Below are 230,686 nucleotides of genomic sequence, written 5' to 3' on the forward strand. Positions count from 1 at the left end.
ATTGAACTCGAACCTCAAATGCTCGATTTCGGATACACATTTGTAGGAAATGATCCTGATGGTCATCGACTCCGTGTTTGTGCTACCGACACTTCAAAATTTGAGTGAAATAATGTTTTAAGAAATTAAGACAATTGGTGTTTTATTATGTAGCCATTGTTTATGAGGAATTAACTTCATAAAAGATAGGGGGGGGCACCCGAGCATCTCGTGGATTTGATTTCGTATGGGAAGAATCTGATTGAGCTTGCGGTGATAATTTCAGTTGCAATAAACATTAATAAATTAATTGTATTTAAACAAGTATATTTCTCAAATTTCATTCAAGTTTAGAACTAGTTAGGCATTAATCAAAATTTGATCTTTTTGGGCTTCAATGGTTTGTAGTTGATTCAATATTGGAGCGGGAAACGAGGTTCGAACTCGCGACCTCAACCTTGGCAAGGTTGCGCTCTACCAACTGAGCTATTCCCGCATAAGAGAAGTGTTTTAAATGGTGCCCGGGGCGAGACTTGAACTCGCACGGCCAAAAAGGCCGAGGGATTTTAAATCCCTTGTGTCTACCGATTTCACCACCCGGGCTCAAAACTTATTACGTAAGGTAATCCGCTTTGAATGCAGTGCATTTTACCTATCTTGAGATTTCAGTCAACATAAATTTTGGATTAATTGTTTAATTGCTCAATGTTTAACTTATTGTTGGTTTAATATTGAGTTTTTGGGGATTGAGAAGTGTAATTTTGTGAACTTACAGAAGATAACAAAATTACACTAAAACTAACGATTATCGACTTTTTGATAAATTATTCTTCATCTAATAAGTCACTTTGCGCTATCCATAAATATTGGAACATGGATAATAACGTTAAAATTGTAGCTAAAAAAAGTGCAGCTAGCCCCGCATATATGACAAGATCGCAAGGACGCCAAAGTAACCAAGTTAATGCTGTCATTTGAGCAATTGTTTTAATTTTGCCAATTGAAGATACTGCAACATTACCTCGTTTGCCAATTTCAGCCATCCATTCTCGTAATGCAGAGATAATAAGTTCACGAGAGACGATAATTATTGCAGGAATAGAAATCCACCACGCCTGATAATATTGCGTTATAAGAACCAATGCGATTGTTACCATTATTTTGTCGGCAACAGGATCTAAAAAAGCACCAAATTTAGTCGTTTGACCTAATCGGCGGGCAAGGTAACCATCAAAAACATCTGTAACTGCGGCTATTAGGAAGATTAATGCCGAAAAAAAGCCTGACCATTCATGAGGGATTAAATAAAATGCCAACACAAAAAATGGAATCAGTATTACTCGAAATAATGTTAAGAATGTAGGTAAGTTAATTTTCATGTGACATTAGCTCATATTGTTTTATTAATCAAATGGTTAGCGACAATTAAAAAAACAGGGTTTTCTCATTGATTATGTTGCCTGAAAAATGTTAATTTTTCAATGTGTTATTGCTGTAAATTTAGATAAATTTTTTCAGCTAATGATTTTGAAATACCTTGAACTTGCGCAATTTCATCTATACTGGCATTTTTCAACTCTCTAAGCCCACCAAAATGCTTGAGTAATGCTTGCCGTCTTTTTCCACCAACGCCTTCAATATGCTCTAAAGCGCTGTCAGTTAACTGCTTAACGCCTTTTTTACGTTGACCAACAATTGCATGATCGTGCGATGCATTTCGAATTTGTTGAATAAGCAGTAAAGCAGGGGAATGATAATCCAGATAATATCCTTTTCCATGAGCTTCAAAGAATAGTGTTTCTAATCCCTCTTTACGTTCAGCACCTTTGGCCACACCAATTAAAATAGGGTGGTTTTTATCCCAGTTTACGTCTAAATTATCAAAAACCCTTAACGCTTGGTTAAGTTGACCTTTTCCTCCATCTATAAAGATGATGTCTGGGATCTTATCTTCAGGAAGATCTTTCTTACTATAACGACGGGTTAAGACTTGCTCCATTGCCGCATAATCGTCTCCAGGCGTGATACCATTTATATTGTAGCGACGAAACTCAGATTTAACAGGACCTTTATCATCAAAAACGACACAAGATGCAATTGTGTTTTTACCCATAAAATGGCTTATATCAAAACATTCCATTCGATTGATTTTATCAATGCCCAAAAACTCTTTTAGTGCATCATATCGTTGTTTAATGGTTGAATTTTCGAGTAGTTTATTTTTTACTTCAGTTTGAGCATTAACTGTTGCAATATTTAATAGTTTAAGATTATCACCTTTTGGTTCATCAACTATTTTTACTTGATGTTCAGCGACAATAGATAAAGTATCTTCCATTGCTTGCTTATCAGATAATGAAAAATTGAGAAGAATTTTCTTCGGAATATTTCTATTTTGATTTCCTTGTAAATAAAATTGTCCTAAAAATGTCTCGATCACTTCTTCTAGTTCAGTATTAGATGGCACTTTTGGAAAATAAGAACGATGTCCAAATGTTTGACCATTTCGAATAAAGAGTACATAGATACAAGCTAAGCCGAGTTCGTAATGGAAACCAATCACATCTAAATTATCATTATTGTTATAGATAGCTTGTTTTTCATTTATGTGTTTGATCGCTTGTAGCTGATCTCGTAATGCGGCTGCTTTTTCAAAATTAAGTTCACTACTGGCTTTTTGCATATCCGCAGTAATTTTTTGCAAAATTTGGTCTGATTGTCCGGAGAGAAATAACCTTACATAATTAACTTGTTCATTATAATCTTCGTCGCTAACTAAGCCTGGTACACAAGGCCCTAAACAGCGTTTGATTTGGTACTGTAAACAAGGACGAGTTCGATTACGATAAGTGCTATTTAAACATTGTCTTATTGGAAATGTTTTTTGTAATAAGGCAAGAATTTGTTTTACCGCATATCCACTCGGATAAGGGCCAAAAAACTCATCTTTTTTTCGATTAATTGCACCACGATACAAAGACAATTGAGGATGTCTTTCTTTACTTAATTTGATAAACGGGTAGCTTTTATCATCTTTAAGCAAAACATTGTATTTGGGTTGATATTTTTTGATATAAGTTTGTTCGAGTAATAATGCTTCAGTCTCTGTATTGGTGATGGTAAATTCAACTCGATGAATATGACTTACCAATCGATCGGTTTTGATCGTTTTTTTACTGCTATTGAAATAGCTTTTTAAGCGATTATTGAGATCTTTCGCTTTTCCCACATAAATAATGGTATCTTTATCATTAAACATTTGATAGATACCTGGTTTATGTGGGACTGTTTTTAGAAAAGATGCTGTATCAAATTGGCTCATATTAGTTTTCAAAGGTGAGGGCTTTTTTCTCTATTATCCTCATAATGGTGCTTAAAATACCATTTATCAAGAGGTAAATGAGCCCTGCAACCATAAAAATTGAGAAGTCATAGTATTCACCATTTAATGCATTACTATATCCCATTAAATCCATAACAGGAATCATTGAAGCTAAGGCTGTACCTTTTACCACAAAAACGACTTCGTTAGAATAAGTAGAAAGAGCACGTTTTAATGCATATGGCATGACAATTTTAAGAGTTTGTCTTTTGTTCATACCTAAAGCGCTACATGCTTGCCACTGTCCTTGTGGAACAGATTTTAATGCACCATAAAATATTTGTGTAGTATAAGCGGCACTATTAAGCGTTAAAGCTAAATAAGCACAAAACCAAGGTGAAGAAATAAAATCATAAAAAGCAGGAAATTTACTTAAATATTCACCAAATTGTGATGGTCCATAATAGATTAAAAACAGCTGTACTAATAATGGTGAACCAGTAAAAATAATGATATAAGCGCGAATTGTTTTCGTTAATAGCTTAGAATTTAACGATAAAAGACATGAAAAAACAATAGCCAAAATACCAGCCGTTAATATACCGAATATACTTAGACTTAATGTATCAGGTAGACCTTGAAGAATGATTTTTAGATAAAAAATAAAATTATCAGACATAAAATAACCTTACTGACTATTGGCTGATGGTTCAAAATGGGTTGCACGTTTTTCAATACGTGAAATAATTTTTTGACTTAAAATTGATATCACTAAATAAATAATCATCGCAACAAAGTACCATAAAAAAGGCTGATTGGTTCGGGCAACTATTGTTTTGGTTTGCATCATCAAGTCATCTATTGCTATTGCCGAAACAAGGGCCGTATCTTTTAATAAGATTAACCATTGGTTGCTTAAACCGGGTAGTGCGTGTCGCCACATTTGTGGCATGATGATACGAAAGAAAGTTCGAGATTTGCTTAATCCTAAAACTTGAGCTGCCTGTTTTTGTCCGCTTGAAATCGCTTTAAATGCACCGCGTAACGTTTGTGAGGCATAAACCGCGTAGAGTAATGATAAAGCAAAAACACCGCATAAAAATGGGTCTGGTTGGGTATTATGAATACTCATTTTTACGGTAAACGATGTAAAGCCGAGAGGAACGGTAAAGCCATCATCTAATGCCATCAATAGCAGTGGTAAACCAGTATAAATCGCAACCACAATTAATAATTCGGGTAAAGCTCGAATGGTTAAATTGAATAGCGACATTAGCCATGCAACGGGTTTGAATGGTACTGATTCTAAAATAGTAAAAATGAACGCAAAAAACATTCCAACGACTAACGATACAAATGCTAATGATAACGTAATCGCGGTAGCTTTCGTAAGCGGCAAAATATACCCATCCATAGAAGAGAGTAACAAGTCTATACCGTGTGCAAAAAATTCTGACATAAAAGAACCGTAGTTAAATTTAAAAAATAAACTCGCCGCAGAATATGCGGCGAGATAAATAAGAACTGATTTTGTTATTAATAATTATTTACTAAACCATTTTTTATAAATAGCATCTAATTCGCCATTTGCTTTTAGTTTATCGATTGCTTGATTAAATTGTTCAAGTAATTGATCATTGCCTTGACGTAAAGCAATACCTAAACCTTCACCAAAAAATTCATGATCGGTAATTTTATCGCCTAAAGCAACGATATCAGCATCTTTACCTAACCATTCACCAGCAACAAAAGAGCTTGAAACAATAGCATCAATACGTTTAGCTTTTAAATCTAAGAAAGCAAATTGGTAGCTATCATAGCTTACTGCTTTAACATCAGGATATTTTTCATTTAAATATTTTAAATAAGTTGTACCTTTTTGAATACCAACTTTCTTACCTTTTAGCTGATCAAGACTTGTTAAGGAATCTTTTAAAGTAACAAATTGGATTGAGCTATCATCATAATAGATTTTTGTAAAAGCAACTTGCTTTTGACGTTCAGGTGTAACATCAATACCAGCAATAGCAGCATCGATTCGACGAGTTTTTAAACTAGGAATTAATCCATCAAATGATTGATTTACAATGTTACAAGTTACTTTCATTTCATCACAAAGTTTATTCATGACGTCAATATCAAAACCGATGATTTCGTTTTTATCATTAGTAAATTCGAAAGGTGCATAAGTCGCTTCGGTACCAATGGTTAACGTTTCTGTTGCTTGAACTGCAAATGCAGATCCTGCAAGTATAATAGCTAGTAATGTTTTTTTCATATATCCACCCAATCAGATTTTTATTAATATTAATGCGATAGATAAGCTTTGAACTCTTCAGTTTTTGGATGAGCAAAACACTCAATTTGACCTTGTTCAACAATCTTACCATGTTCCATGTAAATCACTTGTGAAGCAACTTTACGAGCAAAATCGACTTCATGCGTAACAATAATCTGTGTAATTCCTGTCTGTGACAGTTCATTAATGATTTCTGCAATTTGAGATGTGATTGCAGGATCTAAAGCTGCTGTTGGCTCATCAAATAGCAAAATTTTAGGTTCCATCATTAAGGCTCTCGCAATAGCCACTCGTTGCTGTTGACCACCTGAAAGGTGAAGAGGGTAACGATGGGCCATTTCATCAATTTGTAAGCGAGCCAAAATTGACATGGCTTTTTCACTTGCTTCTTTTTTCGATAGTTTCAAAACTTGGCAAGGGGCTTCAATTAAGTTCTCTAAAACAGTTAAATGTGGCCATAAGTTGTAATTTTGAAAAACCATGCCAACATTTTTACGTAAAGTTCGAATAGTTGATTCACTTATTTTTTTGGAAAAATCAAAATGTGAATCCGCAATTGTCATTTCACCAGACGTTGGTATTTCAAGTAAGTTAAACACTTTCAGTAAAGAACTTTTACCTGCACCGCTCTGACCAAGTAAAACAATTGTTTCACCTAAAGGGTAACATAAAGAGACATCATTTAATGCCTGATGTTTACCATAAAAACAGTTAATATGGTTTAATTCGATATTCATTAGTATTAGATAAACTATTTAAATTTTAATTGACTAAATATTACTTTTTTTTGCATAAAAATGCAATCTAAATTATTAGACAACGATACTTTAGCTTGATTTTTAAGCTAAAAACCCGGCTCCTCAACTTTTTTTATTGTCGTTATTTTAGTGTTGTATCAAGTTGTTTGTATAATTATCAGTACTTAGAATTATAAAAAACATGAAGATTAAATAATAATGTGAGATATATGACCATATACTTAGTTCAAAAACCCCGTTCCTCAACTTTTTTTAGATTTATATAATGTTATTAATTTTGATTATTAATGATTGGGATGGTAGGACCAAGAAATTTAGGTTCTTTGTTCAGGATGTAAAGATCAACAAAAGCACTTACTCGTGCAAACATCTCTCTAATTCGAACTAACTTCATGCTTTTGGGCGCAGGGACAGCAAAACATTGAGCTTGAATACCTTGCGCTAACGCAATAAACATTGCTCGTTCACAATGGAATTCTTGAGTAATAATAGTAAATTCATCTGCGTCAAAGACTTTATTTGCACGAACAATTGAATCGAAGGTTCTAAATCCAGCAAAATCTAACACAATGGCATCTTTTGGGATGCCTGCTTTTATGAGATCTTTCTGCATCATTATTGGTTCGTTATAATTTAATTGTGCATTGTCTCCACTTAGCAATAAATAATCAACTTTACCTTGCCAATAGAGATCAATCGCACCATCTATTCGACTGCGATAAAAACCATTGATTCCGCCATTTTTTACATATTTAGATGTTCCTAATACAACACCAATTGTTCGGTAGGGAAGTTTGTTTTCATCGTGATAAATGTAAGGTGCTGTCTTATAGCTTATCCAAAAGTCGAGTCCAATTACTAAGGCAAGTAGTAATGAAAAAAAAGCAATAAAATAAGCAATAAGTTTTTTTAACTTCATACTAAAACCAATCAAAAATAAATACCATTATTGGGAATAAAAATGGTGCTGTTAATGAGGTCATAATACCACATAAAACTAGAGATAGGGAGCTATAAGCCCCTTCGTTATAATTGACTTCAATACAACGCGCTGTACCTACAGCATGAGATACTGCACCAATTGATAATCCTCTTGCTGAAGGAGTTTTTATTCTAGCAACGTTCAATAATTGATGACCAAAAATACCGCCTAGTGTTCCAACAAGTATTACGCATAATGCAGCGATTGATTGAACGCCACCCTCATTACCAGCGATGGTGACCGCGATGGCTGTTGTCACTGATTTAGGTAATACTGATGCAGCAATTTCTTTACTACCCCCTAACCATAATGCAATAAACACACCGGTTACCATAGACGCTATGGAGGCAGTGAAGGTGATAATCATGATTGACTTCCAACGGGCTTTTATTTGTGGAATGAGTTCATATAAAGGATAAGCCAAAGCAATGACAGAGTAAGGAAGTAGATCGTTAATAATTTTTACGTTTTTAACATATTCAACATACTCGGTATTTGTTATTAATAAAATAGGGATTAATACAATAACCGAAATGACTAATGGGTTAAATAACGGATTTTTAATTTTAAATGAGATTCTTCTAATAATTAAAAAAACCAAAACGGTTAATGGTAGCATCCATATCATGATTGGTTCTCCCTATTATCGGAGGTTTTAACGACTTTTTTATGCAGATGTTCAGTTAAAAAAGCGGTTAAATATAAGACAATAACTGAACCACCAACACTAGCAAAAATTATCGGTATCCAATTATCTAAGAGTAATGAATAATTATCCATTATCCCCATCGCCGCAGGAATAAAGAGCACCGTCATGTATCGCATGAAAAGATTACAGCTATTTTTTATCCAACACGTTGGTATTAATTGAAAAGTTAATAAAATGAACAAAATCAATAAACCAATAATACTTCCAGGGATCATGATTGGTAAGATTGCAGATATGACATTTCCTGCCCATAAGCAAATGGTCAGGATAATCAAGCCTCGACCGTAGCTAAATAGTGTGTAGTATAAAGAATAAAGTCGATGCTTAATGGTTGCATGTTTGGCTAAAAAGTGTTTCATAAATTAAATGCTAATTGTTTAAAACTTAAATTATGATTACCAATTCTATAGTAAGAGATGGCATTGTACTTTGAACAGGCGTATATGATACGCCCGTAACATTTAATTATCCAACTAAATAATGACAATATTGATATAGTTGTTTTAGTAATGCCAGCTTTTCAGGTTTTTGTATATAAATCTCAGCAAGTTGTTCAAGGGTTTGCATATAATCTTGAACTTTAGTTGTATCTAGTTTATCACGACAATGATCTTGCCAGATTCGTAACTCTTGTTCAGTTAACGTTTCTGGATAGTTTCTAGCTTTATAACGAAACAGTAATTTTGCTAATCTTGGATCATCAAAAGCTAACGATAAACTATCTAATAATTGGGGGGGAGTAGTTCGAATCGTTTCACAATTTAATAAATCATTTCCATTTAAAAAGCCTGCATATATTTGTGCATCGACATCATTATTGTTATTTGAGTATTCATTATCCATGCCAAATAGTTCACGCATTTTACATTGTAATAAACTTTGATTTTCCAGTAGTTTTTGTTGATTTTCTAAGCATTTTTGTTTATCAATATCAAAACGCTTTGCATTATCGGGTAATAGTGTACTCAATGGCGCAATGATTGGGCATTTGTTAATATGAATTAGTTTTAATGGGATACGTTGTTCATCAACATCAAGATCTTCAGTTTTAGTGTAGAGTTTCTCTCGAATAGTTTCGACTGGTAAATTAATCAGTGAATCGATATCTCCAGTAAGATCGCAAACAATCACTGCATTTTTTTGATTTGCGTGCCATGCAATAGGGCTAACTAATGACATGTTACCTCGATAACTACCTAACATGCCAGAAACGTGAATTATTGGCGTCATGTTGGCAATATCGATAAGCTCGACAACTTTATTTTTATTACGTAGTGTGAAGAAGTAATTGAATAACTTTGGTTGTACTTGCTTAATTAATTTTGCCATCGCAATGGTGGCGTAGACATCAGACATAGCATCATGCGCATGTTCATGTTTAATATTATTAGCTTTAGTGAGATCTTCTAATCGAAAACTAGGGAAACCAGATTCATTTATTGGCCAATTAATCCCTTCCGGTCTTAATGCATAACAAGCTCGGACGACATCTAGTAGATCCCATCTTGAATTACCGTTTCGCCAACTATAAGCATAAGGGTCATAAAAGTTACGGTATAAGATGTTGCGAGTCACTTCATCATCAAAACGAATATTATTATAGCCTAAGATACACGTGTTAGGTTGGCTAAATGCTTCATGTATTTGTTTGGTGAATTCGGCTTCACATATACCTTTTTGATTTGCTTTTTGTGGTGTTATTCCAGTTATTAGCACAGCTTCAGGGTTGGGAAGATAATCTTGGGCTATTTGACAATAGATGACTAAAGGTTCTTCAATAATATTAAAATCACTGTCAGTTCGAACACCAGCAAACTGAGCAGGGCGATCTAAAGCTGGATTTATGCCAAAAGTTTCATAATCGTGAAAATAAAAGGTTATCTGCTGTGAATTATTTTTCATTATTTTATAATTTTTTGTATTTTAATTTATTAAATCAAGCTGTTTTGTTTATTGGCTATAGGATGATATTCAAGTCTGATATTGAAAAATATTAACTAAATATCGATAGTTATATATTTTATATTATATCAGATTTAATGAGAGTAATGTGGGATAAAATAAAATTATTGGAAGATAAGCTCAAATAAAAAAGTGAATATAATAATATATTCACTTTTTTTAATCCTCCTAAATTAATAATAATTATCGAGTTCTTTTAGAAATATTTTTAACTCTTCTATCCATAATTCAGCATTCATGGTTGTACCATGGCCTCGGGTCTTATCACTTGCTGGAATTAGATAATATTTAGCAGCAACAACATCCTTGAGGGCTTTTTCCATTAAACCTGTGTTTGGTGGATTTCTTTCATCATCTTCTGAATTGATAACTAACATAAATGCTTTAATTTTTGTTAGCTCTTTTGTTGGATCAAAGTTTCTGGCTGCATCCCATTGATATAAGAAATCATTCGCGTCCATTGTTGTTCGTTCTTTTAATTTATTTGCTAATATTTCTTCTGTTTTCTGGGTGCTATAAGCGTTATTCTGCCAGGCAATATCACCTCCGTTAGTCGCGATATCGTAGTAATTATAAACAGTTTGGAATTTTTCAGGTTGTTTGCTATAAAAGCCATTATTCCAATCAGAATCGTCTTTAATTGAATTAATGATCATCTTTCTCATTATCCAATTTCGACTAGACATTGGCGCAGGGGTTGCTGCCATTGCAATTGCTGCTTTCATGTAATTAGGATACATAGTTACCCATTGCCATGTATTCATTCCACCCATCGAGTTACCAATAATAAGTTCAAGATGATCTATATTTAAACCTTTTTTCAAAAGTAGGTATTGAGCATTAACCATGTCGGTATAATCATAATGAGGAAAGTTTCCTTTCAAACCGTCAGAGGGTTTCGAAGATTGACCTGTACCAATAGCGTCAGGCAATATTATGAAATATTTTTCAGCATCCAACGGCATTCCTTTATCGAATAAGGCATGACCAAAACTGTCATTAAGCATTGAATCTCCATTGCCAGTTGTGCCATGTAAAACTAATACTGGCTTTCCTTTAGGGTCGCCGATAGTGACATAATGAATTTTCAAATTTTGAATTGTGTTACCATCATTAAATTTAAATCTTTCAATAATATAATCACCTTCTTTTCGGTTATAGAACTCGGAACAATATCCTTGCGATACGAAAACAAGAAAAATAAAAAATAGTAGCGCTTTTTTTATATTATTCATATGTGGCTCTCTCCTTCATAATTACGTTATGAATCATATGTGTAAGAGATAGGGTAGGAAGGTAATATTTACGTTGAATGAATTTTTTCCAACGTTAGTTTCTATAATAATTTATTAAATGATAGTCATCCAATAAAAATACGTTTATTTACATTAAATAATTAAATTTGAATATGAATTTTAAGTATAAACGGAAAGTTCTTTAAGTTAGTAAAAAGGGAATTATCAATTCCCTTTCTTGAAGTTATTTAATAGAATTTTTAGTCTTTGGGTGCGCTTTCGATGATATCAGCTAGCTTTTCGAGAGTTAATCTTAAGAACCTTGGCATAGCTTCGATTTCAATCGAGTCCATTAAGTTTTTTACATAGAGCCCTAATTCAGTATCGCCTTCAACAATGAGTCGGCGTTGAAAGAATAATGTATCAGGATCTTGCCGTCTAGTTGCTATCATTATTAAGTCATTGGCATTGCCGATGAAGCTTACATCAGGTATTTCTTCACGGCTAACCACAAGTTTGTTATCAATTAAGCTGACAAACCAGACTAATTGAAGATCGATAACTTGGATTTTGAGCCAACGATTTTCTAAAAAATCTAGCTCGCCATCTTCAAGTGAATGTTTGAATTGCAATTGTAATAATTGTTCAATAGCTCTTTTTTTTACGCTAAAGGGTATACATTGTAATGTCATACCCAACATTTGTGGCGCTTTATCGACAAATTGTGAATGAATTCTTCCTAGAAATTGGTGTTTATTGCCAATCATTTACGCATCTCCAGAGATCATCTTCTCATAAATATCTAAATCGGTATTTAGATGCTCGAAAACTTCTTCACTAACTTCATCACGAACTTTCATTTGAAGTAATGCGGTGCGCTCCGCCCCAATTGCAACTAAACGCATACGTCTTTCTAGATTTTCAGCTTCAAGAGCTTTTTGTTCTAAATCTTTTAAGCCAGTTCGACGTCTTAATGAACCTATAACACGTGAACCAACTTCGTGGATAATTTCTTGATCTAGGCCTTCTTCAGACGTTTCTTGTAAAAGGCTAGTTTGCATTTTTTCAAGACTAACGATAGCTTCTTCAGCCATTTGTCCTTTTACGGTTAATATTTCGTTGTCTTGTTCGGAGTTATCCAAGATCACGCTACCACGTAATAAAATTGGTAACATGATAATAGCGGATATTAATGATACTAATATAATACCAGCAGCAATAAATACGAGTTGATATCTGCCCGCAATGGTTATTGGAATAGATAATACACCGGCTAGTGTTATCGCTCCGCGGACACCAGCAAAAGTAGATATCCATAAATCACGTGTGGTATATGAATTAAATGCTAATGGACGCTTTGTGCCAAATGGCATTGTTGGCATTTTTTTCATAGCCCAAAGCCAAGCAAATCGAGTGCCCATTAATACTATAAAAACGAACAATACAATTAAGCATAGTTGCCATAATTCAATTGATGCATCGGTTTGGTTTTCAGCAAATGTATTTTTTAAAATACTTGGAAGCTGAATACCTAATAGAACAAAAACAAATCCATTGAATACGAACGTTAACATTGACCATGCACTATCAGATTGTAAGCGAGTTGTTAAAGGTGCATTACGCATCATTCCTGAGTGGTTAACTGTCATACCAGCACTTACTGCAGCTAAAATACCGGAACAGTGACATTCTTCAGCAATGATATAAGCGGCAAATGGTAGTAAGAATAATAGTACGATTTGGATTGCGGGATCATTGTTTGTCAGTTGGTTTATTTTACGCAAAATACGAGCATATAACCAAGTGAATATCACCCCAACAGCTAATCCACCTAAAGCAACCACGAAAAAGGATATACTGATTTGTAATAAGTTGAATTCAAATGCACCAGCAGCAATTGCAAGTGCAAATTTTAAGGAAACAAGGCCAGAAGCGTCATTCATTAAGGCTTCACCTTCAATGATTTCCATCTTCTCTTTTTCAATTCGTCCTTTACCGACAATACCACTAAGTGCGACGGCATCGGTAGGTGATAATACTGCTGCTAATGCAAATACGGCTGGCATTGAAATATCTGGTAGCATCCAATGCAGTAAGTAACCCAGAGCAACAATTGATATAACCACTAGAACCAATGCTAGCCCTACAATTTCTCGTACATTATGAACAAAATCTTTTACAGAAGTTTTACGTCCATCAGCAAATAGTAAAGGAGGAATGAACAGTACAAGAAATAGGTCTGAGTTAAACTCTAAATAAATACCTAATGCGGCAAGAATACTACCTAGTAGTATTTGCATTAGAGGCAATGGGATCTGTATTGGTAACATTTTTATAATGACACCAGAAAGTGATACAATTAATACTATTAGTAATATTGTTGAAAATAGTTCCATAGCTACTCTTTTAGTTATCCCATATATAGTTATCTATTATATAGGATTTTTAAGAATATTTCAGGTTAAAATTGTATAAAATCACTCAAATTTTAAGCAATCTCTATTATTGATCAAAAAAAGTAATAATTTAATTGATGGGCAGGTTAGATGGAAAATTGGCGAAGAGCATTTGTATTACATACCAGAACATACAGTGAAAGCAGTTTGCTAGTCGATTTATTCGTTGAAAATGTTGGGAAAGTAACCATTTTAGCAAAAGGTGCTAGGCGTAAACGCTCTGCATTAAAAGGTGTTTTACAACCTTTTACTCCACTAATTGTTCAATATTCAGGTCATGGAGAAATAAAAACTTTACGTCAAGTTGAGGCTGTTTCCCTTACTTTACCTCTTGTTTCTGTTTATTTATATAGCGCCTTTTATTTAAATGAACTATTACACCGTGTTTTAGTCGCCGAAACCGAAATAACTACGTTGTTTGATGATTATCTAGCAAGTATACAACAATTAGCCCAACAAGTTCCTGCTGAAAACGTGTTACGAGCATTTGAATTGGCCTTACTTGAAAATTTGGGCTATCACGTTGATTTTTTTCATTGCAGTGCAACAGGTGACGATATTGTTGAATCTATGCATTATCAATATATTTCAGAAAAAGGTTTTATTTGTAGTTTGTTACAAAATAGTACCGCTTTCACTGGTGAAGAAGTCTTAGCTTTAGGGGAAAGGCAATTTCACAATATCGATACACTTAAAGCGGCAAAACGTTTTACAAGGATGGCGTTAAAACCTTATGTTGGTGCAAAACCATTTAAAAGTAGAGAATTATTTTTAAAAATATAATTTGTATTTTTTACTTAATTTAAAAGGGACTTAATGTAAAATGTATCAGATCTATTCCGTCAACAATGTTGACGGAAAGATGATTAATCATAAATTAATAAACCGGAGGTTTGGCATAATTACCATTATCAGCAGGAAAAGCATTTGGACTTAATTTTTGATAGTTTCTACTATTATCTTCTAACTGAAATATTGCCGTGCCTATTACACCTATATTTGTTGCTGAACCTTCACTATTATGATTAGCATAAGCACTAGAGCTGTCAGAAAAAGTAAAAGCAGCTACTTCATTATTACTTTTACGGAAGCCTTCAATCACAAGTGTGTCATATGGTCTCAAAATATAGCCATTGTTTGATAATGAACCAGCTTTACCATTAATAACGTCTAATCCATCAATAGTTGCTACAATTTCATAGGTATTAGAAGAGTAATTACGATAGAATAATCGGTAACTTTGTCCTACTTTACCTTGTAACTTAACGTTGTTATTTTGTTTAGTTAATGGCCATTTTTTGCCACGATCATCAAGGAAAGCCATACCAATTCTGCCATTATTCAACATAACTTCTGAAATTGCTTTTCCATTATATTGATGTGCTGAATAATTGATAGTAATAATATCAATAGGGTAAAAACTGGTGCGTTTCATACTTACTTGCTGAACATGCGATTCAATGCCATCTCCCCATTGAGTCCCTAAGCTTTTATTAGCACTTTCTGTAACAGTATTAGATGATGCAACACCACTATTACGATAAGATTGGCATCCAGTTACAATTAAAGTTAATAAAGATAAAATAGCGATAAAATATTTTGTATGCATTACTTTCATATTCCTTTATATATTATGTAGTTAAACATATTTATCTTAATACATTATATTATTATATATAATATTTTTTTGCTGGCTATGTTTCATTTCAGCTATTTATAATTAATTATGACTAATTAAGTGTTATTAAATTATTATAATAAAATCTGTGATAAACCCTCGGTATTCTATTTAAAATCCTTAAGATAAGTGGTAGTATACACAACTATTTTTTATGTACGCATGTGCGCTTTCGTGTGGCGCACCACTGTTATAAGGATTTATTATGCCAATTATTACTCTTCCTGACGGAAGTCAACGTCAATTTGATAAGCCTGTTACTGTTTTAGAAGTTGCTCAAAGTATTGGAGCTGGTCTTGCCAAAGCATGTATTGCTGGGCGAGTAAATGGTGAACGTAAAGATGCTTGTGATTTAATTGAGCAAGATTCAACTTTATCTATTATTACATCAAAAGATGAAGATGGGCTTGAAATAATTCGTCACTCTTGCGCTCATTTGTTGGGGCATGCAATTAAACAACTTTGGCCAAATACGCAAATGGCAATTGGTCCAACGATTGATAACGGCTTTTATTACGATGTCGATTTAGATCACTCTCTAACTCAGGAAGATCTTGACGCTCTAGAAAAGCGTATGCATGAATTGGCTAAGAAAGATTATGAAGTTATAAAAGAAGTAGTAAGTTGGGAACGTGCTAGAGAAGTATTCTGGGAGCGTCATGAACCATATAAAATTGCTATTTTAGATGAAAATATTCCAAAAGATTCTACTCCTGCACTTTATCACCATGAAGAATATATTGACATGTGCCGCGGACCTCATGTGCCGAATATGCGTTTTTGCCATCATTTTAAATTACAAAAAATTGCTGGAGCATATTGGCGGGGTAATAGTGATAATAAAATGTTACAACGTATTTATGGTACAGCATGGGCTGATAAAAAACAACTTGATAGTTACTTACAATTTTTAGAAGAAGCAGCTAAGCGAGACCATCGTAAAATTGGTAAACAGCTAGATTTGTATCATATGCAGGAAGAAGCACCTGGTATGGTGTTTTGGCATAACGATGGCTGGATTATTTTCCGTGAACTTGAGGTTTTTGTTCGCACTAAACTAAAAGAATACGATTATCAAGAAGTGAAAGGTCCATTTATGATGGATCGGGTTTTATGGGAAAAAACAGGTCACTGGGGTAACTATAAAGAGTTGATGTTTGTTACTTCATCTGAAAATCGTGAATACTGTATTAAACCGATGAACTGCCCTGGGCACGTTCAAATTTTCAATCAAGGTTTAAAATCTTATCGCGATTTACCACTAAGAATGGCTGAGTTTGGTAGTTGTCACCGAAACGAACCGTCAGGCTCATTACACGGTTTAATGCGTGTTCGCGGTTTTACCCAAGATGATGCACATATCTTTTGTACTGAGAACCAAATCCGCAGTGAAGTTAATAACTGTATCAAAATGGTTTATGACATGTATAGCACATTTGGTTTCAAAGACATTACTGTTAAATTATCAACTCGTCCTGAAAAACGTATTGGTAAAGATGAAACTTGGGACTTAGCCGAGAAAGATTTAGCAGAATGTTTAACTGAAAATGGTATTGAATTTGAGTATTTACCTGGCGAAGGTGCATTTTATGGGCCAAAAATTGAATTTACGCTTCATGATTGCTTAGGTCGTGCATGGCAATGTGGTACAGTCCAGCTCGACTTTATGTTACCAGAAAGATTAGATGCAACTTATGTAGGTGAAGATAATGAACGTCATGTTCCAGTTATGATTCACCGAGCGATTTTAGGTTCGATGGAACGTTTTATGGGAATTTTGACTGAAGATTGTGCAGGATTCTTCCCAACTTGGTTAGCACCATTACAAGTGGCCGTTATCAATATCACCGATAATCAAGCTGATTATGCGAAACAATTAACCAGCCAATTACAAAAAGTTGGTATTAGAGCAAAAGCAGACTTGAGAAATGAGAAAATAGGGTTTAAAATTCGTGAGCATACTCTAAAACGTGTTCCTTATATGTTTGTTTGTGGAGACAAAGAAATGGAATCAGGAACAATTTCAGTTAGAACACGCCAAGGTAAAGATCTTGGTAGCTTTGAAGTGAAACATGTTATAGAATTATTGCTTAATGAAATTCATAGTCGTTCATTAGAACAGATGAATTAATGATAAATTACTTTGGAGGAATGAGATATTAAAGTCAGTAAGCGAATTCAGTCAACACGCGCGCACAAAATTAACGATGAGATTACAGCTCGCGAGGTGAGGTTAACCGGCGTCGATGGTGAACAGCTCGGTATTGTTAGCTTAGATGAAGCTTTAAAACAAGCTGAAGAAGCAACGTTGGATTTAGTTGAAATAAGTCCTAATGCAGAGCCACCTGTTTGTCGAATTATGGATTATGGCAAATTCCTCTATGAAAAGAGTAAAGCAACAAAAGAACAGAAGAAGAAGCAAAAGGTTGTTCAGGTTAAGGAAATTAAATTCCGACCTGGTACAGACGAAGGCGACTATCAGGTAAAACTCCGCAGCCTGATACGCTTTCTTGAAGATGGCGATAAAGCCAAAGTTACGTTGCGTTTTCGTGGACGTGAAATGGCTCACCAACAGTTAGGTATTGAAATGCTTGACCGCATTAAAGAAGACTTAGCTGATTTGGCGGTTATTGAATCTTATCCAACTAAGATTGAAGGTCGTCAAATGATTATGGTGTTAGCGCCGAAGAAAAAGTAATGGTTTTTCAAGTTAATTTTTAGTTTCTGAAAATTACACCATTATTTTATTTTTATTAACAATGCGAAGTGGAAATTTATAAAATGCCTAAAATTAAAACTGTAAGAGGCGCAGCAAAGCGCTTTAAAAAAACAGCTTCTGGTGGCTTTAAGCATAAACAAGCTAACAAGAGCCATATCCTAACTAAAAAATCAACTAAGCGTAAACGTCATTTACGTGGTTTGACTACTGTGTCAAAAGGCGATTTAGGTTTAGTAGTGGCGTGTGTTCCATACGCTTAATTATTGATTAATTTTTTAGAGGATATAGTTTATGGCTCGTGTTAAACGTGGTGTTATTGCTCGTGCACGTCACAAGAAAATTTTAAAACAAGCAAAAGGGTATTATGGTGCTCGTTCACGTGTATATCGTGTTGCTTTCCAAGCAGTAATTAAAGCAGGACAATATGCTTATCGTGACCGTCGTCAACGTAAACGTCAATTCCGTCAATTATGGATTGTACGTATCAATGCTGCTGCTCGTCAATGTGGTCTTTCTTATAGTCGTTTCATCAACGGTTTAAAGAAAGCTTCAATTGAAATCGATCGTAAGATCCTTGCAGATATTGCAGTATTTGATAAAAATGCATTCGCTGCATTAGTTGAAAAGGCAAAAGCTGCACTTTAATAGCTTTATAAGAGCCGAGTTATCTCGGCTTTTATGTTTTATAAAAAGATTATTTAAGAGTTAATTATGAATTTAGTTATTTTTCGTTTCTTTTTTAGCTTCAATAATGCTATTCGTTCGTGAGGCAAATAAAAAACGAAAAATAATTATAAAAGCCTCAGAAGAGGCTTTTTTTATGTAATAAACAATAAGCAGGAGAACTGTATGTCTCAATTAGTTGAACTGGTAAGCAATGCCAAATCCGCTATTGAAAATGCTAATGATATTAATACCATAGAACAAATTCGAGTGGAATATTTTGGTAAAAAAGGCTATTTTACAATGCAGATGGCTTCTTTACGTGATGTTCCCGCTGATGAACGCCCCGCTGTAGGTCAGAAAATTAATGATGCTAAGCAACAAGTTGTTGAGTTATTAAATCAGAAGCGTAACTTTTTAGAGCGTCAGGCTCTTAATGCAAAATTAGCAAATGAAACAATTGACATTACATTACCAGGTAAGTCGCTAGAATTAGGTGGTTTACATCCAGTTACTAAGACAATTAATCGTTTAGTTGAATTTTTTGGAGAACTGGGCTTTGTTGTTGAGACTGGACCAGAAATCGAGGACGATTATCATAACTTTGATGCATTAAATATTCCTGCTCATCATCCTGCACGTGCTGATCACGATACATTTTGGTTTGATGCAAAACGTTTATTACGCACACAAACTTCTACAGTTCAAATAAGAACAATGGAAAATCAAAAACCGCCAATCCGAATCATTGCTCCAGGTAGAACTTATCGTAATGATTATGATCAAACGCATACGCCAATGTTTCACCAAATGGAAGGGTTATTGATAGATAAAAATGTAAGTTTTACCCATTTGAAGGGGTTATTGCATGATTTTCTTCATTGCTTTTTTGAGGATAATATGGAAATTAGATTTAGACCTGCATATTTTCCATTTACAGAACCTTCAGCAGAAGTGGACATCAAGGCTAAGAATGGCAATTGGTTAGAAGTTTTAGGATGCGGTATGGTTCATCCTAATGTATTACGTAATGTTGGAATAGATCCTGAAATATATAATGGTTTTGCCTTTGGTATGGGAATTGAAAGGTTAACTATGTTGCGTTACGGTGTCACTGATTTGCGTTCTTTCTTTGAAAATGATTTACGTTTTTTAAAACAATTTAATTAATTCTGGAGATCAAAACATGAAATTTAGTGAAAGTTGGCTACGTGAATGGATCAATCCAGAAATTAGTAGCGAAATGTTAGCCGATCAATTAACCATGGCTGGACTAGAAGTCGATGATGTTGAAAAAGTTGCTGGTGATTTTTCAGGTGTCGTTGTTGGAAGGGTAGTTGAGTGTAAACAACATCCTAATGCCGATAAGCTCCGTGTAACTAAAGTCGATATTGGCAAGCCTGAATTACTGGATATTGTTTGTGGTGCACCAAATTGTCGTCAGGGTTTAACTGTTGCTTGTGCAACAATTGGGGCTGTTCTACCAGGTGATTTTAAAATTAAAGCCGCCAAATTACGTGGTGAACCTTCAGAAGGTATGCTTTGTTCTTACTCTGAATTAGGAATATCTGAAGATCATAGTGGCATTATTGAATTGCCTGATGATGCACCTTTAGGGCAAGATATCCGAAAATATCTAAATCTTAATGATGTTATGATTGAGATTAGTGTTACGCCTAATCGGGCTGATTGTTTTGGTATCATTGGTGTTGCCCGAGATATCTCTGCAGTTAACAATATTCCAATGAAACAACTTAATATTGAAAGTGTTCCAGCAACTATTGCTGATACTGTGTCAATTGAAATAAATGAACCTAAAGCTGCGCCACGTTATCTTGGTCGAGTAATAAAAAATATTGATGTTAATGCAACAACACCACTTTGGATGAAAGAGAAATTACACCGTGGTGGTATTCGCTCAATTGATGCCATTGTCGATATTACTAATTATGTGTTATTAGAATTAGGTCATCCGATGCATGCATTTGATTTGGCGCAAATCGATTCAGGAATTATTGTTCGTTATGCTCATCAAGATGAAAAACTTGTTTTATTAAACGGGAATGAAGTAAAACTAAACGATAAAACACTCGTTATTGCTGATCATCAAAAAGTATTAGCAATGGCTGGTATTATGGGGGGAGAAAAATCTAGCGTAACAACTTCCACAAAAGATATCTTCCTTGAATCAGCTTTTTTTGCACCATTAGCAATAACTGGTAAAGCTCGTGAATATGGTTTACATACTGATGCTTCTCACCGTTATGAACGTGGTGTTGATCCTTATTTACAATTATCTGCTATGCAAAGAGCAACTCAATTAATTGTTGATATTTGTGGTGGTGATGTAGGTCCAATCTCTGAAATTACAAACGAAAAAGAGCTTCCTTCTCAAGCTACAATTCAACTACGTAGACATAAAGTGGATCAAATTATAGGTTATGTAATTGAAACTCAAAAAATTACAGACATTTTAGTTAGATTGGGCTGTGAAGTTTCTTATAATGAAAATGTTTGGACTGTTAAATCACCAAGTTGGCGATTTGATTTGCAAATCGAAGAGGATTTAATTGAGGAAGTTGCGCGAATTTATGGCTATAACAATATTCCTAATGTAAATCTGAAAATAGAATCTGTAATGAAGCCAAAACCTGAAAATATAGTCCCTTTGTCTAGAGTAAAAAATTTATTAGTAGATAAAGGTTATCAAGAGGCGGTGACTTATAGTTTTGTTGATCCTAAAATTCAACAACTTCTTCACCCAGAGCAGCATCATATTACATTACCTAATCCTATTTCGAGTGAAATGTCTGTTATGCGTTTATCATTATGGTCAGGATTATTAGATGCTGTAATATATAATCAAAATCGCCAACAATCTCGGATGAGATTATTTGAAACTGGCTTACGTTTTATTCCAGATGATTCATGTGAATTTGGTGTTCGCCAGGAATTGATGCTTGCTGGTGTTCTTACTGGCACTCTTTATGAAGAGCATTGGTCATTACCTAAACAAAATATTGATTTTTATGATTTGAAAGGGGACTTAGAGTTACTATTTTCTCTTTTAGGTTGTAATGAAAAAATTGTCTATCAGAAATCAGAGCTTGATACATTACATCCTGGACAAAGTGCTGCTATTTACTTAAATGGCGAGCTTATTGGTAATTTTGGTGTTTTACATCCAGAAATTGAAAAAAAATTATCTTTAAATAGTAAAACGCTTGTTTTTGAAATAAATTTAGATAAAATTAATGATAAAAGAGTACCAGTTGCTCATGAGTTATCTAAATATCCGTCTAATAAGCGAGATATTGCTGTAGTTGTATCTAACACAATACCAGCAGCAGATATTATTTCTGAGTGTAAACATGCTGGTGGTGAACAACTTGTAAGAGTTAATTTATTTGATGTATATCAAGGTGAAAACATAGATAAAGATCAGAAAAGCCTTGCTATCAGTTTGATTTTACAAGACAAATCACGTACACTAGAAGAAGAAGATATAACAAACATTGTAAGCAAGTGTGTTATTGCTTTACAAAACCGTTTCAATGCCCTATTAAGAGAATAATAATTATGACATTAACTAAAGCTGATATTGCAGATCGTCTTGCCGATAAATTTGATATTGATCGTCAAGAAGCTAAAGTCCTAGTTGAACTTTTTTTCGAAGAAATTCGTGTTGCTTTAGAAAAAGGTGAACCAGTTAAACTCTCTGGATTTGGTAATTTCGCTGTTCGTGATAAAAATTCACGACCAGGTCGTAATCCAAAAACAGGCGAAAGTGTTGATATCTCAGCTCGTCGAGTTGTCACATTTAGACCAGGTATTAAATTTAGAGAACGAATTGAGAAAAATTTAACGCTATAGTTAAACATTTTTAAATTTCGTTTGATATGTAATAGCCTTCCTGTTGTTATTACAAGATAGGAAGGTTAGTTCTTTTTTCGTTATAAATATTGTAATAATTTGCTAATTAAAGCATAATAACGCCTCTCCAATGGAGGCTCTATGGGTCCTCTTGCAACATTTTTTTGCTCATCAGGTCAGGTCCGGAAGGAAGCAGCCAAAGTAAAAAATATGTGTGTGGGATGTGGCTGATAGGGTCTCCTCCAAAATTCTCTAAATTAATATTGCTTTTAACTTACCATTGTTTTTAATGGCTATTAAATAGTCACTTAATTTATCCTTTCAAAATTTCATATTAAAGAGGTTGTAGAGATGCAACATTTTTGCGATCATATATCAAATTTTATTTATCTTCTTAAGTAAAATTATTCATATTAGAAAAACAGTAATGAGGAATTATTTATGATGCGAGTTGGATTATTTATCCTAACTAACTTAGCTGTTATGTTTGTATTTGGTATTATTTTAAGTATTTGTGGCGTTGATGCTCATAGTACATTAGGATTACTTATATTTGCAGCTATATTTGGTTTTGGTGGGTCTTTTATTTCACTTCTTTTATCTAAAAGAATGGCTTTAAGTTCTGTTGGTGGGAAAATAATTACTAATCCTCGCAACGCTCAAGAGCAATGGCTTTTAGATGTAGTTAATCGTCAAGCAAATGAATTGAAATTAAAAACACCACAAGTTGCGATTTATCAAGCAGAAGATATAAATGCTTTTGCAACCGGAGCAACTAAAAATAATTCTCTCGTAGCTGTTAGCTCGGGTCTTTTAGCCGCTATGACTCAAGATGAAGCTGAAGCTGTAATTGGACATGAAATGAGTCACGTTGCAAATGGTGATATGGTGACAATGGCGCTTTTACAAGGTGTACTTAATACTTTTGTTATTTTCATTTCACGAATTTTTGCTTCAATCGTAACAAAAGCTTTGGAAGATAGAAGTGAAGGATTATCTACTTTTGCTTATTATTTCATCGTAATGATTTTTGAAACTGTATTTGGTATTTTAGCAAGCATCATTGCTATGTGGTTTTCACGTTATCGAGAGTTCCATGCTGATGCAGGCTCAGCGAAATTAGTAGGGTCTACTAAAATGATTGCTGCTTTAGAAAAATTAAAATTGAGTCATGAGCCAAGTGAAGAAGCATCAATTTTGGCATTCTGTATTAATGGTGAGAAGAAAGCTAGATTTTCTCAACTATTCTTATCTCATCCACCTTTAGATAAACGTATTGAAGCATTGCGTAATCAATCTAATATTATTTAATAAATAATATTTAAAAACTTCCATGGCAAATATTAATTGTATTTGCCATTTTTTAATTAAAATTTAATATACCATCCTAATATTTTCTCAGAGAATCTCTCATGTATAGGCAACACACAACTAAATTAGAATTACTTAGCCCCGCAAAAAATATAGAAATTGCAAAAGAAGCTATTTTACATGGAGCTGATGCTATTTATATTGGCGGTCCTCAATTTGGTGCTCGTCATAATGCTGGTAATTCAGTAAGTGATATTGCTAAACTAGTAGAATTTGCTCATCATTTTTACTCTAAGGTTTTTGTAACTTTAAACACAATTCTTCATGACAATGAGCTTGAAGCTGCAAGGCAATTAATTTGGCAATTATATAATGCTGGGGTGGATGCTTTGATAGTTCAAGATATGGGAATATTAGCTATGGATATTCCACCAATCGATTTACATGCTAGTACCCAAATGGATATTAGAACGCCAGAAAAAGCTAAATTTCTTTCCGATGTAGGTTTTTCTCAAATAGTTTTAGCGAGAGAATTAAATTTAACCGAAATAGCAAACATACATCAACAAATTGATGCAAATATTGAATTTTTTATTCATGGCGCATTATGTGTTGCATTTTCTGGTCAATGCTATATTTCTCATGCACAAACGGGGCGAAGCGCTAATCGAGGCGACTGTTCTCAAGCTTGTCGATTGCCATTTACATTAAAAGACGAACAAGGTCGCATCGTCGCTTATGAAAAACATCTTTTATCAATGAAGGATAATAATCAGTCTGATAATTTAATAGAGTTGATACAAGCCGGAGTGAGATCTTTCAAGATTGAAGGCAGATACAAAGATTTGAGTTATGTTAAAAATATAACCGCATTTTATCGTAAAAAATTAGATAATATTTTAGAAAAAAACACAGATTTTGTTGCTGCATCGAGTGGCAAAACTGAACACTTTTTTACCCCGGATCCAAATAGAACATTCCACAGAGGATCTACCGATTATTTTGTTCGAGGTAGACAAGCCAATATTGGTGCATTTGATTCACCCAAATTTATTGGCTTAACAATTGGTGAAATTATAAAAATTACTAAACAATCTATCGTAATAAAATCAGAACAAGCGTTAACTAATGGTGATGGATTAAATGTTTTAATCAAAAGGGAAATTATAGGTTTTAGAGCTGATAAAGTAGAAAAAATTGGTAATAATCATTATCAAGTATTTCCTAATGAAATACCTAAAGCATTATATTCTATAAACTTACCTTATCAAATTAATCGCAATTTAGATCATTATTGGCAACAAATTTTATTAAAAGAATCTAGTTGTCGTCGTATCGGTGTAACATTTAGGCTTAAAAATATAGCAAACGGTTTGGAGTTAATTGCATCAAGTGAAGAGGGTAGTAGCGTTAAAATTGAATTGAAAGGCCCATTTGAGCTAGCTATGCAACAGGATAAAGCTCTCAATAATATAAGAGATAGTTTATCTAAGTTAGGTCAGACAACCTATTATTTAGCGGAGTTAATTATTGATTTAAACCAAGCTTATTTTGTTCCCAACAGTCAATTAAATCAGTTAAGACGAGATATTATTGATAAATTAACTCTAGAACGATTAAATAATTATCGAAGAAATATTCGTAAACCTCAAGTACATCCAACACCGATATATCCTGAACAACAATTAAGTTTTTTAGCTAATGTTTATAATCACAAAGCTCGTGAATTTTATGCTCAACATGGTGTAAAACTAATCGAAAGTGCATTTGAAGCTCACGAAGTTAAAGATGACGTTCCTTTAATGACTACAAAGCACTGTCTAAGATTTGCATTTAATTTATGTCCAAAACAAGCTAAAGGGATTCAAGGAGTTAAAACTAAAGTAACACCAATGAAATTAATTCAAAATAATAATGAAGAATTAATTTTAAAATTCAACTGTAAAGCTTGTGAAATGCAGGTTTGGGGCAAAATCAAAAAACATATTTTAAAAATTCCAGTACTTGGTAGTGAAGTTATTTTACTGATAAATGACAGCTAACGCGTTGATAATTATTGATTTATATCTCATTAATAAAAAATATTAGCGATAAATAGTAATGTAAAAGGTGTTATTTTTAGTTCGCAATAATGTCATTATTTAACATAATATAGATTATTAGAACCTTAATATTATGATTTTATTAAATATAATTAATTAGGTGCGTAATAATTGAAAATAAGTGATAAATCCTATAACAAATTAATATACTGAACTACACAACACAACGCATTTCACATTATGTATACTAAATTAATTTAACTAATAAAATCAATAGATTGATGGTTTATTTTAAATAAACTTAATTTACTTAAAAATGTATCTACATTATCTTTCCATATCGTTATCTTTTTCGTTATCTTTTATTTGTCTGATCGATTTTTTATTTGCCACATTCTGCTTAGCAGTTTGAAGTAGTTTAGCAAAGCTCTCATCTTGTGATAGTTTATTTTCATCTTTATTAATTTCATTTTGAATAGATATAGATGGTAAACCTTTATCAATCTTGGAATCATAAATTTTTTCTTGTCGATTATAAACGGTTAATGATTCAATTTGCGTTGATTGACTTAGTTTATTCGCATTAACGGGTAAAGCTTCAACAACTTGATCATGCACATTTTTAGGAACATAGCGTGGGATACGTCCTTGTTTTAAAGCCTTTTCATAACGAATATTAACACTTTGCCAACTAACCTCTTTTGGACAAATATGAATCAACACATCAACGCTGTAACCATTATTTTTTAAGTCATTAATTTGTTTTTCTGCTTTATCTATATTTTTGAGTGTGCCATCAATAATAATATTATACTTGGCATCAATAGCTCGTTTTTGTATTTCTTCTTTGATTTCGCTTGCAAATTGATGTGTATATTCTGAAGATTCTTTGCCATATTTTTCATACAATGTTTTGTAGTTTGGGTGACGTTCTCGATAAGAATCTAAGTCAATAATTAGGATGTTATTGCTGTATTCAGTTTGGAGTTTATTTGTAGAGGTAGATTTACCAGCTCCTGGTTGTCCGCCTACAATATAAGCTTTGGGGGGTTGTTGTGATGTCAATTCAGGCTGTTCTATATGAATATCAATCCATATGTCATTAACGATATGATTCTTTTCTTGATTAGATACATGGGATAATTGTTCATTGTTTTTCATATTAATTACTTATATTTATTTTCGATTAACTGGAAAAATTTTAATGCAGCTTCATAATCAATTTCTTCATAAGAAGTATCTGCAATTTTTTTTCTAAATTCTCTTAATTTTTTAATATCTTCTAACATATCTGATGTATATTCATTGCCATAGCCTTTTGCTTTTGAAATGCAAATTCGAACACTATTATACATTTCTTCCCACAAAAACTCTTTTTCGTCAAAAGTCGCCATAAATTTTTCCTTTTCTGTATTAAATTTATAAACAGTTTAGATTATAGAATATATTTTTAATGGCGTCCAAATGAAAAGGCTCCCTATGCTTTCCTTTCCACTTGGACGCCCCTCAAAATTTGGTTATAATTCAGCCGTTAATATCACCAAAACTACGTAAGGAGCGCGATATGCGGGACCAAAAAGAAAGAATTGATAGAATGGAACGACGCTTAAGAAATGAATTTAGACACGCATTAGCGGTAAATTTAATTACACAAGAACAACATGACAACTATCTGCAGGAGCTTAATGAATTAACGTCTTATATTTATGAAAGATATAAAGATAGTTTTACTTTTCGTGCTGAAGATTGGCGTAAAATCAATAACTATTATGAAAAAATCATTGGATTGGATTTTGTTCGTAGTCGAACAAAAGAAGGGTTAGAAGATGACTGGCTTATAGAGATGTAAATAATGACAGCAGACAATATTAATCGACTTTTCGAGCAAATACAGCAAGTTAATAATCAAGGGACTTCAAACTTTACACAAACCAATGCAAACTATCCTAAAAATCCTTATACTCAAGAAGTATATCAAGCAAACGATTTATATTCAGATAGCCACAAAAAAGGGTTTTCAGAGACCCGATGGTTAACTGAGGGTGAAATACAAACTCACAATTTGCAGATAAAACCGGATGAGAAAGATAACTTTTTTGAAAGTGATTTATATAAAGATAATCAGTATTATGAAAATATTAAGTTTTATAATGTAGAACAGCTGGATAAAGCTTCCTTTGATAAACTTCCGCCTGAAATTAAGCCAGAAAAACAGTGGCAGGAAAATTTAAAAGTCGAGCAATTTATAGCAAGTCAGGGAGTAGAGGTATTACATAACAGTGCATCAAACCCTCGTTATAATGCCAAATCACATACTATCCATATGCCCGATAAATCCCAGTATAAGACTGCCGAAGCATACTATAATGATATCTTTCATGAAATCGGACACTCAACCAGTCGGGAATTAGACAGAATACCCAAAACGTACGAACAGGCAGAATTATTTGTCGCCAGAGATGAATTAGTCGCTGAAACATCGGCGATGAAGCTTTGTAATTTAACGCTAATTTCATCAGATAAAACAAACAATTTAGTTTATCTAAAAATATATCTAAAAGAATTTGGTGACGATAAAGATGTTCAGAAGGCAGAGTTAAGCAAGGCATTGACTGAATCAGATAAGGTATTGGCATTAACCAAAAGTAAATATTTAACGGCTAAAAAACAGCTCACGACAATATCAAGTAAAATGTTAAATCAGACATTAGATACTCCAGGGAGAAATTTAGCAGAAAAATCTATTATTAACCAGAAAACAATATCGCAAGACATGGAGCTGGGAGATTAAACGATAAATTATCGTCATAATTACTTAATCGGAATTCACTCTTTAATTTTTATATACAGTATTATTTACTTTTTTATGTTAATAATTGAATAGTATTGATAATGTCAATAGCAAAGCGAAGGTTGCAGTCACGCAGTGAACGAGCAAGTATTTGGCGTAGTGTATTATTGACAACCCACCAAGTCCAATCCTTTAGAGCCAACGGAAAAGTACACATGGAGAGCCTTTCCACTTGGACAACTTTTAAAAATTGTTTATAATTCAGCCGATAATATCAGCAAAACTACTTAAGGAATACAAGATGCGAGACCAAAAAGAACGAGTTTACAGTATTGAAAGATTAACAAGAAATGAGTTTGAGTACGCATTAGAATTAAATTTAATTACACAAGAACAATATGACAACTATCTTCAGGAGCTCAATGAATTAACATCTTATATTTATGAAAAATATAAAGATAGTTTGGCTTTTTATGATGAAGATTGGATTAAAATCAATAACTATTATGAAAAAATTGTAGCCTTAGATTTTGTCAGGGATTATGTAAAAGAGGCTTTAGAAGACAGTTGGCTTATCGAGATGTAAAAGATGACAGCAGACAATATTAATCGACTTTTCGAGCAGATACAGCAAGTTAATAATCAAGGGACTTCGAACTTTGCACAAACCAATGCAAACTTTCCCAAAAATCCTTATACCCAAGAGGTATATCAAGCTGACTTATTATATGATAAAGGTCATCAAAAAGGATTTTCAGAGACCCGCTGGTTAACTGAGGATGAAATACAAACTCATAATTTGCAAATAAAGTCGGATGAAAAAAATAACTTTTTTGAAAGTGATTTATACAAAAATGGTGAAAAATTGCGAAATATTAAATTTTATAATATAGAACAATTAGATAAAACTTCGTTTGATACACTCCCGCCAGAAATTAAGCCAGAAAAACAGTGGCAGGAAAATCTGAAAGTCGAGCAATTTATAGCAAGTCAGGGGGTTAAGGTTTTACACAACAGCCCATCAAATCCACGTTATAATGCCAAATCACATACTATCCATATGCCCGATAAATCCCAGTATAAGACTGCCGAAGCATACTATAATGATATATTCCATGAAATCGGACACTCAACCAGTCGAGAACTGGGACGAACACCAACGACACCAGTGCAAGCAATAAATTTTTTCAAACGAGATGAATTAGTCGCCGAAACTTCAGCAATAAAACTTTGTGAATTAACGAATGTTAATAACAATAAAACCAACAATTTATCTTATTTAAAAGAGTTTTTAAGCAAATTTGGTGACGATAAGGAAGTTCAAAAAGCAGAGTTAAGCAAGGCATTGACTGAATCAGATAAGGTATTGGCATTAACCAAAAGTAAATATTTAACGGCTAAAAAACAGCACACAACAATATCAAGTAAAATGTTAAATCAGACATTAGATACTCCAGGGAGAAATTTAGCAGAAAAATCTATTATTGATCAGAAAATAACATCGCAAGATATGGAGTTGGGAGATTAAACGATAAATTATCGTCACAATTATTTTATCGAAATTCACTCTTTAATTTTTATACACAGTGTTATTTACTTTTTATGTTAATAATTGAACAGTGTTGATAATGTCAATAGCAAGCTAGGTCGCAGTCACGCAGTAAACTATCGACAACCCACCAAGTTTTATACTTAAGGAACGCATGACGAGCCTTTCCACTTGGACGCCCTCTAAAATTTGGTTATAATTCAGCCGTTAATATCACCAAAACTACCTAAGGAGTGCAGTATGCGAGACCAAAAAGAAAGAATTGATAGAATGGAACGACGCTTAAGAAATGAATTTAGACACGCTTTGGCGGTCAATTTAATTACACAAGAACAACATGACAACTATCTGCAGGAGCTTAATGAATTAACGTCTTATATCTATGAAAAATATAAAGATGACCCAAGTTTTTATCCAGATGATTGGGATAAAATTAATGACTATTATGAAAAAATCATTGGATTAGATTTTGTTCGTAGTCGAACAAAAGAGGGGTTAGAAGATGACTGGCTTATAGAGATGTAAATAATGACAGCAGACAATATTAATCGACTTTTCGATCAAATACAGCAAGTTAATAATCAAGGGACTTCGAGCTTTACACAAACCAATGCAAACTTTCCCAAAAACCCTTATACTCAAGAGGTCTATCAAGCAAACGATTTATATTCAGATAGCCACAAAAAGGGGTTTTCAGAGACCCGATGGTTAACTGAGGGTGAAATACAAACTCACAATTTGCAGATAAAACCGGATGAGAAAGATAACTTTTTTGAAAGTGATTTATATAAAGATAATCAGTATTATGAAAATATTAAGTTTTATAATGTAGAACAGCTGGATAAAGCTTCCTTTGATAAACTTCCGCCTGAAATTAAGCCAGAAAAACAGTGGCAGGAAAATTTAAAAGTCGAGCAATTTATAGCAAGTCAGGGGGTTAAGGTGTTACATAACAGCGCATCAAATCCTCGTTATGATCCCAAATCACATACTATCCATATGCCCGATAAATCCCAGTATGAGACTGCCGAAGGATACTATAATGATATCTTCCATGAAATCGGACACTCAACCAGTCGGGAATTAGACAGAATTCCGAAAACGAATGAACAGAAAAGATTATTTACACCCCGAGATGAATTAGTAGCCGAAACATCGGCGATGAAACTTTGTAATTTAACGCAAATTGCATCGAATAAAAATAATAATTTAGCTTATATTAAGTTTAATTTAGCTAAATTTGGTGACGATAAAAATGTTCAAAAAGCAGAGTTAAGCAAGGCATTAACTGAGTCGGATAAGGTATTGTCATTAACCAAAAGTAAATATTTAACGGCTAAAAAACAGCTCACGACAATATCAAGTAAAATGTTAAATCAGACATTAGATACTTCAGGGAGAAATTTAGCAGAAAAATCTATTATTAACCAGAAAACAACATCGCAAGATATGGAGTTGGGAGATTAAACGATAAATTATCGTCATAATTACTTTATTGGAATTAGAAATTTTATAGAAATTAATAATTTCTATAAAAAACTAGTTCGCATAATCTATATTATGTTAAATAAAGTATATTAAATCAATTAAGTTCATTTATTCGCCACTCACTCTCTATTAACAATTCTAAATCTTTATAAGACTATTCTTTTATCAAGAATTCATTTATATTGTTTAGATTAATTACTTAGTGTAGTTATTTAAAAATTTAATAGTGATTTTCTATTTCTTTTCTTTTTATTGAATAGAAATACAAAAAAAATTGGTCAATTTTTGTTTTATGACAAAATATGGTAACCTTATCACTTCAAATCAACAGCCCTTGTATTTAGGATATTATGCATAGTATTTATAAGACATTACGTTCCAATAGTTATTCTGTTCCGTGCGAATTATGCAGTCTCGGTGGGCTCTGTATTCCGATGTTACTCAATAATACATTAAGTAGTGTTTTAGAACGCAAAAGATCTTATTCAAAAGGCGAAATAATAGTTAAAGCAAAAACGCCATTTAAAAAATTCTTCATCGTTCATTCCGGTGCACTTAAAACATTTGTCACAACTTCTGAAAATAATGAACAAATTAATGGATTTTATCTACCTGGAGATATTGTTGGTTTAGATGCCATTTCAACCAAAGTTTATAACAATAACATTCAGGCATTAAGTAACACACTAATCTGTGAACTGCATTATGATGAATTAATGACATTAATTGATACTAATAAGAATGTTAGAGATTTAATCTTTAGATTATTAAGTGCTGACATTTATAATTATCAAAAATTGGTTCTTTGCTATTCTCAGAAAAAATCAGATGAGCGTCTGGCCACCTTTATTTATTCTCTTTACCTTCGATATCAGCAAAGAGGACATTCTTCTTTAAATATAAAACTAGCAATGAGCCGAGCTGAAATAGCTAATTATTTAGGATTAACGATTGAAACTGTAAGTCGTAATTTATCAAAATTACAAGAGCAAAATATTTTAATAGCTAAAGGTAAATATATTTATATCAATAACTTGGAAGCTTTAATAGATTTAGGAAATTAAATTTATTTATGCTAAAATAACTAAAAATTCATTGTAAGGTTTTTTATATGTTAAGTTTCAAGAAAACAATTATCGCTACAACTGTTGCGCTTATTCCATTTTGTTCTTTTGCTGCTCAGCAATTAACTGAAGAACAAGCAAACAGCATGCAATCTTTTAAAAGCATTACGATTCGAGGTGCTTTTTATACTGATAGCGATTATGTTATGGCTATGTCAAAGGCGGCAGACAATGAAGGAGCTGCTTCTTTTTACATAACAACAACAAATATCAGCCCTTCTAATGATACTTTGCGTATCGTTTATGCAAAATTATACAAAGCAGACGCACCTAAAGCTTTAGAACAACCAGAAACTTTACGTAAATTTGAAGGTGTTTACGAATATCCAAAATCTAAAGCAATTCGCTTAGAACCATTTAATATTGTGCGTATTCGTGGATACTTTCCGACAGATTATGATGTAAATCAAGCTATTGCTAAAGAAGCTTCAGCACAAGGTGCATATGGCTTTTACATAGATTCACGTTCAGAATTAGGCAGTAATATTCAAGTAGCTGCTTATTTATTTAAAAAAGATGCTCCTGAACGTAAATTACAACCTGAAAATGCTATTCCTTACGATTCTGAAGCGGGTCAATTAGCATTAGCTAAAGGTGGAGAAGCTGCAATGCAGGTTGAAAAACCTGGTTATTACTCTCCTTCTGCATTTAACGAGAAATATTATGCAGATAAATTTAATAATAAAGTAATTGATAAAACTACAACAAATTCTGCTGCAAGTAATAAAGTTACAACAACATCAAATACAGAAACAATAAGTACCGTTGCCACTGAACCTCAAAGAGTAACTCGTTACACTGTCACTCTTCCTGATGGGCGAAAAATTCAGGAACTTAACGATGCAACTGCGGCTAAAATGGTTGCCTTTGATACACTGAAATTTAGAGGTTACTACGTTACTGATCAGGAAATTTCATATCAAGCAGGAAAAAGAGCAATAGAAGCTGGGGCTAAATATTATCATATTGCTCGAGTTGCTCATGATTCTAAAGGGCCAAACATCACTGTATTTGTAGATCTTTATAAATAATCAAAATGGGCGCATAAGCGCCCTTCTTTTTTATCCTTATAATTATATTCTATAATTCAGAAGATACAGTTTCTATTTGTTGTTTTATCCTTTTTGCAGAAATTGGATACGGTGTGCCGAGTTGTTGAGCGAATAAGTTAACTCTAAGTTCTTCTATCATCCATTTAATATTCGTAACATCATTCAATGATTTTTGATTTTCTGACAAATTATTAAACCAACTTTGATATTCGTTTTTCACTTCTTCTATTATATTCATCGACTGTCTATCTTTAGCCACATTAGTTCCTAACTTCTCTATCCGTTTTTCTATAGCAGTTAAATAGCGATAAATATCATGGAGTTTGTTATAACCAGTTTTTGCCACAAAACCCTTATAAACTAGCTCATTTAGCTGCGCTTTGATATCAGATAACGCAAATGCTAAAGACAAATCGATACGGCCTTTAAGTTTTTTATTAATATTAAAATGGAGAGTTAAAATTGATTCCACTTGTTTAGCTATATCCACTACAATTTCATTGATATGCTCTTTGGTATAACCTAACAGTTCTTGATATTGTTCTTGATTTTTAACTTTCTGATTGTACTTCTTAATCAAGTAGTCTATTCCACAGGCAATGCAGTCATCAATAAGGTTAAGAACTGTACCGAATGAATTAAAATATAAGCCTAATTTAGATTTATTTGGTAACTTTTCGTGCAAATATTTAATTGGAGATGGAATATTTAAAATCAACAATCGTCTAATCCCGAGCTTGGTTAATCTTTTTTGTTCCTCAAGTGAATCAACCAGTTTAATACTGACCGAGTTTTGATTATCAATGATGGCTGGATAGGCTTTAACTGTATAATTATTTTGTTTTTCTTCATAAATACTTGGTAAGTGACCAAAATTCCAATCAATAATATTATCTTTCTCTATTTTGACAGATTTTTTTTGAGTCAGCGATGATAATGCTTCTTGAACTTCTGTTTTAAGATGTTCTTTAATCATCATTAGATCTTTGCCAAAAGCTATTTCTCGTCCATTATCAACAATACTAAAATTCATTTTTAAGTAATCTGGTACTTGTTCTAATTGCCAATCAGTTGGCTGAATTTTTATACCTGTCATTTTCCTAAATTCATTTTCTAATGTTTCAAGTAATGGATGTTCAATTGAATTAACTCTACTTAAAAAAACCTCAGCATAGTTAGGCGCAGGAACTAAGCTTTTGCGTAAAGATTTTGGTAATGATTTTATTAAAGCAATAACTAAATCATAACGAAATCCAGGTACTTGCCAATCAAATCCTGTATCTTTTATTTGATTTAATATATTAAGCGGAATAGAAATTGTTACACCGTCACGCGCATTACCTAGATCAAATTGATAAGTTAAAGGTAATTTCAAGTTATTCTGATACCAAAAATCTGGATAATCGTTTATTTTTACAGGCTGAGCTGATTGTTTAATCAGCATATTTTTTTCAATATTTAAAAAATCAGGGTCTATTTTTTGTTTGTTTTTCCACCACGTATTAAAGTGTTTTGCGGAAATAACTGATTTGTCTATTCGTTCATCATAAAAATTATAAAGGTCATCATCATCAATCAGAATATCCTGACGACGAGATTTATGTTCAAGATCCTCAACTTCATTGATTAATTTCTGATTTTGTTTATAAAACTGGTGATTAGTTTGCCAATCACCTTCAACCAAAGCATTCCGAATAAATAAGGAACGACTTAGTACTGGGTCAATTTTACTATAATTAACTATGCGGTTTGCAACAATTGGTAGACCGAATAAAGTTACTTTTTCATTGGCTAAAGTTGTCCCATTCTTTTTAGACCATCTAGGCTCACTATAACTATATTTAACTAGATGTTTTGCTAATGGTTCAATCCAATCTGCTTCAATTTTAGCAGCCGTTCTACCCCATAGACGGCTTGTCTCAACAAGTTCACTAGCTATACACCATTTTGGTTGATTTTTAAAGATGGCTGAATTAGGGAATATAGCAAATTTAATATTACGAGCACCGATATATTCATGTTTTTCAATTTCTTTCATACCAACATGTGACAATAAGCCGCTTAATAACGCAGTATGCAGTGAACGATAATCCGCTAATTGACTATTAATCGGAAAAGCAAGTTGTTTAATGGTTTGTCTAATTTGTGTATAAACATCTTGCCATTCTCGAATTCTAAGATAGTTAAGATATTCTTTTTTACACAACCGTCTAAATTGATTACCCGACAAATCTGCTTGTTGATTTGTTACATAATTCCATAAATTGATAAGTGATATAAAATCAGATTCTTTATCAGCAAATCTACGGTGTTTCTCATCAGAAGCTTGCTGTTTATCAAATGGCCTTTCTCGAGGATCTTGTATTGATAGTGCTGCCACAATAATCATAACTTCTTTTATACAACCTAACCGTCTAGCTTCAACTAGCATTCTAGCTAATCTAGGATCAATAGGTAATTGAGATAAAATTTGTCCTATCTCAGTCAAATGATAATGATGATGTTTAGTATAAATTGCACCTAATTCTTCTAATAATCGTATACCATCACGAATATATCTAGAATCAGGTGCTTCAACAAATGGAAAAGCCGCTATATCACCTAAGCCTAATGAAGTCATTTGTAATATAACTGATGCTAAATTGGTTCGAAGAATTTCAGGCTCAGTAAATTCAGGTCTGGATAAAAAATCTTGTTCATCATATAAACGTATACAAATACCATCTGAAGTTCTACCACAACGCCCTTTTCTTTGGTTCGCTGATGCTTTAGAAATGGGTTCAATTGGTAATCGTTGAACTTTCGTCCGATAACTATAACGACTAATTCTTGCTAAACCAGGATCGATAACATATTTAATACCAGGAACGGTCAAGGATGTTTCAGCCACATTTGTAGCTAAGATAATTCTTCGAGCACTGTGTGATTGAAAGATACGGTTTTGTTCAGATGCAGATAATCTAGCATATAAAGGCAAAATCTCAGTATGTTTCAGTTCAATTTTCCTTAGCGTATCAGCCAGATCACGTATTTCACGCTCCCCTGTAAGAAAAATCAAAATATCCCCATTACTTTCAAAAGGTAATTCATCGATTGCATCTATAATAGGCTGAAAATCATTATTTTTCTCATTTCCATAATCATCATTAAGAATTGTTGGACGATATCTAACTTCGACAGGATAGGTTCGACCTGAAACTTCAATGATTGGGGCATGATTAAAATGATTTGAGAAACGTTCAACATCTATTGTAGCTGAAGTTATGATGACTTTTAAGTCAGGACGTTTAGGTAATAATTGTTTCAAATATCCCAAAATAAAATCGATATTTAAACTACGTTCATGAGCTTCATCTATAATAATAGTATCATATTGAAGTAATAATTTATCTTGCTGAATCTCTGCCAGTAAAATTCCATCAGTCATCAATTTCACCAAAGTAGTTTCGCTGACATGATCAGAAAATCTGACTTTATAGCCCACTAAGTTGCCTATTTCTGTTTTTAATTCCTCAGCAATACGATTGGCAACTGAACGAGCTGCTAACCTTCTCGGTTGGGTATGGCCAATAAAACCTTTAACACCTAAGCCTAGTTCCAAACATATTTTAGGTATTTGTGTCGTTTTTCCTGAACCTGTTTCACCGGCAATAATTACAACTTGATTATTTTTAATTGCTTCAGCTATCGCCTCTTTCTTATCAACTACTGGTAGATTATCTGGAAAATCGATATCTTTAGGTAACGATTGTAATCGAACATTATAATGTGCAACAGCTTGAGCAATCGCTTGTTCGATGGTATCTAAATTTTGTTTTTTGTTTGAAAGCTTTCTTATTTTGTGTTGATCTACGAAAGTCATTGATTGAAAAAATTTAATTTGCTGTTGAATTAACATAAAGAGTAAAATGTAATTATTAAATTTTAATTAAACTGATTATATCAAATTTAGCCAACTATTAGGAGTTAAGATGAAAAAGACTTTACTATTAATAATGCTTTTTACTGGAACTTTCGTGATGACTGGTTGTGGTGAATCTAAGAGCGTTAAAGCTGAAGATTTAATGCATCATCGCTTTGTATTGATTAAAGCCAATGGTCAAGATATTTCAACAGATAAAAATGCTGAGCTTGAATTTGGTGAAAACATGAATATTTATGGAAAAATGTGTAATCGCTTTGTTGCAAAAGTAGAATTGGAAAACGAAACGATCAAAGGCCCTGGTGTTAGTATGGCAAAAATGGCTTGTGATGATGAGCAATTGAGTAAGTTAGATGATACCATCGCTCAATTAATTCAAGACGGAGCATCAGTCAGTTTGGACAAAGATCTATTGACTTTAAAAAATAAAGATATTGAACTAATTTATCAACTTAAAGATTTAATGTAATTTAAAAAGACATTTTTTATCACAAACTTGGTAAAAATTTAACCAAAAAAATGTTTTAGTTTTTTTCTATCTCAATTGATGTCTAGTTTTTTGATAAAAAACTTTATTTAAAATGTCGTTAAGACTATAATAAAAAAAGTTTTTAAGAATGGCTTATATTGATGAGATTACTAAATTCTTTAGATATTGCTTTTAATAAGAGTAACTTTTTAAAGTTACTCTTCCCTTTTTATACCAATGCACTGGCATTGGTTTTTTTTGTTTAAATATTTATATTTAAAACCATTTATTTAAATTTGAACATTAACTTTAACAACTAGTAGATAATATTATGAAAAAGACAAAAATCGTTTGTACCATAGGACCAAAATCAGAATCAAAAGAGATGCTAACTAAATTATTAAATGCAGGCATGAATGTAATGCGTTTAAACTTCTCTCATGGTGATTATGAAGAGCATGGTAATCGAATCAAAAATTTACGTGAAGTAATGCAAGAAACAGGCTTGAAAGCTGCCATCATGTTAGATACTAAAGGTCCAGAAATTCGTACTATTAAGCTTGAAGGTGGTAACGATGTATCACTTGTAGCAGGCCAAACTTTCACTTTTACTACTGATGAAAATGTAGTTGGTAATTCAGAACGTGTAGCCGTTACATATAAAGGATTTGCTCAAGATCTTAAACCAGGTAACCGTGTATTAGTTGATGATGGTTTAATCGCTATGGACGTTCAAGAAATCAAAGGTAACGAAGTTATTTGTAAAGTTTTAAATAACGGTGACCTTGGTGAAAATAAAGGTATTAACTTACCTGGTGTTTCAATCAAATTACCTGCACTAGCTGAAAAAGATAAAAATGACTTAATTTTCGGTTGTGAACAAGGTGTAGATTTTATTGCAGCATCATTTATCCGTAAACGTTCTGATGTTGAAGATATTCGTGCTCATCTTAAAGCTCACGGCGGTGAAGAAATCAAAATCATTTCTAAAATCGAAAATCAAGAAGGTTTAGATAACTTTGATGAAATTTTAGAAGCATCTGATGGTATCATGGTTGCTCGTGGTGATTTAGGTGTGGAAATTGCGGTTGAAGAAGTTATTTTTGCTCAAAAAATGATGATTAAAAAATGTAATAAAGCTTCAAAACCAGTTATTACTGCAACTCAAATGTTAGATTCAATGATCAAAAACCCACGTCCTACTCGTGCTGAAGCTGGTGACGTTGCTAATGCAATTATTGATGGTACAGACGCTGTTATGCTATCTGGCGAAAGTGCTAAAGGTAAATATCCATTTGAAGCAGTTAATGTGATGGCTACTATTTGTAAGCGTACTGATGGTACTATCCCAGCTAAATTAGAGCTAACCACAAAAGAAGAAACATTACGTATTACTGCTGCTGTATGTTGTGGTGCTGTTGAAATCGCAGAACGATTAAATGTACCATTAATTGTTGTTGCTACTCGTAGCGGTAAATCAGCTCGTGAACTTCGTCATTACTTCCCGACAGCTCGTATTTTGGCTTTATCTTCAAGCCAAAAAACTGTCAATCAACTTGCCTTATCTAAAGGTGTTGAACCTATTTTAATTGATGCAATTAATTCAACAGATGATTTCTACCGTTTAGGTAAAGAAATGGCTGTTAAAATTTGTAATGTAAAACAAGGTGATACAATTGTTATGGTATCAGGTGCATTAGTTCCAAGCGGAACAACTAACACAACTTCTGTTCACCGCATCTAATCACCTTTAATTTTGTTTAAATGAATGATAAAAAGCTAGCTATATGCTAGCTTTTTTTTTATCTTACGTTATTCTGTAATAAATCAAATTAGTGGAATGGGCATTACAAAAAATGATAATAGAAAAAGTATATTTACCTAAAGAACTAAGTTGGTTATCATTTAACCAACGGGTATTACAAGAGGCTGCTGATGAAAGTAATCCTCTCATAGAACGAATCCGTTTTTTAGGTATCTACTCAAGTAATCTTGATGAATTTTATAAAGTCCAATTTGCAAATTTAAAAAAATATGTCCTTATTGAGCAAGAACAAGCTCAAGCAACATCTAATGCTAAACATTTATTGCGTCAGGTTAATCAAAAAGTCATTCAACTTGAATTACAATTTGATCAGCTTTATAACGAGCTATTATTAGAAATGGCAAGGAATCAGATTTTCCTAATAAATGAAAGGCAACTTACCACTTATCAAGAAACTTGGATAAAAAATTATTATAAGCAAAATTTAAGACAGTATATTACCCCTATTTTGTTAGATAGCCATACTGAGTTGATTCAATTTTTAAAAGATGATCATGCTTATTTAGCAGTTGAAATTATCTGTAAAGATAGTATTAGCTATGCATTACTTGAACTTCCTACAGATAATGCGCCTCGGTTTGTTTTATTACCTTCAGAAGTTTCAACTAAAAATAAATCAATTATTTTTTTAGATAACATTTTACGTTATTGTTTAGCGGATATTTTTAAAGTCTTCTTTGATGCGGTAGAATTAAATGCTTATTCTATAAATATTAATCGTGATGCTGAATACGAATTAAATACTGAACTTGATAGTTTACTTGAGTTAATGTCTCAGGGTTTGAAACAGCGGTTAACTGCTCAGCCAGTTCGTTTTACATATCAAAAAGACATGCCAAAGGCATTATTTGAATTATTGATAAATAAACTAAGATTAACTGAACAAGATGCAATGCCTGGTGGACGTTATCCCAATTTCAAAGATTTAGCAAATTTTCCAGATCTTGGTGTCAAAAACTTACTTAATAAACGCTTACCAAGCCTTGCTTATAATCGATTCAAGAAATTCAGAAATGCTTTTGCAACAATAAAAGACCGAGATGTATTGCTCTATTATCCTTACTATTCATTTGGACATGTGCTTGAAATTATGCGACAAGCGTCATTTGATCCAGCTGTTACCCATATTCGTATGAATATTTATCGAGTAGCTAAAGACTCCAGATTTATTCATGCTGCTATAAATGCAGCGAACAACGGTAAAAAAGTCACAGTAGTAGTAGAACTGCAAGCTCGATTTGATGAAGAAGCAAACATAAAATGGGCTAAAAGGTTAATTCGTAGTGGTATAAAAGTTATCTATTCACAACCAAAACTTAAAATTCATGCCAAATTATTCTTAATCGATCGTAAAGAAGACGATCGAATTGTCCGTTATGCTCATATTGGTTCAGGTAATTTTAATGAAAAAACTGCACGTATTTATACAGATTTTTCATTATTAACGGCTGACCCCGCGATTACCGATGAAGTTATCAAAGTATTTAACTTTATTGAAAACCCATTTAAACCGGTAACTTTTCACCATTTATTAGTTTCACCACAAAATACACGATTACGCTTTCATGAATTCATTGAACGAGAAATCAATAATGCCAAAGCTGGGAAACCTTCAGGGATCTATCTTAAACTCAATGCAATAACTGATAAAGAGATGATAAATCAACTCTACAAAGCTTCTTGTGCTGGCGTAAAAATACGCATGATTGTGCGAGGTACCTGTATACTTGTTCCTCAAATTCCTAATTTAAGTGAAAATATCTATGTAACCAGTATTGTTGACCAGTATCTCGAACATGCTCGAGTTTATATTTTCGAAAATGACGGTAATAAAGATACCTACATATCATCTGCCGATTGGATGCCTAGAAATCTTGATAACCGTATTGAGGTTGGCGTAAAAATATTTGATCTGACATTAAAATCCACTATTCATAATATTTTCAATATTCAGTGTAATGATAATGTCAAAGCTCGAATTATCGATAAAGATAATATGAACAATTACGTCCAAAGAGGTAATAAAAAGAAAGTAAGAGCACAACGTGCAATTTATGATTATCTAAAACAATTAGAATCAGCAAGTTAAGGATTTGAACGTGAATAAATTTGATGAATATGCAGTTATTGATCTAGGTTCGAATAGTTTTCATATGGTCATTGCACGTTGTATTGATGGTGCAACACAAATTATCTACAAAAATAAAAAAAATATTCATTTAGCTACCGGTTTAAATGAATTCTATGAGCTAAGCGAGACAAGTATTAAACGAGGTATTGAATGCCTTGCACTCTTTGCTGAACGGCTGAATGGATTTCCCCCGGAAAATGTTCGAATTGTTGCAACCTATACGTTACGTATCGCCACTAATCGGCATAAATTTCTAGCCCAAGCGGCTAAGGTTCTACCCTACCCAATTGAAATTATTTCCGGACAAGAAGAAGCCCGTTTAATCTATTTAGGTACCATGACAGCCGAATCAACCGCCGAAGATGATACCAAATTTGTTATTGATATTGGTGGTGGATCGACTGAAATTGCCATTGGTCGAGGAAACGATCTCAAACCATTTATTGTGGCAAGTCGACCAATGGGCTGTGTCACTTATACTAAGCAATTTTTTCCACAAAAGACCATTGACCGATATTCCTTTTTAAGAGCCAAACTGGCAGCAGAACAACAAATTGAAAATCTTATTACCACAATAAAAAGACAAAATATCAGTGTCGCATTTGGTACTTCCGGCACAATCAAAAGTATTTACAAAATATTATTAGATTTAGGTGTCAGCGACGGTATCATTACGCCTAAACGCTTGGATGATTTAATCAGTTATATCTTAGAATTCAAGTCTTTTCATGAAATTGACTATCCATCACTTTCTGAAGAAAGAAAAAACGTTTTCGTCAGCGGGTTAGCAATATTTAGTGGCGTTTTTAACGCATTAGGCTTACAAGAGCTTCAATTTAGCCCATGTGCATTACGTGAAGGAGTTTTGTATGAACTGATCGACGGTCCAAATTATCGAGATATAAGACAAACAACAGCCGAATCACTCTCTCAGCATTACAACATAGATGAACGTCATGCTAAACAAGTGGTGAAAACGGCAAAGTATCTTTTTTCACAATGGAAAACACAAACTTCGACTAATATTCCGCAACATTTAGAATCTATCCTCTATTGGGCAGCGCAGCTCCATGAAGTGGGACTGAAAATAAATTTTTCATCAATTCACAAACATTCGAGTTATATTCTGTTAAATAGTAACCTACCCGGATTCAATGAAGAACAACAACTTTTATTGTCTACCCTTGTTCGTTATCACCGAAAGTCAATTAACATTGATGAACTGCCGTACTTTAGTTTATTCGAATACAAACATATCATCTCGTTATTGCAGATTTTGCGGCTTGCCGTTTTATTTAATAACCAGCGTAATAACGATTTGGATCTCACTGCATTTAGATTAAAATTAAACAGTGATAAATTGAGTAAACTGACGATAGAACTCAACGAAAAGTTTGTTGAAAATAATAAGTTAATCTTGCTTGATTTAGAGCAGGAGCAGAAATATTGGAAATCGGTTAATGATTGGAAATTATCGATTGAAATGTTTTAATCACTCAAAAAAAACCGCCAGTTTAACTGGCGGTGATAGCTAAACTTTTATCCTAATCCAATGATTTTCCACCATAAAATACCAATAGTGAAAACAATAATTAAATTTACTACGCTACAAATGAAACCGACTTTCCACCATGTTTTAACCGGTACAAAGCCTTCAGCAAACAGTAACGGGTTACGAGCATTAGCAAATTGGGTAATCGAACCAAAATAGTTAGTACAAATAACTAATGCAAAAATGGCAATCATTTGCGGCACGCCGAGCGCTAAAGCAACCGTTAAAAATACTGGGAATAAAGCAGCAATATGCGCATTACCACTCGCAAAGAAGTAATGGAGATAAACATAGGCTACACACAAAATAACAATGACTAAAACCCAGCTACTATCTCCTAAGTGACCTTTAACCGCATTACCAATTGTATCGCCTAGCCACTTAGTTACGCCAAGTTTATTAACTTGTCCCGCCATCATCAGTAATGCTGCAAACCAAATTAAAGTATCCCAAGCAGCCTTTTCACCTTTGATATCATCCCAACTAAGTACACCGGTTAAAATTAAAATTGTTAAGCCGATAAATGCAGTAGTAGTTGAATCAATACCAAAGTTTTTACCAAAAATCCACAAGCCTAACAGTAATAAAACAGTTGAACCCATAATAAGTTCTTTAAAGGTCAGAGCCCCCATTTTTTTAAGTTCTTCTGTGGCTAATTTAGGCGCTTCTGGTGTCTTTTTAAGCTCAGGATTGGTTAAAAAGTAGATAACTAAAGGAATAACAATAAATGAGACTAAACAAGGTACGATAGCCGCCATAAACCATTGTCCCCAGCCTAAAGTAATACCAAGTTGACTTGTTACTAATTTGGCTGCCAACAAGTTGCCGGTAAAGGCAGTTAAAAACATTGCCGATGTAATATCATTTACATGACTAATGGTTAACATTAAGAAAGTGCCAATACGATTTCTTGATTCATCTTTTGGATTTGAATTAAAATTGATCGCTAATGCTTCAGCGATTGGATAAATCACACCGCCAGCACGAGCTGTCGTACTAGGAATAGCTGGAGCTAATGCCATATCCGTTACCGACAGGCCATAGGCTAAACCTAATGTATTTCTACCTAAAAGTTTAACTAGATAATAAGCTATACGCTTACTTAACCCTGTTTTGATAAAACCACGTGCTATCATAAAAGCAATAACGATAAGCCAAATAAGGCTACTGTTTAATTCGCTTAATGAAATTTTAATCGCCTCTGTCGCTGTTGCTGCCCCTGATGGTCTTAGAACCGCAAAAACCGTTATCGCTAATAATCCAATTGCACCAATTGGCATAATTTCAGCGACAATACAGGCAATAGTAGCAACAAAGATGATACTTGTGTGCCAACCTTCAATACTAATTCCTTCTGGCGGAGAAACAAATTGCCATAATATTGCTGAAATAACAGCAATAATTATGAGCGGTAACCATTTGACAGGTGGTTTTTTCACTGTGTTCATAGTATTTTCCTTTTTAATTAAAAATGACTTAATTTAATTCATAATAAAAACAATTCAGTTTGATATAATCTTTTCGTTTCCAATAAAATGTTAATGTAAAACATAATGTTGGCTAATTAACTGAAAAGCAAAATTATCAGTATTAACTAGTTCGATTGTTTTATTTTTTAAAACAAATATGGCTGATAAACTCGGATGTTCAATCAAATATTTACTAGCTTTTTTAACCCCTAATCCATAGAGAATAGTTGAAAAAATATCTCCTTCAAGCGACGTATCTGAAATTACCGTTACACTTTCTAATTCATTATCTAACGGGTAACCGGTTGAAGGGTTGAATATGTGATGATAACGGTGATTATTTAAGGTAAAGTAACGCTCATAAATCCCTGATGTAACAACAGATTTATTATTAACTTGAATAATCCCGGCCAATTGATTGTTGAGTGAAAATGGCTCTTTCAAACCTATTTGCCAATTGCCATTCCTATCTAAGGGTGATTTGCCCAAAGTTAAGACGTTACCACCTAAATTGATAATAGCTTGATGTATGTTATTTTGCTGTAGGACTACTTTAACTACATCTGCTATGTAGCCTTTGGCTATAGCACCTAAATCAATTTCCATTCCCTTTTTTTTCAAAAAAACTGCACAAGTTTTAGGATCAAGCTCAATTTCGCTAGGATCGGTTAATAATAGTTGATCATAAATTTGCTGTGGGGAGGGAACTTGCTGGCCTTGAAAACCGATTTTCCATAATTTGACTAAAGGACCAATAGCAAAATTGAAACAACTATTGGGCATTAAACTGACTTTATAAGCTTGCTCAATAAGCGAAAACACAGCACGGCTAACGATAACCGGATGTTTACCCGCAGCAGCGTTAATCGACATAACTTCTGAATGACTGCGGTTAACGGTCAATTTATCTTCAAGTAATTTTATGGTGTGAAACACCCTATGAGCTACGGCTTCATTAGGCTCATAAAGCGTTAATGAAACCGTGGTACCCATTAATACTTGAGTATATTCATGGCTTGAATTAAGCATTTTAAACAAGCTTAAGTCATATTAGTCAATTAATGATTAATGTAATCAGTGGCTTTTCTACCTGCCTGCATACCAAATATAATGATATCAGCAACAGCGTTTCCACCGATACGATTGGCACCATGAACACCACCGACCACTTCGCCAGCAGCAAATACGCCTTGTATTACATGTTTATCCGTATCTAAAACTTGAGTATCGGTATTAATCGTTACCCCACCCATAGTATGATGCACACCCGGAGCAATCTTAATCGCATAAAATGGTCCTTTGTTAATAGGATGTCGCATACCAGTTGTTCGACCAAAGTCTTCGTCACGTTTTGTTTCAGCGAACTGATTATAACGCTCAACAGTTTGAGATAAAGTATTGCTGTCAATTGAGAGTTTATCAGCAAGATCTTTAATCGTATCAGCTTGAACGACTAAATCATGTGATACATATTCTTCAACAGCTTTGTTTTCATTACGTACTTGTTGATCAAATAGAATATACGCATAATGCTCAGGTAATTTAATAATTTCTGCTGAAACTTTATCACGAGTATCTAACTCATTGACAAAGCGTAGCCCTTTTTGGGAGACCAGTATCGCCCCTCCTCCACGAATTGATTCGGAAATCAAATACGAAGTTGTTTGCTCAACAGTTGGATGAATCTGAATTTCTTTCATATCCACTGTGCCTGCGCCCAGTTTTTCTAGAATCATAATTCCGGAACCAGTAGCACCTTTATGGTTAGTGGTAACAAATCCTTTCAGATCTGGTCGATATTTTTCAACCATTTCACGATTTGCACTAAATCCACCAGTAGCAATAATAACCGCTTTGGCTTTAATCGTTTGAACGGAGCCGTCTTCTTCATTGACTTTAACTCCGACAACTCTATGATTCTCAGTTAATATTTCAGTTACATTGGTATCAAGCATGACTTCAATACCACGTCGGTTGATATTTTTTTGCAATCCACTAATTAAAAATCCGCCAACAGCAGCGCCACTTGCCGGGCGATGCGTACGGTCAATGCTCATGCCCCCCGTTGTTGTGATACCACTAAGTTCGATACCATTATTATCTAACCAGTCAATGGCATCAGGTGCATTTTCAACAAAATAACGAAGTAACTCAGGATTATTTTTGTTTTTACCACCTGTTAACGTTTCTTTATAGAACAGATCTTTACTGTCCACAATGCCTTTAAGTTTTTGGAATTTGGTTTCGGCTGCATTCATACCGGCAGAAGCTTTATTTGTATTGCCGCCAATAACCGGCATTTTTTCAACCACAACTACACTTGCTCCTAAATCATGTGCTTGAATAGCGGCTGCTAGTCCAGCGCCACCACTACCAACAACCACCACATCATAAGCTTTATCATTAGGATCACCACCCTCAGCAAGGATAGCTTCTTTATTTGATTTCGCCATAGCTTTGGTTACGGCTTTTTTGAACGCCTCACATTGTGATGTCGCGCCAGAAATTGCATCGACGTGAGGGCTATTAGAGTCAATAATACGATGTTTGATCTCAGAAAAGTTGTTGACCACTTCACTATCAAAATCATTAGCATTGAGCAATTGCATGTCTTTAACAAAGTCATTACCTAATTCAACATTAATTAAGTATTCATAAGACTCATCATTAACCTTTTCTTGATAATTGCCCGGCTTGAATTTTTTTACATTAAGATTCACATCACGAATCAAGCTTTCAACCAATGAAAAGTGCCATAGTGGCTCAGGTATATTGAGTTCTTCACGTTTATCACTATTGATGAAGAGTTCAAGTTTCTCCCCTTTTTCGACTCGACTAAGCCAATCGGGATAAGCAATACATGCCCGACCAACTGCAACCAGATCAAAGCCGTTATCCATAGCTGCTTCGATATCACTTATATTAACCACATTACCGACACCAACAACCGGAATTTTAGCTAATGTCTGTGATCGCATTGCTACATATTTATTAATTAAAGGCGTTGGATCATTAGTTTCAACAATAGATGGTCTTAAGATCGCCCCCATAGAGAAGTGAACGTAATCAAGTCCCTTTTCAGCCAATTTTTCAAGTAAGTACATCGAATCATCAAAACGAATTCCAGGTACTTCTAATTCTTCCGGCGAAAAACGATAACCAACAATAAAATCAGGATTGGCATACTCTTTAACCATATTATGAGTAATATCTAGAACAGCCAATGGGAATCGAGCTCGATTATCACGGCTACCACCCCATTTATCAGTTCGTTGATTTGAGTTAGGTGAGTAAAATTGTTGAATTAAGTAGGTATTAGCGCCATGAATTTCGACCCCGTCAAATCCAGCTTGGATCGCTCGACGAACAGCTTGACCAAACTTATCAATCATTTCATCAACTTCATCTGCCGTCAATTCAATTGGGGTCGCCGCGCCCGGGCGTGGTGCAGCTATCGCACTTGGCCCAACTGGGGATTGTCCACCAATAAGTTTAGGCTCAACCATACGGCCACCATGATAAACTTGGATAACCGCTTTGGAGCCTTTCTCTTTAATGGCTTTAGCGATCTTCGCTAACCCTTCTATTTTATCATCATTATCTAAACCAATCGCACCGGGAAACGCTAACCCTTTATTGTCAACAAATCCACATTCAACAATAATAGTGCCAATTTCACCCGCTCTTGCTCGGTAATATTCAATTAAATCATGCGTAACAGAACCTTCGTAAAACCCTGAACAAGTAGTCATTGGTGCCATCATAATACGATTTTTTAGGGAAACACCATTGGGTAAGATTACTGGTTTAAAAATATCTTCGTTTTTCATATTTCATTACCTAATCATTAATATTTAAATGTTAACGTGGATCATAACATCCGAAATTTTTCTTCTCCACTTACATAAGTTTCATTAGTCGGAAAATATCATTTTTTCGACAAAAATTTATTCAAATTTATTAATAATTTATAAAACAATCTATGGATATAACAAAAAGAATTGTCTGTTTTTTATGTTATTTTGAAAGTGTTTGCGTACAATACTGCATAAACCTGTCTAAAAAAAAACACTATAACTATTTCATTTACTTATATTTTTTTTAACTTCTATCACTTGTACTTTATTTTTATTCGACTAAAATGCTTACCAATTTTAGAAAAGAGAATTTGATTATGCTTGTGGTCCATACAAATAAACCAATAATAAAATTGAATTGTCTTTTTATTTTGAATATTCATCCTCCTTTATGGAGGATTTTTTATATCTATAAATTCAACCTTCCAATTTTATATCAAATTACCAAACAATACCACTTCCAGAACAGCCATAAACAGGAGATACCATGAAACCTTTGATCCCTTTTTATAACCCAAGTATTAGCTATGAAGATAATTATGCTAAAGGACCTTTTGGACTTTTTGCAGAATTAGACAAAGCAGAACAAGTTTCAACTAAACCAACCAAGTTCTTAAAAGTTGATGTTAATTTACCATTTGGCCAACCCGCTGGACCTTTATTAAATGCAAATTATATTAAAGCAGCATTTGCTTATGGATTCGATTTATGTGTATATAAAACGGTAAGAACAAAATTACACAAATGCCATCCGTTACCTAATGTTTTATCTGTTCATCCCAAAGGTAAACTTACGTGTAATTTAGACACAGTTTTAGCTGATACTAATTATAGCCAACCTCTTTCAATCACTAATTCATTTGGGGTTCCATCATTTGCTCCTGATATATGGCAACCAGATATGGCTGATGCTGTTAAAGCTGCTGGTCCAGGACAATGTGTTATTGGTAGCTTCCAAGGAACTCAAGGTAATGGAGTGATAGAACAAGATTATGCATTAGCTGCTAAATTAGTAAGAGAAACCAATGCACCAATTTTAGAAGCTAATTTAAGTTGCCCGAATGAAGGTGCAAGTAAATTACTTTGCTTTGATGTAGATAGAGTTGAAAGAATTGTTAAAGAAATTAAAAATGCTGTACCTGACCGCCCTCTTATCCTGAAATTAGCTTACTTCCCAGATGATGAAAGAATCGTTTCATTATTAACTCGTATTGGAAATATAGTTGATGGGTTAAGCGCGATTAATACGTTGTCAGCAAAACCTGTTGACGCAAATGGTCATCCAGCTTTAGGTGAAAATCGAAAAGAAGGCGGTATCTGTGGCGATGCAATTCGTTGGGCTGGGTTAGATATGGTTAGTCGACTCGATAAATATCGTAAACAAATGGATTTAAAATTTGCAATTATAGGTGTTGGTGGAGTTAGTAACAGTGAACATTATCATCAATTTATAAAAAATGGTGCTGATGCTGTAATGAGTGCAACAGGTGCGATGTGGAATCCGTTACTTGCTATTGAAATTAAAAAGAGTTTGAAATAATAGTAAAAAATAATACATCGCAATAAAGAGCCAATACTTTTGTTACAGGGTAACTTATTTACCCTGTTTTCTCTTAATTTCAACCTTTATATTGATCATTTTTTATTAAAATAATAGTAGACAAAAATGACATGAGCAAAAAACACAGTGGCTAAGATTATTCTAACATGTAAAGAATTAAAAATAATAAAAGGAATAAGTAGCACAACAAACACCATTGCCAACATCTTAAATAAACTTGACCTGGTTGCCTTCTTTTCAATTAGCAATTTTTGGATATAAGTTTGATAGTAAGTAGTTTGTGTAAAATAGTTATAGAGGCGCTCTGAACTATTTAACCATAGATATGCAGTAAGTAAATAAAAAGGTACTGTAGGTAACAAAGGAATAAAAATACCAATAGTTCCTAAAGCAAAAGAAACTCCACCTAGAACAACAAATATCGATTTTTTTAGCATGTCTAAATCAATTTAATTAATATTCATAGGATATCGAAGATAGCACAATTATAATAAACAAGGAAAGTATAAAGAAAAATAAGAATTGGCGGAACGGACGGGGCTCGAACCCGCGACCCCCTGCGTGACAGGCAGGTATTCTAACCAACTGAACTACCGCTCCGCTTTTTAGATACTTTAATGTGGAACATCAAAGTAGGCGTGATGTTAAAGATTATTTTTATTTTCGTCAATAAAATTTTTAAAAATAAAGTTCAATTGAATAGAAAACAATCATTAATGTACTTTAATGTACTTTAATGTGCTTTCCATAATGCCCCGCCACTTTTTTTATCAATCTTTTCTAAAATAGACTCGTGAGCAGAGAGTTCAGATTCATTTGCTTTAATTATCTTTAAAGGAGTTCCATTACGTTCAATTTTCTTGACGGTATTATTTGACATTGATAATGGATTATCTTCAGCGCTGAATGCTAACGTCGTTTGCCCCCCTGTCATTGCTAAATAAACTTCAGCTAGAATCTCAGCATCAAGTAAAGCGCCATGCAGTGTACGATGTGAATTATCAATCTGATAACGCTCACATAGTGCATCTAGATTATTTCTTTTACCAGGGAAAAGCCGCCGAGCCATAGCTAGTGTATCAGTAACAATACAATGTTCAGCTGTTTTAAAATTTAAACCACAAAGACGAAATTCATAATCCATAAATCCGACATCGAACGATGCGTTATGAATGACTAATTCAGCACCATCAATAAATTTTATAAAATCATGTGCTATATTTTTAAATATTGGTTTATCTTTAACAAATTCATCACTTATACCGTGAACTCTAAAGGCTTCTTCATCAATTAAACGTTCTGGATTGATATAAACATGGAAATGATTGCCAGTTAGTCGCCGATTTAATACCTCAACAGCACCAATTTCAATAATCTTATGCCCTTCATAGTGATTATTACCGTCTTGGTTCATACCTGTTGTTTCAGTATCTAATACAATTTGACGTGTTGAATGTGTTATCACGTTATACTCTTCTTCTAAAATTGGGAAATTTAATAATTAATGGTATAGTCTAACACCAAAATGCGCTGATGTTGATACCTACAGTGTTTTCGCCACTAATTACACAACATCACATTATTTAATTTTAAATTTTATTCAATAGGCAAAGTTTATTTAGTATGTTAAAAAAAATTCAAATTTTCACAGATGGTTCTTGTTTGGGTAACCCTGGTCCCGGTGGATATGCCGCAATTTTAAAATATAAACAAACAGAAAAAGTATTAGCTCAAGGTTATTTTAAAACTACCAATAATCGAATGGAATTATTAGCTGCAATTGTTGCTTTAGAGCTTCTTAAAGAACCGTGTCAAATTCAACTGTATTCTGACAGCCAATATCTACGTAATGGCATTATGAATTGGATTCATGGCTGGAAAAAAAATGGCTGGAAAACATCAAATAAACAACTTGTTAAAAATGTTGATTTGTGGCAACGTTTAGATGAAATAGCTAAATCACATACTATTGAATGGATTTGGGTTAAAGGTCATGCTGGTCATATCGAAAATGAGCGTTGTGATATTATTGCTAAAAATCAAGCCGAATCCCCAACTTTACACGATACTATTTTTGAAGCATCGTTAAAGGACTGAATACAAAAAACAGTTAGATAACTAAGAAGGTATAATAACTATGTATCGATTACATGTTATCCCGGCCCTAAAAGATAATTATATTTGGTTGTTGGAAAACAACGATAAACAAATTGTTATTATCGACCCAGGTGAAGCTGCCCCTGTAATTAGTTATCTAAAAAAACATCACTTGTCACCCCTTGCAATTTTACTAACTCACCACCATATCGATCACACTTGCGGGGTAACAGAGCTAAAAGCATTTTATCCCGATATTGAAGTTTATGGGCCTAGTGAAATTAATTTGCAGATTAACTATCTAGATAATATAGATAAAATATCAATTGCTGATTTTCAATTTGATATTATTTCAGTACCGGGACACACATTAGGACATTTAGCTTATTATTGCCGACCATATCTATTTTGTGGTGATACCTTAATGTCTGCTGGTTGTGGTAGAATTTTTGAGGGTGATTATAAGCAAATGCTAAGCTCGCTTAATAATTTAAAGCGACTACCTGATGATACGCTTATTTGTGCAGGACACGAATATACTAAAGCTAATTTGAACTTTGCACAAATGATGGTTCCACATGATAAAGTTATTCATGAATATTATAATTATATTTGCAAAAAGAAAATTACTTTGCCTTCTATTTTAACCAAAGAAAAACAGATTAACTTATTTTTACGGTGTAAAGAAAAATCTTTGCAAAACAAATTCAATTGTAACAATGAGTTAGAACTGTTTGCTTTTTTTAGGAGCCAAAAGGACATTTTTTAGGTATAATAAGTCGTTTAAATTAATGTCCTAACTTATAATCTAATGAAAAAATTATTAATATTTACAGTGTTATGTGCTTTTTTAGTCGGGTGTCAAAACCAAGGGTCGCGATACACTTCTGGCTCAAAACCATACAATTCTAAATCAATAGTTAATTCTAGCGTTAAAAGTGGTGGTGTTAATTACGCTTCAGTCACGCAAAATCCTTGGCATTACATGCTAACTCAAATTAACGTAAATGTTCCGAACAACAGCCGAGTTGTCGCGGAAAGAGAACGTTTGCTGCGTAATCCACAGGGATTTGAAAATATTGCATTACGATCTGAACCTTATGTATATTACATCATTAATCAGTTACGAAAAAATAAGCTACCGGTTGAACTTGCTTTAATTCCATTAATTGAGAGTGCTTATGACCCTTTAGCTACCTCGCCTGCTCAAGCGGCTGGTTTATGGCAATTTGTGCCAATTACAGCTAAAGAATATGGTTTAAAACGTAGCAGTAGTTTTGATGGACGTCGAGATCTAATTGCTTCAACAAGCTCAGCTATATCTCTTTTACAAAATCTTAATAACCGCTTTAATGGCGACTGGTTATTAACATTAGCTGCATATAATGCAGGTGAAGGTCGAATTCAACGAGCGATTGATAAAAATAAAGCTAAAGGACTACCTATTGACTATTGGTCTTTAGATTTACCACAAGAAACAATGCATTATGTGCCAAAAATATTAGCTATCATCGACATTGTTAAAAACAATAAACGTTATGGAATTAAACTACCGGATTGTAATTATCAAAACTCTTTAGTTAGAATTGATATGTCTAAAAACATTTCATTGTCTAAAATAGCGCAATATACTGGATTATCACTAAATGACTTAATGACATACAATGCCGGTTATGTGCAACAAACTGTAAATGGCCCTTTTCATCTATTAGTTCCTTATTCTCATGCAAATAAACTATTCAAAAAGTTGAAAAATGAGAATTTAGTTACTAGTCAAGTAACTGAGCTTTTAGAAGATGTGCCACATAACAATATGCCGTTTGAAATTAAATCAACGACAATTCAATACAGTACAATAAATGCTAAAGATGCTAAATCTATTTTAAGTAATGGCAAAAAACAGATTACTTACCAAGTTAAAGCTGGTGATAATCTTTATTCCATTGCGAGGAATTACCGAGTGAAAATCACCGATCTTTTACAATGGAATAAATTAAAAAATGGACGAGTAAAAGAAGGTGATGTATTAACAATTAATTTAGTCAATTCGAATTCATTTTAAAATTGACTAATAATGGATTATGATCCGATGCGGCTGTACTAATTATCTTAGCCGCATCAAGCTTCAAACCTCGATAAAAAATAAAATCCAATGGCCTACCTAAAAACGTTTTTCGAATATCAATAGCAAAATTAACCGGTTTAAGATTTATTGATCGAGTCAAATGATAGAGTAAATTCAGTCGTTGCCGACTCCATGCATTAAAATCACCTGCCAAAATCACTGGTCCATCATGTTGCTTAATATAATTTAATAACATATACATCTGTTGACGATATATCTTTACGCCAATACTAAAATTGATGGCATGAATATTGGCAACTAACAGCTGTTTAGTAGAATTTTTAATTGGATAAACAGTAATTAGAGCTGATTTGGGTACCCGAATAAATGGCTCTTTTTCTCTAAACGATAATATTTTAGTCGGAGCTGAATCAGTTATAGTCATAACTCCAGCAAAAATATCATTAAAGCAGTAAGCTGGTACGTGATCGGCAACTTTGTTATTCGCAGATATAAAATTCAATAATTGTGGTGTTGTTTGGGCTTCTTGTAATAGCATTAACTTTGATTGGCTCGCATATTGTTCAAGAATTTTAATACAATCAGCCCGTTTTTGTTTAAAAATATTCCAAACTAAAACCGAGAATGATGATTGATCAATTAGTGGTTCATCATTGACTATCTTATGGTTTGGTAATATCAGTTCAACACTACTATTTCCTTGATATCGTAGTGTATAGTCTCGATGCTTAAACATTTTAACCGTTCATTTTTTCTTTTAAATAATCATCAAATGACAAAGTATCATTCTGTTCTTTCTTTTGTTGCTTTTCAATTGACATAGTTCTTTGCTGAACAAAATCACTATCAGTCAATAATTGCAAAGGTTCTGAACTAAGCTGATTTTTATATTGAGTTGCTAAAACTAAGCCAAATTTAGCAGTACCTAAATCACTGATAGCCTCAAGCGTTCTTGCTGAAAGTGTTAATTCAGGCTGATCAAACATCAGATCAAGCCGTTCGCAAACTTTACGATAATGTTGTTTATCATCTTGATGATCCAATACATCAGCAACACGGAGCAAATCTTTAAATAATTCGTGGCCGACTTTCGATAATGGCTCACGATAACTATCACAGCCGATACCAATTTCAAGACCAGGTTTACGCCCTTCCATAATAACCCGATTCCAATTTAATTTTGTACACTCAAGTTCGGCACTACTCATTTCAGGCGCTGGCGCTAACGCACACCATATCAAAAATAGATCAATAAAGCGGATCTGTTCCTCAGTAATACCTATTGGTGAAAATGGATTAACATCAAGCGCACGTACTTCAATATACTCTATTCCACCACGTAATAAGGCATCTGAAGGTAACTCCCCTGCCCTAGGAACTCGTTTAGGACGAATTGGTGCATAAAATTCATTTTCAATTTGTAAAACATTATCATTTAGTTGTCGATAATGACCATTAACTTTAATGCCTAATTTACTGAACTCATCTGATTTGACATGGGTAGCACGTTTTAATCCTTCAACATAAGTATCTAGATGATTAAAGGTAATACCTAATTGTTTCTGGGCATTGTTGGTGTAACCAATATCGCTTAATCTTAATGAAGTTGCATAAGGCAAAAAGCAGTTACCATTGGTTTGTTCTATAAATGCTTTAGCTTTTTGCTTATCTTGAATAAATGAAGAGCACATAGAAGGTGATGCGCCAAACAGGTAAGGAATCACCCAACCAAATCGATAATAATTACGTATTAAAGTAAAATAACCTTCAGAAATAACCGCTTTTCCTTCTTCGGCGTTTTTCACCCCAAATCGGGCTTGCCAAAATGCCATAGGCAAAGAGAAGTTATAATGCACGCCGGATATGGTTTGCATCATTGCGCCATAACGATTCTTCAATCCTTCTCGATAAACCGTTTTAAAACGCCCTTCATTTGAGGAGCCATATTGCGCCAAAATAATATCGTCTTCATTTGCCACAAAACAAGGCATACTTAATGGCCACATCATCTCATCGCCGATACTGACACTAGCATAACGATGTAAATCACGCAAAAACGTGAGCATATAATCAATATTCGTATTAACCGGCGTGATAAATTCAAGCATCGACTCAGCAAAATCGGTTGTTATCCAAGGATGAGTTAATGCTGAACCAATTTTATTAGGAAAAGGTGTTTTTGCTAAAGAGCCGTCTGGTAAAATTCTGAGCGTTTCACGTTCAACACCCCGTTGAATGCCTTGTAAAATTGTATAGTGTTTTTCCAACCAATTGAGTGCTTTAGAAACATCAGGAATCATAATTTTATATTTCCTAAATTCAGTTTAAATTGGCTTAATTTTAACATAGTTTAATGGTTTATATAGGCTGTTTTGTGACTATTAAAAAGAAAATAGAAATCTATCAATATACAAAATAATATAAACTAATAGAATGTCACATATAAGAAACCATTATCCACTAGATAGATAATGGTTAGTAACTTTGCTAATGAATCAGCTTATTTATTGGCTTGTTCAATTTTTTGATTAGCGACATAATCCTCATCGACCGGTGTGATAAGATTATTCTGATGATCAACAATATAGGTTTTTCCAAAACCTAAAACTAATCTACCGACTGTTGGTGTGATTTTAAACAAATTGAAATCTTTCATTTCCGCTAACATATACACCATTTTACTTACCCTTTTAGCAAGTTGGTCAATGATGTTATCAAAAAGCTCAGATTCTCTTTCAACAATGCTTGTTGTTGCACGGAACGATAGTCGTCTACGAGCATAAATATTCTTGGTATTGCATTCATCATCAATAATTAAAAAAGAGAGATTTGCATTATCTTTCATATTTTGACTATGAGGGGCGAGATCTGATATTAAAACGTAATAATCTTTTCCATCAAAAAAATAAGGTGAATAACTCGTATCTACTTCACCATTTTTAGTCATTGTTGATAATATAATTGTGCGAATTGTTTCATGTAAATTTTCTATTGTACTTTCAACAACATCATTTTTGGACTCAGCCATAATTACTCCTTGTTTGTCTATTCAGTTAACTTATTAACTTCATTGTTATAAATTCAATTGGATGCATTTATCAAAATAGTTCGAAATATCAGTATGAGAAATTATAATAAAACTACTTGTCGGTAGGTTTGTCTTTAACAATTTCAGCAATTGTTTTTCTGACTGCTTATCTAACGCATTGGTTGTTTCATCCATAAAAATCCAATCAGGTTTATGCATTAAAATTCTTGCAATCATTAGTCGTTGCTTTTCACCACCGGAAAGTGTTTTTAAATTATCACTGAGTAAATTTCTATCGATAAATTCTGTAGAAAAACAAACTTTTAATAGAAGTTGCTTAATCAAACTTAAATCTTTTTCAAACAAAGGTTGCGGATAGCTTATTGCATGAGCTAATCCCCCAACCGGAAAATAGGCATTTTGCGATAAAAATAATGTCTTTAATTTTGGCATTTTAATCACCCCCTCAAAATTGGGATAAAGGCCAGAAATTACTTTGAAAAATGTTGATTTACCTATACCCGATGCACCGGATATAACAACCGAATCGCCTTTATTAAGATAAAGATTGGGTAGTGTTAATAAAACAGTGCCATCCGGTTTTTTTATAGTTAAATCTTCAATCGAAAATGCATCTTGATTAATCTCTAATTGGCTAGCTGATTGATATTGATGAGCAGCTTGATTAGCTTTTTCAAAAAATTGGGTTAAACGATAACTACATGCAATAAGTTCGGCAAGTTTAGTATAATTGAAAATAAACCAAGACAAGTTAGTCACAACATTACTAAATGATTTACTAATTTGCATTAAAGAACCTAAGCTAACTTTACCAATTAAATAGATAGGCAAAGAAAAGAAAATAGGCACACTTAACACCGTTAAATAATAAGGCCGTGTAAAACAGCCTAAAATAAGTTGACGTTTGATTAATAAATACCAATTTTTGATAATATGATTGAAATGCTGTTCAAATTGTTGTTTCTCCACTTTTTCACCATTCGCTAACGCGATTGGCTCTTTCGATTCACGAAATCGAGTTAAGGCAAAACGATAATTTGCCTCTAAGTGTTGTTGTTCAATTAATAAGTTTTTTAATGGGCGTCCCAGCATGTGAGCGATGCAAGAAGTGAATAATACATAGATTGGTGCTAGCCAAATTAAATAATGAGAAATACTTATATCAATATTGAATAGACTAAAATTTAAAACAAAATTATCGGTAATTTGCCACAAAAGCATAAAATAGGAAAACAGACCTATACATTGAGTAATCAGCGAAAAGCCTTCATTTGTTAATCGCTCAATAAATAGCAGACAGTCTTCAGAAATACGCTGATCAGGATTATCAATTTGGTCTTGATTTAAATACCAATATGCCTTGTTATTCAGCCATTTATCAAGTATCGAATCATTTAAAACCTTGCGCCATGTAATCACTAAGGTTTTTCTTAAAAATTCAATTATTAAGTAAGTTATTGCCCCCGAAATAGTTAATAACACAAAAACGATTAATTGGGTAATAACGCCTTGCATGTCATATTTTTCTAATGCATTAAAAAAGTTTTTATTCCAATTAATCATTTCAAGACTAATTTTAATTAAAACAATATTTAAACAAATAATAATTAAAGCATAACAGTAACCATATTTACCTTGTCTTGTTTTGAAGCAAAGCTTCATAAGCAAGATTATATTTTTCAATATTTGCACAACTTATACTCTCAAAACTGCCTTTTTTCTACATCAACTTCTGCCAATTATCAATTTGACAGAAGTTTTTAACTTTAATGATTAAAAATTAATAACCGCACTAACTGCAAAAGTTCTTCCCGGTGCGGTTTGAAGCTCGATAGGATTCGTCACTTTTACATTATTTTGTGGATTTTTATAATAACTACTAAACATCGGCCATTTAAAATAACGGCGGTCAAATATATTTAACACCGATCCCCGAATAGTAATATTTTTGCTAGGGTGCCAATTTAAATAGGCATCATAGACTGCATAACCGCTTGGCTTAAATATTTCATCTGATGAGGATTTATCCCTAGAAACGTGAGATACCGCTTTGGAAAAAGTGCCGACGACTTCAGTATCAAAATTAAAATCGGGAACATTCCATTTCAAACCGATATTACCTTGCAGAGGCATGGCTTCATTAAAATAAGTTCTTTTATCACAGGGGGAATCTTGTTTTTTTCCATATTGATATGAGCTTGAAGCATTCAAAGTCCAATTTGGCGCAAAATGCCACTCGCCCGATGTTTCAATGCCCCATAGATTAACATTGGATAAATTTTTGTAGGTATAATCCTTCGGTCCAACCCGAATGAAATTCTTGATATAGTTGCTATAATCAGCTTTGAATAAGCCTACACTAAACCAACCTTCTGAAAAATCGCCTCTGATGCCGGTCTCATAAGATTTCACTTTTTCTGGTTTTAGTTTAGGGTTAGGAATCAGATTCATTGTTACCGAAGGCAATGAGGTATAAAGCTGTTGAGCCGTTGGCATTTTGAATCCTTCAGCATAACGGGCATAAACAGAGTATTGATCAGTGATGTTATATAATATGCCTAACTGCGGAATGAGGCGATGTGAACTCAAATCACGAGGTTCTTTGCCTTTAACCACCGCATAATGGCTATCCGTATTGGGTTTAATTTTATACGTTGCATATCGTAAACCTGGTTTAATTTTTAAATTTTCTGATATAAAGTGAAATTCATCTTGAAGATAAATATCTGCACGCTGCGTTTTAGCGTTAGCAAAATTAAATCCGCCACCTATGGTTTTTACGCCATTTTTTGTGTTCTCATTACGATAATTGCTACGGGTAATATCCCCTTGAAAACCATAAATTAAATCATGCGTTGTATTGAAAAAATCAACGTTTGAATTTAACTGAAGATCCAACTGCCAAAACTTTTCTTTATAATCATTCGTGGTATAAGTATAAATCGGTGTTTGTCTTCGATCTTTTTGTTGACGATGCGATTTTAAATAACGTTCTTGCGGCGAGTAAGAGAACATGGTTTTGATTTGATCGATAAAGCTTATTTCGGGAGTCCAACTATCATCAATCGCAAACCTTTTACGAGTTTGAATTTGTGTTCTTTGATAATCCCCGTTGAATGTTCCATTGGTTTGTAATCCATAATCATACATCTGTTTTACATACGAATTAGAACGGAAATTCTCAAATACTAACTTTGTTTCTCGAGTATCATTACGATAAACCAATTTGGTTAACATATTTTCAGCTTTAGCATCCAACGGATTTAATTTATTACATTTAATAGCATCTGCGCCACGTGGACAGCCCCAAATACCGCCATTTGCTTTAGCTTTAGTTAACTTGGTTTCTTGGTAATCTCTTCGACTAAAACTGATCAATCCTTCTAAGTTAGGCATCAATTCAAGCGCTAACATACTCGTTTTGGTATTTTGTTTATTTAAACTATCATAACCGCCACTTACTCGAACAGCATAAGATTTACCTTTAAGTAAATCACTCGGATCTATGGTTTTAAACGCAACTACCCCACCAACAGCATCTGCCCCCCATAATACCGAGCCAGGTCCACGAATGACTTCAACAGCTTTTATATTTGCTAAATCAATAAAATTTCTATTGCCGTCTTGGATGCTTTCAATCACTCTTGAACCGTCAACTTGCATTTGAATACGGTTACCCGCCATACCACGTATTCTAATACTGCCTAAATTACCAAAAGGGTCAGTCCCTGAAGTTTGCCGATTAACTGATATTCCCGGTAAATATCTAACTAAATCTTCCATTGTTGACATTTGATGATCATCTATATTCTTTCTAGAGATAACATCAACGGTTTCTGGAATAGCTAATTTGGCTCTTTTTTGTCTACTAGCCGTAACCGTCATAGTTTCCAATTCATCATCAGCAGCAAATACTGAGAAGGAGATTGAAGCAGTCAAAACGGTTAAAAAGATTTTATTTATTTTCATTTTTCACCACAAAGTTATATTAATAAACTGCTCAAATTAATTCCCAATATTTGATAATTATCATTTTTTACTAATTAATCTAGCAAAAATAAAAAATATGATCAATGAGAATAATTATCATTTATATTAGATAATGATTATCATTAGCTTTAATGTGAAAGGCTAAATATTAAAATGAGCGATTAATATCAATGAGGTTGAATAGAGAAGCAAATCTAGACCAATAGTTATTAATAACTAATATAAATATTAGTCATTAATAGCCTAAATCAGTAAATAACTATTTGTATTTTTCTAACAAAACCAAAACTTCCATGTGTGAAGTGTGCGGAAACATGTCGAACAATTGGGCTTTAGTCATTTGATAATCGCTTAAAAGCTGCAAATCTTCTACCATAGATGCTAAGTTACAACTTGAATATAATATATATTTCGGTTTTATATTATCTAAGTATTGAATGAGTGATTTACCAGCCCCGCGCCTTGGAGGATTAAGTAAGACTAAATCAGGGATACCTTTTTCATTGTTTACATATTTAGTGGCATCTAACGATTTAAAATCGAGTTTATCATAACCAAGTTTTTCAGCGGATTTTGTTGCGCACTCAATGGCATCAGAACTAATTTCAATGCCAGTCAATTGGATCTTTTCATTATTAGAATGACCGATACAATGCAAACCAAAACCACCTACTCCACAAAATAGATCCCATATTGAGTTAACATTTAAGTTTGCAACCCAATCACTAGCCGTTTGATAGAGTTTTTCTGCAATGTAACTATTTGTTTGAAAGAAACTTTTAGATTTAATATATAAAGGTATCTGATTGAATTGGAACGCTAAAAAAGGGTTATCGGTTAAAATCAGTTCTTCTTCCCCCTCTAATATCGCTGCATGGTTAGGTTGGATGTTGATAGTAACAACTTCTAAGTTATTTATTTGCAAGTTGTGGTAACTATTTTTAATTTTTTCTAAAAATTTATGTGATTTCAATACAAATCGCAGCATAAAATGGCTGTTATTATCAATAATGCTTTCTGTAATGATAACGAATTTTAACTCCCCTTTTCGCTTGTTGATATTATAGGGAACTAATCCTTGCTTACGAATATAAGTACGAACCAATTTTAGAATATTTTGCATGTTCGAGCTATAAAGCGGGCAATCGCACAAATCAATCGCATCATTACCATTTTGGATGCCTAAAATTGGTTTTTCAACCGTACCCAGCACAGCCATTTTAGCTTTATTACGAAACCCTGATTCAGGACTCGCATACGGATCGTTAACTTGTTTAGGATTAAAATCAGCTAATTTCTCCAACAAATGACTTTGTTTCTCAGTTAATTGAGAATGATATGGTTGATTAATTTTATGACAAGACAAACATTTTTTTTCTTGATAATAGCTACATTGCATCATATTGAAACCTTTTTTTATAATGTTTTATTATATAATTAAACGGTTTCAAGCTGTATTAGTTTTCATTTTTTATACACAAAAACCCCGTTCCTCAACTTTTTTTTCGTAAAATTTAAACTTTTAATCAAGAGGAATTATCCACCTCTATGCTTTAAAGAAACAACGGTATATGATAGGATATTGCCATTAAAATTACAGGAACACGTTAATGTCTATTAAGTTAAAAACTCCCGCCGAAATTGAAAAAATGCGTATTGCAGGCAAATTAGCTGCTGAAGTTTTAGAGATGATCGAGCCGTATGTTAAACCAGGAATTACTACTGGTGAACTCGATAAAATTTGTTATGAACATATTGTAAATGTACAAAAAGCTATTCCTGCCAATATTGGTTATCATGGATTTAAACATACAAGTTGTATATCCATTAACGACGTGGTGTGTCATGGTATTCCAAGTTTTGATAAAAAATTAAAAGATGGTGATATTCTTAATATAGATGTAACTGTGATCAAAGATGGTTATCATGGGGATACTTCAAAAATGTACATTGCAGGTAAACCCACTGTCGCTGGCGAAAAACTTTGCCAAGTTACACAAGAGAGCTTATACGAAGCGATTAAAATCATAAAACCAGGAATTCGATTGAGAGAAATCGGTAAAGCTATTCAAAAATATGTTGATAAATTTGGATTTTCTTCAGTTCGTGAATATTGTGGTCATGGTATTGGTGAGGTATATCATGATGAGCCTCAAGTATTACATTATGATGCTGATGATGGTGGCGTAATTTTAAAACCAGGTATGACTTTTACGATTGAACCGATGGTGAATACTGGCGATTGGCGTACACGTACAATGAAAGATGGTTGGACCGTTAAAACTAAAGACCATGGACTTTCAGCTCAATATGAGCACACTATTTTAGTAACCGATAACGGGGTTGAGGTTTTAACCCTTCGTAGTAACGAAAACTTTCCTCGTATTATCGAACATTAAATAAAAAAAGAGATTCAACAAAACTGTTGAATCTCTTCATTTCATCCTTCTAATCTATCAACTTTCTTTTGATATCTTTTAACTTTCCAAAGTTTCAATAGAGGCTCATAAAATTTTTTATGAATTAATGCCAAGCTATTACCATCGCCAGAAATCAATTAAATATTTCTTAATATAATAGCGTATAAAGCTTACGACGATAACTACTAGCTAAAGCGTTATTAGTACCCAATGCAGCTAACAGATCAAGTAATGTTTTCTTAACTTGACCATCTCCCGCATTTAGATCTTTTGTTAACGGTTTGAATAGTAGCTCTAAAGCCTCTTCGTGTCGCCCTACTTGCATCAATTGTGATGAAAGTTGGATCATTAATTCAATATTGTCAGGTTGTTTGACCAATTCAGCTTGCAACTGCTGTAATTCTGGTGAATTTGCCGCTTGTTCAAGTAACTCAATCTCAGCTTGTAATCCATGAAAAGCCGAATCTTGGTCTTGTAGCGGAATTGTTGCTAAAACTTCTTTAGCATCGTTAAGTTGCTTTTGTTCAATTTGCGCTTTAGCTAACATTAATGCGATATCTGATCTTGGTTTGCCTAAGTGATCGGTTAGCGTCGTCCATGCTTGTTTTAATAAAGGTAAAGCTTGGTCATATAACCCTTCATTAAATAATTTTTGAGCTTCAACAAGTTTTAATTCATCTTCATTAGGTAAGATTTTGGCTAAAAATGCTTTAATTTGATCTTCACTTTGTGGACCTTGAAAACCATCAACTGGCTGCCCATTTTGGAACATATAAACTGTTGGAATCGCTCTTAAACCAAATTGTGCTGCAAGCATTTGTTGCTCATCACAATTTACGCTGGCTAAAATAAATTGTCCTTGATGCTCTGTCGCTAATTTTGTTAGCGTGTTTGTCATCTCTTGATGATTTGGACTTCTTGGTGACCAAAAGTAGAATAACACGTGAGTATTTGTCGATTTTTCGACAATTTCTTGAATATTCTGTTCGTTAACATCAAAAATAAATTGATTTGACATAATTTATCCTATGAATAATTTAATTTATTACTTATTTTCTAAAATTTTATCCATTAATCTGTCGGGAAGCAAACGTTTAGCTATCGCTGCTAACTTCGTTACTTTAGTTACCCTGTAACGTATTTTTGGCTTATCGTGCTCCAATGCATGATAAAGATAGGGTAAAACAGCTTCGGGAGCTAAGGTAAAACGTCTAGCAATTGGTGGATTTTTTACAATATTCTCTTTTTCGGTTTGATTCACATTATTTGAAAAATAGGTTTTTAATGGACCAGGTTCGATTAAACAAACCTTTATATTCGTTTTAGCTAATTCTAACCTTAATACATCAGACCATGCTTCTAAGGCGTATTTACTGGCTGAATAAGCTCCTCTCCCTGAGGTTGCAACAATTCCAACAATAGAGCTTGTTTGAATAATTCTTCCTTCATTTTGCTCTAGCATTGCCGGTAACAATAATTGAGTTAATTGATGTACACCAAAAAAATTTGTTGAAAACTGTGACTCTAACTGCGCTCGACTGATGGTGTTTAATCGACCATATACCCCAAATCCGGCATTATTAAATAAAGCATATAATTTACCTTCACTTAAAGTTAAAACTTCCTGTGCAGCTTGAGTAACAGAGTCTGGATCATCCAAATCTAAAAGAACGGTTTCAAAACCTTGCTCGACTAATTTTTTTTGGTCTTCAACTTTACGGCAAGAAGCAATAACACGATAACCTCGCTTTTTTAATGCTATTGCTGAAATCAAGCCAATACCGCTTGAGCAACCTGTTATAAAAATTGTACGCAAATTTTATCTCCGTTATGATTCATTTATTGTCAAGTTCACTTATGGCAATTATGATAGCACATTTAAAACAAATATACGGCTAATAAACACTTAGAGGTCCTTATGAAAATTGCTATTATCGCAGCAATGGAAGAAGAAGTTGCAATACTAAAAAGTCAAATTACTGATTATCAATTAGAACATCATTTAGGATGTGATTTTCACATTGGCAAAATTGCTAATTGCGACATCGTATTATTACAATCAGGTATCGGTAAAGTAGCTGCGGCATCCGGAACTACCCTGCTTTTAAATAATTACCAAGTTGATGCGGTAATTAACACTGGCTCAGCTGGTGGGCTTTCAACTAAGCTCAGTATCGGTGATATTATTGTATCAAAAGATGTTTTTTATCATGATGTGGATCTAACTGCTTTTGGATATAAGCCGGGCCAAATGTCTGGTTGCCCTGTTTCGTTTCCTGCTGATGAAAACTATCGATCATTAGCCGAAGCTTGTATCAAAAAACAGGGTGTCAATGCCGTGGCTGGTTCAATCGGTAGTGGAGACGCTTTTATTAATGGAAAAAGTAATCTAGAACGAATTAAGCAAACTTATCCTGACGCAATTGCCGTTGAAATGGAAGCTGCTGCGATCGGCCATGTTTGTTGGTTATTTAAAGTTCCTTTTGTAGTGGTTAGAGCGATTTCAGACAATGGGGATAATGAATCAGCAATTGATTTTCAATCCTTTTTAAAGTTAGCCGCAGCTCAATCATCTAAAATTGTTGAATCGATGCTAAGTGAACTTGCTTAAATAACGTGGTGTCAATTTCATTTGACACCCTAGATATTGATCAATTTAATAAGCCATATTGTTCAAATAGTGGTTTTCTCCACCCAGATAATATTTCAGGCATACTTTCGTTTTTATCTATTTTCCATTTTATATATTGATTGATTAACCGTTTTGATATAATTAATTCACGGCTAAGTCCAGTCTGTGATGAAATATTTTCAGTGATTTGCTTTAATAAATCAGAAGTTTCTTTGTAATTTGGATAACTATTCATTCGTTTAATTGGTGGAATATTCGGTATAGGTTCCTGCAATATTTCCAAAATGGTTGGACCATATAGCCGAACTTCTTTCCCTTTCATTCCTAATTTATCAAGTTCAGCTAACGACGAAGGTTGGAAACGGGCAATCTTAAATAAAACAGCTTCATGTATAACAAAATTTAATGCAATATTTTCAGATTTGGCTAATTGGTATCGCCATAATGCTAACTTAGCCAATTGTCCTAAGCTGTCACCTTTTAATTGCCAGCTATTTCCGATATTTAGGTAAGCATCTTTAGGATCAAACGGCTTGCATTTACGGGCAATCGCACTTTGACATTCTTGATAAGCTGCATCTAAATAATGATTAGTTGTGAGCTTAACTTTTAGAATTTCCATTAATTGGAAGAGATATAACACATCATTAATCGCATATTCACATTGTTTTTCAGTCAAAGGACGTTTTAACCAATCTGTTCGAGTTTCGCTTTTATCTAATTCAATGCCAAGGTATTTGTTAACTAAACTAGCATAGCCACTGCTAACAGGATTATCTAGGAATGATGCCAAAATTTGGCTATCTATAATTGGAGTGGGTACACAGTTAAATGTAGAAAGAAACACATCAATATCCTCACTACAAGAGTGAAAATATTTTTCAATTGTTGGATTGGCTAAAATAGCTAAAAAATCCTGCCAATTGTTGATATTAACCGGATCAATTAATGCTGCATGTTTACCATCAAAAACCTGAATAAGTCCTAATTGAGGATAAAATGTTCGCGTGCGAACAAATTCCGTATCTAATGCGATTGCATTGCTGTTCGCAATTTTTAAACAATAACTAGATAATTCTTCATCCGTAGTAATATATTGATAAATCAAAATATGAATCCTATTTAAGAGGTCGATTTTTTTGCAAATGATACATCTATTACAACAATTTCAGAACAGGTCATTAATCGTATTGGCGGCCCGCCAAACCCATAACCACTACTCACGATACTGGTAAAATGATGATTAGTATCTTGATAAATTCCCTTAGCATTTTTATACATCATGGCGACTAAAATATTAACAGGGAAAATTTGCCCACCATGTGTATGTCCAGATAGCATCAAATCTACATTTTGTTCAGCGGCTTCATCAAGATTTCTTGGTTGATGATCTAACAATATTATAGGTTTCTCGGTATCAGTAAACAGGATTAAATCGGATAATGAAGCTCGCTTAATATCATACCGAGATGAAGAAAAATCATCCCGCCCTATCAATGTTATACCAACTTCATCAAGATAGACTATGTCATCTTTTAAGACTTTCAAATTTGCTTTTTTGAAGGCATTAATAATATCATCTTCACGATTATTAGCGTCATTAATTCCTAAATATTCATGATTACCAAAAATAATATAGCTACCATATTTTGGTTTTAATTGTTGAAACTGCTTATCAAAGCCATATTCTAAAAAAGGCTTTAAACTCTTATCCAGTGTATCCCCCGTTATCACAATAAAATCAGGTTCCAAAGCGTTTACCTTTTCGACCATTTCTTGAATCATTTTGGTAGACGTATGTTCATTGATATGAATATCTGAAAGTTGAACAATTCTTAAATGCTCAACATGAGCCGGTTTATTAATTTCAACTTTATAATGGACAATTTGAGGATTTATCGCCATTTCATGCCCAAAACAAAACAGCGCTACAACAGCAATAATAAAGCTAACCTTAAGCCATAGATTGGGTTTTAATCTTTTTTTACTAAACCAATAGGTGATATCAAAAATAGTAGCTATAAAAACGCTACAAATCATTAATCCAGAAATGGAGATTAAAGAAAGATGTATATATGAAGGTATAAAACCATCTAATAATCTGGCAAAAATTAATGATAATCCGGCAAAACAGACAGTGCCCCAATAAATAATTCGAAAGTAACCTGTTAAATTCAAATTAAACCAAAACTGCCAACGTTTGCCAAAATAGAATGTAACAAACACACTAATAACAATCGTTGCAAAAATGGCTATAAAATCAACAAATGTCATAATTATCCGAACAATCAAAAGCAAAAAATGGTATGATAACAGAATTAGATCCTATAGCACCAATAACTTTTATGAATAGCAAAAAAGATCAGTTATTTTCAACACCAATTGATAAATTAGGCGATTGGACTTTTGATGAAAAAGTTGCCGAAGTCTTTCCCGATATGGTGCAACGCTCTGTTCCCGGTTATTCGAATATAATCTCAATGATAGGCATGTTGGCTGAAAGATTTGTTCAACCCAATTCAATGATATATGATTTGGGATGCTCGCTAGGCGCTGCATCACTTGCAATTCGTCGGAATATCAAACAAGAAAATTGCCATATCATTGCCGTTGATAATTCATTACCAATGGTAGAACGATGTAAAAAACACCTTGATGCCTATAAATCAACTACACCTGTTGATGTTATATGTGAAGATATTTGCAATATTAATATGCAAAATGCTTCAATGGTTGTCCTAAATTTTACCTTGCAATTTCTAACGCCAGACAATCGTCAACGTGTTTTAAATAATATCTACCAAGCATTAATCCCTAATGGCATATTAGTGCTATCTGAAAAATTTAGTTTTAATGATAAGAGTGTTGATGAATTATTATTTAACATGCACCATGACTTCAAACGAGCGAATGGTTACAGTGAACTAGAGATTAGCCAAAAACGGAATATGCTTGAAAACGTTATGCTTACCGATACTATTGAAACCCATAAACAGCGTCTTGCTAAAGCAGGATTTAAACATGTCGATACCTGGTTTCAATGTTTCAATTTCGGTTCCATCATTGCTATAAAATAACATCAGATTTAACCCAATTACAAAGGAATAACGAATGATTGATTTTGGTGATTTTTACCAAATTATCGCAAAAAATAAGCTTAAAAATTGGCTTGAAGTATTACCAGCACAACTAGCTAATTGGCAAAAGCAAAATTTAGATAACCGTTTTAGCCAATGGTTAAATAGCATTAAACACTTGCCAGCAATTACCCCTTTTCAAATCGACTTCTTACACAGCGTAACGGCTAAAACTGAGCAACCGTTATCTTCAGGGGAACAGCAAAGAATCACCCAATTATTGAAAACCATGATGCCATGGCGTAAAGGCCCTTTTCATCTTTATGGTGTGGATATTGATACAGAATGGCGTTCTGATTGGAAATGGGAACGACTAATTAATCACATTGAAAATTTAGAGGGCAAAACAGTTCTCGATGTTGGTTGTAATAGTGGTTATCACTTGTGGCGAATGGTTGGCGCAGGAGCTAAACTTGCCGTTGGTATTGATCCAATGGCGCTTTATTTATGCCAATTTGAAGCAGTAAGAAAACTATTAGGTAATGATCAACGAGCTCACTTACTACCCTTAGGAATTGAGGAACTGCCAAAATTAAATGCATTTGATACGGTTTTTTCAATGGGCGTATTATATCATCGCCGTTCGCCACTTGATCATCTTTACCAATTGAAAGATCAATTAGTTGATGGTGGACAATTAGTGCTTGAAACCCTGGTTATTGAGGGAGTCGAACACCAAGCATTAATGCCAGGTGAACGTTATGCTCAAATGCGAAATGTCTATTTCATCCCATCTGTCCCCACCATGATAAATTGGCTACATAAATGTGGTTTTAAAGAGATAAAAATGGTTGATATATCGAAAACCAGTTTAGATGAACAGCGCAAAACAGACTGGATGGAATCTGACTCATTAGCTGAGTTTCTTGATCCGAACGATTTGAGCAAAACGATTGAAGGTTACCCTGCTCCAATACGAGCGGTATTTGTTGCCCGAAAATAGTGTATTGATCTTATCGAATCAATTAACATAAAAAACGGGCTTATGCCCGTTTTGTTCTTAATTCTATAGATGATATTAATTATTCTTTATAATCATTTGAACTGGGTAGTGATCTGAATACTTATCAGTAAAATCATCTTTGAGTACCTTAACATCAATCACGTTTTCTTTAAGTGGTGGTGAGACATAGATATAATCATAACGTAATGGTACTGATGCTTGATCATAAAAGACTTTAGTTGGTGCGGTTGAGATAAATTCTTTGTGTTTTATCTTTAATGCATCAATATAACCCGCATCAAGTAGATTTTGTTGAACGGTATAGCTTAATTGGCCATTTACCAGATTATCAAGAATTGGTCTTTTCTTCTGTTTTTCTTTTATATCTTCTAAAAGCGTGCTTTTATCATAATCAGGTTTATCTGCTGGAGAGAATGAATTCAAATCCCCCGCGATTATCCATTTTCCATTAGGATCACGACTGTATTTAATTGAATCTATAATCAAATTAATTTCATCGATACGCTTAGCCGTCCAAAACGGGTTCATATGGGTTATCACAAAATGATAATTACCAACATCTGCAAACAGCGCTCCATGCCATAAATTATCGACCACTTTATTCACATTTACGATAGGATATTTTGAGGTAATGGCAACTGGGAAAAAAGCAGGATCATCTGGTGACTCTTTTAACAGAACAGCGTAGTTGTGACCATAACTGGCTGCAAATTTTTCAAGTTTTTCTCGAGTAAAGAAATTCATCTCTTGCCAGGCAATGATATCGGCATCTTGCGCTTTTGCCCAATCAATATATTTCTGCTTGCCTTCGCTCTCATCTAACTTCATCCCGTTATAAACATTATAACTGATGATTTTAAGTTGCTTAACATCATCAATTGATGCGTAAGCACTTGAAGCACTAAAAATAATACCTCCAATTAATGCTGCAATTTTCAATCTAGTTTTACTCATAAGATATTCCTTTATTTTATTAACTCACTATAAATATTATATTGATTCGATTTTAATCAAAATTCTTTTTATGATTTATGTGATTTAGGTCAATATTATTATCTACAATTCGTGCGATTCGAATTTTATTCAAGAAAGGATCATGATCTGTGAATATAAAGATTGGATAATTGCGATTTTGAAACTTCAAAAACCCCGCTCCTCAACTTTTTTTATAATATAAATACAATTCAATAAATTCAGAATAACGGTTATTGATAAAATAAAAGGCATAATAAAAATATTATGCCTTTTATAATTATTGTAGTGATAAATTACACAATGACTAAAATTTATTTGATAATATAGATATTAGTATCTTGGGTAAAATTTAAAAATTTTTCAAATGGACCATATGCTTGGTAATAAGTCATATTTGGATCTATTTCTTTAGGGCAAAGTTCATCAGATTTTCTTAAAGAATCTATGCCTTCCTCTCCACCTAATTTTTTATATTTACTCGCGAAGTCATCACCATTTAAAGTGAAAAGTTGTTTCCAATTATCTAATGTGTCTGCTAAATATTTTTTACCAGCATCACATTCAATTCCACCCAAATTAATTTTAGGGAATACATATTGATTAATCTCATTAAATTTTACTGGTTTATTAGGAAAACTTACTTCAAATCCTGTCTCTGGATCTTCATTGGATTCAAAAAATTCATTTTTTAATAAGGTGATATAATCTTTTTCACGATAGACTTTAATTCTAGGAAGTTGGATATCTTTTTTGGTTTTAAATTTTTTAGAAAGTTCATTAGGGGCTTCCTGGTTGATTGAATAGTCCCAAGTATTATCTTCCCTTTCGATAAAAACATCATTTATCACTTTAACAGGTAGTTCAACTTCATCTTCTACACCATTTATAATAATGGAGACTTTACGTAAAGATTTTTCATATAACTTATCATAATCTTCGTCACTGGTATTTTCAGTAGCGTAGATATAGGTATGAAACATATAGTTGCTTTGTGTAGGATTAATAAAACCATCATTAGGAAACCTAGCTGGTTTAACGATAAAATCGAGCGACTCATTGTTATAAGCTAAATTATGCTTACCATATTCAAAAGTATAGGTAGTGTTAGAGTTAGCCGGAATAGCGAGTTCTTTACCATCAATGGCTACTACAATTTCATTATCAGTGGGATTATCAATCATACGAACAACTGACTTAGGTTCATCGGAACAGCTACAAAGCATAACGCCACAGACAATTAAAATGGGTAATTGAATTTTTTTCATCACATTCATTTATATTCATAATTGGGGAGATAACAATTTTATCATGGTGAAAAATCAAAATAAATGAATTATTTATCTTTAAATTGCTTTACAAAATAGTTTTTGATCTAATGAAAGTTTGAAAGCAGTTATATAAAATATGAAAAATATCCTAATAGTAATTAGGATATCTTGGAAAGATTTACTGCTGTGGCCAAATAAAGCGACCTTTAGCGTCAGGATCTTCATTAATAAATTTTCTAAGCTGATCTGATTGATAAAGTTTTTTTACATCTTGCGCCCACTTGGTATTTAAGTTTTCTTTCTTAACTACGACCATTAATTCAAGATTCGGAGTTAACTTTTCTTGAACTAAAACATTATCTGCCGGAATATGACTTAACCATGCTATTCCCCCAGGCATTATGGCATAATCAACCTCATTAAGCGTTCTAGGAATAATTTCAGATAATATTGCTTTAAATTTTAAATTATACTTATTTTCTGCAATATCATTTAAATCTAACGTTCCTGCTTCACTTTCAGGTTTTAAGGTGATCCAATTCAAACTTTGTAATAATTGTAATGAACGAGCTTTATTTGATGGGTCATTTGGAATAAGAATTGTCTGTCCATCAGCAATTTCATTTATTGAATGATGTTTCTGTGAAAAAAGCGCCGCGGATATTGAAGGAATATGAACTAAAGAAACAAGATCACTCTTAGTTTCTTTATTATATACATCTAAATAAGATTGATGTTGAGCGGCATTGAGATCAATACTTCCTTCAACTAAAGCGGTATTTGAATCCCTTAATGAACTGAAATTTACCATCTTAACTTTGTAACCTTCTTGTTCTAAAGCAGGTTTTACGACTTTTTCCATCATTATATTATGCATACTTGGTGGCAAACCAACTACGATTTCTTTCTTCTCTTGTTGGTTATTTTTAGCTGAATCTGACTTGTTGTCACACCCAATTAATGTAAATCCTAATAATATAAACAGGTAAATATATTTTTTCATTATCACTCCCTATTAAGATAAATTAGTCGAACATATTCTGATACGACTATTGAGTCATTATAGTCGGTGAATAACTATTGGGATAATACGAAAAAATTATATCTATATTCAAATTGGAAATATGTGAAATAAGATTAAAATATCGCTAAGAAAATAGGATATCAATAAATTAGTTAAACTAGTATCCTTAATATTATTAAGCTTTTGAGTTCAATGTCCTTATTATATTAAAAAAATAATGGTATCCTTAGGATTAGGACCAGATTTTAAACATAAGGATCATAATGAAAAAAACTATCATTTGCTTTTTATTATTTTTGATAATTGGCTGTAACCCAAAGAGTGATAATGAGCAAGCTATTAATAATAATTACTTATTTTTTCAAGCTCCTGAACTTAAACCATTTTCCAAACCAATAAAAAAACAAATACTATCTGGTAGCATAAACCAAGAGTTTACTATAAATCAGCAAGGTTTTATTACCTCTGTTGTTTCACCCGAAATTCAACCTATTTTTAATCAATCATCAGATAAAGCATTTCCAGTCAAAATAGATATTGATTACCAAAAATCCTTAATGATTTTCTCGCAACAAGATCAATTTCTTTTAGAATTTTATATGAAATTCGATAATGACAAGAACATGACCGAAATTCATGAAGCAAAGCTACCTATTGCTTGGTATGCTAAATATGATGAGCAAAAAAGATTGATTAAGCTTACAAAAAAAACTGATCCTAATCTTATTACCTTCGTATCAACATTTCTTTATGACCAAAATAATTTGAAAAAAATCATTACAGAAACCACACTTAAAGAAAATGATGAAACAAAACTAATGTCAAAAAATGAAGTTGAATATTTTTATAATAATCATCATCAAATTGATAAAAAAATAATTTATTTAGATGATTATATAACAAAAAATAACCAAAAATTAGAATGCCAATTTTATGATTTTAATCAATTTGGTGATTGGACGAAATATTATTGCTTAAAGCCTAATGAAAATTTCAGTTTCTTTGTTTTACGTGAAATTGAATATTAACCTTTAAGTAAATAAACAGGAGTATAATAATGAAAATCAAAATAATTCTTCTTATAAGTTTAGCGCTATTTGGATGTAAAGATAATCATACACCCAATATAGCCGTTGAAAATAGCTATTTAATTCATGCCGGTATAGATTTAGCCCCCTATTCTATTCCAATTAAAGAACAGTCAATAAAAGGGGATAATCCTGTAACTTTAACGGCAAATACCGATGGACTCATTGAATCAATGACTTTAGATTATTATAAATTTGTTATTGATTATAAAAATGGGAAATATACTTATGAATCTGAAAATAAGAACCTGAATCTTGATATCAAGTTTGATCAAGAAAAAAATATTCTTTCTTATCAGGATGCTAAAAAAAATAATAAATTATTGGTAGGTTATGATTCTAATGGGCGAATAATAAAAATTGAAGATTCAACCTATGACTTGGATTTCATTAGTCAAGTTTATTATGAAAACGATTTAGTCTCTAAAAGGGTTGTAGAAATTTTTCAAAAATACGATGAAACTGACAGTTTCATCGTTGTTTTAAGAGAATATAAATATTTTTATAATGATAAAAAACAATTGAGTAAAAGAATTCAATACGACTACAAAATTGAATTTGGCAAAATTGCACTCGATGAAAACAATCAAAGAATAGCTGAGATGAAGGAAGAGTGTTCTTATGGTGATTATAATCAGCACGGCGATTGGACTAAAGAATATTGTTTAGGTCCAAATAAAGTGACGACGCATTTTTATTTACGAAATTTGGAATACTTTTGATTAAATTGATAAAAAAAGTCATTTAAATATTATTTAAAATCAATTTATTATTTAACCCTCGATATTTCAAATATAATATCGAGGATTAGTGAGCTGTAAAAAACAGTTAAAAAACAATACTTTTAGATTGCTCCCATAATAACATGGGGGATATAAAGTTCCTCAAGATAAGCAATATCATCTTTAGTTAATGAAACTTTTAACGCGCCGACTGCATCATCCAAATATTGCGTTTTGGTTGCACCAATGATAGGTGATGTAACGCCTTTAGCAAATTGCCATGCTAGCGCAACTTGCGTCATGGTTACACCATATTTTTGTGCGATATCATTTACTCTTACAACAATTTCTCTATCTATCTGTTGCGTACTATCATATTTGGCAATAGCAACTTTATCAGTTTTACTTCGCAACGTATCGGTTTTCCATTCTAATCGGGAAAGTCTACCAGCCGCTAATGGGCTATAAGGAGTTAATGAAACATGGAATTGCTTACAGATCGGAATTAACTCTCTTTCATCTTCCCGATATAATAAATTATAGTGATTTTGCATTGAAACAAATTGAGTCCAACCATTTTGCTTAGCTGCCAGCTGCATATTATAAAATTGATAACCATACATTGCCGAAGCACCTAGGGCTCGTACCTTACCCATCTCGACCAAATGATGTAATGCCGCCATGGTCTCTTCAATCGGTGTACTGTAATCAAAACGATGAATTATGTATAAATCGACGTAATCGGTACCCAATCGTTTAAGCGATCCATCAATTTCTTTTTCAATAGCTGTTTTAGACAGGTGTCCTTCGTTAAAATAGACTTTAGTGGCCAAAACGACTTTATCTCTAGCGATATTTCGTTTCAATGCTCTTCCAACATATTCCTCGCTAGTTCCACTTGAATAAGTATTAGCTGTATCAATAAAATTAATACCTAAATCTAAAGCATGTTTAATGATGGCTTCACTTTGGTCGGGATTAAGTGTCCAGTCATGCATTTTACTGGCAGGATCACCAAAACTCATACATCCTAAGCAAAACCTGGAGACCTCAATATCAGAAGTACCTAATTTTATATAATCCATACAATAACTCCTCAGTATGTCAGAATCGTTTAAATAATTTAATAAATTGATAAAAAGTCAATTTTGATAATATTATTTTAGAGATAACTTTTATTGAGATAAACAGGGTATTCATTTATAGTATCATGAATTAAATTCATTAATTTTATATATTATGCATAACTATAATGAACTCAATTACTTTATTACTATCGCTGAAGCAAAAAGCTTTATTGGAGCAGCTAAATCTTTGGGAGTTTCCTCTTCCGCATTAAGCCATAGTATGAGGAATTTAGAAACTCGATTAAATCTCAGGCTATTTAATCGTACAACTCGAAGTCTTTCACTAACTGAAGCTGGTGAACAACTTTATAAACAACTAGCGCCTCTATTTAAACAGATAAATGAAGATGTTAACGCACTTGGCGATTATTTAGATACGCCATCAGGTACAATTAGGATCAACGCATCAAATATTGCGATTGAAAACTTTATATATCCTAAATTAAGTCAATTTTCCTTACGCTATCCACAAATTAAGATTGAAATTGAATGTGACAATAATCTAGTCGATATCGTTAAAGATGGTTTTGATATGGGTTGTAGAATTGGGAATGACCTTGCTAAAGAAATGGTTGCTGTAAAAATATCAGATCCTTTGCGAATGGTCCTAGTTGCTAGTCCTGATTATCTAAAGCAGAGAAAAGAGCCTAAACAGATAAGTGATTTAGATCAACATCTTTTAATTGGCAAAAAAGTTTCAAGCCAACATGGAATGGAAACAATTTGGGAATTTACTAATAGTGGTAATATTATTCAATATCACCCCTCTACTCACTTCTCCATCAATAATCATTTAAGAAAACAGGCGATACTTGATGGCTTAGGTATTTGTTGGATTGGTTATCCTGATGTAAAAAATGAATTAGCAACTGGAAGACTTATAGAATTATTAAGCGACTATTCAATTACCTATGAGCCATTTTATATCTATTATCCAAGCCGTAAAGGCCACTCAAATGTTTTTAAACTTGTTTTAGATGCATTGAAATCTTAATTAGATTAATCTTTATATTTTAAAAAGGCAGTAATACTGCCTTTTTAATTTTCCAAAATGGCCTATCAATTTTTTAATAAACTATATTGATGATTAACTTCGTCAATTGCTTTGCGAAGATCTTCTTGAAACTGTGGGATAGTTTGTAATTTTGAGTATTCCACTGCCCCAACCATTCTACCGGCATTTACGTCAGTCTGCCAATGGGCCCCACAAATCATTCTACTTTGACCAAATTCATAGCCTCGTTTGATTAACGCTTCAGCATGTGAAGGTGAAATTTGAGCTAGAACTAAAGCTAATGTCCAACCATAAGCGGTATGACCTGATGGAAATGAACCATTTTGACGTAATCGTTCTTCTTCATCAACAGGCTGGCAAGAGTGATTACCAAAATAGACAAAAGGACGTTTTCGCATATAAAACTCTTTAGCCGTTTTAGTGGCATTATCAGCAGAATCAACCAATAAATCACCAAACATTTTATATAAAGTGGGTGTTGTTTCGGGTGATATTGTAATACCTAAAGGTTCAGAAAAAATTTCAGCTACATTTGCCGTATGCAAATCAGCATCCTTTGTTGCTTGTTTCCAACGATCAGTATCTTTAAGATTATAACCATGTAAATAGGCAATCTTATCTGCTTCAAATTCAGGCGTACCTTCTTGAGGATAAATAGGCAAGTATTCTTTACTACTAACGGCTTGATCGGCAGTATGATATGTAACCCCAACTTCATGACCAAGAAAGTCTTCTGTTGATCCTTTTTGAAAAGCAAATAATGATGAAGAAAATATTAAAGAACAGTAGAGTGTTGAAATGAAAATTGTCAATTTTCTAACATTTATTTTTTCTGCCATATTTTACTCCTATTACCAGATTAATGATTAAACAGGCTTACTTCGGAGAACTTGGAAAAATTTTGATGATAATAATAACTTTATTTAGTATTAATTTTTTAGGATTTGGGTGAGCAATTGAAATATGATCTATTATTGGTGCCAGTGGTCGGACTCGAACCGACACGCTTTTAAGGGCGGCGGATTTTGAATCCGCTGCGTCTACCAATTTCGCCACACTGGCATCTGAAGTGTAAATAAGTAAACGTTGGCAATTATACTAAGCTTTGTGATATCTGCAACAGATATTATTATAAACGCAGTTAGTTGCCTAAAATTTCTACTACCATTTACGTTTCCAAGCAGGTAATTTTTTTAAAATAGTATAAGCGGTCTCTTTTGCCACTAAATAATCAACATTATGGTTATTTGAATATTTAAGAGTAACTTCTTGCCATTTTTCATCAAAGGTTTTCATTGAACCATCTGAATGAGCGCAATGTTTACAGTAGTTTTTCGACAAATCATGTAAAGGATAATCAGCAATAGCTGTCATTGGCATACCACAAGCAATACACATTTTCATATTTTAAATTCCAATTAATTTGCAGGTAATTAAAATAAATCGACTTAACCTGAATAAAAATGCTACTCCGAGTTTAGATTGAATACAAGATATATAAGAATGGCTATTTTTTATTAGAAAGTGAAATCGATTTGTGCAGTATTTATTTGATTATTATTTTGTTGTTGTAATAATTGATAGCGGCGTCTTAATGCCCTTTGCTTACATAATCGCAAAATTTCTTGTTTTTGAACATCTGAAAATTTTAACCAATTGAATCTTTCCTCCCTGGAACGAAAGCATTTGATGCAATAACCTTGCTTATCTGTCTCACATACTCGTCTACATGGGCTTTGTATGTCAAAAAATTCAATTTGATCCAATCTATCTCTTCCTATGAAGATCAACAACTATTAAAGCTCTTTTAAGCCTAATCCTTTACTTAATATTTTAAAACAATCATCACAATCATGTGTTGCCGCTTCAAGCAAAGTTTGTGTTGGTGCATGAATCAATTTATTAGTCAATTTATGTGAAAACTCAAAAAATACATCATCAATATTGGCACCTTGTTTAATTGCTTTTAACGCTTTTAATTCTAATTCACGCTTAATAACTTGTGCATTCTGGCGATATTGCTTTACATATTCAACAGCATGTCTGGTTTTTAGCCAATCGATATACAACTCAGCTTGCTCATGAATAATATATTCAGCTTCATTGGCGGCAATAATCCGTTGTTCTAGATTGTTCTGAACGGTTTGTTGCAGATCATCAACAGTATAAAGATAAACATTTTCGAGTTGACTAATTTCTGACTCAACATCACGAGGAACGGCTAAATCGATAAATAACATTGGATTATTATTTCGTTCATGTAGTGTCCGTTCAACCATCCCTTTGCCAATAATAGGTAAAGGACTAGCAGTTGAACTAATGACAATATCAACCTCTTTGAGTCGATTAGCAATATCGGGTAAAGAGATGATCTCAGCATCAATAATAGATGCTAATTTTAGCGCTTTATCTCTTGTTCGATTAGCAACAATAACATGTTTGAATCCATGAGGCTTTAAGTAGCGAGAAATAAGCTCAATGGTCTCACCTGCTCCCACTAGCATTACACTTAACTCAGACACATCAGAGAAAAGATCACGCGCAACTAAGCACGCCGCGTAAGCTACCGAAGCGGTATTTGCTCCAATATTAGTTTCTGTTCGAACAATTTTGGCTACATGAAAAATAGATTGAAAAAGTTTTTCGAGTTGAACTGACAAACAATTATTTTTCTGAGCAAAATTATAAGCTTGTTTTACTTGACCAAGAATTTGAGGCTCACCAATAATTAACGAATCAATACCACAAGCAACAGACATAAGATGTTCGACAGCTTTCTGGCCTTCATAGCAATATATTGACTTATTAAAAACATCCAAATCAACGTGATGAAATTGTCCTAACCAATTTTCAACAGATTGCTTTACTCGAAAAAAATCTGCCTCATCCTCATAACTTAAGTAAATTTCTGTGCGATTACAAGTTGATAAAATGACGCACCCAGTAATTAAAGGATGCTGATATAGACTGTATAATGCCTTATCAATAATCTCATTAGAAAAAGCAATTTTTTCTCTTAAAGCGACTGACGCACTTTTATGGTTTACACCCAATACTGTAATAGACATTGCATTGATTCTTTTATAATAGTTTATAAAGCGTCTAAATTTAAATATTATAGCTAAAAAAATAATAAAGGTTAATTACAGTTACTTTTTCTTATTCGCAAAATTATCAGCTATAATATGCCCTACTTTTGACTATAACTACTTAAGAGTTATTTTATGACAAAAATCAAATTTGCGTTACTTTTTATATTGCCATTAATGATTACTGCATGTCAAACAACAAAATACCAATCTAATGCATCAATCGAGCAACAATGGCAAAGCCATAAACAGATACTTGAACAAATTAATTCTTTTAAGGTTAATGGTAGTATTGCTCATACTGGAACAAAAACGAAAAACTATGGTCGTTTCCTTATTGTTCAACAATCACAAGATCATTATGAGGTCAAATTAACGACACCTGTAGGCACCAATATTTTAACACTGAAGTCGGAACCAAACTATGCCGAATTAGTGGATAAAAATGGTGGACGTTATAATGATGTTAATATTGAAAGATTAATGAAAAAAGTTTCTAACATCAACATTCCTCTTAATTCTTTACATAATTGGTTAAAAGGCTTTTCTGATGATAACCAAACAGATAAATTAGATAACTCAGGTAGGCTTGCATCAACATCTTTTATGCAAAATAACAATAAATGGACATTAAAGATTTTGAGCTATGCAACTTATACTTTCAAAAATAAAAAAGTTGATTTACCAGCCATCATTGAACTTTCACATGATGATGAACTTATTCGCTTAAAAATTAGCAACTGGACGTTAAACTAACGGAACAGAATATGAAACATTGGTTATCGCCAGCTAAATTAAATTTATTTTTATACATTACTGGACGTCGTCCAGACAATTATCACAATTTACAGACATTATTCCAGTTTATTGATGTTTGCGACAAACTGACTTTTAATGTTCGCAATGATGGTAAAATAAGATTATTAACTCAATTTGAACAAGTCCCTGAAGATAAAAATCTAATCACTATTGCAGCTCAGCGGTTAAAATCCTATGCAAATAATAGTGAACTCGGTGTGGATATTGCTATAGAGAAAATGATCCCAATGGGAGGAGGACTTGGCGGTGCGTCTTCCAATGCTGCAACAGTTCTTGTTGCTTTAAACCAATTATGGAATTTAAATATTGAGCAACAAACTTTAATAACAATAGGCCGTTCAATTGGAGCCGATGTGCCTATTTTCATTTATGGTCACTCAGCATTTGCTGAAGGTATCGGCGATCAGTTTCAACAAGTTGATATTCCTCAATATTGGTATTTAGTTAGTTGTCCTAATATTGAAATTTCAACAGTTAAAGTATTTAACGATCCTAAATTACAGCGTGACACACCTAAACGAACTATTGAACAATTAATGTCAATTCCTTTTGATAAATTTACTAACGATTGTGAACCTATTGTGCGTGAACGTTATCCTCAAGTCGATCAGCTTATATCGTATTTGTCCCAATTTGCTCCAACAAGGCTAACTGGGACAGGAGCATGTGTTTTCACTCGTTGTGATTCTAAAGAACAAGCATTGTCGATACAAAATGAACTGAAATCCCTCTCTGTCAAAAACTTTATAACTAAATCACTAAACTTATCACCGCTGTATGCAGATTAATTAATTTTGTTTAACATGATTAACCATATAAATATAACTAATTTATATGGTTAATCACCATAAAATCGAAAAAGTCCCAACCTTAGTGTATAGCATCATTTGGTATAACAAAAAGATGATGATCATAATACTCAACGCAATAAAGCCCTTCAAAACTTTTATATCCTTGATCAGCTAACGCGGATTTTAACCATTTTTCATCCTTACCTAGTTGCTCTAAAACATTATCAACGGGTTGTTCGTTTTCTAATACAATGACGGATATGTCCTTATCCCCTTTTTTAACTATTGATAATTGCCCATTAGGCTCCAAAATAGCTTTTTCAACACAATGAATGTTGAAAACATTCTTCATTCTGAGTAGTACTGCAAAACTAGCCAAATCTAAATTAATCGAGGTGAAAGCATCTAATTTTAATTTTCCATGATCCATTAATATAATTGGATTACCAACAATAAAGGCTTTAGCATTTTGACTTCGTTTTTTTAAATAATTAGAGGTATACATGATTGCTGTCCACATCAACAAGACAACAATAAAATCATATATGGTCAATTTAGGATTATAGATAATTCCACCTGCAATCCCACCTAATATCATATTCCCTATAAAATCAATGCTCGACATTTGCGATAGTGATGTTTTACCTGTTATTTTTAAGAATAAAACGATACATATAAAAACAACCAATAACTTTAAAGCAATAATAATAAAATCCAGATAGTTAAGCATAGTACTCTCCAAATGTTAAAGACCTAAGCTAGTAAAACAATAAATATTAAAGTTAATACTGAAAACCTATAAAATTTTAGAAGAGATTTTAATAAATTAGAAAATTTGATTATATAAATCGTGAGTAATTGAGTGACGCTTTAATATTAGATTGATATTGATTAATTTATCAATCTATTTTTTTCATATTGATAAAAAATATAATAAAAGATTAAATAAAAATAGTTGTCAATTTTGCGAAACAAAAGCTTTTTTTAATAAGCTTGATCCATCATTTAACAGTTCAAAATTAAGATAAAAAATGCTTAATCAAAAAGAAATTTATTACAAAGCGTTACTTGAAAAAGATGAAAGTTATGTTGGAGTTTTCTATGCTGGTGTTAAAACCACTTCAGTTTTTTGTATTGCTACATGCCGAGCCAGAAAACCAAAATTTGAAAATGTTGAATTTTTCTCTTCATTCAAATCAGCGCTTGATGCGGGTTATCGACCTTGCAAAATATGTAGACCCACTGAAAACGCTGCACCTAACGAAATAATTAAAGCAATATCATTAATTAGCAATAATCCTAAAAATAAGATTACCGATTATCAATTAAGACAAAATCAATTAAGCCCTGAAATTATTCGCAGATGGTTCAAAAAACACTATGGGATCACCTTCCATGCTTATCAACGAATGTATCGAATTAACAATGCTTTTCAAGAATTGAAATCAGGAAAAAATGTAATTAATACTGCAATGGATAGTGGCTAAAACTCCTTAAGTGGATTTGGTTACACTTACAAAAAAATCATGAAAAAATCACCTTCAACTAGCAATCAACAAGACATCATTTTAATTGACCGTTTTACTACCCCGCTCGGCCCAATGTTTGTTTGCGCTACTAGTCTCGGAGTTTGTCTACTAGAATTTGTAGATCGAAGAATGCTAGAAACCGAATTTGAACAACTACAATCTTTACTTAAAATGAAGATTATATTTGGTGAAAATGAACATATTAAACAAACTAAAGTTCAAATTGCCGAATATTTTAAGGGAACAAGAAAAGATTTTACCATTGCCTTACATACCCCAGGTACGTTATTTCAACAAACCGTTTGGGATTGCTTAAAGCAAATTCCTTATGGTGAATTAACCACCTATAAAAAACAAGCGCAAAAGATTAATAAACCACAAGCAATCCGAGCCGTAGCCAGCGCAAATGGTTATAACCGAGTTGCGATCATTATACCTTGCCATCGAGTAATCGGCACAAATGGCGAACTTATTGGCTATGGAGGTGGATTAGAAAGAAAAAAATGGTTAATTGAACATGAAAATAGAATCATAAAATCAGATACACACCCAAATTAATAACTATTTTTATCTAAAAAATAGATTAATTTAACAAAGTTAAAAGAGTATATTAAAAGGATTGATGAGAACAGCAGGATTGAGGATTATTAACCATTAAAATAATAGTTAGTTTAATTTTAATGCTTAGCTGTTTTTTGTTCATGCAATGACACCTATAAAAAACAGGTAACTATCTTATCCGGTTTGAGCTACTACAAATAATATGTTACCTGCATAAAATAAAATTGAACTTCATAAAATTTATATTAAATTTAATGTTTATAACCAATCCCATGAACAGTTTTAATTAAAGTTGGTGTGGATGGATTAATTTCTATTTGTTTTCTCAATTTTGAAATATGTTGATCGAGCGTTCTGCTATTAGGTAAAAAATCATATCCCCAAACGTAATCAAAAAGCATATCTCGAGTAACAACCTGATTTTTAAATTGATATAAACACTCTAAAATCTTAATTTCTCTTAAGGTTAATTCGATAACCTGATCGTTTCTTTTTGCATACAATTCGGAAGAATACACATTTAAATCACCAAATTGAAAATAGTCTTCTTTAGAGCAATTTGAATATTTTGATTTTAAGTAACGTTTGGCAATTGCCTTGATTCTTGCCCTAAGTTCATGAATACCAAATGGCTTATTCATATAATCATCAGCACCGAGCTCTAATCCAATTACTCGGTCGATCTCTTCATCTTTAGCAGATAAAAATAGAATTGGCACATCCTCATTTAATTTACGGATTTCACGACAAACCGAATAACCGTCAAGTTCAGGCATCATAATATCTAAAATAATAAAATCGGGTTGATGTTGATTAAACATTTCAAGTGCAACTTTACCATCATTTGCTTTGATAATCGTATAACCTTCTTTTTCTAGAAGATCTGACATACCATTAAGAATATGCTTATCGTCTTCAGCAATTAAAATCTTCATTTTCTAACTCCATTAAAATAAGTGAAAACGCAATTCCTGGATTCTGATTCATAACTTTAATTTCACCATTGATCTGATTAGCTAACTGATTGGCAATCGTCAACCCTATTCCAGTACCTGAAACCCCTTCGGTTATGGATGAGCTAACCCGATAAAAAGGATCAAAAATCTGTTTTAATAAATGATTAGCAATACCCTCACCATAATCTCGAACCGTAATTATCACCTGTTTTCCCGATTTAGTTAAAGATAAATCAACTTGCTTGCCTTTAGACGCATATTTTTCAGCATTACTCAGAAAATTATTGAGAATTTGCATTACACTGTCTTCATCCGTATTAACAATACAATCACTTGCAATATTAGTGATATTAAGATGTAACGATTTTGCCTCTAAAATAGGACTAAAGGTATGATATATCTGGTTGATTAGCTCGGTTAAATTAACTGGTTTTATATTGACACTAAGTGGTTTATTAAAACTTAAAACATTTTGAACTAGCCTAGTTAGTCTCTTACTTTCAGCACTGATTACATGCAAATAATCAGGAATGGGCGCAGGCTCATCTTCTAGATACTCTGATAACATTTCAGAGTATAGTGTGATATTGGTTAGAGGTGTTTTAAATTCATGGGAAACTTGTCCAACAAAACTAACCTGCTGCTTTGCTAAGCGCAATGTTCGAGTATATTCTCGATAGCTATAGAAAATCAATCCAAGTATTACGGTAATGAAAAGACCAATAACAACAGAACCTAATAAATACAAATTAACAACATTTGGGGAGGAATAATAATAGGTTAAATGCCAATTTTGTAAAGGATAGTCAAGCGATATCAAAATTTCATTATCAGATTTTTCACCATTGGTATAAATCTGTTTATCGCCATCTGATAATTTAAAATTATCATCAAAAGCTTGCTTATCTAATAAATTGATCATATCAAAAGAAAGCTTGATGTTAGAAAGCTCAAAACCAATAATATTATCCGATTGAATTGACCAGTAAATTAAGTGGTTATACATTTGATACCAACCAGAACTTGGTTGAAACTGTTCAGTATGATCTTGTTGATTGAATAAAACAGAATTATCTAAAGCGATGGATTCTACTATCTTATGCCATTGCGAATCATACACATCACTTACAAATAAAATTTTATTTTTATTGATGATAAAAATATTTTTAATATCAGTTTCTGAGCCTAATAAATCTTCCGCTTTATCGTTGTCGTCATTAATTTGAAGTGTCAAACTACTCAAATAAGATAGACGCTGATTTAGCAACGATTCAATCGATAACTTGATATTATTTATACGGCTTTTGGCGAGTAAGATTTGGTTGCTTTCTCGTAATAACACTTCGTGTTCTACACTTCGCCAACCTAAATAGCTTATAAACGCTATTAACATCATTAAAGATAAAATCGTTGCTAATCTTTTCATAATTATTTCTTAATTACATTGCTTTTTGACTCAAACTGCTTTTCAGCTGAAATTTTGTTGAAAACGTCTTTATCAGCTTTAGCAGCATCAGCCATAATATTATTTTTTTCAATTTGGCCTCTTAATCTTTGTTTTGCCTCTTCTGAGGATACTGAATTTGAAATTGAGCTAAGTTTTTTACTATTTTCAATAAGAATATCTTCTGCTTCTTCAAACCTACCTAGATTGTAATACTCTAATGCTTTTTCATTCTCAATGGTTACCTTCTGGATCTCTGATTCAGCTAAAACTTCTTGAATCATTGAATCCTTGACCAACTTTTTATCATCGGTATACGCTACGCTTACAAATTGAGTTTCGTGTTCAGCTTTATTTCTCAATAAATTGTCATATGATAAATCAATTTGAGCTAACGTTTTACTTTGGCCAACTTTTCCTTCCTCAGGGATGACTTCTAACAGTACATATTTTTCTTGATTTGAAAACAATTGATTCATTTTAATCGTGACTTGATTACCTTTGATTACACCATCTCGACCAAGTAAACGCACCGGTTTAACGCCATCTTTCAATTGGATAGTAATCACAACATTTTGAGCAACCGTGGACATCACGTCAGTAAACTCGTGAACAAACATTTTTTCAAGATCAAAAGTATTATTAACAAATACATGATTACCATCACTATAACTTGCGATAGATGACATTAATATTTCATTATAATCAGAACCGATCCCCATTGTGGTAATAGCAATATTCTTTTTAGCCGCAATAATAGCTAATTGAGAAAGTTCAGCTACTGAACTAGGACCTATATTGGCTTGACCATCAGATAACAAAATAATACGATTAACTTTATCTTTCGTAAGTTGGCTTTCAACTTGTTTTATTCCCTTACTCAATCCTGCAAATAAGGCTGTTCCTCCACCTGCAACTAAATTTTTATTGATTAGTTTAATAATTTGTTCTTTATTCTTTACTTTAGTTGCTGGAACAATAACTTTCGCATCATAATCATAAGTAACAATAGATAAGGTATCTTCTTCATTTAGCATATTAACCGCAAAAATAGCAGCTTCTCTCGCTTTTACTATGCGATCGCCTTGCATTGAACCTGATTTATCAATAACAAGCGCTAAATTGATCGGCACATGTTTATTAGAGTTCGCTTTTTCACCAGTTAATGAAACTTTTAAATAATTGGTTTCTTCACTTCCTGCCATAATAATAGGTGAAGACAATTCTGAACGGACGTTAATTTGTGAAACTTGTGAACTTGGTAGAATTGTCGTGGCATAGCTAAATAAACTAGACAAGACAAAACCTAACATGACAAATATTTTAATAAATTTCATAGTATTTTCCTTCCTATATAAAGTTTATTCAATTATTCATCAATCGCCAAATAAATTGTCTAAATAATGTATTTAATTGTAAAAAGTTGTAAAAAGTAAAACCGTGATAAAAAACACCTATTAGTACTTAAACTAACCAATCTCTCTATTTTACGGTGCGTTAACTGTTTGTTTATTGCCAGTCTAAAGTGCAAAGGTATATAATAAAAAATTAGTCGCTCTTGAAGAGAATAGTTAGAGAACATTTAAAATGACTCAATCAAAACTTGAACTTATTAAAAATAGTATTGTCACGATTCCAAATTATCCTAAACCTGGTATCTTATTTCGTGATATCACTAGTCTACTTGAAAACCCTATTGCATTTAAAACATCAGTCGATCTTTTAATTGAGCATTATAAAGATAAAAAAATCGACAAAGTTGTTGGCACCGAAGCTAGAGGCTTTATCTTTGCAGCGCCACTTGCGTTAGCATTAGGCGTTGGTTTTGTACCAGTAAGAAAACCAAATAAACTGCCGCGTAAAGTATTTAAAGAAGAGTATCAACTTGAATACGGTACAGATACCTTAGAAATGCATTGCGATGCGATCAAACCTAACGAAAGAGTGTTAATTATTGACGATTTACTTGCAACTGGAGGCACCGTTGCCGCTACCGCAAAATTAATCCAAAAAGCAGGTGGTATTGCTCAAGATGCGGCATTTGTAATTAATTTACCTGATTTACACGGGAAAACAAAATTAACTGATATGGGAATTAACTGTTACACATTAGTCGATTTTGCCGGTGAATAACACATATTTTTAGGGCGAAATGTCGCCCTATTCGTCTCCAACATCCTCATTTATTAATATCCTTATTTTTGCCATCAAATTCAGGCTTATCTTATCCGCTACTCTAATTTCATTTTAACTAGCCAAAACCACAACAAATATCGCCATGCTCAATTTGCATAAATTATCAACTTAATTCTTGAAATAGTTATTATTATGAATTATTATTCAAAAATAATGAATATTTATAACAGGAATTGAACAGTGAAAAAATTTAACCATATCATCACCAGAACACCTGCAAAATCCCTAATAAATGGATTAACCTCTGCCAATTTAGGAAAACCAGACTATCAAAAAGCGCTTGATCAACATAACAACTACATTCGAGCATTACAGCAATGCGATGTCGATATCACAATATTACCTGCCGATGAACGATTTCCAGATTCTGTTTTTGTTGAAGATGCCGTGTTATGTACGCCCTGTTGCGCCATTATTACTCGCCCTGGCGCGGTAAGCCGTCGTGCAGAAACAGAAATCATCGTTGATACTATTGAACGATTTTATCCTAATAATGTTGAACACATTACCGCCCCTGGCACTGTTGAAGCGGGCGATATTATGATGGTTGAGAATCACTATTACATTGGTTTATCCGCTCGTACCAATCAAGAAGGTGCCAACCAAATGATTGCTATCTTAGAAAAATACGGACTATCCGGTTCAGTGGTGACTTTAGAGAAAGTATTACATCTAAAAACCGGACTTGCTTATTTGGAACACAATAATTTATTAGCTGCGGGTGAATTTATCATTAAACCAGAATTTCAACATCTCAATATTATCGAAATACCAGAAGAAGAGAGTTATGCCGCTAACTGTATCTGGGTTAATGAGCGAGTCATCATGCCGGCTGGTTATCCAATTACTAAAGCTAAAATTGAAGCGCTTGGCTATCAAGTCATCGAAGTTGATACCTCAGAATATCGCAAAATTGATGGTGGAGTTAGTTGTATGTCATTGCGATTTTAATTAAAACTTAACTGAACAATTAAAATAAGAAAACGATATGAATATGCCAGTAAGAAAAAAGCTTGGCATACTCCCACTTACATTAATGGTAGTGGGTAGTATTGTCGGTAGTGGTATTTTTAGCCTTCCTCAAAACATGGCCGAAGGGGCTGGTGCAGGTGCAATTTTAATTGCATGGGTAATAACCTTATTTGGCATGTTTATGCTTACGCGAATTTTTCAGTATCTTTCAATTCGTTTTTACAAAATCAATGAAGGATTATATGGCTATGTTCGTGAAGGATTTGGTGATTATATTGGTTTTAATGCCGCTTGGGGCTATTGGATATCGGCATGGATGTCATGTGGCAGCTATTTAGTTATCCTATTTAGCGCATTAGGTTCATTTGAGTGCTTCAATTATTTTGGTAATGGCACAACTATTCCCGCTGTGATTGCTGGACTTATATTCTTATGGATTATCCATTTTTTTGTCATAAAAGGCATCTATCAAGCATTCTTACTTAATTGTTTAGTCACATTAGCTAAAATTGTGCCTATTTGTTTATTTATTGTTTGTGTCGTTTTAGCGTTTAAAGTTGATACTTTCAATATGGACTTTTGGGGGACACCTCAATTAGGAACCATCCTCAGTCAAGTAAAACATACCATGCTTTATACCGTATGGGTTTATTTAGGGATTGAAAGTGCTACAGTTTATGCCGCTCGAGCTAAAAATATAATTAGTATAAGTCGAGCCACCTTTTTTGGTTTTGCTATTACCAGTCTATTATTAGTCTGTGTTTCGGTGCTATCTTTAGGGATCGTACCACAACACGAACTAGCACAAATGAAAAATCCATCCATGGCCTTAGTGATTGAACATGTTGTAGGTAGTTGGGGAGCTAAATGTATCAACATTGGTTTGATTGTCTCGGTCAGTGGTGGATTATTGTCTTGGTTAATGTTAGCGGCTGAAATGCTGTTCCTTTCTGGCCAAGGCAATCAACATACCGTACCTAGTTGTTTCGGTAAACTCAATAAAAACAGCACACCCGCTAATGCATTGTGGTTAACAACGAGTTTAATTAGTGTACTTATGATTTTGGCACATTTTTATCAATCGGGTTACAACACCTTAATTCAGCTATCAACTTCAATGGTACTCATCCCCTATCTACTATCAGCACTATTCGTGTTTAAACTATCTATAAGGCAACGAAAAAAACATCTATTATTCATCGGTACACTGGGTTCAATTTATGGATTCTGGTTAATCTATGCTGGTGGAGTGTCTTATTTATTACTATCCATGATCTTATATAGTGTTGGATTATTATTCTACCTTTATGCAAGAAAACAAAGGCATCTATCATCTTTCAGTTATTTGCATGACAAAATTTATGCCATAACCATAGTTATACTAGCTATTATAGCGATAATATACTTCTACATTATTCCGCAATAACCAAAAAGGCATTATTTACGAAACAGATAAAAATCAGCCAATAATTCTCTAAATGGTTGAGAATACCTCCCATGGTCATCGCGCATACACAATGATTGACTAAGGAAATTATCATTTTGATGAAATGAAAAGGCCATCAGTGCCAACGAAAAATCCTTATCAGCTGAATATTTTACTTGCATTTCACTGCATAAAAATAACCTATTTAACTCGCATAACTGTTTAAATTTATCTGCAACATGATAAGGTAATACTAAACAAAATAATCCATTTGATTTTAATAAACGAATTACCGCATCAATAAGTTGCTGATAGTTTAAACTCTCGGTATAACGAGCCAACTGACGTTCTGCATTTCGACATTCGACTGCTGATTGGAAATAAGGTGGATTAGTTATAATCAAATCATAACAAGCATTATCATCTATTCTAAATTGATTAACATTGATATTTAATGCTCGGATCGTTTGAAAATTAGCATTTAAGCTATTTTGCTGACATTGCATAATCGCTTGCGGATCAATGTCGATCGCATCAATTTGACATGAATGGTTTTCTAAACGCTGGGCAAGCATCAATGCAATAACGCCACACCCAGTACCAATATCTAAAACATTTTGTATATCAGGTTTAATTGGTGCCCATGCACCTAACAAGCAACTATCCGTTGTCACTTTCATTGGACTTTTATCATGAGCAACAAAAAAACGCTTAAAGGTAAATCCACCTTTTTTTAATGGTAGCTGATTATTTGGCATGACTAAACTTTCTAAATAATGGCTTATTGGACGCAATTGCATCAGCCCAACGAGTTGGCTCTGGCAAACGGTAACCGCGTAAACATTGTTTGACCCAATGTAATGCACTGTCTTGACTGATTCTATGCGCTGCGGAAACAAATAACGGATTACAATTATCTTTACTTTGTAAAACCCAGCCTATCTGTTCTTGCTTATCAAACAGAGGCGTTACATTTCCCGCTTTTTTCGATTGAGGCTCGAATTGTCCACATAATTTTCTTTTTGCTACACCAATCGTAGGTATATCGAGCAATAAACCTAAATGACTTGCAATTCCTAATCGTCTGGGATGAGCAACACCCTGCCCATCAACCAACAACAAATCAGGTTTGTGCTTAAGCTGTTGCCATGCTTTAAGCAATGCTGGATACTCCCGAAAAGACAAATATCCTGGAATATAAGGAAAATTTGTTTCCAATCGAGCAATATTATATTCAACCACTTCAAAATCAGGAAATGTCAATATCACAATCACAGCACGAGTTATCATGCCACCTTGTTCAAAACCGACATCCGTCCCACCAATCAATTTTATTGCTGGGTTAAAATCATCCACCAAGCTAACCTGATTGGCTAATTGCTGTTGTGAAAGTTTTAATTGTGCTAAATTAATAGACATTTCAACTCTGCTGAGTATTATTAGTTACAATAAAATGATTTTACCAGAATAAGTATGCCTTATACATTAGCAAATCCAACCGAATTAACCGAAGAAATAAAAAAAAGTCGCTTTATTGTCAATGCGGCACCCATTATAAATGCGGAGCAGGCTACGCAATTTATTGATAGCATTAGTGATCCAAATGCAACTCACAACTGTTGGGCATGGAAAATAGGACAACAATATCGTTTCAATGATGATGGAGAACCTACCAGTACTGCTGGGCGCCCTATTCTATCGGCTATTGAAGGACAAGATTGCGATCAAGTCGTCGTTGTTGTGACCCGCTATTTTGGCGGAATTAAATTAGGTACAGGTGGACTAATCCGTGCTTATGGCGGCTCAGCAAGCCATTGCTTACAACAAGCTGAATTAATAGAACTTATTGCCAGAACAACCTTACAATTTCACTGTTACTATAACGAGTGGCCTATCATAGAAAACCGACTGAAGGAACTCGATGCAATTATTGAACAACAAAATTTTGATGCAGAAGGTGTTACAGTCGGCATCGCTATCACACAAGACAATTTGCTCACACTTAAAAAGAATATTAGTGATATTACTCGCGGAAGAGTGATTATTGAATGAAATCTGAAAACTTTTTAAATACCTTCAATAACGTTAAATTTAAATATACTCTTGATTGAAATGACTTCGAAATAGATAAGCATAAAAATAATTTAAATACTGCTTCAATAAATGCACTCAGCACGTTGGAAAATATACAGTTAAAGTAGCGGGATGACGTTTAAAATTAATTTAAATGATTTTAATCATTTAAATAAAACCTCAAAAACCCCGCTCCTCAACTTTTTTTCTTTCCCCTCAAGGATAAATAATTGCTAGTGATAAATAGTTAATTATTAAACTCATATACACTACCGTCACCCCATGTGCCAATGTAATAACGGCTATTATGATAAGCTAATGCAACAGCTTGAGATAAGTTCGAAACTAATGTCGTCACTTTTTTGCTTTGTACATCAATTTTTCGCACCATACCGGCACCATTATCAACCACTGCCACTACATTTGGGGCAATTCGTACAATACCTACACCTGGGCGACTAAATTCGGCGCCGAGTTCCGTTTGAGTACCATTTGGACTGATCATAGTTAGACGTCCACTGTATTGAGAAACAACTAAACTATTATCCGCTAATTGAGTCACGCCAACTGGTGTAGTTAATCCACGAGCAACAATATTTTTTTGTTTTGTTTGAAGATCAAGCGAAACAATTTCACCTGTTGAACGATTAGTGATGAGTAATTGCCCCTGATTAGAAAAAGCGATTCCGGTAGGCGTATGATAACCATCAGAAATTTTTTCTGATTTACCATCACGATTAATTTTTAAAATATAATCATCGCCATAAGATGAAACATACATATTATCTTTTGCATCAAAAACTATTCCAGCTGGTGATGATATACCCGAATAAAAAGTCTCTTTTTTACCATTAGCATTTATTTTCAAAATTGAATTATTTGACCAATCTGTCACATACATCTCACCTTTACTATCAAATGCGATTCCTGTTGGAGCATTGAAGTCTGAGGAAATCTTTGTTAAACCTGCCATAGATGACCCTCCATAAAAACAGCAAAATATAAACATCGATATACGCAGTAAAAATTTTTTCATTATTAATTTCCTTATTTATAACACATTAATTTTTAATACTATTTTTAATTAATCGAATCGCAATTAACGCTAGGATTAAATTAACGATAGACAAAAAGACACAAAGTATTATGGCTCCATTCCAAGCTTTATTTTGATAAACAATACCGAGTAAATAAGTACCAATACTACCGCCAGCCAAACAAGCAAGAAGATATAAAGATGAAATAGCTCCTCTAGAACTAATTGGTACAATTTTATTTAGCATTGCAATCACTAGTGGTTGAATACCAAATACGAATAGAAATAAACAAAAAATGCCTAATCCAATAACATATAATGATGAGCTAAATCCGATAGTGACGATCGATACACATACCGCTAACAGACAGATGATGAATAGATATTTTTCATTGATGACTTGAGTTAACTTACCAGTGATCATGCTACCGACTACCGCACTTAGACCAGCAAAATTCAACCAACCTAAAACGGTTGAAGATAAGTAAAAAGGTGCGCCTTTCAAATAAAAAGTGAGTAAAGAAGATATTCCAAGATAAACAAAAAATAGTAAAAAACCGATTAGTAAAAAAATAACGACAGTTTTATCTAAAAATAATTTAAGTGCAGAGAAATACGTACCTATCAAACTGGTTGTTGGAGATTGATTTGTTGTTTGTTTTATACCAAAAGGAACAAAAAGACATGCTACAATGATTAATCCCGCATAAATGATAAAAGCAATCTGCCAAGACCAAAAATCAGTTAACATCGCAATCACACTACGGCTAAAAATGATGCCAACAATTGAAGCTGAAATCATAATTCCCATTGCTTGTGGTAACTTATGATTTGGCGTGTTTTTAGCGGTATAAGCGAACAGAGCTGCAGGGACAGCAGCTGCAAAAAAGCCTATTAATGACATAACAACCAGATATATATCAAAACAATCAACGATCACCGATAAAATAAGACAACAAATAGTACCAATACTGCCGATCAGAACTAATAACTTTGTTGAAACGTTATCCGAGAGTGGACCATAAATAAAAAAAGATATGGCATAAAAAAAACAAGATAAACTAAACACATTTCTTGCTTCTAAAATATCAATATGATAACTTTTTGATATTTCTTGAAAGATAAGTTGACTTATATAAACTGAGCCAACTAATAGCACAATTAAAATTGCTGATAAAATTAGACTCGATTTTTTCTGTATTGTTTCTTCTTTTAACATAGATTTCATAATAAAGATTGATTAGTTTTCAAGAAGACTATCTGACAAATAATTAATTTAAAAATACATATTTTGTTATACGAAAATCGTATAACCAAAAATGATGATTAGCAAAAGATGTAAAACTCATTCATAATAACTAAATGATTATCGTGCTAAAAAACTATACGACGATTTGGACACCAAACTAATTGATGTATTAAGAACTGTGTAATTATGGACATTTACAGCAAAAGATTACCGACTATTAAGCAATTACAATATTTCATTGCGGTCTGTGAAGAACTTAGTTTTACTGGCGCAGCCAAAAAACTTGGTATTAGCCAACCTCCTCTTTCAACTCAAATTAAAAATTTGGAAGAAACCCTACAAAGCACACTTTTTTTAAGAAACTCTCACAATATTGTATTAACCAATGAAGGCGAAATACTAAAATCTAAAGTAACACAATTATTAAGTGATCTTTGTTCAATGGTTAAATCAACAAAGCATCTAGAAAAAGTTATTATAGGAACAACTAAAACCTTAAGTTTTGACTATATTCCTTATTTCAAATCGTTTTTATCCAAATTTAGTGATGAAACAGAAATATATAAACATAACTATACCTCTAAAGAGCTAATACTTGAGTTACAAAAAGGCAATATTGATTTTGCCTTTGTTTCCGACTATCCAACTAGAGATTTTAATGAAAACTCAATACTAATCTATCAAGAACCCATGACCTTAGTATTACCAGCTCATCACCCATGCAGTAAACAAGATAAAGTTAATCTTAATGATGTGATTGATTTACCTCTGTTTTGGTTTAAACAACATTTAAATCCATTTTTTTACGACCAGTGTGAAAAGGTTTTCAATAGCTTAAACCACCCACTACATCGTCGTACCGAACTCGCTGATAATTTATCTATGCTACTGGAAGTTGCATTGGGTAAAGCAATAATGCTTTTACCACAATCGATGACACAAATGAAAGTCGATGGTGTTATCTATAAAAAGTTGATCAACAGCCAAGATAAAAAATTAAAAATAAATATTTATCTGATATGGCGTAAAAACATTAAAACTTCAACAGTCAATCAAGCAATAATTGATTATTTTAATCAGCATAAAATCAGCTAAATTAAACCTCAAAAACCCCGCTCCTCAACTTTTTTTGCTAATTTATTTATTATTGAAATGGTGTCAAAAATGTTGAGGAAAGGGTTTTTTGGTAAATTCTTTTAAACCATTTTCTTTTTTTAGTTATTAAATCGCCTTTGGTTGCTTGTACATAACAAAGCCATTACAATTATGCAAACTAATCACTTTTCTTTTAAACTTATGATTACTTATACAGATGCAACTTTAGATGATTTGCCCTTTATCGTGGATGTATATAATTCAACAATTGCTAGTCGCCAAGTTACAGCTGATTTACAGCCGGTGTCTGTTGAAAGTCGTTTAGCGTGGTTTGATCAGCATAATCCACAAAAACGCCCACTTTGGTTAATCAAATATCAAAATCAACCTTGTGGTTGGGTGAGCTTATCATCATTTTATGGCCGTCCGGCTTACGATAAAACGGTTGAAATTAGTTTATACATTCATCAAGATTTTAGAGGGAAGAAAATCGGTCAAACCATAGTGACTGAAATTGAATTATTTGCTAAGCAAATTGGTATCGAAGCCATACTTAGCTATGTTTTTGGACACAATACGCCTAGCATAAAACTATTTGAAAAGCTTCATTATCAACATTGGGCCCTACTCCCCAAAATTGCCGAACTTGATGGCGTCAAGCGTGATTTAGTTATTTTAGGTAAGCATCTGGATTAACACATCTATCTAACTTAGTTATGATTTATTTTTTTCAAAAGGGATACTCCACCACATGGGCAATCTAAGAAATCTTCAATATTTATTTCAACAAGCAAAAGTTACTAGTATTTTAGTTCTGCTTAATGTTGCATGGTTTGTTATTTCTCATCTACTTGATTCGCGTGGTTTTTCAACATATATGGAAAACGCCTTCTTGATTGACTGGGGTGCGGATGTTGCTCAGTTAACTTTTTCTGGTGAATATTGGCGTTTATTTACCAATATCTTTGTACATGCAGGATTAGCTCATCTTGCTATGAATATGTTAGCATTATGGAGTGTTGGGATTGTTTTAGAACGATTGATCCCACCATTTTCTTTTATTGGTATCTACTTATTGTCCGGCTTATTTGGTAGCTTAGCGAGTGACGTTTCAACCATTCGTCATAGTGTTATTAGTTGTGGTGCTTCGGGGGCTATCTTAGGTATTATCACTGCACTGCTTGCCTATTCACTCATCAATCGTACCGATCTGCAAGAGATGCCTATCAAGTCTATTGTAATCAGTTTATTTCTGACTCTGGGATTAGGTTTGTTACCTTCTATTGACAATATGGCGCACATTGGTGGTGCGATTACAGGGTTTATTTTAGGTGGAATAGTTACGGTCTGTTTGAAAAAATTTCGCTATCAAAGCAATATTTACACTCTATTAATCTTAATCCTCTTTGCGGCATCGTGTTTGCTGTTATATTCAATTTATCAATATTATAAAACAACATATGGTTTTAATTATTAAAAATAAAGGCGCAAATTGAACTTTGCGCCTTTATTATTTTATCTGATTTATTAATAACTACTTAGCACTCGAGCCGGATCAATTTTATACGCTCTTCGAGCTGGGTAATAGCTGGCAATCAAACTTAATAACATTGCTGTAATAAATACAATGACAACATCAAATAAATGAATTTCGGATGGTAAAAAATCAACAAAATAGATGTTGCTATTTAAGATTTTATGTCCCATCATCGACTCAAAAACACCCATTATGTTTGAAAGTTGCCATGAAACGATAACGCCAAGCACCACGCCAATCACACTACCAATCAAACCTGAAATTACACCATACCAAATAAAAATACGTTTTATAAGATTATTGGTTGCGCCAAGTGTTTTAAGAATAGCGATATCTCGTTGCTTATCTTTAACTGCAATAACTAGCGTCGATACTATATTAAAACTAGCAACGCCAATTACGACAATCATCGCTAAATACATAATTTGTCGAATCATTTGAATATCACGATACATAAATCCAAATGTACGTTCCCAACTATTAAAATCGAGATTCTCTTCAAGATTCAACGTTGCCTGGCCAATAATATCACTAGCTTGATAAACATTATCTACATTGATCATTAATCCTGTGACGCTGTCACCAATATTGAGTAGCTTTTGTGAATCAGTTAAAGGTAATAAAGCCACATTGTTACTCAATGAGCCACTAAGATCTAAAATACCATGTACTTGTAAACGAACTCGACGAGGTGGTTTAAGTTGTTCTGGATTGTTTGAAACCGGAATAAGCAAAGAAACCCACTGCCCTTCTTGAACTGCAAGTGATTTAGCTAAACCGGCACCTAAAATGATTTGTTGATTATCGGCTTTAAAATCTTGCCATTTATTATTAAGTACATAATTAGGTAATGCACTTATCTTCTTTTCTTGTTCTGGGTCAAGCCCTTGTACTTCAACCGCACCAAGCTTGCTACCATTTTCAATCAATCCCGTAAAACTAACAAACGGCATGGCAGATACAATACGTTTATTTTCTTGCAGTTCAGTTTGAATATGCTCCCAATTTTCCAAATTGCCCATATGAGAATAAACTTGTCCATGAGGCACGACCGATAAAACTCGATCATTTAATTCACGCTCAAAACCATTCATGGCACTTAAGCCAATGATCAGCGCAGCAATACCTATAGCAATGCTCAGAGTTGAAATAATTGATATCAACGAAACCATACCGCTTTTACGGCGTCCTTTACGGAATTTTATGGCTGTGATTAATGATAAATTCATAATTCATTTACCTTTATTTCACCGAATGAGACAACTGCCCATCACTCATAATCAATTGATGATCGAGTTGATTTGCTAAAGCGAGATCATGCGTAACCACTAAAAAAGCCGTACCATGTTCACGATTAAGTTTTATCAGTAACTCAAAAATTGAATCAGCTGTTGATTTATCTAAGTTACCCGTTGGTTCATCAGCCATTACTAGTGCCGGATTATTAATCAACGCTCGTCCTATCGCAACGCGTTGACGTTCACCACCTGATAGTTCAGATGGACGATGATTAGCACGTTTAACTAGATTTACCGACTCTAACATCGCCATAGCGCGTTTTTTAGCTTCGCTAGGCGAAGTGCCTCCAATCAACAAAGGCATTGCTACATTTTCAAGCGCAGTAAAGTCAGGCAATAGATGGTGGAACTGATATACAAATCCAATTTCTTGGTTACGCAAATGTGCTTTTTCTTGTTCTGATAAGCGATTCAGTTGTTGAGATTTAAATGTGATTTCACCTGAAGTTGGTTTGTCTAACCCACCAAGCAAATGCAATAAAGTACTTTTACCTGAACCAGAGCTACCAATAATTGCCAGCAATGATTTAGGATAGATATCAAACGAGACATCTTTTAATACCTCGGTCACCATTTTGCCTTCTTTATAGGTTTTATAGAGATTTTTAGCTGAAAGAAGTGGCTGTGAATTATTCATAACGTAAAGCCTCGGCTGGTTGGATATTGGCTGCACGATATGCAGGATAAATAGTTGAAATTAGCGATAACATAAGTAATCCGAAAATAATAAATATAATTTGTGCAGGTTCAACTAGCGTTGGTAATTCAATACCAGCAAAGGATAAACCAAGCACCGACATCAACTCATTTAAATATGAGGCTAGTAACAAACCAATGGCGCTACCTAATAAAGTTCCAATGACACCTGAACTAGCACCTTGAATAATAAAAATCAGCATAATCTTAAAGCGTGATAAACCCTGCGTTTTTAATATGGCCACTTCGCCTTGTTTTTCCATAACTAATAAGCTAAGCGAAGTAATAATGTTAAATGCCGCAACAATTACAATTAAACTAATCAACAGCCCCATCACATTTTTTTCCATCTTAATAGCTTGGAACAGCTCACCACGTTTTGCTCGCCAATCGGTAAACACCAAGTCTTCAGGTAATGGATTTTTTGTTACTGATGAAATTTCAAGTGGATGAGCTAAAAATAGACGCCAGCCACTAATATTATTAGCAGGATAACGTAATAAATTTCTAGCATCAGTTTGATTGATATAAATTAACGCTTGATTGATATCATGATTAACGGAAAACAACCCGCTCACGGTAAATAAACGTTGGGAAGGAATACGCCCTACTGGTGTAATCTGACTGGCATCGGTGACCATCAAGCGAATCTTATCGCCAACTATCACACCCAATTGATCGGCTAACGTCTGCCCTAATATTACATTATAGCTGCCTACCTGTAAGGTGTCGATTGAACCAGCATAAACATAATCTTCAATCGGATCGTGGTCGTCAGCAGTAATCCCCATTAAGGTGCTGACCGTGATACTTTGTTGACTTTGTAAAACCACATCACCTGTAATAATCGGCGTTATCCGCTCAACACCTTGGATATTTTCAAATTGTGGTGAAGTAATAATACTAGAATCAATTTTACCTGTTTTAGAGGTAATTTGTGCTTGAGGAAAAAACTTTAAGATACTATTTTGCATCTGCTCTTCCAGCCCATTCATTACCGACAATACCACAATTAAACCGATAGAACCAAGCATGATTCCAATCATAGACAGCCAGGAAACAAAGCGGCCAAAACCATCGTTTTTTTGCCCATATACATAGCGTAAACCGATATAAAATACTAATGGACGAAATATCTTTGACATAATAGTTATTAAATACCTGAAGTTTTCAATCAACTTTTAAAATTTTAGTTGCTTATCATACAGGATTAAACAGTTATAGAAAACAACCATATAATTACGTTATAATATCACGATAACTTTGTCGCAATTATCTATTATTCCAACATGCCTAATAATATTTCTAGCATCATTCCTAAAAAATCAGGTGAAGTTAAACAAGTTGGTCAACTTGTCGGTTCTTCATTATCTCAATATTGTGCGCAAATCATTGACACACATGATGGTTTAGTCGTGATTGTTACAGATGATATGCAACAAACAACTCGTCTTCATGAAGAGCTAAAACAATTTTCACACTATCCGTCGATCTTCTTCCCCGATTGGGAAACGCTCCCTTATGATAGCTTTTCACCGCACCAAGATATCGTGTCAGAACGATTATCTTGCCTATATAATCTAGGGCATTTGACCAAAGGTGCATTAATCTTACCAATTAATACGCTTATGCAAAAAGTCTGCCCGCAGAACTATTTAGGTGGGCATGTCTTTATGATGAAAAAAGGCTTAGCCATAAGTCGGGAAAATCTACGCTTGCAACTTGAAAATGCGGGTTATCGTTCTGTTAGTCAAGTCATGGAACATGGTGAATATGCTACTCGCGGAGCATTATTTGATATCTATCCGATGGGCAGTGAAAGCCCTTACCGTATTGATTTCTTTGACGACGAAATAGATAGCATTCGTACCTTTGATGTCGAAACGCAACGGACTCTCGATGAAATTACCGAAATTCAACTACTACCTGCTCATGAGTTTCCTTTTGATAAAACATCAATAGAATTGTTTAGAAGCCAATGGCGAGAGAGATTTGAAGTAAGGTTAGACCCTGAAAGTATCTACCAACAAGTTAGTAAAAATATTTTACCAACCGGTATTGAATATTGGCAGGCATTATTCTTTAATGAACCACTCACGCCACTATTTAGCTATTTTTTATCTAATACACTGATCATTAACACTGCTAACATCGAACAGTTTGCTAATAAATATTGGCAAGATATTACACAGCGTTATGAGAGCCGAAAAGTCGATCCCATGCGACCGCTTTTAGAACCAACAATTATTTGGTCAAAAACCGATGAAATCTTTGCTCATTTCAAACATTATCCACGAATTACGGTTTCACGCGCTCAAATCACTGAATCGAACAAAAGTATTAATTTACCATTTAGTTTACTGCCTGAAATGGCTATACAGATTCAGCAGAAAAATCCCTATTCACATTTTGAACAATTTACTCAAAATTTTAATGGCAAGATTATTTTTTCAGTCGAATCGGAAGGTCGAAAAGATGCATTGCTAGAAATATTAGGCCGTATAAGAATACATCCAACCACCATCACTCAACTTAGCCAACAATCGGATAACCGTTATTGTTTAATGATTGGTGCTAGCGAACAAGGTTTTATCGATCATCAACAAAATTTGGCCTTTATTACTGAAAACGAATTATTGGGTCGTCGAGTTATTCGTCGTAAGAAAGAGAACAAGCAAGCAATTAATACTGACAGTTTAATCCGTAGTTTAGCAGAATTAACACCCGGTAAGCCTGTTGTGCATCTTGAGCATGGTGTTGGTCGCTACGCTGGTTTAACCACATTAGAAACAGGTGGTATTACTGCTGAATACCTTATTTTACTTTATGCCAATGATACTAAACTCTATGTACCCGTTTCATCGCTAAACTTAATTAGCCGTTATTCTGGTGGTGATGAAGAAAATGCTCCACTCAATAAATTAGGAACTGATGCATGGAGTAAAGCTAGACAAAAAGCTGCCGAAAAAGTACGAGATGTTGCAGCTGAATTGTTAGATATTTATGCTGAACGTGAAAGTAAGCCAGGCTTTGAATTCAAACAAGATCGTGAACAATATGAACTGTTTTGCCAAGCTTTTCCTTACCAAGAAACGGAAGATCAGCAAAATGCCATTGGTGCTGTTATTGGTGACATGTGCTCACCTTATGCTATGGACCGATTAGTTTGTGGTGATGTTGGTTTTGGTAAAACCGAAGTGGCAATTCGTGCTGCATTTTTAGCGGTAATAAATCATAAACAAACCGCAGTCTTAGTCCCTACTACTTTGCTTGCACAGCAACATTATGAAAGTTTTTGTGATAGATTTGCCAATTGGCCAATTCGCATTGAAAGTTTGTCACGATTTAAAACCGCTAAACAGCAACAAGCTATAATTCAAGAACTCGCTGAAGGTAAAATCGATATTGTTATTGGCACCCATAAACTTTTACAAGAAGATGTAAAATGGAAAGATTTAGGGCTTTTAATTGTTGATGAAGAACATCGCTTTGGTGTTCGCCAAAAAGAGCGTATTAAAGCGATGCGAGCCAATATCGACATATTAACCTTAACGGCTACCCCTATTCCTCGAACGCTAAATATGGCAATGAGTGGTATGCGTGATCTCTCAATTATCGCTACACCACCTGCTCGCCGATTAGCGGTAAAAACCTTTGTTCGAGAATATGATAACTTAGTTATTCGTGAAGCCATCTTGCGTGAAATTTTGCGTGGTGGTCAAATTTATTACTTACACAATGACGTATCAGATATTGAAAATGTGGCTGAAAAGTTAGCTGAATTGGTACCTGAAGCACGAATTGCAGTTGGTCATGGGCAGATGCATGAACGCGATTTAGAGCGCGTAATGAATGACTTTCATCATCAACGATTCAACTTATTGGTGTGTACTACCATTGTCGAAACCGGAATCGACATCCCTAATGCCAACACCATTATTATTGAAAGAGCTGATAAATTTGGTTTAGCACAATTACATCAATTGCGTGGTCGAGTTGGACGCTCATATCACCAAGCTTACGCTTATTTATTAACACCACACCCTAAATTACTAAGTAAAGATGCTAAAAAACGTCTTGATGCTATCGCTACATTAGAGGACTTAGGTGCTGGTTTTGCTTTAGCTACACATGATCTTGAAATCCGTGGTGCAGGCGAATTATTAGGCAGTGATCAAAGTGGGCAGATTGAAACAATTGGTTTTAACCTTTATATCGAATTACTTGATGATGCCGTTAAATCTCTTAAGGAAGGCAAAGAACCGACTCTTGAATCATTACTCAATAATCAACAGACCGAAGTTGAGTTACGATTACCAATGTTGATTCCTGATGATTTCATCCCCGATGTCAATACTCGATTGTCACTATATAAGCGAATTGCAAGCATCGAAAGTTTAGATGAATTAACCGATATTCAAGTCGAAATGCGCGATCGCTTTGGTCAGCTACCTGATCCGGTACTTTTTTTATTAGAAACAACGAAAATCCGTTATCAAGCACAAAAATTAGGTATTACAAAAATTGAATTTGGTGAAAAAGGTGGTTTTATTGAGTTTGGATCTAACAACAAAATTTCAGTTGATTATTTAATTGAAACAATTCAAAAATCACCAAAAAATTATCGCTTGGAAGGAACAAATCGATTAAAATTACTCAAAGCTGATTTAGAGCGCATTGAACGCATTGATTATATTAAAAATTTGTTAGCGGATTTTGCTGAACATCAAGAAAAATAGCTCGAAATATACAGGAACATAAGAATTGAAAAAAACAATATTAACCATTATTACTATTGCTATATTCACCATTATTACTATTGCTATATTAGGCTATATTTGTATTGCATGGCATACAGGTATCGTAATAGAAAAGGAACTATACAATACGTTACCCGAAACCGTTGCAAAATTTAATAATGCGCAAAATATCTTTAAGTTAAACATTTCCCATTCTAATCATGAAAGACATCTGTTTTCAACCAAAACACACATCTATATGACGTTAACACCCAAAGATGGAAGTTCAGAGGATGTATTAACGTTAGCTGATAAAGATTTTACTATTCATCATGGACCATTCCCAATTGCAGCTTTAAAACAAGGTATATTTTCACCACAACAGGCTTGGATTGATTATGAAATCAGCCAAGAAGCTAAACCTGCGTTATGGGAAGCTATGGGAAATCAACCATTTATTACTGGCTACATTAGTTTGGATTATAGTAATAATCTGATCATGAAACTTTTTAGTCGAAAATTTAGTGAAAAAAGGGAGTTCGAAACTAATATTAATCTTGAATACGAATTAGGTAATGGTAGTTTTACATTTATTAGTAATAATGATTCCCCTATACCTTCGATAACGCTGGATTTAGATAGATTTCACACCAAAAAAGCTAATGTATATTTCACTTTAGATAAGCTTCACATTGAGTTTGCTGGCGAAAAACAATCAACAAATACTCATTATTTATTGAGTTTAGATTCTTTAAATACAAATCTAAGAGATGCTTTTTTCAATCCTGATTATGACTTTACTAAGTCCAATAATGACACTTTCTTAATAAACAATCTAAAAGTAGATAGCACTATTGATTCCAATAATCAAAATATAACCTTACAAGCTAACCTCGATAAGTTTACCTTAATTCCTGAGTCAGACGATAAACGACCTGCTATAAAAGTAAATAAAATTTCAGTCAATCAGAAAGTTAATTTTGGTGATAGCCGTACTCTAAATGGCTTTTTTAGCGGTAGTATTGACTCGATCTTATATGGACAACAAGAGTTAGGAAAAGCAGAAATAAATATTGATTATCAAGGGTTAGATAAGGCGGAATTTGGTGCAGCGTTTATCGATGAAGATACTCAATATAATCAACCTATCAATAGTCGATTTGAGTTAAAAAAATTAAATTTACATAATGATAATGGTGACATCAATATCAAAGGTTTACTTGATGTTACTAATCTTAATAAAATTTATATAATTAACGATCCGTTAGATAACATCAATAACTTTACATTACACGTGAACGCCCCGCTTAACGTACTAGCGCGTACATTTGCTCAATATTATTCTCCTAATAATAGTGGTATAACAGAGGATCAATTTAATAAATCTAAAAAAATAGTCCAAGACATTTTGGCACATATGTCTAATGATTCGCCATTATTTACCTTTAGTAAAGACGGAGAGCAAGGTTTATTTATTGATATACTTCAAGATAGCAATGATGTTAATATTAATGGAAAAATTTATAATAAAAGTGATGTATTGGAACTATTAAAATAATAATGAATTAAAACCCAATTAGTCTTAAACCCGAAGTAAAAAGCAGTAAAAATTATTAATTTTAGAAAAGTAACTAACAAGTAATAGAAATTAAGAGAGTAAAAATGAAGAAAACAAAATTAGCAGTTGGTGTTATTGCAATATTAGGTTTGGGGTATGTTGGTACTGCATGGTATACCGGAAATGTAATTGAAAATGGTCTTGATGGCACATTAAAAAATTTAACCCAAAAAGTTAATAGTTTACAAGATAATTTTAATGTACAAATCACGCATACAAATGACGAAAAAAGCCTTTTCTCAACTAAAACACACATAAAAATAGCTGTAACAAACATTGAAAACTCAAAAACAGTTGTATTATACGATGATGATGTGATTATTCATCATGGGCCTTTTCCGATTGAAGCTTTAAAAAATGGTGTATTCACACCACAACAAGCTTGGGTTGAATTTCAAAATAGTGAACAATTTAATCCTGATTTATGGAAAAAAGCGGGCAATCAGCCATTTATGAAAGGTCATATAAGCCTGTCTTACTCTGACTTCATAGACTATAACATATCAACTCAACCAATTGTACTTGATTTGAAAGATATCGGAGTTGAAGATGCTGATGGTAAACTTGATCTTGGTGAGATAAATTGGCGTGCTTCAGGAAACATTAATTTTGTTGCCCCATCAATTTCGATTGAAGCAAGTAAAATTAATTATCAACATGATGCAGATAATCAATTAAAAATAACCAATTTAAAAGTTGTTAACGATGCAGATTTTCAAAATAAATATACTTTAAATGCTAGCGTTGATGATTTCTATTTTAATTTTGAATCGGCCAGAGATACACCAGAAATTTCTCTGAAAAATTTAGCTTGGAATTATGTGTTAGAAGCAAAAGAGAGTGGCTTAAATGGTGATTTTGCATTCAAGATTGGTTCATTTAAATATGGTAAACAAGACATAGGTAATGGTTCGTTTGAATTTGATTTTGAAGGATTAGATAAATCTTTTTTAGAAATTTACCCGGAAGCAGCGCCGTTTTTAGCTAAAATTAAACATAGTTCACCTAATACCAAAATAAACATCAAAAAAGTCAATTGGCACAATGCAGCCGGTGATTTTAACTACAGCGCATTTTTTGATGTTTCTGATTTCACTATAATGTCAAGTTTCAGATTGGCTCAAAATATCGATCAACTTAACCAATTTAAAGTAAATCTTGATGCACCATACAAAGTTATAGCACGTATTAAGACTCAATTTGATAATCCAGAAAATGAAAATATTTCTGAACAACAATTTGAGTCTGATGCTAAACAAATGCAATTCATCGTTGAAAGATCTTTTAATAGATCTCCATATCCAGCAATTTTATTTAAAAAAGGAGATGTGGAAGGTATATTCACTGAAATTGAATACACTAAACAAAGTGGTCAATTCAACCTTAATGGCAAAAAAATGAGTTTTCAAGAGCTTCAAAACCATTTTTAAAAGTTAAACTCTTTATCACTAATTTATCCCGCCACCTTTTGGCGGGATAGCTTCAATAAACAATTTATTTGTAAATCCGATACATATTATTTGATTAGTTATATCAAATCACAAAATGAAGTATTTGTTTAAACAATGATAGATGAATATTTAAATCATAATTCAACTTACTTAGAATTATGAATTCTTTTACTTTAACTGAAAATAAATTTTATGAATAAACATTCTTCTGTTAGTAATGAAAATCAATTTAAACGCACCATGAAAACTCGGCATTTAATTATGCTATCTTTAGGTGGTGTAATTGGGACCGGTCTATTTTTTAATACCGGTTATATTATTGCCACTGCTGGCGCAATTGGTGCAATCATTGCCTATTTAATTGGCGCATTAGTCGTTTATCTTGTCATGTTATGTTTAGGTGAACTTGCTGTGGCTATGCCTGAAACGGGTGCCTTTCATACCTATGCATCTCGATTTATCAGCCCTGCTACAGGCTATACGGTAGCCTGGCTTTATTGGTTAACTTGGACTGTCGCATTAGGCTCAAGCTTTACCGCTGCCGGATTGTGTATGCAATACTGGTTCCCGCAAGTCCCTGTATGGCAGTGGTGTTTAGTTTTTTGCTTAGTCATTTTTATGTTGAATATAATTACTGCACAATTTTTTGCCGAAAGTGAGTTTTGGTTTTCGATAATAAAAGTCATCACTATCGTAGTATTTATCATTGCCGGAAGCGCAGCTATTTTTGGCATAATTCCGATGAAAAATGATATGCCAGCTCCATTTTTACATAATATTACCGAGTATGGCTGGTTCCCTAATGGTATTACGCCAATAATTATGACCATGGTATCAGTTAATTTTGCTTTTTCTGGAACCGAACTTATTGGTATAGCTGCTGGTGAAACCCATCAGCCTGAAAAATCAATTCCATTAGCGATTAAAACCACTATTTTCAGATTAATCATCTTTTTCGTCGGTACAATTTTTGTATTAGCAGCGCTACTACCAATGGAGCAAGCTGGTGTAATCAAAAGTCCATTTGTTGAAGTGTTCGAAAGTATTGGTATCCCCTATTCGGCTGATATTATGAATTTTGTTATTTTAACCGCTATTCTATCCGCCGCTAATTCTGGTCTATATGCTTCTGGTCGGATGTTATGGTCATTATCCAATCAAGGTACATTACCTAAATACTTTAGTAAACTAAATAAAAAAGGTATTCCAACCACAGCTATTGCCGTTAGTATGATTGGCGGTTTATTAGCGCTGTTTTCTAGTGTCATCGCCCCAGATACGGTGTTTGTCGGCCTAACCGCGATTTCTGGATTTGCTGTGGTGGCGGTTTGGTTAAGTATTTGTGCTTCTCATTACTTTTTTAGAAAACAACTTTCATCTTCTGACATTGAAGGTCTCAAATATAAAGCACCTTTATACCCATTAGTACCAATTTTAGGCTTTATTCTATGCTTAGTTGCTTGTGTTGGTTTGGCATTCGATCCAGAACAGCGCATCGCGCTTTATTGTGGTATTCCATTTGTGGTGTTTTGCTATATCGCCTATCATGTTACCCGAGCTTATCAACAACGAGTAAACCGATAATGTCTAATCCAATATCATTCAACCAAAATATTATAATTGACGGTGCTTTAGCTAGTGAGTTACAGCGCCGTGGCTGTGATCTTAATGATAGTTTGTGGTCAGCCAAAGTATTAATAGAACAACCCGATCTGATTAGGCAAGTTCATTATGACTACTTTAAAGCTGGTGCAGATTGTGCAACCACTGCCAGCTATCAAGCATCACCATTGGGCTTCGCTAAAAAAGGGATATCTTTAGATGAATCTATAAAGCTTATCAAAAAAAGTGTCGAGCTGGCTCAACAAGCAAAAGAGCAATATTTAACTCAGATTGGTAAAAATAAATCACTATTTATAGCTGGTTCAGTTGGTCCTTATGGTGCTTATTTAGCTGATGGTTCAGAATACACAGGCAACTACCAATTAAGTGAAGAAGAATTTATCGAGTTTCATCAGATCCGAATACAAGCACTAATCGATGCCAAAGCCGATATCCTAGCTTGCGAAACCTTACCCAATTTTGCTGAAATTAAAGCGCTTGTTAAAGTACTGAAACAGTATCCAACAATGACAGCATGGTTCTCATTTACCTTAAAAGATGCTAATCACCTTAGCGATGGCACTCCATTAAAAGAAGTGATCGATTATCTAAATAACGTTGATCAAGTGGTTAGTGTTGGTATTAATTGCATTGCCTTAGAAGAAGTAACTGCCGCATTAACCGTATTACAAACCTTAACTAGAAAACCTTTGATTGTTTATCCAAACTCAGGTGAACAGTATGATCCAACCACCAAACAATGGCATAAAAATCACCAACACAACTGTACTTTCAAAAACCAATTACCAACTTGGTTAAAATTAGGTGCTAAATTGATTGGCGGATGCTGCCAAACTACACCTAAAGATATTGCAGAAATTGCTGACTATTTAAAAAGCATTAAATAGTGATTCAATCTGTAAGGAATAAAATCGCTGTTAATTGAATAAATAAATTAATGGCGGTTTAACTTTTTAAGAGCTATTTGCATTCTCATCCCCTCAAAAACCCCGCTCCTCAACTTTTTTTGAATCAAAAAACCCCGTTCCTCAAAATTTTATAAAAATATTAAATGCTATAATGTTAACTATCCCATATAGTGTAGATGCAATGGACTTGCCTCCAAAAGCATCCATCACTAATTTAGGTTTGAGACTTGGAGTTTTTTAGATTCAATGCTATTCAATATTGGCATGTCGATTTTTCATTGATTCTGGCGTTTGATTTAAATCGTCCATTAGACTATAAATGATGCTGTCATAAGTCAGCAGAGATAGTTGTTCAAAGGTACTGCCCATAGGTTGATTTAATTGAACAACATTGATTGGAATTGCAACAATGCTATTAGCTAGTTTTGCTAAACTTGAGTTGTTGTTGGTGGTAAATAGGATTATTTTAACACCGATTGCTTTTGCTTGACTAGCATAAGCAATGAGGCTTTTAGTTTCCCCAGAATTAGATCCTAAAATCAATAAATCGCCAACATTTGCTTTAGGTTTGCTGATTTCAGTTATTAAACTCACATTTAAACCTAAATGCATTAATCGATTAGCAAATGCACTAATCATTAATCCTGATCGGCCGGTTCCTGCTAAAAAGATATGTTTTGCGGAAATAATAGCGTTTTTAAATTCCTGAAGTTGATCTTCATTTAAATTACCTTGCTGAGCCGATATTTCTGTCAATATATTGCTAAGTACATTTTTGATAGTCACTGTTTTATTCCTATTTTATTGCCATTTTTAATTTTTCAATATTGCTTTCTATGGCATTATTTTTAAAGATGAATCCACCCGATACAATGCTATTTGCTCCAGCGGCAATGCATGGTGATATAGTTTGGTCGGTAATATTACCATCAACTTGGATGTCGTAATGATAATTACCTTTTTGCTTTTCACGGGTTAATTGTTCAATTTTTTGTAAGGTAAAAGGTAAAAAGCTTTCATTTTTTTGACCAGGATTGATTGTCATAACGAGTACCAAATCAATAAAAGGTAAGAGTAGCTTAAGGTTTTCAATGGGTGTGCTTGGATTGATAGCTATTCCAGCTTTGATATTGTTACTTTTTATTTTGTTGATAATGAATGAGTGATGGGTCGTTGCTTCGTAATGAAAGGTGATAATATCAGCTTTAGCATCAATAAAATCTGCTATGGCTAACTCAGGCTTCTCGACCATAAGATGACAATCTAAAATGAAATCAGTATGTGTTTTTAAATCTTTGACAAAGCTTGCATTAAAACCAAGATTTGGTACATAGTGATTATCCATCACGTCAATATGTAATTGACGAATACCCAATGATTTCAATTTTTCCAAGTTTTTTTTAATCTGATAAAGATCAGAATTAAATAGTGATGGAGACAGTATCATAATTATTCCCTCTTATTAACAGCCCATCAACATAAAATTGACATTACGTTTTCGTTCACGAAGCGCATCCCAGTCAACAAAATAGATTTTTCCTAATTGCCCTAATAGTGGCGAACCATCTTTAATGATCAACACCAATGAGAAATGACCAAAAAGTGATGATTTGATATGAGCATCAGTATTTAGCATAACCCATTTTTCTGCTGGATAATTGGGATCACTAAGTCCTAAACCAAATTCAACATGCTTTGGACCTGGGCTGTTGTACTGATTTTCACTGGTCATGCGTGGTACAATTTTTTCTAAGGTATTGTTGATATCGACATGAAGAAACTCATCCCCAAAAAAATTAGTGTCATGCATACACTCTTCAAAAAATAGTGAGCAGGTTGTATGTGTGGTAGCTATGGTTAACTGACCATTTTCGATATTGGATTGCTTAACAAATTGATTTAATTCTTCAGTAATATCATGGTAAGAGTGTCTGCCAGCAACAGTATTGATCTCAATGGCATGATGAATAATTTTCATATTGCTTTATTCCTTATTGCAGCCTCATTAACTTTGTTATTTCAGTTAACGAAAGTCAATGAGGCGGTCGTTATAAATACTTAATGATGCTTTTCAATTAAATAGCTAAACGTTTTTTTAACTCTGCAAAAAACTCATTCAATCCTACACCAGTAAGTAATGGTAAACCGTTGATGACTTTAGCCTTAATTGAATCTGGTACGATGGTGGTACTCACCACAACGTCATAAGAGTCGATTTTATTAAGTTCATCAGCAATTTTAGATTGATAAATTTTCACTTGATCTGTTAATTTTTCATCACTAAGCCATTTAGTGACTTTGCTTACTGCAATAGTTGAAGTTGCGTGACCTGCCCCACACATTATGAGTAAATTTTTCATATGACTATTTCCTTTTAATACATTTCAATTTTTTTGATTTTGTTGATATAGATAAGCAAGCAAAGGATTACGAGAGCTAAACCAATTAGGCCAAGGTATCCGATATGGGTTAATAGCAGTACAAATAGTGTTACAGGCCATAATCCACATAAAATTACAGTAACAATACCAGCCGTACCTACATCATAATTAGCTAGATGGAATACATCAGTGATGACTGGTGCAAGCCAAGTTGCCATATATAGGCAGATAACTAGGTAAATGGTGCCACCAAGGATTGAACGAATAATATTACCTTTAAAAAACGGTACCATTAAGCAGATGCCAAACGCATAGAAGGCTAAATCACCAAAAGGTAGTACTTTGTTACCCGGTAAGATCAAAGCAAGTAGTAATGATACTGGCACCATGATTAACGCAGTTGCCATTACCGCAGGATGACCAACAGTTAACGCGGCATCCATTCCGATGTTTACTTGTTTTCCATTAAGTTTTTTGCTAGTAAATTCACGCGCAGCGTCAGCAACAGGAAGTAAGCCTTCCATAAACATTGCAACCATTTTTGGCATAATTTTCATGATTGCAGCAGTTGAAATACCTAGCTGACCAATTTTTGGAACATCATAATTGGCTAAAATCCCAACGACAATACCGATGATTAATCCGATAACAACAGTATCACCAAAGATACCGAAACGTTTGGTTAGCGTTTCTGAATCGGCATTTAATTTATTTAAACCTGGAATTCGGTCAAAGATCCAATTTAATGGGATTGCGACAATTGCACCCGATAATGCCATGAGGTGAGTAATAGCAATGCCAGGATAACCAAAAAATGAGCTTATTGGTTTCTGTAATAGATCGGCTAAAAACCATTGCAACATTACTGCAGTTATACAACCAATGATACCAACCCAATATTCACCTGTGACTGAATACGCCACTAAACCTAGGAAAATCGCAAACCAGAAATTCCAGATATCGACATTTAAAGTTCGAGTCCAACCGAGTGAGATAAATAAGAAATTGATAATTAATGATGCTGGAATTAGCAATAACCCCAATGTCGTTGAGAATGCCAATGGCCCACCTACTCCACAACCAATATCCATAATACTTAATGATGTTCCATACTGTTCACCCATTTTTTGAATGGCAACACCTAAAGTGTCAGATAGTAAACCGATAACTAATCCAAGACCAACGATACCGATACCGACGGTAATACCCGACATTATCGCTTTGGAAAAACTGACTCTAAAAAATAAGGCTATGATAAAAATGATGATTGGTAAAAAAACCACTCCACCAAGATCTATTAACCATTGAAAAATATTAATGACACTATCCATTTGTAACTCCTTGATAAAATTAATCAACCCTATTTAACGCCTGCGCTATTTAAAATAGAGGTAAATTCGTTAATTGATTGACACTTTTCTAATAATTTTATTTGCTCATCATTTTGAAATAAGCCAATAAGGTTTTGTAAATTTTCAATTTGCTCATGTGGCTGCTTCATTGCTAGCATAAAAATGAATTTGACTGGGATTTGTTCTTTATCATCAGTCATACCAGAAAAAATGATTGGATTTTTTAGGGATGCAAAGCAAATTTGTGACTGATTAACTTTTGAAGAATCAGTGTGTGGTATGGCAAAACCGACGGAATTAATTAATAATCCTGTTGGATATTGTTTTTCTCTTTGCAAAATTCCATCTAAATAGTCTTGTTTAACAATTCCATGTGAAAATAACATTTGTGCCATTGTTGTTAAGATCTCTTCTTTAGTTTTTGCCTCAATATTGAATAGGCATAAATGCTGATCAAAGTACATTCTTGATTCCTCTTTGATTGTCCAAAAATAGTTTAAGTTGTTTAAAGTTTGTGAGATTTTTTAAGGATGAAATTGCCTGTTTATTCGAGACTATTTCATAAATTTCAGTGAAAACGTCATTAATACTATTAATATTGTTCTCCGAAAGACTAACCATGATAATGATGCTGACATCAATCATGCCCCATTTGATCGGTTGTTTTAATGTCATGATTGATATGCTTGATTTGATAACAAACATTGGTGAACCATGTGGTAAAGCAATTCCATTTTCAATCGAGGTATCACCGATTTCTTCACGATATAACACTGAATCACGATAGTTTTTAGTTACAAATCCTTTCTCTTCAAGCTTATTAATCAGTAAGTTAAGGCATTCATTTTTGTGCTGAATATCAACGTTTAATTCAATTAAATCTGCTTTAACGAATTTAGCTGTTGTTGGATAGTAATTGTCTGAAAAATCGGGTTGTTTATTAAGAACATAGTTGGCGTAAGCTTGGATAATATTTTGGTAATCTTGATTGTTTAATAATGACGATATTTTGACAATTGGTTTATTAATGTTGTTGATATCAAGTGTAGTGATGATTAAATCGACATTACTAAGTTTGGTCGAATTTAATTTTGAAACAGAATAGACTTCAATATTGTCTTTTGATGGTAAAAGTTTTCGTACTTTATTTAAAATTAAATTTGATGATGAGCATCCATATTGGCAAATAATGACAATATTATTTGCATCCGCGGCTTTATCTAAAGCTATTTGAAAATGAATCAATAAAAATGAGATTTCATGATCATTTAAATGGATGTCAAATTTACGTTCTAAGTCAGAAAGTGCATACCATAACACACTAAATAATTTAGAATATTCTTGTTTTATCTCGTCTAGTATTGGATTTATAATACGGATTTTCTTTTGTAAACGAGTAATCATCGATGGAAAATGTGACAATAAAGAGTTAAACAATTTACTATCACCCGTTAAATCTACATTCTCAATATCACCAATTTTTTTTATGATCCTGAAGATAATTTGTTCATAAAAACTGTCATCAACAATGATATTTTCATCAATGATTCGATGAGCAAAAAACAGTTTGCTTAAATATTTAATATCATTGGTTGGAAACGCCACCTGAAAAGTTGACTCAAGTGTTTTTGCCAATTCCGAGGCAATTAAGTAGGATTGCATATATCGAATATGATTAAATAAAAAATCATTTTCTTCAGGAATTGAATATCCCAAACACAATCTCTTAAGTTGTATGGTAATTGATATCAGTAGCGAAGATAGATAATGCTCAGTAGATTGTGCTACGACCGATTCAAAACGTTCAAACAGTAATCGATTTATCTGTTCAAACGAATCATCCCCAATAAAGGATTTCATCAATTGATTTAGATAATAGTCATCTTGTTTGTGAATATATAAGGAGAGAAAATGTTTAATCGCTCGTTGTATTTGATTTTCATTACCGTCAACATGAATTCCTTTGTGGGTGACGGTTAATACGATATTTTCTTGCTCAAGCGCACGATTAATAAATTCGATATCTTTGTGTAATGATGTTTTACTGACTAAATAGTCAAAAGATAATTGCTCAAGTGATACGTTTTCACTATTTAATAAACATCGTTTAACAATATCTAAGCGACGGTATTCAGGACTTAATCGCCGTGATTTTTTATTAAAATAGCTGTGACTATTTTTTTGTTCTAAGTAATTAATTATTGTTTCAATATCCGTTTTTTGACCTAATAAAATTAATCCTTTACGAGGTGACTTTTCGATTCGAATATCCATATTCGGTATCGTTTTTAAACGTTCGTTTAGTTTCTCAATATCGCAATATACGGTTTTAGTTGAAATTAATAATTTTGAACTAAAAAAAGCAGCCGGTTTAAATTCTGACTGGCTAAAAAGTAGTTTAAGTAATTTGATCTGTCTTTCCATTACTCAACTCCTTTTTCTGTATGTAATACCTTCATGATGATTTAAAGTATAGTTAGATAAATAAATAAGACGATTACATTTTTTTCCAGATTAATCTGGAATCCAATGTGATAATAAACAATGTTGAAAAGTCTGAGTGCCTAAATAGCAATCTTAAAGTGGGGTATTTTTCTTAATCTAGATGATTATAAAGGTCTTAATAATGAGATAATACATTTAGTCATTTGACATGAAATTACTATTTTATATCTCTTTTTAATGAATAAATTAAGAATGATGATTATTTGAATGATTCATTTCAGATAGTAAAGCATACCTTTAATATTTTCATCCTATTAAATAGCTGAGTTTATTTTATATAGAGAGATAAATGTTTGTAATAACTTATGTTATAAGTTAATTCAATAATAATGGTTTGATGCTTTTAATAGTTTGCTTTTATTTCAATAAAAAGTCTATTTTTTGCAATAAACCATTATTAAATAATCTTTTGTGCTCAATCATTTATTTTGCTAATACGCGTTCAACCGTATCGACAATAGCTTGAGTTTGTGAATCAATTTCGATATTAACACTATCCCCTACTTTTTTGGTATCCAGAGTAGTAATCGATAAGGTTTCTGGGATCAGGTGAATGTTAAAATGGTTATCTTTAACCTCACCAACGGTTAAACTTGCGCCGTCTATACCAATAAAGCCTTTATATAGCACATATTTCATAAATTTTTCAGGCATAGCTAAGGTCATTTGACAGTTGGTAGCTGTTTTTTGGATATCGATAATGGTTGCAGTACAAGAGACATGTCCAGACATTACATGCCCACCAATTTCATCACCATATTTAGCACTTCGTTCAATATTAACAAAGTCATTTTGCTTCTTATTGCCGAGAGTAGTTAAAGCAAGGGTTTCTTGCATAATGTCAAAGGTTACGCAATCATTTTCAATTCCGGTTACAGTTAAGCAACAGCCATCATTTGCTATTGATGCCCCAATTTCAATATTATTTGTTAAGTTGTGTGGAAGTTTGACTTTATAGGTTCTTAATTCGTCTCGATCTGTGATACAAATAATCTGACCAACACCTTGTACGATTCCTGTAAACATTATCATAACCTTTATATTTAATCATTTAGCTAAATATTTTAGCGCAAACCAGTAAAAAATAATAACGATTGAAATCGAATATTTAATAAATGAATGATTTTATCTTCAAAAAGATATCCAATTGGATGCTCTACTGATATGATCGGATTTAATTTATGATTTAAAGGTTGCCCATTTATGTTGAAACTTATTTTAGCTATTTCAATCGGTTCAGTTTTCGGAGGATTGCTTCGCTGGTTCTTATCGTTAAAATTCAATGTCATTGCTTTTGCTATTCCTTTAGGTACATTATTTTCTAATTTGATCGCTGGTTATATTATTGGTTTTGCAATTGCTTTTTTTAATCATGCAAATCTTTCTGCTGAGTGGCGATTGCTGATAATTACAGGTTTTTGTGGTGGATTATCTACTTTTTCAACATTTTCAGCTGAAATTGTTAACTTTCTTCAAGAAGGTCGTATTGGTTGGGGATTAGCGACCATTGCTGTTCATGTTACTGGCTCAGTTTTAATGACATTTTTAGGCTTTTTTACCTATCAATTTTTTCGTTCATGAAGGTATATTAACCCAAAACAATATAAAAAATGATCACAAATAGTATTTACAACCTCAAATTACTGTATTAATATACACTGTATATGCAAACAGTATCGAGGTTTTTATGCTTATTGAACATTCTTCACCACAACTTATGGCTATCAATTTTGAAACACCCTTTCAACAGGTGTTACAACAACAGCGACCTTTATTACGTTCATTTAATAAAGAGAAAAAATGGCAATTATGGCTATCAGATCGTCCGATGCTAAAACGTTCATGGGTGAATACTGCTGGATTAGATAAAGAAAAAGTTGTTCATTTAGCTAATTTGAATAATGAAAATTTAGTATCTACTATTGAGAAAGCATTACAAAGTAAAACCTGTAGTTATGTAGTTGCATGTGTTAATGATCTTAATGAGCAAGATAAACTGCGTTTACAACAAGCCGTTTTAACCAGCAATACCTGTTTGTTTTTAGTTCACGATGAACAAAACCAACAACCAATTCAATACCATTAAAAAAATATCTGTTTCTAAAATTTATAGTTATAAAAGAAAGACACTGTCTAATATGGCAGTGTTTTGAATGATTTTTCGTTTTAAAAACTTAGAAAGGAATAGGAAAAAAATACGTTAAGTGTTAGCATCATTTTTCGCTTGATTAATGATAGCGTTAGCTATCCATTGAGAAAGCGATATAATATATGAATCATCTAAATTCCAAACATCTTTTAAAACCGTTATTTGCGAACCACAGATGATTGATATGGTATAAATGACTTTATTATATTGCTCTTCACTAAGCTGTGATTGTAACGGTTGTAATAATTTCGAAATTACCTCTTTACGATTTTCCCGTACTCGTTTTGTTGTATTAGGTGCTGATTTAGAACGCTCATTCGCCCATTGTTGCAAAGATAATCGCATCGTCGCTCTTATAGCACCTTCATGTTTTATCATTTCAGTATAAGCAAACGATATGAATTCATTAACTCTTTGGCTTATATTTTGTTCGTCTGTATGCCATTGTAAAATAGGATCAAGTGAACGATTAACCACTGCCGATATCAGATCATTTTGTGTTGGAAAATAGCGATAAGCAGTCGATCTTGAGATTCCTGATTTATCAGCTAACTCAGTAATCGTAGGTTCAATTCCATTTTCTAATGAGTCCAAAGCAATCTCTAATAGTCGCTCATAATTCTTTTTTTTAAGACTTGTAAAGTTGTTCAAAGAACTAGTTTCAAATTTGTTCATAACAGTGTTTTTTGACTTATATTAATTTTACGCCATTTCTTTCATTTTAAATAATAAATTATTAATTGTGAAATATTTTAAAAAAATGAGACTAAAGTCTCATTTTTGATATATAATGTTACCCAATAAAATTTGAATGTTTAGAAACATAATTTAGGCAAACAAATTTAAATACCAATTCTATTCGACACCAACAATAAGTAAGTAATACCGGTGCGACATTAGTCGCACCGCTATTTTATCGCAATTAATAGTACTAATTCATATTGATAAGAAGAACTTTAATTTTTTTAATGTTCCTTTACTATTGATTGTTAACTGTGAGAAAATCTCACATGCAGTATCCTATGTTTCAAATAAGTAATGGATATATAAGATTTTTATTATTTTGTTAACTTAATATAGGAAACACACAATGAAAGAATATCAAACTGATGTAGCTGCTTTCGTATTACGAATTGCTTTAGGTATGATGTTTTTAGCCCATGGTTTTACTAAATTACTTGTTCTAACACCAGAAGGTACCGCAGAGTATTTTCACACTCTTGGTTTTCCTGGGTTCTTTTCTTATATTGTAATCGTTTTTGAAATTGGTGGCGGTGCATTGTTGCTATTAGGTATTCTAACTCGCGCTGTTGCATTAATTGCCTTTTTTCAACTAGCAATAATAACTATTGTGCATTGGGCTAATGGTTGGTCATTTACTAATCCAGGTGGTGGTTGGGAATATCCAGCATTTATGTCTTTAACTGCTTTTAGTCTTTCATTGCTTGGAACCGGCAGATTTAGTGTTCTATCTGGTAAAAAATATCCACAAATTATCGAGTCATAATATGTTAAATTTCTAGGAAAGGTAAAAATGGTTACCTTTCCTCTAATTTTGATTTATCGCTTAAATAAATAGTTCAATCTAGTTTTAATAATGGCTTATTTTTCCTATCGATATTGTTTATTACTCTTCCCTATCTTAACATTCAAATAATTATATTTTATTTAAACCAGTTATGTTTATATGATCTATTTTATTAAACATATTACGCAACAATTTTTTGATTGTTTATTTATTGATAATAAGAAAACTATAATATGTATATTCTGGGTAAATTTATCTAAGTATTGAAAGCTTTATCTGAAATCAATCCTTAAAATATAAACTAACATCAATCGGCAAGTAATTTGAAACTATTTAACTAAAGTCTCAATCCACCATATCTTGCTTGTCACTTAGACTCTCAATAAAATCTTCAACTACTAAAGCGGCTTTTTGAGCACCTTCTAAATATTTATCAATGAACTCTTGGTTGTAAATGGGTTCCTCTCCATAATTGGCTTTATTATCATGACTTATAAATTCATAGTGAAGTGATACTTTAAAATCCCCTTTATATTCATAAATATAATGACATCCTAAATCCTTATCAATTGAACATTGAATTACTAATGGTTCAGATTGAATAGGTAACCAATTTGGTTGGGGAACAATTAGAATATTATTATTTTTAAATCTATACAGAACTATATTATTGTCAAATTGATTACTCTCTATAAATTTATTATAACAATAATCACAGTTTTCTTTACTTTTTGCATACTCTAAGTTTTCTTGAAATATTTTAAATGAACTGTCATCAGAGCTATTCTTATTAGTTCTAAAAAAATCAATATCTAAATTGTTAAATTGTAAATTTTCATTTTTTATATTATTGCAATAAGCAGTTAATGCTTTGGATGTTGGATGAAGGCAAATATCACTCGAGTCAATTCTAATATCACTAATTTTATCAATTTTATGAGCTACATCATTAGAAAACTTCTCGCAAAATTTTCTTTCTGAAACATTAGCACTATTATATCCTTCAATAACCCAAAATGGTGAATATTTAGAATTAGGATAAATACGTAAGATTGCATCTTTAGACAGTTCAACTAAACGTCCATTTTTTTTGCACTCGCTACTTGGTCTATTTTCTAAATACTTAGTCACGCCAGGTACTATGATTAAATAAGTCGGCCAAAAGAAAGTACAAAATAATGGTAATAATATATAACTGAATAGAGAAGCTAATTTATTTCTTGAACCAAAATATTTTTTTGTTTCTGATTGGCAAAAACGAATTATTAGCGGAAAAACAATGGCTGAAAGAAAAAATATAAAAAACTCCAAATTAGCATTGATTAAAATATAAACAGTTAAAGCCAAAATTATAGTTGCTAGAATTGCTCTAATAATTCGATTCATTCTTACAAAGATAGTTATGAATGAAAAAACATAAAAGAAATAAAAGATTGGCAACAAGAATAATAATATAATAACCTCTCTTGCTACATGATGCACATCAATGGATTGAAACATGTAAAACACCTATAAAATACTAATTAATATTAAATTATTTTTAATTAGCCAGTATTATCACAGATAAATATTAATGTCAAAAATAAGAATATTTACTTCAATTATTAAAGTTTAAAATAGTGTTTTATTTATTTCACTTCATTAAATTTTTTGTATAAATGATTCACACTTCTTTACTGTTGCAAATCGCATTAATGCAGACATAAAACTATCATGAACTATTTGTGAAGCAATTATATTGTCATTAAAGTTAAGATCACGAGTAGTACAAGCATCATGAATCAAAATTGGTTGATAATTTAGTTCAAATGCGCAGCGTGTAGTGGAATCAACACACATGTGACTCATCATTCCACAAATCACTAATTGTGATATACCTAATTGCTCTAACTTCTGTTGTAAATGAGTTTGGTAAAAGCTATTTGGATATGCTTTTTGAACAATAAATTCATTATGCTCTTCAAGAGGAAGTAATTTAGAATGTAACTGACTTCCGTCGCTATTTTTTACAAAAAAAGCGGCATTAACATCTTGATTAACGTGCTGTATATAAATAATCGGCAATTGCTTTTGACGGAAATAATTTTGTAACTTTAAAATATATTTCAACGTCTGTTCGGTATTATTTAATGGGTATTTTCCCTCAGGGAAATAATCATTTTGCACATCAATAATTATTAATGCTTGCGTCATTTTGCTCTCCTTTATAATGTTTTATGTTATTATTCTGCAGGTATTAACTTTTAAATAACATAGTAAATTGAAGGAATTAACAGCAGTTCGCTTTCAAAATGAAAATATGGATAAAAAAGATCGCGCTATATTAAATGAGTTAAAAGAGAATAGTCGTCAATCTTGGCGAGAGATTGGAGAGAAGGTATTCTTGTCAAGCCAAGCAGTTGGTCAACGTGTGCAAGAGTTATTAAATAATCATATTATCGAAAAATTCACCATTAAAGAGCAAAAATCTCAATTACAATTTATTACTATTTATATGAATTCAAATCAATTTGAATCGTTTGAAAAGTTAGTAAAATCTTTTGATGAGGTTTCCGAATTTTACAAAATTACTGGTGATGGTTGTTATATGATTGTCTGCCACTTTGAAAATAATAGTCTAGAGAACTTCTTAAATAAAATTGCTGATTATAGTCGTTATAAAGTCAGCCATAAGTTAAAACAAATCTTATAATTAATCGTAAAAATAAATGATTAAATATTTATATTTGATAAGTCATTATGGTTAATAATAATCGCTTGCTTACAATTTATTTCAATAAATTAACAAAAAGCTATTGCTCATTAATCGTTTCTGTTATATTTTGTACAACAGTTAAATTTAAAGGTTTTAATTTTTATGAATTGTTTTTGTATGACTAAACACCATCATCACCATCATTCCTGAATAGTCTTCGGGCGATTGGTGCTGGAAGACAAATGGTCTTCCGGTGATTTCGCAAAAGCAAATAGAGAACCCTCGGAAGATCAAACTTCCGAGGGTTTTTTGTTTGTGGTTAATAATTTTATTTAGGGAGAATAACATGTTGGATAATTCACGTTTACGTATAGCAATGCAAAAATCAGGACGTTTAAGTGATGAGTCAAAAAAATTACTAGCTCAGTGTGGTATCAAAATTAATCTACAAGAGCAACGTCTAATTGCTTTCGCTGAAAATATGCCAATTGATATTTTACGCGTTCGTGATGACGATATACCAGGCCTTGTGATTGATGGCGTAGTTGATATTGGTATTGTAGGCGAAAATGTTTTAGAAGAAGAAGTTCTAGATAGGCAAGCTGAAGGTTATAATCCACAATATAAAAAATTACGTAGACTTGATTTTGGAGGATGTCGTTTATCTATTGCCGCCCCTCGTGACTTTAACTATACAGGTCCCGAGTGCTTAAATAATTTGCGTGTAGCAACAACTTATCCTCACCTACTCCGCCGTTATCTCTCTCAATATAATGTAAGTTTTAAAACTTGTTTGCTTAATGGTTCTGTTGAAGTGGCTCCTCGAGCTGGTTTAGCTGATGTAATTTGTGATTTGGTATCAAGTGGTGCAACTCTTGAGGCCAATGGTTTACAAGAAATAGAAGTCATTTATAAATCTAAAGCATGCTTAATTCAACGTGAAGGTGAAATGTCCTGCACTAAACAAGCCCTAATCGATAAAGTGATGACTCGAATTCAAGGTGTAATTCAAGCTCGTGAATCTAAATATATTATGCTTCACGCTCCAACAGCAGTTTTAGATCAAGTTGTTTCGCTATTACCTGGTGCAGAAAATCCAACTATTTTACCATTAACCGGTGAACAAAATCGGGTAGCATTACACATGGTTAGTACTGAGTCATTATTCTGGGAAACCATGGAAAAACTAAAAGCATTAGGTGCTAGTTCAATCCTTGTATTACCAATTGAAAAAATGATGGAGTAATCAAATGAAGCTTTCTTATTGGCAAAATTGTTCTAAAGAACAGCAAGCAGAATTATTAACTCGCCCGGCAATTGCTGCCTCAGATTCTATTAGCCAAGTGGTTAAGGATATTTTGACACAAGTTAAACAAAATGGTGACCTAGCCCTCAAAGCATTGAGTAATAAATATGATAAAACTCAAACCAATCAAATTAAATTAACGGAAGATGAGATAAAAACAGCAACTAGTCGTGTTAAATGGGATTTAAAACAGGCAATGCAATTGGCTGTAAGCAATATTGAAAAATTTCATCAGGCACAAGTAAGACAGACCATAACAGTTGAAACTATGCCTGGTATTAAATGCCAGTCAGTAACTAGACCTATTGATTCTGTTGGTCTCTATATACCAGGAGGTTCTGCTCCTTTATTATCGACTGTTTTAATGCTCGCTATCCCAGCTAAAATTGCTGGTTGTCGTAAAGTGATTTTATGCTCACCTCCCCCAATTGCTGATGAAATTTTGTATGCAGCTGAACTTTGCGGTGTAACAGAAATCTATCAATTAGGGGGAGCACAAGCGATTGCTGCAATGGCATTAGGTACCGAATCAGTTCCAAAAGTCGATAAAATATTTGGCCCGGGTAATGCTTATGTTACTGAAGCCAAACGTCAAGTAAGCCAACGTTTTGATGGCGCAGCTATTGATATGCCAGCAGGCCCTTCTGAAGTATTGGTCATCGCCGATAGTTCTGCTAATCCATCTTTTATAGCTGCTGATTTACTTTCTCAAGCTGAACATGGACCGGATTCACAAGTGGTACTACTTACTCCTGATGAGAAGATTGCACAGGAAGTTTCGATTGAAGTTGATAAACAACTTACGCAACTTTCGCGCCAAGATATTGCTGAAAAAGCGTTGAAAGAAAGCCGACTTATAGTAACCAAAGATTTAGAAGAATGTGTAGATATCAGCAATCGTTATGGGCCTGAGCATTTAATTATTCAAACTAAAAATGCGGATCAACTGGTTGATAAAATTAATAGTGCCGGTTCAATATTTATCGGTGATTGGTCACCAGAATCGGCTGGCGATTATGCATCAGGTACAAATCATGTATTACCTACTTATGGTTATACCTCAACTTATTCAAGCCTCGGGTTACCAGATTTTCAAAAACGGATGACTGTACAAAAATTAACGCCTGATGGATTGAAAGCGATAGGTACAGCAGTTGAGCTAATGGCACAAGCTGAGCAACTGACTGCACACAAAAATGCGGTAACGATTCGCTTAGCTAAACTTAATGCTGATAATAAATAATAGGTGGATAAAATGGATATTAATCAATTAGTCAGAAAAAACGTACAAAAGTTGACACCTTATCAATCAGCCAGACGTATTGGTGGTAAAGGTGACGTGTGGTTAAATGCCAATGAATACCCTGTTGCCCCCAATTATCAGTTAACAGAACAAACATTAAACCGTTATCCAGAAGCACAGCCTGAACATGTTATAAATGGTTATGCGCAGTATGCAGGAGTTCGACCTGATCAAGTGATAGTTAGCCGCGGTGCTGACGAAGCGATAGAGCTATTAATGCGTGCTTTTTGTGAGCCTGATACAGATACAATACTTTACTGTCCACCAACTTATGGTATGTATCAAGTCAGTGCTGAAACTTTAGGAATAAAAACTAAAACTGTACCGACCAAATCAGATTGGCAACTTGATCTTGAAGGAATTAAGCAAAATATTGATAGTGTTAAATTAATCTATGTTTGTTCACCAAATAATCCCACTGGTAATTTAATCAATCAAGATGATATTAAAACATTACTTAATATAGCCGAAGATCGAGCGCTAGTTGTGATTGATGAGGCTTATATTGAGTTTTCGCCTAATTCAACAGTAGTCAGTTGGCTTAAAGACTTTCCTCACTTAGTGATTTTACGCACCTTATCAAAAGCATTTGCACTTGCCGGTTTACGTTGTGGATTTACTTTAGCTAATAAGCCAGTAATCGACGCGTTACAAAAAGTGATCGCTCCATATCCATTAGCTACACCTGTAGCTGACATTGCCACTCAGGCATTGAGTAAAGACGGTATTAATACGATGAGATTGCATGTCATCAATCTGAATAATCAAAAAGAAAAGCTGGCTAAGCATCTTTCAGCACTGCCTATAGTCGAAAAAGTTTATCCTAGTGAATCAAATTATTTATGTGTTAAATTTCAGAGTAATAAGGATGTATTTCATAAACTTTGGAATGAAGGCATTATATTGCGTGACCAAAGTAAATCAATTGGTCAAGATGGTTTTGTTCGAATTTCGATTGGTACTCAAGCTGAATGTGAAGCAGTAATAACAGCACTTAAAGCCATATTATAGGAGCAAGTATGTTACAAAAATATTTATTTATCGATCGTGACGGAACATTAATTGTTGAACCTCCTATCGATTTTCAAGTTGATAGTTTCGAAAAACTTGAATTTGAACCTAATGTGATACCCGCATTACTTAAATTACAAGCTGCTGGTTATAAATTAGTTATGGTGACCAATCAAGATGGTTTAGGCACCAGCAGCTATCCACAAGCCAAATTTGATGGCCCTCATAACTTAATGATGCAAATATTTGAATCACAAGGCGTCAGATTTGAAGAAGTTTTAATTTGTCCACATTTTCCTGAGGACAATTGTGAGTGTCGTAAACCTAAACTAAAACTGGTGCTTCCTTATTTAATGAATGGCAACTTAGACAAACAAAATAGCTATGTAATTGGTGACAGGGTCACTGATATCCAGCTTGCAGAAAATATGCAAATAAAAGGGTTACGTTATGATCCAGTGAATCTTAATTGGAACGAAATAGCCCAACGTTTAACCACAGCAGATCGTTATGCAAAAGTCGAAAGAAACACCAAAGAGACTAAGATTTTAGTTGAGGTTTGGTTAGATAGACAAGGTGGTAGCCAAATTAATACTGGTATTGGTTTTTTTGACCATATGCTCGATCAAATTGCTACTCATGGTGGCATTAAACTCAATATCCAAGTTGAAGGTGATCTTCATGTTGATGATCATCACACCATTGAAGATACTGGCCTTGCTTTAGGTGAAGCGCTAAAACAAGCTCTTGGCGATAAACGTGGAATCACACGCTATGCATCAGTTATTCCAATGGATGAATGTTTAGCAAAATGTGCAATAGATATTTCTGGTCGGCCTTACCTTGTATTTTCGGCACAATTTAGTGATCCTAAAGTTGGAGATATGAGTACACAAATGGTAGAGCATTTCTTCTACTCTTTAACTTATGCTATGGGGATCACCTTACATATTGAAACATCAGGAAATAATGATCATCATAGAATCGAGAGCTTATTTAAAGCGTTTGCTCGAACACTTAAACAAGCAATTAAAATTGAAAGTGATAGATTACCTAGTTCGAAAGGAGTGCTATAGATGAAAATTGTCATTCTCGATACAGGCTGTGCAAATCTTTCATCAGTAAAATACGCAATACAACGACTAGGCTATAATCCAATTATTAGTCTTGAGCCTGATATTGTGCTTGAGTCGGATAAACTCTTTTTACCGGGTGTGGGTTCCGCATCTGCAGCAATGAAAAAATTAAAAGAACGGAATTTAATCGAGCTGATAAAAGTTTGCACCCAACCTGTATTAGGCATCTGCCTTGGTATGCAACTTTTGGCCGATTATAGTAATGAAGGGCATGTCCATACGTTAGGTATCATTCACGAAAAAGTCTCTGAAATTCCTGATTGTGGACTACCACTACCGCATATGGGGTGGAATCAAGTTAACCCTAAAGCTGGCCACCATTTATTCCGAGATATTCCTAATGGTGCTTATTTTTACTTTGTACATGGATACGCCTTACCATTATGCTCATCAACTATCGCAGAAACCAATTACGGCGAAAGCTTTACAGCTGCCGTACAAAAAGACAACTTTTACGGTGTGCAATTTCATCCAGAGCGTTCTGGCTCAGCCGGTGCAAAATTACTAAAGAACTTTTTGGAGATGTAAAAATGGCAGTTTACCCTATTATTATTCCTGCTCTAGATTTAATTGATGGCACTGTGGTTCGATTACACCAGGGTGATTATGAACAAAAACGTGATTATGGTAATGATCCTTTAGCTCGATTACAAGACTATCAGAAGCAAGGAGCTAAATTACTACATTTAGTTGATTTAACAGGTGCTAAAGATCCAAAAGCTCGGCAAATCACATTAATTAAAACACTGATTAATGGTGTCCAAGTTCCAGTACAAGTTGGAGGAGGAATTCGCAGTGAAGATGATGTTAAAGCCCTTCTCTCTGCTGGTGCAACACGAGTTGTTATCGGTTCAACTGCAATTAAAGATCCCAAATTAGTAAAAAAATGGTTTGAAAATTATGGACCTGAATCTTTGGTATTAGCATTGGATGTTCGTATTGACAAATATGGCAATAAAAATGTCGCTATTCATGGCTGGCAAGAAGATTCTAAGCAAACTTTAGAACAAGTAATTGAGGATTACTTACCTTATGGCTTAAAACATGTCCTTTGTACTGACATTTCAAAAGATGGTACATTAACTGGTTCTAACATAAGCTTATATCAAGAAATTAGCAAAAAATACCCAACTATTGATTTTCAAGCTTCTGGTGGAATCGGACAGTTGAACGATGTAAAGGACTTAAAAGACAGTGGTGTTGCTGGTGTCATTGTGGGTCGGGCATTACTAGAAGGTAAATTTACAGTTCAGGAGGCAATTTCATGTTGGCAAAAAGGATAATACCTTGCTTGGACGTTCGTAATGGTCAAGTTGTTAAAGGCGTGCAATTCCGTAATCACGAAATCATTGGTGATATTGTACCATTAGCTAAACGCTATGCGGAAGAAGGTGCAGATGAACTGGTTTTCTATGATATCACTGCTTCATCTGATGGGCGTGTGGTTGATAAAAGTTGGGTGGCTAAAGTTGCTCAAGTTATTGACATACCCTTTTGTGTTGCTGGTGGTATAAAAACGGTTGAAGATGCTGGGCAGATTTTAACTTATGGAGCAGATAAAATTTCAATTAACTCCCCTGCTTTAGCTAACCCAAACTTGATTACTCAATTAGCTGATTGCTTTGGTGTGCAATGTATCGTGGTAGGGATTGATTCTTGGTATGATAAAGATTCAGATAGTTATCACGTTTATCAATTTACCGGTGATGAAAAGCGAACTGTAGCCACCAAATGGAATACAATTGATTGGGTTCAAGAGGTCCAAAAGCGAGGTGCCGGTGAAATTGTATTGAATATGATGAACCAAGATGGTGTTCGTAATGGTTATGATCTTAAGCAACTTAAAACGATTAGAGAAGTTTGCCAAGTACCACTGATTGCTTCTGGCGGTGCGGGTACTATGGAGCATTTTTTACAAGCTTTTAAAGAAACTAATGTTGATGGTGCTTTAGCGGCTTCAGTCTTTCATAAACAAATTATTAATATTGGCGAACTTAAACAATATTTAGCTCAACATGGAGTAGAAATACGATTATGTTAACTCAACATTCCCAAATACAGATAGATACAAAATCACTTGATTGGCAAAAAGTCGATAATTTAATGCCAGTTATTATTCAGCATTATATTTCTGGTGAAGTGCTCATGCTGGGTTATATGAATCAGGAAGCTTTAGCTCAAACCCTAAATAGCGGAAAAGTAACGTTTTATTCTCGAACTAAACAACGTTTATGGACCAAAGGCGAAACCTCAGGCAACTTTTTAAACGTGGTTAATATCTCAACCGATTGTGATAACGATACGCTGTTAATTTTAGTCAATCCGATTGGACCAACTTGTCATACTGGAACAAACAGCTGCTTTAAGAATTCTAAAACTGAATGGGGCTTTCTATACGATTTAGAACAATTACTTGGCTCTCGTAAGCAAGCTGATCCTAACACCTCTTATACTGCAAAACTCTATCATGATGGTACTAAGCGTATTGCTCAGAAAGTCGGAGAAGAAGGTGTAGAAACCGCCCTTGCTGCCACTGTACGAGATAAAGAAGAATTGAAAAATGAATCGGCAGATTTGATTTACCATCTATTAGTCTTACTACAGGATCAAAATCTATCACTCCAAGATGTGATTGGCATTTTAAAAGCTAGACATAAATAATATTAAAAAGAAACCAAGCGAGGCACAATCTTTGAGCTTGGTTTCTTAAAATACATTTCAAAATGACCTATCGGTTTATCTAACAGGTAATTTAACTCCATTAAACATAGCTTGCACTGCTACATTGTTTTCACAAAGACTAATTTTATCTATAGTTTGTCTATTTAAATGTGGAGAAAATTGACTAATAAAATCATACATATAATTACGCAAGAACAAAGATCGTGCGAAGACGATATAAGTTGTACTGTAAGGGAATATATGGCCGGCATTTAGCACCACAAATTCACAATCTGAACTTTCATCAACCGCCATTTTAGCCACAATACCAACACCAACACCTAATTTGACATAGGTTTTAATCAAATCAGCATCAGTAGTGCTAAATACAATATTTGGGACTTGATTAGCTTTAATAAATGCCTGATTAAGATCGGAACCATCATTAGAAAAATCATAACTAACTAATGGATATTTAGATAGCTCATCAATTGTAACTAAACTGCTTTTAGCTAAAGGGTGATCTTTCATGACAATGACAGCTTGGTTCCAATGATAACAAGGTAATGCAATCATATCATCACTAAGATCTGATAAATCGGTCACGATAGCAAAATCAGCTTGTCCAGTTTGTACTTGCATCAGGCATTGAGGAGATGACCCTTGTTCCATATGAAGAGTGATACTCGGGTACTGTTGCATAAATTGTTGGATAACAAGAGGTAAAGTATAACGAGCTTGAGTATAAGTGGTTGTTATCGTTAATGAGCCTTGATTTGGTTGACTAAACTCTTTAGCTAAAATTTTAATATCTTGTGCTTTATTTAAAATTTCACGGGCTAAAGCTATAATCTGTTCACCAACTGGTGTAACTTCTGAAAGATGTTTACCTACACGGGTAAAGATTTGTACATTTAGCTCATCTTCCAATAATTTAATCTGCTTACTTATTCCAGGTTGAGAGGTATAAAGTTTTTCAGAAGTAAGCGATACATTGAGATCATTATTAACAACCTCAACAATATAACGCAGCTGTTGCAACTTCATGACAAAGGCTCCTTTAACTATATACCTTTCCCTTTTCTCAAAAAAAACTTGAGGAAAGGGGTTTATTAAGGTAATTCCCTTCACACCTTACCACATAAACGGCTTTTTATATTAAACAGCTACTGAACCTGAGCTATTCTTTATAAAATGATTAAGTGTTATTACCTATTTTTTACTATTAACCCATTTACCATGAACATATTGCATGACCCAACCAGTAGATTTGCCGTTAACTTCAGAAGTAACATACTGTTCTTTATTCTTTCGGCTATAACGAACAATACTTGGATTACCATTTGGATCATGGCTTGGTGCTTCAGTTAAATAAATAAATTTTTCTGGTAAACGATATTTAAAGCGTTGTAACTCTTCAACTAATGGTGCACGAGTTTCCCGTGATTTTGGGAAATTATGCGCTGCTAAAAATATACCTGATGCACCATCTCTAAGGACAAAATGTGCATCTGATTTAGTACATTGTAATTCAGGCAAATCAACTGGATCTTCTTTAGGAGGAGCCACATCACCATTTTTCAAGATTTTACGTGTATTTTTACAATCTTGATTAGTACAGCCCATATAGAGTCCAAAACGACCTGATTTAAGGTGCATTTCTGATCCACATTTTTCACATTCGATAATGGGCCCATCATAACTTTTTACTTTAAATGTACCCTTTTCAACCAAAGAACCATCACAAATAGGATTATTACCACAAATATGTAGCTTACGCTCATTATCAAGCAGATAACTATCCATAGCGGTATGACATTTAGGGCAACGCTTAAGTGCTCTTAAAGCATTGGTTTCAGCTGTTTCAGCTTCTTCCAAAATGTTTAAGGTTTCATGTTCTGGAATTAAGTTAATTGTCTGCTTACAACGCTCTTTTGGCGGTAATGCATAACCAGAACAAGCTAAAAACACGCCGGTTCCTGCAGTTTTAATCCCCATTTCACGACCACAATTAGGACATTTAATTTCTGGTGTTAAAACTAAAGGATTTAATTGCATTCCACCATGATCTGGATCTTGTTCAGCGATTTCAAGATGCTGGCTAAAATCTTCAAAAAATTGATCTAAAACTTCGCGCCATTCTTGTTTTTTATTAGCGATCTCATCAAGTGCATGTTCCATACGAGCGGTAAAATCATAACTCATAAGATCATTAAAATTTTCACTTAATCTATCGGTAACAATTTCACCAATTTTTTCTGCGTAGAAACGACGATTATCTAATCGTACATATCCACGATCTTGAATAGTTGAAATGATCGTTGCATAAGTAGAAGGGCGACCAATTTCTCGTTTTTCCAACTCTTTTACTAAAGAAGCTTCATTGTAACGAGCAGGTGGTTTAGTAAAGTGTTGATCTGGATTTAAGCTAAGTAACTCTAAAATATCTTTGACAGATACAGCGGGTAACATTTTATCTTCATTGTTTTTACTCAACTGAGATTGTACTTTTGTCCAACCATCAAAACGTAAAGTACGACCTTTTGCTTTTAAAGTAAAATCCCCAGCTTTAACAGTAACAGTAATTGAGTTATATTCAGCTGATGTCATTTGACAAGCAACAAATTGACGCCAAATTAGTTGATATAACTTAACAGCATCAACCTCAACATCACTCAGACTTGTAGCTTGTATATTAACATCAGAAGGACGAATAGCTTCGTGCGCTTCTTGTGAGTTTTTCTTACTGGTATAAACATTCGGTGATTTTGGTAGATATTTATCACCATAATTTTCACCAATATAATCTCGGACCATCGTTAATGCGTCTTGACTCAAATTTGTAGAGTCGGTACGCATATAAGTAATATAACCTGCCTCGTATAAACGCTGTGCTAACATCATTGTCTTTTTCACCCCGAAGCCAAGGCGAGTACTTGCAGCTTGTTGTAAAGTCGACGTAATAAATGGCGCAGTTGGATTACTTTTAGTTGGCTTTTCTTCAATATTAGTTACTTGATATTGTTTATTATTTAGCTCTGCTAAAGCAATATCAATAGCAACTCGATCTTTCGGTTCAAACGCATCATCTTTATAATGCGTAACTTGCATCGTTAGTTTTTCTTGATTAGCTGTTTTTAAGTCAGCATAGAGCTCCCAATACTCTTCAGGAATAAAGGCATGGATTTCACGTTCACGTTCAACAACTAATCGTACCGCAACGGATTGGACTCGACCAGCTGACAAACCTCTTGCTACTTTTTTCCAAAGTAATGGCGACACCATAAAACCAACTACGCGGTCCATAAATCGGCGTGCCTGCTGAGCATTAACACGATCCATATCAAGCATAGCAGGATGCTTAAACGCATTTTGAATCGCAGTTTTAGTGATTTCGTTAAATACAACACGTCGATATTTATCATCATCACCACCAATAACATCTTTTAGATGCCACGCGATGGCTTCCCCTTCTCTATCCAAGTCGGTTGCGAGATAAATCATATCCGCATCTTTGGCTAACTTTTTAAGCTCATCAACTACCCGCTCTTTACCGGGTAAAATTTCATAATGAGCCTTCCAACCATTATAAGGATCGACACTCATACGATCGACTAAGATCTGCTTTTCAGATCGTTTTACTTTCTTCTCGGCTTTATCTTTGCTGGTTTTTTCATTGCGGTGGCTACTACCACTAACTGGAAGATCTCGAATATGCCCCACGCTTGATTTAACCACGAAATCTTTACCAAGATATTTATTAATTGTTTTTGCTTTTGCTGGTGATTCCACAATAACAAGGGATTTTCCCATAATTAAACCTATTTATCCTGTAGTTTAAGTTATTTACTGTCTAAATTAACATCAAGTAATGACAGTAAATCATCTTTAATTGTCGACACTTTACTTGCATACTGCTCTTTTTGCTCTGCATCTTCAATTAATTGTGTAATTGTTTGTGACAACGTACATCCCCGGCGTTTAGCTAAATTAGCTAATCTTTGCCAGACTAGAAATTCTAAATCAATAGACTTTTTACGTGTATTTTGCTGCTCGGCATTAAAATGTCGTTTTCGTCGCGCCCGAATGGTTTGCTTCATGCGGTTATCTAAATCGGGATTTAAATGCTGCTTAATCCAATCAACGACGGCTGTCGGTTTATGTTCTAATAACAATAGTTCATTTACGGCTTGTTGAGCTGCACTCTTTTCAACATAACGAGTGATAGGCTCCCCTTCTAAATGTCTTTTTACTAAATAGTGCCACTTCCAACCGCATTCAAGGTTTTCTAATTGTTGATATTTCATAAGCTCACCTTGTGACGCTGTAACTAAATATGTTAGTTGTAGCATAATCTTGACACACAATAAAGAAAATTATTGCATTTGACAAATTTTTTATAAATCTGCTATCGTTCGCCTATCATTTTGAACTTCTACTTAAGGAATTACAAATAATGGCAAAAGCCGATGTTATTTATATTAATAGTTACATTTACACTGCTGACGAGCATGATACCGTTTGTGAAGCGCTTGCAATTAAAAATGGCTATATTGTTGCAACTGGTACCACACAAGAGATAAATAACTCCCAATATGTTGATAATTGTACAATAATTCATGATCTATTAGGTAAAACAATGATGCCTGGCATAATTGATGCTCATCTACATACCTTTTGGGGCGGTATGCAATTATCATCATGTAATTTAAATTATCAAAGTTTAACTGTTGATACTACCTTAGCCATTATTCAAGAATATTTAGATAATGATTCCGCAGACAATAGTAAAAATTGGTTACAAGTTCGTGGCTGGTTGCGCCAAGAAGTGTTACCAATCGGAACCGACATTACCCGCTTTGATCTTGATAAACTTAATACCACGCGCCCCGTAATTCTGTTTTCAAATGATTGTCATACGCTTGTTGCAAATAGTATTGCTTTAGAAAAATTTGGACTTGATCGTAATACGCCAGAGCCTTCTGATGGAAAAATTGGACGCACTGAAGATGGCGAATTAAACGGTATATTAGAAGATGCCCCTGCTATGCGCGCATTTGACAGCATCTCTAAAATTACCGATGAACAAGCAGTAAACATAGCTAAATTATCACAAACTGAATTAAATAAGCAAGGTGTAACGTCAGTTATGGATGCACGCATCACTGAAACACAAGCCGATGCATTTCTAAAATTACAACAACAAGATCAGCTCTCAATACGTTTATTTGGTGCACGTGAATTACCACCTGATGATGTCGGTTCTATTGAAGATATTCCTGCTGTTATTGATCGCGTTAAACAATTTGCTAAGCGTTATGATGATAAAAACTGGCAACCTAAACCAGGTATAAAAGTATCGCATACCAAATTATTTGTCGATGGAGTGATGCAAGCACCATTAATGACAGCTCGCTTACTAAAACCTTATCAGTTAGAAAATGAAAAAGATCGCCTTGGTGATCTATATTATTCAACAGAGATGTTAGATGCATTAATACTCGAATCATCTAAAGCTGGATTTCATCCTCACATGCATACTGTTGGCGAAGGAGCAATTGAAGTTGTTCTTAACGCGATTGAAAAAATGCGAAAAACACTACCAGATGCGGATATTCGTCCAAGTACTGCACATAATGAACTCAGTGCAATGCATCAATTTGCTCGTTATAAACAATTGAAAACCAGTGTAGTATTTTCATTCCAATGGGCTGGCTGTAGCTCAGCAATGGTAGAACAATACGAAACCTTATTTGGTGCCGAACGCTATAATGGTTTAGAAGCCCACGGTCAGTATATAGATGCTGGAGTCACTTGTGCGTTTGGTAGCGATTGGCCAATTGATCCACTTAATGAATGGTATGATTTCCAAATCGCCATGACCAGACAAATTGATGCACAGCACCCTCGTTTAAATAGTGACCGCAATTTAACAGCGACCGAAGTCCTACGCTGTGCAACAATTGGCGCCGCTTATGTGTTAAAACAAGATGATTATATAGGCTCTATCGAAAAAGGAAAATTTGCAGATTTAATTATTTTAGATCGTAATCCATTTACCATTCCGGCAACGGATATTCAAAATGTCAAAGTATTAACGACGATTGTCGGAGGGAAAACAGTTTATCAACACGCCTAATAATCGTTAAAAAATTTATTACCCCGCCTATTAGTCGGGGTAATTTTTCAATGATTAATCAGCATCAACAATAACATCGCCTTCCACTGCTGGTTTTCGAGAAAAATGTAAAATCGCAGCAATAATAAATGCTCCGATAAACATATCAATGACATACCATAATGCACCTTTGGTTACACCACCTAACGCAACTAAACCACCAAATGCAACTAATGAATCAATACCATTAATCATGCCTAGCATTCCCGCAACTGCTGTACCAACAACGATTGCAATAATAACGCGTTTTGGATCTTTAGCCGCAAATGGAATCGCCCCTTCTGTAATACCAGCTAGGGATAAAAAGAACGCAGTAATACCAAACTCTTTTTCTTCCTTAGTATATTTAGAGCGAGACACAATCAAAGAAGAAATAGCCAATCCTAAAGGAGGAATTGCACAGCACATACGAAATACACCATTAGGACCGTAAACACCTTCTGCCATAGCTGCTAATGTAAAGGCTGTAGCTGCTTTACTACATGGTCCGCCCATATCTAGCGCTGCAAGAACACCAATTCCTATACCTAAAAATGCCGCGTTAACTTCAGACATGCCTTTTAAAGTTTCGACCATCGCTTTTACAAACCAATCTAGCGGATATGACAAGCCATAAATATAAATAGGAGCCATAACTAATAAGGTCACAGTTGGAATAATCATAACAGGCATAACAGAGGCAATAACTGGATGGACTTTAACTGTTTTAAACCATTTTACAAAATAACCAATTAAAACACCGAAAATCATAGCACCAATAAAGCCTGTACTTACATGATTAGCACCAATTGGATTATTTACTACATATCCCATAATAAATGCTGGAGCTAAGGCGGCATTACCACCAATCGAATAAGCCATATATGCCGCAAGCACAGGTACCATCATTGCAAAGCCATAAAACGCAACTTGCTGTAAATCGGCAAAGAATTGATTACTTGGTAAAATAGTGTCACCAGTTACATGACCTGTCATTAACACTATTGAAAAAAGAATACCTGAAGCAATAATAACTGGTAAAAATTTACTGATACCGGTATTTAATGACCTAAATATTTCTTTTCCAATACTCTCCTTAACTTCTTTTTTAGATGATAGTGCTTCAGCATTGTTAAAAATATTAACCGTGTTTTTAACCGCTTCACCGGTGCTGACCTTAATCACATTTTTAAAAGGTTCTAACCTTTCAGCATTATCAATAGAAATATCTGTTGCTAACAAAATCACATCAGCACTTTTTAAATCTTGTTCTGTTAAAACATTATCAATCCCTGCTGCGCCTTGTGTTTCGACCTTACAATCCCATCCTCGCTTTTTAGCTTCATTTTCAATTTTTTGTTTAGCAATATAAGTATGAGCCATACCCGCTGTACAGGCACATATGGCTACAATTTTTTTATTTTTTAGCGATTCTTTACTCATATAAACCTCGAATTAATTTTGCTACAGTTTGAATATCACTATTTAACAGTTCTTCAATAAAATCATCATCAGCCAAATTAGATGCCAATTTAGCAATTATTGTCAAATGCTCTTTATCCGCATTTTGTGGAGCGCCAATCATTACCACTAACTTAACTTTATTTTCATTATTCCAAATTACTCCTGGATTATACTTACCGACAACAATAAATGGTGTTTTTACTGCGCTACTTTTAGCATGAGGCAAAGCAATATCTGTTAGTACATCTGTATCCATTTCTTTTTCATGATTCATAACATCTTGGAAAAATTGTGTGACATTGTTTAAATACTCGTTACTGTTTTCTGCCATTAATTTGATCACTAATGATTTATCTTGAGCAAGATTATCAGTTAGTTCGACGGGAATAACCGGAATTAAAGCCATAAATAAGTCCTCTTGATAATTATTTAGTATAAAATTTTAGTAAAATAAAGATATACAAAACAAATATATAACGTTCATTTTTTATTGACACTTAATTTTTTGATTAAATAATTTGATCTTGCTCACAAATATGAAATATTTAAAATTTATTGATGATTAAAGTAATCATTACTTTCAAAAATACATACTTATTAAGATACGGCCTTAATAATGATTTTACTTAATAATAAAATGATCTTTTTCATTGTTTAGCATGAAAATTATGTGGCTGTTTTGTCACACAGGTATTATTAGATTAAAAATAGAAGATATCAGAAGAAACACAAAAAAAGGATAAAAGTATATTTACAATATTATATTTTGACTATTTACCTTTATATAAATATTTTGATAAGTTTATAGATCCTTCTATAGATAAATAGAATTTTATTCTAATAATTTTTTTATTTTTTGAGGATACTCATAACGTAAATGAAACTATGAGTATCCATAATTTGGCTCTTTGATTCTGAGCCTAGCCAAAAAGTTGATATTTGGTTTCTAAATTGATGGCTAGCGCAAAAAAGACCGATTTATTGATGATACTTTTTATCTTATTTCACTTTGACCACTAAGCAGTCCAAATAAACAATTGAATAAAAATTATCAAGTAGAGAATTCTGCCACTCTATCACATGCTCTTTTACTTATTCCGTCAGTTTAAAAATCATCACTGGCGAGATATCAACACCATATATCTCCTTATATAGAAATAATGTTTATTTCATTCCTTTATGAAGGATATAGCAACTTTCTTTAAATTTTAGCTCACAAGCTTGTTCAAAATACTTTTTAGCTAAATCACTATTTTTTTCAATTCCATCACCTTTATAATACATAACACCTAAATTATGCATTGCTTGAGTGTCACCATTATCTGCTGCTTTTGTGTACCAATATAATGCTTTTTTTATCAACTTTGACGCCCTCACCTTCGTCATACATGCGTGATAAACCATATTGCGCAATAGAACCCCCTTGTTCCGCTGCCTGAGTAAGCCAATATAGCGTTTTTTCAGTATTTTCTTCGACGCCGTCGCCGTTCTAATACATAAATGCTAAATTAAACTGAGCATCTTTATCTCCCTGCTCAGCCTCAGTGTTACAAGCAATAAAAGCTTTATCAAAAGCTTTTTGTTCGAAATAGGTAGCGCAATTATTAGCGTAAGCCGTGGTCGATAATAATGCTGTTAATACAACATATACCAATATAGCGCTTTTTCTTTATTTCCTTCATGATCAAGCATCCAGGTTAAACCACTGTGCTCCGCATAAACAAACCCTTGTTTAGTAGCTTTAGTGTACCAATAGAGCACTTTTTTTCTATTTTTATCGAAATCGAACGACCGCCCTAATTCATATTGAGCAACAATAAATCCTTGCTCTGCTGCTTTAGTGAGCCATTTTTCACGTTCAAACCTATTGGATAAATCATATTGCGCTTGAACAGATCCGGCTTCCGCTGCTTGAGTGAGCCAATAGAGTGCTTTTTCTTTGTTTTCCTCGACTCCCTCACCTTCTTCATACATGCGTGATAAACCATATTGCGCAATAGAAACCCCTTGTTCCGCTGCCTGAGTAAGCCAATATAGTGCTTTTTCAGTATTTTCTTCGACACCGTAACCGTTGTAATACATAAATGCTAAATTAAACTGAGCATCTTTATCTCCCTGCTCAGCCTCAGTGTTACAAGCAATAAAAGCTTTATCAAAAGCTTTTTGTTCAAAATAGGTAACGCAATTATTAGCGTAAGCCGTCGTCGATAATAATGCTGTTAATACAACAAATAGTACTTTTTTCATTAGTTTTCCTTAAATTCCTAAAAATAATAATAGTTTTTTTATTTTGCCTGCTGGCAAGAAAAGAACAAAAATACGTTTACTATCTATTACTTGTTAACAATGTACTTTTAAATTGCTTATCGGTATATGGAGTTGATAAAATGACTAACACGTCAACCAAATATCTTGAGCCGTATTAAAATGTCAATGTTAGACTAATTTATATCAAAAAAGTAATTGTGTTAACAGAATAAATGATATTTTGATGCTGTATAAAAAAAGAACTGCCTTAATATGTAAGACAGTTCTTTAAACAGATTTCAAATTTGCCTGACTTATGAATAATGTTTATTTGATTCCTTTGTGAAGGATATCGCAACTTTCTTTAAATTTTAGCTCACAAGCTTGTTCAAAATACTTTTTAGCTAACTCGCTATTTTTTTCAATACCATCACCTTTATAATACATAACGCCCAAATCATGCATTGCTTCAGTGTTACCATTATCTACAGATTTTTTATACCAAAATAGTGCTTTTTCTTTATCGACTTCGATCTCGTATCCTTTGTCATACATATGTGCTAAACGATATTGTGTTTGACTAAGCTCTTTTTTCATTACGTTACTGAGCCAATATACCGTTTTATCTTTATTAACTTCGAGACCGTCACCTTTGTCATACATTTCTGCTAAATCATATTGCGCTTGAGCAATTCCATATTCTGGTACATCGTTTTTTCTAGGTAACCTCTTACGTAGTTCTGCTATAACATCGTCACTTTCATTATTCAAAACTGCTAAATAATACTGCGCCTCAACAAATCCTTTTTTTACTGCTTTCGTGTACCAATATACTGCTTTCTCTTTATTGACCTCAACACTGTCTCCTTTATCATATCTCTTTGCTAACTCGAATTGCGCCCAACCATCCCCTCGTTCCGCAGCTTTTGTATACCAATACACCGCTTTTTCTTGATTGACTTCGACACCGAGCCCATAGTTATAAATGTTTGCTAATCCAATTTGTGCAGAAATAAGCCCCTGTTGCTCAGCTTTAGTATACCAATATAGCGATTTTTCTTTATTACCATGTTGCCCTAAATCATATTGAGCAACAACAAATCCTTGCTCTGCTGCTTTAGTGAGCCATTTTTCACGTTCAAACCTTCTGGATAAATCATATTGCGCTTGAACAGATCCGGCTTCCGCTGCTTGAGTGAGCCAATAGAGTGCTTGTTCTTTATCGACTTCGACTCCCTCACCTTCTTCATACATGCGTGATAAACCATATTGCGCAACAGAAACCCCTTGTTCCGCTGCCTGAGTAAGCCAATTTAGTGCTTTTTCTGTATTTTCTTCGACACCGTAGCCGTTGTAATACATAAATGCTAAATTAAACTGAGCATCTTTATCCCCCTGCTCAGCCTCAGTGTTACAAGCAATAAAAGCTTTATCAAAAGCTTTTTGTTCGAAATAGGTAGCGCAATTATTAGCGTAAGCTGTCGTCGATAATAATGCTGTTAATACAACAAATTGTACTTTTTTCATTAGTTTTCCTTAATTTCCTTAAATATAATAATTTTTTTATTTTGTCTGCTGGCAAAAATAGAACAAAAATACGCTTACTATCTATTACTCGTTAACAATGTACTTTTAAATCGCTTATCGGTATATGCAGTTGATAAAATGACTAACACTCCAACCCAATATATTGAGCCGTATTAAAATGTCACTGTTAAGCTAATTTATATCAAAAAAGTGATTGTGTTAACAGAATAAATAACATTTTGAGTCTATATAAAAAAAGAACTGCCTTAATATGTGAGGCAGTTCTTTTAACATGTTTCTAATTTGCCTGACTTATGAATAATGTTTATTTGATTCCTTTGTGAAGGATATCGCAACTTTCTTTAAATTTTAGCTCACAAGCTTGTTCAAAATACTTTTTAGCTAACTCGCTATTTTTTTCAATACCATCACCTTTATAATACATAACGCCTAACTGATGTATTGCTTGAGTGTTACCATTATCTGCTGCTTTTTTATACCAATATAATGCTTTTTCTTTATCGGATTCGATACCGTCACCTTGGTCATACATACGTGCTAACTCATATTGCGCAGCAGTATGCTCTTCTTGCGCATCACCATCCCATAGTTCAGCGACTTTTGTGTACCAATATAATGCTTTACTTTTATTAGGTTTGACCCTATTGCCTTCGGCATACATATGTGCCAAATCAGATTGCGCTTCAACAACCCCATATTCTTGTCTTTCTCCTTGAGCTTTAGCTCGAGAGTACCAATATCGTGCTTTTTCTTTATTGACTTCGATACCCTCACCTTGGTCATACCTATATGCTAACTCTAATTGCGCAGAAATATCCTTTCCTTCCGCTAATTTGGTGTACCAATATAGCGCTTTTTCTTTATTGATTTCGACATCTATACCTTGGTCATACATAAGAGCTAACTCATATTCTCCAGCAGCAAGTCCTTCTTCCACTTCTTCAACTTTAGAGTACCAATATGCTGCTTTTTCTTTATTTTTTTCGACACCCTTACCTTGGTCATACATATATGCTAACTCAAATTGCGCAAATTCATACCCCAGTTCCGCTGCTTGAGTGTACAAATAGAGGGCTTTTTCTTTATCGACTTCGACACCATCTCCTATTTCATACATACGTGCTAAATGATATTGCGCCTCACTAAGCCCATGTTCCATTGCTTTAGTAAACCAATAGAGGGCTTTTTCTTTATTTTTTTCGACACCGTCACCTCTATAATAAAGAAGCGCTAAATCATTTTCCGCCTTATCAAACCCATGTTCTGCTGCTTGAGTGAGCCAATATAGCGATTTTTCTTTATTGACTTCAATACCGTTATCGTCAACATACATAAGTGCTAACTGATATTGCGCCTCAAGAAATCCTTGTTCCGCTGCTTTTGTGAACCAATAGAGTGCTTTTTCTTTATTGTCGGCACCTATACGTTCGTCATATATAAGTGCTAAATTATACTGAGCTTCCCTATCTCCTTGATCAGCCTCAGTGTTACAAGCAATAAACGCTTGATCAAAATTGTTTTGTTCATAATAGGTCGCGCAATTATTAGCGTAAGCCGTCGTCGATAATAATGTTGTTAATACAACAAATTGTACTTTTTTCATTAGTTTTCCTTAATTTCCTTAAATATAATAATTTTTTTTTGTCTGCTGGCAAAAATAGAACAAAATACGCTTACTATCTATTACTCGTTAACAATGTACTTTTAAATCGTTTATCGGTATATGGAGTTAATAAAATGTTATCATATCAACCAAATATCTTGGGCCTAATTAAAAAGTCACTGTTAAATCAATCTATATCAAAAAAGATTGGGATAACAGAATCAATGACATTTTGAGTCTGTATAAAAAATTGTCTTAATATATAAGACATTTTTAGCATATATATTTTCAATATGAATTAATCGTGTTTATTTCAGGGAATTATAATCATCACATCCTTTATCAAAACCAAGCGAACAAGCTTGCTTAAAATACCTTTTTGCTAACGCTATATCTTTTTTTACTCCGTCTCCGTGGTGATACATAAGTCCTAAATTATATTGCGCTTCACTATACCCTTGTTCCGCTGCTTTTGTGTACCAATATAATGCTTTCTTTTTATCAACTTTGACCCCATCACCTTCAGCATAAATACTTGCCAAATAATATTGATCTACCATAAACTCATCTTCCTCTTCTTGAGCTAGAGATAGAACTTGAGCTTGAGAATACCAATATAGTACTTTTTCTTTATTAACTTCGACACCAACTCCTTGGTCATACAAATAGGCTAACTCTAATTGCGCAGAGATATCCCCTTGTTCCGCCGCTTTGGTGTACCAATATAGTGCTTTTTCTTTATTGATTTGGACACGATCTCCTTGGTCATACATACGTGCTAAATTATATTGCTCATCACCATTTCCTTGTTTGGTAGCTTTAGTATACCAATCTAGCGATTTTTCTTTATTGACTTCAACACCATCTCCTTGGTCATAGATATATGCTAACTCTAACTGCGCAAAAATATGACCTTGTTCCGCTGCTTGGGTGTACCAACTCCGTACTTTTTCTTTATTGTTTTCGACACCATCTCCGACTTCATACATACGTGCTAAATTGTATTGCGCGTCACCATCCCCTTGTTTGGCGGCTTTGGTATACCAATATAGCGCTTTTTCTTTATTGACCTCGACACCATCTCCGACTTCATACAAACGTGCTAAATTAAATTGCGCATAACTAGCGCCTTGCTCAGCGGCTTTAGTATACCAATATAATGTTTTTTCGATATTTCTTTCGAGACCTTCCCCTTTGTAATACATAAGGCCTAAATTATATTGCGCGTCACCATACCCTTGTTTGGCGGCTTTAGTAAACCAATATAGGGCTTTTTCTTTATTGACTTCGACACCGAATCCTCTGTTATACATAGCCCCTAAATTAAATTGTGCATTACTAAGACCTTGTTCAGCGGCTTTAGTATACCAATATAATTCTTTTTCAATATTTTGTACGACGCCTTCCCCATTACCATACATAACCCCTAAATTATATTGCGCTTCACTATGCCCTTGTTCAGCGGCTTTAGTATACCAATATAGTGCTTTCTCTTTATTGACTTCGATATCCCATCCTATGTAATAATTATATGCTAAATCAAATTGCGCTTGAGCAAATCCAGCTTCCGCTGCTTTTGTTTCCCAATATAGTCCTTTTTCAATATTTTCTTCAACGCCATCGCCGTTGTAAAACATTAGTGCTAAATTATACTGAGCTTCCCTATCTCCCTGCTTAGCCTCAGTATTACAAGCAATAAAAGCTTTATCAAAATCTTTTTGTTCATAATAGGTAGCGCAATGATTAGCGTAAACCGTCGTCGAGAATAATGCAGTTAATGCAACAAGGGGGATGTTTTTCATAAGTTCCCTAAATTTCCTTAAATATAATAATTTTTTTATTTTGCCTACTGACAAGAAAAGAATAGGCTTACTCTCTATTACTCGTTAACAATGTACTTTTAACTGGCTTATGCGTATGTGGAGTTGAAAAAATTGTTAACACGCCAATTATTGGATCACATAAAAATGTCACTATTATTAGAAAAGTATTTAACCATAATATTCCTATAAATATATTTTCTCATTACTTTATATCAAATCCTTAATATTTCCCTTTCTTCAGAAATTAAAAATGCGATTTATTTTTATAGGCAAATAACCTTGGTTTAATCTATTTTTATTCTTATTCATAATAGAGAGCTTAACCTAAATATAAATCACTTTCTTTGAGTCTAAAAAATCTATTTTTATTAAGAATTGTTCAGAAATAATTCATATTAAATGGTTAAATCCAGAATTTACTAAATTAAATGTCAATATAATAAAAATTAGCTTGCATAATTATGATAATGTGGCAGAATTCCCTGCCGCTTCAAGCGGGTAAAAGGCAAAACTATACTTAGTAGTTTTTTATTGTTTTTTGGGACAGAGGAGCAAAAATAAATCATGTCCGCAATAAAAATGAAACGAGTTTTAACCACACCTGCATTAATTGCATTTGGTTTAGCTTATATGGTTCCTTTAGGGATCTTTACCACTTATGGGGAAGTTACCGTTGTCAGTAATGGACACTTACCTATAGCCTACATCATCACCCTTGCCATGATCTTTTTCACAGCATTGAGTTACTGCCGAATGGCAAATAAACTCCCTATTGCTGGTTCGGCGTATACCTATGTACAACGAACTTTTGGTGGAAAAGTTGGTTTCTTAGTTGGTTGGGCACAAATTCTTGATTACCTATTTTTACCAATATTAAATTATTTGGTTTTAGGAATATATCTACATGAGCACTTTGAGAATATTCCAGCCTATGTATTTGTATTAGTATCGATTATGGGTGTCAGTATATTAAATTATCTTGGTATCAAGTTAATCAATTGGGCCAATATCACTTTAAATTTATTTCAAGCGTTATTTATCGTATTGTTTATTATTATAACGTTAATAAATGTTGATTTAACACCCGAAGCGATGCTAAAACCAATATCAGTTACACCAGATGACTTTAGTGGTTTATTTTCCGGAGCCGCCATATTATGCCTTGCATTTTTAGGTTTTGATGCAATAGCGACACTGGCTGAAGAATCAAATGAAGCGAAAAAAACCTTACCAAGAGCTATTATTGGCACCGTACTTATTGCTGGTTGTATATTCCTAGTTGTTTCCTATTGTGCGCATTTAGCGTATCCGCAATGGACTGATTTTGTTGATAATAGAGATACAGCGAGTTTGGATGTAATGCACAGAGTTGACAGTATAAGTCATTTAACCAATATTCTTGGCAATTTTGGTAATGATTTTATATATAATTTCTTCCAAACAGCATATTTAACTGGTGTATTTGCCTCAACAATGACAGCACAAACTAGTGTATCTCGAATTTTTTATGCTATGGGACGTGAAGGTGTATTACCTAAACGAATCTTCTATAGAATTCATCCACGTTTTAGAACACCTTACTTATCAATAATTTTTGTTTCTATTTTTTCATTATTCTCTTTGGTTCTTGATTTAACCTTAGTGATATCGATGATAAGTTTTGGTGCATTAGTCGCTTTTACCTTTGTCAACCTATGCGTTATCAAAAGCTACTTAGGTGGTGAAACCAAGAAAACAGTGTTGATGCTATTAAAATATGGACTAATGCCTGCAATTGGTTTACTACTTTCGTTGTGGCTATGGACTAGCCTTGAATCGACAGCAATGATGGTTGGATTGATTTGGTTGGCTTTTGGATTCTGTTATCTAGTTTATTTAACTCGATTTTTTACAACAACATTACCATCAATTGATCATTCGGAATTGGATTCAATTATCAAAGATTAGATAATTCTATTAGGTCTACTTAAAAGTATTTAGTTCATGCCCTTTAAAAATAATCCCGTCGACCAAGGTCGACGGGATTTTTATTTTTAAGTAATAAAACTTGATTAAAATCGCTTAAAATTATTCACCAAAACCTGTAGCAAATAATTCACGGATTTCATCCATAGCTGCTTTTTCATCTTCACCATCACAGATGATTTCAACAGTTGAACCGCCTTTAACGCCAGCACCAAGTAAACCCATCATACTTTTTAATTTAATAGCTTTATCGTTATAAACAAGTTCAATTGATGATTTATAACGACCAGCTAATTTAACAAGTGTCGTTACTGGGCGGGCATGTAAACCAGTTGAATTTTTTACTACCATTTGCTCTTTTAGCATATTATATGTCCTTACTTATATCTAACGTTAATACGATACCTGTATTTATATCATAAATTCATTTTTTTTGCTCTTTTTTAGCGTTAATTTTTGAAATTTATTCATAACATTCTGATTATTAATAGCTGTTTATTAATAATACTAAAATTACTCTACCCAGAAATATCTCACCACATGGAAAAAAATTGGAGCAGCAAAACAGATTGAATCGAAGCGATCAAGTATTCCTCCATGACCACCTATAAGCCTTCCCCAGTCTTTTACACCCCTATCACGTTTGATGGCAGACATCACTAATCCCCCAAAAAAGCCCAAGAGTGTAATCATTAGCGAAATTAAACCCGATTGCAGAAAAGTAAAAGGCGTGATCCAGAACATACATGCCCCAATAAAACTGGCTGATAAAATACCGCCAACAAACCCTTCTATCGTTTTCGCTGGTGAGACATTTGGGCTAATTTTATGTTTTCCAAATAATTTTCCAAAAACGTATTGCAATACATCTGATAGCTGAACGACGAGTACTAGATAAGCGATTAACAACAGGTTACGACCTTGATAATTTTCGATGTCTAACACTAATAATGCTGGCACACATGAAATACAATAAACCGTAATCATCAATCCCCATTGTACATCCGCTATTCTTTCTAAAAAATTTCGGGTCGATCCTGTAATCGTAGCAAATATTGCCAGGAACAAAAACGCATAAACTGGAATAAAGATACTGAATAGACCATACCAAGCATAAGCGACCAAAATATATTGCACAGGTAAAGCGATACCAAATGCAAAAATTAATGCAAAATAGTCGTAGCGATTAATCGGTGTTAAAATAAGAAATTCACTTAAAGCTAATCCCGAAACAATAAAAAACAAAAATATCACTGCCAATTGACCTAACCAAAAAGCCCCACCAATAATGGCTACCATCACCCACCATGCATTAATTCGAGCATTTAAATTATCAATACTGGGGGATTTGCAGCGGTATTTTAGAAGCTGACCAATTATCGATGCCATCAACAAAAACAAACCGATGCCCAAAAACAATAAAAATGTATCATATTGATAATGGGACATCTTAATTCTCCTTGTGTGTAATGTTACAAAAAAATCCGTTAATTATTGATAATACCATTAATGACAGCAAAAACGATTAAACAATTTTGTAATAAAAATAAAATTATTTGGAATCTTAACAGCGATAAAACTCCCTTTTGGCGATCATCCACTGTCCTTAATGTTGGAGCATTAATGAGTTTTAAATTGATTAACGCCTTATCCATCGCCAACAACTCATTTTGCAAATGGTCTGAATGATTGGCTAAATATTCAAATAACTTTTTATCAAAAGCGACTCTTATAGCGTAATATTTACTTACTAAACCAAGGAGAAAAATAATCAAACAAAAAATAGTTAAAGCCCCTTCCCCAAAACTTATCAAAGCAACAAAAGCACCCAATACTGATAAAAGCATAGAATAAATATCAATCTGTCTGCTAATTGATAAATAATGACAAAATATCTCCAAATCGGTTTTGCTAATACTATTTTGCAATGGGTCCGAACTTAACATCTCCCTATCCCTTCTTTAATCGTTGAAAACCAATTGGATAAAATCAATTGTTGTTGGTTAGATATAACAATCGAATTCCGACAGGCTTTTACTTTGTTTATTGCTTCTTGTAGATTATTGGCTCTTTTCGTCCATAATAACCACGCAATAACAGCGGTTGCACTTCTAGAATAACCTAAAGCACAACAAACTAATAATTTACCTTGTTGATGATAAAGTTCAATAGTTTTCGCGGCTTGTTGACACTCTTCCTGCGAAAGTGGGGTCATATCTAAAACGGGAATAAGAGTATATGCACCTTTAAAATGTCCAATTGGTAACTCGGCGCACAAATCTACCACGGAATTATAATGATTTTGCTTTAAGCTTTGACTGGATGGAATGCGGCCTAAATAAACTTCATCAACGATCAAATCATCAGTTTGATGTCTGATTGTCCATATCCTTGAATTTAGCCACATAATGATAAAATATGGGAAAAAAAGGAAAATAACGGGAAGCTTAAAATGGCCATTTTGTTGTTTTTGAAAGCCTGATGAGAACAAATAGTTAGCAGCAACCAATAACAAAGCACCTGCCAACCATAATAGAGCCCATACAGAATAATAGACAACAACGGCCAGTGATAACAAGCTCAAACCAAAATAAATCAATGCCCAGCAATAGCTTGACGGTCGATGTTTCATCTGTTTTTCTCTCTTATCTGGCCATAACCAAATACAAAAACACCCAACCCATAATCCAGTTGGAATATCAAAAAAATGATGCTGCCAAGTGGTTAAAACTGAAAGTCCAATTAACAAGCACCAAATATGTAAAAAATAACGACTCAATCCACGAAAATAGTTAGCGTAAAACTGCCATAAAATAACTAATAACGTAATATGTAATGAAGGAGCTTGATTAAATGGCTTATCAAATCCCATCAAAATATCAAACATCAATCCAAAAAATCCGTCCAAAGCCGGACGATCAAAATAGAATTTCAGTGGAAAAAGCAAAAAACAAATAATACAAATGACTTGCGCCGTTAACAGCCGTAAACCAAGAGTCTTAAGAGATTGCCATGAAGATGTTAGTAAAATGGCAAAACCATACATGAGATCGATAGACCAATAAGGAACAATCGTCCATGGCCAAAGTGGAATATTACGTTCCCAACTAAAAAATAGACTCGGTATCCCCTCACGTTGAGACGTAAACCAGTTAGCAAAATTGTAACTAGTAAAAAAGAACACCGATAAACCGACTAACCATATACACTTATAAAAGTTAAGCCGGTTAAATACTTTTAGCATAATTAATTCGAATTTCGTTGCGCAAGCGAAACGGTAAAAATACCCCACTGATCTACCAACATGGTAACTTTAGTAAATCCAGCTTCCTCAACTAACTGATCCATCTCAAGCTGAGTCCGTCGTCGCATAATCCATGCTTTTCCTTCTCGATGAGAGGTTAAAGCTCTAGCAATAAATTCAAGTTGAGGATGCCAAGGTTGATTGGTATAAATTAAATATCCCCCTGCTGGAATCACATCGGACAACCCTAACAAAGATTCACGTAATAACTGATTATCATCAAACAATTCATATAAACCTGAAACCACCGCTAAATTAGGTTTTGGAGATAATTGTGAAAGTTCATTACGACTAAATGCATCACCTTTTTCAAAACGGACAATATCACTTAAACCTTGTTGTTCTATGAGTATACGCCCATCACGAATATTGATATCACTATAATCACGTAATAGAACCGAATTTGGTTTATGGGCAATTTGATTAATCGTTTCTAGAATGTAGCGACCATGTCCTGCAGCTATATCAACAATGTTAACTTCATCAGATTGTAGCTTTTCAATAGTTTGCTTTAACAATTGCTCTAAATGGTTTTTACGTTGTCGAATACCCCTCCAGCCAATAGATTGCAAATAGAGATAATCAAAAAATTGACCGAGTTTAGAGGAACCAGAAGGTTCATTTCGATAAACATAATCTAGTGTACTACCCGAATCAAATCCTGTTTCTAAGCCTAGCTTGATACCATCAGACATTTTACCAGCATGTTTTAAGGTCGCTCGAACACACTTCCAATACCATGACTTAATCCATCCAGAAGGCGGTAATGCTAATTTATCGGTTTCCATGCGAGTATAACCAACTCGATCAGCATTTGTTAATACCGGAACATTGGGTTGATTTGCAAAACAGCCTTGTATAAACCGCCTCGCCCTATCGATAGCCATGTAACGATCTTTCTCGCCAAACGTATCGTGATAAAATTTTGGTAAGATATGGAACTCTTTTTGGTTTGTTCCTAGATTATCATAAAAGATTTTCTGTGGTTTACGACGCACCACAAAATCAGAGCCAGAAACGAGTAATTGAGTGGGAACAGTAATGGCGTTGGCATCTTTAACAATTCGATCTGATACCGCATAAAGATCAAGCAATAATCTAACTGAAATAGGTCGAGTAATTAATGAATCTTTATTAAAAGATTCAGCCCGACTAGTATCATGCGTTAATAAATTCGGTTTGACATAACTATTTACGAAAAAATTTCCTTTTAGATTATACAGTAACTTAAGTCCTGGCACAGCTAATGGTACATATAACTTAACGCTAAATGCGGGTGATCCTAAAACCAAGGCGCGAATATTTGGCACATAATCATGCACCCAAGCGCTTGCAATTACCGCCCCTACACTTTGAGCGATAACGGCAATATCTTGCATACTCAAAGAGTATTCCTCAATGATATGCTTAATAAAACAATCAGCATCTTTAATTAGCGTGGCAAAATTGGGAGCATCACCACGCTCACCTTCTGATTGACCGTTTCCTCTCGCATCCCAAGCAAAAATATGGTAGTCAGGTAAATCAAGTTCATCAGCCAAATGGGCTACTCGTCCAGAGTGTTCATGACCTCGATGAAAAAGTACAATGGCTTTTGAAGTCTTTTGATCATTAGTCTCAACAGCTGGCCAATAACGATAAAATAATTGACAACCATCATGACTAATAAATGTTTTTTGCTGCTGTTCACGCATAAGCTAATCCTTGATATTTGTTGATTCTTGCAATCCCTTTCTAACTCTATTAACTACCGTAATTAATAACAAAAAGATAATTAGCCACAATACAGTATTAAGCCAATCAAGTGGTAACAAATAGGTAGAAATGCCTAAACTTATTAGGCTAAAAACAAAAGCCCGATCACTTTTACCCATGGGGCCATCATAACGTCGTGAGCTACCTATCATCACACCGAGTACTCCAGCAAACTCAGTTAAAAAAGATAACAAAACGACTAAAATAACTAAACTGTTATTGACCTGATTCAATTGAGTAAAGATTAATAGTAATACAGAATCAGAAACCACATCACAAATCTCGTTTAAATACGAACCAAGATTTGATTTTTGGTTATATTCTCTTGCTAGCATACCATCAATCGCATTGAGTGCCATCCGAATAAACATCCATAATGGTATTAACAAAAATAACCATAGATGATCTGCAAAATAACCAACAAACATAGCAACTAATATCGACCCAACACAAGCACCTAATGTCACCTGATTGGCAGTTATTTGTGAATCATAGAGCAACTTCACATAAGGACGAAGCAATGCTTGAAAGCGCGATTTTAATTGATAAATAGAAAACATTTTTCGTCCTTTAATACATAATTAAACAATACGTTGTAATTGAGTATACTTTAATGAGCTATATAAAGGGAGTGATTAATGAAAAATTATTTAAGGATTACTTTTTTTGTATTTTCCAACACAATAATTTAAAAAAATCATTACAAATGATTAAACTATCAATAGTTGCATATCAAGAGCTAAAGTAATCATATAATTTTTCTAATGAAAATCTATTCAATAATGAATTGGCAAATCTTCTAATCACAATCTGATGAATACACATTTGGATACTTTTCTGCTGATCGTTTGACAAATTAATCAACAATTAGTGAACTAAAATTAAAGCAAATTATTTTGTAAATCGTTCGCTGGCTGAAACGCTATCAAAACTCGCTCATAAAACATGCCATGTCTGGCAACATTATGAGCATGATTAAAATGTAGAAGCCGATATCATAATAGAGTTTTGGATCAAAAAAATAGCATCAATCAAATTGATGCCATCAAATACTGTTTACAAGGCGGAAAAGGTCAATAAATGAGACACTACATTATAAAAGATAGCTTGTTTCAGCAAGTTGTATATAACTTACTAATTAGTGGATTTGAAATATTGTAGAATAAAAAATATTCAGAAAATATGGCTGCTCAAATAGTTAAAGTTAATTACAACATGAAGATTTACCAAATAAACCAAACACCTAAAAATAATATTAATTTAATTAACAAAATGTCAAAAACAGTTAACAGTAATTCAATTTAGATGGTAGGAAATTATGATTTATCAATAATAAAACTAATTTCAAAGGGAATGTACACAAGATATAAATTTATATGTCCCGACTATGGGCAAAACCATGAAAAGTTTGACTGGTGGTAATTATAACAAATTTTTAGTCAACCATAAATGGTAACAATTACCATTCATGATATCATAAGATTTTTATTTCTTGATCCACACGACTTTTTTATTATTACCGAACGCAAGTTCATTTGGTGAGATTAAAGTGTATTCGATACGATTACTACTCATACTTCTTAAATAATTAGAATCTTCCTTCACATCAAATGTTGAATTTCTATTTATCATAGGATCTACATGATTCACTTCATAATGATCACCTTGTGCAGTAATTGTAACAGTACTCGAAATAGAGTTAGGATTAGGCTCAACCCACGTTCCAGAAAATTTTCCTGAAACATTATCATTACAACCAACTAGGGCAATAGAAAAAAGGCAAACTGCAATTACTTTTTTTAACATCATTATTTTCTCCAATTAATTTATATCATTTTCAATTTTTTAAAATTTAACTTCATCAGATAAATCCAAAAAACACGATAGTGCAGAGCTTAGAACTATAGAAAATTGTTATTTATCGTTAATATTAGAAGCAATGATAAATTCCATTCTTTATAATCAGAATTATACTTTCCCAGTGATGGTAACACAAATAAATGCCCAACATACTAGGTAAAGTATCATCACCACATTTATAATAACCAGTTTTTTCGGAATTTCCAAGAGCATCAGCAATAGCGTTCCCTAATTCTGGATTTTCTGCTTGAATACTCAAATATTTTTCTTTAAAAGCCCTAAAGGGCTTTTAAATTATCTATTAATTAACGTCTTAAAGCCCCAAATTTAGAAATAATATTTTTAACAATTTTTGGATCAGCGGTAGGACAGCTGTTTAAGAAGCTATTTCTAGCACTAGATGTACGACCAATATTAAATTTTCCATGTTTTTTAGAAATTATACTAAAAAAGTCTTTTACTGCTGAAGAACATTCGGATGGATTTGCCCCATTCATTTTACCATACATGCACATAACAACTTTGCACGGATCACTTTTAGCAAATACCGATGGTGCTATTAACATTGAGCAAACAGCTAATGGAACAACTAGTAGTTTTTTCATTTTCATAATTGATTCTCCTTTGTTTCTGGTACATCATATCTTTAAACTATATGAGTAGGTCTAAATGAATTAAATTTTAGTAAGGGAACATCTATAATGTTGTTTTCAGAAAAAATTTTTCTTTCAATAAAAGCCGGTTCATCAAAATAAACTATTTTATGGGCAATAAAAGGGCGAACTTTTTCCATGATCACTATTTCATTAATCCCTAAATTAGTTTTTTTACCCGCACGAGTTGTATAAACTTCTGAGCCAAGTTCTACAACTTCTTGTGGTAATAAAACATCCCGTCCCTGCTCCGAAAAATTATCACTTTTAGATCCTCCACCTTTAGAACGTGAATTTGATTTATTTTTTACTTTGACTGTTTTTTTACCAATGGTTTCACTGATAATTTTTGCATCATCAGAAACTAATTTTGGCGGATAATTTATTTGTACTGCACAGTTATCTATTAATACTTTAGCTCCTTCCTTTCCATAAAGTTTATCGTTTTCTATTTGTCCCCTAGCCTGTATAATTATCATGTATCTGAGATTATATCCAGCTGTATAACCAATTGATTTTTCGATTATTTCAACCTTACCCATAGATGTAAATTCATCTAATACTAACAGACACTGATATTTCAAAGATGGGTCTTGTTCCGGTAATGTTTTAGTATTAACAGAAATTAATTGACTAAAAAAAAGATTTGTCAATTTTGCATAAGTCATTAATGAAGTCGGAGCAAGTCCGAGATAAATAGACATTCTCTTAGTTCGAACGTCACGCAAATCAAAATCGTCACCGGAAGTTGCAGCTTTACAAGCTGCATTAGTAAATATGGATAGTGGAGCGGTAAGAGTAGATAAAATACTACCCTGTGTTCTTTCTGGCGTAGCAATGAAACGCCGGAATTCAGCAATACAGCCATCTGAAAGTGGCCGACCTTTTAGATCTGCAATTTCGATTTCTTCGTCCATCCATGTTGCCAAACCTTGCGCTGGTGAAGTTAGACTTAATAATTGGGCCATAGTAACTGGCATGCCAGTGTATTCGAGATCGAGCATATACAACACTAAACCCTTGAATAGGTTACTTGCTAGTTCATTCCATACATCATTATCTCCCCCACTATTTGGATATAAAATCTTACTAATAATCATAATATCGCCATCCCTAAAATTAGGATTTCGATTTATATAAGTTAAAGGATTATATCGATGAGATCGCAGAAGCTCGCCTTTTTCATATCTATTGATAATGTCATTTTGTTCTTCTTCAGACATCGATTTGAATTTATCTGAGCTTTTGAATTTATTAAACTCTGCATCAGTGAATGAATAACCATCAGGACAAAATAAAAATACTTCTTGTCCCCTAGATTTTCTATATCCTCCCGTATAAATAAAATTCTCCAGCTTAATATCGAGAACTACAGCACTATCTCGATAATTTAGAAGATTTGGTATAACAATACCGACCCCTTTTCCCGATCGAGTCGGAGCGGCAATATAAATAAATTGTTGGCCAATAAATTGCAAAAACTTACCTTTATAACGTCCTTTATGCATCTTACCGATTAATACAGCAGGATGTTTACTTTCTATCAGTTCTTTATCGGAAGGAAAAAGTCCACTTTTAGATAAGTCCATATCATTTGCAAGTCTTGCACTTCCAAACAATTCTTCCTTTTTTCGTAAATTTAATAAAATAAATATGGTAAAAAAGAACGGCAATAAAAAAGTAATGACCATACCAATGAAACCACAAATAAATGCAACTTGATTACTGTCAAATTGGCGGTAATTAAAGTAATATTTCCAAAAACTAAAAATCCCTAGAGAAGCTAAATCTAACCCTTTCATTTTCATAAAGATGAGGCCAGCCACATACTGACTACCAATAGTAAATGCTAAAATAACCAGTAAAGAGAAACAGAATAAGCCTATTTTTTTTTGTCTAATCATGTTTAACCCATTGCTAAAATTTCATTTTTTTCCATAGGATCAAAAAATATTTCTTTTAAAAACGAACCTTTAAAAAAACAAACAATATCTATTGACGACCTAACGATCTTAAAAATGTGATCATAATCTAATGTTCTGCCGTCTTCTGATTGCTTGACCAGTCCAGTAATACGACTAAATGCACTATAGCAATCATTTGCATGTGTAGTGGTTACACTCCCCGAGTGACCTGTATTTAATGCTTCAATATAGTTCCATGCTTCATCTCCACGTAATTCAGCTAAAAATATATGATCTGGCTTCATACGCATGCATGATTCAATAACGTATCTAGGAGGACGAATTTTATTTTTATAGAAAAGATGTAAATGGTTGGGATGATTGGGTAAATCAAGCTCATGAACATCTTCAATAGTAAATATTCTTCTTGTTGGAGGGTAAAGATCAACTAATGCCTTCATTATTGTTGTTTTACCTGAACCTGTTCCCCCAACAAGCAAAATATTTAGGCGATTTTCAACAGCCATAGTGAAAAAATCTTTTATTTTTTCCTCCTTATAAAGCTTATATAAGATCGCCTGTTGATCAGTTAAATCATTACTTGCTCGACTTGCATATTTGAAGCCTCTTAATCTTCCCGTATTTTCATAGTCAGACAAGGTAAACCTTGATTTTGAGGGCTTTCTAAATGTCATTGATATACTACCATCCTCGACCATTGGTGGAATTACAATTTGTCCCCGCTCGCCATCCGGCAAAATAACTGACGAAACTGGATTATTAAAATCTAAAGGAATACCATCGTTACTCATAACAGATAAAACCGTTGCTAATTGCTCTAATGACGCATAATCTACTCTAGGCTCATCTATAAATTCCCAGCCATTCCCCCGATCAAACCAAATTCTATTAGGCTGATTAACAGCTACTTCGGTTATTCCTTCTAGATCTAATATTTCCTGAATACCAATTTTCTTAAGAAATTGATATGCCATCAACTTATTATGTGGAATATTCATTAGATTTATCCAACCATCTCATAATTAGTTGTAACACTAAGTGTTACGCTCGGGACTCCCTCCGTTAAATAATGTAAAATTGGATTTTTACTCAGCTTTTCAACTATGGTTATTTTATTGATCATTGCTATCTCCTATTTTCTTACTGTCCTATATATATCTCTAAAATCGACATCACGAGGCACTAAAATATAAAGCATCGTCCCTTGATTTATATATGCTGTAGGCGGTATATTAATAGTATTTTCAAGAGCAATTGATGCCATGTTATTCATGGAGTCGGTTGTCGAATCATAACTGATTCGGTTATCACTTTTCGATAAATTATTAGATACAGTTTTAAAAGCATCATCTACAAAAGACAACATAATAGCTCCACCAAAACGCTCCCAAAAGTGAGTGTCAACCCAAGCAGGTGCACCACTTGCACCAAGCGTATCTGTTCCCAGACTATCAATTTTAATACGGATTTTTCCGTCCTGTGCTGTAGTCCAGTTAACAAATACTCTAGCTTTTCCTTGTTTTATAACTTTTTTCTGTTCACCCATAAACGTGGTTCCTGCTCGCAATAATAAAACATCACCATTACTTGAATAAATATCTTTAGTTAGAATACATATAGGCACGCTTGGATAATCAGTCACAATTTTTGTTTTTAACACACATGGCAATAAAGTACCTCTAGATAACAAAAACTTCAGATCTTCAAGCTGGGATATACTCCCATTTTCGAATTCTTCACCCCTCAATGTATCATTCAAACTGGAATCACTACTTGAACTCTCTTTAGATTCATTACCTGATGAGATAACGACCAGTGTCTCACCCAACAACTTTCTATCAGCTGGGGTCTGTTGTTTATCATTAGAATTACCTGATCCGGTACTGCCATTGGGTGAATCTGAATTGCTATTCTTCTCAGCTAACAGCTCTGCTTCTTTTAAAAGTTTTTGACGCTGTGCTTCTTCTTCAGCTTTTCTTTTGAGTTCAGCCTCTTCTAGCTTTCTTTTTCTATCAGCCTCTTCCTGTTTTCTCTGTTCTTCTTGTCTGAGTATCTCAGCCATCGTCGAATTAATACTAGATTTATTGTTATAGTCCCCCCCAACATTAAGCGCTTCATCTTTTTTAGTTTCATATGATGAGTCTTCACTAGTACGAAATAAAATAGAACTTAATATAAGTAGTACTATAAAAAAGATTGATAGTAATACGACTAACATCATCACTTTTTTATTTTTTGAACGCCCTGTTACATTTATTTTTCCTCTATCTTTTACCTCTTTGCCTGTTAATGGGGGAATATAATCCTCATTATCATTAATTTGATCATTAGAAGTCATTAATTACAGCCCTCTTCTCTCCAGTGGTCGTACCATCGTCATTGTATGACTGTGGAATACTACTATTAGTTTTTATGGCCATTACTCTGTCTCCAAGCCTAAGCATAAAGTTATTACTAATTTCATGTATGACCATCACATCACGTTCTAGATGTGTATTAGTAATAGCCTCTTTTCCATCTTCCATTACTCTGTAAACAATCGGTAAATCTTTTGAAGATGAAAAGCGCATACAAGTAAAACGTCCATCATCCCATATAGCTAAAGGTGATAATTCTTTATCCCCTTTTTTATAGTAATTCCAATTCATAAAACTAGTTGAACATGGTGTAGTTCGTTCTTCGTTTACTTCATTTTCTGGATATGAAAATCTAACAAGCCAGCTTGCGTTATCTGCGCTAGACGCTGTTTTTAGACTCAAAATATACGTTCGCTTATTAGTAACGAGTGTTACATTAGTATCAGGTTGTTTAGCAATCGGTCTAATAAAAATATTATTAGCTCTAACAGAAACATTCCATGCAAGCGGATCTCCCAACCCCATTCCGGCATTATTTGTTGTTAAAACTTCTGATTTATCTAATTGAATAAGGGTTGAAACACCTTCTTTAACACTGATTTTTGTTACATCATCTCTATTATATTTAACAACTTGTACTCTTTTATCATAACGAGTACGTTGCGGATTAATCTCAGCAAATACAGAGACTGAAATACAAAAAATAAGAGGACAAATAAGATATTTATTTAACTTCGACATTTTCTACATCCACCCGATAACTAATAACCTCAAAACCTAACGGATTTTCAAGTCGTTCCGCTTCAGTTTTAATTTCTTTTTTATAATCAAAATCTATTGTTGCTATCCAAGTTGTTGGCTTATAACCAGCTGCTGGCGTACCATCTTTATTTTTAACCAATTTTACAAACCGAACTTGTGCTAAATTATTAATGAATGTAATCCCACGAACGGTTACAACAATTTTTTTATCCTTTCTCAAGACTTTTAAAGGAGATAACGCACTTTGAATATTAAACTCATATTCAGAAAATACATTGTTATTACTTAGTAACTTTGTTATATCAAACATATTTTGAATGGTATCCCAATCATATGACTCTCGATTAATGACGAATTCTTTTAAAAAGTATTTAGACAAAACCTCATCATATGTGACTTTATCGTCAGCTAAAGGTTTGGCAATATCAATATAACCACTTGTTGAATCTACTCGCATAACATATGGAACAGCAGTTTTTAAAGGGGTTAAGACTGTAAGTGCAATACTTTGCAAAACACAACAAATACCAAGCACTATCGTCAGTTTCCACCCCATTTTTAAGAATTTGGAATTACGTTCATTTTCATTCACAATAAAATTCTGGATGGATTTATAATATAAATCAGCTTCTTTTTTCTGTTCTGACGTCAATGCTTTTGACGCCATTTGTGTTTTTTCTATATTTTCATCGTAATATTCTTTTGTCACTTATTTACTCCTTGCTCAGTGTTTAATTGTCCTTGCTTTTGAATAGCAGGATTAACCATTTCCCACTTACCCTTTGGTTGTTTTGGCACAGGAGCAGAACAACTAATTACACTGACAAAAACAAAACTCGATAATAGAACTTTCAACATATTAACCACTTATCCCCCTTTACCTTTACCTTTCATTAGACCACTTATACTATTAGCCAATTTTTTACCGGCCTTAGCACCTAAGCCTCCCATACGGCCTAACATACTATTCATATTGCCATTTAAACTATTTATACCCACACCACCAGTTAAACTTGAAATCAATGTTCCCACTTGTCCGAGAATATAAATGCCTATAAACATCACAATAACGATTTGATATACTCCCTCAAATTTTAATGTTTCTGTGTCAAATGTCTCATTGATAAATGAAATAAATAATTTCAAAACAATACAATATCCAAGTGTTAATAAAATATAGTTAGCACATTGACTACACCATGATGTAAACATCCCTCTAGTGGCTGGAAATATTGATAGACAAATAAATATCGGACCAACAGACATCAAAATAGCAACCATTAGTTTTGCAACAAGCAAATATGCCGTTGCATATAACGCAAAAACGGCAGATGTTAACCAAAGTAAAAGCCAATAAAAAACGGCTTGCATAGCTAACCCCCAATTATCAGACCATCCAAATTTCATTTTTTCTTGCAGCTTTTCAAGAGATTTATTGATCGATGCCATAAATTCATCTAACATGGTTGTACTTACACTATTACTACCGAAAAGTGCGGAGCTTAGATTGTCACCCGCCTCCAAAACAAAGGGTATAACATATTTTTGATAATATCCGGCCGAATAACAAACAGCGCCAACCAGAACAATCATCACCATATTTTTCAATATGTCCGTTATAAACATGTCATTCTGAGCAGTAACAATTTGCCATGCAACATAAACACAATACGCCATGATTGCCGCAAGAATTAGTGGCAAGATAGCAGTGCTTATTGATGTGACATTAGACGCTATTTGTGAATTGACGAGATTAGACACATTATTATAAAGACTGGTTAAAACGCTGTCGCCCAAAGCCATTCTTATTTACCTCGATAAAACTTTTCAAACTCGACAGCCATTTTATTTTTTTTAAGTCTGTCCTGTTGTTCTAAAAGTATAGCCATCGTATCAATTCGAGTTTTATCAATTTGATTTTGTGCTATCTCAAAAGCCAAACGATTATTTAAATCTTCCTTTTCCTGCGGTGTTTTTGCTTCATTTAACAATTTTGCTAATTCAACGATGTTTTCAGCTCGCTTTGTACTGGCTTCATATGACTGTTGCATGAGATCATAAGAAACCAGCAAAGAATCAATGTTTTTTTGAAATGATTCTGATTCAGAAGTTACCCCAAATTTTTCACGCAATGATGACAAATTTTGAGAATCATTCATCTCAGTTTTCCAATCATCAATGTTTAAATAACTCGAAATAGTAGGATCAACAAACACATTACCAAGCCCCCAATTTCCCTCAAATCGACGAAGTTGCTCTTCTGATTCTTTTTTCAATTTTTCATTAATATTTTTTGCTTCTTCAATTTGTTCTTTTAAAGCGTTTAATTGCTCCAACGCTTGTTGAGCCTGCTGTAATGCATTTTGTACCGTTTGAGCTATTGCAGCTGCATCAACGGTTGGGATACCAGTTGAATAGGAATTAAAACTAATGACTAACCACGTAAATAAAAACAATTTTTTCATATTATTACTCCTTTCGTAATATTTCTTCTATAAAAATAGGCATCCAAATTTTTGGATCATCTCCAACCTCTTTTCTAATTCTTTCACAAATTTCAATTCCTTTATGTGTACCGGATATGATTGGTAAATATTCGTCAAAACCTTCTAGATCCATTTTTGCAAAACATGATGAATTAGATTGCTTAATAAGAAATGTACGACTAGCAAGATCTAAACGTCGTAATCGATCAAACTCTTTAACGGTTAGGCCGACTTTCTCATATGAATTTTTATATTCGGCATCAGGATTTGGTAAGAATATTTTTGTCGGTGTTTGCTCAACAATAGCTTCAAAAATGTTACATTTAATAGCATCCGCAGGAGATTGTGAAACAAGTCCTATAAACTCATTTTTAATACGACCAGCTTTTAACGTGCTTTTAATTAATTCTTGTGTGGTCGGATAGTTCGCAGGTTTCCAAAACTCTTCAATTAACGTTAGCATCAACCTACCCGCATTATGTTGTTGCATTACCTGCTTATAATATAGCAAAACTGCTAATAGAGGCTCACATGCCGGATGGTCATTACCCGATGAGTCTTTCTCAAGTACGACAGTAGTATCAAAACCTACTTTTGTATAATGAATAGGATTAAATGTATTAGTCGGACTATCTACCGCCCAAGCCAATTTTCCACCTTCGCTTTCACAATATTTACTTAAACGTAAACGAAGACTTGAACCTTTATTAATTGACGAAAGTAGTAAACCGAATCGACGCATAAATAAAGGCATTTCTAAAACAGCATTAACAGAACGTCTAATTATTTCAGCGTCTTCATCTGTCACTCTAGCATCTACATCCCTAGCACAAGACTCAACCCAACGGTATAAGAATGATTTCAAGCTATCACTAGCAACTTCTTCAAGCTGGAATGGATTAAAACCAGTAAATTCACCTTCTTTTATAGAAAAATAAGCCCCACCAAAACCTCTGAAGGTCATTTCAAGAGAACGGTTATAATCAATACCGAACATCATAGGATGAAATCGCTGTAAAAAAGTTGCTATTGCACCTTCTAATGTTGTTTTGCCCGCACCTGTAGCACCAAGTAATAGAAAATGACCAGCAATAGCTTTTCCTGTAACATTTTTATGAGGATGACTATAATGGGTATTAAAAAAATACAATCCATCAGCAATAGTTTTAAGAGGCATGATAGCCGTTCCATCACCAATCGGATTACCTTTTTCTTTACCGAATGAATAATTATGCATCGAAAACAAACATGCTAAATTAGTTGTAGTTCTTCTAGAATCAAGGGGACGCAAATTTGAATCGGGTAAACAACTAAGAAAAGCTTGATAACCCTCAATAGTTGCTTTCATCAAACTGAAGCCCCCCCCGCTAGTCAAAAATTCACTGGATACTTTTGTCCCTCCGTCCAATGCTTCTTTAGCTGTTTCACCCAAAACAGTCAAAGAACTTTGATAACTACCGAACATTGCCTTGCCTTCAGCTAGAGTAGCTTTACCAATTAGAAGTTCATCTATAGCTTCGCTCATTTCTCCGGATGATTCTAATTGATTTATTTGTTGATCTATTTGTTTCTGGACTTTAGTTGTTGATGCAAAAATAAAAGATTGTGTGAGTACAAACTCATAAGGCAACGTTAAAAGAAAATCCCATTGGCCCATTACTGTTCTAAAAGAGAAACCTTTCAGAATATAATTTGTTGCATACTTTACTTTTGTTGTTGATTTATTTCTAATTTCCAATAAATCATACCCAAAATACCATTCACTTTCGGGTATTTGTTGTCGAATAGGTGTATCAGAAAGCGGAATATCAAGTGACTGATTATTTAGTAAATATGCTAAAAACTCCGCAATCTCTGATTTGAAACCATTTCTTCCTAAAACAGTAACACTAAATGTTTTTAAAACGGCTTTGGATTGCTCTATTATTGTGTTCAAAAACTCCATGCCTTCAATAATATCCGACGTTTTTAATACGAAACTGACATAATATTCTGTTTTAAAAAAATTATTGTTATCGAATAGATTGCAATATTTATTAACAAATTTCTGAGCAAAAAGATTATTTTCAAAATTGTATTTTGTATCTAACTTTACCTTTTTCTTAATTAGATGTGTCCACACTCCCAATGAACCACCATATTCTTTACCTAATACAGTAAGATAATCTTTGAAGTTTAAAAATGCTAACTCAATTTGATTATCTGAAACCGATTCAAATGGCATACCATCAATAACTAATGTACACAATAATTTATTACTACCAATTGATATAATATTATCGCTCAAGTGATAACCGTAGTCTGGGATATATTTGTCTATCGATGACGATTGTTGATTTGATTCTTTACTAATTTTCGAATTTGAATTTTTGCTTTTCATACTTACGCCTTATAAACATATCTCCACAATGAAAACTAATAACGTTGTTACGTTGTAGTACTTTCAGTAAAAAACCATTCAATCTCAACTTTGTAATTCTCATTGCATTTGGTTCAGTTTCACACATAGCCCTAACAATAAAAAAAATCATTCCAGATATAAAAGGAAATATTATTGCTTTAAGAAAACCGAACAAAACAAAACAAAGAAAAAAACCGAACATTCCAAACATACCTATCCCTAATAATAAAAGGAGCGGAACCCCCATCACTAAAGCAGGTCGATTAAAACCGTTATAAGTAATATACTCATCTACTTTTTTATCTGTTTCCATTACAATACCTTTGTAAAGGGTCATTAAAACCCTTTTTCTATTGGAAAAGTGTTAACATCCAGTTCCCGCCAACTAATGCACCTCCAGCTACACTACAATAAAGAAAAGCCATTCCAACTTCATTCCATTGTTTACGTTCCATAAATGCCATCGTAATATTGTAAATTAGATAAACTAATGCACCGATCCCAGCTATACTGAATAACCAAGTTTTAAATTCTGTTAACGCAGAAGTACCAGCTTGTAATCCTCCCGCTGCTGAAGCAACGTTAATGAATGACATTAATAAAGTAAAAATAACCAATTGAAATTTATTAAATTTTAATCTGTTCATAAAAAACCTTTTATAATTTTTAAAAATCCCCAAAAACATCCCAAACCTCTTTGTTTTTGAGGGGGGTTTCTACATCACTCACAACTGAGCGTTTTTTAGATTGTTGTTGTATATCTTTTTCTTTTTTTGCCTCGATAATTTTTTCTTGATTACCTCCTTTTGAATAATTTTCTAAACTTTTTTTTAATCTTTTTTGCATAGCTTGATGATTATCATCATTTTCTAAGTTGCCTACATCATTTGCTGATATAAAGCAATTAAGCTCCCCTCGTAGTCGTTCATCATCAGTGAAATGATCCTTTTCCATTTCTTCGACCGTGCATTCATTAAGAATTTTTTCGGTGATTTTTAGAGCATTACATACATTGAAACCATCCATCGGATCGACATCATATTTTTCAAACAATAAAGAATTTACTTGTAATGCTCCTATTTGGACTGGTTTCTTTTCTTCTAAAAAATATTTCAATTTCTTTTTTGCTTCTTGTTCATTTTTATAGTCAATACTTTCACCAATCGTCGTCACTAAAAATTGTGTATGATTTGATGTTATTTCGGAAAGCAAAAGTATTTCATCAACAGGAATATTAGGTGAACATTGCATTGCTAACGTTATTAACAATTCTTTTGTAATGCTCATTTTGATTATCCTTCATTCTGAATTTGGCTAAAGTTATCATTTGAGAAGGGATATTTTTTTAAGTGATCTTTTAACCTAATTGTTGCTTCGGTTCTTTTAGATCTTCTTGAATTTTTAGTAGCTTGAATTAATGCCTTATTAGTTTCTTCATCCAGAATTAATGTAATTGTTATTGTTCTCTCATACATAAGCATCCACATCCCCTTCTATACCAATAAATAATGAGTTAAATTTTAAACGTTTTAAAATTATCTTATAGACTAAAATCTAATTTATATTTGTATATAAATCAGTTGTTGATCAACAGTTAATTAACAATTGATCAACGTTTTATATTTGTTGATTTTTACTTTTTTTGGGTTTATATTTAGGTCTAAATTTAAATCAAAAAAACACACAATATGAAGGAGTAAAAATGATAATTGAACAAAACATAATAGGTATTTCGGATTTTAAAAAAAATCCGATGTCTTTTATGAAAGAAAATCAAATTTTATTAATTTTAAATCATAATAAAAAAGCATTTTATTGCTTATCACCTGAAGTATTTGAACAATTAAAAGGTGATGGAGATAAAAGAAAAAAGGAAAAAAAATAAAATTTATTTACAAAAAAGGATCGCCCTTACCTGTGTGGAAAAACAAGGACGAAGGACGAAAACCAACTAAACTTCAAGGATTGTTGGCGTGGTAGATAATATTAATTATAAGAGTAATTATCAACAACTTTATACAAAGTTAAATATAGTATTTGATATAGTCGGAATAAGAGAAAAAAATAAAAAGTTTACGCCTCTAAATGATAAAACTGCTGAAATATTCACTAATGATGAAAATATTAATGTTTTCAATTTTTACAATAAATTACTAAGTCAAAAAAAGAAAATTACAACGTTAGATTATTATAGTATCGATAATATGTGTAAATTTTATCTTATAAATAAAATTTCTCTTGATGATAATAATGTATTTTTTTGGGGAAATGAATTTAAAACAATTCCTCTCAATTTTATCATCATAAAAAATAATAATGTTGATTTATCAATTGAATTATTAGACAAATTAAGTACAAAAGAAAAAAATATTTTATGGTTTCTTATATTTAAATTTGAATCAAAATTAATTGCACGTTTAGCTAACACAACGGTAACTCATGTTTTTAATACAAAACAAAAAGTTAAAAATTTATTCAATTTACCGATAGATACACTTATTTATAACGATAGTTTTAAAAACTGGATATTTAATTTTCACGTTAATTGTAATATCGAAAACACATCAATTTTATTAGATGAAATAGATATTTAATTAATTTGAATAAGGATAAGGATGAGGACAATGAATATTAGAAATATTAAAAATGATGACATTATTATTAATGATTTAACAAAATTGAAAAACGTTAGATTAAAAGCTAATTTACGTGTGTTAGATATCAGTCTGAGTACTGATATTTCAATAGGTAATGTATCTAATTTAGAGAACGGCAATAGAGGTAATCCAAAAATTGAAACATTAAAAAGATATCTCAAACCATGTGGTTATGAATTAGTACTTATTGCCAGAAGAACTTACAACCCTAAAAAAAAATAAAATTCGATTTAACTAGTGATAACTCAAAAATTCCACAGGAGTAGAACACAAGCTTCAGCTTGTATCCTATTGAGTTATCCACAGTAAATTTCTACGTTCTTTTTATTTAATATAATTAAAAAATCTTATTAAGATTTAATTAAGCTTATTAAGAGGAAAAAAATACTCAACTTCCAATTCATTATATAGAAGGGGTGACAAAGACACAAAAATATGCAAAATAGAGTTGAAGTACTTTATGATGTAACTGAAATGTTTGTACAAGCCCACCTAAGTGAGAAATATAGCCTACAAATATTTTAAATGACAAAAAACGACTCGTTGAAATCTTACATGCAATGCACGTAATTCATCAACATGGTGAAAAGCAAAATAATGGAATGAAATTGTAATGAATTTTTTAACTAAACTTTTCAATAATGACTTTATAAAAGTCTGGGGTACTGTTATTTTCATTATTATATTGTTGCAATTTTGGGGCGGTAAATCGCAACTTGAACCTGTTGTTAATATTATAGAGAGTGAAAAGAATAGATTAAGAAATGTTGTGGACAGAGTTAATTATCATTCTGAGTTTTTGATAGATAACTCACAGATTAATTCATCTATTAGCGAGTTGATAGATAATTCTCAATTTGAAATTGATTTAATACTCCCCTCTTTTGACTTAGCTTTATTAGATAGAATTAAAATGGCAAACAACAGGGGGGTGAGAGTAAGAATTATAACCAAAAGCATTTATAAAAATGTTATCGATGATTTAAAGAAACAAGGTATTACTGTCAACTACAATAATCATCTTGATAATGGAATAATTTATATCGATAAAAGAACTGGAGCTAATCTGATTTCATTTAACAATTCTTTTTTATTAACTATATTTCAAGATAACAATAGTTTACAACGATACCAGATACTGATAGACCAACAGTTTTTAAAAAATAGGGAAATTTTTTAAAATTAACAATAATCTAAAACTGTAAAATATATTTTAAGTTTGTTGGCGCTTAGAGGCTAAAATCAGATTCATTTTGATTTGATTGAGTTAAGTGTTGAGCAATTAATTGTCCATCTTTGTTTATTGTCATATCTTTTAGTAAGCCTTTATTAAAATCATTAGTTAATAAGCAACTTTATAGCTCTTCAGAATAATTTGATAATGATTTACTTTTTAATAAAATAGACAACGTTTCAGGATAATCATTTAGATATTCTCGTCCATCAACACGATTAATTCTCATTAACAATTTGTCAGGCTGTTTTTTTCTTCATAACTAAACGTTAGTATAAATGTATTAGGTTCCCGATTAATTATAATGATGTTAGCTTAACGCCTTTATATTTTCCATGCGCTTTAGCAATTTCTACACCCTCATTTATCTTTCTCTTCTAATTTCATAATTGCCCAAAGCAACTTGTAATAATATTTTTAACAACAAGTTTTGCATTGAATCTATAACTATTCTTGTTACACCATTTGTTTCAGATTATATTTATGATAAATCTAAGATATTAGGTGTACGCAGTTTTGCCCTTTTTCTTAAGTTGAGTCAAATAACCTAGTACTTCATCGATGGGTAAACGAATGTTCCTATCCACTCCAGCTATCATAACATCTCCTTGTTGTAAATCACCAATCATACGTTGAAGCTCTGATCTAAATGCTCTCACATCAGATGCTTTTTCTTTATACATGATTACAATTGTGATAACTTCAATTTTTCGTAGGATCAATTATTCTTTTTTGTCGTTCAAGCTCTCGTTCTTTTGTGATGAGTCTTAAATATATTTTAGCAATCTTTATTCTTATGCCTAATTCTTTGGGTCTATTTCATCGTAATGCTCTTATTCTATTAATCAATTACTGAAGAATTTGGTGATGATATTAACATATCAAAATCGGCTAAACTATTTTAACTTTTTTATTAAATATTTATTAGCCGACTTAAATCATTAGTTATCATAAGAATACTTTAATGAACTCACCATAAAATGCAAACGGTTAAGCACATTAACTTCACCTGCGCCATCATCAAAATCCAAATAAAGCAAATTAAGTTTTGGATTAAGGTCACGCATACGTTTCTCTATGCCTTTTGAAACAACATGATTAGCAATACAGCCAAACGGTTGTAGACTAATCACATTATTAATACCATGCTTAGCAAAAGTCATGATACCAGCTGGAATTAACCAACCTTCACCATATTGATTAGCTAAACTAAGAATTTCTTCCGCTTTTGTCGCCATATCACGAATATTGTGGAATGGTTGATAATATTTGAAGCCCGACAAAATCTGATTAGTTTGATCAATGTACTTCTGCGCTACTTTTTCAAAAAAGTGAACAAAATAAGCAACAAAACTCTTGTTAATAATATAATTATCAACATTACTATCATAGTTAACAAAAGACTGAGCAAAAAACTCGATCATTGGCGGAATAACCGGTTCAATTCCCTGTTCGACTAGCCAATCTATGCTATTTTGATTTCCGAAACCGTTATATTTAACGTAAATCTCCCCAACAATTCCAATTTGAGGGCAATCTTTATTTAAGGTTTCGATTTGATTGAAATGATCGACAGCTTCTTTTAACAGCAAAAAGATCGCCTTTTTGCCTTTATGTTGATTGATAATTTGTTGTAACTTTCTAATATAAAGTTCTTTCAACTGATTAGCTTGCTGTTTATATTTTGCTCTAGGCGCAATCGAATAAAACATCTTTGAAATCGAATCGGCAAACAGCATAGCAAAAAAAGTTGTTGGTAATGTTTTGAGCCAGTTAAGTTTAAAGCCTGGTTGTTCGATTTCATTAATATTACCTGTACTTAGCGACACAATCGGAATATCTTCATAACCATTACTAATCATTGCTTTCTTAATTAAAGAAAGATAACTACTCGCCCTGCACTGACCTCCTGTTTGGGTAATACCGATAGCCACTTCATCACGCTGATATTTACCTGAATTTAGCGCTTTAATAATATCTCCAACAATAATCGTTGCTGGATAACAAATCTCATTATTACAATATTTAAGTCCCCACTCGACCGAACTTTTGTCTGGTTTTGGAAGGATTTCAAGCTTATAGCCAGACAAAGCAAAAATTGGAGGTAACAATGGAGAATAAAAATCTGAAATAAATGGCGCCAATATAGTACGGCGCTGCTTGTCTTGCTTAGCAAAAATAGTCGTATTTTTACGCTTAACTATTTTTAATGGTTGTTGATGATTCATGCGGATTGATTCAATAATCGAACGCAAACGCAAACGTACAGATCCTGTTGCGGTGATCTCATCGACACGAATAATCGTACATGTTTTACCTTTGGATTCTAAAATCGCCTTACACTCATCGGTAACAATTGCATCAGGACCACACCCAAAAGAGTTAAGTTGCACAAACTGAATATTTTTTGGTTGCTCAGCAACAAAACTTGCTGCTGCATACAATCGATTTGGATAACTCCATTGTGAACAAATTTGTAACTCTGGTGATAATCGACTGATTTCACCCAACACGGAATCCTCAGTTATGACATCACAACCTAACGCATTTAAAATCTCAGGTGTTTTATGATTAATTAAACTATCGCTATGGTAAGGTCTACCCGCTAAAATAAACACATAACGACCAGTCCCTTTAGCATTATTCAACACCTCAACAGCTTTTTTATTCAATGCTTGCTTATATTCAGCTTGAGCAACTAGTGCATCTGCAAAAGCCTGACTCGCCACGTTTTTAGGAATACCGAGCGACATTAAATAATTGATACATCCTTTTTTCAGTAACTTCTGATCACTAAAATTAATTACTGGATAATCCAACGGCACATTATATTTCGTCTTTGGATTGATCGCGCTATTTATCACCTCAGCATAACTACTCACAATCGGACAGTTATAACTATTAATTGCATTATCAAAATGGTCAGACTCTAATACCACCATCGGCATAAAAATGCGATCAACCTTCTGCTCGATCAACTCCAAAATATGGCCATGAACAAGTTTGGCAGGAAAACAGATGCTATCTGACATCACGGTACCTGCCCCTTTCTCATAAAGATCATATGTCGAATAGGGTGAAAGCGTCACATTTATTCCACTTCTAGTTAACAACGTATGCCAGAATGGAAAATTTTCATATTGCCCTAAAACACGAGGGATTCCAATATGGAGTTTAGCGTCAACATTATGCGTATTAGCTCTATCGAATAACAACGCATTCTTATAATCAAACATATTAAATGCATTTTTATTTTGATGCTGATTATTGCTTAAAAAACGCTCGCACTTATTACCGGAATAATAACGTTGACCATTAGCAAAGCGATAAATCATAATATCGCAATTATTCTCACACCCCTTACAGCGTGAAGGTTTAGCTTTATTATCTTCAGCTTTCTGTAGATTATCTAAGCCAATAAACTGCGAAGGGGTTTGATTATTTATATAATGATTTTTCGCAACTAGCGCTGCACCATAAGCCCCCATCAATTCAGGAATATTGGACGTAGCGATTTGAGCACCAGTTAACTGCTCTAAAGCACGAAACACAGCAGGATTCTTAAAAGTACCACCTTGAACCACAATATGATCGCCAAGCTTGCGCATATCATGAAGCTTTAGCACTTTATGAATCGCATTTTTAATCACCGAAAAAGCAAGTCCAGCTGAAATATCGCCAACAGTCGCATTTTCACGTAGTGCTTGTTTCACTTTAGAGTTCATAAATACCGTACAACGCGTTCCTAAATCACAAGGATTATTGGATTTACACGCTGCATCAGCAAAATCAATAGTATTGGAATTAAGGGATTTAGCAAAAGTCTCAATAAATGAACCACAACCTGACGAACAAGCTTCGTTAAGCTCAATATGATTCACCACGCCATTGGCTATAAAAATGGCTTTCATATCTTGACCGCCAATATCCATGATGAAACTCACCTTAGGGTCGATATGTTTAGCCGCGGCAAAATGAGCCATTGTCTCAACCAAACCATCATCGATGGCAAAAGCTGCTTTCAACAACTCCTCACCGTAACCAGTAACACCAGTACGAACAATTACAATCTCTTTACCAGATGCCTCAATCTCATCCTTAAGTACCGTTAACCCTTTAATTAATGCCTTAATTGAATGACCATTATTGGGTGCATAATAGGTAAAAAGTAGCTCATCATTCTCACTAATTAGCGTAATCTTAGTAGTTGTTGAACCACTATCGATACCTAAATAAGCGTTTTGCTTTTGATAAGAGGTTAAAGCTAGGCGAGGAATTTCGATATATTTGCGTTTTTGTTGCCAATCATTAAATGATAGCGACTGGTTAAATAACGGTTTTAAGCGAAAAGATTGATTGACTTGAATCTTATTTGACGCACTTAGCCTATCAATGAAATCATTGATAGTAAGTTCACTACGTTCAATAGCATGGATTGCCGCTCCCCAAGCCGACAATAACGTAGGATGCTCTGTGGTAACAATTTGTTCCTCATTTAACTTTAACGTTTCTAATGCGGCTTTGCCTAAAGTTGGAATAAATGAAAACGGCCCGCCAATCAGCATCACTTTTGGCACAATATCATAACCACGCGCTAGCGTATTCACTAACTGAATACAAACTGCATGTAGAACAGAGTAAGCAATATTTTCTTTGGAAACATTACGGCTAATTAAATTTTGCACATCGGTTTTCGCAAACACACCGCAACGAGAAGCGATTGGGTAGACTTTATCGTGTTTGGTTGCAAGCAGGTCAAATTCCTGCACAGGGGTATTAAGTAAAGTTGCCATCTGATCGATAAAGGCACCGGTTCCTCCAGCACAACTCCCATTCATACGAATATCGGGCGGACGATCAGGAAAAAAGAAGATCATCTTACTATCTTCCCCACCGATATCAATTAGAGTTCGCACCTCAGGATATTTTCGTTGTACCACTTCCGAAGCTGCTACAACTTCCTGAATAAAAGCGATACCGGCCTTCTCAGAAATCCCCATCCCAGCAGAGCCTGTCACCTTAACCGACACAATAGCATCATCACCAATCTGCTGTTTAATTTCATCTAAAAGGGATAAAGCGGTATTAACAATATGGGTGTTATGACGAACATAATTGGTATAAATAAAATTATCCTGTTCATCGAGTACAACACACTTAGCTGTTGTAGAACCAACATCCAATCCAAGTCTATATATTTTTGGCATAAACAAACTCACATTTTGCAAAATTAGACTTAACCAATAATAGGATTACAAATAATAATTATTATTCTTCTTTTATAAAATTATTATAGCGAAATCTTTCAGATTTTTAATCAATTTGTTAGGGAAATGACATTTTGGATGTTTTGAAGAGGATCAATATCGAGTTATACTTTCTCTAGCCCTTGCTTAGCGATAGCAATTACATTCTTCAGATCGACACCTTGTGCTTTTGCAGCAAAAATACAACCGCAATAACATTGACGATAAACATCGTACTCCTTACAAAGTTCGATAGAACGCTTATAACCATTATTCTTTTTGAAATCGGAAGGTAAATAATTAACTGAAAAAATTTCCTGAATTTCGAAACCAAGTTGGTTGATTTTTTGACTATTCTTTTTAGGACTCAGCGTTAACGCACTAGCAAAATAATCAAAGCCCAACTCTTGCGCCTTAATCGCCGCCAAATCTAACCGCATCTTATAACAAAGATGACACCGCTCACCACCTTCTGGCGCATCACGCAAATGCTCTACCTGTTTAATAAACTCAGCCGGTTGATAAGGTGCTTCTAAAAACTGCACCTGGTTGCCAGTCTTTTGATTAAAGTCCGCAATAAACTTCTGTTGAACGACACTGCGATACTCATATTCCACGCGGGGATGAATATTTGAATTGGCAAAATAGATCGTGATATCAGCATACTGTGCTAAATATTCCAGTACATAAGTACTACATGGTGCACAGCAACTATGGATTAACAACTTAGGTCGAGCCGATGCCAACTGCCAATCAGCAATCACTTCTTTTAAAATTGAATCATAATTCACTTTATTATGAGGATTTAATTTTTCGAGAATATCTTTGGCGTTGATTAACATTCGTACTCTTTAACGTTTGCTTAAGTAAATAATGGAAAATAAGGCAGCTATAATATAGCGAACTGAAAAAGCGTTCAAGTTTAAGGCGAAAAGATCGCTTTTTGAAGAAAATTAAAGCTTCAAAAACCCCGCTCCTCAACTTTTTTTGTGATTATCTCTTTTTATTTCAACATTACTTTTTAAACACTTAAAAAAGATTTATGACCTTTACTTAATTATGTATTGAAATTTTACTATAGCCAAATCATATATTAATGGATCAAGTTTGATCTTCACGCACTGAAATCATATAAAGATAAGCTATCTTTTTACATAATCACTATAAATATGTAGTGAAAATTTTTATCCTTTTATAATATGGTGAGTAAGATTTAGTTACTTAGAAAAAAGCATCTTCTTCAAGCACCACTTATAACAAGTTCTCTAGAGAAACGGCAATAAGCAGCACTAAAATTACCTAATCATTTAATTTTTAATCTTAAATATCATAGATTAAAGAGACAATGCACTGACAATGTTGAGTATTATATCAATTAAAATTGATAGCCATTTTTTTAAAGCATAATTTCATTTTTATCACATAAAGGCGTTATAATAGCCACAAATTATCGAATAAAACTTTAGGCCTTAAATTGGATGTTCTAAGTCGATTGAAGAATCTTCAACTTTATAAAAAACGACGTTCAAACAATGTGCTATTCTGGCGCGAAATATATCCTTTAGCAATGCCAATTCTGATTGAGAATTTGTCTGTCATTTTAATGGGTATATTCAGTACATTTTTAGTAAGTTGGATTGGTAAGGCCGAGATGGCTGCCGTCGGTTTGGCCGAAAGTTTTAATATGATTGTGATGTCCTTTTTTATGGCGGTTGCGCTCGGAACATCCGTCGTAGTAGCGTTTAGTTTAGGACGACATAATCGTAAAAAAGCGGTAGTAGCAGCAAGACAATCTATTACGCTATTAGTAATAATTTCAATTTTACTATTTTTGTTCGTTGAGTTTTCTGGGTATTGGATTGTAGAGATTATTGCCGGTAAGGCTGATCCTGAAGTTAAGGAATTAACACTAACCTTTCTAAGATTAACCGTCTTAGGTTACCCCGCCCTTGCCTTTATTTTAGTTGGTTGTGGCGCTTTGCGTGGCGCTGGCAATACTAAAATTCCAATGTATTTAAATATCCTTATGAACATTCTGAATCTATCGATTAGTTATGTACTAATTTATGGTGCTTTCGGTTGGCAAGGACTTGGGTTTATCGGTGCAGGTATTGGTTTAACTACATCTCGTTATTGTGGGATGTTTTTTATTTTGTTGGTGTTGACCATCAAACCAAGCCGGGCATTATTTATCCCACTTCGCAGTTATTTTCATTCGTTTAATGGCAAGATACTGATTGATATTTTAGGGATTGGCATTCCGGCTAGCGTTGAGTCGGTGATGTTTAATATTGGAAAATTACTCACGCAGACCTTTGTTGCTGGCATGGGCACATCGACTATTGCGGCAAACTTTATCGCGTTTTCAATTGCTGGATTGCTTAATTTGCCAGGTGGAACACTTGGCGCAACCTCAACCATAATTGTTGGTAAACGCATTGGTATGGGGCAAGTCTATCAACCAACACGGCAACTTAAGTATATCTTTCATTTAACCAGTTTATTACTCTGCTTTTTAGCGTTTTTATCCATTCCGTTTGCTGGATTATTAAGTTCGCTCTATACCGATGATCAGGAAGTTATCGAAATTTCCAAACATTTACTTTGGTTTAATGCCTTATTTACCCCATTCTGGGCGTCATCCTTTGTTTTGCCATATGGTTTTAAAGGGGCGAAAGATGCTAGCTATACCATGTGGGTCGCTATCGGCAGTATGTGGATGTGCCGTATTGTAGTAGGCTATATTTTTGGTGTTTATTTCGGCTTTGGTGTGATTGGTGTTTGGTTTGGTATGTTCTTAGATTGGATTATACGAAGCATCTTCTTTTATCATCGACTTATCAGTGGCAAGTGGCTTTGGCGTCATCAAAAGCGAATTTAAATCAAATTGACCTATTGAATCTGAATCAATTGAACAAAAAGCACTATTAATTAATTCATCTAAAAAATCTACCATATCATTACTCATGTTATGGTGCTAAGATATTCATCAATACCTTTAGGTAATTGTCAATCCTTTAAAGCTTTATATTAAAAAACGGTCTGTTAATGAAGCATATATCACGCTCAGTTAGCAGTTTATATAAATATAATAAGGAGATAAAAATGAGAGTATCGTCAATTGCTATGCTAGTTACTTTCGGATTAGCAAGCTCAGCCGCTCTGGCGCATAGTGCCGACCAAATTATCATCCGTGGTGGTCCTGTCTATGTTCATCCTCAAGATAAAAGTGATCATGTTAAAGTGGGTGGTGCAAAGAGTGATCTTAAGGCTAAAGCCGATAATGACACGCAACTAGGCCTGAATTTTCAATATATGATTACTGATAATTTTGCTGTTGAATTATTAGGTGCCACACCTTTTAGTCATCAAGTTAAACTTGGCGGTGGTAATTCTACTGGTTTATCCGGTGCTCATTTAGGAAAAATTAAACATTTACCACCAACATTGAGCGCACTGTGGTATCCGCTTGATAGTAGCTATGAGTTCCAACCTTATGTTGGCCTTGGTGTTAACTATACTTTCTTTTTTGATGAAAAACTTAGTGGTGAAGCTAAGAAGGCAGGCTTTCATGGCTTAGACTTGGATAATTCCTGGGGCTGGGCTGCACAAGTGGGTGCTGATTATTCTTTAGATGAGAATTGGCTGATTAACGCGCAAGTCCGTTATATCGATATTGAAACTAAAGCTAAAACTCATTTAGGTAATACTAAAGTCACGGCAAAATACGAACTCGATCCTTGGGTTGTGATGCTCGGTGTCGGTTACAAGTTTTAATCATAAAAAAACCTCTCACATGAGAGGTTTTTTATTGATGTCCTTAAAGACTTTTTATTGCTTCATACTGCTCTTGTAATTTAGCTTTGTCAGCAACATAGCCTTGTTGTTTCTCTTTCTCTTTAGCCACTACAGCTGCTGGTGCTTTATCAACAAAGCTAGCATTGGAAAGCTTGTTATCAATACGTGCAATTTCGCCTTCAATGCGAGCTATTTCTTTTTGAAGTCGAGCTAGCTCATCATCTTTATTGATCAAACCAGCCATTGGAATAAGTAGCTCTGCACCATCAACCAATTTGGTTACCGATAATGGCCCTGCTTCACCTTCATCTAACAAGACAATTTCTGATAATCTTGCTAAAGACTCTATAAAGGTGACATTGTCACTAATAATCCGATGCACCGTCGGTGATGCTTTTCTGATCAATAATTGTAACGGTTTGCTTGGCGCAATATTCATTTCAGCACGAATATTACGAACAGCGATAACGGCATCTTTAATCCAATTGATATCAGCAACTGCTTCATTATCAACTAATTTGCTATCAAAGGCTGGCATTGGTTGTAACATAATAGTATCTGCTTTGATGGCCATTAATGGTTTTACACTTTGCCAAATAGCTTCAGTTATAAATGGAATGATTGGATGAGCCAAACGCAAGAGTGCTTCAAGGACTGTTACTAACGTATGACGAGCTGCTCGTTGTTGATTTTGCTCGCCATTAGCTAATACTGATTTGGTTAACTCCAAATACCAGTCACAGAACTGATTCCAAGTAAATTCATATAAGATATTAGCCGCTAAATCGAAACGATAAGTATCAAATGCTTCGCGGTATGTTTTCACCGTTTGATTAAACTCCGCTAAGATCCATTTATCCGCTAATGAATACTCTAAATCACCACCTTTAAATCCACAATCGTGATCTTGAGTGTTCATTAATACATAACGGCTAGCATTCCATAGTTTATTACAGAAATTACGATAACCTTCTAAACGTTTTAGATCCCAATTAATATCACGACCAGTGGACGCCAGTGCGGCTAAAGTAAAACGTAATGCATCAGTACCGTGAGCTTCAATGCCATTAGGGAACTGTTTTTCAGTACGTTTGGCAATTTTTTCAGCAAGCTGTGGTTGCATCATGTTACCAGTACGTTTTTCTAATAAATCGGCAAGTGATATCCCATCAATCATATCTAAAGGATCGATAACATTCCCTTTAGATTTTGACATTTTTTGCCCTTCTTCATCACGAATCAAGCCAGTTACATAAACTGTTTTGAAAGGTACTTGAGGTTTGCCATGTTCATCTTTGATGAAATGCATCGTCATCATAATCATTCTTGCGACCCAGAAGAAGATGATATCAAAACCAGTTACAAGAACATTCGTTGGATGGAAAGTCGCTAAATCATCGGTCTTTTCTGGCCAACCTAAGGTTGAGAATGTCCACAGCGCTGATGAGAACCAAGTATCAAGTACATCATCATCTTGTGATAACTCGATATCAGCAGATAGACCGTTTTCACGGCGAACTTCAGCTTCGTCACGACCAACATAGACATTACCTTGATTATCATACCAAGCCGGAATTCGGTGTCCCCACCATAATTGGCGCGAAATACACCAATCTTGGATGTCATTCATCCATGAAAAATACATGTTTTCGTACTGTTTAGGTACAAATTGAATATCGCCATTTTTTACAGCAGCTATTGCTGGTTCAGCTAAGACTTTAGCGCGAACATACCACTGATCGGTTAACATTGGTTCAATGACCACGCCACCACGATCACCATAAGGAATGGTGAGATCATGTGGTTCAATTTTTTCTAAAATACCTTGAGCTTCACACTCTGCAACAACTAATTTACGTGCAGCAAAGCGTTCTAAATTTTGGAATTGTGTCGGAATCTCAGTTGAGTAAGCGGTGCTTGACTCACCATTAGTATCAAATACTTCTGCTTGCGTACGAATCTCACCACCAAAGGTAAAGATATTAATCATCGGTAGTTGATGACGACGCCCTACTTCATAGTCATTAAAGTCATGAGCAGGTGTGATTTTTACACACCCCGTACCTTTTGTCATATCCGCATGTTCATCGCCAACAATAGGAATACGACGATTGACAAAAGGTAATATAACAAATTTACCAATGAGATCTTTATAACGAGGATCTTCAGGATTAACCGCCACACCAGTATCACCAAATAGTGTTTCAGGACGAGTCGTTGCGACAACAAGATAATCTTTACCATCTGCCGTTTTCGCACCATCCGCTAATGGGTAACGCAAATGCCACATTGATCCTTTAACTTCACGATTTTCAACTTCAAGATCTGAAATTGCTGTGCGTAATTTTGGGTCCCAATTCACTAAGCGTTTACCGCGATAAATCAAATCTTCTTGATAAAGTCTTACAAAAACTTCTTTAACAGCATTAGAAAGGCCTTCATCCATCGTAAAACGTTCACGATCCCAATCAACAGAATCACCTAAACGTCTCATCTGCTTAGTAATACTTCCACCTGATTCAGCTTTCCATTGCCAAATTTTTTCGATAAAAGCATCTCGACCATAATCATGGCGAGTTTTATTTTCTTCAGCGGCAATTTTACGTTCTACCACCATTTGGGTAGCAATACCTGCATGGTCAGTACCTGATTGCCAAAGCGTGTTATTACCTTGCATACGGTGATAACGAATTAATGCATCCATAATAGTTTGTTGAAATGCATGTCCCATATGCAAACTACCCGTTACGTTTGGTGGTGGAATAGCAATGCAATAACTAGGCTGAGATTTGTCACCATTAGGCTTAAAGTAACCACTTTCTTCCCAATGTTGATAGATAGGTTGTTCGATTTCTTGTGGATTATAAGTCGTATTTTTCATAATAAAGGGATCAATCCTAATTCAAGGCATAAAAATGGCTATTATTCTACAGTAAAAAGACATAACAATAAATTGCTAGACGAATAAAGTCGTTGATTAAATCGATTTTCCTAGACGGTAGGAATATGGTAAACAAAAGATCGCTTGTCGATAAGCGATCTTTTATCTCAATAAATGGATTGTTAATGATGATAAATAAAATTATCGATCAATCTAGTTTTACCAATATAAACCGCTAAAGCGCATAGACTATCTTGCTTTAATACATCAACATTGGTTAACGTTGCAAAATCAACAAATTCAATATAGTCAATTTTAGCTAATGGTTCATTATTTATCACGTTTTGCATGGCCTTTAAGATGGTCGCAACTGATTTTTCACCCGCCTTGATCATTTGCTTAGCCTGTTCAATTGAACGATATAAGCAAATAGCGGCTAGGCGTTCTTGTTCAGACAAATAGCTATTGCGCGAACTTTTAGCCAGTCCATCACTTTCACGCACAATCGGGCAACCAATAATTTCGATGGGAATATTGAGATCTTGTACCATTCGTTGAATGACGGCTAATTGTTGCGCATCTTTTTGTCCAAAATAGGCACGATCAGGTTGAGTAATATTAAATAGTTTGGTGACAACTGTACAAACACCTTTAAAATGTCCTGGTCGCTTTTTTCCACAAAGCGCATCAGTTAAACCATTAACATTGACATAGCTATTGAAATTCGCATCATACATTTCATCGGCGGACGGACAAAAAATCAAATCAACGCCCATTTGCTGACAGGCTTTTTTATCTCTTTCTAAATCACGCGGATAGCTAGCTAGGTCCTCTTTAGGACCAAACTGCATTGGATTAACAAATATTGTAACAATCACTCTTTGATTATCTTTTTTAGCACTAGCCATTAAGCTTTGATGACCTTCATGCAGATAACCCATGGTCGGCACTAAACCAATACTTTCGCCATTGTTACGCCATGATTTAACCTGATCGCGAACTTCATCGATAGTGGTTATAACTTTCATGTTTATTATCCTTCCAAGCTAGTTTGAAAATTCAGATTTGAGTTTGGTCATGATCTCATCATCAATAGCAAACTCATGAATAGGTGCAGGGAATTGTTGCTGTTTAACTTCTTGGCAATAATCCGCAAAAGCCTGTTTCATTTGATCACCCATTGGGGCAAAAGATTTAACAAATTTGGACGATACACCATCATACATAGATAACATATCCTGATAGACTAAAACTTGCCCATCACAACCATGACCAGCGCCAATTCCAATAGTAGGAACACTAACAAGTTCAGTTATAAATTTAGCTAAATCAGCAGGTACACATTCGAGTAAAATTGCCGCAGCGCCTGCCTGTTCAACAGCTAAAGCATCTAAAATAATCGCTTTGGCTGCTTCATAATTCTTACCTTGTACTTTGTAACCACCTAATGCTAATACTGATTGTGGCATTAAGCCAATATGAGCAATGACAGGTATTGAGGCTTGAGCGATCATCTTAATATGCTCACAAAATGCTTGTCCACCTTCAAGCTTCACCGCCTGGGCATTCCCTTCTTGTATCAACCGCCCAGCATTATGCACGGCATCATAAACAGATGCATGGTAAGACATAAACGGTAAATCGGTTACAACCAATGCTTTTTTAGCGCCTTTTGCCACGGCTTTAGAGTGATGAATCATATCGTCCATAGTGACTGATACTGTGCTTTCATAACCCAGCATAACCATACCTAAAGAATCACCTACTAATAGACAGTCGACACCGCTATCATCCATCAATTTTGCTGTCGTATAGTCATACGCGGTTAGCATGGTGATCTTTTCTTGATTTTGTTTGCGTTGTTGTAAAGTCAAAATTGTATTTTTCAAGGTAACAGCTCCATTTCTAATTGATGATAATCCCTATCCGGATGTTTTTGACGACTGATATTAAGCAAAATAGTCGATAATTGTTGATAAATTGGTTTGAGCTCATCTGGCATTGCCATCATATGTTGCTTAATGGTTTCAATATCGTTACGCTCCACAGGTCCAGTTAATGCATCTATGACTCCCGCTTTACAAATGTTGTTGGCATTACCAAGAAATAGCGGATGCCAAGCTTGTTCAGAAAACTCTTTATCTAATCCACATTGATTAAGTAAATCTACACCTATTTGTACGAGAGCTAGCACTTGATTACTTAGCATGACACAAGCAGCATGATATAGTGGCTTTTTATTTGCTGAAAGAATTGCTAAGCGATTAGGTAATAGCGCTAAAAAACGTTGTAATTGGTCGATAATAGCTTTATTTGCTTCGAGCGTAAAAGAGACGTCCGACATAGTATTATAGCAATCGAACTTATCATAAATAGCGTATAAAGGGTGTAATGAAAAAGCGAATGGATGCACAACTTTATTTTGCTGAAATATGTGTGATGTCAATAAGCCACTACAATGACCGATCCACTTATTGGTAATAGGTAATTGACATAATTCATGCCAGACAGAAGCAATTTGGCCATCAGCTACTGTCACCAATAAACAATCGCAATTATTCACTAAATCAGCTAAAGATGAATAAGCATAAGATTTAGTAAAATCACTAGCTTGTTTAGCGTGTTCATAAGTTCGGCTATAAAAACCTGCAACTTGTAAACCCGATAAACTAAAATATTTCGCTAGTGTGCATCCAACTTTACCAGCTCCGATAAAACCAATATTCATTATTAATAACAAAATTTAAACAAAGCGGCATTATAGCCTAATTTGATTGAGATTCAATTTTTAACCCAAAAACAAGAAAATATTCAAGAACTACTCACTAATTAAACCTCAAAAACCCCGCTCCTCAACTTTTTTTCATCAATTTTAAAAAGCAATATATGCGACTCTGCAAGAACTACTCGCTAATTAAACCTCAAAAACCCCTCTCCTCAACTTTTTTCATCAATTTAAAAAGCAATATACGCAATTAAGAATGATGAATATAATTATTTTTCAGGATAGTCAGTCAATTGAAGATTTTGGTATTGTTTAGTATTTTCATTCCATTCTTCCAAGCTAAATCGACAAACATAGCCTTTTTCGTTTGATCTTGAATCAATTGCGCCGATAATTATTAAATAATCTTTCCCCTCTTTTGGTGTAAAAACGAATTTCTTTTTATTCCATTCACATGTAGATGGAGGCGTATGAGAAGAACCAATCCCGAGAAAACCAGGCACATAATGTCCATTTCGTCCGAAATCTATATCAAAAATAAAAGGTTTATTGGGAACGACATTAATTTGAGATAAAGGTTTGAAATCGACCTTAGGAAGATCATTCTCCAAGATCAGAATTCGATTTAAAAAATCGAAATAATCATTGGGAAGCGGAAATCTAGAAAGTTTATAAATGGGCGGTAGAGCATTTCCAAATCGATAAGGAAGCAGGTTTCCATTAGAATCTCTAGCGTCATATACTGACAAATGATAAAAAAACTGAAAATTCCGATTTGAATAACCGCGAGTCTAGCTTGTTCATCTGTAGGTTCAATTTCAGAATAGAAGAGGCTTTTAGCTAAGAGTTCAGCATACTCTTTGTTTATTTATTCCCATTCTACCGAAGTTGATTTACACGAAATTACACTAAATGTAAAGATTAATAATAATCTTAAAAAGTTATATATCGCCATCCCTGAATTATCATAATGCAATCTTATAAATAAAAAGATAACATATAATTTATTAGTTTATTCTTTTTTTCCAAAAATTATTTGCACATCTATTTGATGAATTTGTATCTTCTTTTTTCTTAATCTTTTTTATCTTTCCTGCTTTCTGAATTAAGTTGTTTTTTACGTTTATCTTCTTCCAATTTTTTATTTTTCTTTGATTCTTCATAGTTTTTGTAAATATGATATAAAATAATACCAACAGCAATGGCGAATAGTAAAATGATAATTATAGAGGCATCATCTCCGTCGCTCCCCCTTGAATGATGACTAGGAGAATAATACATATGAACTCGTGGGATATAAGTTCTGTGATATCCAATCCCATACGCATTTTGTATCAGAGTAATAAAAAAAACTAAAGCTACTATTATTTTTGTTTTCATTATTTGTACATCCTTGTAATAACGAAGTGATCTTATTTTAAGTAATCTTAATTATCTTATTATTATACAATAATATAATTATACTAACAGTTAACTATCTTAAAAGTCATTTTAATGAAAAATACACTGATTCTTTTACAAAGAAATCTCTGAAATAAAGGGTTTTAAGGTATGCGTTTATAAGTCGTTTCAATATTAAACTCCACAAACATTTTTTGAATCTTATCCCCCTTTATTATTAATAAACAATCTTACTTCAATTTGCCTTCTAAAATAAATTTATGCGCCATTTCAGTTATAATGTTATTAAGTTGAACCTTCGATTCACATTCAATTGCATCTTTAAATTTTGGGTAATTATTCTCAGGTAAAATTGGAAAAATAATTATTTTTCAATATAGTAGGTTGATTGTATATTTTGAAATTGTTTTGTATTTTCATACCATTTTTCCAATCTCGATCGACAAACATAATCTTTTTCGTTTGATATTGATTCTATTTTGCCAATAGTTTTTAAATAATATTTATCTTCTTTAGGTATGAAAATGAATTTCTCTTTATTCCATTCGCATGTATATGAGTTTATATGAGTAGCACCAATCCAAAGAAAACTAGGCACATAGTCATATTGTCCACCACACTTGGTATCTATATCAAAATTATTAAGCGCTGCATAAATTTGAATTAAAGCGCTGAAATCAACTTTTAAAAAATTATAATTTAAAATTGTAATTTGTTTTGTATAATCGGAATACTCATTTAGAAATGGAAATTTAGTGAGTTTATAAGTTGGCGGTATAACTGCATCATCGACAAATCGATAAAAATGTTGAATTCTATAAGAACCTCTATAGATTGCTTCATAACGTTTTTTTTTCTCTTCTTCTACTTTTTTATCTTTTTGATGTTTTAATTCAGAATAAGTATAGTAAATACTAAGTAACATACAAGCTGATACAAACGTTAAAAACATAATTATGATGGCATATGTTGTATCCATATCAACCTTTGTATGCCTTGAATGACCGTGTAAAGCAGGAGTATTATGCATCATAAACCTACCATACGCATTTTGTATTGTAGTCATAAAATAAACTAAAACTACTATTACTTTTGTTTTCACTACTTGTACGTCCCTGTGAAGAGCAAATAATCCTTAATTCGAATCAATCTTAATCTTCTAATTATTTAATATATTATTATTTTACTATCAGTAAACTATTCTAAAAATCCTTTTAATTCAAAATACGATGCATCTTCCTACAACAAAAAACGCAAAAGGAAGTTAAATTCAAGGTACACGTTTACAAGTAGCTTCAATATTAAATTCCATAAAGGTTCTTCTTGGATCACAATGTTCGTATTTTGTAAATGAACTCTCTTTTAATTCATCTTTTGAAATAAACTTATACTCAATTTCAGTTATAATATTATTGATTTGATCTATCGATTCACATTCAATTGCACCATTGAGTTTTGCGTAGTTATCATCAGGAGAAATAGGCGCAATAAACGCATAATATTTTGTTTGTACTGCGAATCCTTCTTCATGTTTCTTAATAAGCGCTACATAACCTGTATTATTGAGTGTATAAGATTGTATTCCTTTCAATTTTGAGTCGTAATAATGATAGCTTGTACCGCGACTATCGTCGACTTTACAATCCCAAGTTCCTTCTAGCATTTCAGCAGTAACTTTTTGTCGTTCTTGACAACCAACTAGAGTCAATAATGATATTGAGAGCGCTAATAAATTTTTAAACATTTTACTTTCTGTATAGAATTGACTATTGTCTATTATAACAAACAATTTAATAAATTCTTCATTAATTTAATAGGTTACACATAGCGACAATATTATTCATAGGTGTAATTTGCATACAATAAAGCTTTACCAACCTTCGACTAAAGTCTTTTTATAATTTGTAATGCTGATAGGATTTTGAAATTTTATTGAGCAGATTTTCCAGCTCCTTATGCTTTCTTTATACAGTATTACTGATGCTAGAACTACCTTGCCACATCAGATATAGCCATTCCTTGTAATAATAAATTTATTGATAAAAACCTTATTTTTATAAATTTAAGAACATAAAACAGGGATGGTTTTTAGGTTAAATCCAGCTTCTTTATAGGTTTTATACCTTTCACGGGCTAGCGATTTTTGTTGTTCTTCAATGGGGACAAAGTCAATAATATCGCGGTATACACCAGCAAATTCAGGGTATTGCTCTTGTAGATTGATAAGTAAGTGACGTGAACCATTGCTACTGCGCTTTTGTGGCCAACAGATTTCGACGGGTGATCCGCTTTTCAGACCTTCTCCAGCTAGATTATGGGGAACAAAATTTTCAGTATCGAGTTGCCATAAATATTCATCAATACGTTCGGCTTGAGCTTGATCTTGACAGGCCACTAACACTCGTTGCCGATTTTGCCATGCTTCAACAATTTTTTCACACGCAAGCTTTTCTTTGAATAAAACCCCGGCATCATTGGCTGGGGTTGGGTTTTCAAGTAGATAAAATATCACTTTTTTCATGTATTTACTCATTTTTGGTTAAGTAAGTATTGAATTAACATCGCGACTGGTCTGCCTGTAGCACCTTTGTTTGCACCCGATTTCCAAGCTGTTCCTGCAATATCAAGATGTGCCCATTGGTATTTTTCAGTAAAGCGAGATAGGAAACAAGCGGCTGTAATCGTTCCTCCATCTCGACCACCAGCATTGACAATGTCAGCGCAGGTTGATTTGATTTGTTCTTGGAAATCACTATCAATCGGTAATGACCACGCTTTGTCTCCTGCTTGATTTGAGGAATTTACCAATTGTTCAGTAAGCTCTGCGTTATTACCCATCACGCCAGTATAATGATGACCGAGTGCAATGATACAAGCACCAGTAAGTGTAGCAATGTCAATCACAGTCTTGGGTTGGAAACGTTCAACATAAGTTAAAGCATCGCATAATACTAAACGACCTTCTGCATCGGTATTAATGATTTCAACGGTGGTGCCCGACATGGTGGTTAAGATATCACCAGGACGGTATGAATTACCATCTGGCATGTTTTCACAACCAGCCATCACGCCAACTACGTTGATAGGTAGTTTTAATTCAGCCACAGCTTGCATTACACCAAACACAGTGGCAGCACCACACATATCATATTTCATTTCATCCATACCGGCTGAGGGTTTGATGGATATGCCACCTGAATCGAAGGTTAATCCTTTACCAACTAATACATATGGTTTGGCTTTTTTGTCTTTGGCACCATGATATTCTATGACCGTCATAATTGATTCGTTAGCTGAGCCTCGTCCAACCGCTAAATAAGCGTTCATGTTGAGTTTAGCAAGCTCTTTTTCACCTAAGCATGTCACTTTCAAGCTTGAATGCTGTTTACCTAAACTTTTGCCCTGCTCTGCTAAGTATTTAGCATTGCCGATGTTAGATGGCATGTTGGCAATGTTTTTGGTACTGACAATAGCATTTGCAATAATTTGTCCTTGCGATAATTGACTTTCTACATGCTTGATTGTTTTTTTATCGCTATAAAGTAGCGTTACTTTTTGTAAGCTTGGTTTTTCTGATTTTGTTGATTTGAATTGGTCAAAACTATAGGTTAATTCGCTAGTAATTTGTGGTAGTTGTTTAGCAATTTCACCACTTATTGCAGGATTTAGAGTCAGAATGTCCCAACTTATATTTTTAACTTGTTTAGTTATTAACTCTTTTGTAGCTGCTTGTATCATTTTTTTTGCAGCGTTAATATCAAAATTTTTTGCTTGGCCACACCCTACAACTAATATTTTCGGAGAATTCGGGCTAGCGTATAAAAAGGTGGTTTTACCTAATTCGCAGTTAATGTCACCTGACTTGATCAGCTGACTAATCATACCCTTGGTTAATTCATCTATATCCTTGATTAAACTAGTTTGTTTCTTGCCTAATTGGACAGTTACCACTAAACATTCTTCTTTTTGTAATGTGATTAATGAGCTGTTTTTGATTGAGTATTTCATAGCGTTCTCTTGTAAGATTTTTATGGTGAATAGTAACATTTTATCGGTTCATTAAACGATAGCAACAAAAAGATAACGAAACAACGCAAATCAGATTATAATAGTGCGATTTGATAAAACGGATAGATAGGTAAAAAAGTGATAATTCGCCGATATTTAATTAAAGAGACGATGAAAACACAAGGTGCAATACTGTTTATTTTATTGCTAATTTTCTTTTCTCAAAAATTAATCAGAATTTTATCCAGCGCTATTGATGGCAGTATTCCACGTGATTTGATTATGCCACTTTTAGTGTTAGGTGTGTCGAATATGGCTGATCTTATTTTGCCACTAAGTCTGTTTTTAGGTGTGCTTGTTACCTTTGGTCGGCTTTATTCGGACAGCGAGATGGTCGCAATGCATGCATGTGGGATTAAGAGAAGACTTAACTATCAGGTTGTGCTATTTCTGTGTGTGATCACCTGTATATTCACAGCACTCAATAGCCTTTGGTTTGGGCCTTGGTCTAGTGTGAGACAAGATCAGCTAGTCGAAAATGCCAAGATTAATCCAAGTTTAGCAGGTTTATTAGCTGGCCAATTTCAACAAACACCTGATGGCAACTCGGTAATTTATATTGGTAATGTTGATCATAATAAGCTAGATAACGTATTTATAGCCCAAATTAATCCGAAAAATGCTCAACGCCCTTCTATTATTATTGCTAATAAAGGGAAAACTGAAGAAGATAAAGATGGTAATCAAATCATCACACTTGAAAATGCAAATCGTTATGAAGGCACGGCACAATTAAAAGATTTTAGAATTTCGAATTTTCATAACTATTTAGGTATTATTAAACCTAAGGAGCTAGAAAGCAATGTTGATGATGATAAAGTGGATGTTCAGCAATTAGGATTGCTTGAGCTTCATGAAAATCCAACACCGAAGGCTAATGCTGAATTTTATTGGCGATTGACGTTGATAATTTCGGTTCCTTTGATGGCTTTTTTAGTGATTCCATTGAGTGTGTCAAATCCAAGACAAGGAAGGCTTGCACAAATTTTACCAGCGTTACTGCTTTATTTAGTCTATTTTTTACTTTCTAGTTCGGTTAAAGCTAATGCTGGTAAAGGTCGCTTAGATCCCGCTTTGTGGTTTTATCTGATTAATCTAGGGTATTTTGTTCTGGCTTTGATTTTAAATTGTTGGGATAACTTATTTATGCGTAAACTTCGTTTAAAATTTATTGCGTCTTAAGGGGAGAACGATGTTTTCGATTTTAGATCGCTATATTGGTAAAACTATTTTAAATACCATTGGCATTTGCTTATTTTTATTAATTAGTTTGTCAGGAATTATTCGTTTTATTGACCAACTTAGAAAAATCAAAGTTGATTATGATGCCTTGTCAGTTGGTTTTTATTCTTTGCTAATGGTACCTAAAGATATAGAAATATTTTTCCCTATGGCAGCACTTTTAGGCGGCTTAATCGGTTTAGGGATTTTAGCTTCAAGAAGCGAGCTTATTGTGATGGAAACTTCAGGCTTTAGCCGTTTTAAAATTGCATTAGCTGTGATGAAAACTGCTCTCCCTTTAGTGCTTATAACAATGGCAATTGGTGAATGGGTTGCACCTATCAGTGAACAAACAGCTCGTAATATGCGCTCAGAAAAGCTTTATGGTAATTCTTTATTAGCTCAACAAGGCAGTTTATGGGCGAAAGATGGTAATGATTATATCTATATCGACCATGTCAATAATGATAGTTCTATCTCAAATATTGATATTTATAAAGTTGATAAAAATAAATTACTATCGATTACTCATGCTGATAGCGGAGTGTTTGAAAATGGAAGTTGGACGTTGTCACAAATCGAGATGAATGATTTAACCAATCCACAACAAATAACTGGCACAAACTCACTTACTATGCAGTGGAAAACTAATATCACACCTGATAAGTTGAGTATTGTAGCTTTTGACCCTGATTCATTGTCAGCATCAGGACTCTATCAATATTCGCAATATTTGAAAAATTCGGGCCAAGATACAAAATATTATGATTTGTTATTTTGGAAAAAGCTGATTAAACCCGTTTCAGTTGCAGTGATGTTGTTGTTGGCCTTATCTTTCATTTTTGGACCATTACGAAGTGTATCTATGGGTATTAGGGTGATTATAGGTATTACTTTTGGCTTTATCTTTTATATCGCCGATAATCTTTTTGCTCAAGCCAGTATTGTGATGGGCATTTACCCTATCGTTGGCTCTATGCTAACTAGCTTTGTGTTTTTGTTAATCAGTTATATTTTATTTAAAAGAAAAAATTAAATTATAGCTTTGATCTACTACGATATTGGCATATAAACTTGATAAGTTATATGCCAATTTCATCCGCAATATTCTTCAAAATTTCCTTTACGTATACCAATTAAGTTAAACAATGATTTTGTAGGCTTCAGGCTAAGGTTGATTGGTTTAGTTCGCACCCTTTATTTAAATAAAGGATGCGTAAGATTAATTTATTTAAACAATTTTAAGTAGTCACCATAGCCTTGAGCTTCTAATTCTTCTTTTGGTATGAACTTTAGCGCTGCAGAGTTGATACAGTAGCGCAATCCTCCTAAAGCTGCGGGCCCATCATTAAATACATGACCAAGATGTGAATCAGCTTCTAATGAGCGGACTTCTATCCTACGCATTCCATGGCTGTTATCTTCCTTTTCAACAATTTGTTGCTGTTTAATCGGTTTAGAGAAACTTGGCCAACCACAGCCTGAATCAAACTTATCTAGTGAGGTAAACAGTGGTTCACCAGAGACGATATCAACGTAGATCCCATCGCGGTGGTTAGCGTTATATTGATTATCAAATGGAGGTTCTGTACCATTTTGCTGCGTAACATGATATTGCATTGATGTTAGTGCTGATATAGCTTTATCTTTCATTGATTTGTTCATGTTGTATCTGCCTCACGTTATAAATGTGATATAAATAAACGTTTAAATTTGTGTTAATCATTGCTACTTAACATTGATTGCAATACTTTATCTTTAACCCAAAAATAGTGGTACAACGCACCTAATACATGAAATATAACTAAAATAGCTAGTACATAAGAACTAATCAAATGTAATGAATGAAACATTTGGTGATATGGCATATCAATAGCAGGGATCGATATTAAACCAAATATATTAATGTCCCTTCCACTCATTAAATACCCCGATAATGGCGTAATTAGCAGTAAAAGGTAGATCACTCCTTGAGTGGATTTTGACAAAATTCGTTGCAGTTTTTTGTCTTTCGGTAAGACATCAGGCACACCTTGACTGCGGATCACCATAATTCGCCATATTGTTAATAGCAAAACAAGCACTCCAAAGGATTTATGTAATAAATAGACTATTGCCATTCCACCCAATATATGTGACATTGTCACTTTAATTAAAAGGAGCATTGTTACCATTATGACAAGTAAAGCCGATGTCCAATGAATCCATTTTTGTTTACTGCTATATTGCGGGTACTTTTGCATATTTACTCACTTTTGGTTGTTGACTTATCTTGCCAGTTATCTGCAATAAAATTAGCTCGTCCAGATAATTGATAATAACGGTTATAATGTTCTGGCTGTTTTTTATAGTAATCTTGATGATACTCTTCGGCGGGATAAAATATTGTTGCCGGTTCTATAGCGACATCAATCGGATGATTAAATCGTTTGCTTTCTTCAAGCGCTTGTTTAGATGCGATCGCTTGCTGTTGTTGTAATTTGTTATGATAAAATATTACTGGACGATAAGAATCGCCACGATCGGCAAATTGTCCTTGCGAATCTGTCGGGTCAATTTGCTGCCAAAAAATATCAAGTAATTTTTTATAGCTGATCATCGTTGGATCAAAGGTAATTTGCACCGCTTCTGTATGGCCTGTGTTGCCTTGGCAAACTTGTTGATAAGTTGGATTTTCCGTATGACCACCAGTGTAACCTGAGATCACATTAATAACGCCTTCATATTTGTCGAAAGGTTTTACCATACACCAGAAACATCCACCTGCAAATGTTGCTTGTTCATATTGTTGCATAAAAACCTCCAATTAACTTACATTAACAGAAACGATCTTTATAAAAAATACAACACTTACTTTGCTTTTTAAATGATGTGTTCATATTACTTGAAACTGGTCAAATAAGCACCATATTATTCATCTAATATAAATTTTTAGGAGGTGTAATTATGGCTAGTGGCTGGGCATCTGACGATGCCGTTAACCAACAGATCGAAAGTACAATCACAGATGCTATCGAAATCGCCAGACGCCAACTAAAACACGATAAACCCAGTGCCGAGTTTTGTGTTGAATGTGGCGATGCTATTGCAAAAGCCAGACAAATTGCTTTACCAGGTGTGCAATACTGTTTAGCTTGCCAACAAGAAATAGATAAGCAATTGGCAAAATCTGCAATATTATATAATCGACGTGGTAGTAAAGATAGCCAACTAAGATAACAAGCTCTTAATAAGGGGATTGAGTAAAACTCCTTCCCCTTTTATATTTTTCTTTCCTCAATTATTCTTTACTTTTTGAATTACGGACTTCATCATAAGGGTAAACTAATAATTTACCATCAAACCATTCTGCACAAAAAACTTCATCAATATCTTTATAACCTTGTTTTTTGATTTCATTCTTAAGCCATGTTTCACTTTTGTGGAGTTGTTCAAGGTTGTCTTGACTAATAGCGCCATTTTCAATCACCAGTACTGCTATATCTTTATCTCCTTTCTTGATAATGGTTAAAGATCCATTTAATTCGTACCACACTTGTTTTAATTCACTAAATGCGCAAATTCCTTGAATATTGATTAGCGTTTCAAAATCTCTAACAGGTAAATTCGCTTTTTTGAAATTTTCAGAGATTAGATTGCCATTTTTGATTAATTGTATAGGTTCACCATCAATAGCATCTCGGAGTTTTGAATTTTTAGATTTGATAAATCGTACTAAGATAAGAAGACCTGCCCAAATCGCCACAGCTCCAGCGGCTTCCCACGCAGAAACATTAGCATTAAGTAATGTTCCACCTACCAATGCACCAATAACCATGCTACCAACCTGATCCAGCTGTGACATCGGTGCGATTTGGCTTTTTCCTGATAATTTGACATAAATAAGTAAAATGATAAGTGCAATTAAAAATTTTGGTGCCATTTCAAGTAAATACATTCCTGCCTCCAAGTGTAGATCCAATCTAAACGACCATTGCTTAGCTATCTGGTCTAATCGGATAAATAAAAGATGTATTACGAATTAACTAAATTTTTATTTATTTGAAATCAATGACTACTTGTTTTTTAATAGAGATTAGAAAGTTTAATACGAGAACATTGTTATTCTACTCCAAAAAGGATTTTAAAAAAATGATACTTGCAATAGATGTTTACTATTTAAATGATAAAGCAAAAACTGTTGGCATTTTATTTGAGCAATTTACTGATGGTATCAATGAGATAAAATCTGTTATCAATGATTATCAATCGAATGTTCTGCCTTATCAATCAGGCCAATTTTATAAACGTGAATTACCTTGTATATTAGCATTATTGTCTCAGGTTGATCTCAATTCGATTGATGTGATTATAGTCGATGGTTATGTTCATTTGAATGGTGGTAATCTTGGTTTAGGTGGTCATCTTTATGAAGCACTGGATAAAAAGATACCTATTATCGGCGTTGCAAAAAAATCTTTTACAGATAATAAACAATATGCCATTGAAGTAATGCGTGGTAAAAGTAATAATCCAATCTATATAACATCATTAGGAATGTTACTTAAAGAGGCAGCAAATCATATTCAATCAATGGCCGGCAAATATCGCATACCAGATTTACTGACCTATTTGGATCAACAAACTAAGTTGTTTAAATTCGAATAATACAATAAAAATGGTTAAACAGGTTTATGCTATTAATTCACCTAAATACTATTGATATAGATTTTAATATAGTCTTCATATTAGTCATTTAATATTAATAATTTGAACCAAAGAGTTTATATATTGACTATCTTTCGTTTATCTCTTTTTTTACTTAAGTTGTTTATTAGAACGCTAGAATTTTTAAGCCAAACTTTTATGTAATATATTTAAGATGTTTCTTAGATCTTTTACATCTAGCTGCCCTGGTGCAGATACATTTTTTGCTGCACCAAAAGTGAGGTCTGACCCAAAAGTTTCACCTGCAATTCGGCTAATCGCACCTGTTCCAGCCATTGCCATAGTAATTAGTGGTTTACGTGCATATTTGTCTTTCATTTCAGCTGTTGCAGCAAGTAAGTTAATTACATCTTCACGCGAACGTGGCATTACGGCAATTTTAGGAATATCTACACCAAGATTCTGCATTTTGCGTAATCTTGCTACAATTTCATCTTTTGGCGGAGTCTTATCAAAGTCATGATTGGAGGCTATCACTAAAACGTTATGCTGATGAGCTAACTGGACAATTTCTTCAACATATTTGTCACCAGTGAAAACTTCGATATCGACAAGATCAATTAAACCACTTTTTATCATCTGTTTATTAAGGTTGATATAAAATTCAATCGTAGCAGGATAAACTCCGCCTTCATTAGCGGTACGGAATGTAAATAAAATGGGTTTGTAGCCAATGATTGTTTGTAATTTATTTGCTGTTTGTTTTACTTTTTCAACATCATCAACTTTTTGAAAATGGTCTACTCTCCATTCAACCATATCAAAGTCAATTTTTGTCAAAAATTCAGCTTCATTAACTAATTCTTCTTCTGTTTTTCCTACAATTGGAACAATAATTTTAGGCGCTCCAACACCAATATCTAAACCTTTAACTGTAATTTTTGACATCTATCCACCAATTTATCTTTTCTACTCTCTTAATTTACTGAGAGAATAGTCTGTAGTTATAAATAATTTTAATAAGTTAACTAAAATTTTTAGTCATTAAAGCCCATTTTTTCTTTAACATAATCAATTGGAGCTTCTTTTCCTGTCCAAATTTTAATTTGTGCATGACCTTGCCATAACATCATACCGATACCGTTTAACGTTTTACAACCTTGCGATTCGGCTATTTCTAATAATTTTGTTTTACGTGGACTGTAAATACAATCGGTTACGACGAGATCTTTTCTTAGCATAGTTGGATCGGTAATTAAGCTTTTTCCTTCTGACGGCTTCATACCAATACCAGTAGCATTGCATAATACTTCACTTTCAGCAATTTCCTGACGTAATTTTGAGTGATCAGCTAAATCATAAACTACTGCTTCACAGTCAGTTTTAGCATTTATTCGGTTAACTATTTCTACAATTTTGTCAAAGCATTCATCTTTTTGATTAAAAATTGAAATCTTTTTAACGCCATCTAATGCGGCTTGTACGGCAATAGCACTTGCAGCACCGCCTCCACCAAGTAAAGTCAACTTTTTACCTATAACATCAACACCCGCCTCTTTTAATGAGCGCATATATCCTATTCCATCAGTATTATATCCGGTTAATACTCCATCATCATTTGAAATGGTATTACAGGCTCCAATAAGCTCTACTGCTGGTGTTAATTTATCTAAATATTGGCACACGAGTTGTTTATTCGGCATTGAAACAGCACTACCGCGTAAACCTAATGCACGTAAGCCTTTTATAGCATCAGGTAATTGTTCTTGCGTCACTTCAAAAGCTAAATAGACATAGGGAATATCTAATTTAGAGTAAATTATATTTTGCATTTTTGGTGATAAGCTGTGCCGAATTGGATATGCCATTAATCCAATTAATAAAAAGTGTCCATCAATATTAGCTCTCATGCTTCTCTCCAATTATTAATGATTAAAATTCAGCGAGTTTTTTAAGTAATCTTTTCGTATCTTATTGATACATTTTTGCTCGTTCAATTGGAGAATGACTCAATAAAAATTCATCATCACTACGCTAAATTGAAATTGGCATTTCATGTAAAGATTTTAGTAATGTTATTACCTCAATACCACCTCGCTCGGTGATAATTGATAATTCTTGCTTAATAAAGTAACTCCTAACTGTTATTAAGCTTTTCTCAAATTATATAATCGCATTTGATAATTCTTAGATGTTTTTTCAAACCTAGGATTAATACTAAAAACACCAACACTAAGCCATAAAAAACACGAAAATCAGCGATAAATACTTTCCAGTATTATTTTGATGTTTAAGATAACTTTCTAAAAATTCTAGGCTTACTAATTTACCATTTTTTTTACTTTAAATTACTTATCATCGTAAAGCACCTTATCGTGATAAGGTGCTTTTTTAGTATTGCTGAAAGTAATTAAATTTTATTCATATCAATAACTTTTTTGAAACGTGAATAAACAATTAATCCTAATATGACACTTGATAATGCAACAACTAGATCGACTAAGATAGCATAGCTAACATTGATTAATGCTAACTTAGGGACTATTAGGGGAATGACAATAAATGATAAACCACTGAAAGTATACATTGTTCCAACTGCAAACCCTTTACGATCAGGAAATAGCTGCTGCATAACAACTAAGGTGAGTTGTAATATACCTCCTGCTGCTGTTAATCCCATTCCTATTGCCACAATTAAACTCATTGTAGGATTAAGATTAAATAAAAACATTAATAAAGTTAATGCAGAAAGTAACGGCAATATAATAATGCAATAAATTGGTTTTATGAATTTTTTAACAATATAGGCTGTTGTAAACACAGAAATTATTGATGCAGTACTATAATAACTGATCAATTGTTTGGAAGCGATTGGTTCCATTCCTATACCTTTCTCTGCAATCGCAGGTAGCCATTGTAAAATGATGACAAAGGTTGCAGTGGTGGTGAAGCCCATAATTATTAATAAAATACCTTCAAAGAAAATATTCGGTTTACCAATGAAATAGTCACTATGGCCTTCATTGCCACAAATAACTGTATTTTTGGAAGGAAATGTTCTTGGCGCTAAAAGTAAAAAATTAATAATGATAAAAGTAACAAAACCGATGAAAGCATAGCCATACCATAAATCATAAGCATGAAAGAATGTAACAATGAATGGTAAGACTAACGTTCCTATTGAAATAAATGCTTTAATTAAAACACTTGCAGTACCTGCCGAACGAGGAAAGCATTCGGTTAAAGCAGGCATGGAGCCGGTATCTAAAAATGAGTTTCCAGCACCAATAAACATAGCCAAACAAAATGCAACATGTATATTGTGACAAAAGAGAGTCCCAACGAAAAAAATAATATAACAAGACATGCCCATAAGGATAAATGGTTTGCGTCCAAATTTATCAGATAGTATTCCTCCAATAAACATTAATAATATTTTTCCATATCCTATTCCTGATGCAACGTAACCAATACCTATAACATCATCAGTTTTTAATTGTGCAGAAATTTCGACAGAAAATTGCATAATTACTATTAAAGCAATACTTTGAATAATGTAATTAGCATAGATAGAGCCAGCTATCGAATATGAGCTGTGATTACTCATTAGTTAATACTCCAATACAAATTTAAAAATCTTATAAAACTAACTGGCTCAATATTAGCGGTAAAAGTATCTGAATAAAAGGAAAAATAATCTTTGAAATAGTTTTATTAATTAATTATTGTTAATTTAGATAAATTTTTTAAATAATCATCTCAGAATTGAAAAATGAAGGAGCATTTTTTAAAAGATTATAAAAAATTGAATATTTCTAGCTATGAAAAAAATCTAGATAGTTTATTTGTAATACGAATTGAGTAATGAATTTCAATGATAAATTTGATTGAGGATAATGATTGAAAAAAATTGGAGCGGGAAACGAGGTTCGAACTCGCGACCTCAACCTTGGCAAGGTTGCGCTCTACCAACTGAGCTATTCCCGCTTACAAAAAAAAGTGTTTTTAATGGTGCCCGGGGCGAGACTTGAACTCGCACGGCCAAAAAGGCCGAGGGATTTTAAATCCCTTGTGTCTACCGATTTCACCACCCGGGCTCAAAACTTATTACCGAAAGGTAACTGCGTTTTGGATGCTGTGCATTTTACCTATCTTAAAATTTACGTCAATAAAAAAATTAAAATAATTGTCTAACTGCTCAATGTTTGTCACATTTAAGGAAATTTTAATCAATTCCCTTAAAATTTGGATTTAATATAAATAAAAATTTTGGCTAATGTTTTGTTACTAATTAGACGCTGAAAGATGATCCACAACCACAGGTTGTAGTTGCGTTTGGGTTATCAACAACAAAACGAGAACCCTGCAATCCTTCAATATAGTCTATAGTGCCTCCAACAAGATATTGTAAACTCATAGGGTCAATAATAAGTGAGACACCATTTTTTTCGATCGCCAGATCATCTTCATTTACTTTTTCATCAAATGTGAAACCATACTGGAATCCACTACAACCACCACCAGTGATATAGACTCTTAATTTAAGATTTGGATTTTCTTCTTCCGTTACTAAAGTTTTTACCTTGTTTGCAGCAGCATCAGTAAAATTAATGGGTAACGCATCGCTCATTTTATTCTCCTACTTTAAGTACTGATATATTATATACTCTTGAAAAAATAAAATACAAAATGAAAACATCAATTAGTTAAATTTGTAATAGCTTGCTTGAATTTAAGTTAATTTTATGAATAAATACGACAACAATTACTATAAAGAAGACCATAATTATGCTTAAAACATTTAAATCTGAAATACTTTACCGCGAGGCAATGGCTTTTATGCCAGGTGGTGTTAATTCACCTGTACGTGCTTTTAATGGAGTTGGTGGTACGCCATTATTTATAGAGAAAGCTAATGGTGCTTATATTTATGATGTTGATGAAAAAGCTTATATTGATTATGTCGGATCTTGGGGACCTATGATTTTAGGTCATAATGACCCTGATGTTGCCAATGCAGTTATTAACGCTGTTCGTAATGGTTTGAGTTATGGTGCGCCAACCGAAATCGAAACAAAAATGGCTAACCTAGTTACACAATTGATTCCATCAATAGAAATGTTACGTATGGTGAATTCAGGCACTGAGGCAACTATGAGTGCAATTCGCCTTGCACGAGGCTATACAGGACGTGACAAAATAATCAAATTTGAAGGTTGTTACCATGGACATGCTGACTATTTGCTTGTTAAAGCCGGTTCTGGTGCGCTCACTTTTGGACACCCTACTTCACCGGGTGTGCCTGAGGATTTTGTTAAACATACATTAGTTTGTGATTATAACGATTTAGAATCAGTAAAAAAACAATTTGAGCAATATCCTAATGAAATTGCTGCAATTATTATTGAACCTGTGGCAGGCAATATGAATTGTGTCCCAGCTAAAAAATCGTTCTTACAAGGATTAAGAAGCTTGTGTGATACTTACGGGGCTTTATTAATTATTGATGAGGTAATGACTGGGTTTAGAGTTGCACTTGGCGGAGCTCAAGAATATTATGATTTAGTTCCTGATTTGACTTGCTTAGGTAAGATTATAGGTGGCGGTATGCCTGTAGGTGCTTTTGGCGGGCGTGCTGAAATTATGCAACAATTAGCACCAACTGGACCAATTTATCAAGCAGGAACACTTTCAGGGAATCCTGTTGCTATGGCAGCGGGTTATGCCACGTTGACCAAGTTAATGGATGTTGGTATTTATTCAGAGTTAGAAGAAAAAACTACCTCACTAGTTAATGGCCTATATGCAGAAGCAAAACGATATAATATTCCGTTTGTGGTTAATCATGCAGGAGGAATGTTTGGATTTTTCTTTACAAATGCTTTAGAAGTGAGCAGTTATAAGGATGTAATGAATTGTGATGTTGAATTATTCAAAAAATTCTATCATCATATGCTCGCCGAAGGGGTTTACTTTGCGCCTTCAGCTTTCGAAGCAGGTTTCATGTCACTTATGCACACAGATAAAGAAATCGATCATACGATTGATGCAGCAAGTCGTTTTTTTAAAAACATAAGTTAATTTGATAAAATATAGTAAATTATACCCATAGCGATTAAAATTTTAACTATTAACATAGGTAATAAATTTATGGTTAATCCTTTAAAAGAAGGTGAAAAAGCACCTCAATTTTCTCTGCCTGATCAGGATGGTGAGCTAATTAGTTCAAAAGATTTCAAAGGTCAGCGTATTTTGCTCTATTTCTATCCGAAAGCGATGACTCCTGGTTGTACAGTACAAGCTTGCAATTTACGAGACAGTGCTGACGATTTTAAGAAATATAATGTAGTTGTTATTGGTATTAGTACGGATAAACCTGAAAAACTATCGCGTTTTGTTGATAAAGAATTGTTGAATTTTACTCTACTTTCAGATGAGGATCATAAAACCTCTGAAGCGTTTGGTGTTTGGGGCGAAAAAGAGTTTATGGGAAAAACTTATGACGGTATCCATCGTATAAGCTTTTTGATTGGTAAAGATGGTAAGATCGAGAAAGTCTTTGATGACTTCAAAACGACCAACCATCACACTGTGGTTTTAGATTATCTTAAGAACCATAGTTAACACTTCTAATTAAAGCAGATTATATTTTCATTAATCTGCTTTTTTTTCACTTTTAATATTATTAATCTCTTCAAGATTTGGCCAAGCATTTATAATCGCTTTAACTAAAGTTGCTAACGGTATAGCAAAAAATACGCCCCAAAATCCCCATAACCCGCCAAAAATGATAACAGCTACAATAATCACTAAAGGATGCAAGTTAAGTTTTTCAGAGAAAAGATAAGGAACCAATAAATTGCCATCAAGAGCCTGAATAAGGATATAAAAGAACATTAAATATCCAAATTGTGCAGTAACCCCCCATTGGAAAAGTGCAATTAGGACAATAGGGATACTTGAAATAATAATACCAATGTAAGGAATAAGCACTGAAACACCAACTAACACTGCTAACAATAATCCATAATCTAAACCAAAATACCAAAATGGAATATAGACACAAGCAGTTAAAATAATGATGTGTAAAACATTACCTACAATGTAATTAGATATTTGTTGATCCATCTCTGTAGCTACTTTGTTTAATATTGTTCGATTTTTTGGTAATATTTTCGAACAATATCCCCATATCTTAGATTTATCTTTCAATAAGAAAAACATAATAATCGGAACTAATACCGCATTTATAGCAACAGAAACTAAGCTAAACAGTGAGCTAATTGAAAACTGGAGCAATGAGTTACCTGTTTGCATAACTTTATTAGTTATACCTTGGAGTATTGAGTCAAATAGACCAACATCGATAAGCTCCGGATAATGTTCAGGCAATGATGTGATGAATTTATTTACAAAATTCAACATATTTGGAATATTTGTTATTAAACTAACACCTTGTTGCCAAATCAATGGTAACAAAATCATAATTCCGGTTAAGCCGACAAACATAAATACAAATAGTACAATAACAACAGCTAATGTGTGAGGAACTCTCTTTTGTTGTAAATACTTAACCGGTCTATCTAGTAGATAAGATAAAACAATAGCAATCAAAATAGGCAGTAAAATTTTATTGAAAAAATAGATGATAAAAAATAAAACAATGATAACAATCATTAACGAAACCACATGAGGATCGCTAAAGCGTTTTTTGTACCATTCAATAAACAATTTTAACATCTATAACTCCTTTTTGTAGTTTATTGGTTTTAATCTAACCTATTTTTTGAAACCACCCAAGATTCCTCGAGTAATTTGTCTTCCAATTTGATTTACCATCTGTCTAGTCGCACTTTTAGCAACACTTTGAACGATACCGTCATGCTGTCCACCTTTTGGGCCGGTTCTACCAAAAATAAGTGAACTTAAAAAGTCCATTATACCACCATGTTCCTCTTTATCAGATGGATTCTGATTGGAATCAGTTTCTATTGAATTTTGACTATTTTCAGTATTTATACTAAAACCCTGTTTAAGTTTTTCGTAGGCTGATTCGCGATCGATGGTTTTTGAATATTTATCATAAAAGCGAGATTTTTGAATAATCGTCAACTGTTTTTCTATATCCATAGGTCCCATTTTTGATTCTGGCGCTATTATCATTCCTCGTTGAACAATATTAGGGCGCCCCTTTTCATCTAGAAATGAAATTAAAGCCTCTCCTACCCCAAGCTCCATAATAGCTTTTTCAGTGTTAAAATTTGGGTTAGCTCGCATGGTTTGGGCTGCAACTTTGACTGCTTTTTGATCTTTAGGTGTAAATGCTCGTAATGCGTGCTGCACTCGATTACCCAATTGACCAAGGATAGTTTCTGGAATATCGGTTGGGCTTTGCGTAGCAAAATAAATCCCCACTCCTTTAGAGCGAATAAGGCGAACAACTTGTTCGATTTTTTCTAATAATGCGGGAGAAATATCATTAAAAAGTAAATGTGCTTCGTCAAAGAAAAATACAAGTTTTGGTTTATCAAGGTCACCTACTTCTGGTAAATGCTCGAATAGTTCTGATAATAACCAAAGTAAAAATACTGAATATAATTTTGGTGAATTATATAATTTACTGGCAGATAAAATATTAATAACACCACGACCATCAACATTAGTTTGCATTAAATCATGTATATCAAACATCGGCTCACCTAGAAAGAATTCAGCACCTTGCTGTTCTAAAGTAAGCAATCCACGTTGAATAGCACCAATAGTTGATAAACTTATATTGCCATATTGGGTAGTAAATTTTTTAGCGTTATCACCAATAAATTGGATGAATGTTCTTAAATCCTTAAAGTCTAGTAATAATAATCCATTATCATCGGCAATTTTAAAAACTAATTGTAGAACGCCAGATTGAATGTCATTGAGATTTAATAATCGACCTAATAATATAGGACCTATATCGGAAACTGTACTGCGAACGGGAATACCATTTTCACCAAATACATCCCATATTTCTAAAGGAGAAGAATTAGGAAGCCAATCTTTTACACCAATACTTTCTAGCCGTGCTTTTAATTTTTCAGATAATAGGCCATTTTCCCCTAAACCGGTCAAATCACCTTTTACATCAGCAAGAAACACGGGGACACCAATCTGCGAGAATTTTTCCGCCATCTTTTGTAGGGTTACGGTTTTACCTGTACCTGTTGCACCAGTAATTAAACCATGGCGATTAGCCAACGATGCAAGGATGTATAAATCATTACCTTCACTTTTTGCAATAACGATCTTTTCATTCATAGACATCTCCCATTCAAAAATTGCTATTAAAACAATTGAGAATATTGTAAGCTGAATTATTGTTAACTGCTATTATTTTAATTAATCTTATAAGGAGGCTGTATGTTTCCAGAATACCGTGATTTAATCTCTAAACTAAAAAACTCAGATTTACATTTCCAAAAATTATTTGATGAGCACAATGAGCTCGATCAAAAAATTAAAAATATCGAGTCTGGTATTGCAATTGATACTTCGGAAACGATTGAAAGTCTAAAAAAACTGAAGCTAAAATTAAAAGATGAACTTTACGAAATTTTGAAAAAAGCTTCTAAATAACTCATCAAATATAAGCTTATAAAGCTTTATTGTGTTATAAAACCCCAAGCTGCGGGGTTTAATTTTATAGCAATTTTTTGCAAATCATTTATAGAAAGTTATTTATTAACTTTCTCTTTTTCTTTTTTCAGTTTGCGATGTTTGATTAGTGTAATTAAATTTTTGTGTGGGGTTTTCATTTTTTACTCCTCTTATTGTTATTTATAGGCCCCTTAAAAACATTTCTAAAAAGCTCGATTATTTATACAAATATTATTATCAATTATATTTATCAAATGTGTACTCATCACTACTATAACACACTAGTTCAATACTTATACTTCTTTAGTTAATGATGTAAGCAACATCGTCACTTACATCAATTTTGTTATTTTAGAACCATTGTCCAAAGCGTTTTATGTAAATCCTTTTCATTATTTGAGCAACCACACAGTAACTTAATAATGTTGCAACTAACCATGGAAAATAGGACCATGGTAATGGTTGAAGACCAATTAGGCTACCTATTGGTGAAAAAGGAATATAAATACCCACCGCCATAATTAGCATAGTCATTACTATTACTGGGAATGCCGCGGTACTTTGTATAAATGGTATTTTCTGAGTCCTTAGCATATGTACAACTAAAGTTTGTGATAACAATCCTTCGATAAACCAACCTGAGTGAAACAATGATTCAGCTGCAACACTATTAGCACCAAAAACAAACCACATCAATGCATATGTTGTTATGTCAAAAATAGAGGATGTTGGTCCAATCCAGATCATAAAACGTCCAATATTTTGTGCATCCCATTTACGAGGTTTTTGTAAAAACTCTTCATCCATCTTATCCCAAGGTAATGATAATTGTGAGATATCATATAATAAGTTTTGGATAAGCAAATGAATCGCAAGCATTGGTAAAAATGGTAGAAATGCACTAGCCACTAATACAGAGAAGATGTTACCAAAGTTAGAACTTGCGGTCATATTTAGGTATTTCATAATATTACCGAAAGTTTCGCGTCCGCAAATTACACCTTCTTCTAATACAAGTAAGCTTTTTTCAAGCAAAATGATATCAGCTGATTCTTTAGCGATATCAGTAGCGGTGTCCACTGAAATACCAACATCTGCATCTCTCAACGCTGGCGCATCATTAATACCATCACCTAAAAATCCAACAGTATGACCATTACTTTGTAACAATCTAATGATTCGAGATTTTTGTAATGGAGTCAACTTAGCAAAAATAGTGCATTGCTCAATTTGCTCTTTTAACTCAGCGTCACTCATTTTTTCAATGTCGTTACCAAGTAAAGGTATACCCGGTTCTAAGCCAACTTCTCGGCATACTTTAATCGTGATGATTTCATTGTCACCAGTTAGAACTTTAACGCCAACACCATGTTCATTCAATGCAGAAATAGCTTCATAAGCACTCTCTTTAGGTGGATCTAAGAAAGTCAAAAAACCACGAATAGCTAATGATTTTTCATCTTGGACACTATATTGAGCTTTAGTTTGTGATGCTGAAATATCTTTTACACCTACTGCTAACACTCTAAATCCATCTTTATTATAATTGTGTGCAAGTTCAATCAATGCTTGTTTACGATTTTCGTCTAACGGTAAGTATTCACCGTTTTCATAAACAAAATCTGAAATAGATAGCATTTCTTCAACTGCGCCTTTACAGATCATTAAGTGATTTTCATCATTGCCTTGTACAACAACCGATAAACGACGGCGAACAAAATCAAACGGTAATTCATCAATTTTTTTATAAAGACCAACACCTACTTTTTTAACACTGGTTTTTTCTTCAGCAAAACGGATGATCGCTTTATCCATCAAGTTTTTCATTCCACTTTGATAGTAACTATTGAGCCAGGCCAGTTGTAAAACAGATGGATCAATCTGCCCATTAATGTCTAAGTGATGTTCTAAAATGATTTTATCTTGTGTTAAAGTACCTGTTTTATCAGTACATAAAATGTCCATCGCGCCAAAGTTTTGAATAGCATTCAAACGTTTTACCACAACTTTTCGTTTTGCCATGCCAACAGCACCTTTAGCTAGATTTGCACTAACAATCATCGGTAACATTTCAGGCGTCAAACCAACAGCAACAGCTAATGCAAATAATGTTGCTTCCCCCCAATCGCCTTTGGTAAATCCATTTATTAGTAATACAATCGGAACCATCACTAACATAAAGCGAATTAATAACCAACTTACGCTATTTACACCGCGATCAAATGAGGTTTCGGCTCTTGAACCCACTATTGATTTTGCTAATGAACCAAAATGTGTATCAGCACCTGTTGCAACAACAATAGCTTTAGCTGTTCCACTCACTACATTGGTGCCCATAAAACAAATATTGTTTACATCAAGTACATTGTCCTTATCAATTTTTGAAGAATCTATCTCTTCTGTCGTTTTTTGCGATACCGCGCCTAAGGTGTCATATTTTTCAACTGGAATTGATTCACCGGTTAACACCGCTTGACTCACAAATAAATCTCGCGATTCGATTAAACGAATATCGGCAGGAATCATGTCCCCAGCTGATAAAAACACAATATCTCCAGGAACGATATCGCTTAAAGGAACTTCAATATGCTCAGTTGGCATATTTTTATTACGACGACGTAGAACTGTGGCTGTAGTTCGGATCATTGACTTTAATGCTTCAGCAGCTTTATTTGAACGAAACTCCTGCCAAAAACGTAATAATCCACTAAGTGTTACCATGGTTAAAATGATAATAATTCCAGTTAGATCTGTCTCTTCACCGTTTTGTAATGGCAACCAGTAATCAGTAAAAAAACTTACCAGTGCTAATATTAATAGTACAAATATAAATGGGTTCTTAAAAGCTAAAAGTAACTGGACAAAAGCTGATGGCACTTTTTCTCGAGCCACTTCATTTTTACCATACTGTTCCAATCGAGATTTTACATTTTCTTGAGTTAACCCCGAAAGACTTGATTGAAATTTAGACAAAATACTATCTAAGCTATTTTGAGCTTCTTCAAGTGCTTTTATATTTAAAGTATTATCTGTCTTTACTTGAGATGTTTTTTTAATCATAGTTTGTACCTATCTATTTTTCAGGCAAAAGGAACCCACTCTTAGTTAACGTTAAACTAGGAGTTATTAAGTTCTTATCGACTAAAATTTAAACGTAAAGCAATAACTAACCATTGCAGTTAAGGCTTAACATGAAATAAAAATATTAAAAATAATATTAGTTAAAAGTTAGATACAACTAGGTGGCTCTAAATGCTTATCTGTAAGATATAACACTCGCAAAAGTGCTTTATGAGCACAAAGGTATTTTGAATTTGTGTGATAGCGTGTAGAAAACTGCATATCGTTCACCGTTACCGTTTTTATCAATTTCGGCTTGTGAACTGAAAAAATAACTATTTAGACAGGTTCATTAACCGATAATGATGTGTTTGAATTTATCTCCCCATAGTTTGGGGTGACCCGATTGACTGTCCATATTTCTCCTGTAAATTGAACTCATCACTTTGTATTTCAACTTTTCTTAAACCTCATTTTTAACCATCTCTTATCGTTAAAAAAGTAAGAAAAGCTCAAAGGCGAGCACTTTATACGCTTTTGCATTCAAGAAGTCAACCGATTACTTGTAATAAAGTTGCAATTGATTAAAAACACCACTACTAGGATGATGAAATGTAGAATTAATACCCGTTTTACATAATATCAGTTACAATTAACCAATTGTTAACAACACTGGTTAAATTGGATGGATATTACTCAATTGTTGCAAGATAATTGGTTTAATTTATTTATTATCTTCGCTCTATCAATTATTGGCTTTATTTATAAAAGAAACACACCTAATAAGTACTTTGACAATATTATTAGATATACAGATATATTAGAAAAAGTACCTCAACCTAGTTATCAAAAAGATTATTTAAACAATATCAAGAAAAAACTGATTTGGGAAAAAGTTTGTTTTTATAAACCAGGCAATATTAACAAAGAAAGAATTGCTATTTCTGTTGTTAATGCAGATATTCATAATGTTATTGAATTGAGTCAATTAAATCAATTAACTCAATATTTCGGTATTGAAAAAAAACGTATTACATTTCTTAGACCTTTTTTAATTAAAGACGTGATTTTAACTGCTGCTGTTAGTCTATTTACCTTTTTTATGGTTATATATAATCTCCATACTATTTTCAAATCAGAATGGATTATTAATGTCATTATTTCTGTATTGACGATTTTTGTTCTAATAATCATTATTGCGCAATTTGCTAAAGGACCATTAAAAAGATTAAATAGTTACCGCATCCTTTTAAAGGATAAACAATTTTTAATTAGAGCAAATAAAGTATTTGCTAAAATCCTCGATGAAAATAGACCAATTGATACACTCTCTAAAGAAATTGACAAAAAAGAGTCTACGGATTTAGAAGAATAATTATTATTTAGATTTTATTATTAGACAGGACAATAAATAATAAAAAAACTATTTATTGTCCTTTTGGTAATAGAAATTTATGATTGAATTTTCAATCTTGAATTTTTTAACTGTTCAACTAATGTAAGCAAAGACGAATTTAATTGATACATAAATTGTTGATAACTGAATTCTTTTTTACTAATTTCCTCAAGCTGTAACTCCCAATGTGCAGTCATATCTGGCATTGAAACACTTTCCGGTAATGATAAAATCAAATTTTGGCCTACCTTTGTTGAACGAATTGATTTACCTTGACGCGTTAAAAATTGACGTTTAAATAAAAGCTCAATAATACCAGCTCTTGTTGCCTCAGTACCTAATCCATCAGTTTCGCGTAATATTTTTTTTATCTCAGGATCTTTAACAAATCTAGCTATACCTGTCATTGCAGAAAGTAAAGTCGCATCCGTAAATGGTCTTGGAGGTTGAGTTTCTTTACTGATTAATTCGGTATCAATACATAGGACTGATTCGCCTTTTTTAACTAATTTAGTTAATAAACCATTATTCTCACTATTATCGGTATCGTTCTCTGCTTGATAATTTTTACTTCTAAACAGTACTTTCCAGCCTTCGTCCAACATTTGATTGGCTTTAGAGATAAATTTACCACCATTGATATCAACATCAATCTGTAACTCAGCATATTTATAAGCTGGATAAAATTGTGCTAAGTATTGTGTAGCAATCACTTGATAGACGGCTAACTCATTACTAGATAAACTTTCGGTTCTCACTTTACGCAATGTTGGAATAATAGCGTGGTGAGCCTCAACTTTTTTATCATTCCAAGCTTTCGAACGTAAAGTGAAATCAGCATTATTAATTGCAAATTGTAACGCAGAACAATTGTTTTCAATCGCAGATTTTACACCATTAATTTGTGTTAAGTGCTCTTCCGGCAAAAAACGGCAATCTGAACGAGGATAGGTAATTAATTTATGTTTTTCGTATAATGATTGGCAAATATCAAGCACATCTTGTGCACTTAGACCATTTCGTTTTGCCATTTCAATTTGTAAAGCAGATAAATTAAATGGCATAGGTGGTGCAAGTTCTTTCTTTTTATTACTTACTTTATCAATAGTGCCTGTCTGATCTTTAATTCGTTGACAAACGTTTTCTGCTAAACCTTTAACTAAAACCCTGCCCTCTTCATCTTGATAAGGTTCACATGCCTCGCTTGGTTGCCATTTGGCCTTAAAGGTTTCGTTATCCTTGGTTTGTAATATGGCATAAACTTCATAAAATGGTTTAGGAACAAATTGCGCTATCTCTAAATCTCGTCTAACTACTAATCCTAAAATCGGCGTTTGTACGCGCCCAATAGATAGTACACCACGATAACCGCTTCGTTGCCCCACAAGAGTACAAACACGACTCATATTCATCCCATATAACCAATCAGCTCTTGCTCTTGCTAAAGCAGAAGTAGATAATGGGATAAAATCTTGATTACTACGTAATTGCTCAAGTGATTTTTCAACAGCACTAGCATTCAAATCGCTGATTAAACAACGTTGAATAGTTTTCCGCTTTTCTGGTGGTAACTGGCAATAGTTAAGTACTTCATCAACTAATAATTGCCCTTCTCTATCTGGGTCACCCGCATGTACAATTTGTTCAGCTGATTTAATCAATTCAACTAAGGTGTTAAATTGTTTTTCGGTACTATTTTTGGGTATCAATATCCATTTTGCAGGAACAATGGGTAGATCGTCTAAAACCCATTTTTTATAGCGTTCATCATATATTTCAGGTGTTGCTTGTTCTAATAAGTGCCCAATACACCAGCTAACAATATCACCATTACTGGCTTTGATAAATCCATTTCCCTTTTGGTGGGGTTTAGGCAAAACATCAGCAATAGCTCTAGCTAAGCTCGGTTTTTCGGCAATAAATAGACGATAAGGTTCTTTAGATTGCATAATAATTAGTGTTAATCATAAATTCCAAACGACATAAGCATTATAGGGTTGATTTAAAATATAACCCAACTCAGTAGCAAGCTTTAAAGAGGGCTTGTTGTGAGCATCCCAGTTAGGTGTTATTTGACGATCTAGGCAAGCTAAAATTAACTTTGCCGAACTAATTAATGCAAGTCCTTTTCGTCTTTCCTCAACTATTGTATCGACTTCAATGTCGATACTATTATTATATGCTAAATAAGATGATGCACCAGAAACAATAACATTATCTTTTAAAATAATAAATCCCAATCCTGATTTTTCAAAATCCAAGTATGAGTTAAAGTTTTTACACAAGTCTTTAGCCCATTCAAGATTGAGAATTTGCTGATAATACTTTTCATCAATAGCTTTTAATTGATAGTTTTCAGGTAATTTTGAGATAATTAATTGTAGTTTCTGAATATCAAATTCTGTAGGAGTATAAAAACTATAACGTGTAATTTTTTCATAATTGTTGCGATATACATTTTTAATTAAATTTTGCCAAGTTTTATCAATAGGGATAAGAATTGCATAATCATCACTATATACTTTTGGAATATAGTGAAGCATTTGCTGGTTTGGTTGACCTGCTAAAAAAAAGAAGCAACCAAGATTAATTGCTACTGATGTAGGCCGCAATAAATCATCAGCATATGCAAAACCGATATTTCCTTCCCAATAAGCTTGAATAATTGTTTGAGTTGTACTTTGAAATAATGATTCAATATCTTTTTTATTAATAATTTTATCAAAATACATCAATATATTTCCTTTTTCATATTTAAGCTTAATTTTTTACCACCATTTTTTTAGCTTAAGCCATACCACTGAAAGTATACTGATCAGAATTAATAGGAATATTAACCCTATAAAAGACCACTCTTTTTCATTGAACGGAATGCCGGCCAAATTAACACCAAGCAAACTAGTGATAAAAGTAATTGGTGTAAAAATGATGGTAAACAAGGACATTAAATAAATACGTTTATTGGTCGATTCGGCCAAAATGCTATTAATTTGTTCCATAACGGAACCAATTCTAATCAAACAACTATCAATTTCAGAGACATAGTGATTTTGTTGGCTAGAAATGTCATGCAATCGCTGGCGATCATTGTCATCAATCCAAGATATTCTTTCAGTCGAAATTTTGACAAATATATCGCGCTGTGGGGAAAGTAAACGACGTAATATAAAAAGTTGTTTACGAACTCTTCCAATTTCCTTGTGAGAAAAAATCCGTTGATTTAATAATAGATCTTCCAATTTGATGATTTTATTGTGAACCCCATCAAAAGATAAATTAACTTGATCACAAATTAATTCAGAAAGTTGAATTAGCCAATCAGCAACATCTACAGGGCCAATACCTTTTTCTAAATTTTCTTTTAATTTGATGATGGCATCAATTTTTTGGTGCCTAGTTGATATTATAAAATTATCAGTTATATAAAATCGGAAAGTGACGATAGGATCAGGTAGCTCATTAGGTGTAAAATTAACACCTTTAAGTACGACTAAAATGCCTGTATCAAAGCGAATTTCTTTAGGAAACTGATTGGGTTTAATCAATTCATTTTTGACAAGATCTGGAATTAAATTTGTTTGGTTAATCCAATTGATTGTTTCGCTTTTAGCAAAATCAAGATGTATCCAATAAGGTTGTGAAATTGAAGCTTCACTTTTATCATTTAAAGGGTTGGCTTTGCCCTTCCCATCCAATTGACAACTAAAGACAGGGTGTGCTGCAAGTAGATCTGAAACCAGAATAGAATTATTACTATTTTCGTTAATCATCATCAGCCCCAATTGTTAAGTTTGCTTAATTATATACTCATTTTGAACGAAAATGGAGCGGATGATATTAGATTTATCCTTTAGGGATTTAAATAGATTTGAGGTATTGATGAATGTTTAGGGTGATTATAAACACCTAATTCAACACCATACCATCGATTGATATTTTCAACAGTTAATACTTCAGATGGTACGCCTTGTTCTACAATTTTTCCTTGGTTAACAAGAATAATTTTATCAGCATACAAAGCAGCTAAATTGAGATCATGTAAGATGCAACATACAGCCAATTTCTGTTTAATAGCTAACTGCTTTAATAATCTTAAAGTATGTTGTTGATGATAAAGATCAAGTGCAGAGGTGGGTTCATCTAAAAATAATAATTTTTCATTAGATTGCGGTTGCCACAATTGAGCTAAGACTCTAGCTAATTGAACTCTTTGCTGTTCTCCTCCGGATAAACCTCTATAATCTCGGTCAGCAAATTGTAAACAATCAGTTTGTACCATCACTTCGTGAATTGATTCATCAAAATGTATTTTGCCATAAGGAGCTCGTCCCATTGCTATTACTTCTTTTACTTTAAAAGGAAAAGTAAGTTGGCTTTGTTGAAGCATAACTGTTCTTACTTTTGCTAATTGTTTTTGTGGCCACTGTGATAATGGTTTATCTAATAGATAACATTCACCAGATAATGGTTTTTGATAACCTGTTAGTAAACGCAATAAAGTGGACTTACCTGCGCCATTAGGACCTATGATAATTACAATTTCGCCTGAATTTATTGATAAAGATACATCATTAATTATCATTCGACGACCATAACCAAATGTTAAATTTTTAGCGGTTAACACAATAAATCTCCATCAGTTATTTATGTCTCAGAATAAGCCAAAGAAAATACGGACCACCAATTAGGCTGGTTAAAAGACCGACAGGAATTTCAGTTGGAGCAACTAATGTTCTAGCTAAAGTATCAGCTAATAAAAGTAAACAAGCACCACCTAATGCAGAGCCAGGTATTAGCCATTTATGGTTTGCACCGACTTGTAAACGAATCATGTGAGGTACAACTAATCCAACAAAAGCAATAATGCCACTCACTGCAACAGAAGTACCAATCAGTACAGCACTAAGTAATAATAGATAGCGTTTAGTGCGTTCAACATTGATACCTAAATAATGAGCATCTTCATCCCCCAGCTGTAATATGTTGAGATGATGAGCAAGTTTAATAACACATAATAACGTAGGTAAAATTAAAGAAATGGATACAATGACCAAGTCCCAAGAGCCTTTTCCTAAATGTCCCATTGACCATAACGAAAGTTGACGTAATTGTGACTCATCACTAATGTAACTGAGCCCTCCCAATATTGATCCAATGATGGCATTAATTGCGACCCCTAACAAAATCATTTTAGCTAAATTACATTGTTCATTAAGACTATAGAGGTATATAAGAATACAGATAGATAAACTACCAGCAAATGCAGCAATCATTTTTCCGTAAAGCATCATAATCGGAGGAAAAACGGCAGGAAATAATATCGTTATACCTACCATTAGGCTTGCACCACTACTAATACCTAATAAACCAGGATCAGCTAAAGGGTTTCTGAATAATCCTTGCATAACAGCGCCAGCACTAGCTAATGCCATACCAACTACTACTGCGAGTATAATTCTAGGTAATCGAATATTGAACCAAATATTCCATAAAGGATCATTGAATGACATACTCATTAATTGATTAAAAGAAAGTTTTAATGCTCCTGAGTTTGCCGAATAGACAATTAAAATTAATAGTAAAGCAAATAATCCCAATAACAATATTTGTTGACTAGATTTTCGCACCGATTAACCTCATATTTTTAATACTAATAACTCACCGCTAAGCTTGGGTCAACAACACTATATGCTCGGTTATCAAATTGTTGATTAGCAATTTTATCAATGATTATTCTGGCTAATTCTTTGCGATATACAAAACCATGAACTTCCTTAGCGAAATAACATTCACCGCGATTGGTTATTTCTCCATCTCGTAAACCACCTGGTCTTAGGATCACATAATTTAATGAGCTGGTTTGTAACCAAATTTCAGCTAGTGATTTTTCTCGAACCGCATTACCAAATGCTTGCTTGGCTCGTAAAGATAAAGTTGACCATGTATCACCACAACCAAGCGAGGTCACTAATATCATTTGTTTAATTCCAACCTGTTCTGCGCAATCAATGATAATGCGCTGAGCAATGTAATTACCCGTTTCTCCACCTAAAGTTGAAATTACTGTCGCGTCACTACCGTTTTGTTGACATATCTGTTTCACTAATTCAACGTCAGTTGCATCGCCAACATGAGTTTCAATACCTTGTTCAGATAATTGTTTTGCAAAATCGGCATCACGAACTAATACAATACAACGCCACTCAGGGTGGCATTGTTTGATTAATTGAGATACTTGATAACCAGTTCCTAGCTTTGAACTTACACCAAAAATAATTACTGTTTTCATTTTATTGTTTCTTAAAATTAATTGATTTTTTTTGCTAAAGCTCTAAATTTTTCAAGTTGTTCTGCTTTTAATTGATGTTTTTCATCACGCCCAACAAAAATTTTAAACATTGATTGACCTAAATGATTAAGGAATATAATAGAAGCAGTCGACATTTTCATAAATTTTCTTTCAATAAATGCAATATATTGGCAATGTTCTGCTTTTATGTGACCACTTAACCCTTTTTGATGGCGTAAGTTAAAGTATTTTTGGCTATGAGTTCCAGGAGGCAATTCACCTGAAATTTCAGCAATAATGTCACCAGTATGAACTAAAAACAATACGTCACCCCAAGTTGTTACTTCTTCCCAAATTGTATCAAAGTTACTTCCATCTACGATTTTTGCATCAGGTATTGCTTGGATCACTTGCGTCATAGTGACTTTATGATCTTGGGCAATTTTCTCTAGTAATTCTTCAGGGTTAGATTGCATATAAGTTGCAAGACTATTTAAAAGGGTTTGTTTATCTGCCATAGTAATTTCCTTTAATTTTCTGTTTTTACTTGGATGTTTTGCATATGTGGGTGAGATTTAGGCATACCATTACCTTGTTGCATGGCTTGTCTAGCTTGTGCCATCTTGTTTTGTAATTCGATATGCTCAGGATTATTAAGCTGTAGTAAAAGCTGTTGCAAAGCTTGTACAATATTACTTGACCAAAAACGTCCCGATAAAGTCAATCGTAAACAACGATCTTCATTTTGTAGTAATCCTACTTCATGCCATTGCTTGATTAATGGATCAAATAATTCAGCTTGATTGGTAAGTTGCGTTAGATCAACACGCCCTTTTTCTATACCTGCTTGTAATTTATGCAGCCAGTCACCGAGTAATGGTTTACCGGTTAACATCATTAGGGGCTTTTTACCTTGATCTAATAAGGCATAATATTGATTTAAATCACGATGGATCATATATGATTGCCCGTCTAGCTTTCCACCAGCACAAGAACCAAATCCAAAAAAGTGTGAGCCTTGTTTGATTAAAAAATTGTATAAATTCCGTTCGCGACTCGTTTTTGCCCAATGAGCATTGGTTAAATGAGTCCAACCCTGTCTATCTAAATATTTAGCTCCTTGATGATAAAAATCGCACTTATCAGTTACTGTTGGAATCTCTATTCTTTTATTTTCAACACCTTTAGCTAATGGAGTTGTTGGTAAAAGATTTAAGGAGTAAAGATCAACCCCGTCGAGAGGCAATTGATCAGCAATTTCTAAATCTCTTTGCCAAGTAACTGGAGTTTGATTAGGTAATCCAAACATAAGGTCACAAACTAAAGCAACACTATCTCGTGCAGCAATACGTTCAAAACTTTTAATAATTTCTTTTTCAGAAGACTGGCGTCCTAATCGCTGTCTAATTTCAGTATTAAAGGTCTGAATACCTATCGAAAAACGGTTTGCCCCAGCCTCAATGTAACTATCAATTTTATCCTCATCGAAATCAGAAATTCGCCCTTCTACAGTAATTTCGCAGTCAGGTGCTAGAGGAGCATGTTTTTTTAGATAATTTATTACACGAGCTAATTGTCCTGCAGCTAAAGCTGAAGGTGTTCCACCTCCAAAATAAATAGCATGTATTGGCGCAGACTGCATCGCTTTATTGCTAATTTCTAGGGATATCTCTTGTAATAAGTAATCAATATAAGTGTTGGTATCAAATTTACGCAAAGGATTTTGATAAAATCCACAAAATTGACAATGAATATCACAAAAAGGAATATGTATATAAATTAGACGTTTTCGTCCAGATAGATCTGAATTTTGAACAAGACTCCATTGTTGTTCCAATTCTTGAGGTGATACTGGTAAACTTGCTTGTAAAGGCATTACTGCCCAACGATCTTTAAAAGGTAAAACTGAGTTTGAAGCGTAAAACGCACTTACATCAAATGATTTCATAACATCCATTCATAAAAATAATCTCGGTGAATTAAATAATAATTATTATCATTTATCAATATTTTTTTAATTATTTTCTTATTTATCTATTCAAATCTGATTATTTTTTAAAATTTATGCTCAGTTTTCAAACTAAACGCTAGTATTTTCATAAAAAATTAGCAAATAAAAACCTTTTTTTTAATAATGCTGATCGATTTATTGTATTGATTAGTAACTCGTGGAACCTTTATACAAATTGTATTTACATATTTTGCTAAAGATGAAATTACTATGGATAACATTATTGTTTCCCCAAATAAACGCTTATCTTTTATTGATATTTCGGTAATTTTAAGTCAATTTTATTTCTTAATTCCTTATAATATTTAGCATAATCGATAATTTTCTTAAGTTATTTAATCAATCAAAACTTGATGATTAAGTGCAAAATGTGAAGCTGGTAAAATAGAATTACTCTATGAAAATATGAGTAAAATTATATTTAAGTTAAATAAACTGAAACAGAAATAAAAAGTACCAAAATTTCCCTACAAGATATCATTCTAATTTTCATATCCCCCAAAATATCAATATATTATTTTTGTAATAATTGTTATAGCATTATTATTTATTTAAATAAATTTTAATTTATCATTTATGCTTGATCAGTTTCTAATGCTTTGCTATTAAATCCCCCAATATTTTATGTTGATAATGGTTATCATTTTCACTATATTATTCTTCCAAAATTGAAAACCATCGTAGGTAAATTAAATCATGAAGAAAAATTTTATAAAAAGGATTAGCCTATTTTTACTAATATTTAGTATCAACAGTCTTCTCAATTATAGTTCAGCAAATGAAAGAATTGTTATTGCTGGAGGATCTCTTACTGAAATTGTATTCGCACTAGGTGCTGGAGATGATGTCGTAGGTGTTGATAAAACAAGCAGTTATCCTGAGAAAGTTAAACAATTGCCACAAATCGGTTATTGGAAATTATTAAATATTGAAGGTGTTTTATCGCTTAGACCAACCTTGTTTATAACATTAAATGATGTAGAACCTGATAATGTTATCGAAAAAGTGTCTGAGTCAAAAGTAGATGTATTAGCATTAAGGCGTGTACCTGGTACAATTGAACTGTTATACGAAAATATCAATAAAATTGCATCTAAATTAAATAAACAAGAAGAAGGCGAAAAATTAATCAATAGAATTAAAACCAATCTTGCCGACATTCAAGCCAAAATCGCAACTCACCCACAAAAAACAAAAGTTTTATCCCTAATGAGTATGAGTGGTTCCAATTCTGTAGCAGGTAAAAATACTACAATTGATGCATTAATTACTATCGCTGGTGGTGAAAATTTGGCAACGCATAATAGCTTCAAAAGTTACACTGCAGAATCAATTATAGCTATCAATCCTGAAGTTATCATTTTAAATAAATATTCGATTGATCAATTAGGTGGTTTAGACAAAGTCAATACTATTCCAGGTATTACTGAAACAAGTGCATTTAAAAATAATCGTATTACGGTTATAGATGATAGTTACTTATTTGGAATCGGGCCAAGAGTTGATGAAGCAGCAAAATTGCTATTCCAAAGCTTTTACCCTGAATAAACTATTTTAATAATATTTTTATTAATTGAAGCAATAAATGCGCGCATTAAACATATTAAGTTTGAAAGGATAAAAATGTGAATTTTAAATATTTAAAAAAGACAAGTTCATTAGCAATAGGTTTAACATTAGCACTACCTACTTTCGCTACTGATAAACATAATGATGAAAAAGACATTGATACTATTACTGTAACAGCTCATGAAGCAACAAAAAATCCGGGAATGAATACTGAAATTTCTGAGCAAGATATTCGCCGTGATGGAGGTACTAATTTTGGTACTATAATGCGTTATCAACCTCTAATTTCTGCCCCAGGAAGTATTTCAGGTTCAGGTAGTGGTAAAAGTAGTTGGGACCGTGGTGGGTTTACTGGATACAATATTCGTGGTTTAGATGCTAACCGCGTGTCAATCGATATTGATGGTATGCCTTTACCAATAGCTCAAGGTCGGGTTAACTCTGTTGGACGAGCTGGGTTTGGATCTTACGGTATTGGCCGAGATTATATTGATACCTATATGTACAATAAAGTTGATATTCAATCAGGAGCGACATCGGTTAGTAATGCAAATAATGCTCTAGGTGGCTCAGTTTCATTCCAAACTAAATCGGCAAGTTATTACCTCTATCCGGGTAAAACGACCTACTTTGGTTATCAAAATAACTATGATAGTTCAGATAGAAGTTTCCACCAGGGCTTAACTATGGCTGGTGGTGATGATTATCTAAATGGTATTTTGGTTTTAAGTCGACGCGATGGCCAGCAAACACGTAATAATGGAGACTCAATAAGTAGTTATCCAGAAAACTGGCACTCCAACTCGATTTTAGCTGGTTTTGGCTGGCAAATGACAGAAGAACATTTAATTAATACAACAGTTGATTACAATAATAAAACCAAAAATTCTCATTATGATACTTGGGATAAATACGGTAAAAAAGTTGAGTCACTTGATCATCAAAGAAGCAAAAACAATCGCTTTAATCTTGCGATTAAAGATCAATGGAAACCAACTGCTATAAGCTGGATTGATAGTTTAACTACTCAATTAAATTATCAACGAACCAATGTCTATGATAGTACCGATATTAGACATACAACTAAAGGTAATTTTAATACTCAAACAAATTACAATACAAAAACTTATAATTTTATTACTACTTTAGTTAAAAACTATGAAAATCAGAAAATTAGCGCTGGTTTAAATGGTAAATGGAGTGAAGATGAATCACCATTCTTTACTTCAGCCCAATCTCAAAATGGTAGAATATTTCCAGACGGAGATTACACTAAACCCCAAGCAGATAGTCGAAGTTATCAATTAGGGGGATTCCTCGAAGACAGAATTAGTTTTAATATTAAAGATAGTAATAATTTCTATCTAGTACCTGGTGTTAGAGTTATTTACCAAAATACTAAACCTCGTAATTTAGAAAATATGGCTGTAACAAACATCAATGGTAGCCAGTTAGGTAAACAATATAGTAGCAATAGTGATTTCCAAGTTTTACCTTCTATGTCATTTATGTATGATATTAATCCTGACTTCACTGCTTATTTACAATACAAACGTTCCGCACAAATGCCAAATCAGAACCAATTATATGGATCTTATTTAGCGCATAGCAATATGTATGTACTTGTTGGTGATTCAAATCTTAACACTGAAACCAGTGACAATTTTGAATTAGGTTTGAAAGGACATCCTGTTTCAGGTGTAACTTTAACATCTTCAGCTTTTTATAATAAATATAAAAATTTCATCGCTTATACACGTTATAGAAAGAACTTTGTCGGAACAGGTAACCGAATTGTTTATCAAGCAGAAAATCGTGATAAGGCATACATCTATGGTGCTGAATTGAGCAGTGAATTCAATATCGGCAAATGGGTAGAATCTGCTAATGGCTTAAGCGCTAAATTTGCAATTGGTTATAACCAAGGCCAATCAAAATCAAGCTATTTAGGTGATAAATATATTGAAATGGATTCAATAGCACCAATGAAAAGTGTTGTCGGTTTAGCGTGGGATGATCCGAATAAATTTTATGGTGTGGCTGTTACAGCAACATTCCAAAAAGGTAAAAAAGCCGAAGCGACATCTAGAGAATCTTATGGTAATGATGGTAGACCACTTCCTAATTCTAAAGATGACTATTTTAGAATCGCCGGTCATGGCATTATTGATTTAACTGGTTATATTAATATTACTAAGAATGTTAAATTGAATGGTGGAGTTTATAATCTTACCGATCAAAAATATTGGGATTATCTAAGTAATAATAAATTATACAGCACATCAGATCATAAATATCTAAACATGTTTACTGCTCCAGGCAGAACATTCCAATTAGGTTTAGATGTTGATTTCTAGAATGATATATCATTTTTTCAAATAAATAACCCGCATCATGCGGGTTATTTATTCTATAGCCTTCTATAAAACCTCCCTAAAGGTGTTTAGTTTTTTATTAAAATTAAAGTAAATTTAGCATCAATAAATTGATAAAAAATATCACATGTAATATTTACATGTGATAAAATTATGCTAATATAAGTTGTATAAAAAATTAAAGAATAACCAAAATTTATGAAAAAAACCAAAGAAGCTAAAAGCTCAGCATTTTATCAACAACAATACCGACAACGTTTAAGAGAACAGGGGTTGATAAAAAAAGAAGTTTGGATATTGCCTGAAAATACTGCTGAGTTACTTGAAATCGAAAAAAAATTTCGTCAACCAGCTGTAGAAAATAAATCTTTTTTGTACCATGTGAAGGAAAACAATGAAATGAAAAATAAAGAAATCTGGAAAATTAATGACCTTTTCCAAGAATTAAATCAAACTGATTTAATCAAACAAGGTTCTGCAAGTATTGAAATAATTGATGGTGTCGATGCTTGTTTACATATCATTATGCATGACTATGGTGATTTACCACTTTTTTTAAGCGTTTCAAATCAGCAAATTATTGTAGAAGCACTACTTTGGCCAGTTTCACTAATCAAAAATCCTTCATCATTTAATGAAGAAATTCTGTCTGCTAGAAAACTATTTGCTTTATCAACTATAGCAATTGAAAAAACAGGAGATGGAGAAATCAATTACATTATGTATGGTGCACTTAGTTCATCCTCAACCTTAAACGATATTATTTATGAACTCGAAATGTTATCAGACAATGTGATCAAAGCGACTGAAGCTTATGAGCATTTCTTTAATATTGAATAGTTAAAGCGAATAGTTATAGAAGGAGTTAAATATGGTTATCTTCAAAAAATTAGTAACAGCATTACGTGGTGGAATAAATGAAGTTGGCGAATCAATAATTGATTCTCAAGCGTTACGTATATTAGACCAAGAAATTAGAGATGCTGATGAAGAATTAAGACAAGCTAAAGAATCATTAGCTAATATTCTAGCAGAACAAAAATTAGCAGAGAAACAAGTTGAATCAACAAAAGCTCAAATAACTGAATATGAAGCATATGCTATTAAAGCACTTGAAAATAACAATGAAGAGTTAGCTTTGGAAGTAGCGGAAAAACTTTCGGTGCTCGAAAATCAATATGAAAATAACAAAAAGCAAGCTAACTATTTTGCTGAAAGTGTTAAAAATTTACGACAAACTATTTCACAATCTGAAATCAATATTCGTAATTTAAAACAACAAGTTGATATAGTTAAAGCTACTGAAAGTGTCCAAAAAGCACAATCTGCAGTAGCACAGCGTTACGGTGGTTCAACAGCTAAATTGCATACTGCACTCGATTCATTAGATAGAATCAAAAAACGTCAAGAAAAAGCTGCTGCCACTTTTGAAGCAAAAAAAGAATTAGCAGCAACTGAAAATCCTGATTCGCTTGATAGTAAATTAGAAGCGGCCGGTATTAAAGCTGGCAATAATAATGCAGCTTCAATTTTAGCTAGATTAAAAGAAAAACAATCAAATTAAAGTTTTCGCGTTTTGATATTTTTAAGTTAGAATAGCAAAAACAATTATAAAATAATTAATTAGTTAAAACTAGTTTGGATAGATGAAGGGAATATAATGGAACTGTTTTGGGGAATATTTTTTTCTTTTCCCGTAATTATCTTTAGTGCATTGTTAACAATCTGTATCTTATATTGGTTTGTTGCAGCATTAGGACTATTAAGCGTTGACTGTTTAGATTTTGATATCAGTGTCAATGATGTTTATAGTGATGTTCCATCTACTGGATTAGGTGGTTTATTAATGAAATTTGGCTTCAATGAAGTACCAATGACTCTCATCATCACATTGATCTCTTTAATTGGATGGTCAATTTGTTATTTTGCCTTTCGTCTATTAATCCTACCTTTGTATAATTTTGTATTTCTTTATTATTTAGCAGGGATAGCTCTTTTAATTATCTCATTTATTTTATCAGTCTATTTAACTGCTTTTTTTATTAAACCACTTCGTCCTTTATTTAGAAAGTTGATAATTAACCACAATCATAAATCATTGTTAGGACAAGTTATCGAAATACGCTCAAGTACCGTAACCAGAACTAAAGGACAAGCTACCTGTGAAGATGGAGGAGCGGGCCTTATTTTAGAGGTAAGATGTGATGAATCTTATCAATTCAAGCGCGGTGATAAAGCCGTAATCCTTCAGTATGATGAAACAACAAATTGTTATGAAATAATTAGCCTAAAAGATTTTAATGGCTAATAGAAGTTAATTTGGAGAATAGAAAAATATGTCTTTAAGCAGTGATACTATAATGTTTTTTTTGGTAATAGTTGGAAGTATATTCCTTGTAATTGTCGGATTCTTCCTATTATTTAAGGCATTTTACATAAAGGTTCCTCAAGGTACGGCGCTTATTGTTAATGACATGACGTCAAAACCTAAAGTTCATTTTACTGGTGCATTGGTATATCCAATCATCTACAAAAAAGAGTTCATGAAAATTTCTTTGATCACTTTTGACGTAGAACGAAGAGGTAAAGATGGTTTAATTTGCCAAGACAACCTTAGGGCTGACATCTGCGTAGCCTTCTATTTACGCGTTAATGAAACAACAGAAGATGTTCTTAAAGTTGCCAAATCAATCGGTGTAGATCGTGCATCAGACCAACAAGCGGTAAGCACATTATTTAGTGCTAAATTTTCAGAAGCATTGAAAACCGTAGGTAAACAATTTGAACTTGCAAAGCTATTTGAAGATCGAATGAATTTCCGTGAACGTATCATTGATGTAATAGGTAAAGACCTTAACGGTTATGCCCTTGAAGATGTTGCTATCGATTATTTAGAACAAACTCCAATTAAATCACTCGACCCAGATAATATTTTTGATGCTGAAGGTATTAATAAAATTACAGCTATAACTGCTGTACATAAAGATGAAACCAATAAGCGAGAACGCGATCTAGAGTTAGCTCTTAAGAAAAAAGATACTGAAACTATCGAAGCTAAACTTGAATTAGAACGTCAACAAGCTGACGCTGAGGCTAGACAAAAACGTGAAATTGAAACTATTCGAGCTAGAGAAGCCGCTGAAACATTAAAAGTTCAAGAAGAAGAACGTTTGAAAGCTGAACAAGCTAGAATTCAAACTCAACAAGAAATTGAAGTAAGAGAAGAGAATCGTTTACGTGAAGTAGAAGTTGCACAGAATAACCGCCTAAGAGCTATTGCGATTGAAGAAGAACGTGTAATCCGAGCTCGTTCACTTGAAATTGTTGCTCGTGAACGTGAAGTTGAACTACAACGAATAGAGAAAGACAAAGTTGTAGAAGAGGAAAAGAAACAGATTGCTAATGTTATTCGTGAACGTGTAGCAGTTGAAAAAACAGTTGCAGTTGAAGAGGAAAACATTAAAGAAGTTCGTGAAGTTTCAAGAGCAGATCGTGAAAAACAAACAACAATTATTGAAGCTGAAGCTAGAGCTGAACAAGAGCTAGTTAAACAAGTAAAACAAGCTGAGGCAGATGAACAATCATCTAAACATCGCGCAATTGAAATCAGCACGATGGCTCAAGCTGAATTAGAAGCTGCAGCTAAACAAGCTGAAGCTAAAAAACAATTAGCTCAGGGTATAGAAGCCGAAGAAGCGGCAATAGGCCTTGCTGAAGCTAAAGTACGTAAAGCAAGAGCAGAAGCAGAAGAAAAAGAAGGTTTAGTCAAAGCAAATATTACAGCTGAGACATTATTAGCTGAAGCGAAAGGTAATCAAGAAAAAGGCTTAGCAGAAGCTAAAGTTATTGAAGCCAAAGCAATTGCAGTAGAAAAACAAGGTTTAACTGAAGCTAAAGTACTTGAGGAAAAACTTTCTGCTCAAGCTCGTGGTGATGAACGTATTGGATTTGCAAAAGCATCAGCAACAAAAGAACAAGGTCTTGCAGAAGCGTTAGTAATTCGCGAAAAATTAACTGCTGAGGCAAATGGTTTAGTAGATAAGTTCCAAGCAATGGGTACGATGAATGAACAATCGAAAAATCATGAGGAATTCCGTTTAGCGCTTGAAAAAGGTTTCGAACAAGCCATGGCTGCTATTGCTGCTAACAAAGAAATTGCTAGAGAACAAGCTGACGTGCTTGCTGCGGCATTCAGTAAAGCCAATATTGAAATTGTAGGCGGTAATGATAACTTCTTTAATAGCTTCTCTAAAGCAATTAGTGTAGGTAAAGCAATAGAAGGAACTGTTAATCAGAGTCCTGTACTACAATCTGCATTACAATCAGTACTATCTCGCTTATCGGGAGACAAAAACATAAACATAAAAGAGACTTTGCAAAACACTGATTTAAAAGCGTTAGCAAAACAATTTTTGTCATCCAATAATGAGAATGAATAGGTTACTATCAGAATAGCCATTTATCTATAATGTAATCAGTTTTAGGTAGGATTCATTTCCTACCTAAAACATTAGGTATTTCAGTATTATCTTCAACGAGTAAAACATGTCAGAAACCCAAGATCAGCAACAAACATCAATTGATAAAGCAGTCGCGGAAGGCGGAGCTTATGAAATTCTTCGTAAACGTTTAAACTCTTTAGGACAAGAACTTAATCAAAAGACAGAAGCTCTAAATCAGGAAAGGCTATCTGAGTTTGGTAAAAGTGACATGTCCATTATTAGCCGTATTCGTATTAGAACGGAAAATAACTGTGTAGCACGAGATATTGTTCGCTTTGGTGATTGGTTGTTGTTTGGTTATAACGTCTATTTGGGATTAAAAAAAGAAACCAAGATAGAAGATGTATTTTCACTTTATCAATTAGTTGAACGTGATAACAATTATGAAGCTGATCCGGTTGATCTCTCAAATACATTCTTAAATATAGATCGATTTATACAAGACTTTAATGAACTTTATACTTATTATAAAAATGCCCAGTTACTTCAGCTTGTTGAACGTGATGGAAAACTTCTTGCTAGTTTTCAAATTGGAGAACGAATTAGTGATATTCGTGTATTTCGATGGTCTATATCTAGCGATAAAAAAACAATTGAGTATATAGATAATCGAGGTGAGCGAGATATCGCACTACCTCCTGCCTACGATTTTGAATGGATCGAAACAACACGTGAAGATATTGTTAATGGGCGATTTCCTCATATCAATGTTCTTGATACAGTATTTGTTGAAACCATTGGTGGTGACTTAACAATAAAGTGTGAAAATAATACTAATGATGGTTTAGGAATTTATCGAGAAGAAGTTGTTGATAAAAATCAATCAATTAATGATGCTAAAATAGAATATGCAAAAGTTGGTTCATTAATCCTATTGAAAATTCTCCCTTACCGCGAAGACAATTGGCGCTATTTAGTTTATAACTCGCTAACCCAGCAAGTCGATCGTATAGATTTTATTGGTCAATCATGCATTCAACTTCCAGAAGATCATGGAATTATATTTCCTGGGGGATACTACTTACAAAATGGAGATTATAAAACTTTTGACCAATCAATGTCAGGTATGCGTTTCAGACGAATTCGCCGTTCGCCAAATGGTGAAGATGTTTTATACATTTTCTATGACCCAAGCAATGGGGGACTAGCGCTGTTCAATTATAATATGATTGAACGCAAACTAGATAACCCAATTTTAGGTCATGGCTACGCCGTTTTTGAAGATGGTCGAATGGTCGTTTTTGAAGGAGAAAGTGATGAGCCAACTAGAGTTCATCCAATGCAAATTTGGCAAACTCCCTTTTATAGTGATGAATATGCAGCACAGCAACCGACAAATAATAGCTTCCTCGGAAAAATAGGTAATGCTGAACTTGTCCGCGGAATTTCAGATCTGTATTTTATCTCGCGCGAAATCGATAACCAGGCAGTCTCTTCACAACTCTATAGCAAACTAAGTGAAGATACAAAACGGCTCTTTGATAATTACTTTTGGCTCAATGACGAGAAACAACTATCATTCTCCCCTATTCTTCGTAATATTTCACAAACGAGTGAATTAGTTATAGATGAGTATGAAAAAGTCGAAAGCATTCGACGTCAATCCGAAAACGCTATGCGTGAGGCAATTTCTAATCAACAAGATTTATTAACCAAGCTTTACCCTGATAGCTGGCAAGAAACTCAAGAATTTGTTGATGCATTAAATGCAATAAAATTACAACTTGGCAGTTTAGTCACATTAAGAACTTACCGATACATTGATTTAGACCAAATCGATGAAATGGAAAATAAACTAAAAGTTAGACAAGCTGAGGTTTCATTAGCAACTGCTGAGTTTTTAGGAAGTGATAAAGCATTAGAACCATTCAATATAAAAATTGACGATATTGAACAGCAAATTACCAAAGCAGATACTGTTGCAAAATTACTTGAATCTGTTGAAATAACAGAAACTATGTCAACTGATTTAGATATGCTTTCACAATTGATAGCAACCCTAAAATTTGATGACGTCACATTACAAACTAAAATCATAGAATCAATAGCTGAAGTCTATGCAAAACTTAACCAAACAAAAGCTAAAATCCAACAAAAACGAAAAAATTTAGCTAATGTTGAAATGGTCGCTCAATTTGGTGCTCAATTTAAATTATTTGGCCAAAGTATTGCCAATGCCTTGAGTATGGCAACAACACCTGAAAAATGTGATGATGAGCTATCTCGTCTTCTAGTACAACTTGAAGAGCTTGAAAATCAATTCAGTGAAAGTGAAGAGTTCCTTAATGATATTCTGGCTAAACGGGAAGAGATATTAGAATCATTTGAAACCCATAAACAATCACTACTTGAAGATAGAACAAGACGAACAGAAGCGTTACTTACGGCTGCCAATCGAATTTTAGATAGTATACCAAGAAGAACGGCTAAATTTTCTGATCAAAATGAGTTAAATGCTTTTTTTGTTGCCGACGCTTTAGCTTTAAAAATTCGTGAAATAGTCGAAAAATTAAGAGCACTTTTTGATAATGTCAAAGCAGATGATATTGAATCTCGTTTCCAAAGTGCCAGAGATCAATCAATACGTGCCTTACGAGATAAATCAGAAATATTTGAATCTGGCGGAAATGTAATCAAACTGGGGCCAAGACATAAGTTTAGTGTCAACACCCAAGAACTTGATTTAACCATTGTACCAAAAGAGGATCATCTTTATTTGCAATTAACGGGTACTGATTATCAGGAAAGAATTAATCACCCTAAATTAGAAAGTTATAAACCTTTCTGGTCAATTTCATTAGAATCCGAATCGCCTAGTGTTTACCGTGGTGAATATTTAGCATATTCAATAATTAATTCAGCGCTTAAAAAAGAGCATGATTTAAGTTATGACAATTTAAAAAATCAATTAAACCAACCTGAGGTATTCGCTAAAACAGTAAGAGATTATGCGTCAATGCGATATCGTGAGGGCTATGAAAAAGGGATTCACGATCACGATGCATTAAAAATATTAGCCAAACTGATCCCGCTAGGTGAAGCGGCCGGTCTATTACGCTATAACCCTTTAGCCCGAAGCTTAGCTATTCTTTTTTGGCATCATAATCAAAAGAGTGATATTGCCAAATTATGGCCAGAGCGAGCCAAAACTTGTAAAGATATACAGGCGTTATTTGGTCATGATGAAGGTATAAGAAATCTTCAAACAGAGATGTCTTTTGAATTAACCAAATTTTTAGAAAAGTACCCTATTCAACATGAACAGTATCATGTAAAACAAGCAACTGAATATTTAAGTTATATATTAGCCGAAACACCACAAGAATTTACGTTAAGTAAATATGGCCACTATCTATTTGAAGGTTTAAAAGCCCGCCTCGAGGAATCTCATATGTGGGGTGATTTTAACCAATCACAAAGCAATCTTCAAAAACGACTTGCCGATCGCTGGATTCTAATCGAAAGTTGGTTTAAAGGTCTTTGTACCCTACCCCAATATCAAAAACTATCAGACTATATAGCTGAAGCTTTAGTATTGTGTATGTTAGATAAAGAAAGTAGCATTACACTGGGAATTAGCGAGCTTGAGCTTGATATTTCCGTCAACGATTTACTTGGCGATCATCCAAGTATAATTCAGGGAGTGTTGAATATTAATCTTGATGATTTCTTTAGTCGCATGCGTAAACAGTCCAGAATTATTATTCCGGAGTTTCAGCATTATCAAAGTTTTCGTCAGGAAGTACTCGATGAACAACGTGATCTTCTACATCTGGAGGAATTTAAGGCTAAACCATTAAGTTCGTTTGTGCGAAACAAACTCATTAATCAAGTTTACTTACCTATCATTGGTGATAACTTAGCTAAACAAATGGGAACGGTTGGTGAAACTAGACGTACCGATTTAATGGGGTTATTACTGCTTATATCTCCACCAGGTTATGGTAAAACGACGTTAATGGAATATGTTGCTAATCGTCTTGGATTAATCTTTATGAAGATTAACGGTCCGGCTTTAGGTCATAGTGTGTTATCTTTCGATCCAAATCAAGCACCGAATGCAACTGCCAAACAAGAGTTAGTAAAACTTAATCTAGCGCTTGAAATGGGAAATAACGTCATGCTTTATATTGATGATATACAGCACACCAATCC

The 230,686-nt window shown here is 33.5% G+C and carries 209 protein-coding genes, 6 tRNA genes, 1 other RNA gene, 3 pseudogenes and 1 other annotated feature (2 of these 220 cut by a window edge); of the genes and pseudogenes, 85 read left to right on the top strand and 134 right to left on the bottom strand.

Annotated features, from left to right (window positions below; genetic code table 11):
• Window positions 1-108, top strand: partial view of a VOC family protein gene (locus J3U09_RS00520; protein WP_065734095.1) — the 3' end only. Its footprint begins 273 nt before the window's first position; the window shows 108 of its 381 coding nt (coding positions 274-381); the start codon falls outside the window, past its left edge; it ends in the stop codon at window positions 106-108.
• A 291-nt stretch (window positions 109-399) separates the two neighbouring features.
• Here J3U09_RS00520 and J3U09_RS00525 read toward each other — a convergent pair.
• From J3U09_RS00525 to J3U09_RS00595, 15 genes and pseudogenes are all read right to left on the bottom strand, one after another.
• Window positions 400-475, bottom strand: a tRNA-Gly gene (locus J3U09_RS00525).
• 19 nt (window positions 476-494) lie between these two features.
• Window positions 495-582, bottom strand: a tRNA-Leu gene (locus tag J3U09_RS00530).
• Window positions 583-803: 221 nt separating this feature from the next.
• Window positions 804-1,358 (bottom strand): CDP-diacylglycerol--glycerol-3-phosphate 3-phosphatidyltransferase, encoded by a 555-nt coding sequence (gene pgsA / locus J3U09_RS00535; RefSeq protein WP_065562116.1) that lies wholly within the window; start codon window positions 1,356-1,358, stop codon window positions 804-806.
• Window positions 1,359-1,465: 107 nt separating this feature from the next.
• Window positions 1,466-3,301, bottom strand: a complete 1,836-nt coding sequence (gene uvrC / locus J3U09_RS00540; RefSeq protein WP_065734100.1) for an excinuclease ABC subunit UvrC — start codon at window positions 3,299-3,301, stop codon at window positions 1,466-1,468.
• Window position 3,302: 1 nt separating this feature from the next.
• Complete coding sequence (gene artM / locus J3U09_RS00545) at window positions 3,303-3,980, bottom strand: arginine ABC transporter permease ArtM (protein ID WP_065562114.1); 678 nt, start codon at window positions 3,978-3,980, stop codon at window positions 3,303-3,305.
• A 9-nt stretch (window positions 3,981-3,989) separates the two neighbouring features.
• A complete protein-coding gene (gene artQ, locus J3U09_RS00550) occupies window positions 3,990-4,760 on the bottom strand; it encodes an arginine ABC transporter permease ArtQ (protein ID WP_218059990.1) in 771 nt (256 codons plus the stop codon).
• 84 nt (window positions 4,761-4,844) lie between these two features.
• Window positions 4,845-5,579 carry a transporter substrate-binding domain-containing protein gene (locus J3U09_RS00555; RefSeq protein WP_267353237.1) on the bottom strand — a complete coding sequence of 245 codons (735 nt, stop codon included), beginning with the start codon at window positions 5,577-5,579 and terminating at the stop codon, window positions 4,845-4,847.
• Window positions 5,580-5,608: 29 nt separating this feature from the next.
• Window positions 5,609-6,337: an arginine ABC transporter ATP-binding protein ArtP gene (gene artP / locus J3U09_RS00560; protein WP_220226030.1), complete on the bottom strand. Its 729-nt coding sequence runs from the start codon at window positions 6,335-6,337 to the stop codon at window positions 5,609-5,611.
• A gap of 310 nt (window positions 6,338-6,647) precedes the next feature.
• A pseudogene (locus tag J3U09_RS00565) lies at window positions 6,648-7,277 on the bottom strand (ElyC/SanA/YdcF family protein); the annotation flags it as partial.
• 1 nt (window position 7,278) lies between these two features.
• Window positions 7,279-7,968 (bottom strand): CidB/LrgB family autolysis modulator, encoded by a 690-nt coding sequence (locus J3U09_RS00570; protein WP_267331068.1) that lies wholly within the window; start codon window positions 7,966-7,968, stop codon window positions 7,279-7,281.
• Window positions 7,965-8,408 carry a CidA/LrgA family protein gene (locus tag J3U09_RS00575; RefSeq protein ID WP_267331920.1) on the bottom strand — a complete coding sequence of 148 codons (444 nt, stop codon included), beginning with the start codon at window positions 8,406-8,408 and terminating at the stop codon, window positions 7,965-7,967. The genes J3U09_RS00570 and J3U09_RS00575 overlap by 4 nt, the downstream gene beginning before the upstream one ends.
• Window positions 8,409-8,514: 106 nt before the next feature.
• Entirely contained in the window at window positions 8,515-9,951 is a 1,437-nt protein-coding gene (gene sbcB / locus J3U09_RS00580) for an exodeoxyribonuclease I (protein WP_267356660.1), read from the bottom strand.
• Window positions 9,952-10,184: 233 nt separating this feature from the next.
• Window positions 10,185-11,246 (bottom strand): alpha/beta fold hydrolase, encoded by a 1,062-nt coding sequence (locus J3U09_RS00585; RefSeq protein WP_267356662.1) that lies wholly within the window; start codon window positions 11,244-11,246, stop codon window positions 10,185-10,187.
• Between the two features lie 260 nt (window positions 11,247-11,506).
• Complete coding sequence (gene ubiT / locus J3U09_RS00590; RefSeq protein WP_267356664.1) at window positions 11,507-12,013, bottom strand: ubiquinone anaerobic biosynthesis accessory factor UbiT; 507 nt, start codon at window positions 12,011-12,013, stop codon at window positions 11,507-11,509.
• On the bottom strand, window positions 12,014-13,642 hold the full coding sequence (locus J3U09_RS00595) for a Na+/H+ antiporter (RefSeq protein ID WP_065562106.1): 1,629 nt from the start codon (window positions 13,640-13,642) through the stop codon (window positions 12,014-12,016).
• Window positions 13,643-13,792: 150 nt separating this feature from the next.
• Here J3U09_RS00595 and recO point away from each other — a divergent pair, with 150 nt between their 5' ends.
• Window positions 13,793-14,485 (top strand): DNA repair protein RecO, encoded by a 693-nt coding sequence (recO, locus tag J3U09_RS00600; protein WP_267356666.1) that lies wholly within the window; start codon window positions 13,793-13,795, stop codon window positions 14,483-14,485.
• Window positions 14,486-14,579: 94 nt separating this feature from the next.
• On the opposite strand, the gene J3U09_RS00605 is transcribed toward recO, so the two are convergent.
• Complete coding sequence (locus J3U09_RS00605) at window positions 14,580-15,311, bottom strand: hypothetical protein (protein ID WP_267356668.1); 732 nt, start codon at window positions 15,309-15,311, stop codon at window positions 14,580-14,582.
• Window positions 15,312-15,585: 274 nt separating this feature from the next.
• Here J3U09_RS00605 and thrS point away from each other — a divergent pair, with 274 nt between their 5' ends.
• The 10 genes from thrS (at window position 15,586) to J3U09_RS00655 (ending at window position 25,988) form a co-directional block, all read left to right on the top strand.
• On the top strand, window positions 15,586-17,511 hold the full coding sequence (thrS, locus tag J3U09_RS00610) for a threonine--tRNA ligase (RefSeq protein ID WP_065562103.1): 1,926 nt from the start codon (window positions 15,586-15,588) through the stop codon (window positions 17,509-17,511).
• A gap of 27 nt (window positions 17,512-17,538) precedes the next feature.
• On the top strand, window positions 17,539-18,078 hold the full coding sequence (gene infC / locus J3U09_RS00615) for a translation initiation factor IF-3 (protein ID WP_065562102.1): 540 nt from the start codon (window positions 17,539-17,541) through the stop codon (window positions 18,076-18,078).
• Between the two features lie 83 nt (window positions 18,079-18,161).
• The gene (gene rpmI / locus J3U09_RS00620) at window positions 18,162-18,359 is read left to right on the top strand and encodes a 50S ribosomal protein L35 (protein ID WP_034882133.1); all 198 of its coding nucleotides are present in this window, start codon (window positions 18,162-18,164) and stop codon (window positions 18,357-18,359) included.
• Between the two features lie 31 nt (window positions 18,360-18,390).
• Window positions 18,391-18,744, top strand: a complete 354-nt coding sequence (rplT, locus tag J3U09_RS00625; protein WP_024496189.1) for a 50S ribosomal protein L20 — start codon at window positions 18,391-18,393, stop codon at window positions 18,742-18,744.
• 204 nt (window positions 18,745-18,948) lie between these two features.
• Window positions 18,949-19,932: a phenylalanine--tRNA ligase subunit alpha gene (gene pheS / locus J3U09_RS00630; protein WP_267356671.1), complete on the top strand. Its 984-nt coding sequence runs from the start codon at window positions 18,949-18,951 to the stop codon at window positions 19,930-19,932.
• A gap of 16 nt (window positions 19,933-19,948) precedes the next feature.
• The gene (gene pheT / locus J3U09_RS00635; RefSeq protein WP_267356673.1) at window positions 19,949-22,336 is read left to right on the top strand and encodes a phenylalanine--tRNA ligase subunit beta; all 2,388 of its coding nucleotides are present in this window, start codon (window positions 19,949-19,951) and stop codon (window positions 22,334-22,336) included.
• Between the two features lie 5 nt (window positions 22,337-22,341).
• A complete protein-coding gene (locus J3U09_RS00640) occupies window positions 22,342-22,635 on the top strand; it encodes an integration host factor subunit alpha (protein ID WP_034882129.1) in 294 nt (97 codons plus the stop codon).
• Window positions 22,636-22,775: 140 nt separating this feature from the next.
• Window positions 22,776-22,871, top strand: an RNA gene (gene ffs / locus J3U09_RS00645) — signal recognition particle sRNA small type.
• A gap of 205 nt (window positions 22,872-23,076) precedes the next feature.
• A complete protein-coding gene (htpX, locus tag J3U09_RS00650) occupies window positions 23,077-23,946 on the top strand; it encodes a protease HtpX (protein ID WP_267353245.1) in 870 nt (289 codons plus the stop codon).
• A gap of 101 nt (window positions 23,947-24,047) precedes the next feature.
• Window positions 24,048-25,988 (top strand): peptidase U32 family protein, encoded by a 1,941-nt coding sequence (locus J3U09_RS00655; protein ID WP_267356675.1) that lies wholly within the window; start codon window positions 24,048-24,050, stop codon window positions 25,986-25,988.
• 327 nt (window positions 25,989-26,315) lie between these two features.
• On the opposite strand, the gene J3U09_RS00660 is transcribed toward J3U09_RS00655, so the two are convergent.
• Window positions 26,316-27,149: a zeta toxin family protein gene (locus J3U09_RS00660; RefSeq protein ID WP_267356677.1), complete on the bottom strand. Its 834-nt coding sequence runs from the start codon at window positions 27,147-27,149 to the stop codon at window positions 26,316-26,318.
• Between the two features lie 5 nt (window positions 27,150-27,154).
• On the bottom strand, window positions 27,155-27,382 hold the full coding sequence (locus tag J3U09_RS00665; protein WP_267353248.1) for a hypothetical protein: 228 nt from the start codon (window positions 27,380-27,382) through the stop codon (window positions 27,155-27,157).
• 170 nt (window positions 27,383-27,552) lie between these two features.
• On the opposite strand from J3U09_RS00665, the gene J3U09_RS00670 reads away from it, so the two are divergent.
• Window positions 27,553-27,837, top strand: coding sequence for a hypothetical protein (locus tag J3U09_RS00670; RefSeq protein WP_267356678.1), 285 nt, complete (start codon window positions 27,553-27,555; stop codon window positions 27,835-27,837).
• 3 nt (window positions 27,838-27,840) lie between these two features.
• Window positions 27,841-28,779 carry a zincin-like metallopeptidase domain-containing protein gene (locus J3U09_RS00675; RefSeq protein WP_267356679.1) on the top strand — a complete coding sequence of 313 codons (939 nt, stop codon included), beginning with the start codon at window positions 27,841-27,843 and terminating at the stop codon, window positions 28,777-28,779.
• Between the two features lie 73 nt (window positions 28,780-28,852).
• Here the strand turns inward: J3U09_RS00675 and J3U09_RS00680 are convergent, their stop codons facing one another.
• Window positions 28,853-28,996, bottom strand: coding sequence for a hypothetical protein (locus J3U09_RS00680; RefSeq protein WP_267356680.1), 144 nt, complete (start codon window positions 28,994-28,996; stop codon window positions 28,853-28,855).
• Between the two features lie 84 nt (window positions 28,997-29,080).
• On the opposite strand from J3U09_RS00680, the gene J3U09_RS00685 reads away from it, so the two are divergent.
• The 6 genes from J3U09_RS00685 (at window position 29,081) to J3U09_RS00710 (ending at window position 33,971) form a co-directional block, all read left to right on the top strand.
• Window positions 29,081-29,365 carry a hypothetical protein gene (locus J3U09_RS00685; RefSeq protein WP_267356681.1) on the top strand — a complete coding sequence of 95 codons (285 nt, stop codon included), beginning with the start codon at window positions 29,081-29,083 and terminating at the stop codon, window positions 29,363-29,365.
• 3 nt (window positions 29,366-29,368) lie between these two features.
• Complete coding sequence (locus tag J3U09_RS00690) at window positions 29,369-30,307, top strand: zincin-like metallopeptidase domain-containing protein (protein ID WP_267356683.1); 939 nt, start codon at window positions 29,369-29,371, stop codon at window positions 30,305-30,307.
• Between the two features lie 261 nt (window positions 30,308-30,568).
• Entirely contained in the window at window positions 30,569-30,853 is a 285-nt protein-coding gene (locus J3U09_RS00695) for a hypothetical protein (RefSeq protein WP_267356685.1), read from the top strand.
• A gap of 3 nt (window positions 30,854-30,856) precedes the next feature.
• A complete protein-coding gene (locus tag J3U09_RS00700; protein WP_267356687.1) occupies window positions 30,857-31,795 on the top strand; it encodes a zincin-like metallopeptidase domain-containing protein in 939 nt (312 codons plus the stop codon).
• Window positions 31,796-32,166: 371 nt separating this feature from the next.
• Entirely contained in the window at window positions 32,167-32,880 is a 714-nt protein-coding gene (locus tag J3U09_RS00705) for a helix-turn-helix domain-containing protein (protein WP_065562825.1), read from the top strand.
• A gap of 47 nt (window positions 32,881-32,927) precedes the next feature.
• The gene (locus J3U09_RS00710; protein WP_267356689.1) at window positions 32,928-33,971 is read left to right on the top strand and encodes a YdgH/BhsA/McbA-like domain containing protein; all 1,044 of its coding nucleotides are present in this window, start codon (window positions 32,928-32,930) and stop codon (window positions 33,969-33,971) included.
• A 49-nt stretch (window positions 33,972-34,020) separates the two neighbouring features.
• Here J3U09_RS00710 and hrpA read toward each other — a convergent pair whose 3' ends face one another.
• On the bottom strand, window positions 34,021-37,854 hold the full coding sequence (gene hrpA / locus J3U09_RS00715) for an ATP-dependent RNA helicase HrpA (protein ID WP_267356691.1): 3,834 nt from the start codon (window positions 37,852-37,854) through the stop codon (window positions 34,021-34,023).
• A gap of 109 nt (window positions 37,855-37,963) precedes the next feature.
• Here hrpA and J3U09_RS00720 point away from each other — a divergent pair, with 109 nt between their 5' ends.
• The 4 genes from J3U09_RS00720 (at window position 37,964) to J3U09_RS00735 (ending at window position 43,831) form a co-directional block, all read left to right on the top strand.
• On the top strand, window positions 37,964-38,383 hold the full coding sequence (locus J3U09_RS00720; protein ID WP_065734124.1) for an META domain-containing protein: 420 nt from the start codon (window positions 37,964-37,966) through the stop codon (window positions 38,381-38,383).
• 331 nt (window positions 38,384-38,714) lie between these two features.
• Entirely contained in the window at window positions 38,715-40,127 is a 1,413-nt protein-coding gene (gene pykF / locus J3U09_RS00725; RefSeq protein ID WP_065562828.1) for a pyruvate kinase PykF, read from the top strand.
• A 112-nt stretch (window positions 40,128-40,239) separates the two neighbouring features.
• A complete protein-coding gene (gene ppk1, locus J3U09_RS00730; protein WP_065562829.1) occupies window positions 40,240-42,297 on the top strand; it encodes a polyphosphate kinase 1 in 2,058 nt (685 codons plus the stop codon).
• 10 nt (window positions 42,298-42,307) lie between these two features.
• Complete coding sequence (locus tag J3U09_RS00735) at window positions 42,308-43,831, top strand: exopolyphosphatase (protein WP_218058426.1); 1,524 nt, start codon at window positions 42,308-42,310, stop codon at window positions 43,829-43,831.
• A 47-nt stretch (window positions 43,832-43,878) separates the two neighbouring features.
• Here J3U09_RS00735 and J3U09_RS00740 read toward each other — a convergent pair whose 3' ends face one another.
• The 3 genes from J3U09_RS00740 to J3U09_RS00750 form a co-directional block, all read right to left on the bottom strand.
• Window positions 43,879-45,339: a DASS family sodium-coupled anion symporter gene (locus J3U09_RS00740; RefSeq protein ID WP_065562831.1), complete on the bottom strand. Its 1,461-nt coding sequence runs from the start codon at window positions 45,337-45,339 to the stop codon at window positions 43,879-43,881.
• 90 nt (window positions 45,340-45,429) lie between these two features.
• Window positions 45,430-46,389 carry an FAD:protein FMN transferase gene (locus J3U09_RS00745; protein ID WP_065562832.1) on the bottom strand — a complete coding sequence of 320 codons (960 nt, stop codon included), beginning with the start codon at window positions 46,387-46,389 and terminating at the stop codon, window positions 45,430-45,432.
• Window positions 46,390-46,418: 29 nt separating this feature from the next.
• On the bottom strand, window positions 46,419-49,190 hold the full coding sequence (locus J3U09_RS00750) for a flavocytochrome c (RefSeq protein WP_267356694.1): 2,772 nt from the start codon (window positions 49,188-49,190) through the stop codon (window positions 46,419-46,421).
• A 514-nt stretch (window positions 49,191-49,704) separates the two neighbouring features.
• Here J3U09_RS00750 and J3U09_RS00755 point away from each other — a divergent pair.
• Window positions 49,705-50,757 carry a dihydroorotate oxidase gene (locus tag J3U09_RS00755; RefSeq protein ID WP_065562834.1) on the top strand — a complete coding sequence of 351 codons (1,053 nt, stop codon included), beginning with the start codon at window positions 49,705-49,707 and terminating at the stop codon, window positions 50,755-50,757.
• Between the two features lie 95 nt (window positions 50,758-50,852).
• On the opposite strand, the gene J3U09_RS00760 is transcribed toward J3U09_RS00755, so the two are convergent.
• The 3 genes from J3U09_RS00760 to dnaQ form a co-directional block, all read right to left on the bottom strand.
• Window positions 50,853-51,215 (bottom strand): YbaN family protein, encoded by a 363-nt coding sequence (locus J3U09_RS00760; protein WP_065562835.1) that lies wholly within the window; start codon window positions 51,213-51,215, stop codon window positions 50,853-50,855.
• Window positions 51,216-51,301: 86 nt separating this feature from the next.
• Window positions 51,302-51,378: transfer RNA gene (locus J3U09_RS00765), tRNA-Asp, on the bottom strand.
• 133 nt (window positions 51,379-51,511) lie between these two features.
• Window positions 51,512-52,243 carry a DNA polymerase III subunit epsilon gene (gene dnaQ / locus J3U09_RS00770; RefSeq protein ID WP_065562836.1) on the bottom strand — a complete coding sequence of 244 codons (732 nt, stop codon included), beginning with the start codon at window positions 52,241-52,243 and terminating at the stop codon, window positions 51,512-51,514.
• 158 nt (window positions 52,244-52,401) lie between these two features.
• On the opposite strand from dnaQ, the gene rnhA reads away from it, so the two are divergent.
• From rnhA to J3U09_RS00785, 3 genes are read left to right on the top strand one after another with little or no spacing between them, the layout of a single operon-like run.
• On the top strand, window positions 52,402-52,875 hold the full coding sequence (rnhA, locus tag J3U09_RS00775) for a ribonuclease HI (protein ID WP_267356697.1): 474 nt from the start codon (window positions 52,402-52,404) through the stop codon (window positions 52,873-52,875).
• 40 nt (window positions 52,876-52,915) lie between these two features.
• A complete protein-coding gene (gene gloB / locus J3U09_RS00780) occupies window positions 52,916-53,644 on the top strand; it encodes a hydroxyacylglutathione hydrolase (RefSeq protein WP_267356699.1) in 729 nt (242 codons plus the stop codon).
• 42 nt (window positions 53,645-53,686) lie between these two features.
• Window positions 53,687-54,937, top strand: a complete 1,251-nt coding sequence (locus J3U09_RS00785; protein ID WP_081299514.1) for a transglycosylase SLT domain-containing protein — start codon at window positions 53,687-53,689, stop codon at window positions 54,935-54,937.
• Here the strand turns inward: J3U09_RS00785 and J3U09_RS00790 are convergent.
• From J3U09_RS00790 to rlmC, 6 genes are all read right to left on the bottom strand, one after another.
• Window positions 54,918-55,697: an endonuclease/exonuclease/phosphatase family protein gene (locus J3U09_RS00790; RefSeq protein WP_065562840.1), complete on the bottom strand. Its 780-nt coding sequence runs from the start codon at window positions 55,695-55,697 to the stop codon at window positions 54,918-54,920. The genes J3U09_RS00785 and J3U09_RS00790 overlap by 20 nt on opposite strands.
• Window position 55,698: 1 nt before the next feature.
• Window positions 55,699-57,261, bottom strand: a complete 1,563-nt coding sequence (gene gshA, locus J3U09_RS00795; RefSeq protein WP_065562841.1) for a glutamate--cysteine ligase — start codon at window positions 57,259-57,261, stop codon at window positions 55,699-55,701.
• A 200-nt stretch (window positions 57,262-57,461) separates the two neighbouring features.
• Window positions 57,462-57,989 (bottom strand): HugZ family protein, encoded by a 528-nt coding sequence (locus tag J3U09_RS00800; protein ID WP_065562842.1) that lies wholly within the window; start codon window positions 57,987-57,989, stop codon window positions 57,462-57,464.
• 45 nt (window positions 57,990-58,034) lie between these two features.
• Window positions 58,035-59,693: an ABC transporter ATP-binding protein/permease gene (locus J3U09_RS00805; protein WP_267356702.1), complete on the bottom strand. Its 1,659-nt coding sequence runs from the start codon at window positions 59,691-59,693 to the stop codon at window positions 58,035-58,037.
• A gap of 90 nt (window positions 59,694-59,783) precedes the next feature.
• On the bottom strand, window positions 59,784-61,979 hold the full coding sequence (locus tag J3U09_RS00810) for a TonB-dependent hemoglobin/transferrin/lactoferrin family receptor (RefSeq protein ID WP_267356704.1): 2,196 nt from the start codon (window positions 61,977-61,979) through the stop codon (window positions 59,784-59,786).
• A gap of 280 nt (window positions 61,980-62,259) precedes the next feature.
• Window positions 62,260-63,402 carry a 23S rRNA (uracil(747)-C(5))-methyltransferase RlmC gene (gene rlmC, locus J3U09_RS00815; protein ID WP_267356706.1) on the bottom strand — a complete coding sequence of 381 codons (1,143 nt, stop codon included), beginning with the start codon at window positions 63,400-63,402 and terminating at the stop codon, window positions 62,260-62,262.
• A gap of 208 nt (window positions 63,403-63,610) precedes the next feature.
• Between rlmC and map the strand changes: the two genes are divergently transcribed.
• A complete protein-coding gene (map, locus tag J3U09_RS00820) occupies window positions 63,611-64,399 on the top strand; it encodes a type I methionyl aminopeptidase (protein ID WP_220226051.1) in 789 nt (262 codons plus the stop codon).
• A gap of 169 nt (window positions 64,400-64,568) precedes the next feature.
• Here the strand turns inward: map and J3U09_RS00825 are convergent, their stop codons facing one another.
• Together J3U09_RS00825 and J3U09_RS00830 are read right to left on the bottom strand one after the other, a co-directional pair.
• Window positions 64,569-65,438 carry a co-chaperone YbbN gene (locus J3U09_RS00825; RefSeq protein WP_267356708.1) on the bottom strand — a complete coding sequence of 290 codons (870 nt, stop codon included), beginning with the start codon at window positions 65,436-65,438 and terminating at the stop codon, window positions 64,569-64,571.
• Window positions 65,439-65,465: 27 nt separating this feature from the next.
• Window positions 65,466-66,236, bottom strand: a complete 771-nt coding sequence (locus J3U09_RS00830) for an SDR family oxidoreductase (protein WP_267356710.1) — start codon at window positions 66,234-66,236, stop codon at window positions 65,466-65,468.
• A gap of 102 nt (window positions 66,237-66,338) precedes the next feature.
• On the opposite strand from J3U09_RS00830, the gene J3U09_RS00835 reads away from it, so the two are divergent.
• Window positions 66,339-67,031, top strand: coding sequence for a 5'-methylthioadenosine/adenosylhomocysteine nucleosidase (locus J3U09_RS00835; protein ID WP_220226053.1), 693 nt, complete (start codon window positions 66,339-66,341; stop codon window positions 67,029-67,031).
• A 40-nt stretch (window positions 67,032-67,071) separates the two neighbouring features.
• Here J3U09_RS00835 and rnd read toward each other — a convergent pair whose 3' ends face one another.
• A complete protein-coding gene (gene rnd, locus J3U09_RS00840) occupies window positions 67,072-68,160 on the bottom strand; it encodes a ribonuclease D (protein ID WP_065562849.1) in 1,089 nt (362 codons plus the stop codon).
• 14 nt (window positions 68,161-68,174) lie between these two features.
• Complete coding sequence (locus tag J3U09_RS00845) at window positions 68,175-69,326, bottom strand: metallophosphoesterase (RefSeq protein ID WP_267356712.1); 1,152 nt, start codon at window positions 69,324-69,326, stop codon at window positions 68,175-68,177.
• A 32-nt stretch (window positions 69,327-69,358) separates the two neighbouring features.
• On the opposite strand from J3U09_RS00845, the gene cmoA reads away from it, so the two are divergent.
• Window positions 69,359-70,129, top strand: coding sequence for a carboxy-S-adenosyl-L-methionine synthase CmoA (gene cmoA, locus J3U09_RS00850; RefSeq protein ID WP_065734141.1), 771 nt, complete (start codon window positions 69,359-69,361; stop codon window positions 70,127-70,129).
• Window positions 70,130-70,163: 34 nt separating this feature from the next.
• Window positions 70,164-71,132 (top strand): tRNA 5-methoxyuridine(34)/uridine 5-oxyacetic acid(34) synthase CmoB, encoded by a 969-nt coding sequence (gene cmoB / locus J3U09_RS00855; protein ID WP_220226056.1) that lies wholly within the window; start codon window positions 70,164-70,166, stop codon window positions 71,130-71,132.
• 75 nt (window positions 71,133-71,207) lie between these two features.
• Here the strand turns inward: cmoB and J3U09_RS00860 are convergent, their stop codons facing one another.
• From J3U09_RS00860 to J3U09_RS00870, 3 genes are all read right to left on the bottom strand, one after another.
• Window positions 71,208-72,107: an endonuclease/exonuclease/phosphatase family protein gene (locus J3U09_RS00860; RefSeq protein WP_267356714.1), complete on the bottom strand. Its 900-nt coding sequence runs from the start codon at window positions 72,105-72,107 to the stop codon at window positions 71,208-71,210.
• A gap of 332 nt (window positions 72,108-72,439) precedes the next feature.
• Entirely contained in the window at window positions 72,440-73,393 is a 954-nt protein-coding gene (locus tag J3U09_RS00865) for a hypothetical protein (protein WP_267356716.1), read from the bottom strand.
• A gap of 181 nt (window positions 73,394-73,574) precedes the next feature.
• A complete protein-coding gene (locus J3U09_RS00870; protein ID WP_220226059.1) occupies window positions 73,575-74,399 on the bottom strand; it encodes a MetQ/NlpA family ABC transporter substrate-binding protein in 825 nt (274 codons plus the stop codon).
• 284 nt (window positions 74,400-74,683) lie between these two features.
• On the opposite strand from J3U09_RS00870, the gene J3U09_RS00875 reads away from it, so the two are divergent.
• The gene (locus J3U09_RS00875) at window positions 74,684-75,448 is read left to right on the top strand and encodes a hypothetical protein (protein WP_267356718.1); all 765 of its coding nucleotides are present in this window, start codon (window positions 74,684-74,686) and stop codon (window positions 75,446-75,448) included.
• Window positions 75,449-75,477: 29 nt separating this feature from the next.
• Complete coding sequence (locus tag J3U09_RS00880; protein WP_267356720.1) at window positions 75,478-76,230, top strand: hypothetical protein; 753 nt, start codon at window positions 75,478-75,480, stop codon at window positions 76,228-76,230.
• A 122-nt stretch (window positions 76,231-76,352) separates the two neighbouring features.
• Here J3U09_RS00880 and J3U09_RS00885 read toward each other — a convergent pair whose 3' ends face one another.
• Window positions 76,353-77,315, bottom strand: a complete 963-nt coding sequence (locus J3U09_RS00885; RefSeq protein ID WP_267356722.1) for an aldo/keto reductase — start codon at window positions 77,313-77,315, stop codon at window positions 76,353-76,355.
• 154 nt (window positions 77,316-77,469) lie between these two features.
• Here J3U09_RS00885 and J3U09_RS00890 point away from each other — a divergent pair, with 154 nt between their 5' ends.
• Complete coding sequence (locus J3U09_RS00890) at window positions 77,470-78,351, top strand: LysR family transcriptional regulator (protein WP_267356723.1); 882 nt, start codon at window positions 77,470-77,472, stop codon at window positions 78,349-78,351.
• A 65-nt stretch (window positions 78,352-78,416) separates the two neighbouring features.
• Here J3U09_RS00890 and J3U09_RS00895 read toward each other — a convergent pair whose 3' ends face one another.
• From J3U09_RS00895 to hemA, 5 genes are all read right to left on the bottom strand, one after another.
• Window positions 78,417-79,211: an acid phosphatase gene (locus J3U09_RS00895; RefSeq protein ID WP_081299554.1), complete on the bottom strand. Its 795-nt coding sequence runs from the start codon at window positions 79,209-79,211 to the stop codon at window positions 78,417-78,419.
• Window positions 79,212-79,347: 136 nt separating this feature from the next.
• Window positions 79,348-79,434 (bottom strand) — tRNA-Leu (locus tag J3U09_RS00900).
• Between the two features lie 99 nt (window positions 79,435-79,533).
• Entirely contained in the window at window positions 79,534-79,776 is a 243-nt protein-coding gene (locus tag J3U09_RS00905) for a zinc ribbon domain-containing protein (protein ID WP_065563429.1), read from the bottom strand.
• Between the two features lie 113 nt (window positions 79,777-79,889).
• Window positions 79,890-80,138, bottom strand: a complete 249-nt coding sequence (locus J3U09_RS10930; protein ID WP_065563430.1) for a DUF1289 domain-containing protein — start codon at window positions 80,136-80,138, stop codon at window positions 79,890-79,892.
• A 30-nt stretch (window positions 80,139-80,168) separates the two neighbouring features.
• Entirely contained in the window at window positions 80,169-81,440 is a 1,272-nt protein-coding gene (gene hemA / locus J3U09_RS00910; RefSeq protein ID WP_267356724.1) for a glutamyl-tRNA reductase, read from the bottom strand.
• Between the two features lie 156 nt (window positions 81,441-81,596).
• Between hemA and lolB the strand changes: the two genes are divergently transcribed.
• Both lolB and ispE read left to right on the top strand, forming a co-directional pair.
• Window positions 81,597-82,217, top strand: coding sequence for a lipoprotein insertase outer membrane protein LolB (gene lolB, locus J3U09_RS00915; protein ID WP_267356726.1), 621 nt, complete (start codon window positions 81,597-81,599; stop codon window positions 82,215-82,217).
• An 11-nt stretch (window positions 82,218-82,228) separates the two neighbouring features.
• On the top strand, window positions 82,229-83,068 hold the full coding sequence (gene ispE, locus J3U09_RS00920; RefSeq protein WP_267336840.1) for a 4-(cytidine 5'-diphospho)-2-C-methyl-D-erythritol kinase: 840 nt from the start codon (window positions 82,229-82,231) through the stop codon (window positions 83,066-83,068).
• An 82-nt stretch (window positions 83,069-83,150) separates the two neighbouring features.
• Here ispE and J3U09_RS00925 read toward each other — a convergent pair whose 3' ends face one another.
• Entirely contained in the window at window positions 83,151-83,801 is a 651-nt protein-coding gene (locus tag J3U09_RS00925; RefSeq protein ID WP_081299555.1) for a DUF421 domain-containing protein, read from the bottom strand.
• Between the two features lie 301 nt (window positions 83,802-84,102).
• Between J3U09_RS00925 and J3U09_RS10935 the strand changes: the two are divergent.
• Window positions 84,103-85,158 (top strand): annotated as a pseudogene (locus J3U09_RS10935) (bifunctional transcriptional activator/DNA repair enzyme AdaA).
• Between the two features lie 254 nt (window positions 85,159-85,412).
• Here the strand turns inward: J3U09_RS10935 and J3U09_RS00940 are convergent.
• From J3U09_RS00940 to J3U09_RS00950, 3 genes are read right to left on the bottom strand one after another with little or no spacing between them, the layout of a single operon-like run.
• Window positions 85,413-86,096 (bottom strand): response regulator transcription factor, encoded by a 684-nt coding sequence (locus tag J3U09_RS00940; protein ID WP_065563435.1) that lies wholly within the window; start codon window positions 86,094-86,096, stop codon window positions 85,413-85,415.
• A complete protein-coding gene (locus J3U09_RS00945) occupies window positions 86,077-87,543 on the bottom strand; it encodes a sensor histidine kinase (protein ID WP_267356731.1) in 1,467 nt (488 codons plus the stop codon). The genes J3U09_RS00940 and J3U09_RS00945 overlap by 20 nt, the downstream gene beginning before the upstream one ends.
• A 2-nt stretch (window positions 87,544-87,545) precedes the next feature.
• Complete coding sequence (locus tag J3U09_RS00950; protein ID WP_065563437.1) at window positions 87,546-88,898, bottom strand: vWA domain-containing protein; 1,353 nt, start codon at window positions 88,896-88,898, stop codon at window positions 87,546-87,548.
• Window positions 88,899-89,148: 250 nt separating this feature from the next.
• On the opposite strand from J3U09_RS00950, the gene apt reads away from it, so the two are divergent.
• From apt to J3U09_RS00965, 3 genes are all read left to right on the top strand, one after another.
• Window positions 89,149-89,694 (top strand): adenine phosphoribosyltransferase, encoded by a 546-nt coding sequence (apt, locus tag J3U09_RS00955; RefSeq protein ID WP_065563438.1) that lies wholly within the window; start codon window positions 89,149-89,151, stop codon window positions 89,692-89,694.
• Window positions 89,695-89,937: 243 nt separating this feature from the next.
• A complete protein-coding gene (gene ddaH, locus J3U09_RS00960) occupies window positions 89,938-90,708 on the top strand; it encodes a dimethylargininase (RefSeq protein ID WP_267356733.1) in 771 nt (256 codons plus the stop codon).
• 37 nt (window positions 90,709-90,745) lie between these two features.
• Window positions 90,746-92,155, top strand: coding sequence for a basic amino acid/polyamine antiporter (locus J3U09_RS00965; protein ID WP_220226084.1), 1,410 nt, complete (start codon window positions 90,746-90,748; stop codon window positions 92,153-92,155).
• An 11-nt stretch (window positions 92,156-92,166) separates the two neighbouring features.
• On the opposite strand, the gene J3U09_RS00970 is transcribed toward J3U09_RS00965, so the two are convergent.
• Window positions 92,167-92,913, bottom strand: coding sequence for a tRNA1(Val) (adenine(37)-N6)-methyltransferase (locus tag J3U09_RS00970; RefSeq protein WP_267356734.1), 747 nt, complete (start codon window positions 92,911-92,913; stop codon window positions 92,167-92,169).
• Window positions 92,903-93,568 carry a deoxyribonuclease V gene (gene nfi, locus J3U09_RS00975; protein WP_416380023.1) on the bottom strand — a complete coding sequence of 222 codons (666 nt, stop codon included), beginning with the start codon at window positions 93,566-93,568 and terminating at the stop codon, window positions 92,903-92,905. The genes J3U09_RS00970 and nfi overlap by 11 nt, the downstream gene beginning before the upstream one ends.
• 60 nt (window positions 93,569-93,628) lie before the next feature.
• On the opposite strand from nfi, the gene J3U09_RS00980 reads away from it, so the two are divergent.
• A complete protein-coding gene (locus J3U09_RS00980; protein ID WP_267356738.1) occupies window positions 93,629-94,207 on the top strand; it encodes an IMPACT family protein in 579 nt (192 codons plus the stop codon).
• 268 nt (window positions 94,208-94,475) lie between these two features.
• Here J3U09_RS00980 and J3U09_RS00985 read toward each other — a convergent pair whose 3' ends face one another.
• Together J3U09_RS00985 and J3U09_RS00990 are read right to left on the bottom strand one after the other, a co-directional pair.
• Complete coding sequence (locus J3U09_RS00985) at window positions 94,476-95,201, bottom strand: serine/threonine protein kinase (RefSeq protein ID WP_267353285.1); 726 nt, start codon at window positions 95,199-95,201, stop codon at window positions 94,476-94,478.
• 88 nt (window positions 95,202-95,289) lie between these two features.
• Entirely contained in the window at window positions 95,290-96,492 is a 1,203-nt protein-coding gene (locus tag J3U09_RS00990) for an MFS transporter (RefSeq protein WP_267356740.1), read from the bottom strand.
• A 207-nt stretch (window positions 96,493-96,699) separates the two neighbouring features.
• On the opposite strand from J3U09_RS00990, the gene J3U09_RS00995 reads away from it, so the two are divergent.
• From J3U09_RS00995 to J3U09_RS01005, 3 genes are all read left to right on the top strand, one after another.
• Complete coding sequence (locus tag J3U09_RS00995) at window positions 96,700-97,608, top strand: LysR family transcriptional regulator (protein ID WP_267356742.1); 909 nt, start codon at window positions 96,700-96,702, stop codon at window positions 97,606-97,608.
• A gap of 171 nt (window positions 97,609-97,779) precedes the next feature.
• Window positions 97,780-98,304, top strand: a complete 525-nt coding sequence (locus J3U09_RS01000) for a GNAT family N-acetyltransferase (protein ID WP_267330318.1) — start codon at window positions 97,780-97,782, stop codon at window positions 98,302-98,304.
• Window positions 98,305-98,359: 55 nt separating this feature from the next.
• Entirely contained in the window at window positions 98,360-99,085 is a 726-nt protein-coding gene (locus J3U09_RS01005) for a rhomboid family intramembrane serine protease (RefSeq protein ID WP_065563447.1), read from the top strand.
• Between the two features lie 50 nt (window positions 99,086-99,135).
• Here J3U09_RS01005 and lolE read toward each other — a convergent pair whose 3' ends face one another.
• Genes lolE through lolC form a run of 3 tightly spaced genes read right to left on the bottom strand, consistent with a single transcriptional unit; the run spans window position 99,136 to window position 102,275 of the window.
• On the bottom strand, window positions 99,136-100,374 hold the full coding sequence (gene lolE, locus J3U09_RS01010; protein WP_267356745.1) for a lipoprotein-releasing ABC transporter permease subunit LolE: 1,239 nt from the start codon (window positions 100,372-100,374) through the stop codon (window positions 99,136-99,138).
• A gap of 13 nt (window positions 100,375-100,387) precedes the next feature.
• A complete protein-coding gene (gene lolD / locus J3U09_RS01015) occupies window positions 100,388-101,080 on the bottom strand; it encodes a lipoprotein-releasing ABC transporter ATP-binding protein LolD (RefSeq protein ID WP_065563449.1) in 693 nt (230 codons plus the stop codon).
• The gene (lolC, locus tag J3U09_RS01020; RefSeq protein WP_416380024.1) at window positions 101,073-102,275 is read right to left on the bottom strand and encodes a lipoprotein-releasing ABC transporter permease subunit LolC; all 1,203 of its coding nucleotides are present in this window, start codon (window positions 102,273-102,275) and stop codon (window positions 101,073-101,075) included. Before lolC ends, lolD begins: the two co-directional genes overlap by 8 nt.
• A 153-nt stretch (window positions 102,276-102,428) precedes the next feature.
• On the opposite strand from lolC, the gene mfd reads away from it, so the two are divergent.
• The 5 genes from mfd to mmuM all read left to right on the top strand — a co-directional run bounded on the left by mfd (window position 102,429) and on the right by mmuM (window position 111,457).
• Window positions 102,429-105,878: a transcription-repair coupling factor gene (mfd, locus tag J3U09_RS01025; protein ID WP_267356748.1), complete on the top strand. Its 3,450-nt coding sequence runs from the start codon at window positions 102,429-102,431 to the stop codon at window positions 105,876-105,878.
• A 25-nt stretch (window positions 105,879-105,903) separates the two neighbouring features.
• Window positions 105,904-107,436 (top strand): DUF945 family protein, encoded by a 1,533-nt coding sequence (locus J3U09_RS01030; protein ID WP_267356749.1) that lies wholly within the window; start codon window positions 105,904-105,906, stop codon window positions 107,434-107,436.
• A 104-nt stretch (window positions 107,437-107,540) separates the two neighbouring features.
• A complete protein-coding gene (locus J3U09_RS01035) occupies window positions 107,541-108,926 on the top strand; it encodes a DUF945 family protein (RefSeq protein WP_267356751.1) in 1,386 nt (461 codons plus the stop codon).
• A gap of 213 nt (window positions 108,927-109,139) precedes the next feature.
• On the top strand, window positions 109,140-110,531 hold the full coding sequence (mmuP, locus tag J3U09_RS01040) for an S-methylmethionine permease (protein WP_065734860.1): 1,392 nt from the start codon (window positions 109,140-109,142) through the stop codon (window positions 110,529-110,531).
• Entirely contained in the window at window positions 110,531-111,457 is a 927-nt protein-coding gene (gene mmuM / locus J3U09_RS01045) for a homocysteine S-methyltransferase (RefSeq protein WP_267356753.1), read from the top strand. The genes mmuP and mmuM overlap by 1 nt, the downstream gene beginning before the upstream one ends.
• A 270-nt stretch (window positions 111,458-111,727) precedes the next feature.
• Here the strand turns inward: mmuM and hxlB are convergent, their stop codons facing one another.
• From hxlB to J3U09_RS01085, 8 genes are all read right to left on the bottom strand, one after another.
• On the bottom strand, window positions 111,728-112,264 hold the full coding sequence (gene hxlB, locus J3U09_RS01050) for a 6-phospho-3-hexuloisomerase (protein WP_267356754.1): 537 nt from the start codon (window positions 112,262-112,264) through the stop codon (window positions 111,728-111,730).
• A 10-nt stretch (window positions 112,265-112,274) separates the two neighbouring features.
• The gene (locus J3U09_RS01055) at window positions 112,275-112,925 is read right to left on the bottom strand and encodes a ribulose-phosphate 3-epimerase (protein WP_267356756.1); all 651 of its coding nucleotides are present in this window, start codon (window positions 112,923-112,925) and stop codon (window positions 112,275-112,277) included.
• 15 nt (window positions 112,926-112,940) lie between these two features.
• Window positions 112,941-113,456 carry a YjbQ family protein gene (locus tag J3U09_RS01060; RefSeq protein WP_267330311.1) on the bottom strand — a complete coding sequence of 172 codons (516 nt, stop codon included), beginning with the start codon at window positions 113,454-113,456 and terminating at the stop codon, window positions 112,941-112,943.
• Between the two features lie 97 nt (window positions 113,457-113,553).
• Complete coding sequence (locus J3U09_RS01065; RefSeq protein WP_065563458.1) at window positions 113,554-113,838, bottom strand: PTS sugar transporter subunit IIB; 285 nt, start codon at window positions 113,836-113,838, stop codon at window positions 113,554-113,556.
• A 14-nt stretch (window positions 113,839-113,852) separates the two neighbouring features.
• Entirely contained in the window at window positions 113,853-115,190 is a 1,338-nt protein-coding gene (locus tag J3U09_RS01070; RefSeq protein ID WP_065563459.1) for a PTS galactitol transporter subunit IIC, read from the bottom strand.
• 29 nt (window positions 115,191-115,219) lie between these two features.
• On the bottom strand, window positions 115,220-115,675 hold the full coding sequence (locus tag J3U09_RS01075; protein ID WP_267330310.1) for a PTS sugar transporter subunit IIA: 456 nt from the start codon (window positions 115,673-115,675) through the stop codon (window positions 115,220-115,222).
• On the bottom strand, window positions 115,665-117,635 hold the full coding sequence (locus J3U09_RS01080) for a BglG family transcription antiterminator (RefSeq protein WP_267356758.1): 1,971 nt from the start codon (window positions 117,633-117,635) through the stop codon (window positions 115,665-115,667). The genes J3U09_RS01075 and J3U09_RS01080 overlap by 11 nt, the downstream gene beginning before the upstream one ends.
• Window positions 117,636-118,139: 504 nt before the next feature.
• A complete protein-coding gene (locus tag J3U09_RS01085) occupies window positions 118,140-118,742 on the bottom strand; it encodes a riboflavin synthase subunit alpha (RefSeq protein ID WP_267356759.1) in 603 nt (200 codons plus the stop codon).
• 177 nt (window positions 118,743-118,919) lie between these two features.
• Here J3U09_RS01085 and crcB point away from each other — a divergent pair, with 177 nt between their 5' ends.
• Window positions 118,920-119,297, top strand: a complete 378-nt coding sequence (gene crcB, locus J3U09_RS01090) for a fluoride efflux transporter CrcB (RefSeq protein ID WP_267356761.1) — start codon at window positions 118,920-118,922, stop codon at window positions 119,295-119,297.
• Between the two features lie 106 nt (window positions 119,298-119,403).
• A complete protein-coding gene (locus J3U09_RS01095; protein ID WP_065734868.1) occupies window positions 119,404-119,802 on the top strand; it encodes a cell division inhibitor SulA in 399 nt (132 codons plus the stop codon).
• 114 nt (window positions 119,803-119,916) lie between these two features.
• Here the strand turns inward: J3U09_RS01095 and J3U09_RS01100 are convergent, their stop codons facing one another.
• On the bottom strand, window positions 119,917-120,540 hold the full coding sequence (locus tag J3U09_RS01100; protein WP_065563465.1) for a TetR/AcrR family transcriptional regulator: 624 nt from the start codon (window positions 120,538-120,540) through the stop codon (window positions 119,917-119,919).
• Window positions 120,541-120,955: 415 nt separating this feature from the next.
• On the opposite strand from J3U09_RS01100, the gene J3U09_RS01105 reads away from it, so the two are divergent.
• Entirely contained in the window at window positions 120,956-121,372 is a 417-nt protein-coding gene (locus J3U09_RS01105; RefSeq protein WP_065734870.1) for a DoxX family protein, read from the top strand.
• Between the two features lie 366 nt (window positions 121,373-121,738).
• Here the strand turns inward: J3U09_RS01105 and J3U09_RS01110 are convergent, their stop codons facing one another.
• On the bottom strand, window positions 121,739-122,893 hold the full coding sequence (locus tag J3U09_RS01110) for a hypothetical protein (protein ID WP_267356762.1): 1,155 nt from the start codon (window positions 122,891-122,893) through the stop codon (window positions 121,739-121,741).
• A gap of 141 nt (window positions 122,894-123,034) precedes the next feature.
• Window positions 123,035-123,586, bottom strand: a complete 552-nt coding sequence (locus tag J3U09_RS01115) for a cysteine hydrolase family protein (protein ID WP_267356764.1) — start codon at window positions 123,584-123,586, stop codon at window positions 123,035-123,037.
• Window positions 123,587-123,692: 106 nt separating this feature from the next.
• Here J3U09_RS01115 and J3U09_RS01120 point away from each other — a divergent pair, with 106 nt between their 5' ends.
• The 9 genes from J3U09_RS01120 (at window position 123,693) to hisIE (ending at window position 131,505) form a co-directional block, all read left to right on the top strand.
• Window positions 123,693-124,085 carry an Lrp/AsnC family transcriptional regulator gene (locus J3U09_RS01120; protein WP_065563469.1) on the top strand — a complete coding sequence of 131 codons (393 nt, stop codon included), beginning with the start codon at window positions 123,693-123,695 and terminating at the stop codon, window positions 124,083-124,085.
• 191 nt (window positions 124,086-124,276) lie between these two features.
• Window positions 124,277-124,402: a sequence feature (His leader region), on the top strand.
• 32 nt (window positions 124,403-124,434) lie between these two features.
• Complete coding sequence (gene hisG / locus J3U09_RS01125; protein ID WP_065563470.1) at window positions 124,435-125,334, top strand: ATP phosphoribosyltransferase; 900 nt, start codon at window positions 124,435-124,437, stop codon at window positions 125,332-125,334.
• A gap of 4 nt (window positions 125,335-125,338) precedes the next feature.
• Window positions 125,339-126,637: a histidinol dehydrogenase gene (hisD, locus tag J3U09_RS01130; protein ID WP_267356765.1), complete on the top strand. Its 1,299-nt coding sequence runs from the start codon at window positions 125,339-125,341 to the stop codon at window positions 126,635-126,637.
• Window positions 126,638-126,649: 12 nt separating this feature from the next.
• Window positions 126,650-127,708 (top strand): histidinol-phosphate transaminase, encoded by a 1,059-nt coding sequence (hisC, locus tag J3U09_RS01135; RefSeq protein ID WP_267331990.1) that lies wholly within the window; start codon window positions 126,650-126,652, stop codon window positions 127,706-127,708.
• An 8-nt stretch (window positions 127,709-127,716) separates the two neighbouring features.
• Window positions 127,717-128,784, top strand: coding sequence for a bifunctional histidinol-phosphatase/imidazoleglycerol-phosphate dehydratase HisB (gene hisB / locus J3U09_RS01140; protein WP_267330305.1), 1,068 nt, complete (start codon window positions 127,717-127,719; stop codon window positions 128,782-128,784).
• Window positions 128,785-129,372 (top strand): imidazole glycerol phosphate synthase subunit HisH, encoded by a 588-nt coding sequence (gene hisH / locus J3U09_RS01145; protein ID WP_065563474.1) that lies wholly within the window; start codon window positions 128,785-128,787, stop codon window positions 129,370-129,372. It begins immediately after the preceding gene.
• A gap of 17 nt (window positions 129,373-129,389) precedes the next feature.
• Complete coding sequence (gene hisA / locus J3U09_RS01150; RefSeq protein WP_416380025.1) at window positions 129,390-130,127, top strand: 1-(5-phosphoribosyl)-5-[(5-phosphoribosylamino)methylideneamino]imidazole-4-carboxamide isomerase; 738 nt, start codon at window positions 129,390-129,392, stop codon at window positions 130,125-130,127.
• On the top strand, window positions 130,109-130,885 hold the full coding sequence (gene hisF / locus J3U09_RS01155; protein ID WP_267356768.1) for an imidazole glycerol phosphate synthase subunit HisF: 777 nt from the start codon (window positions 130,109-130,111) through the stop codon (window positions 130,883-130,885). The genes hisA and hisF overlap by 19 nt, the downstream gene beginning before the upstream one ends.
• The gene (gene hisIE, locus J3U09_RS01160) at window positions 130,879-131,505 is read left to right on the top strand and encodes a bifunctional phosphoribosyl-AMP cyclohydrolase/phosphoribosyl-ATP diphosphatase HisIE (protein WP_267331993.1); all 627 of its coding nucleotides are present in this window, start codon (window positions 130,879-130,881) and stop codon (window positions 131,503-131,505) included. Before hisF ends, hisIE begins: the two co-directional genes overlap by 7 nt.
• 75 nt (window positions 131,506-131,580) lie before the next feature.
• Here the strand turns inward: hisIE and cysB are convergent, their stop codons facing one another.
• The 3 genes from cysB to matP form a co-directional block, all read right to left on the bottom strand.
• Window positions 131,581-132,552, bottom strand: coding sequence for an HTH-type transcriptional regulator CysB (gene cysB / locus J3U09_RS01165; protein WP_065563477.1), 972 nt, complete (start codon window positions 132,550-132,552; stop codon window positions 131,581-131,583).
• Between the two features lie 165 nt (window positions 132,553-132,717).
• On the bottom strand, window positions 132,718-135,318 hold the full coding sequence (gene topA / locus J3U09_RS01170) for a type I DNA topoisomerase (protein WP_065563478.1): 2,601 nt from the start codon (window positions 135,316-135,318) through the stop codon (window positions 132,718-132,720).
• Between the two features lie 29 nt (window positions 135,319-135,347).
• The gene (matP, locus tag J3U09_RS01175) at window positions 135,348-135,812 is read right to left on the bottom strand and encodes a macrodomain Ter protein MatP (RefSeq protein WP_065563479.1); all 465 of its coding nucleotides are present in this window, start codon (window positions 135,810-135,812) and stop codon (window positions 135,348-135,350) included.
• A 149-nt stretch (window positions 135,813-135,961) separates the two neighbouring features.
• Between matP and J3U09_RS01180 the strand changes: the two genes are divergently transcribed.
• Window positions 135,962-137,644 (top strand): amidohydrolase, encoded by a 1,683-nt coding sequence (locus tag J3U09_RS01180; RefSeq protein WP_267356771.1) that lies wholly within the window; start codon window positions 135,962-135,964, stop codon window positions 137,642-137,644.
• 54 nt (window positions 137,645-137,698) lie between these two features.
• On the opposite strand, the gene J3U09_RS01185 is transcribed toward J3U09_RS01180, so the two are convergent.
• The 9 genes and pseudogenes from J3U09_RS01185 to J3U09_RS01220 form a co-directional block, all read right to left on the bottom strand.
• The gene (locus J3U09_RS01185; RefSeq protein WP_065563481.1) at window positions 137,699-139,105 is read right to left on the bottom strand and encodes a PTS fructose transporter subunit IIC; all 1,407 of its coding nucleotides are present in this window, start codon (window positions 139,103-139,105) and stop codon (window positions 137,699-137,701) included.
• Window positions 139,098-139,532 (bottom strand): PTS sugar transporter subunit IIA, encoded by a 435-nt coding sequence (locus J3U09_RS01190; protein ID WP_267356773.1) that lies wholly within the window; start codon window positions 139,530-139,532, stop codon window positions 139,098-139,100. The genes J3U09_RS01185 and J3U09_RS01190 overlap by 8 nt, the downstream gene beginning before the upstream one ends.
• A gap of 758 nt (window positions 139,533-140,290) precedes the next feature.
• Window positions 140,291-140,488, bottom strand: coding sequence for a tetratricopeptide repeat protein (locus tag J3U09_RS01195; protein WP_267336886.1), 198 nt, complete (start codon window positions 140,486-140,488; stop codon window positions 140,291-140,293).
• Window positions 140,445-140,609, bottom strand: a pseudogene (locus J3U09_RS10940) (hypothetical protein); the annotation flags it as partial. The gene J3U09_RS01195 and the pseudogene J3U09_RS10940, both read right to left, overlap by 44 nt.
• 6 nt (window positions 140,610-140,615) lie before the next feature.
• Window positions 140,616-140,780, bottom strand: a complete 165-nt coding sequence (locus J3U09_RS01200; RefSeq protein WP_176701545.1) for a hypothetical protein — start codon at window positions 140,778-140,780, stop codon at window positions 140,616-140,618.
• On the bottom strand, window positions 140,762-141,373 hold the full coding sequence (locus J3U09_RS01205) for a tetratricopeptide repeat protein (protein ID WP_267356775.1): 612 nt from the start codon (window positions 141,371-141,373) through the stop codon (window positions 140,762-140,764). Before J3U09_RS01205 ends, J3U09_RS01200 begins: the two co-directional genes overlap by 19 nt.
• A gap of 327 nt (window positions 141,374-141,700) precedes the next feature.
• Complete coding sequence (locus tag J3U09_RS01210; protein ID WP_267356777.1) at window positions 141,701-142,900, bottom strand: tetratricopeptide repeat protein; 1,200 nt, start codon at window positions 142,898-142,900, stop codon at window positions 141,701-141,703.
• A 325-nt stretch (window positions 142,901-143,225) separates the two neighbouring features.
• Window positions 143,226-144,524, bottom strand: coding sequence for a tetratricopeptide repeat protein (locus J3U09_RS01215; protein ID WP_267356779.1), 1,299 nt, complete (start codon window positions 144,522-144,524; stop codon window positions 143,226-143,228).
• Between the two features lie 308 nt (window positions 144,525-144,832).
• Window positions 144,833-146,326 (bottom strand): SEL1-like repeat protein, encoded by a 1,494-nt coding sequence (locus J3U09_RS01220; protein WP_065563488.1) that lies wholly within the window; start codon window positions 146,324-146,326, stop codon window positions 144,833-144,835.
• A gap of 585 nt (window positions 146,327-146,911) precedes the next feature.
• On the opposite strand from J3U09_RS01220, the gene J3U09_RS01225 reads away from it, so the two are divergent.
• Window positions 146,912-148,294, top strand: a complete 1,383-nt coding sequence (locus tag J3U09_RS01225) for an APC family permease (RefSeq protein ID WP_267356780.1) — start codon at window positions 146,912-146,914, stop codon at window positions 148,292-148,294.
• A gap of 120 nt (window positions 148,295-148,414) precedes the next feature.
• Here the strand turns inward: J3U09_RS01225 and J3U09_RS01230 are convergent, their stop codons facing one another.
• The 21 genes from J3U09_RS01230 to J3U09_RS01330 all read right to left on the bottom strand — a co-directional run bounded on the left by J3U09_RS01230 (window position 148,415) and on the right by J3U09_RS01330 (window position 167,296).
• Complete coding sequence (locus J3U09_RS01230) at window positions 148,415-148,678, bottom strand: HPr family phosphocarrier protein (protein ID WP_065734887.1); 264 nt, start codon at window positions 148,676-148,678, stop codon at window positions 148,415-148,417.
• 147 nt (window positions 148,679-148,825) lie between these two features.
• Entirely contained in the window at window positions 148,826-149,761 is a 936-nt protein-coding gene (locus J3U09_RS01235) for a phosphatidate cytidylyltransferase (RefSeq protein ID WP_267356781.1), read from the bottom strand.
• Between the two features lie 38 nt (window positions 149,762-149,799).
• On the bottom strand, window positions 149,800-150,258 hold the full coding sequence (locus J3U09_RS01240; RefSeq protein WP_267338567.1) for a hypothetical protein: 459 nt from the start codon (window positions 150,256-150,258) through the stop codon (window positions 149,800-149,802).
• The gene (locus tag J3U09_RS01245; RefSeq protein WP_267356782.1) at window positions 150,252-151,556 is read right to left on the bottom strand and encodes a phosphatase PAP2/dual specificity phosphatase family protein; all 1,305 of its coding nucleotides are present in this window, start codon (window positions 151,554-151,556) and stop codon (window positions 150,252-150,254) included. The genes J3U09_RS01240 and J3U09_RS01245 overlap by 7 nt, the downstream gene beginning before the upstream one ends.
• A gap of 2 nt (window positions 151,557-151,558) precedes the next feature.
• Window positions 151,559-153,310 (bottom strand): bifunctional alpha/beta hydrolase/class I SAM-dependent methyltransferase, encoded by a 1,752-nt coding sequence (locus J3U09_RS01250; RefSeq protein WP_267356783.1) that lies wholly within the window; start codon window positions 153,308-153,310, stop codon window positions 151,559-151,561.
• A gap of 3 nt (window positions 153,311-153,313) precedes the next feature.
• Window positions 153,314-153,931 (bottom strand): CDP-alcohol phosphatidyltransferase family protein, encoded by a 618-nt coding sequence (locus J3U09_RS01255; protein ID WP_267353313.1) that lies wholly within the window; start codon window positions 153,929-153,931, stop codon window positions 153,314-153,316.
• A gap of 925 nt (window positions 153,932-154,856) precedes the next feature.
• Entirely contained in the window at window positions 154,857-155,180 is a 324-nt protein-coding gene (locus J3U09_RS01260; RefSeq protein ID WP_267356784.1) for a hypothetical protein, read from the bottom strand.
• Window positions 155,181-155,536: 356 nt separating this feature from the next.
• The gene (locus J3U09_RS01265; RefSeq protein WP_267353315.1) at window positions 155,537-155,836 is read right to left on the bottom strand and encodes a TrbM/KikA/MpfK family conjugal transfer protein; all 300 of its coding nucleotides are present in this window, start codon (window positions 155,834-155,836) and stop codon (window positions 155,537-155,539) included.
• Window positions 155,837-155,877: 41 nt separating this feature from the next.
• Window positions 155,878-157,788, bottom strand: coding sequence for a type IV secretory system conjugative DNA transfer family protein (locus J3U09_RS01270; protein ID WP_267353316.1), 1,911 nt, complete (start codon window positions 157,786-157,788; stop codon window positions 155,878-155,880).
• A gap of 2 nt (window positions 157,789-157,790) precedes the next feature.
• Window positions 157,791-158,807, bottom strand: a complete 1,017-nt coding sequence (virB11, locus tag J3U09_RS01275; protein ID WP_267353317.1) for a P-type DNA transfer ATPase VirB11 — start codon at window positions 158,805-158,807, stop codon at window positions 157,791-157,793.
• A 134-nt stretch (window positions 158,808-158,941) separates the two neighbouring features.
• The gene (gene virB10 / locus J3U09_RS01280) at window positions 158,942-160,030 is read right to left on the bottom strand and encodes a type IV secretion system protein VirB10 (RefSeq protein WP_267356785.1); all 1,089 of its coding nucleotides are present in this window, start codon (window positions 160,028-160,030) and stop codon (window positions 158,942-158,944) included.
• Between the two features lie 106 nt (window positions 160,031-160,136).
• On the bottom strand, window positions 160,137-160,907 hold the full coding sequence (locus J3U09_RS01285; protein WP_267353319.1) for a TrbG/VirB9 family P-type conjugative transfer protein: 771 nt from the start codon (window positions 160,905-160,907) through the stop codon (window positions 160,137-160,139).
• Complete coding sequence (locus J3U09_RS01290; protein ID WP_267353320.1) at window positions 160,891-161,637, bottom strand: virB8 family protein; 747 nt, start codon at window positions 161,635-161,637, stop codon at window positions 160,891-160,893. The genes J3U09_RS01285 and J3U09_RS01290 overlap by 17 nt, the downstream gene beginning before the upstream one ends.
• Window positions 161,634-161,786: a hypothetical protein gene (locus J3U09_RS01295; RefSeq protein ID WP_176713965.1), complete on the bottom strand. Its 153-nt coding sequence runs from the start codon at window positions 161,784-161,786 to the stop codon at window positions 161,634-161,636. The genes J3U09_RS01290 and J3U09_RS01295 overlap by 4 nt, the downstream gene beginning before the upstream one ends.
• Before the next feature lie 9 nt (window positions 161,787-161,795).
• Window positions 161,796-162,731 (bottom strand): type IV secretion system protein, encoded by a 936-nt coding sequence (locus J3U09_RS01300; protein WP_267353321.1) that lies wholly within the window; start codon window positions 162,729-162,731, stop codon window positions 161,796-161,798.
• 2 nt (window positions 162,732-162,733) lie between these two features.
• Window positions 162,734-163,393: a type IV secretion system protein gene (locus J3U09_RS01305; protein WP_267356786.1), complete on the bottom strand. Its 660-nt coding sequence runs from the start codon at window positions 163,391-163,393 to the stop codon at window positions 162,734-162,736.
• A gap of 4 nt (window positions 163,394-163,397) precedes the next feature.
• Window positions 163,398-165,794 carry a conjugal transfer protein gene (locus J3U09_RS01310; protein WP_416380018.1) on the bottom strand — a complete coding sequence of 799 codons (2,397 nt, stop codon included), beginning with the start codon at window positions 165,792-165,794 and terminating at the stop codon, window positions 163,398-163,400.
• Entirely contained in the window at window positions 165,763-166,128 is a 366-nt protein-coding gene (locus tag J3U09_RS01315; protein WP_065734900.1) for a VirB3 family type IV secretion system protein, read from the bottom strand. The genes J3U09_RS01310 and J3U09_RS01315 overlap by 32 nt, the downstream gene beginning before the upstream one ends.
• A 37-nt stretch (window positions 166,129-166,165) precedes the next feature.
• The gene (locus J3U09_RS01320; protein WP_065734910.1) at window positions 166,166-166,411 is read right to left on the bottom strand and encodes a conjugal transfer protein; all 246 of its coding nucleotides are present in this window, start codon (window positions 166,409-166,411) and stop codon (window positions 166,166-166,168) included.
• A gap of 70 nt (window positions 166,412-166,481) precedes the next feature.
• On the bottom strand, window positions 166,482-167,102 hold the full coding sequence (locus J3U09_RS01325) for a hypothetical protein (RefSeq protein WP_267353324.1): 621 nt from the start codon (window positions 167,100-167,102) through the stop codon (window positions 166,482-166,484).
• Window positions 167,103-167,107: 5 nt separating this feature from the next.
• Complete coding sequence (locus J3U09_RS01330; protein WP_218060055.1) at window positions 167,108-167,296, bottom strand: TraY domain-containing protein; 189 nt, start codon at window positions 167,294-167,296, stop codon at window positions 167,108-167,110.
• Window positions 167,297-167,517: 221 nt separating this feature from the next.
• Between J3U09_RS01330 and J3U09_RS01335 the strand changes: the two genes are divergently transcribed.
• From J3U09_RS01335 to J3U09_RS01350, 4 genes are all read left to right on the top strand, one after another.
• Window positions 167,518-167,700, top strand: a complete 183-nt coding sequence (locus J3U09_RS01335) for a hypothetical protein (protein ID WP_267356787.1) — start codon at window positions 167,518-167,520, stop codon at window positions 167,698-167,700.
• Between the two features lie 88 nt (window positions 167,701-167,788).
• A complete protein-coding gene (locus J3U09_RS01340; protein ID WP_267353369.1) occupies window positions 167,789-168,409 on the top strand; it encodes a hypothetical protein in 621 nt (206 codons plus the stop codon).
• Between the two features lie 30 nt (window positions 168,410-168,439).
• Window positions 168,440-168,694, top strand: a complete 255-nt coding sequence (locus tag J3U09_RS01345; RefSeq protein WP_065734177.1) for a helix-turn-helix domain-containing protein — start codon at window positions 168,440-168,442, stop codon at window positions 168,692-168,694.
• Between the two features lie 391 nt (window positions 168,695-169,085).
• Window positions 169,086-169,652 (top strand): phospholipase D-like domain-containing protein, encoded by a 567-nt coding sequence (locus J3U09_RS01350; protein ID WP_267356789.1) that lies wholly within the window; start codon window positions 169,086-169,088, stop codon window positions 169,650-169,652.
• Between the two features lie 554 nt (window positions 169,653-170,206).
• Here J3U09_RS01350 and J3U09_RS01355 read toward each other — a convergent pair.
• The 3 genes from J3U09_RS01355 to J3U09_RS01365 all read right to left on the bottom strand — a co-directional run bounded on the left by J3U09_RS01355 (window position 170,207) and on the right by J3U09_RS01365 (window position 175,794).
• A complete protein-coding gene (locus tag J3U09_RS01355; RefSeq protein ID WP_267356791.1) occupies window positions 170,207-170,365 on the bottom strand; it encodes a hypothetical protein in 159 nt (52 codons plus the stop codon).
• A 282-nt stretch (window positions 170,366-170,647) separates the two neighbouring features.
• Window positions 170,648-174,913: an acyl-CoA dehydratase activase-related protein gene (locus tag J3U09_RS01360; RefSeq protein ID WP_267356793.1), complete on the bottom strand. Its 4,266-nt coding sequence runs from the start codon at window positions 174,911-174,913 to the stop codon at window positions 170,648-170,650.
• A gap of 164 nt (window positions 174,914-175,077) precedes the next feature.
• Window positions 175,078-175,794, bottom strand: coding sequence for an epoxyqueuosine reductase QueH (locus tag J3U09_RS01365; protein WP_065734181.1), 717 nt, complete (start codon window positions 175,792-175,794; stop codon window positions 175,078-175,080).
• Window positions 175,795-176,426: 632 nt separating this feature from the next.
• Here J3U09_RS01365 and J3U09_RS01370 point away from each other — a divergent pair.
• On the top strand, window positions 176,427-177,833 hold the full coding sequence (locus J3U09_RS01370) for an EmmdR/YeeO family multidrug/toxin efflux MATE transporter (protein WP_267356795.1): 1,407 nt from the start codon (window positions 176,427-176,429) through the stop codon (window positions 177,831-177,833).
• 224 nt (window positions 177,834-178,057) lie between these two features.
• Window positions 178,058-178,729 (top strand): OmpW/AlkL family protein, encoded by a 672-nt coding sequence (locus J3U09_RS01375; RefSeq protein ID WP_065734182.1) that lies wholly within the window; start codon window positions 178,058-178,060, stop codon window positions 178,727-178,729.
• A 43-nt stretch (window positions 178,730-178,772) separates the two neighbouring features.
• Here the strand turns inward: J3U09_RS01375 and J3U09_RS01380 are convergent, their stop codons facing one another.
• From J3U09_RS01380 to J3U09_RS01425, 10 genes are all read right to left on the bottom strand, one after another.
• Complete coding sequence (locus J3U09_RS01380) at window positions 178,773-181,631, bottom strand: valine--tRNA ligase (protein ID WP_267356796.1); 2,859 nt, start codon at window positions 181,629-181,631, stop codon at window positions 178,773-178,775.
• A 182-nt stretch (window positions 181,632-181,813) separates the two neighbouring features.
• The gene (gene panC, locus J3U09_RS01385; RefSeq protein ID WP_065734184.1) at window positions 181,814-182,659 is read right to left on the bottom strand and encodes a pantoate--beta-alanine ligase; all 846 of its coding nucleotides are present in this window, start codon (window positions 182,657-182,659) and stop codon (window positions 181,814-181,816) included.
• 18 nt (window positions 182,660-182,677) lie between these two features.
• Complete coding sequence (gene panB / locus J3U09_RS01390; RefSeq protein WP_267356798.1) at window positions 182,678-183,520, bottom strand: 3-methyl-2-oxobutanoate hydroxymethyltransferase; 843 nt, start codon at window positions 183,518-183,520, stop codon at window positions 182,678-182,680.
• Window positions 183,517-184,359, bottom strand: a complete 843-nt coding sequence (locus tag J3U09_RS01395) for a Rossmann-like and DUF2520 domain-containing protein (protein WP_267356800.1) — start codon at window positions 184,357-184,359, stop codon at window positions 183,517-183,519. The genes panB and J3U09_RS01395 overlap by 4 nt, the downstream gene beginning before the upstream one ends.
• A 266-nt stretch (window positions 184,360-184,625) precedes the next feature.
• Window positions 184,626-184,967 (bottom strand): hypothetical protein, encoded by a 342-nt coding sequence (locus tag J3U09_RS01400; RefSeq protein WP_267356801.1) that lies wholly within the window; start codon window positions 184,965-184,967, stop codon window positions 184,626-184,628.
• 463 nt (window positions 184,968-185,430) lie between these two features.
• A complete protein-coding gene (locus J3U09_RS01405) occupies window positions 185,431-185,736 on the bottom strand; it encodes a hypothetical protein (RefSeq protein WP_267356803.1) in 306 nt (101 codons plus the stop codon).
• 385 nt (window positions 185,737-186,121) lie between these two features.
• A complete protein-coding gene (locus J3U09_RS01410; RefSeq protein ID WP_267356805.1) occupies window positions 186,122-186,859 on the bottom strand; it encodes a hypothetical protein in 738 nt (245 codons plus the stop codon).
• A gap of 168 nt (window positions 186,860-187,027) precedes the next feature.
• Window positions 187,028-187,546: a hypothetical protein gene (locus J3U09_RS01415; protein ID WP_267356807.1), complete on the bottom strand. Its 519-nt coding sequence runs from the start codon at window positions 187,544-187,546 to the stop codon at window positions 187,028-187,030.
• Window positions 187,547-187,819: 273 nt separating this feature from the next.
• Window positions 187,820-188,278, bottom strand: coding sequence for a DNA polymerase III subunit chi (locus J3U09_RS01420; RefSeq protein WP_065562503.1), 459 nt, complete (start codon window positions 188,276-188,278; stop codon window positions 187,820-187,822).
• A gap of 8 nt (window positions 188,279-188,286) precedes the next feature.
• The gene (locus J3U09_RS01425) at window positions 188,287-189,765 is read right to left on the bottom strand and encodes a leucyl aminopeptidase (RefSeq protein WP_267356809.1); all 1,479 of its coding nucleotides are present in this window, start codon (window positions 189,763-189,765) and stop codon (window positions 188,287-188,289) included.
• Window positions 189,766-189,903: 138 nt separating this feature from the next.
• On the opposite strand from J3U09_RS01425, the gene lptF reads away from it, so the two are divergent.
• Entirely contained in the window at window positions 189,904-191,007 is a 1,104-nt protein-coding gene (lptF, locus tag J3U09_RS01430) for an LPS export ABC transporter permease LptF (protein ID WP_065734190.1), read from the top strand.
• A 10-nt stretch (window positions 191,008-191,017) separates the two neighbouring features.
• Window positions 191,018-192,082, top strand: coding sequence for an LPS export ABC transporter permease LptG (gene lptG / locus J3U09_RS01435; RefSeq protein ID WP_065734191.1), 1,065 nt, complete (start codon window positions 191,018-191,020; stop codon window positions 192,080-192,082).
• Between the two features lie 191 nt (window positions 192,083-192,273).
• Here lptG and msrB read toward each other — a convergent pair whose 3' ends face one another.
• Genes msrB through msrA form a run of 3 tightly spaced genes read right to left on the bottom strand, consistent with a single transcriptional unit; the run spans window position 192,274 to window position 193,840 of the window.
• Complete coding sequence (msrB, locus tag J3U09_RS01440) at window positions 192,274-192,711, bottom strand: peptide-methionine (R)-S-oxide reductase MsrB (RefSeq protein ID WP_267356811.1); 438 nt, start codon at window positions 192,709-192,711, stop codon at window positions 192,274-192,276.
• 53 nt (window positions 192,712-192,764) lie between these two features.
• Entirely contained in the window at window positions 192,765-193,289 is a 525-nt protein-coding gene (locus tag J3U09_RS01445; RefSeq protein WP_267356823.1) for a cytochrome b, read from the bottom strand.
• Between the two features lie 2 nt (window positions 193,290-193,291).
• Entirely contained in the window at window positions 193,292-193,840 is a 549-nt protein-coding gene (gene msrA / locus J3U09_RS01450) for a peptide-methionine (S)-S-oxide reductase MsrA (RefSeq protein WP_220226141.1), read from the bottom strand.
• Between the two features lie 152 nt (window positions 193,841-193,992).
• On the opposite strand from msrA, the gene J3U09_RS01455 reads away from it, so the two are divergent.
• Entirely contained in the window at window positions 193,993-194,265 is a 273-nt protein-coding gene (locus tag J3U09_RS01455; RefSeq protein WP_220226142.1) for a DksA/TraR family C4-type zinc finger protein, read from the top strand.
• Between the two features lie 61 nt (window positions 194,266-194,326).
• On the opposite strand, the gene J3U09_RS01460 is transcribed toward J3U09_RS01455, so the two are convergent.
• A complete protein-coding gene (locus J3U09_RS01460) occupies window positions 194,327-194,983 on the bottom strand; it encodes a DUF421 domain-containing protein (RefSeq protein ID WP_267356824.1) in 657 nt (218 codons plus the stop codon).
• Between the two features lie 194 nt (window positions 194,984-195,177).
• Here J3U09_RS01460 and J3U09_RS01465 point away from each other — a divergent pair, with 194 nt between their 5' ends.
• Window positions 195,178-195,693: an endonuclease V gene (locus J3U09_RS01465; RefSeq protein WP_220226144.1), complete on the top strand. Its 516-nt coding sequence runs from the start codon at window positions 195,178-195,180 to the stop codon at window positions 195,691-195,693.
• A gap of 183 nt (window positions 195,694-195,876) precedes the next feature.
• Here J3U09_RS01465 and aroD read toward each other — a convergent pair whose 3' ends face one another.
• The 6 genes from aroD to erpA form a co-directional block, all read right to left on the bottom strand.
• A complete protein-coding gene (gene aroD / locus J3U09_RS01470; RefSeq protein WP_267356826.1) occupies window positions 195,877-196,641 on the bottom strand; it encodes a type I 3-dehydroquinate dehydratase in 765 nt (254 codons plus the stop codon).
• Between the two features lie 89 nt (window positions 196,642-196,730).
• On the bottom strand, window positions 196,731-197,603 hold the full coding sequence (locus tag J3U09_RS01475; RefSeq protein WP_267356828.1) for a shikimate dehydrogenase: 873 nt from the start codon (window positions 197,601-197,603) through the stop codon (window positions 196,731-196,733).
• A 500-nt stretch (window positions 197,604-198,103) separates the two neighbouring features.
• Window positions 198,104-199,300, bottom strand: a complete 1,197-nt coding sequence (locus J3U09_RS01480) for an MFS transporter (RefSeq protein ID WP_065734198.1) — start codon at window positions 199,298-199,300, stop codon at window positions 198,104-198,106.
• Window positions 199,301-199,604: 304 nt separating this feature from the next.
• Window positions 199,605-199,680 (bottom strand) — tRNA-Gly (locus J3U09_RS01485).
• A 22-nt stretch (window positions 199,681-199,702) separates the two neighbouring features.
• Window positions 199,703-199,790: transfer RNA gene (locus J3U09_RS01490), tRNA-Leu, on the bottom strand.
• Window positions 199,791-199,984: 194 nt separating this feature from the next.
• Window positions 199,985-200,323 (bottom strand): iron-sulfur cluster insertion protein ErpA, encoded by a 339-nt coding sequence (gene erpA / locus J3U09_RS01495; RefSeq protein ID WP_065734199.1) that lies wholly within the window; start codon window positions 200,321-200,323, stop codon window positions 199,985-199,987.
• A 158-nt stretch (window positions 200,324-200,481) separates the two neighbouring features.
• Between erpA and hemL the strand changes: the two genes are divergently transcribed.
• Window positions 200,482-201,774, top strand: a complete 1,293-nt coding sequence (hemL, locus tag J3U09_RS01500; protein WP_267356830.1) for a glutamate-1-semialdehyde 2,1-aminomutase — start codon at window positions 200,482-200,484, stop codon at window positions 201,772-201,774.
• A gap of 69 nt (window positions 201,775-201,843) precedes the next feature.
• Window positions 201,844-202,317 carry a thioredoxin-dependent thiol peroxidase gene (bcp, locus tag J3U09_RS01505; protein WP_065562491.1) on the top strand — a complete coding sequence of 158 codons (474 nt, stop codon included), beginning with the start codon at window positions 201,844-201,846 and terminating at the stop codon, window positions 202,315-202,317.
• A gap of 30 nt (window positions 202,318-202,347) precedes the next feature.
• Here bcp and J3U09_RS01510 read toward each other — a convergent pair whose 3' ends face one another.
• Both J3U09_RS01510 and J3U09_RS01515 read right to left on the bottom strand, forming a co-directional pair.
• Window positions 202,348-203,433, bottom strand: a complete 1,086-nt coding sequence (locus tag J3U09_RS01510; RefSeq protein ID WP_065562490.1) for an AI-2E family transporter — start codon at window positions 203,431-203,433, stop codon at window positions 202,348-202,350.
• Window positions 203,434-203,472: 39 nt separating this feature from the next.
• A complete protein-coding gene (locus J3U09_RS01515) occupies window positions 203,473-204,990 on the bottom strand; it encodes a helicase HerA-like C-terminal domain-containing protein (RefSeq protein WP_267336914.1) in 1,518 nt (505 codons plus the stop codon).
• A gap of 102 nt (window positions 204,991-205,092) precedes the next feature.
• Here J3U09_RS01515 and J3U09_RS01520 point away from each other — a divergent pair, with 102 nt between their 5' ends.
• Complete coding sequence (locus tag J3U09_RS01520; protein ID WP_065562488.1) at window positions 205,093-205,308, top strand: YdcH family protein; 216 nt, start codon at window positions 205,093-205,095, stop codon at window positions 205,306-205,308.
• Window positions 205,309-205,680: 372 nt separating this feature from the next.
• On the opposite strand, the gene mgtA is transcribed toward J3U09_RS01520, so the two are convergent.
• Complete coding sequence (gene mgtA / locus J3U09_RS01525; protein ID WP_267356832.1) at window positions 205,681-208,389, bottom strand: magnesium-translocating P-type ATPase; 2,709 nt, start codon at window positions 208,387-208,389, stop codon at window positions 205,681-205,683.
• A gap of 685 nt (window positions 208,390-209,074) precedes the next feature.
• On the opposite strand from mgtA, the gene J3U09_RS01530 reads away from it, so the two are divergent.
• A complete protein-coding gene (locus tag J3U09_RS01530; RefSeq protein WP_267356834.1) occupies window positions 209,075-209,764 on the top strand; it encodes a hypothetical protein in 690 nt (229 codons plus the stop codon).
• 77 nt (window positions 209,765-209,841) lie between these two features.
• Here J3U09_RS01530 and J3U09_RS01535 read toward each other — a convergent pair whose 3' ends face one another.
• The 8 genes from J3U09_RS01535 to hutW form a co-directional block, all read right to left on the bottom strand.
• The gene (locus J3U09_RS01535; RefSeq protein ID WP_267356836.1) at window positions 209,842-211,734 is read right to left on the bottom strand and encodes a DNA topoisomerase III; all 1,893 of its coding nucleotides are present in this window, start codon (window positions 211,732-211,734) and stop codon (window positions 209,842-209,844) included.
• 15 nt (window positions 211,735-211,749) lie between these two features.
• Window positions 211,750-212,517 (bottom strand): GNAT family N-acetyltransferase, encoded by a 768-nt coding sequence (locus J3U09_RS01540; protein WP_267356837.1) that lies wholly within the window; start codon window positions 212,515-212,517, stop codon window positions 211,750-211,752.
• Between the two features lie 36 nt (window positions 212,518-212,553).
• Window positions 212,554-213,558 (bottom strand): zinc transporter ZntB, encoded by a 1,005-nt coding sequence (zntB, locus tag J3U09_RS01545; protein WP_220226153.1) that lies wholly within the window; start codon window positions 213,556-213,558, stop codon window positions 212,554-212,556.
• Window positions 213,559-213,635: 77 nt separating this feature from the next.
• A complete protein-coding gene (locus J3U09_RS01550) occupies window positions 213,636-214,409 on the bottom strand; it encodes a heme ABC transporter ATP-binding protein (protein WP_267356839.1) in 774 nt (257 codons plus the stop codon).
• Between the two features lie 16 nt (window positions 214,410-214,425).
• Window positions 214,426-215,412 carry a FecCD family ABC transporter permease gene (locus tag J3U09_RS01555; RefSeq protein WP_267356841.1) on the bottom strand — a complete coding sequence of 329 codons (987 nt, stop codon included), beginning with the start codon at window positions 215,410-215,412 and terminating at the stop codon, window positions 214,426-214,428.
• A 23-nt stretch (window positions 215,413-215,435) separates the two neighbouring features.
• On the bottom strand, window positions 215,436-216,074 hold the full coding sequence (locus J3U09_RS01560) for an NAD(P)H-binding protein (protein ID WP_267356843.1): 639 nt from the start codon (window positions 216,072-216,074) through the stop codon (window positions 215,436-215,438).
• Between the two features lie 17 nt (window positions 216,075-216,091).
• A complete protein-coding gene (hutX, locus tag J3U09_RS01565) occupies window positions 216,092-216,592 on the bottom strand; it encodes a heme utilization cystosolic carrier protein HutX (RefSeq protein ID WP_065562481.1) in 501 nt (166 codons plus the stop codon).
• An 11-nt stretch (window positions 216,593-216,603) separates the two neighbouring features.
• The gene (gene hutW / locus J3U09_RS01570; protein ID WP_416380019.1) at window positions 216,604-218,031 is read right to left on the bottom strand and encodes a heme anaerobic degradation radical SAM methyltransferase ChuW/HutW; all 1,428 of its coding nucleotides are present in this window, start codon (window positions 218,029-218,031) and stop codon (window positions 216,604-216,606) included.
• Window positions 218,032-218,781: 750 nt separating this feature from the next.
• On the opposite strand from hutW, the gene J3U09_RS01575 reads away from it, so the two are divergent.
• The 7 genes from J3U09_RS01575 to J3U09_RS01605 form a co-directional block, all read left to right on the top strand.
• Window positions 218,782-219,633 (top strand): heme/hemin ABC transporter substrate-binding protein, encoded by an 852-nt coding sequence (locus J3U09_RS01575; RefSeq protein WP_267356846.1) that lies wholly within the window; start codon window positions 218,782-218,784, stop codon window positions 219,631-219,633.
• 77 nt (window positions 219,634-219,710) lie between these two features.
• Window positions 219,711-222,011 (top strand): TonB-dependent receptor domain-containing protein, encoded by a 2,301-nt coding sequence (locus J3U09_RS01580; RefSeq protein WP_267356848.1) that lies wholly within the window; start codon window positions 219,711-219,713, stop codon window positions 222,009-222,011.
• 216 nt (window positions 222,012-222,227) lie between these two features.
• Window positions 222,228-222,869: a YjfI family protein gene (locus J3U09_RS01585; protein WP_267330274.1), complete on the top strand. Its 642-nt coding sequence runs from the start codon at window positions 222,228-222,230 to the stop codon at window positions 222,867-222,869.
• A 31-nt stretch (window positions 222,870-222,900) separates the two neighbouring features.
• Window positions 222,901-223,593 carry a PspA/IM30 family protein gene (locus J3U09_RS01590; RefSeq protein WP_065734407.1) on the top strand — a complete coding sequence of 231 codons (693 nt, stop codon included), beginning with the start codon at window positions 222,901-222,903 and terminating at the stop codon, window positions 223,591-223,593.
• Between the two features lie 96 nt (window positions 223,594-223,689).
• Window positions 223,690-224,337, top strand: a complete 648-nt coding sequence (locus J3U09_RS01595) for a hypothetical protein (protein WP_065734408.1) — start codon at window positions 223,690-223,692, stop codon at window positions 224,335-224,337.
• A gap of 28 nt (window positions 224,338-224,365) precedes the next feature.
• Complete coding sequence (locus tag J3U09_RS01600) at window positions 224,366-226,468, top strand: hypothetical protein (RefSeq protein WP_065563261.1); 2,103 nt, start codon at window positions 224,366-224,368, stop codon at window positions 226,466-226,468.
• A 106-nt stretch (window positions 226,469-226,574) separates the two neighbouring features.
• Window positions 226,575-230,686 carry the 5' portion of a DNA repair ATPase gene (locus J3U09_RS01605; protein ID WP_267356849.1) on the top strand. The gene runs 874 nt beyond the window's last position, so only the first 4,112 of its 4,986 coding nucleotides appear in the window; it begins with the start codon at window positions 226,575-226,577; its stop codon lies off the right edge, out of view.

It is taken from the genome of Gilliamella sp. B2889, from assembly GCF_026536885.1.
Lineage (GTDB): Bacteria > Pseudomonadota > Gammaproteobacteria > Enterobacterales > Orbaceae > Gilliamella > Gilliamella apicola_E.

What these genes read in the sequence shown, in the direction of transcription:
- pgsA (WP_065562116.1), bottom strand. Translation starts at nt 1,358, where the DNA reads ATGAAAATTAACTTACCTACATTCTTAACATTATTTCGAGTAATACTG.
- uvrC (WP_065734100.1), bottom strand. Translation starts at nt 3,301, where the DNA reads ATGAGCCAATTTGATACAGCATCTTTTCTAAAAACAGTCCCACATAAA.
- artM (WP_065562114.1), bottom strand. Translation starts at nt 3,980, where the DNA reads ATGTCTGATAATTTTATTTTTTATCTAAAAATCATTCTTCAAGGTCTA.
- artQ (WP_218059990.1), bottom strand. Translation starts at nt 4,760, where the DNA reads ATGTCAGAATTTTTTGCACACGGTATAGACTTGTTACTCTCTTCTATG.
- J3U09_RS00555 (WP_267353237.1), bottom strand. Translation starts at nt 5,579, where the DNA reads ATGAAAAAAACATTACTAGCTATTATACTTGCAGGATCTGCATTTGCA.
- artP (WP_220226030.1), bottom strand. Translation starts at nt 6,337, where the DNA reads ATGAATATCGAATTAAACCATATTAACTGTTTTTATGGTAAACATCAG.
- J3U09_RS00570 (WP_267331068.1), bottom strand. Translation starts at nt 7,968, where the DNA reads ATGATATGGATGCTACCATTAACCGTTTTGGTTTTTTTAATTATTAGA.
- J3U09_RS00575 (WP_267331920.1), bottom strand. Translation starts at nt 8,408, where the DNA reads ATGAAACACTTTTTAGCCAAACATGCAACCATTAAGCATCGACTTTAT.
- sbcB (WP_267356660.1), bottom strand. Translation starts at nt 9,951, where the DNA reads ATGAAAAATAATTCACAGCAGATAACCTTTTATTTTCACGATTATGAA.
- J3U09_RS00585 (WP_267356662.1), bottom strand. Translation starts at nt 11,246, where the DNA reads ATGAATAATATAAAAAAAGCGCTACTATTTTTTATTTTTCTTGTTTTC.
- ubiT (WP_267356664.1), bottom strand. Translation starts at nt 12,013, where the DNA reads ATGATTGGCAATAAACACCAATTTCTAGGAAGAATTCATTCACAATTT.
- J3U09_RS00595 (WP_065562106.1), bottom strand. Translation starts at nt 13,642, where the DNA reads ATGGAACTATTTTCAACAATATTACTAATAGTATTAATTGTATCACTT.
- recO (WP_267356666.1), top strand. Translation starts at nt 13,793, where the DNA reads ATGGAAAATTGGCGAAGAGCATTTGTATTACATACCAGAACATACAGT.
- J3U09_RS00605 (WP_267356668.1), bottom strand. Translation starts at nt 15,311, where the DNA reads ATGCATACAAAATATTTTATCGCTATTTTATCTTTATTAACTTTAATT.
- thrS (WP_065562103.1), top strand. Translation starts at nt 15,586, where the DNA reads ATGCCAATTATTACTCTTCCTGACGGAAGTCAACGTCAATTTGATAAG.
- rpmI (WP_034882133.1), top strand. Translation starts at nt 18,162, where the DNA reads ATGCCTAAAATTAAAACTGTAAGAGGCGCAGCAAAGCGCTTTAAAAAA.
- rplT (WP_024496189.1), top strand. Translation starts at nt 18,391, where the DNA reads ATGGCTCGTGTTAAACGTGGTGTTATTGCTCGTGCACGTCACAAGAAA.
- pheS (WP_267356671.1), top strand. Translation starts at nt 18,949, where the DNA reads ATGTCTCAATTAGTTGAACTGGTAAGCAATGCCAAATCCGCTATTGAA.
- pheT (WP_267356673.1), top strand. Translation starts at nt 19,949, where the DNA reads ATGAAATTTAGTGAAAGTTGGCTACGTGAATGGATCAATCCAGAAATT.
- J3U09_RS00640 (WP_034882129.1), top strand. Translation starts at nt 22,342, where the DNA reads ATGACATTAACTAAAGCTGATATTGCAGATCGTCTTGCCGATAAATTT.
- htpX (WP_267353245.1), top strand. Translation starts at nt 23,077, where the DNA reads ATGATGCGAGTTGGATTATTTATCCTAACTAACTTAGCTGTTATGTTT.
- J3U09_RS00655 (WP_267356675.1), top strand. Translation starts at nt 24,048, where the DNA reads ATGTATAGGCAACACACAACTAAATTAGAATTACTTAGCCCCGCAAAA.
- J3U09_RS00660 (WP_267356677.1), bottom strand. Translation starts at nt 27,149, where the DNA reads ATGAAAAACAATGAACAATTATCCCATGTATCTAATCAAGAAAAGAAT.
- J3U09_RS00665 (WP_267353248.1), bottom strand. Translation starts at nt 27,382, where the DNA reads ATGGCGACTTTTGACGAAAAAGAGTTTTTGTGGGAAGAAATGTATAAT.
- J3U09_RS00670 (WP_267356678.1), top strand. Translation starts at nt 27,553, where the DNA reads ATGCGGGACCAAAAAGAAAGAATTGATAGAATGGAACGACGCTTAAGA.
- J3U09_RS00675 (WP_267356679.1), top strand. Translation starts at nt 27,841, where the DNA reads ATGACAGCAGACAATATTAATCGACTTTTCGAGCAAATACAGCAAGTT.
- J3U09_RS00680 (WP_267356680.1), bottom strand. Translation starts at nt 28,996, where the DNA reads ATGTGTACTTTTCCGTTGGCTCTAAAGGATTGGACTTGGTGGGTTGTC.
- J3U09_RS00685 (WP_267356681.1), top strand. Translation starts at nt 29,081, where the DNA reads ATGCGAGACCAAAAAGAACGAGTTTACAGTATTGAAAGATTAACAAGA.
- J3U09_RS00690 (WP_267356683.1), top strand. Translation starts at nt 29,369, where the DNA reads ATGACAGCAGACAATATTAATCGACTTTTCGAGCAGATACAGCAAGTT.
- J3U09_RS00695 (WP_267356685.1), top strand. Translation starts at nt 30,569, where the DNA reads ATGCGAGACCAAAAAGAAAGAATTGATAGAATGGAACGACGCTTAAGA.
- J3U09_RS00700 (WP_267356687.1), top strand. Translation starts at nt 30,857, where the DNA reads ATGACAGCAGACAATATTAATCGACTTTTCGATCAAATACAGCAAGTT.
- J3U09_RS00705 (WP_065562825.1), top strand. Translation starts at nt 32,167, where the DNA reads ATGCATAGTATTTATAAGACATTACGTTCCAATAGTTATTCTGTTCCG.
- J3U09_RS00710 (WP_267356689.1), top strand. Translation starts at nt 32,928, where the DNA reads ATGTTAAGTTTCAAGAAAACAATTATCGCTACAACTGTTGCGCTTATT.
- hrpA (WP_267356691.1), bottom strand. Translation starts at nt 37,854, where the DNA reads ATGACTTTCGTAGATCAACACAAAATAAGAAAGCTTTCAAACAAAAAA.
- J3U09_RS00720 (WP_065734124.1), top strand. Translation starts at nt 37,964, where the DNA reads ATGAAAAAGACTTTACTATTAATAATGCTTTTTACTGGAACTTTCGTG.
- pykF (WP_065562828.1), top strand. Translation starts at nt 38,715, where the DNA reads ATGAAAAAGACAAAAATCGTTTGTACCATAGGACCAAAATCAGAATCA.
- ppk1 (WP_065562829.1), top strand. Translation starts at nt 40,240, where the DNA reads ATGATAATAGAAAAAGTATATTTACCTAAAGAACTAAGTTGGTTATCA.
- J3U09_RS00740 (WP_065562831.1), bottom strand. Translation starts at nt 45,339, where the DNA reads ATGAACACAGTGAAAAAACCACCTGTCAAATGGTTACCGCTCATAATT.
- J3U09_RS00745 (WP_065562832.1), bottom strand. Translation starts at nt 46,389, where the DNA reads ATGCTTAATTCAAGCCATGAATATACTCAAGTATTAATGGGTACCACG.
- J3U09_RS00750 (WP_267356694.1), bottom strand. Translation starts at nt 49,190, where the DNA reads ATGAAAAACGAAGATATTTTTAAACCAGTAATCTTACCCAATGGTGTT.
- J3U09_RS00755 (WP_065562834.1), top strand. Translation starts at nt 49,705, where the DNA reads ATGAAACCTTTGATCCCTTTTTATAACCCAAGTATTAGCTATGAAGAT.
- J3U09_RS00760 (WP_065562835.1), bottom strand. Translation starts at nt 51,215, where the DNA reads ATGCTAAAAAAATCGATATTTGTTGTTCTAGGTGGAGTTTCTTTTGCT.
- rnhA (WP_267356697.1), top strand. Translation starts at nt 52,402, where the DNA reads ATGTTAAAAAAAATTCAAATTTTCACAGATGGTTCTTGTTTGGGTAAC.
- gloB (WP_267356699.1), top strand. Translation starts at nt 52,916, where the DNA reads ATGTATCGATTACATGTTATCCCGGCCCTAAAAGATAATTATATTTGG.
- J3U09_RS00785 (WP_081299514.1), top strand. Translation starts at nt 53,687, where the DNA reads ATGAAAAAATTATTAATATTTACAGTGTTATGTGCTTTTTTAGTCGGG.
- J3U09_RS00790 (WP_065562840.1), bottom strand. Translation starts at nt 55,697, where the DNA reads ATGTTTAAGCATCGAGACTATACACTACGATATCAAGGAAATAGTAGT.
- gshA (WP_065562841.1), bottom strand. Translation starts at nt 57,261, where the DNA reads ATGATTCCTGATGTTTCTAAAGCACTCAATTGGTTGGAAAAACACTAT.
- J3U09_RS00800 (WP_065562842.1), bottom strand. Translation starts at nt 57,989, where the DNA reads ATGGCTGAGTCCAAAAATGATGTTGTTGAAAGTACAATAGAAAATTTA.
- J3U09_RS00810 (WP_267356704.1), bottom strand. Translation starts at nt 61,979, where the DNA reads ATGAAAATAAATAAAATCTTTTTAACCGTTTTGACTGCTTCAATCTCC.
- rlmC (WP_267356706.1), bottom strand. Translation starts at nt 63,402, where the DNA reads ATGATGCAATGTAGCTATTATCAAGAAAAAAAATGTTTGTCTTGTCAT.
- map (WP_220226051.1), top strand. Translation starts at nt 63,611, where the DNA reads ATGTCTATTAAGTTAAAAACTCCCGCCGAAATTGAAAAAATGCGTATT.
- J3U09_RS00825 (WP_267356708.1), bottom strand. Translation starts at nt 65,438, where the DNA reads ATGTCAAATCAATTTATTTTTGATGTTAACGAACAGAATATTCAAGAA.
- J3U09_RS00835 (WP_220226053.1), top strand. Translation starts at nt 66,339, where the DNA reads ATGAAAATTGCTATTATCGCAGCAATGGAAGAAGAAGTTGCAATACTA.
- J3U09_RS00845 (WP_267356712.1), bottom strand. Translation starts at nt 69,326, where the DNA reads ATGACATTTGTTGATTTTATAGCCATTTTTGCAACGATTGTTATTAGT.
- cmoA (WP_065734141.1), top strand. Translation starts at nt 69,359, where the DNA reads ATGATAACAGAATTAGATCCTATAGCACCAATAACTTTTATGAATAGC.
- cmoB (WP_220226056.1), top strand. Translation starts at nt 70,164, where the DNA reads ATGATTGATTTTGGTGATTTTTACCAAATTATCGCAAAAAATAAGCTT.
- J3U09_RS00860 (WP_267356714.1), bottom strand. Translation starts at nt 72,107, where the DNA reads ATGAGTAAAACTAGATTGAAAATTGCAGCATTAATTGGAGGTATTATT.
- J3U09_RS00865 (WP_267356716.1), bottom strand. Translation starts at nt 73,393, where the DNA reads ATGAAAAAAATTCAATTACCCATTTTAATTGTCTGTGGCGTTATGCTT.
- J3U09_RS00870 (WP_220226059.1), bottom strand. Translation starts at nt 74,399, where the DNA reads ATGAAAAAATATATTTACCTGTTTATATTATTAGGATTTACATTAATT.
- J3U09_RS00875 (WP_267356718.1), top strand. Translation starts at nt 74,684, where the DNA reads ATGAAAAAAACTATCATTTGCTTTTTATTATTTTTGATAATTGGCTGT.
- J3U09_RS00880 (WP_267356720.1), top strand. Translation starts at nt 75,478, where the DNA reads ATGAAAATCAAAATAATTCTTCTTATAAGTTTAGCGCTATTTGGATGT.
- J3U09_RS00885 (WP_267356722.1), bottom strand. Translation starts at nt 77,315, where the DNA reads ATGGATTATATAAAATTAGGTACTTCTGATATTGAGGTCTCCAGGTTT.
- J3U09_RS00890 (WP_267356723.1), top strand. Translation starts at nt 77,470, where the DNA reads ATGCATAACTATAATGAACTCAATTACTTTATTACTATCGCTGAAGCA.
- J3U09_RS00895 (WP_081299554.1), bottom strand. Translation starts at nt 79,211, where the DNA reads ATGGCAGAAAAAATAAATGTTAGAAAATTGACAATTTTCATTTCAACA.
- J3U09_RS00905 (WP_065563429.1), bottom strand. Translation starts at nt 79,776, where the DNA reads ATGAAAATGTGTATTGCTTGTGGTATGCCAATGACAGCTATTGCTGAT.
- hemA (WP_267356724.1), bottom strand. Translation starts at nt 81,440, where the DNA reads ATGTCTATTACAGTATTGGGTGTAAACCATAAAAGTGCGTCAGTCGCT.
- lolB (WP_267356726.1), top strand. Translation starts at nt 81,597, where the DNA reads ATGACAAAAATCAAATTTGCGTTACTTTTTATATTGCCATTAATGATT.
- ispE (WP_267336840.1), top strand. Translation starts at nt 82,229, where the DNA reads ATGAAACATTGGTTATCGCCAGCTAAATTAAATTTATTTTTATACATT.
- J3U09_RS00925 (WP_081299555.1), bottom strand. Translation starts at nt 83,801, where the DNA reads ATGCTTAACTATCTGGATTTTATTATTATTGCTTTAAAGTTATTGGTT.
- J3U09_RS00940 (WP_065563435.1), bottom strand. Translation starts at nt 86,096, where the DNA reads ATGAAGATTTTAATTGCTGAAGACGATAAGCATATTCTTAATGGTATG.
- J3U09_RS00945 (WP_267356731.1), bottom strand. Translation starts at nt 87,543, where the DNA reads ATGAAAAGATTAGCAACGATTTTATCTTTAATGATGTTAATAGCGTTT.
- J3U09_RS00950 (WP_065563437.1), bottom strand. Translation starts at nt 88,898, where the DNA reads ATGAAATTTATTAAAATATTTGTCATGTTAGGTTTTGTCTTGTCTAGT.
- apt (WP_065563438.1), top strand. Translation starts at nt 89,149, where the DNA reads ATGACTCAATCAAAACTTGAACTTATTAAAAATAGTATTGTCACGATT.
- J3U09_RS00965 (WP_220226084.1), top strand. Translation starts at nt 90,746, where the DNA reads ATGAATATGCCAGTAAGAAAAAAGCTTGGCATACTCCCACTTACATTA.
- J3U09_RS00970 (WP_267356734.1), bottom strand. Translation starts at nt 92,913, where the DNA reads ATGCCAAATAATCAGCTACCATTAAAAAAAGGTGGATTTACCTTTAAG.
- J3U09_RS00980 (WP_267356738.1), top strand. Translation starts at nt 93,629, where the DNA reads ATGCCTTATACATTAGCAAATCCAACCGAATTAACCGAAGAAATAAAA.
- J3U09_RS00985 (WP_267353285.1), bottom strand. Translation starts at nt 95,201, where the DNA reads ATGGCAGGTTTAACAAAGATTTCCTCAGACTTCAATGCTCCAACAGGA.
- J3U09_RS00990 (WP_267356740.1), bottom strand. Translation starts at nt 96,492, where the DNA reads ATGAAATCTATGTTAAAAGAAGAAACAATACAGAAAAAATCGAGTCTA.
- J3U09_RS00995 (WP_267356742.1), top strand. Translation starts at nt 96,700, where the DNA reads ATGGACATTTACAGCAAAAGATTACCGACTATTAAGCAATTACAATAT.
- J3U09_RS01000 (WP_267330318.1), top strand. Translation starts at nt 97,780, where the DNA reads ATGCAAACTAATCACTTTTCTTTTAAACTTATGATTACTTATACAGAT.
- J3U09_RS01005 (WP_065563447.1), top strand. Translation starts at nt 98,360, where the DNA reads ATGGGCAATCTAAGAAATCTTCAATATTTATTTCAACAAGCAAAAGTT.
- lolE (WP_267356745.1), bottom strand. Translation starts at nt 100,374, where the DNA reads ATGAATTTATCATTAATCACAGCCATAAAATTCCGTAAAGGACGCCGT.
- lolD (WP_065563449.1), bottom strand. Translation starts at nt 101,080, where the DNA reads ATGAATAATTCACAGCCACTTCTTTCAGCTAAAAATCTCTATAAAACC.
- mfd (WP_267356748.1), top strand. Translation starts at nt 102,429, where the DNA reads ATGCCTAATAATATTTCTAGCATCATTCCTAAAAAATCAGGTGAAGTT.
- J3U09_RS01035 (WP_267356751.1), top strand. Translation starts at nt 107,541, where the DNA reads ATGAAGAAAACAAAATTAGCAGTTGGTGTTATTGCAATATTAGGTTTG.
- mmuP (WP_065734860.1), top strand. Translation starts at nt 109,140, where the DNA reads ATGAATAAACATTCTTCTGTTAGTAATGAAAATCAATTTAAACGCACC.
- mmuM (WP_267356753.1), top strand. Translation starts at nt 110,531, where the DNA reads ATGTCTAATCCAATATCATTCAACCAAAATATTATAATTGACGGTGCT.
- J3U09_RS01055 (WP_267356756.1), bottom strand. Translation starts at nt 112,925, where the DNA reads ATGATACTGTCTCCATCACTATTTAATTCTGATCTTTATCAGATTAAA.
- J3U09_RS01060 (WP_267330311.1), bottom strand. Translation starts at nt 113,456, where the DNA reads ATGAAAATTATTCATCATGCCATTGAGATCAATACTGTTGCTGGCAGA.
- J3U09_RS01065 (WP_065563458.1), bottom strand. Translation starts at nt 113,838, where the DNA reads ATGAAAAATTTACTCATAATGTGTGGGGCAGGTCACGCAACTTCAACT.
- J3U09_RS01070 (WP_065563459.1), bottom strand. Translation starts at nt 115,190, where the DNA reads ATGGATAGTGTCATTAATATTTTTCAATGGTTAATAGATCTTGGTGGA.
- J3U09_RS01075 (WP_267330310.1), bottom strand. Translation starts at nt 115,675, where the DNA reads ATGTACTTTGATCAGCATTTATGCCTATTCAATATTGAGGCAAAAACT.
- J3U09_RS01080 (WP_267356758.1), bottom strand. Translation starts at nt 117,635, where the DNA reads ATGGAAAGACAGATCAAATTACTTAAACTACTTTTTAGCCAGTCAGAA.
- J3U09_RS01085 (WP_267356759.1), bottom strand. Translation starts at nt 118,742, where the DNA reads ATGTTTACAGGAATCGTACAAGGTGTTGGTCAGATTATTTGTATCACA.
- crcB (WP_267356761.1), top strand. Translation starts at nt 118,920, where the DNA reads ATGTTGAAACTTATTTTAGCTATTTCAATCGGTTCAGTTTTCGGAGGA.
- J3U09_RS01095 (WP_065734868.1), top strand. Translation starts at nt 119,404, where the DNA reads ATGCTTATTGAACATTCTTCACCACAACTTATGGCTATCAATTTTGAA.
- J3U09_RS01100 (WP_065563465.1), bottom strand. Translation starts at nt 120,540, where the DNA reads ATGAACAAATTTGAAACTAGTTCTTTGAACAACTTTACAAGTCTTAAA.
- J3U09_RS01105 (WP_065734870.1), top strand. Translation starts at nt 120,956, where the DNA reads ATGAAAGAATATCAAACTGATGTAGCTGCTTTCGTATTACGAATTGCT.
- J3U09_RS01110 (WP_267356762.1), bottom strand. Translation starts at nt 122,893, where the DNA reads ATGTTTCAATCCATTGATGTGCATCATGTAGCAAGAGAGGTTATTATA.
- J3U09_RS01115 (WP_267356764.1), bottom strand. Translation starts at nt 123,586, where the DNA reads ATGACGCAAGCATTAATAATTATTGATGTGCAAAATGATTATTTCCCT.
- J3U09_RS01120 (WP_065563469.1), top strand. Translation starts at nt 123,693, where the DNA reads ATGGATAAAAAAGATCGCGCTATATTAAATGAGTTAAAAGAGAATAGT.
- hisG (WP_065563470.1), top strand. Translation starts at nt 124,435, where the DNA reads ATGTTGGATAATTCACGTTTACGTATAGCAATGCAAAAATCAGGACGT.
- hisD (WP_267356765.1), top strand. Translation starts at nt 125,339, where the DNA reads ATGAAGCTTTCTTATTGGCAAAATTGTTCTAAAGAACAGCAAGCAGAA.
- hisC (WP_267331990.1), top strand. Translation starts at nt 126,650, where the DNA reads ATGGATATTAATCAATTAGTCAGAAAAAACGTACAAAAGTTGACACCT.
- hisB (WP_267330305.1), top strand. Translation starts at nt 127,717, where the DNA reads ATGTTACAAAAATATTTATTTATCGATCGTGACGGAACATTAATTGTT.
- hisH (WP_065563474.1), top strand. Translation starts at nt 128,785, where the DNA reads ATGAAAATTGTCATTCTCGATACAGGCTGTGCAAATCTTTCATCAGTA.
- hisF (WP_267356768.1), top strand. Translation starts at nt 130,109, where the DNA reads ATGTTGGCAAAAAGGATAATACCTTGCTTGGACGTTCGTAATGGTCAA.
- hisIE (WP_267331993.1), top strand. Translation starts at nt 130,879, where the DNA reads ATGTTAACTCAACATTCCCAAATACAGATAGATACAAAATCACTTGAT.
- cysB (WP_065563477.1), bottom strand. Translation starts at nt 132,552, where the DNA reads ATGAAGTTGCAACAGCTGCGTTATATTGTTGAGGTTGTTAATAATGAT.
- topA (WP_065563478.1), bottom strand. Translation starts at nt 135,318, where the DNA reads ATGGGAAAATCCCTTGTTATTGTGGAATCACCAGCAAAAGCAAAAACA.
- matP (WP_065563479.1), bottom strand. Translation starts at nt 135,812, where the DNA reads ATGAAATATCAACAATTAGAAAACCTTGAATGCGGTTGGAAGTGGCAC.
- J3U09_RS01180 (WP_267356771.1), top strand. Translation starts at nt 135,962, where the DNA reads ATGGCAAAAGCCGATGTTATTTATATTAATAGTTACATTTACACTGCT.
- J3U09_RS01185 (WP_065563481.1), bottom strand. Translation starts at nt 139,105, where the DNA reads ATGAGTAAAGAATCGCTAAAAAATAAAAAAATTGTAGCCATATGTGCC.
- J3U09_RS01190 (WP_267356773.1), bottom strand. Translation starts at nt 139,532, where the DNA reads ATGGCTTTAATTCCGGTTATTCCCGTCGAACTAACTGATAATCTTGCT.
- J3U09_RS01205 (WP_267356775.1), bottom strand. Translation starts at nt 141,373, where the DNA reads ATGAAAAAAGTACTATTTGTTGTATTAACAGCATTATTATCGACGACG.
- J3U09_RS01210 (WP_267356777.1), bottom strand. Translation starts at nt 142,900, where the DNA reads ATGAAAAAAGTACAATTTGTTGTATTAACAGCATTATTATCGACGACA.
- J3U09_RS01215 (WP_267356779.1), bottom strand. Translation starts at nt 144,524, where the DNA reads ATGAAAAAAGTACAATTTGTTGTATTAACAACATTATTATCGACGACG.
- J3U09_RS01220 (WP_065563488.1), bottom strand. Translation starts at nt 146,326, where the DNA reads ATGAAAAACATCCCCCTTGTTGCATTAACTGCATTATTCTCGACGACG.
- J3U09_RS01225 (WP_267356780.1), top strand. Translation starts at nt 146,912, where the DNA reads ATGTCCGCAATAAAAATGAAACGAGTTTTAACCACACCTGCATTAATT.
- J3U09_RS01230 (WP_065734887.1), bottom strand. Translation starts at nt 148,678, where the DNA reads ATGCTAAAAGAGCAAATGGTAGTAAAAAATTCAACTGGTTTACATGCC.
- J3U09_RS01235 (WP_267356781.1), bottom strand. Translation starts at nt 149,761, where the DNA reads ATGTCCCATTATCAATATGATACATTTTTATTGTTTTTGGGCATCGGT.
- J3U09_RS01240 (WP_267338567.1), bottom strand. Translation starts at nt 150,258, where the DNA reads ATGTTAAGTTCGGACCCATTGCAAAATAGTATTAGCAAAACCGATTTG.
- J3U09_RS01245 (WP_267356782.1), bottom strand. Translation starts at nt 151,556, where the DNA reads ATGCTAAAAGTATTTAACCGGCTTAACTTTTATAAGTGTATATGGTTA.
- J3U09_RS01250 (WP_267356783.1), bottom strand. Translation starts at nt 153,310, where the DNA reads ATGCGTGAACAGCAGCAAAAAACATTTATTAGTCATGATGGTTGTCAA.
- J3U09_RS01255 (WP_267353313.1), bottom strand. Translation starts at nt 153,931, where the DNA reads ATGTTTTCTATTTATCAATTAAAATCGCGCTTTCAAGCATTGCTTCGT.
- J3U09_RS01260 (WP_267356784.1), bottom strand. Translation starts at nt 155,180, where the DNA reads ATGATGTTAAAAAAAGTAATTGCAGTTTGCCTTTTTTCTATTGCCCTA.
- J3U09_RS01265 (WP_267353315.1), bottom strand. Translation starts at nt 155,836, where the DNA reads ATGAAAAAACTACTAGTTGTTCCATTAGCTGTTTGCTCAATGTTAATA.
- J3U09_RS01270 (WP_267353316.1), bottom strand. Translation starts at nt 157,788, where the DNA reads ATGATTAGACAAAAAAAAATAGGCTTATTCTGTTTCTCTTTACTGGTT.
- virB11 (WP_267353317.1), bottom strand. Translation starts at nt 158,807, where the DNA reads ATGAATATTCCACATAATAAGTTGATGGCATATCAATTTCTTAAGAAA.
- virB10 (WP_267356785.1), bottom strand. Translation starts at nt 160,030, where the DNA reads ATGATGTTAGTCGTATTACTATCAATCTTTTTTATAGTACTACTTATA.
- J3U09_RS01285 (WP_267353319.1), bottom strand. Translation starts at nt 160,907, where the DNA reads ATGTCGAAGTTAAATAAATATCTTATTTGTCCTCTTATTTTTTGTATT.
- J3U09_RS01295 (WP_176713965.1), bottom strand. Translation starts at nt 161,786, where the DNA reads ATGTTGAAAGTTCTATTATCGAGTTTTGTTTTTGTCAGTGTAATTAGT.
- J3U09_RS01300 (WP_267353321.1), bottom strand. Translation starts at nt 162,731, where the DNA reads ATGGCTTTGGGCGACAGCGTTTTAACCAGTCTTTATAATAATGTGTCT.
- J3U09_RS01305 (WP_267356786.1), bottom strand. Translation starts at nt 163,393, where the DNA reads ATGAAAAAATTGTTTTTATTTACGTGGTTAGTCATTAGTTTTAATTCC.
- J3U09_RS01310 (WP_416380018.1), bottom strand. Translation starts at nt 165,794, where the DNA reads ATGAAAAGCAAAAATTCAAATTCGAAAATTAGTAAAGAATCAAATCAA.
- J3U09_RS01315 (WP_065734900.1), bottom strand. Translation starts at nt 166,128, where the DNA reads ATGGAAACAGATAAAAAAGTAGATGAGTATATTACTTATAACGGTTTT.
- J3U09_RS01320 (WP_065734910.1), bottom strand. Translation starts at nt 166,411, where the DNA reads ATGTCATTCATTAACGTTGCTTCAGCAGCGGGAGGATTACAAGCTGGT.
- J3U09_RS01325 (WP_267353324.1), bottom strand. Translation starts at nt 167,102, where the DNA reads ATGAGCATTACAAAAGAATTGTTAATAACGTTAGCAATGCAATGTTCA.
- J3U09_RS01330 (WP_218060055.1), bottom strand. Translation starts at nt 167,296, where the DNA reads ATGCTTATGTATGAGAGAACAATAACAATTACATTAATTCTGGATGAA.
- J3U09_RS01335 (WP_267356787.1), top strand. Translation starts at nt 167,518, where the DNA reads ATGATAATTGAACAAAACATAATAGGTATTTCGGATTTTAAAAAAAAT.
- J3U09_RS01345 (WP_065734177.1), top strand. Translation starts at nt 168,440, where the DNA reads ATGAATATTAGAAATATTAAAAATGATGACATTATTATTAATGATTTA.
- J3U09_RS01350 (WP_267356789.1), top strand. Translation starts at nt 169,086, where the DNA reads ATGAATTTTTTAACTAAACTTTTCAATAATGACTTTATAAAAGTCTGG.
- J3U09_RS01360 (WP_267356793.1), bottom strand. Translation starts at nt 174,913, where the DNA reads ATGCCAAAAATATATAGACTTGGATTGGATGTTGGTTCTACAACAGCT.
- J3U09_RS01365 (WP_065734181.1), bottom strand. Translation starts at nt 175,794, where the DNA reads ATGTTAATCAACGCCAAAGATATTCTCGAAAAATTAAATCCTCATAAT.
- J3U09_RS01375 (WP_065734182.1), top strand. Translation starts at nt 178,058, where the DNA reads ATGAGAGTATCGTCAATTGCTATGCTAGTTACTTTCGGATTAGCAAGC.
- J3U09_RS01380 (WP_267356796.1), bottom strand. Translation starts at nt 181,631, where the DNA reads ATGAAAAATACGACTTATAATCCACAAGAAATCGAACAACCTATCTAT.
- panC (WP_065734184.1), bottom strand. Translation starts at nt 182,659, where the DNA reads ATGAAAGTTATAACCACTATCGATGAAGTTCGCGATCAGGTTAAATCA.
- J3U09_RS01395 (WP_267356800.1), bottom strand. Translation starts at nt 184,359, where the DNA reads ATGAATATTGGTTTTATCGGAGCTGGTAAAGTTGGATGCACACTAGCG.
- J3U09_RS01405 (WP_267356803.1), bottom strand. Translation starts at nt 185,736, where the DNA reads ATGAAAACAAAAATAATAGTAGCTTTAGTTTTTTTTATTACTCTGATA.
- J3U09_RS01420 (WP_065562503.1), bottom strand. Translation starts at nt 188,278, where the DNA reads ATGAAAAAAGTGATATTTTATCTACTTGAAAACCCAACCCCAGCCAAT.
- J3U09_RS01425 (WP_267356809.1), bottom strand. Translation starts at nt 189,765, where the DNA reads ATGAAATACTCAATCAAAAACAGCTCATTAATCACATTACAAAAAGAA.
- lptG (WP_065734191.1), top strand. Translation starts at nt 191,018, where the DNA reads ATGTTTTCGATTTTAGATCGCTATATTGGTAAAACTATTTTAAATACC.
- msrB (WP_267356811.1), bottom strand. Translation starts at nt 192,711, where the DNA reads ATGAACAAATCAATGAAAGATAAAGCTATATCAGCACTAACATCAATG.
- J3U09_RS01445 (WP_267356823.1), bottom strand. Translation starts at nt 193,289, where the DNA reads ATGCAAAAGTACCCGCAATATAGCAGTAAACAAAAATGGATTCATTGG.
- msrA (WP_220226141.1), bottom strand. Translation starts at nt 193,840, where the DNA reads ATGCAACAATATGAACAAGCAACATTTGCAGGTGGATGTTTCTGGTGT.
- J3U09_RS01455 (WP_220226142.1), top strand. Translation starts at nt 193,993, where the DNA reads ATGGCTAGTGGCTGGGCATCTGACGATGCCGTTAACCAACAGATCGAA.
- J3U09_RS01460 (WP_267356824.1), bottom strand. Translation starts at nt 194,983, where the DNA reads ATGTATTTACTTGAAATGGCACCAAAATTTTTAATTGCACTTATCATT.
- J3U09_RS01465 (WP_220226144.1), top strand. Translation starts at nt 195,178, where the DNA reads ATGATACTTGCAATAGATGTTTACTATTTAAATGATAAAGCAAAAACT.
- aroD (WP_267356826.1), bottom strand. Translation starts at nt 196,641, where the DNA reads ATGTCAAAAATTACAGTTAAAGGTTTAGATATTGGTGTTGGAGCGCCT.
- J3U09_RS01475 (WP_267356828.1), bottom strand. Translation starts at nt 197,603, where the DNA reads ATGAGAGCTAATATTGATGGACACTTTTTATTAATTGGATTAATGGCA.
- J3U09_RS01480 (WP_065734198.1), bottom strand. Translation starts at nt 199,300, where the DNA reads ATGAGTAATCACAGCTCATATTCGATAGCTGGCTCTATCTATGCTAAT.
- erpA (WP_065734199.1), bottom strand. Translation starts at nt 200,323, where the DNA reads ATGAGCGATGCGTTACCCATTAATTTTACTGATGCTGCTGCAAACAAG.
- hemL (WP_267356830.1), top strand. Translation starts at nt 200,482, where the DNA reads ATGCTTAAAACATTTAAATCTGAAATACTTTACCGCGAGGCAATGGCT.
- bcp (WP_065562491.1), top strand. Translation starts at nt 201,844, where the DNA reads ATGGTTAATCCTTTAAAAGAAGGTGAAAAAGCACCTCAATTTTCTCTG.
- J3U09_RS01510 (WP_065562490.1), bottom strand. Translation starts at nt 203,433, where the DNA reads ATGTTAAAATTGTTTATTGAATGGTACAAAAAACGCTTTAGCGATCCT.
- J3U09_RS01515 (WP_267336914.1), bottom strand. Translation starts at nt 204,990, where the DNA reads ATGAATGAAAAGATCGTTATTGCAAAAAGTGAAGGTAATGATTTATAC.
- J3U09_RS01520 (WP_065562488.1), top strand. Translation starts at nt 205,093, where the DNA reads ATGTTTCCAGAATACCGTGATTTAATCTCTAAACTAAAAAACTCAGAT.
- mgtA (WP_267356832.1), bottom strand. Translation starts at nt 208,389, where the DNA reads ATGATTAAAAAAACATCTCAAGTAAAGACAGATAATACTTTAAATATA.
- J3U09_RS01530 (WP_267356834.1), top strand. Translation starts at nt 209,075, where the DNA reads ATGGATATTACTCAATTGTTGCAAGATAATTGGTTTAATTTATTTATT.
- J3U09_RS01535 (WP_267356836.1), bottom strand. Translation starts at nt 211,734, where the DNA reads ATGCAATCTAAAGAACCTTATCGTCTATTTATTGCCGAAAAACCGAGC.
- J3U09_RS01540 (WP_267356837.1), bottom strand. Translation starts at nt 212,517, where the DNA reads ATGTATTTTGATAAAATTATTAATAAAAAAGATATTGAATCATTATTT.
- zntB (WP_220226153.1), bottom strand. Translation starts at nt 213,558, where the DNA reads ATGATGATTAACGAAAATAGTAATAATTCTATTCTGGTTTCAGATCTA.
- J3U09_RS01560 (WP_267356843.1), bottom strand. Translation starts at nt 216,074, where the DNA reads ATGAAAACAGTAATTATTTTTGGTGTAAGTTCAAAGCTAGGAACTGGT.
- hutX (WP_065562481.1), bottom strand. Translation starts at nt 216,592, where the DNA reads ATGGCAGATAAACAAACCCTTTTAAATAGTCTTGCAACTTATATGCAA.
- hutW (WP_416380019.1), bottom strand. Translation starts at nt 218,031, where the DNA reads ATGGATGTTATGAAATCATTTGATGTAAGTGCGTTTTACGCTTCAAAC.
- J3U09_RS01575 (WP_267356846.1), top strand. Translation starts at nt 218,782, where the DNA reads ATGAAGAAAAATTTTATAAAAAGGATTAGCCTATTTTTACTAATATTT.
- J3U09_RS01585 (WP_267330274.1), top strand. Translation starts at nt 222,228, where the DNA reads ATGAAAAAAACCAAAGAAGCTAAAAGCTCAGCATTTTATCAACAACAA.
- J3U09_RS01590 (WP_065734407.1), top strand. Translation starts at nt 222,901, where the DNA reads ATGGTTATCTTCAAAAAATTAGTAACAGCATTACGTGGTGGAATAAAT.
- J3U09_RS01595 (WP_065734408.1), top strand. Translation starts at nt 223,690, where the DNA reads ATGGAACTGTTTTGGGGAATATTTTTTTCTTTTCCCGTAATTATCTTT.
- J3U09_RS01600 (WP_065563261.1), top strand. Translation starts at nt 224,366, where the DNA reads ATGTCTTTAAGCAGTGATACTATAATGTTTTTTTTGGTAATAGTTGGA.